The organism is Sphingomonas sp. FW306-05-A (genome assembly GCF_058782275.1).
In genome coordinates this window covers 1,370,466-1,601,151 of the sequence record NZ_JBYSXN010000001.1, presented here as the reverse complement: position 1 = coordinate 1,601,151, position 230,686 = coordinate 1,370,466, and the positions used below count along the sequence as shown (strand labels likewise).

Annotated in this window: 198 protein-coding genes, 5 tRNA genes and 3 pseudogenes (2 of these 206 only partly in view); 121 read left to right on the top strand and 85 right to left on the bottom strand. The window is 64.8% G+C overall.

Annotated elements, in window-relative coordinates; translation table 11 throughout:
• The 6 genes from AC3WJR_RS07255 to AC3WJR_RS07230 all read left to right on the top strand — a co-directional run.
• Positions 1-456 carry the 3' portion of a helix-turn-helix transcriptional regulator gene (locus AC3WJR_RS07255; RefSeq protein ID WP_492723469.1) on the top strand. 234 nt of this gene lie to the left of the window's left edge, so only the last 456 of its 690 coding nucleotides appear in the window; its start codon lies off the left edge, out of view; it ends in the stop codon at positions 454-456.
• Positions 457-540: 84 nt separating this feature from the next.
• Positions 541-912 carry a VOC family protein gene (locus tag AC3WJR_RS07250; RefSeq protein ID WP_492723467.1) on the top strand — a complete coding sequence of 124 codons (372 nt, stop codon included), beginning with the start codon at positions 541-543 and terminating at the stop codon, positions 910-912.
• Positions 913-1,317: 405 nt separating this feature from the next.
• The gene (locus AC3WJR_RS07245) at positions 1,318-1,758 is read left to right on the top strand and encodes a GNAT family N-acetyltransferase (RefSeq protein ID WP_492723466.1); all 441 of its coding nucleotides are present in this window, start codon (positions 1,318-1,320) and stop codon (positions 1,756-1,758) included.
• Positions 1,759-1,872: 114 nt separating this feature from the next.
• The gene (locus AC3WJR_RS07240) at positions 1,873-3,045 is read left to right on the top strand and encodes an RsmB/NOP family class I SAM-dependent RNA methyltransferase (RefSeq protein ID WP_492723464.1); all 1,173 of its coding nucleotides are present in this window, start codon (positions 1,873-1,875) and stop codon (positions 3,043-3,045) included.
• A 34-nt stretch (positions 3,046-3,079) separates the two neighbouring features.
• The gene (locus AC3WJR_RS07235; RefSeq protein ID WP_492724215.1) at positions 3,080-3,601 is read left to right on the top strand and encodes a tetratricopeptide repeat protein; all 522 of its coding nucleotides are present in this window, start codon (positions 3,080-3,082) and stop codon (positions 3,599-3,601) included.
• 77 nt (positions 3,602-3,678) lie between these two features.
• Positions 3,679-4,005 carry a hypothetical protein gene (locus AC3WJR_RS07230; RefSeq protein WP_492723463.1) on the top strand — a complete coding sequence of 109 codons (327 nt, stop codon included), beginning with the start codon at positions 3,679-3,681 and terminating at the stop codon, positions 4,003-4,005.
• Between the two features lie 6 nt (positions 4,006-4,011).
• Here AC3WJR_RS07230 and rsmA read toward each other — a convergent pair whose 3' ends face one another.
• The 4 genes from rsmA to AC3WJR_RS07210 all read right to left on the bottom strand — a co-directional run bounded on the left by rsmA (position 4,012) and on the right by AC3WJR_RS07210 (position 9,628).
• A complete protein-coding gene (gene rsmA / locus AC3WJR_RS07225; protein WP_492723462.1) occupies positions 4,012-4,854 on the bottom strand; it encodes a 16S rRNA (adenine(1518)-N(6)/adenine(1519)-N(6))-dimethyltransferase RsmA in 843 nt (280 codons plus the stop codon).
• Positions 4,851-5,936 (bottom strand): 4-hydroxythreonine-4-phosphate dehydrogenase PdxA, encoded by a 1,086-nt coding sequence (pdxA, locus tag AC3WJR_RS07220; protein WP_492723460.1) that lies wholly within the window; start codon positions 5,934-5,936, stop codon positions 4,851-4,853. The genes rsmA and pdxA overlap by 4 nt, the downstream gene beginning before the upstream one ends.
• Positions 5,863-7,284, bottom strand: coding sequence for a peptidylprolyl isomerase (locus tag AC3WJR_RS07215; RefSeq protein WP_354280796.1), 1,422 nt, complete (start codon positions 7,282-7,284; stop codon positions 5,863-5,865). The genes pdxA and AC3WJR_RS07215 overlap by 74 nt, the downstream gene beginning before the upstream one ends.
• Before the next feature lie 100 nt (positions 7,285-7,384).
• On the bottom strand, positions 7,385-9,628 hold the full coding sequence (locus AC3WJR_RS07210; protein ID WP_354280798.1) for an LPS-assembly protein LptD: 2,244 nt from the start codon (positions 9,626-9,628) through the stop codon (positions 7,385-7,387).
• Positions 9,629-9,795: 167 nt separating this feature from the next.
• On the opposite strand from AC3WJR_RS07210, the gene AC3WJR_RS07205 reads away from it, so the two are divergent.
• The 4 genes from AC3WJR_RS07205 to AC3WJR_RS07190 all read left to right on the top strand — a co-directional run bounded on the left by AC3WJR_RS07205 (position 9,796) and on the right by AC3WJR_RS07190 (position 12,862).
• Positions 9,796-11,268 carry a leucyl aminopeptidase gene (locus AC3WJR_RS07205; RefSeq protein ID WP_492723458.1) on the top strand — a complete coding sequence of 491 codons (1,473 nt, stop codon included), beginning with the start codon at positions 9,796-9,798 and terminating at the stop codon, positions 11,266-11,268.
• A gap of 118 nt (positions 11,269-11,386) precedes the next feature.
• Complete coding sequence (locus tag AC3WJR_RS07200; protein ID WP_492723456.1) at positions 11,387-11,830, top strand: DNA polymerase III subunit chi; 444 nt, start codon at positions 11,387-11,389, stop codon at positions 11,828-11,830.
• An 86-nt stretch (positions 11,831-11,916) separates the two neighbouring features.
• A complete protein-coding gene (ndk, locus tag AC3WJR_RS07195; RefSeq protein WP_031393391.1) occupies positions 11,917-12,339 on the top strand; it encodes a nucleoside-diphosphate kinase in 423 nt (140 codons plus the stop codon).
• Positions 12,332-12,862, top strand: a complete 531-nt coding sequence (locus tag AC3WJR_RS07190; protein WP_492723454.1) for a GNAT family N-acetyltransferase — start codon at positions 12,332-12,334, stop codon at positions 12,860-12,862. The genes ndk and AC3WJR_RS07190 overlap by 8 nt, the downstream gene beginning before the upstream one ends.
• 5 nt (positions 12,863-12,867) lie before the next feature.
• On the opposite strand, the gene AC3WJR_RS07185 is transcribed toward AC3WJR_RS07190, so the two are convergent.
• Entirely contained in the window at positions 12,868-13,647 is a 780-nt protein-coding gene (locus AC3WJR_RS07185) for an NAD kinase (protein WP_354280807.1), read from the bottom strand.
• Positions 13,644-14,654 (bottom strand): GTP 3',8-cyclase MoaA, encoded by a 1,011-nt coding sequence (moaA, locus tag AC3WJR_RS07180; RefSeq protein ID WP_492723452.1) that lies wholly within the window; start codon positions 14,652-14,654, stop codon positions 13,644-13,646. Before moaA ends, AC3WJR_RS07185 begins: the two co-directional genes overlap by 4 nt.
• A gap of 147 nt (positions 14,655-14,801) precedes the next feature.
• On the opposite strand from moaA, the gene AC3WJR_RS07175 reads away from it, so the two are divergent.
• Positions 14,802-16,763: a putative bifunctional diguanylate cyclase/phosphodiesterase gene (locus AC3WJR_RS07175; RefSeq protein WP_492723451.1), complete on the top strand. Its 1,962-nt coding sequence runs from the start codon at positions 14,802-14,804 to the stop codon at positions 16,761-16,763.
• 11 nt (positions 16,764-16,774) lie between these two features.
• On the opposite strand, the gene mfd is transcribed toward AC3WJR_RS07175, so the two are convergent.
• On the bottom strand, positions 16,775-20,227 hold the full coding sequence (gene mfd / locus AC3WJR_RS07170) for a transcription-repair coupling factor (RefSeq protein WP_492723450.1): 3,453 nt from the start codon (positions 20,225-20,227) through the stop codon (positions 16,775-16,777).
• 111 nt (positions 20,228-20,338) lie between these two features.
• A complete protein-coding gene (locus tag AC3WJR_RS07165) occupies positions 20,339-20,605 on the bottom strand; it encodes an FAD assembly factor SdhE (protein WP_492723449.1) in 267 nt (88 codons plus the stop codon).
• An 85-nt stretch (positions 20,606-20,690) separates the two neighbouring features.
• Between AC3WJR_RS07165 and recG the strand changes: the two genes are divergently transcribed.
• Positions 20,691-22,748 carry an ATP-dependent DNA helicase RecG gene (recG, locus tag AC3WJR_RS07160; RefSeq protein WP_492723448.1) on the top strand — a complete coding sequence of 686 codons (2,058 nt, stop codon included), beginning with the start codon at positions 20,691-20,693 and terminating at the stop codon, positions 22,746-22,748.
• Between the two features lie 29 nt (positions 22,749-22,777).
• Here recG and tyrS read toward each other — a convergent pair whose 3' ends face one another.
• The 4 genes from tyrS to serS form a co-directional block, all read right to left on the bottom strand.
• Entirely contained in the window at positions 22,778-24,004 is a 1,227-nt protein-coding gene (gene tyrS / locus AC3WJR_RS07155; protein WP_492723447.1) for a tyrosine--tRNA ligase, read from the bottom strand.
• A 53-nt stretch (positions 24,005-24,057) separates the two neighbouring features.
• The gene (locus AC3WJR_RS07150) at positions 24,058-24,861 is read right to left on the bottom strand and encodes a peptidoglycan DD-metalloendopeptidase family protein (protein WP_492723446.1); all 804 of its coding nucleotides are present in this window, start codon (positions 24,859-24,861) and stop codon (positions 24,058-24,060) included.
• 463 nt (positions 24,862-25,324) lie between these two features.
• Entirely contained in the window at positions 25,325-26,089 is a 765-nt protein-coding gene (gene surE / locus AC3WJR_RS07145) for a 5'/3'-nucleotidase SurE (protein ID WP_492723445.1), read from the bottom strand.
• Positions 26,089-27,369: a serine--tRNA ligase gene (serS, locus tag AC3WJR_RS07140; RefSeq protein ID WP_492723444.1), complete on the bottom strand. Its 1,281-nt coding sequence runs from the start codon at positions 27,367-27,369 to the stop codon at positions 26,089-26,091. Before serS ends, surE begins: the two co-directional genes overlap by 1 nt.
• 399 nt (positions 27,370-27,768) lie before the next feature.
• Here serS and dksA point away from each other — a divergent pair, with 399 nt between their 5' ends.
• Together dksA and AC3WJR_RS07130 are read left to right on the top strand one after the other, a co-directional pair.
• On the top strand, positions 27,769-28,230 hold the full coding sequence (gene dksA / locus AC3WJR_RS07135; RefSeq protein ID WP_354280826.1) for an RNA polymerase-binding protein DksA: 462 nt from the start codon (positions 27,769-27,771) through the stop codon (positions 28,228-28,230).
• A gap of 108 nt (positions 28,231-28,338) precedes the next feature.
• Entirely contained in the window at positions 28,339-28,722 is a 384-nt protein-coding gene (locus AC3WJR_RS07130; RefSeq protein WP_492723443.1) for a PilZ domain-containing protein, read from the top strand.
• Between the two features lie 43 nt (positions 28,723-28,765).
• Here AC3WJR_RS07130 and AC3WJR_RS07125 read toward each other — a convergent pair whose 3' ends face one another.
• Positions 28,766-28,924, bottom strand: a complete 159-nt coding sequence (locus AC3WJR_RS07125; protein ID WP_354280830.1) for a YdcH family protein — start codon at positions 28,922-28,924, stop codon at positions 28,766-28,768.
• 178 nt (positions 28,925-29,102) lie between these two features.
• On the opposite strand from AC3WJR_RS07125, the gene AC3WJR_RS07120 reads away from it, so the two are divergent.
• Together AC3WJR_RS07120 and AC3WJR_RS07115 are read left to right on the top strand one after the other, a co-directional pair.
• A complete protein-coding gene (locus AC3WJR_RS07120) occupies positions 29,103-29,300 on the top strand; it encodes a YdcH family protein (RefSeq protein ID WP_354280832.1) in 198 nt (65 codons plus the stop codon).
• Between the two features lie 100 nt (positions 29,301-29,400).
• The gene (locus AC3WJR_RS07115) at positions 29,401-29,865 is read left to right on the top strand and encodes a DUF1465 family protein (RefSeq protein ID WP_354280834.1); all 465 of its coding nucleotides are present in this window, start codon (positions 29,401-29,403) and stop codon (positions 29,863-29,865) included.
• Positions 29,866-29,875: 10 nt separating this feature from the next.
• On the opposite strand, the gene AC3WJR_RS07110 is transcribed toward AC3WJR_RS07115, so the two are convergent.
• Positions 29,876-30,835: an NAD(P)H-dependent flavin oxidoreductase gene (locus AC3WJR_RS07110; RefSeq protein WP_492723442.1), complete on the bottom strand. Its 960-nt coding sequence runs from the start codon at positions 30,833-30,835 to the stop codon at positions 29,876-29,878.
• Between the two features lie 112 nt (positions 30,836-30,947).
• On the opposite strand from AC3WJR_RS07110, the gene AC3WJR_RS07105 reads away from it, so the two are divergent.
• Complete coding sequence (locus tag AC3WJR_RS07105) at positions 30,948-33,533, top strand: M1 family metallopeptidase (protein ID WP_492724209.1); 2,586 nt, start codon at positions 30,948-30,950, stop codon at positions 33,531-33,533.
• A 189-nt stretch (positions 33,534-33,722) separates the two neighbouring features.
• On the opposite strand, the gene AC3WJR_RS07100 is transcribed toward AC3WJR_RS07105, so the two are convergent.
• Together AC3WJR_RS07100 and AC3WJR_RS07095 are read right to left on the bottom strand one after the other, a co-directional pair.
• A complete protein-coding gene (locus tag AC3WJR_RS07100; protein WP_492723441.1) occupies positions 33,723-35,525 on the bottom strand; it encodes an ABC transporter ATP-binding protein in 1,803 nt (600 codons plus the stop codon).
• A gap of 237 nt (positions 35,526-35,762) precedes the next feature.
• Positions 35,763-36,287, bottom strand: coding sequence for a gamma carbonic anhydrase family protein (locus tag AC3WJR_RS07095; protein ID WP_492723440.1), 525 nt, complete (start codon positions 36,285-36,287; stop codon positions 35,763-35,765).
• A gap of 83 nt (positions 36,288-36,370) precedes the next feature.
• Here AC3WJR_RS07095 and AC3WJR_RS07090 point away from each other — a divergent pair, with 83 nt between their 5' ends.
• The 4 genes from AC3WJR_RS07090 (at position 36,371) to AC3WJR_RS07075 (ending at position 39,474) form a co-directional block, all read left to right on the top strand.
• Positions 36,371-36,829 carry a YaiI/YqxD family protein gene (locus AC3WJR_RS07090; protein ID WP_492723439.1) on the top strand — a complete coding sequence of 153 codons (459 nt, stop codon included), beginning with the start codon at positions 36,371-36,373 and terminating at the stop codon, positions 36,827-36,829.
• Positions 36,830-36,898: 69 nt separating this feature from the next.
• Positions 36,899-37,819 (top strand): glycosyltransferase family 2 protein, encoded by a 921-nt coding sequence (locus tag AC3WJR_RS07085; protein ID WP_492723438.1) that lies wholly within the window; start codon positions 36,899-36,901, stop codon positions 37,817-37,819.
• A 55-nt stretch (positions 37,820-37,874) separates the two neighbouring features.
• A complete protein-coding gene (locus tag AC3WJR_RS07080; RefSeq protein ID WP_492723437.1) occupies positions 37,875-38,531 on the top strand; it encodes an RNA polymerase sigma factor in 657 nt (218 codons plus the stop codon).
• Positions 38,521-39,474 (top strand): FecR family protein, encoded by a 954-nt coding sequence (locus tag AC3WJR_RS07075; protein ID WP_492723436.1) that lies wholly within the window; start codon positions 38,521-38,523, stop codon positions 39,472-39,474. Before AC3WJR_RS07080 ends, AC3WJR_RS07075 begins: the two co-directional genes overlap by 11 nt.
• 33 nt (positions 39,475-39,507) lie before the next feature.
• Here the strand turns inward: AC3WJR_RS07075 and AC3WJR_RS07070 are convergent, their stop codons facing one another.
• The 3 genes from AC3WJR_RS07070 to AC3WJR_RS07060 all read right to left on the bottom strand — a co-directional run bounded on the left by AC3WJR_RS07070 (position 39,508) and on the right by AC3WJR_RS07060 (position 43,316).
• Positions 39,508-40,833 (bottom strand): cell wall hydrolase, encoded by a 1,326-nt coding sequence (locus AC3WJR_RS07070; RefSeq protein ID WP_492724205.1) that lies wholly within the window; start codon positions 40,831-40,833, stop codon positions 39,508-39,510.
• Between the two features lie 285 nt (positions 40,834-41,118).
• Positions 41,119-42,039, bottom strand: coding sequence for a cysteine synthase A (gene cysK, locus AC3WJR_RS07065; protein WP_492723435.1), 921 nt, complete (start codon positions 42,037-42,039; stop codon positions 41,119-41,121).
• On the bottom strand, positions 42,036-43,316 hold the full coding sequence (locus tag AC3WJR_RS07060; protein WP_492723434.1) for an MFS transporter: 1,281 nt from the start codon (positions 43,314-43,316) through the stop codon (positions 42,036-42,038). Before AC3WJR_RS07060 ends, cysK begins: the two co-directional genes overlap by 4 nt.
• A gap of 173 nt (positions 43,317-43,489) precedes the next feature.
• Here AC3WJR_RS07060 and pdhA point away from each other — a divergent pair, with 173 nt between their 5' ends.
• Together pdhA and AC3WJR_RS07050 are read left to right on the top strand one after the other, a co-directional pair.
• Positions 43,490-44,533 carry a pyruvate dehydrogenase (acetyl-transferring) E1 component subunit alpha gene (gene pdhA, locus AC3WJR_RS07055; RefSeq protein ID WP_354280854.1) on the top strand — a complete coding sequence of 348 codons (1,044 nt, stop codon included), beginning with the start codon at positions 43,490-43,492 and terminating at the stop codon, positions 44,531-44,533.
• The gene (locus tag AC3WJR_RS07050; RefSeq protein ID WP_354280856.1) at positions 44,533-45,954 is read left to right on the top strand and encodes a pyruvate dehydrogenase complex E1 component subunit beta; all 1,422 of its coding nucleotides are present in this window, start codon (positions 44,533-44,535) and stop codon (positions 45,952-45,954) included. Before pdhA ends, AC3WJR_RS07050 begins: the two co-directional genes overlap by 1 nt.
• An 80-nt stretch (positions 45,955-46,034) precedes the next feature.
• Here the strand turns inward: AC3WJR_RS07050 and AC3WJR_RS07045 are convergent, their stop codons facing one another.
• The 3 genes from AC3WJR_RS07045 to AC3WJR_RS07035 are packed head-to-tail and all read right to left on the bottom strand — an operon-like array spanning position 46,035 to position 49,398.
• The gene (locus AC3WJR_RS07045; protein WP_492723433.1) at positions 46,035-46,799 is read right to left on the bottom strand and encodes a TadE/TadG family type IV pilus assembly protein; all 765 of its coding nucleotides are present in this window, start codon (positions 46,797-46,799) and stop codon (positions 46,035-46,037) included.
• Positions 46,796-47,416 (bottom strand): TadE/TadG family type IV pilus assembly protein, encoded by a 621-nt coding sequence (locus tag AC3WJR_RS07040; protein ID WP_492723432.1) that lies wholly within the window; start codon positions 47,414-47,416, stop codon positions 46,796-46,798. Before AC3WJR_RS07040 ends, AC3WJR_RS07045 begins: the two co-directional genes overlap by 4 nt.
• On the bottom strand, positions 47,413-49,398 hold the full coding sequence (locus tag AC3WJR_RS07035) for a TadE/TadG family type IV pilus assembly protein (RefSeq protein WP_492723431.1): 1,986 nt from the start codon (positions 49,396-49,398) through the stop codon (positions 47,413-47,415). Before AC3WJR_RS07035 ends, AC3WJR_RS07040 begins: the two co-directional genes overlap by 4 nt.
• A 123-nt stretch (positions 49,399-49,521) precedes the next feature.
• On the opposite strand from AC3WJR_RS07035, the gene AC3WJR_RS07030 reads away from it, so the two are divergent.
• Positions 49,522-50,193: a squalene/phytoene synthase family protein gene (locus AC3WJR_RS07030; RefSeq protein WP_492723430.1), complete on the top strand. Its 672-nt coding sequence runs from the start codon at positions 49,522-49,524 to the stop codon at positions 50,191-50,193.
• A 57-nt stretch (positions 50,194-50,250) separates the two neighbouring features.
• Positions 50,251-50,724, top strand: coding sequence for an EF-hand domain-containing protein (locus AC3WJR_RS07025; RefSeq protein ID WP_492723429.1), 474 nt, complete (start codon positions 50,251-50,253; stop codon positions 50,722-50,724).
• 4 nt (positions 50,725-50,728) lie between these two features.
• Here AC3WJR_RS07025 and trmFO read toward each other — a convergent pair whose 3' ends face one another.
• Complete coding sequence (trmFO, locus tag AC3WJR_RS07020; RefSeq protein WP_492723428.1) at positions 50,729-52,060, bottom strand: methylenetetrahydrofolate--tRNA-(uracil(54)-C(5))-methyltransferase (FADH(2)-oxidizing) TrmFO; 1,332 nt, start codon at positions 52,058-52,060, stop codon at positions 50,729-50,731.
• Positions 52,061-52,192: 132 nt separating this feature from the next.
• On the opposite strand from trmFO, the gene AC3WJR_RS07015 reads away from it, so the two are divergent.
• Positions 52,193-52,627, top strand: coding sequence for a DUF488 domain-containing protein (locus AC3WJR_RS07015; RefSeq protein ID WP_492723427.1), 435 nt, complete (start codon positions 52,193-52,195; stop codon positions 52,625-52,627).
• An 18-nt stretch (positions 52,628-52,645) separates the two neighbouring features.
• Here the strand turns inward: AC3WJR_RS07015 and AC3WJR_RS07010 are convergent, their stop codons facing one another.
• The 4 genes from AC3WJR_RS07010 to yaaA form a co-directional block, all read right to left on the bottom strand.
• Positions 52,646-53,002: a DUF952 domain-containing protein gene (locus AC3WJR_RS07010; RefSeq protein WP_492723426.1), complete on the bottom strand. Its 357-nt coding sequence runs from the start codon at positions 53,000-53,002 to the stop codon at positions 52,646-52,648.
• Entirely contained in the window at positions 52,999-55,770 is a 2,772-nt protein-coding gene (gene gyrA, locus AC3WJR_RS07005) for a DNA gyrase subunit A (protein WP_492723425.1), read from the bottom strand. The genes AC3WJR_RS07010 and gyrA overlap by 4 nt, the downstream gene beginning before the upstream one ends.
• A gap of 89 nt (positions 55,771-55,859) precedes the next feature.
• Positions 55,860-56,555 (bottom strand): SDR family NAD(P)-dependent oxidoreductase, encoded by a 696-nt coding sequence (locus tag AC3WJR_RS07000; RefSeq protein ID WP_492723424.1) that lies wholly within the window; start codon positions 56,553-56,555, stop codon positions 55,860-55,862.
• A complete protein-coding gene (gene yaaA / locus AC3WJR_RS06995) occupies positions 56,552-57,304 on the bottom strand; it encodes a peroxide stress protein YaaA (protein ID WP_492723423.1) in 753 nt (250 codons plus the stop codon). Before yaaA ends, AC3WJR_RS07000 begins: the two co-directional genes overlap by 4 nt.
• A 197-nt stretch (positions 57,305-57,501) precedes the next feature.
• Between yaaA and AC3WJR_RS06990 the strand changes: the two genes are divergently transcribed.
• Positions 57,502-58,782: a tetratricopeptide repeat protein gene (locus AC3WJR_RS06990; RefSeq protein ID WP_492723422.1), complete on the top strand. Its 1,281-nt coding sequence runs from the start codon at positions 57,502-57,504 to the stop codon at positions 58,780-58,782.
• A 68-nt stretch (positions 58,783-58,850) separates the two neighbouring features.
• Here the strand turns inward: AC3WJR_RS06990 and AC3WJR_RS06985 are convergent, their stop codons facing one another.
• A complete protein-coding gene (locus AC3WJR_RS06985) occupies positions 58,851-59,318 on the bottom strand; it encodes an Lrp/AsnC family transcriptional regulator (RefSeq protein ID WP_354280880.1) in 468 nt (155 codons plus the stop codon).
• Positions 59,319-59,503: 185 nt separating this feature from the next.
• On the opposite strand from AC3WJR_RS06985, the gene AC3WJR_RS06980 reads away from it, so the two are divergent.
• The 3 genes from AC3WJR_RS06980 to AC3WJR_RS06970 all read left to right on the top strand — a co-directional run bounded on the left by AC3WJR_RS06980 (position 59,504) and on the right by AC3WJR_RS06970 (position 61,856).
• The gene (locus AC3WJR_RS06980; RefSeq protein ID WP_492723421.1) at positions 59,504-61,240 is read left to right on the top strand and encodes a sensor histidine kinase; all 1,737 of its coding nucleotides are present in this window, start codon (positions 59,504-59,506) and stop codon (positions 61,238-61,240) included.
• 349 nt (positions 61,241-61,589) lie between these two features.
• Positions 61,590-61,666, top strand: a tRNA-Ile gene (locus AC3WJR_RS06975).
• Positions 61,667-61,779: 113 nt separating this feature from the next.
• Positions 61,780-61,856, top strand: a tRNA-Pro gene (locus AC3WJR_RS06970).
• A 68-nt stretch (positions 61,857-61,924) separates the two neighbouring features.
• Here AC3WJR_RS06970 and AC3WJR_RS06965 read toward each other — a convergent pair.
• The 3 genes from AC3WJR_RS06965 to AC3WJR_RS06955 all read right to left on the bottom strand — a co-directional run bounded on the left by AC3WJR_RS06965 (position 61,925) and on the right by AC3WJR_RS06955 (position 65,694).
• On the bottom strand, positions 61,925-62,881 hold the full coding sequence (locus AC3WJR_RS06965; protein WP_492723420.1) for a hypothetical protein: 957 nt from the start codon (positions 62,879-62,881) through the stop codon (positions 61,925-61,927).
• A 308-nt stretch (positions 62,882-63,189) separates the two neighbouring features.
• Positions 63,190-63,711: a DUF1993 domain-containing protein gene (locus AC3WJR_RS06960; protein WP_492723419.1), complete on the bottom strand. Its 522-nt coding sequence runs from the start codon at positions 63,709-63,711 to the stop codon at positions 63,190-63,192.
• 261 nt (positions 63,712-63,972) lie between these two features.
• Positions 63,973-65,694, bottom strand: a complete 1,722-nt coding sequence (locus AC3WJR_RS06955) for an alpha/beta hydrolase family protein (RefSeq protein WP_492723418.1) — start codon at positions 65,692-65,694, stop codon at positions 63,973-63,975.
• Between the two features lie 476 nt (positions 65,695-66,170).
• Here AC3WJR_RS06955 and AC3WJR_RS06950 point away from each other — a divergent pair, with 476 nt between their 5' ends.
• The 3 genes from AC3WJR_RS06950 to AC3WJR_RS06940 all read left to right on the top strand — a co-directional run bounded on the left by AC3WJR_RS06950 (position 66,171) and on the right by AC3WJR_RS06940 (position 70,598).
• Positions 66,171-66,788 carry a TetR/AcrR family transcriptional regulator gene (locus tag AC3WJR_RS06950; RefSeq protein WP_492723417.1) on the top strand — a complete coding sequence of 206 codons (618 nt, stop codon included), beginning with the start codon at positions 66,171-66,173 and terminating at the stop codon, positions 66,786-66,788.
• Between the two features lie 93 nt (positions 66,789-66,881).
• Complete coding sequence (locus AC3WJR_RS06945) at positions 66,882-69,377, top strand: TonB-dependent receptor (protein WP_492723416.1); 2,496 nt, start codon at positions 66,882-66,884, stop codon at positions 69,375-69,377.
• Positions 69,378-69,446: 69 nt separating this feature from the next.
• Positions 69,447-70,598 carry a CehA/McbA family metallohydrolase gene (locus tag AC3WJR_RS06940; protein ID WP_492723415.1) on the top strand — a complete coding sequence of 384 codons (1,152 nt, stop codon included), beginning with the start codon at positions 69,447-69,449 and terminating at the stop codon, positions 70,596-70,598.
• Positions 70,599-70,691: 93 nt separating this feature from the next.
• Here the strand turns inward: AC3WJR_RS06940 and AC3WJR_RS06935 are convergent, their stop codons facing one another.
• The 6 genes from AC3WJR_RS06935 to ald form a co-directional block, all read right to left on the bottom strand.
• Positions 70,692-71,672 carry a phospholipase C/P1 nuclease family protein gene (locus AC3WJR_RS06935; protein ID WP_492723414.1) on the bottom strand — a complete coding sequence of 327 codons (981 nt, stop codon included), beginning with the start codon at positions 71,670-71,672 and terminating at the stop codon, positions 70,692-70,694.
• Between the two features lie 13 nt (positions 71,673-71,685).
• Positions 71,686-72,849, bottom strand: a complete 1,164-nt coding sequence (locus AC3WJR_RS06930; protein ID WP_492724203.1) for a YdcF family protein — start codon at positions 72,847-72,849, stop codon at positions 71,686-71,688.
• 20 nt (positions 72,850-72,869) lie between these two features.
• A complete protein-coding gene (locus AC3WJR_RS06925; RefSeq protein ID WP_492723413.1) occupies positions 72,870-75,392 on the bottom strand; it encodes a TonB-dependent receptor in 2,523 nt (840 codons plus the stop codon).
• Between the two features lie 129 nt (positions 75,393-75,521).
• Positions 75,522-78,032: a putative bifunctional diguanylate cyclase/phosphodiesterase gene (locus AC3WJR_RS06920; RefSeq protein WP_492723412.1), complete on the bottom strand. Its 2,511-nt coding sequence runs from the start codon at positions 78,030-78,032 to the stop codon at positions 75,522-75,524.
• 266 nt (positions 78,033-78,298) lie between these two features.
• Positions 78,299-79,615, bottom strand: coding sequence for a chymotrypsin family serine protease (locus AC3WJR_RS06915; protein WP_492723411.1), 1,317 nt, complete (start codon positions 79,613-79,615; stop codon positions 78,299-78,301).
• A gap of 41 nt (positions 79,616-79,656) precedes the next feature.
• Positions 79,657-80,763, bottom strand: a complete 1,107-nt coding sequence (gene ald / locus AC3WJR_RS06910) for an alanine dehydrogenase (protein ID WP_492723410.1) — start codon at positions 80,761-80,763, stop codon at positions 79,657-79,659.
• 131 nt (positions 80,764-80,894) lie between these two features.
• On the opposite strand from ald, the gene AC3WJR_RS06905 reads away from it, so the two are divergent.
• The 6 genes from AC3WJR_RS06905 to trxB all read left to right on the top strand — a co-directional run bounded on the left by AC3WJR_RS06905 (position 80,895) and on the right by trxB (position 85,585).
• A complete protein-coding gene (locus AC3WJR_RS06905) occupies positions 80,895-81,335 on the top strand; it encodes an Lrp/AsnC family transcriptional regulator (protein ID WP_492723409.1) in 441 nt (146 codons plus the stop codon).
• A gap of 137 nt (positions 81,336-81,472) precedes the next feature.
• Positions 81,473-83,404: a potassium transporter Kup gene (locus AC3WJR_RS06900; RefSeq protein WP_492723408.1), complete on the top strand. Its 1,932-nt coding sequence runs from the start codon at positions 81,473-81,475 to the stop codon at positions 83,402-83,404.
• 2 nt (positions 83,405-83,406) lie between these two features.
• Positions 83,407-83,922 (top strand): 2'-5' RNA ligase family protein, encoded by a 516-nt coding sequence (locus tag AC3WJR_RS06895; RefSeq protein ID WP_492723407.1) that lies wholly within the window; start codon positions 83,407-83,409, stop codon positions 83,920-83,922.
• Positions 83,923-83,981: 59 nt separating this feature from the next.
• A tRNA-Met gene (locus tag AC3WJR_RS06890) sits at positions 83,982-84,058 on the top strand.
• Positions 84,059-84,129: 71 nt separating this feature from the next.
• Positions 84,130-84,513 carry a VOC family protein gene (locus tag AC3WJR_RS06885; RefSeq protein ID WP_492723406.1) on the top strand — a complete coding sequence of 128 codons (384 nt, stop codon included), beginning with the start codon at positions 84,130-84,132 and terminating at the stop codon, positions 84,511-84,513.
• A 106-nt stretch (positions 84,514-84,619) separates the two neighbouring features.
• Entirely contained in the window at positions 84,620-85,585 is a 966-nt protein-coding gene (trxB, locus tag AC3WJR_RS06880; protein WP_492723405.1) for a thioredoxin-disulfide reductase, read from the top strand.
• Between the two features lie 68 nt (positions 85,586-85,653).
• Here the strand turns inward: trxB and AC3WJR_RS06875 are convergent, their stop codons facing one another.
• The gene (locus AC3WJR_RS06875) at positions 85,654-85,944 is read right to left on the bottom strand and encodes an acyl carrier protein (RefSeq protein WP_492723404.1); all 291 of its coding nucleotides are present in this window, start codon (positions 85,942-85,944) and stop codon (positions 85,654-85,656) included.
• Positions 85,945-86,042: 98 nt separating this feature from the next.
• Here AC3WJR_RS06875 and AC3WJR_RS06870 point away from each other — a divergent pair, with 98 nt between their 5' ends.
• From AC3WJR_RS06870 to AC3WJR_RS06855, 4 genes and pseudogenes are all read left to right on the top strand, one after another.
• Positions 86,043-87,545, top strand: coding sequence for an acyl-CoA ligase (AMP-forming), exosortase A system-associated (locus AC3WJR_RS06870; protein WP_492723403.1), 1,503 nt, complete (start codon positions 86,043-86,045; stop codon positions 87,543-87,545).
• Positions 87,542-88,771 carry a pyridoxal-dependent decarboxylase, exosortase A system-associated gene (locus AC3WJR_RS06865; protein WP_492723402.1) on the top strand — a complete coding sequence of 410 codons (1,230 nt, stop codon included), beginning with the start codon at positions 87,542-87,544 and terminating at the stop codon, positions 88,769-88,771. The genes AC3WJR_RS06870 and AC3WJR_RS06865 overlap by 4 nt, the downstream gene beginning before the upstream one ends.
• 122 nt (positions 88,772-88,893) lie before the next feature.
• Positions 88,894-89,948, top strand: a pseudogene (locus AC3WJR_RS06860) (ExeA family protein).
• A gap of 425 nt (positions 89,949-90,373) precedes the next feature.
• Positions 90,374-92,266, top strand: coding sequence for an XrtA/PEP-CTERM system amidotransferase (locus AC3WJR_RS06855; RefSeq protein ID WP_492723401.1), 1,893 nt, complete (start codon positions 90,374-90,376; stop codon positions 92,264-92,266).
• A 6-nt stretch (positions 92,267-92,272) separates the two neighbouring features.
• Here the strand turns inward: AC3WJR_RS06855 and AC3WJR_RS06850 are convergent, their stop codons facing one another.
• The 4 genes from AC3WJR_RS06850 to AC3WJR_RS06835 all read right to left on the bottom strand — a co-directional run bounded on the left by AC3WJR_RS06850 (position 92,273) and on the right by AC3WJR_RS06835 (position 96,186).
• The gene (locus tag AC3WJR_RS06850; protein WP_492723400.1) at positions 92,273-92,707 is read right to left on the bottom strand and encodes an MAPEG family protein; all 435 of its coding nucleotides are present in this window, start codon (positions 92,705-92,707) and stop codon (positions 92,273-92,275) included.
• Positions 92,708-92,778: 71 nt separating this feature from the next.
• A complete protein-coding gene (locus AC3WJR_RS06845) occupies positions 92,779-93,687 on the bottom strand; it encodes an alpha/beta hydrolase (protein ID WP_492723399.1) in 909 nt (302 codons plus the stop codon).
• 117 nt (positions 93,688-93,804) lie between these two features.
• Positions 93,805-94,854: a 1,9-bis(guanidino)-5-aza-nonane synthase gene (locus tag AC3WJR_RS06840; RefSeq protein ID WP_492723398.1), complete on the bottom strand. Its 1,050-nt coding sequence runs from the start codon at positions 94,852-94,854 to the stop codon at positions 93,805-93,807.
• Between the two features lie 111 nt (positions 94,855-94,965).
• Positions 94,966-96,186, bottom strand: a complete 1,221-nt coding sequence (locus AC3WJR_RS06835) for a type III PLP-dependent enzyme (protein WP_354280926.1) — start codon at positions 96,184-96,186, stop codon at positions 94,966-94,968.
• 193 nt (positions 96,187-96,379) lie between these two features.
• On the opposite strand from AC3WJR_RS06835, the gene AC3WJR_RS06830 reads away from it, so the two are divergent.
• Both AC3WJR_RS06830 and AC3WJR_RS06825 read left to right on the top strand, forming a co-directional pair.
• Complete coding sequence (locus AC3WJR_RS06830) at positions 96,380-97,294, top strand: threonine ammonia-lyase (RefSeq protein WP_492724200.1); 915 nt, start codon at positions 96,380-96,382, stop codon at positions 97,292-97,294.
• A complete protein-coding gene (locus AC3WJR_RS06825; RefSeq protein ID WP_492723396.1) occupies positions 97,291-97,458 on the top strand; it encodes a hypothetical protein in 168 nt (55 codons plus the stop codon). The genes AC3WJR_RS06830 and AC3WJR_RS06825 overlap by 4 nt, the downstream gene beginning before the upstream one ends.
• Positions 97,459-97,636: 178 nt before the next feature.
• Here AC3WJR_RS06825 and AC3WJR_RS06820 read toward each other — a convergent pair whose 3' ends face one another.
• Positions 97,637-98,944 carry a dicarboxylate/amino acid:cation symporter gene (locus AC3WJR_RS06820; RefSeq protein ID WP_492723394.1) on the bottom strand — a complete coding sequence of 436 codons (1,308 nt, stop codon included), beginning with the start codon at positions 98,942-98,944 and terminating at the stop codon, positions 97,637-97,639.
• Between the two features lie 102 nt (positions 98,945-99,046).
• Here AC3WJR_RS06820 and AC3WJR_RS06815 point away from each other — a divergent pair, with 102 nt between their 5' ends.
• The gene (locus AC3WJR_RS06815; protein ID WP_492723392.1) at positions 99,047-100,300 is read left to right on the top strand and encodes a M24 family metallopeptidase; all 1,254 of its coding nucleotides are present in this window, start codon (positions 99,047-99,049) and stop codon (positions 100,298-100,300) included.
• 64 nt (positions 100,301-100,364) lie between these two features.
• On the top strand, positions 100,365-103,019 hold the full coding sequence (gene alaS / locus AC3WJR_RS06810) for an alanine--tRNA ligase (RefSeq protein ID WP_492723390.1): 2,655 nt from the start codon (positions 100,365-100,367) through the stop codon (positions 103,017-103,019).
• Positions 103,020-103,702: 683 nt separating this feature from the next.
• Here the strand turns inward: alaS and AC3WJR_RS06805 are convergent.
• Positions 103,703-105,496, bottom strand: coding sequence for a cation:proton antiporter domain-containing protein (locus AC3WJR_RS06805; RefSeq protein ID WP_492723388.1), 1,794 nt, complete (start codon positions 105,494-105,496; stop codon positions 103,703-103,705).
• Between the two features lie 129 nt (positions 105,497-105,625).
• Positions 105,626-106,846, bottom strand: coding sequence for an NADP-dependent isocitrate dehydrogenase (locus AC3WJR_RS06800; RefSeq protein ID WP_492723386.1), 1,221 nt, complete (start codon positions 106,844-106,846; stop codon positions 105,626-105,628).
• A gap of 123 nt (positions 106,847-106,969) precedes the next feature.
• On the opposite strand from AC3WJR_RS06800, the gene AC3WJR_RS06795 reads away from it, so the two are divergent.
• The 15 genes from AC3WJR_RS06795 (at position 106,970) to AC3WJR_RS06725 (ending at position 122,052) form a co-directional block, all read left to right on the top strand.
• Positions 106,970-107,701 (top strand): phosphatidylserine decarboxylase, encoded by a 732-nt coding sequence (locus AC3WJR_RS06795; protein ID WP_492723384.1) that lies wholly within the window; start codon positions 106,970-106,972, stop codon positions 107,699-107,701.
• 19 nt (positions 107,702-107,720) lie between these two features.
• Positions 107,721-108,542, top strand: coding sequence for a CDP-diacylglycerol--serine O-phosphatidyltransferase (gene pssA / locus AC3WJR_RS06790; protein WP_492723382.1), 822 nt, complete (start codon positions 107,721-107,723; stop codon positions 108,540-108,542).
• Positions 108,543-108,956: 414 nt separating this feature from the next.
• Positions 108,957-109,805 carry a 30S ribosomal protein S2 gene (rpsB, locus tag AC3WJR_RS06785; protein ID WP_354280943.1) on the top strand — a complete coding sequence of 283 codons (849 nt, stop codon included), beginning with the start codon at positions 108,957-108,959 and terminating at the stop codon, positions 109,803-109,805.
• A gap of 85 nt (positions 109,806-109,890) precedes the next feature.
• Positions 109,891-110,826, top strand: a complete 936-nt coding sequence (gene tsf / locus AC3WJR_RS06780; protein ID WP_354280945.1) for a translation elongation factor Ts — start codon at positions 109,891-109,893, stop codon at positions 110,824-110,826.
• Positions 110,827-111,077: 251 nt separating this feature from the next.
• Complete coding sequence (gene pyrH, locus AC3WJR_RS06775) at positions 111,078-111,752, top strand: UMP kinase (protein WP_492724198.1); 675 nt, start codon at positions 111,078-111,080, stop codon at positions 111,750-111,752.
• A 2-nt stretch (positions 111,753-111,754) separates the two neighbouring features.
• Complete coding sequence (gene frr, locus AC3WJR_RS06770) at positions 111,755-112,312, top strand: ribosome recycling factor (RefSeq protein ID WP_010163691.1); 558 nt, start codon at positions 111,755-111,757, stop codon at positions 112,310-112,312.
• A gap of 83 nt (positions 112,313-112,395) precedes the next feature.
• Positions 112,396-113,064: a polyprenyl diphosphate synthase gene (gene uppS, locus AC3WJR_RS06765; protein WP_492724196.1), complete on the top strand. Its 669-nt coding sequence runs from the start codon at positions 112,396-112,398 to the stop codon at positions 113,062-113,064.
• A gap of 20 nt (positions 113,065-113,084) precedes the next feature.
• Positions 113,085-113,861 (top strand): phosphatidate cytidylyltransferase, encoded by a 777-nt coding sequence (locus AC3WJR_RS06760; protein ID WP_492723379.1) that lies wholly within the window; start codon positions 113,085-113,087, stop codon positions 113,859-113,861.
• Positions 113,858-115,039, top strand: coding sequence for a 1-deoxy-D-xylulose-5-phosphate reductoisomerase (locus AC3WJR_RS06755; protein ID WP_492723377.1), 1,182 nt, complete (start codon positions 113,858-113,860; stop codon positions 115,037-115,039). Before AC3WJR_RS06760 ends, AC3WJR_RS06755 begins: the two co-directional genes overlap by 4 nt.
• A complete protein-coding gene (locus tag AC3WJR_RS06750; protein ID WP_492723375.1) occupies positions 115,036-116,169 on the top strand; it encodes a M50 family metallopeptidase in 1,134 nt (377 codons plus the stop codon). Before AC3WJR_RS06755 ends, AC3WJR_RS06750 begins: the two co-directional genes overlap by 4 nt.
• Before the next feature lie 67 nt (positions 116,170-116,236).
• Complete coding sequence (bamA, locus tag AC3WJR_RS06745) at positions 116,237-119,014, top strand: outer membrane protein assembly factor BamA (RefSeq protein WP_492723373.1); 2,778 nt, start codon at positions 116,237-116,239, stop codon at positions 119,012-119,014.
• Complete coding sequence (locus AC3WJR_RS06740) at positions 119,014-119,742, top strand: OmpH/Skp family outer membrane protein (protein WP_354280958.1); 729 nt, start codon at positions 119,014-119,016, stop codon at positions 119,740-119,742. The genes bamA and AC3WJR_RS06740 overlap by 1 nt, the downstream gene beginning before the upstream one ends.
• A 7-nt stretch (positions 119,743-119,749) precedes the next feature.
• Positions 119,750-120,232 (top strand): 3-hydroxyacyl-ACP dehydratase FabZ, encoded by a 483-nt coding sequence (fabZ, locus tag AC3WJR_RS06735; RefSeq protein WP_492723370.1) that lies wholly within the window; start codon positions 119,750-119,752, stop codon positions 120,230-120,232.
• Positions 120,233-120,348: 116 nt separating this feature from the next.
• A complete protein-coding gene (gene rpmE / locus AC3WJR_RS06730; RefSeq protein ID WP_010163703.1) occupies positions 120,349-120,582 on the top strand; it encodes a 50S ribosomal protein L31 in 234 nt (77 codons plus the stop codon).
• Between the two features lie 291 nt (positions 120,583-120,873).
• Positions 120,874-122,052: an acyltransferase gene (locus AC3WJR_RS06725; protein WP_492723367.1), complete on the top strand. Its 1,179-nt coding sequence runs from the start codon at positions 120,874-120,876 to the stop codon at positions 122,050-122,052.
• Here the strand turns inward: AC3WJR_RS06725 and AC3WJR_RS06720 are convergent.
• Positions 122,020-122,109: transfer RNA gene (locus tag AC3WJR_RS06720), tRNA-Ser, on the bottom strand. The two genes, AC3WJR_RS06725 and AC3WJR_RS06720, sit on opposite strands and share 33 nt — an antisense overlap.
• Before the next feature lie 91 nt (positions 122,110-122,200).
• On the opposite strand from AC3WJR_RS06720, the gene AC3WJR_RS06715 reads away from it, so the two are divergent.
• The 8 genes from AC3WJR_RS06715 to AC3WJR_RS06680 all read left to right on the top strand — a co-directional run bounded on the left by AC3WJR_RS06715 (position 122,201) and on the right by AC3WJR_RS06680 (position 129,456).
• Positions 122,201-123,250, top strand: a complete 1,050-nt coding sequence (locus AC3WJR_RS06715; RefSeq protein ID WP_492723365.1) for a lytic murein transglycosylase — start codon at positions 122,201-122,203, stop codon at positions 123,248-123,250.
• Between the two features lie 142 nt (positions 123,251-123,392).
• On the top strand, positions 123,393-124,565 hold the full coding sequence (locus AC3WJR_RS06710; protein WP_354280963.1) for a D-alanyl-D-alanine carboxypeptidase family protein: 1,173 nt from the start codon (positions 123,393-123,395) through the stop codon (positions 124,563-124,565).
• 4 nt (positions 124,566-124,569) lie between these two features.
• Complete coding sequence (gene tmk / locus AC3WJR_RS06705) at positions 124,570-125,202, top strand: dTMP kinase (RefSeq protein WP_492723363.1); 633 nt, start codon at positions 124,570-124,572, stop codon at positions 125,200-125,202.
• Positions 125,199-126,176 (top strand): DNA polymerase III delta subunit-related protein, encoded by a 978-nt coding sequence (locus tag AC3WJR_RS06700; protein ID WP_492723361.1) that lies wholly within the window; start codon positions 125,199-125,201, stop codon positions 126,174-126,176. The genes tmk and AC3WJR_RS06700 overlap by 4 nt, the downstream gene beginning before the upstream one ends.
• A gap of 39 nt (positions 126,177-126,215) precedes the next feature.
• A complete protein-coding gene (gene metG / locus AC3WJR_RS06695; protein WP_492723359.1) occupies positions 126,216-127,754 on the top strand; it encodes a methionine--tRNA ligase in 1,539 nt (512 codons plus the stop codon).
• Positions 127,755-128,531 carry a TatD family hydrolase gene (locus AC3WJR_RS06690; protein ID WP_492723357.1) on the top strand — a complete coding sequence of 259 codons (777 nt, stop codon included), beginning with the start codon at positions 127,755-127,757 and terminating at the stop codon, positions 128,529-128,531.
• On the top strand, positions 128,528-129,292 hold the full coding sequence (locus AC3WJR_RS06685; RefSeq protein WP_492723355.1) for an MBL fold metallo-hydrolase: 765 nt from the start codon (positions 128,528-128,530) through the stop codon (positions 129,290-129,292). Before AC3WJR_RS06690 ends, AC3WJR_RS06685 begins: the two co-directional genes overlap by 4 nt.
• Positions 129,289-129,456 carry a hypothetical protein gene (locus AC3WJR_RS06680; protein ID WP_492723353.1) on the top strand — a complete coding sequence of 56 codons (168 nt, stop codon included), beginning with the start codon at positions 129,289-129,291 and terminating at the stop codon, positions 129,454-129,456. Before AC3WJR_RS06685 ends, AC3WJR_RS06680 begins: the two co-directional genes overlap by 4 nt.
• Before the next feature lie 150 nt (positions 129,457-129,606).
• On the opposite strand, the gene AC3WJR_RS06675 is transcribed toward AC3WJR_RS06680, so the two are convergent.
• Together AC3WJR_RS06675 and AC3WJR_RS06670 are read right to left on the bottom strand one after the other, a co-directional pair.
• Positions 129,607-131,715 (bottom strand): M3 family metallopeptidase, encoded by a 2,109-nt coding sequence (locus tag AC3WJR_RS06675; protein ID WP_492723350.1) that lies wholly within the window; start codon positions 131,713-131,715, stop codon positions 129,607-129,609.
• Positions 131,716-131,806: 91 nt separating this feature from the next.
• Positions 131,807-133,270, bottom strand: a complete 1,464-nt coding sequence (locus tag AC3WJR_RS06670) for a tetratricopeptide repeat-containing sulfotransferase family protein (RefSeq protein ID WP_492723347.1) — start codon at positions 133,268-133,270, stop codon at positions 131,807-131,809.
• Positions 133,271-133,476: 206 nt separating this feature from the next.
• Here AC3WJR_RS06670 and AC3WJR_RS06665 point away from each other — a divergent pair.
• Positions 133,477-134,517: pseudogene (locus tag AC3WJR_RS06665) on the top strand (NF038122 family metalloprotease); the annotation flags it as partial.
• Between the two features lie 75 nt (positions 134,518-134,592).
• Positions 134,593-134,697, top strand: a pseudogene (locus AC3WJR_RS06660) (PEPxxWA-CTERM sorting domain-containing protein); the annotation flags it as partial.
• 79 nt (positions 134,698-134,776) lie between these two features.
• On the opposite strand, the gene AC3WJR_RS06655 reads toward AC3WJR_RS06660, so the two are convergent.
• On the bottom strand, positions 134,777-135,589 hold the full coding sequence (locus AC3WJR_RS06655; protein WP_492723344.1) for a transglutaminase family protein: 813 nt from the start codon (positions 135,587-135,589) through the stop codon (positions 134,777-134,779).
• Positions 135,590-135,737: 148 nt separating this feature from the next.
• On the opposite strand from AC3WJR_RS06655, the gene AC3WJR_RS06650 reads away from it, so the two are divergent.
• Positions 135,738-137,903, top strand: a complete 2,166-nt coding sequence (locus tag AC3WJR_RS06650) for a TonB-dependent siderophore receptor (protein WP_492723342.1) — start codon at positions 135,738-135,740, stop codon at positions 137,901-137,903.
• Between the two features lie 50 nt (positions 137,904-137,953).
• Here AC3WJR_RS06650 and AC3WJR_RS06645 read toward each other — a convergent pair whose 3' ends face one another.
• The gene (locus tag AC3WJR_RS06645) at positions 137,954-141,505 is read right to left on the bottom strand and encodes a hydantoinase B/oxoprolinase family protein (protein WP_492723340.1); all 3,552 of its coding nucleotides are present in this window, start codon (positions 141,503-141,505) and stop codon (positions 137,954-137,956) included.
• Between the two features lie 121 nt (positions 141,506-141,626).
• Here AC3WJR_RS06645 and AC3WJR_RS06640 point away from each other — a divergent pair, with 121 nt between their 5' ends.
• The 4 genes from AC3WJR_RS06640 to mazG are packed head-to-tail and all read left to right on the top strand — an operon-like array spanning position 141,627 to position 144,984.
• Positions 141,627-142,286 (top strand): DUF969 domain-containing protein, encoded by a 660-nt coding sequence (locus tag AC3WJR_RS06640; RefSeq protein ID WP_354280987.1) that lies wholly within the window; start codon positions 141,627-141,629, stop codon positions 142,284-142,286.
• Complete coding sequence (locus AC3WJR_RS06635) at positions 142,283-143,191, top strand: 5-oxoproline transporter, DUF979 family subunit (protein WP_492723338.1); 909 nt, start codon at positions 142,283-142,285, stop codon at positions 143,189-143,191. Before AC3WJR_RS06640 ends, AC3WJR_RS06635 begins: the two co-directional genes overlap by 4 nt.
• Positions 143,188-144,183: a DUF2891 domain-containing protein gene (locus tag AC3WJR_RS06630; RefSeq protein ID WP_492723336.1), complete on the top strand. Its 996-nt coding sequence runs from the start codon at positions 143,188-143,190 to the stop codon at positions 144,181-144,183. Before AC3WJR_RS06635 ends, AC3WJR_RS06630 begins: the two co-directional genes overlap by 4 nt.
• 54 nt (positions 144,184-144,237) lie before the next feature.
• On the top strand, positions 144,238-144,984 hold the full coding sequence (mazG, locus tag AC3WJR_RS06625) for a nucleoside triphosphate pyrophosphohydrolase (RefSeq protein WP_492723334.1): 747 nt from the start codon (positions 144,238-144,240) through the stop codon (positions 144,982-144,984).
• 167 nt (positions 144,985-145,151) lie between these two features.
• Here the strand turns inward: mazG and hflX are convergent, their stop codons facing one another.
• From hflX to dusB, 7 genes are all read right to left on the bottom strand, one after another.
• Positions 145,152-146,444, bottom strand: coding sequence for a GTPase HflX (gene hflX / locus AC3WJR_RS06620; protein WP_492723332.1), 1,293 nt, complete (start codon positions 146,442-146,444; stop codon positions 145,152-145,154).
• Between the two features lie 9 nt (positions 146,445-146,453).
• On the bottom strand, positions 146,454-146,945 hold the full coding sequence (gene hfq, locus AC3WJR_RS06615) for an RNA chaperone Hfq (RefSeq protein ID WP_492723330.1): 492 nt from the start codon (positions 146,943-146,945) through the stop codon (positions 146,454-146,456).
• 102 nt (positions 146,946-147,047) lie between these two features.
• Positions 147,048-148,421, bottom strand: coding sequence for a nitrogen assimilation response regulator NtrX (gene ntrX, locus AC3WJR_RS06610; protein WP_492723328.1), 1,374 nt, complete (start codon positions 148,419-148,421; stop codon positions 147,048-147,050).
• 3 nt (positions 148,422-148,424) lie between these two features.
• Positions 148,425-150,662 carry a sensor histidine kinase NtrY-like gene (locus AC3WJR_RS06605; protein ID WP_492723326.1) on the bottom strand — a complete coding sequence of 746 codons (2,238 nt, stop codon included), beginning with the start codon at positions 150,660-150,662 and terminating at the stop codon, positions 148,425-148,427.
• Positions 150,663-150,758: 96 nt separating this feature from the next.
• Complete coding sequence (ntrC, locus tag AC3WJR_RS06600) at positions 150,759-152,171, bottom strand: nitrogen regulation protein NR(I) (RefSeq protein ID WP_492723324.1); 1,413 nt, start codon at positions 152,169-152,171, stop codon at positions 150,759-150,761.
• Between the two features lie 11 nt (positions 152,172-152,182).
• Positions 152,183-153,274, bottom strand: a complete 1,092-nt coding sequence (locus tag AC3WJR_RS06595; RefSeq protein WP_492724193.1) for a two-component system sensor histidine kinase NtrB — start codon at positions 153,272-153,274, stop codon at positions 152,183-152,185.
• Positions 153,250-154,254, bottom strand: coding sequence for a tRNA dihydrouridine synthase DusB (dusB, locus tag AC3WJR_RS06590; RefSeq protein WP_354281002.1), 1,005 nt, complete (start codon positions 154,252-154,254; stop codon positions 153,250-153,252). Before dusB ends, AC3WJR_RS06595 begins: the two co-directional genes overlap by 25 nt.
• A 114-nt stretch (positions 154,255-154,368) precedes the next feature.
• On the opposite strand from dusB, the gene AC3WJR_RS06585 reads away from it, so the two are divergent.
• Genes AC3WJR_RS06585 through AC3WJR_RS06575 form a run of 3 tightly spaced genes read left to right on the top strand, consistent with a single transcriptional unit; the run spans position 154,369 to position 156,598 of the window.
• Positions 154,369-155,535: a bifunctional 2-C-methyl-D-erythritol 4-phosphate cytidylyltransferase/2-C-methyl-D-erythritol 2,4-cyclodiphosphate synthase gene (locus AC3WJR_RS06585; RefSeq protein ID WP_492723322.1), complete on the top strand. Its 1,167-nt coding sequence runs from the start codon at positions 154,369-154,371 to the stop codon at positions 155,533-155,535.
• A complete protein-coding gene (locus tag AC3WJR_RS06580) occupies positions 155,532-156,065 on the top strand; it encodes a hypothetical protein (protein WP_354281006.1) in 534 nt (177 codons plus the stop codon). Before AC3WJR_RS06585 ends, AC3WJR_RS06580 begins: the two co-directional genes overlap by 4 nt.
• Positions 156,062-156,598 (top strand): CinA family protein, encoded by a 537-nt coding sequence (locus AC3WJR_RS06575; RefSeq protein ID WP_492723320.1) that lies wholly within the window; start codon positions 156,062-156,064, stop codon positions 156,596-156,598. Before AC3WJR_RS06580 ends, AC3WJR_RS06575 begins: the two co-directional genes overlap by 4 nt.
• Here the strand turns inward: AC3WJR_RS06575 and AC3WJR_RS06570 are convergent.
• Together AC3WJR_RS06570 and lipA are read right to left on the bottom strand one after the other, a co-directional pair.
• The gene (locus tag AC3WJR_RS06570) at positions 156,529-157,017 is read right to left on the bottom strand and encodes a type II toxin-antitoxin system RatA family toxin (RefSeq protein WP_492723318.1); all 489 of its coding nucleotides are present in this window, start codon (positions 157,015-157,017) and stop codon (positions 156,529-156,531) included. The genes AC3WJR_RS06575 and AC3WJR_RS06570 overlap by 70 nt on opposite strands.
• A 1-nt stretch (position 157,018) precedes the next feature.
• Positions 157,019-157,966, bottom strand: a complete 948-nt coding sequence (gene lipA, locus AC3WJR_RS06565; RefSeq protein WP_354281012.1) for a lipoyl synthase — start codon at positions 157,964-157,966, stop codon at positions 157,019-157,021.
• A gap of 65 nt (positions 157,967-158,031) precedes the next feature.
• On the opposite strand from lipA, the gene AC3WJR_RS06560 reads away from it, so the two are divergent.
• A complete protein-coding gene (locus AC3WJR_RS06560; RefSeq protein ID WP_492723311.1) occupies positions 158,032-158,661 on the top strand; it encodes a carbonic anhydrase in 630 nt (209 codons plus the stop codon).
• 91 nt (positions 158,662-158,752) lie between these two features.
• Complete coding sequence (locus AC3WJR_RS06555; RefSeq protein ID WP_492723309.1) at positions 158,753-159,205, top strand: hypothetical protein; 453 nt, start codon at positions 158,753-158,755, stop codon at positions 159,203-159,205.
• A gap of 216 nt (positions 159,206-159,421) precedes the next feature.
• Here AC3WJR_RS06555 and AC3WJR_RS06550 read toward each other — a convergent pair whose 3' ends face one another.
• Together AC3WJR_RS06550 and aspS are read right to left on the bottom strand one after the other, a co-directional pair.
• On the bottom strand, positions 159,422-160,195 hold the full coding sequence (locus AC3WJR_RS06550) for a polyphosphate kinase 2 family protein (protein ID WP_354281018.1): 774 nt from the start codon (positions 160,193-160,195) through the stop codon (positions 159,422-159,424).
• 74 nt (positions 160,196-160,269) lie between these two features.
• Positions 160,270-162,078: an aspartate--tRNA ligase gene (aspS, locus tag AC3WJR_RS06545; protein ID WP_492723307.1), complete on the bottom strand. Its 1,809-nt coding sequence runs from the start codon at positions 162,076-162,078 to the stop codon at positions 160,270-160,272.
• A 151-nt stretch (positions 162,079-162,229) separates the two neighbouring features.
• Between aspS and rnd the strand changes: the two genes are divergently transcribed.
• A complete protein-coding gene (gene rnd, locus AC3WJR_RS06540) occupies positions 162,230-163,405 on the top strand; it encodes a ribonuclease D (RefSeq protein ID WP_354281022.1) in 1,176 nt (391 codons plus the stop codon).
• Between the two features lie 7 nt (positions 163,406-163,412).
• Here rnd and AC3WJR_RS06535 read toward each other — a convergent pair whose 3' ends face one another.
• From AC3WJR_RS06535 to AC3WJR_RS06510, 6 genes are all read right to left on the bottom strand, one after another.
• Positions 163,413-164,927 carry a glycosyltransferase family 39 protein gene (locus tag AC3WJR_RS06535; RefSeq protein WP_492723305.1) on the bottom strand — a complete coding sequence of 505 codons (1,515 nt, stop codon included), beginning with the start codon at positions 164,925-164,927 and terminating at the stop codon, positions 163,413-163,415.
• A 71-nt stretch (positions 164,928-164,998) separates the two neighbouring features.
• On the bottom strand, positions 164,999-166,180 hold the full coding sequence (locus tag AC3WJR_RS06530; RefSeq protein WP_492724191.1) for a glycosyltransferase: 1,182 nt from the start codon (positions 166,178-166,180) through the stop codon (positions 164,999-165,001).
• Between the two features lie 108 nt (positions 166,181-166,288).
• Entirely contained in the window at positions 166,289-167,821 is a 1,533-nt protein-coding gene (locus tag AC3WJR_RS06525) for a Ppx/GppA phosphatase family protein (RefSeq protein ID WP_492723303.1), read from the bottom strand.
• 6 nt (positions 167,822-167,827) lie between these two features.
• Positions 167,828-170,005 (bottom strand): RNA degradosome polyphosphate kinase, encoded by a 2,178-nt coding sequence (locus AC3WJR_RS06520; protein WP_354281026.1) that lies wholly within the window; start codon positions 170,003-170,005, stop codon positions 167,828-167,830.
• Positions 170,002-170,625, bottom strand: a complete 624-nt coding sequence (locus AC3WJR_RS06515) for an HdaA/DnaA family protein (RefSeq protein ID WP_492724188.1) — start codon at positions 170,623-170,625, stop codon at positions 170,002-170,004. The genes AC3WJR_RS06520 and AC3WJR_RS06515 overlap by 4 nt, the downstream gene beginning before the upstream one ends.
• A 43-nt stretch (positions 170,626-170,668) precedes the next feature.
• Positions 170,669-171,934 carry a heavy-metal-associated domain-containing protein gene (locus tag AC3WJR_RS06510; protein WP_492723301.1) on the bottom strand — a complete coding sequence of 422 codons (1,266 nt, stop codon included), beginning with the start codon at positions 171,932-171,934 and terminating at the stop codon, positions 170,669-170,671.
• Between the two features lie 62 nt (positions 171,935-171,996).
• Here AC3WJR_RS06510 and purM point away from each other — a divergent pair, with 62 nt between their 5' ends.
• The 4 genes from purM (at position 171,997) to AC3WJR_RS06490 (ending at position 174,820) form a co-directional block, all read left to right on the top strand.
• Positions 171,997-173,106, top strand: coding sequence for a phosphoribosylformylglycinamidine cyclo-ligase (gene purM / locus AC3WJR_RS06505; RefSeq protein WP_492723299.1), 1,110 nt, complete (start codon positions 171,997-171,999; stop codon positions 173,104-173,106).
• Between the two features lie 144 nt (positions 173,107-173,250).
• A complete protein-coding gene (gene purN / locus AC3WJR_RS06500; protein WP_354281031.1) occupies positions 173,251-173,826 on the top strand; it encodes a phosphoribosylglycinamide formyltransferase in 576 nt (191 codons plus the stop codon).
• Positions 173,823-174,200, top strand: a complete 378-nt coding sequence (locus tag AC3WJR_RS06495; protein WP_492723297.1) for an MmcQ/YjbR family DNA-binding protein — start codon at positions 173,823-173,825, stop codon at positions 174,198-174,200. Before purN ends, AC3WJR_RS06495 begins: the two co-directional genes overlap by 4 nt.
• Positions 174,197-174,820, top strand: a complete 624-nt coding sequence (locus tag AC3WJR_RS06490) for a hypothetical protein (protein ID WP_492723295.1) — start codon at positions 174,197-174,199, stop codon at positions 174,818-174,820. The genes AC3WJR_RS06495 and AC3WJR_RS06490 overlap by 4 nt, the downstream gene beginning before the upstream one ends.
• Positions 174,821-174,892: 72 nt before the next feature.
• On the opposite strand, the gene AC3WJR_RS06485 is transcribed toward AC3WJR_RS06490, so the two are convergent.
• Together AC3WJR_RS06485 and dnaE are read right to left on the bottom strand one after the other, a co-directional pair.
• Positions 174,893-176,473: a long-chain fatty acid--CoA ligase gene (locus tag AC3WJR_RS06485; RefSeq protein WP_492723293.1), complete on the bottom strand. Its 1,581-nt coding sequence runs from the start codon at positions 176,471-176,473 to the stop codon at positions 174,893-174,895.
• Between the two features lie 32 nt (positions 176,474-176,505).
• Positions 176,506-180,195 (bottom strand): DNA polymerase III subunit alpha, encoded by a 3,690-nt coding sequence (gene dnaE, locus AC3WJR_RS06480; protein ID WP_492723291.1) that lies wholly within the window; start codon positions 180,193-180,195, stop codon positions 176,506-176,508.
• A 275-nt stretch (positions 180,196-180,470) separates the two neighbouring features.
• On the opposite strand from dnaE, the gene AC3WJR_RS06475 reads away from it, so the two are divergent.
• A complete protein-coding gene (locus AC3WJR_RS06475; RefSeq protein ID WP_492723289.1) occupies positions 180,471-181,400 on the top strand; it encodes a hypothetical protein in 930 nt (309 codons plus the stop codon).
• Positions 181,401-181,475: 75 nt separating this feature from the next.
• On the opposite strand, the gene AC3WJR_RS06470 is transcribed toward AC3WJR_RS06475, so the two are convergent.
• The 5 genes from AC3WJR_RS06470 to AC3WJR_RS06450 form a co-directional block, all read right to left on the bottom strand.
• On the bottom strand, positions 181,476-181,955 hold the full coding sequence (locus tag AC3WJR_RS06470) for a glutathione peroxidase (RefSeq protein ID WP_492723287.1): 480 nt from the start codon (positions 181,953-181,955) through the stop codon (positions 181,476-181,478).
• Positions 181,952-182,650 (bottom strand): GNAT family N-acetyltransferase, encoded by a 699-nt coding sequence (locus AC3WJR_RS06465; protein WP_492723285.1) that lies wholly within the window; start codon positions 182,648-182,650, stop codon positions 181,952-181,954. The genes AC3WJR_RS06470 and AC3WJR_RS06465 overlap by 4 nt, the downstream gene beginning before the upstream one ends.
• Positions 182,647-183,321, bottom strand: a complete 675-nt coding sequence (locus AC3WJR_RS06460; protein ID WP_492723283.1) for an ABC transporter ATP-binding protein — start codon at positions 183,319-183,321, stop codon at positions 182,647-182,649. Before AC3WJR_RS06460 ends, AC3WJR_RS06465 begins: the two co-directional genes overlap by 4 nt.
• Positions 183,314-184,564 carry a lipoprotein-releasing ABC transporter permease subunit gene (locus AC3WJR_RS06455; protein WP_492723281.1) on the bottom strand — a complete coding sequence of 417 codons (1,251 nt, stop codon included), beginning with the start codon at positions 184,562-184,564 and terminating at the stop codon, positions 183,314-183,316. The genes AC3WJR_RS06460 and AC3WJR_RS06455 overlap by 8 nt, the downstream gene beginning before the upstream one ends.
• A gap of 581 nt (positions 184,565-185,145) precedes the next feature.
• On the bottom strand, positions 185,146-187,605 hold the full coding sequence (locus tag AC3WJR_RS06450) for a TonB-dependent receptor (protein WP_492723279.1): 2,460 nt from the start codon (positions 187,603-187,605) through the stop codon (positions 185,146-185,148).
• A 260-nt stretch (positions 187,606-187,865) separates the two neighbouring features.
• On the opposite strand from AC3WJR_RS06450, the gene AC3WJR_RS06445 reads away from it, so the two are divergent.
• A complete protein-coding gene (locus AC3WJR_RS06445) occupies positions 187,866-188,336 on the top strand; it encodes an Hsp20 family protein (RefSeq protein WP_492723277.1) in 471 nt (156 codons plus the stop codon).
• 41 nt (positions 188,337-188,377) lie between these two features.
• On the opposite strand, the gene AC3WJR_RS06440 is transcribed toward AC3WJR_RS06445, so the two are convergent.
• From AC3WJR_RS06440 to secG, 3 genes are all read right to left on the bottom strand, one after another.
• Positions 188,378-191,161 carry a DUF3857 domain-containing protein gene (locus AC3WJR_RS06440; protein WP_492723275.1) on the bottom strand — a complete coding sequence of 928 codons (2,784 nt, stop codon included), beginning with the start codon at positions 191,159-191,161 and terminating at the stop codon, positions 188,378-188,380.
• Positions 191,162-191,294: 133 nt separating this feature from the next.
• The gene (gene pyrG / locus AC3WJR_RS06435; RefSeq protein ID WP_354281056.1) at positions 191,295-192,929 is read right to left on the bottom strand and encodes a CTP synthase; all 1,635 of its coding nucleotides are present in this window, start codon (positions 192,927-192,929) and stop codon (positions 191,295-191,297) included.
• A gap of 109 nt (positions 192,930-193,038) precedes the next feature.
• Positions 193,039-193,443 (bottom strand): preprotein translocase subunit SecG, encoded by a 405-nt coding sequence (gene secG / locus AC3WJR_RS06430; protein ID WP_492723273.1) that lies wholly within the window; start codon positions 193,441-193,443, stop codon positions 193,039-193,041.
• Positions 193,444-193,792: 349 nt separating this feature from the next.
• Here secG and AC3WJR_RS06425 point away from each other — a divergent pair, with 349 nt between their 5' ends.
• From AC3WJR_RS06425 to AC3WJR_RS06385, 9 genes are all read left to right on the top strand, one after another.
• A complete protein-coding gene (locus AC3WJR_RS06425; protein ID WP_354281059.1) occupies positions 193,793-194,116 on the top strand; it encodes a MarR family transcriptional regulator in 324 nt (107 codons plus the stop codon).
• Positions 194,049-194,429 (top strand): SH3 domain-containing protein, encoded by a 381-nt coding sequence (locus AC3WJR_RS06420; protein WP_492723271.1) that lies wholly within the window; start codon positions 194,049-194,051, stop codon positions 194,427-194,429. Before AC3WJR_RS06425 ends, AC3WJR_RS06420 begins: the two co-directional genes overlap by 68 nt.
• The gene (gene argC, locus AC3WJR_RS06415) at positions 194,426-195,355 is read left to right on the top strand and encodes an N-acetyl-gamma-glutamyl-phosphate reductase (RefSeq protein ID WP_492723269.1); all 930 of its coding nucleotides are present in this window, start codon (positions 194,426-194,428) and stop codon (positions 195,353-195,355) included. Before AC3WJR_RS06420 ends, argC begins: the two co-directional genes overlap by 4 nt.
• A gap of 94 nt (positions 195,356-195,449) precedes the next feature.
• The gene (gene zwf / locus AC3WJR_RS06410) at positions 195,450-196,916 is read left to right on the top strand and encodes a glucose-6-phosphate dehydrogenase (RefSeq protein WP_492723267.1); all 1,467 of its coding nucleotides are present in this window, start codon (positions 195,450-195,452) and stop codon (positions 196,914-196,916) included.
• Positions 196,917-197,013: 97 nt separating this feature from the next.
• Positions 197,014-197,730 (top strand): 6-phosphogluconolactonase, encoded by a 717-nt coding sequence (gene pgl / locus AC3WJR_RS06405; RefSeq protein WP_492723265.1) that lies wholly within the window; start codon positions 197,014-197,016, stop codon positions 197,728-197,730.
• 115 nt (positions 197,731-197,845) lie between these two features.
• Positions 197,846-199,663 (top strand): phosphogluconate dehydratase, encoded by a 1,818-nt coding sequence (gene edd, locus AC3WJR_RS06400; RefSeq protein ID WP_492723264.1) that lies wholly within the window; start codon positions 197,846-197,848, stop codon positions 199,661-199,663.
• Between the two features lie 105 nt (positions 199,664-199,768).
• Positions 199,769-200,737 (top strand): glucokinase, encoded by a 969-nt coding sequence (gene glk / locus AC3WJR_RS06395; protein WP_492723262.1) that lies wholly within the window; start codon positions 199,769-199,771, stop codon positions 200,735-200,737.
• A complete protein-coding gene (gene eda / locus AC3WJR_RS06390) occupies positions 200,734-201,348 on the top strand; it encodes a bifunctional 4-hydroxy-2-oxoglutarate aldolase/2-dehydro-3-deoxy-phosphogluconate aldolase (RefSeq protein ID WP_492723261.1) in 615 nt (204 codons plus the stop codon). The genes glk and eda overlap by 4 nt, the downstream gene beginning before the upstream one ends.
• A 181-nt stretch (positions 201,349-201,529) precedes the next feature.
• On the top strand, positions 201,530-201,763 hold the full coding sequence (locus AC3WJR_RS06385; protein ID WP_354281076.1) for a hypothetical protein: 234 nt from the start codon (positions 201,530-201,532) through the stop codon (positions 201,761-201,763).
• 96 nt (positions 201,764-201,859) lie between these two features.
• On the opposite strand, the gene mltG is transcribed toward AC3WJR_RS06385, so the two are convergent.
• The 5 genes from mltG to fabD all read right to left on the bottom strand — a co-directional run bounded on the left by mltG (position 201,860) and on the right by fabD (position 206,267).
• Positions 201,860-202,825: an endolytic transglycosylase MltG gene (gene mltG / locus AC3WJR_RS06380; RefSeq protein ID WP_492723259.1), complete on the bottom strand. Its 966-nt coding sequence runs from the start codon at positions 202,823-202,825 to the stop codon at positions 201,860-201,862.
• Positions 202,826-202,832: 7 nt separating this feature from the next.
• Positions 202,833-204,092, bottom strand: a complete 1,260-nt coding sequence (gene fabF, locus AC3WJR_RS06375; protein ID WP_354281079.1) for a beta-ketoacyl-ACP synthase II — start codon at positions 204,090-204,092, stop codon at positions 202,833-202,835.
• A gap of 123 nt (positions 204,093-204,215) precedes the next feature.
• The gene (locus AC3WJR_RS06370) at positions 204,216-204,452 is read right to left on the bottom strand and encodes an acyl carrier protein (RefSeq protein WP_354281080.1); all 237 of its coding nucleotides are present in this window, start codon (positions 204,450-204,452) and stop codon (positions 204,216-204,218) included.
• A 126-nt stretch (positions 204,453-204,578) separates the two neighbouring features.
• On the bottom strand, positions 204,579-205,319 hold the full coding sequence (gene fabG, locus AC3WJR_RS06365) for a 3-oxoacyl-[acyl-carrier-protein] reductase (RefSeq protein WP_492723257.1): 741 nt from the start codon (positions 205,317-205,319) through the stop codon (positions 204,579-204,581).
• Positions 205,320-205,331: 12 nt separating this feature from the next.
• The gene (gene fabD, locus AC3WJR_RS06360; RefSeq protein WP_492723255.1) at positions 205,332-206,267 is read right to left on the bottom strand and encodes an ACP S-malonyltransferase; all 936 of its coding nucleotides are present in this window, start codon (positions 206,265-206,267) and stop codon (positions 205,332-205,334) included.
• Between the two features lie 184 nt (positions 206,268-206,451).
• On the opposite strand from fabD, the gene AC3WJR_RS06355 reads away from it, so the two are divergent.
• Positions 206,452-206,829, top strand: a complete 378-nt coding sequence (locus AC3WJR_RS06355) for an RcnB family protein (protein WP_354281084.1) — start codon at positions 206,452-206,454, stop codon at positions 206,827-206,829.
• Positions 206,830-206,867: 38 nt separating this feature from the next.
• Here the strand turns inward: AC3WJR_RS06355 and AC3WJR_RS06350 are convergent, their stop codons facing one another.
• Positions 206,868-207,431 carry a helix-turn-helix transcriptional regulator gene (locus AC3WJR_RS06350; RefSeq protein WP_354281086.1) on the bottom strand — a complete coding sequence of 188 codons (564 nt, stop codon included), beginning with the start codon at positions 207,429-207,431 and terminating at the stop codon, positions 206,868-206,870.
• Between the two features lie 681 nt (positions 207,432-208,112).
• On the opposite strand from AC3WJR_RS06350, the gene rpsF reads away from it, so the two are divergent.
• The 3 genes from rpsF to rplI are packed head-to-tail and all read left to right on the top strand — an operon-like array spanning position 208,113 to position 209,394.
• The gene (gene rpsF / locus AC3WJR_RS06345; RefSeq protein WP_026046601.1) at positions 208,113-208,538 is read left to right on the top strand and encodes a 30S ribosomal protein S6; all 426 of its coding nucleotides are present in this window, start codon (positions 208,113-208,115) and stop codon (positions 208,536-208,538) included.
• Positions 208,539-208,551: 13 nt separating this feature from the next.
• A complete protein-coding gene (rpsR, locus tag AC3WJR_RS06340; RefSeq protein WP_010163758.1) occupies positions 208,552-208,776 on the top strand; it encodes a 30S ribosomal protein S18 in 225 nt (74 codons plus the stop codon).
• Between the two features lie 12 nt (positions 208,777-208,788).
• Complete coding sequence (gene rplI / locus AC3WJR_RS06335) at positions 208,789-209,394, top strand: 50S ribosomal protein L9 (RefSeq protein ID WP_354281088.1); 606 nt, start codon at positions 208,789-208,791, stop codon at positions 209,392-209,394.
• A 97-nt stretch (positions 209,395-209,491) separates the two neighbouring features.
• Here the strand turns inward: rplI and AC3WJR_RS06330 are convergent, their stop codons facing one another.
• Together AC3WJR_RS06330 and mutL are read right to left on the bottom strand one after the other, a co-directional pair.
• Positions 209,492-209,752, bottom strand: a complete 261-nt coding sequence (locus AC3WJR_RS06330; protein WP_492723252.1) for a hypothetical protein — start codon at positions 209,750-209,752, stop codon at positions 209,492-209,494.
• The gene (mutL, locus tag AC3WJR_RS06325) at positions 209,718-211,544 is read right to left on the bottom strand and encodes a DNA mismatch repair endonuclease MutL (RefSeq protein WP_492723250.1); all 1,827 of its coding nucleotides are present in this window, start codon (positions 211,542-211,544) and stop codon (positions 209,718-209,720) included. Before mutL ends, AC3WJR_RS06330 begins: the two co-directional genes overlap by 35 nt.
• Before the next feature lie 158 nt (positions 211,545-211,702).
• Between mutL and AC3WJR_RS06320 the strand changes: the two genes are divergently transcribed.
• The 19 genes from AC3WJR_RS06320 to AC3WJR_RS06230 all read left to right on the top strand — a co-directional run.
• Positions 211,703-212,749, top strand: a complete 1,047-nt coding sequence (locus tag AC3WJR_RS06320; protein ID WP_010163754.1) for a rod shape-determining protein — start codon at positions 211,703-211,705, stop codon at positions 212,747-212,749.
• Between the two features lie 139 nt (positions 212,750-212,888).
• The gene (locus AC3WJR_RS06315; protein ID WP_492723248.1) at positions 212,889-213,821 is read left to right on the top strand and encodes a rod shape-determining protein MreC; all 933 of its coding nucleotides are present in this window, start codon (positions 212,889-212,891) and stop codon (positions 213,819-213,821) included.
• Positions 213,818-214,327: a rod shape-determining protein MreD gene (mreD, locus tag AC3WJR_RS06310; protein ID WP_492723245.1), complete on the top strand. Its 510-nt coding sequence runs from the start codon at positions 213,818-213,820 to the stop codon at positions 214,325-214,327. Before AC3WJR_RS06315 ends, mreD begins: the two co-directional genes overlap by 4 nt.
• 29 nt (positions 214,328-214,356) lie before the next feature.
• Positions 214,357-216,423, top strand: coding sequence for a penicillin-binding protein 2 (gene mrdA / locus AC3WJR_RS06305; protein WP_492724186.1), 2,067 nt, complete (start codon positions 214,357-214,359; stop codon positions 216,421-216,423).
• Positions 216,420-217,535: a rod shape-determining protein RodA gene (gene rodA / locus AC3WJR_RS06300; protein ID WP_492723243.1), complete on the top strand. Its 1,116-nt coding sequence runs from the start codon at positions 216,420-216,422 to the stop codon at positions 217,533-217,535. Before mrdA ends, rodA begins: the two co-directional genes overlap by 4 nt.
• A 109-nt stretch (positions 217,536-217,644) precedes the next feature.
• A tRNA-Lys gene (locus tag AC3WJR_RS06295) sits at positions 217,645-217,720 on the top strand.
• Positions 217,721-217,746: 26 nt separating this feature from the next.
• Entirely contained in the window at positions 217,747-218,070 is a 324-nt protein-coding gene (locus AC3WJR_RS06290; protein WP_492723241.1) for a hypothetical protein, read from the top strand.
• A 409-nt stretch (positions 218,071-218,479) separates the two neighbouring features.
• The gene (locus tag AC3WJR_RS06285) at positions 218,480-218,971 is read left to right on the top strand and encodes a HupA family protein (RefSeq protein ID WP_492723239.1); all 492 of its coding nucleotides are present in this window, start codon (positions 218,480-218,482) and stop codon (positions 218,969-218,971) included.
• Positions 218,972-219,112: 141 nt separating this feature from the next.
• The gene (locus tag AC3WJR_RS06280) at positions 219,113-219,742 is read left to right on the top strand and encodes an SOS response-associated peptidase (protein WP_492724185.1); all 630 of its coding nucleotides are present in this window, start codon (positions 219,113-219,115) and stop codon (positions 219,740-219,742) included.
• 832 nt (positions 219,743-220,574) lie between these two features.
• On the top strand, positions 220,575-221,357 hold the full coding sequence (locus AC3WJR_RS06275; RefSeq protein ID WP_354281259.1) for a Crp/Fnr family transcriptional regulator: 783 nt from the start codon (positions 220,575-220,577) through the stop codon (positions 221,355-221,357).
• Between the two features lie 106 nt (positions 221,358-221,463).
• Positions 221,464-222,645: an inositol-3-phosphate synthase gene (locus AC3WJR_RS06270; RefSeq protein ID WP_354281261.1), complete on the top strand. Its 1,182-nt coding sequence runs from the start codon at positions 221,464-221,466 to the stop codon at positions 222,643-222,645.
• Positions 222,642-223,589 carry a hypothetical protein gene (locus AC3WJR_RS06265; protein ID WP_492723229.1) on the top strand — a complete coding sequence of 316 codons (948 nt, stop codon included), beginning with the start codon at positions 222,642-222,644 and terminating at the stop codon, positions 223,587-223,589. The genes AC3WJR_RS06270 and AC3WJR_RS06265 overlap by 4 nt, the downstream gene beginning before the upstream one ends.
• A complete protein-coding gene (locus tag AC3WJR_RS06260) occupies positions 223,589-224,725 on the top strand; it encodes a class I SAM-dependent methyltransferase (protein ID WP_492723227.1) in 1,137 nt (378 codons plus the stop codon). Before AC3WJR_RS06265 ends, AC3WJR_RS06260 begins: the two co-directional genes overlap by 1 nt.
• Entirely contained in the window at positions 224,725-225,720 is a 996-nt protein-coding gene (locus AC3WJR_RS06255) for a Gfo/Idh/MocA family protein (protein WP_492723225.1), read from the top strand. Before AC3WJR_RS06260 ends, AC3WJR_RS06255 begins: the two co-directional genes overlap by 1 nt.
• Entirely contained in the window at positions 225,711-226,526 is an 816-nt protein-coding gene (locus AC3WJR_RS06250) for an MBL fold metallo-hydrolase (RefSeq protein ID WP_492723222.1), read from the top strand. The genes AC3WJR_RS06255 and AC3WJR_RS06250 overlap by 10 nt, the downstream gene beginning before the upstream one ends.
• Positions 226,523-228,022 (top strand): YcaO-like family protein, encoded by a 1,500-nt coding sequence (locus tag AC3WJR_RS06245; protein WP_492723220.1) that lies wholly within the window; start codon positions 226,523-226,525, stop codon positions 228,020-228,022. Before AC3WJR_RS06250 ends, AC3WJR_RS06245 begins: the two co-directional genes overlap by 4 nt.
• Complete coding sequence (locus AC3WJR_RS06240) at positions 228,019-228,849, top strand: sugar phosphate isomerase/epimerase family protein (protein ID WP_492723218.1); 831 nt, start codon at positions 228,019-228,021, stop codon at positions 228,847-228,849. Before AC3WJR_RS06245 ends, AC3WJR_RS06240 begins: the two co-directional genes overlap by 4 nt.
• Positions 228,846-230,054: a glycosyltransferase family 4 protein gene (locus AC3WJR_RS06235; RefSeq protein ID WP_492723216.1), complete on the top strand. Its 1,209-nt coding sequence runs from the start codon at positions 228,846-228,848 to the stop codon at positions 230,052-230,054. The genes AC3WJR_RS06240 and AC3WJR_RS06235 overlap by 4 nt, the downstream gene beginning before the upstream one ends.
• Positions 230,051-230,686, top strand: partial view of a PIG-L deacetylase family protein gene (locus tag AC3WJR_RS06230; RefSeq protein WP_492723214.1) — the 5' portion only. 51 nt of this gene lie beyond the right edge of the window; the window shows 636 of its 687 coding nt (coding positions 1-636); it begins with the start codon at positions 230,051-230,053; its stop codon lies beyond the right edge, outside the window. The genes AC3WJR_RS06235 and AC3WJR_RS06230 overlap by 4 nt, the downstream gene beginning before the upstream one ends.

Sequence of the window (230,686 nt, the reverse complement as noted above, 5' to 3'; positions counted from 1 at the left end):
GCCTTGGTACTCGGGTCGCGGTGGGTCTCGGAACGCGCGGACGGGATGCTCGGCGTGGCCGCCCGCAACGTGCTGGCGAAGATCGGCGCAGTCCTCCCCGATGACCTCAAGGCGAACATCGACGCGTCGGGCCTGCTGATCGGTCCCGGAGAACCGATCGCCGCGCGCGACGGCGACCTGGTGGCGATCCGCCAAGCGATCCGGTCCGAACACAAGCTTCAGATCGGCTATGCCGACGAACGTGATAGGCCGACCGATCGCATGATCTGGCCGATCGCGCTCGCTTTCTATGATCGGGTGCGGGTGCTCGTCGCCTGGTGCGAGTTGCGCGGCGGCTACCGGCATTTCCGGATCGACCGCATTCGCACCATTCGATCTGACGCCGTGCGCTATCCGGGCCGTCGCGCGCGGCTCCTCAAGGCATGGCACGCGCTCCAGGGCGTTCCCGAACAGTGACTGCTGACAGAGACTGACAGCAGCGCGTCGTAGCTTTCCCGCACCGGTACCCATCCCGAGTGCCGCTACGCTGGGGGACTTTCCATGCCCGACTTCACATTCCTTTTGCTGTACGTCCGCGACCATGTCGCGAGTGCCGCTTTCTATCGCGACATGCTCGGTTTGCCGATCGTCGACCAAAAGGCGGACGTCGCGATCCTGCCGTTGCGGGAGGGCGTCATGCTCGGCCTGTGGTTGCAGGATACCGTCGAACCCGCGAGCACCGGGCAGGCCGGCGGAAGCGAGATCGCCTTTGCCGTCGCCGACGCTGCCGCGGTGGAGGCGACGCATGCCGATTGGTCCCGACGCGGCATCGCCATCCTCCAGGCCCCGACGCTCATGCGCTTTGGCATGACCTTCGTCGCGCTCGACCCTGACGGTCATCGCTTGCGGGTGTTCGCCCCCCCGGCTGCCTGACGCAACGCTCCGGGTGGCCGCCGTCTAGTCGGCCACCCAAGGGACGGGGGAGTGCAATCGCCAAGAAAAGCGTGACAGTCGGTATAGGTAGCGATTTCACCAAGTGCAGCCCATGGTCCGTGACCAGCGGCGATTGACTTGGGCAAAAGCACCGGAAGATACCCTGCTCCACCTCGCTTGCTGAGCATAGTCGAAAAACAGGCATGCGCGCTGGCCAAAGTCTTCCTACCGCACTCGAAAAGAACGTATCGAGGTGCGGGCGCTAGATAGATGCCGGATCCCGAAAGACCGTTGGTCGGAAGGCCGTCGCGGCGAGCAGAACAATAAGCTAAACCCCAAATAGGGCCGCTCGCCAGGTACGACACTCGTCTGTAGTAGCCCGCGCCCCGGAGATAAGAGAGCGCCGTGACTACAATCCGCCCAGCGATCCCTGACGATGCATTAGCCCTTACCGAACTGATGCACGCGTCGGCTGCGTATCGCGGCGTGTACGCGACCATTCTCCAGGGCTATGCAGTCACACTGTCGCAAATCGAGCAAGACGTTTTGTACGTAGCGGTGCAAGATCGCAAAATATGCGGCTTTTATAGCGTGATCCTCAGGCCAGAGCCTGAACTGGATTTGATGTTCGTAGCGGACAGCGTGCAGGGCAGAGGCCTAGGCGCAATGCTTTTTCGGCACATGATCCGCGAAGCGAAGCGCCGCGGCATCTCGGTCCTCAAAATCGTGTCACACCCGCCATCTATTGGCTTTTATCAGGCAATGGGAGCGATCGTCGTAGGTACGAAAGCCCCAACGACCAAAGCGACATGGAGTCGGCCTATTCTGGAACTCGCGATCTGGTGAACTCTTGTATTGGCAATCTCGGCGGGAGCCACTCACCCGGCGGAAAGTTTCCCGAAGCCGTCAAATTGATCTACGGGCGTCTGTTCACACCGAACCACCCCGGAAAGACTGCCAATGACCCCCGCCGCACGAACCCAGGCCGCGATCGAGCTGCTCGACGAGATTATCGTCGCCGCGCGCGATTCCGGCGCAGCGGCGGATACGCTGGTCGCGCGCTATTTCGCCAATCGCCGCTATGCCGGGAGCAAGGACCGCCGCGCGGTGCGCGAGCTGGTCTATGCCGCGATCCGCATGATCGGCGAACGCCCGCGCTCGGGCCGCGCCGCGATGCTCGCGCTCGCCGCCGAGGATCCGGACCTCGCCGCGACCTTCGACGGCGTAGGCCACGGCCCGGCCAAGATCGGCGACGGCGAGAGCAAGTCGTTTCCCGGCGTCGCGCCCAACTGGCTGCTCGAACGCCTCCGGGCTTCGGGGCTCGACGATGCCGAATTCCCCGCGCTGATTGATCGCGCTCCGCTCGACGTTCGCGTCAACCGCGCCAAGGCGGGCGATCTGGTCGTCGAAGGATCGGAGCCGATCGCAGGCTTGCCCGATGCGCTGCGGCTTACCGCCGGGACGGATGTCGACAAGATGGAAGGCGTGCCGGAAGGCGCGCTGGAAGTGCAGGACGCGGGGAGCCAGATGGTCACGCTCGCGGCAAAGGCAAAGGCTGGCCAGCGAATCGTCGACCTGTGCGCCGGCGCAGGCGGCAAGACGCTCGCGCTGGCGGCGGCGATGGGCGGGGAGGGGGTGATCCTAGCGACCGACACCGACCGTAACCGCCTGTCGCGGCTCGCGCCACGCGCTGAGCGCGCCGAGGCGGCGATCATCGAGACGCGGCTGCTCAATCCGGGACGCGAGGCCGAAATGCTCGAAGACTGGGGCGGCAGCGCGGATTGCGTGCTGATCGATGCGCCCTGTTCGGGCACCGGCACGTGGCGGCGCAACCCGGAGGCGCGCTGGCGGCTAAGTCCCGAGCGGCTCGACCGGCTGGTCGCCACGCAGCACCACGTCCTGTCGATCGGTGCGGATCTCGTCCGGCCGGGCGGGGCGCTGGTCTACATCGTCTGTTCGCTGCTTGACGAGGAAGGCGCGGCGCAGATGGACGGCTTCCTCGCCGATCATGCCGGCTGGCATGCCGAGCGGCTTTCGCTGCCCGCTGGCCGCGCGCATGGGGCGGGCGTGCGCCTGACGCCCGCGCACGACGCGACCGACGGGTTTTTTGTCGCGCGATTAACTCGCGGGTGATACCGCTGTGCGCGTGACGAAGCTGGAGTATCTCATGCGCTACACCCCCGTTGCGATCGCGGCTGCGATGACGCTGCTGACGATCGGAACCGCAGTTCAGGGCCAGCGCGCCGAGGATGCGATCGACGCGCGCTCGCTGGCGTTGCTGGCGAAGGGCCGGGCGTTGCAGGCTTCGGGTAATCTCGATGGTGCAACCGACATGCTGGAAAGCGCTGTTGCGGTCGATCCCCGCAACCGCGATGCGTTCACGGCGCTTGGGCAGGTCGCGCAATCCCGTGCGCTTCCGGGCAAGGCGATCCGGCTGTACCGTGAGGCCTTGTCGCTCGACCCCAACGATATCGCGGCCTTACGCGGGCAGGGCGAGGCGCTCGTCGCACGCGGCGCGGTGCAGCGCGCGCGAGAGAACCTCGCCAAGATCCGCACCGTCTGTGCCAAGCGCGCCTGTCCCGAAATCGCCGCGTTGACCGCGACGATCGCCAAGGGGCCGCCTATCGTGACGGCGGCCGCCGCAACGGTCGTGCCCCCGCCCGCAGGGACACCGACCGCAAAGGACTAAGGCGGTGGCATAGCCGCAACCGCGGCAGACAATGTACGAGTTCGCGTAAGGCGTCGATTGCACTCAACGGAGTGGTCATGCGCGCGGATACAGCAGCTCGATCCATCGTGTTCGTCTTGAAGATCGGCCCTTTGCTGCTGATCGAAGTCATGTATCTCGCATTGATTCTGACGGCCGACCTGATCGACGCCGAGCAATATCTCAGCGGCGCTCGTGCGGGTTTGGTCGATTGGCCGGCACTCGGCCAACCGGCAATGGTGCTGCGGGCCTGTGCGCTGATCGCATGTTCCAGCCTGTTCGCCGTGGCATTCATGCATGTCGGAGGCGACCGCCTGGCGAACGTCCGTCGGCCAGTTTTCGTGGTACCTGCAATGATACTGTGGGTTGTCCTGTTACTCGTCTGACCCAGACTATCCGAGCGCGCGGGCAACCGCGACGAACTCTGCGACACTGACCGTTTCCGCACGGCGTGTCGGATCGATGCCCACCGTCTCCAGCGCTTTGAGCGCGCCGGGCACCCCTTTCAGGCTCTGCCGCAACATCTTGCGCCGCTGCCCGAACGCCGCACCGGTCAGCCGTTCTAGCGTGGCGAAGTGGACATCCTGGGGCGCCGTCTCGGGTACGATATGCACCACCGCCGACATTACCTTGGGTGGCGGCGTGAAGGCGGAGCGGTGCACCGGCATCGCCAGCGTCGCCTTGCTCCGCCACTGCGCCAGTACCGCGAGCCGCCCATACGCATCGTCATCGGTCTTGGCGACGATCCGGTCGGCGACTTCGCGCTGAAACATGAGCGTCAGGCTTTGCCACCACGGCGCCCAGTCCGCCGACAGCCAGCGCACCAGCAGCGCCGTGCCGATGTTATAAGGGAGGTTGGAGGCGATGTGCGGCTTGCCCTCGAACAGCGGCACTGCGTCGATCTCAAGCGCGTCGCCTTCGATCACGCGCAACTGGCCCGGAAAGGCTTCGCTTAGCTCGGCGAGCGCCGGGATGCAGCGCCTGTCGCGCTCGATCGCTGTGACCCGCGCCCCTGCGGCGAGCAGCGCACGCGTCAGGCCACCCGGACCCGGTCCGATCTCCAGCACTTCCGCGTCGGTCAGGTCCCCCGGGATCCGCGCGATCCGCGCAAGCAGTTGTGCGTCGAGCAGGAAGTTCTGCCCAAGCGCCTTGCTCGCGGCGAGCCCGTGACGCGCGATGACGTCGCGCAGCGGGGGAAGGTCGGGGCGCACCGGGCGCGCGTCGCTAGTCGTCACGCGCCTATCGCGGCGCGCCGGTCGGCAGCGTCGCCCGCCAGGCGGATCGCCGCGATCATCGCGCCGGGTTCGGCGATGTTCTCGCCCGCAATGTTGAAGGCCGTTCCGTGATCGGGCGAGGTCCGCACGATCGGGAGGCCGAGCGTGATGTTGACGCCCTCGTCGAAATACAGCGTCTTGATCGGAATCAGCGCCTGATCGTGATAGCAGCACATCACCGCGTCATAGGTCAGCCGCGCGCGCGGGTGAAACAGCGTATCGGCGGCAAACGGCCCGGTCGCCGCGATCCCTTCGGCACACAGCTGGGCGACCGCAGGCGCGATGATCTCGATTTCCTCGCGCCCGATCGCGCCGCCTTCACCCGCATGCGGGTTGAGCCCCGCGAACGCGATCCGCGGTGCCGCGATCCCGAAATTGCGCGTCAGGCCACGTGCGGTCGCGCGCCCCTTGGCGACCAGCAGATCAATCGAAAGCAGCGCGCCGACATCCGCCAAGGCCACGTGCGTGGTGATCGGCACGACGCGCAGGTCTGGCCCGGCGAGCATCATCACCGCATTCTCGCCAGCAATGCCGCAGCGTTCGGCGACGAATTCGGTCTGTCCCGGATAATTGAAGCCGATGTGATAGAGTTGCGCCTTGGACACTGGTGCCGTCACCAGCGCACGCGCCGCGCCGGAGCGAACCAGGCCCGCCGCCAGTTCCAGCGCACGCAACGCGCACCGTGCCCCCGCCACGTCGGGACGCCCGGGAATGATCTCGCCGCCGTCCTCGACCGTTAGGACAGGCAGAGCATGATCGAAAACGCCGTTCGCAGCCGCCGGATGCAGGATCGTTTCGACCGGGCCGTCCCATACCGCCGCAATCGCGCGCGCGTCACCGGTGGCGAAGAACGCCGGAAGTCTGGCGTCCTTCCGCTTCATCCACGCCTTGGCGAGGATCTCGGGACCGATTCCGGCGGGATCACCCATCGAGACGACGAGCGGTGCCGAAGGCGTCGAGGCGAGGAGATCAACGATATTCGATGATCGCGTCGCGCCGCAGATCGCGCAGCAGCTGGTTTGCGCGCAGATTGGTGCGGGCATTTTCCATCTGGCCGCGAACCTGTTCCACGCCGGGGACGGTGCTGCCCGACGCTTCGTCGCGACCGCACAGGACGAGCGATCGGATACCGTCCTTGGCCGAGCCGAATGGCGGGGTGGACTCGCCGACGCTCAGCTTCGCCATGATGTCGCGGAGCGCCGGCGGAAGATCACGAATGCGAACCGAATCGTTGTCGACCACTTCGGCCCCCAGCGCCGATGCAACCTTGGCGACTTCACCGCACCCACGGATCGTCTTCGACAGCTTGGCGAATTCGGTCACCCGCGCATCGGCCTGCGCCTGCGAGATGCCATCGGGGAAACGGACGCTCAGCTGCTTCAACGTCAGACGCGAGTCGAGCGGATCGGCGACGCCGACCTTGCGCGTGTCGACCAGGTAGATGATCGAGAAACCGCCCGGTACCTCGATCGGTCCGGCAAGATGCTCGGGCTGCATGTTCCGGATCGCCTCGACCAGCGCGGGCGGAAGCTGCGCAAGCTGGTTCTCGTTGAGCCAGCCCAGATCGCCGCCGGTCGATCGCGTCGATGCTTCCGACATCGCGCCGGCGTAATAGCCGAAGCTGTCCTCGCCCTTTTCGCGCTTCTGGATCGACGCCATGATTTGCTGTTCCTGCGCGAACACTTCCTGCGACCGGTCACCGCCCGCCGACAAATAGATCTCGCGCACGTGATATTCGGTCGTGCCCTGCTGCTTCTTCAGCTTGTCGATGATCGCTTGGACTTCCTCGTCACCAACGCTGATGTCGACCTTGCGGCGCAAATAACGGTTCCACGACAGCTCGGCCTCGACCTGGCGCTTAAAAGACCGTTCGGACGAGCCGACGCTCCGCAGATACGTGCGCATGTCCGCAGTAGATTTGCCGAAATTGCTGCGGACGATCGAATCGTAGCTCTTGTTGACTTCTTCGAGCGAGATCTTGACGTCGGCCGTCTTCGCTTCCTGGATCTGGAGCGTCTCGTCGATCAGCTGACGGATCACAAGCAGGCGGTATTGCGCCATTTCCTGCTCGGACAGCTTCATGTCGCGCGCGGCAAGCAGGAAGGCGAGGCGCTGGTCGACGTCGGTCCCGGTGATCACCGTTCCGTTGACGATCGCGGTGGGCTTGCGGACGTTGGGATCGACCTTCCCGAAGATCTCCGGGTTGCTCGGCAGGTTGAGATTGCCGCCCCGGTCCACCGAGGAGGGCTGCGGGCCGCTGTCCTGCGGCGCGGCGTCGGGCGCAGTCTGCGCGATCGATCCCCCCGCCATGGCGAGAGACGCCGCGAGCATCGTGCCGAACCCGAAACGACGCATCGTCCGCGCCGTCTTGCGTGTAGTCGTCGTCACCAAATCCCAATCCCATCCCGCATGGCCGAACCCTGGCCATGCCCCTAGTGCAGCCTTGTGGCTGAACCGTGGCTTAGCGGCCACAGTCTTTCGCCTGTCAGCGTTAGCGCCCCAAATTCTTGAACGCCAGCGTCAACAGATAGCTGTTGCCGCTGCGCGCATCACCGGTGTTCCGGTAATCGCGCCGCCAGGTGACCCCGAGGCGAAGGCAATCGTCCTCATATTGGACGCCCAACCGATGACGAACCGGGTCGAACCCGTCCGCCAGCGACAGCGGATCCTCGCTGCGATTGGTCAGGTCGACCACGGTCGAGCCGAACGCTGACCAGAAGCGCTTGAACTGGATCCGGCCGCCAAGCCGGACCTCCTCGCGGTCGCGCAGATCCTCGATCGTCGGATCGATATTCCGGTTGAGCCGCAGATAGCCGACGAGAAAATACGTGCCGCGCGAGCCGACGGTCGCGTCAAACTCGTTGCGGCGTACCGCGAACCCATCCTTGTCGAGCCGATAGCGGTGGATCACCGAGACGAAGTCACGGAAGCGCAATTCGGTGCGTCCAACCACATCGGACAGGCGACGCGACAATCCGGTGCCGTCGGGAAACAACGTCGGGCGACTGTTGAGACGGTAGCTTTGGCCGACATTGGTGCTGAACGAGAGGCCAGGGAGATCGACCTGCCAGTCGGCCCCGTAGGTGAACCGGGTGGAATCCTCGAACCGATCGTAACCGGGGAAACGGTTGAGTGCGAAGAGGTTCGAGTCCTCGAGATCGACCGAGCGTGCGTCCTCGTTGGGGATCGCCATCGTCCCCGTCTGGGGGGACGTCACGATCTGGAAGCGCGGGATCAGGCGCTGTGTCCCGCTCAAAAAAGTGCCGATCAGCGGATATTTGATGTCGACTGCGAACGCGCCGATCAGGCGACCGTGGAAACCATCTACGCCGCGATAGCTCGCGACCGATGTCGAGAGCGCGTCGTTGGTGTTGTAGACATCGCCACGACCGAATGCGGTGAACGTGACTTCCTGACCCCACGGGGTGATCTTGCGTAGATCCCAGCGCGCGCTGGTGAAGGCGCGTTGCGTATCCTGGCCATCGGTTCGCGAAATGGCGAGGCTGTTCACCTGGAACTCGAACGTGCCGCCGAGGAAGCTGTTGGGGATGCGGCGTCGGTAATCGATCTCGGGAAGCGCAAAGGGTTGGCTGCCCTGCGGGTCCGCCGCACGCAGCGTCTGCACATACCATCCGGCAATCGAAAAATAGCTGTTCTCGTCGATCCGCTCGACATTGATCGTCGTGCGCAAGCGATCGTCGCGCGAAATGTCGTAGCGACGCAGGAACGTACGGTCGCTCGCGAGGCGAAGCGATCCGGAAACGCTCCAGTTGGGATCGAGCTGGAAACGCCCCGACCCATCGAGATACCCGCGGAACGAGTTGGGCGTGTTGGGTGGCGTCGGCAGCAGCAGGTTGTTGCTGCGCGGGCTTGCCGTGACATAGCCCGCAATCCGGTACGCGCCGAGAGTATTGAGTGCCTGATAGTCGGCTTGCAGCATCGGCAACACGCGGCTGAACACGCGCGGTGTCAGCGTCAGGCCGCGGTTGGGCGAAAGCGCGATGTGATAGGGTTGCGCGAATTCCAGCCCGTTGACGCGGCCATAGCGGAAGTCGGGGCTGAGCAGGCCGCTGTCGTTCCCCCCGCCGATCGGGTTGGAAAACGCCGGCAGCGGGATCGACGGCAGGCCGAACAGGTCGATCCGCGCGCCCTTGTAGTAGATTCGGCCACGTTCCGGGCGATAGATCACGCGGACCGCGGTGATCTTCCACGACGGTTCCTTCGGGCAATTCTCTGACGTCGTGACGGCGCAGGGCGTATACGCCGCATCCTCCAGCGTGACGGTCTCGTTGAGCGAGCGCGTGCCCTTGCGGGCTGCCAGTCGACCACCCTTCTCGAGAACGAGCAGCATGTTGTCGACCATGCCGTCTTTCAACGCATCGGTCAGTTCGATCGAATCGCCATAAGCGGTGTCGCCGCCTGGATTGACGATCGCGATGTTCCCCGTCGCAATGACCTTGCCGGTCTGGCGGTTCCAAACGACCTTGTCGGCACGCAGGCGATCACCCGCCCGGTACATGCGGACGTCGCCCGTTGCGGTGACGATCTCTTCGTTGATGTCATATTGCAACGTCGCGGCGTTGAACTGGACCTGGTCCTCATTCGCGGGGGCGGCGGCGGCTGCTGCGGGGGGCGGCGGCGGGACGGTGCGCGTCTGAAGATCCTGCGCGACCGCGGGAAGGGCGGTCAGCGCGAACGGCGCGGCACAACTGGCAAGGAAAACGGCACGCTTCACGTCGGTAGAACATCCAAATGCGATGAGGCCGGCGGCCGTTGGTCGATCATGCCCTATCGCATCGTCACGGACCGGCTGCAATCGCACAAAGCGCGCTTTGCCAGCGACTGCGCACTGGCCTAGAGACTGACGACTCATTGTGATTGATCGATCGAGGCTTGTTTTCCATGCATATCGAGTTTTCCAGCGCGGCTCCGGCATCCGATGCGACGCTTGCCTTCACCGTCGAAAAGGACGGAATGGCGCGGCTTACGAGCTCTCTGGTCGAGGCAAGCGCGCTCGATCTGCTCAAGTCCGCGGCCAAGGCAAGCCGGTTCGAAGGCGAAACCGGCGCGATCGTCGAGACCTTCGTCGATCAGGGCGGCACCGCGCGTCGATTGCTGCTGATCGGCACGGGCGCCGGCAGCGAGATGGACTATGAAAAGGCTGGCGGGGCGCTGACCGGGCGCTTGCTCTCGTCCGGCGTGACGCAAGTCAGCGTTGATTTCGACAGCGCGGGCGCGTCCGCCAAGGCAGTGGCGCGGTTTGCTGGCGCGGCGGCACAGCGGAGCTGGCGGCATGACATCTATCGCACCAAGCTGCCCGAGAAATCCAAGCCGACGCTGACCAGCATCGTGCTGCACAACACCCCTGAAGGTACCGATGCGGCCTGGGCACCGCAGAAGGCGCTGACCGAAGGACTCGAGCTGACCCGCACGCTCGTCGCCGAGCCACCAAACGTGATCTACCCGGAAAGCTTCGTTGCCAAGGTGCTGGCCGAAGTCGAGGGCCTCGGCCTCGAAGTGACTGTCCTCGGCGAAGAGGAAATGCACGCGCTCGGGATGGGCGCGTTGCTCGGTGTCAGCCAGGGTTCGGTCAAGAACGCGCAACTGCTCGCGCTCAAATGGAGCGGCAAGGGGGCGGGCGACCCCGATCTCGCGCTGGTCGGCAAGGGCGTGACCTTCGACACCGGCGGCATTTCTCTCAAGCCCGGTGCCGGCATGGAAGACATGAAGTGGGACATGGGCGGTGCGGGCGCGGTCGTCGGCGCGATGAAGGCGATCGCCGGGCGCAAAGCCAAGGCGAACGTCATTGGCGTGTGCGGCCTCGTCGAGAACATGCCCGACGGTAACGCGATTCGCCCGGGCGACGTGCTGACGTCGATGTCGGGGCAGACGATCGAAGTGCTCAACACCGATGCCGAAGGGCGTCTGGTGCTGTGCGATGCGCTGACCTGGGTCCAGCGGACACATCGCCCCAAGACGATCGTCGATCTGGCGACGCTGACCGGTGCGATGATTGTGAGCCTTGGGCACGAGCATGGCGGCTGCTTCGCGAACGACGATTCGCTTGCCGACCAGTTGCTCGCTGCAGGTAAGGCGTCGGGCGACCTGTTGTGGCGCTTCCCGATGGGCGATGCGTACAACAAGCTGATCGACTCGCCGATCGCCGACATGAAGAACGTCGGCCCGCGCGGCGCAGGGTCGATCACCGCGGCGCAGTTCCTGCTGCGCTACATCGAGACTGGCGTGAAGTGGGCGCATCTCGACATCGCGGGGATGGTCTGGTCGGACAAGGCCGGCCCGAATTACGAGAAGGGCGCGACCGGTTATGGCGTGCGCCTGCTCGACCGGTTCGTGGCGGATAACTTCGAAGGCTGATGTGCCAACCGCTTCTTTTCTCCTGCGAAAGCAGGAGTCCAGGAGTCTGACAAGCCGCAGGCGTTATGTAGCGTGACCCTGGGTTTCTGCCTTCGCAGGAACACGGCGAAGGAAAGCAATGCAGGTCGACTTCTACCACCTGACGCTCCAACCACTCGATCGCGTGCTTCCCAGGATCGTGGAGCGCGTGGTCGGGGGGGGCGGGCGGTTACTCGTTGTTGCCGAGACCAGCGACCAGCGCGTCGCGCTCGACCGATTGCTGTGGACCTATGCGTCGGAAAGCTTCCTCCCGCACGCACAGGTCGCGGGGGATGACAGCGATGCGCTGCAACCGATCTTGATCTCAGCCGAACCGAACGCCGCCAACGCCGCGCGCAACGTCGCGCTCGCCGATGGGGTGTGGCGCGAGGACGCGCTCGGCTTCGATCGGGCGTTCCATTTCTTCGACGACGAACGCATCGTCGAGGCCCGCGCCGCGTGGCGCGCGCTGGGCGACCGGGACGGCGTCGACCGGCGCTACTGGAAGCAGAATGACGAAGGGCGGTGGGAACAGGCTGCCTGACCTGCAGGGCGCGGCTTGCATCGCTCAAGCGCCCCGACTAGGGGTCGCGCACTTTCCACAGTTCACTATCAAGGAGCTTCACGGTCATGGCCGCGAACCGCACGTTTTCGATCATCAAGCCCGACGCAACGCGTCGCAACCTGACGGGCGCCGTCACCAAGATGCTCGAGGAAGCCGGCCTGCGCGTCGTCGCGTCCAAGCGCATCCAGATGACCCGCGAGCAGGCCGAGGGCTTCTATGCCGTTCATAAGGAACGCCCGTTCTTCGGTGAGCTGGTTTCGTTCATGATCTCGGGCCCGGTCGTCGTTCAGGTTCTCGAAGGCGAGAACGCGATGCAGCGTAACCGCGACATCATGGGCGCGACCAACCCCGCCAACGCTGAGCCGGGCACGATCCGCAAGGAACTCGCCGAGTCGATCGAAGCCAATTCGGTCCATGGTTCGGACAGCGACGAGAATGCCGAGATCGAGATCGCCTATTTCTTCAAGCCCGAAGAAATCGTTGGCTGATCCCAACTGGCGCGTGCGAGCGGCGGGGCCGGCGGATGCCGACGCCCTGTCGCTCGTCGCGTCGGCGACCTTTCTCGATACCTATGCCGGGTCGCTCGATGGGAGCGACATGGTCGCGCATTGCGCGGCCAACAACCGGCCTGAAAAGTTCGCCGCCTGGATCAACGATCCAAGTGACGCGGTGACGATCGGAGAGATCCTGCCCGGCTTCGCACCCGTCGGATATGCCGTACTGACCAGCGGCATCGACCTGCCGGTCACTCTCGAGCACGGCGACATCGAATTGCGTCGCATCTACACCCTCTCGCGAATGCGCGGTTCGGGACTCGGTCCTGCCCTGATGCGGCAAGTGATCGAAGATGCAGCACGCCTGTCGTGCCGCCGGATCCTCCTGGGGGTCTGGGGCGAGAATTACCGCGCCCATCGCTTCTACGAGCGGCACGGCTTCACTATCGTGGGAACACGGCAGTTCAAGGTAGGCAACGTCGTCCACGACGATTTGGTTTACGCTCGACCCGTCTGACGCAATCAGGCGGCGAACTGCTCCATCGTGATCCGGTCGTCGAGCGCGTGCTCCGGATCGAACAGAAGCGTCAGCTCGCGCGTCCGGTCGATCACGATTTCCACCAGCGCGACATCACGGATTTCCCGCTGATCAGCGACCGCGCTTACGGGGCGCTTGCCCGGTTCCAGCACGCGCAACCGGATCCGCGCCTTGTCCGGCAGGATCGCCCCGCGCCAGCGCCTAGGGCGGAACGGGCTGATCGGCGTAAGCGCAAGCATGTTCGACCCGAGCGGCAGGATTGGCCCCTGTGCCGACAGGTTATACGCGGTAGAACCGGCGGGGGTCGCTACGAGAATACCGTCACAGGCCAATTCCGGCAAAACGACCCGGTCGTTGACCGTCACCTCCAGCTTCGCGGTCTGCCGGGTCTCGCGCAGCAGCGAGACTTCGTTAATCGCCGGAAGCGCGTGGACTTCGCCACTGATCGTCGTCGCAGTCATCGACAGGGGAACGACCTTGAACGCCTTGGTGCGCTCCAGCCGCCCGTCCAGCCCGTGCGATCGCCATTCGTTCATGAGGAACCCGACCGTACCGAGGTTCATCCCGAACACCGGCACCACCGGTTTGCGCCGTTCGAGCATCGCGTGGAGCGTCTGCAACATGAACCCATCGCCGCCCAGTGCAACGATGAGTTCCGCGTCCTCCGGGGGGACCCAGTCGTGACTTTCGGTCAGCGCCTGGAATGCGGCCTGCGCAGACGGCGTCGGCGACGCAACGAGCGCCCGTCGCTGAGGGTCGCTCATCCGCCGGTGACGCTCATGTGCCGCGCGACTGCAGGCGCGGCCGCGTCGATGTCGAAATCGTGCCGTGCCGGCTTGGTCAACATTGCGCCATCGAGTGCTGCATCCAGTCCAGCGACGCCCTGTTCCCGCAACACGGCCTTCAGGTCCACCTTATCGTCATGGCCGAGGCACGTGTACAGTACGCCCTCGGTCGTCAGGCGAACACGGTTGCACGTATCGCAGAAATTGCCGGTGAGCGGTGAGATCAGGCCGAGCTTGGTCTTTGTCCCCTCGACGCGCCAATAACGGGCGGGCCCGCCGCTGCGATGCGAATCGCGTGCCAGCGAGAATTGCGTGGAAAGCCGGTCGAGGACCGCCGTCAGCGGAACGAACCGGTCGGCGCGGTCTTCATCAATCTGGCCAAGCGGCATGGTTTCGATCAGCGTCAGGTCCAGCCCCTCCGCAACGCACCACTCGAGCATAGGCGCGATATGGTCCTCGTTCAGACCCTTCAGCGCGACCATGTTGATCTTGACGGCAAGCCCCGCATCCCGGGCCGCGAGAATACCCGCCGTAACCCGCGCAACGTCGCCGTGGCGCGTGATATAGCGGAAGGTGTCGGCGTCCAGGCTGTCGAGGCTGACGTTGATCCGCCGCATTCCGGCAGCAACCATGGCAGCGCTATGCTCGACGAGCGCATTGCCGTTGGTCGTCATCGTCAACTCATCGAGACCATTGCCGACGTGTCGACCGAGCCGTCGGACGAGCTCTCCCACATCGCGCCGCACAAGCGGTTCGCCACCGCTGAGACGAATCTTGTTGATTCCCCGTTCGATGAAGCGCTCGGCGATGATCGCAATCTCTTCGAGGCTCAGCAGGGCACTGCGCGGCAGAAACGTCATTTTCTCGGACATGCAATAGCGGCACCGCAAGTCGCACCGGTCGGTGACGGAAATCCGCAGATAGCTTATCGTCCGTCCGTGGCTATCCTGCAGCGGACGGTTGGGGGAAGGGTAATTGATCTGCATTGTCCTTGAGCTAAGCGTTCGGATGGCGCGGAACAAGCCTGCCACACACCCTAGGCCATCGTGTTGTTATCTTCTAAACCCCGCACGGGCACATCTGCTCCCGCCGATCGAAGAAAGACGTCTCCCATCGCTCCGTCGTCCGCCCCGTTGTTCCTGCTTTCGTTCCGTCACCGCGACGAACTCGCCTCCATTGCCGCAGGGGCAGGGTGGCAGGTCGTCGCCGCGCGCCGTGCCGGTGGCGGGGAGCGGCGCTTCCTTTCGTGTGGCGCGGCGGTCGCCGTCGTCGACGCGCGCGGTGCCACTGCCGAGGGCATTGCCGCGACCGCGGCGCTGGGCGGCGCTGTCGAGGCGAACGGCGGCGCGCTGCTGACGCTTGTCTCGCGCGGGGAGAACGCCTCGATTACAGCGCTGTACGATGCAGGTGCGACCCATTTTCTGGCCAGTCCATTCAGTGATGCGGAATTCCTGCAGGCGTTGCGATTTGCGGCACGGCATGCGGAACGCATGGCGCGTGAATGGCATACCGGCGCGGTTTTCGAGCCGCTAGGGTGGCGGTACACGATCGCGGATCGCGCCCTCGTCCTGACCCCCGGACTCGCCGCCTTGCTCGCTTGTCCGGAACGGCCGACCGTCCGTGGCATCCTTGGGTTGCTGGACCGTGACGACCGGGTCGCTGCGATGGCGGCGTTCCGCCGTATGACGCAAGCGCGGTCCGCGACCGCTTTCGCGCATGATTTCGATGGCGTAGGCCGGATCGTCCAGCATTTGCAGTTTGATCCTGTCGCCGGCAAGATCGATGGCGTGGTGGAACCGCTCGGCAGTACGCCCGAGCCCGCCGCCGAGGTGCGGGAGGCACTGTCGGGCGCGCGTGATGCCGGCAGCGCGCGTCGCTGGATCACGCGGCATCTCGGCGAGGACGCCAGCGCGCCGCTGCACTTGTTGCTGATTGCGCTCAATCGGTTCGAGACGGTCAACACCGCTTACGGGCGCGTGGCGGGGGATGCGTTGCTGCGGTCCGCGCAGAACCGCGTCAACGATGCAGTCGTCGAGATGCTCGGGCGCGACGCGCTGGTCGCGCGGATGGGTGGTTCCACGTTCATGGTCGCAACCCAGGCTCCGCGGTTGCGGGTGGACCTGGCTGCGGAGCGAATCGCCGCCGCGCTCACCCGCCCGTTCGTCAGCGGCGATACGATCGCCGTGCTCGGCTGTCGGATCGGTCTTGCGGAAGCGGGACCGCAGGATGACGCCGCACGGCTCCTGCGCCGTGCCAGCGAGGCGCTGGCCGAAGCCCGCGAATCGGACAGCGCGACGCTGCGTGTCGCCGAGGCTTATGGTGGCGGGGCAACGATCGACCGGTTGGCGGTCGAACTGCATCACGCGATCGAACGCGGCGACATCGGTATCCTGTTCCAGCCGCAAGTTGCGGTTACGACCGGTCAGATCGTCGGGGTGGAGGCGCTCGCCCGATGGCAGCATGCAACGCTTGGTACGATCGGGGCGGAAATGCTGTTTGCCGCCGCGCAGCGCGCCGACCTCGAGATCGGATTATCGGATCATATCCAGCAACTGGCGCTTTCGCTGGCGGCGAACTGGCCCGAAACGCTCGGCGAATTGCGGCTCTCGCTCAACCTGACCGCCGCCGACATTGCCCGCCCGGGGTTCGCCGATGTTTTCCTGGACCGCGTCGACGCGAGCGGTTTCCCCCGAACCCGCCTGACCCTGGAAATCACCGAGAGCGGATTGATCGAGGACCTTGGCATCGCGGCTGCTTTGCTATCGCTGTTCCGTGGTGCCGGGTGCCGTACCGCGATCGACGATTTCGGAACGGGCTATTCGAGCCTTGCTTATCTGAAGGCGTTACCGCTCGATTACCTCAAGATCGACAAGAAACTCGCGCAGGACATCACCGGCTCGCCGCGCGACCGGATTGTCGTGCGCGGCGTCATCGACATGGCACGGTCGCTCGGGCTGACGGTCATCGCGGAAGGGGTCGAGACCCCCGAACAGCTGGAGGGGCTGGCGAAGGAAGGGTGCCAGATCTATCAGGGCTTCCTCTGTGCCGAGCCACTGACGGAGGAAGCGCTGGTCGCCTTGCTCGCCCGGTCCTAGCGGGAGCGGGATCAGCCCGCCGCGCGCGCCAATCCCTTCGACAATTGCAATGCCCCGTGCAGGCGGGCCTTCGGGTCGCCCCAGCTGCGATTCACGACCAGCTTCGAATCGGGGCGAAGTCGCGCCACGCCGTCGAGCTTCGCAACCCAGGCGAGCAATCCCGTGATATTGGGCGGCGAATCGTTGAAGAACGACACCAGCGCGCCCTTCGGCCCGACGTCGATCTTCGACACACACGCCTTCTTGGCGTTGAGCTTGATCTCGATGAGGCGGACGAGGTTCTCGGTCGGCCCCGGCAGCGCGCCGAAACGGTCGATCAATTCGGCAGCGAAGCCCTCCAGCGCATTCTGGTCCTCAACGTCGTTGAGGCGACGATACAGCCCCATCCGCAGGTCGAGATCCGGGACATAGGTCTCGGGGATGAGGATCGGCGCGTCGACCGTGATCTGTGGCGAGAAGTCCTTCGGGCGCAACCGCTGGCCACCAGCCTTGGCGTCCATGATCGCCTCTTCCAGCATCGACTGGTAGAGTTCGTAGCCAACCTCCTTGATATGGCCCGATTGTTCGTCGCCGAGCAGATTGCCTGCGCCGCGCTGGTCGAGATCATGGCTGGCGAGCTGGAACCCGCCGCCGAGGCTGTCGAGGTCGGACAGGATCTTGAGCCGCTTCTCGGCGGTCTCGGTCAGGATCCGGTCGGCGGGCGTCGTGAGATAGGCATAGGCGCGCGTCTTGGCGCGGCCGACGCGACCACGAAGCTGGTACAGTTGCGCGAGGCCGAAGCGGTCGGCGCGGTGGATGATCATCGTGTTCGCGCTCGGGATATCGAGCCCGCTTTCGACGATCGTGGTCGAAACGAGCACCTCGAACTTCTTGTCGTAGAAGGCGGACATGCGCTCCTCGACCTCGGTCGGCGACATCTGCCCATGTGCCACGACGAACCGCACCTCGGGTACGGATTCCCGAAGGAATTCTTCGATATCCGGAAGATCCTTGATCCGTGGTGTCACGAAGAAGCTCTGCCCGCCGCGATAATGTTCACGCAGCAGCGCCTCGCGCAGCACGATCGGGTCCCACGGCATGACGTAGGTTCGGACCGCGAGGCGATCGACCGGCGGGGTCTGGATCACCGACAGTTCGCGCAGGCCCGACATCGCCATCTGAAGCGTGCGCGGGATCGGCGTGGCGGTGAGTGTCAGAACGTGGACGTTGGCCTTGAGCGACTTGAGGCGTTCCTTGTGCGTCACCCCAAAACGCTGTTCTTCATCGACAATGACGAGGCCCAACCGCTTGAAATCAATCCCCTTCGCCAGGATTGCATGCGTTCCGACGACGACGTCGATCGTCCCGTCGGCAAGGCCTTCCTTGGTCGTCTTGGCTTCACCCGCGGGCACCAGCCGCGACAGCCGCCCGACGTTGAGCGGGAAGCCTTCGAGCCGTGCCTTGAAGTTGTTGAAGTGCTGACGCGCGAGCAGGGTCGTCGGGCAGACGACCGCGACCTGCAACCCCGCCATCGCGGCGGCAAAGGCAGCACGCAGCGCGACCTCGGTCTTGCCGAAGCCAACGTCGCCGACGACGAGTCGATCCATTGGCGTGCCCTTTTCGAGGTCGCCCATGACGTCCTCGATCGCGCGATCCTGGTCCTCGGTTTCCTCATACGGGAAGCGATCGACGAAGGCGGCGTAGCCACTGTCGCGCTCGATCGTATCCGCCGGTCGCAGCGCGCGCTCGGCGGCGGTCGCGATGAGTTCGCCCGCGATTTCACGGATGCGCTCCTTCATCCGGCTCTTGCGGCGCTGCCATGCCTCGCCACCGAGTTTGTCGAGGCTCGCGCCGTCGGCGTCGGAGCCATAGCGGGTCAGAACCTCGAGGTTCTCGACCGGCACGAACAATTTGTCGCCACCCGCGTAGGTCAAGGCGACGCAATCATGGGGCGCCTGGCCGACCGGGATCGAGGTCAGGCCTTCATAGCGGCCGATGCCGTGGTCGGCGTGCACGACCAGATCGCCCGGCGTCAGCATCGCCAGTTCGGCAAGGAACGCGTCGGCGGACTTCTTGCGCTTATTCCGGCGAACGAGCCGGTCGCCGAGCATGTCCTGCTCGGTCAGCAGCGCGACTTCCGGCCCCGAGAAGCCATGATCGAGCGGGAGGACCAGCAACGCGACCGACTTGGCGCCGACACCGAGCGCCTGCTGCCAGCTGTCGACCTTGACCGTATTGGTCAGTTCGTGATCGGCAAGCAGCCCGGCGAGGCGGTCGCGCGAGCCGGTCGAGTAGCTGGCGAGAATCGCTTTCTTGCCGCCTTTCCGTAGCTTGCCGAGATGCTCTACGACCGCTTCGTAGATATTGACGCCACTCGCACGCTCCGGGCCGAAGTCGCGCGGACCATCGACGCCAAAATCGAGCACTCTCGCGCTTTCGGGTTCGTGGAATGCCGTGATGCGGTGCGCCGGAGCAGCATCGAGCTGTTGCGCGAAATCCTTGGCGGTCAGGTACAAGGCGTCTGGCGGAAGTGGCCGGTAGCTGCCCGGGTCGCTCGACTGCGCCTTGACGCGGTTGCCGTGGTAATCGGTGATCGCCTCGAACCGCGCTTCGGCCGCTGCGACCGCGCCCGCATCGCGGACCATGACGGCGTCGTCGCCGAGATGGTCGAAAAGCGTCGCCATCTTTTCCTCGAACAGCGGGAGCCAATGCTCCATCCCCGCGAGACGCCGCCCGTCGCTGATCGCCTGATACAGCGGGTCACCGGTCGCGGTCGCGCCGAACCGCTCGCGATAGCGCGCGCGGAACCGCTTGATACTGTCCTCGTCGAGCAGGGTTTCGGAGGCGGGGAGCAGGACGAAGCCGTCGATCCGCCCGGTGGTGCGCTGGTCGGCGGGGTCGAAGGTACGGACACTTTCGATTTCATCGCCGAAGAAATCGAGCCGAAGCGCCTGCGTTTCGCCCGACGGATACAGGTCGACCAGACCGCCACGAACCGCGAATTCTCCGGCGTCCGCAACGGTTTCCACCCGGACATAACCATTGGCTTGCAACAGTGTGGCAAGCCGGTCGCGGCCGATCCGCTCCTTTGGCGCAAGCCGTGCGACGAGCTGTCGAATGCGGAACGGCGTGAGCGTCCGCTGCGCGACGGCATTGACCGTCGTGACCAGCAGTTGCGGACCCGCAGGCTTCTGCTGGAGCCGGTGGAGCGTCGCCATCCGCTCCGCCATGACACGCAACGTCGGCGAGGCGCGGTCATAGGGAAGACAATCCCATGCCGGGAACGTCAGCACCTCCAGTTCGGGCGCGAACGTCTGAGCGGTCGAAGCGATCGCGCGCATCGCGGCTTCGTCGGGCGCAACGAACACCGCGCGCGCCTTGGCGGCGCGCGAAAGGTCAGCGAGCAGCCACGGCTCGAACCCGGTCGGCACGCCCGCCAGCGTCAGCGGGGTCTTGGCGGTGAGGATGGTCTGAAGGTTGGGCATGGTCTGGTCTTGGTATCCGTCACCCCGAACTCGTTTCGGGGTCCACCGGGCAGCCGAGAATGCCGCCCGAGTGGAGGAGTGGACCCTGAAACGCGTTCAGGGTGACGAGTGTTATTTAGCGATCGGAACGTAATTGAGCTGCTTCAGCGCCTCGACGATCGACCCGGCATAGCGGTCCGGCGCGGGTTCCATACCGATCGCCCAGGCCATGATGTCGACGTCCTGCTCCTCGATCAGTTCCTCGAACAGCGCGATCTCGGCATCGTCCCAGCGCGCGTGCGCGGAATCGAAGAACCCGCCGATCAGCAGGTCGGCTTCCTTGGTGCCACGATGATGGCTGCGGAAATGCAGGCGCTTCAGGCGGATATCTCGGTCCATGCGGATCCCAACGACAATTGCCCGACACCCGCGCGCAGGTGCTGGCGGCGGGGATCGGGGAGGGGTAAGAGCGCTTCAGATAGACATGCGACCCGACATCCTCAATCCATTGTTCGCCGAAGTTACGGCATTGAAGGGCATCGGCCCCGCGCTGGCGAAGCCGCTCGACCGCCTGGGACTCGTGCGCGTGGTCGACGTGGCGTTCCATTTGCCCACCGGCTGGGTCGATCGTTTGCCGCGCGACGAGCTCGACATGGCCGATTCGGGGCGGATCATCGTCATCACGCTGACCGCGGTGTCCTACCGCTCGAGCAACGGGCGCGGGCCGACGCGCGTGCAGGCGACCGACGCAAAGGGCAATTACGTCAGCCTCATCTATTTCGGCGGGCATCCGGGCTGGGCGAAGAAGCTTGCGCCGCTGGGCGAGCCGCGGCGCGTGTCGGGGCGGCTGGAGCATTATGGGCAGGACTTGCAGATGGTCCACCCCGACTATGTCCTGCCGCTCGACGAAGCCGGGGACATGGCCGAACGCGAAGCGATCTATCCGCTGTCCGAGGGGATATCCTCGCGGCGGATGAGCCAGCTCGCGGCGCAATCGGTCGAGCGCGCGCCGGATTTGGCCGAGTGGATCGAGCCGGGGTTGCTCGCGAAGAACGAATGGCCCGCATGGCGTGAGGCCTTGGCGCGAATCCATGCCGACCCCGCCGATGCCAAGGCGCGGGAACGGCTCGCTTATGACGAACTGTTCGCAAACCAGCTCGCGCTGATGCTCGTCCGGCAATCGTCGCGCGCGCGCAAGGGGCGTGCGCTGACGGGGGACGGGCGGCTGCGCGATGCGCTGAAATTGCCGTATGAATTGACCGGCGCGCAGGCGCGCACGGTCCGCGAGATCGAGGGCGACCTCGCGCAACCGCAACCGATGTTGCGGCTGCTGCAAGGCGATGTCGGGTCGGGCAAGACGCTGGTCGCGGCGCTGGCGATGCTCGTCGCGGTCGAGGGCGGGGCGCAGGCGGCCTTGCTCGCGCCGACCGAGATCCTTGCGCGGCAGCATTATGAATCGCTGCGACGCTTGCTGGGTGGCCTTCCGATCGAGATCGCGGTGCTGACCGGGCGCGACAAGGGACGCGTACGCGAGGGCGTGCTGATGGGGCTGGCTGCGGGGCAGATCCATATCCTGATCGGCACCCATGCGATCTTCCAGGAAACCGTCGCTTACAAGGACTTGGGTCTGGTTGTTGTAGACGAGCAGCATCGCTTCGGCGTCGCGCAGCGGATGCTGCTGCAAGCCAAGGGACGCAGCCCGCACTTACTCGCGATGACCGCAACGCCGATCCCGCGGACGCTCACGCTCGCGAATTATGGCGAGATGGACGTCAGCCAGCTCGACGAGATGCCGCCGGGGCGGCAGCCGATCGAGACTCGCGTTATGTCCGAGGATCGCCTGCCCGACATCGTCGAGGCGCTCGGACGGCATCTGGCGGATGGCGGGCAGGCCTATTGGGTGTGCCCGCTGGTCGAGGAAAGCGAGAAGAGCGACATGGCCGCGGCGGAAGCGCGCGCCGAGATGCTGCGCGGGCGCTTCGGCGATGCGGTCGGGCTCGTTCATGGGCGGATGAAGCCGGCCGACAAGGACGCGACGATGCAGGCGTTTTCGGAAGCGCGCCACGGCGTGCTGGTTGCGACGACGGTGATCGAAGTGGGCGTCGACGTTCCCAATGCCACGCTGATCGTGATCGAGCATGCCGACCGCTTCGGCCTCGCGCAGTTGCACCAGTTGCGCGGACGAGTCGGGCGCGGCGGCGGCAAGTCGAATTGCCTGCTGATCCGCGGCGGAAGCCTCAGCGAGACGTCGCGCGCACGGCTGGCGCTGATGCGCGAGACGACCGATGGCTTCCGGATTGCCGAGGAAGATCTGCGGCTGCGCGGCGCGGGCGAATTGCTTGGGACGCGGCAATCGGGGGAGGCGGGGTTCCGGCTAGCGACGCCCGACATGCTCGCGACCTTGCTGCCGGTCGCGACCGACGACGCGCGGTTGCTGATCGATCGGGATGGGGGGCTGGACGGGACACGTGGGCAGGCGGCCCGCACCGCCTTGTACCTGTTCGAACGGGATGCCGGGGTGGCGCTGCTCCGGTCTGGGTAATACCCCGCCGCCGCTATCCCCGGGCGCGCCTAGGCGCGCACGAGGACACCGTGGTTCTTCTTGCCCGCGGAGACCCGCACCGGATCTGCCCCGACGGTGACGATCATCGCCTCGTCGCTGACCTTGTCCGCGCCGACCCTGGCACCGCCGCCCTTGATCAGGCGGCGCGCTTCCCCCTTCGACGCAGCGAAGCCGAGGCCGATGAGCGCATCAACGATCCCGATGTCGCCGGTCACCGCAAACGTCGGCAGCGAGCCGCCCGCGCTGCCTTCCTCGAAGGTCTTGCGCGCGGTTTCGGCGGCTTCCGCTGCCGCGTCCACGCCGCGACACATCGCCGTCGCGGCATCGGCGAGGATCTTCTTCGCCTCATTGATCTCGGCACCTTGCAGCGCTTCCAGCCGCGCGATCTCGTCCAGCGGCAGATCGGTGAACAGGCGGAGGAACCGGCCGACGTCGCGGTCGTCGGTGTTGCGCCAGAACTGCCAGTAATCGAAATGCGGCAGCTGGTCCTCGTGCAGCCACACCGCGCCCGCCATGGTCTTGCCCATCTTGGCGCCGTCGGCTGTCGTGATTAGCGGGGTGGTGACGCCGAACACCTCGGTGCCGTCCATCCGCCGCGCAAGCTCGATCCCGTTGACGATATTGCCCCATTGATCGGAACCGCCCATTTGCAGGCGACACTGCGCGCGGCGCGACAGTTCCAGGAAGTCATAGGCCTGGAGGATCATGTAGTTGAATTCGAGGAAGCTGAGCGACTGTTCGCGATCGAGCCGCAGCTTGACCGAATCGAAGCTGAGCATCCGGTTGATCGAGAAATGCTGGCCGACGTCGCGCAGGAACGGGATGTACTCGAGCGCGTCGAGCCACTCCGCATTGTCGAGCATCACCGCATCGGTCGGCCCGTCGCCGAAGGTGAGGAAGCGTTCGAAGATCCGCCTGATCGACGCGACGTTGGTGCCGAGCGTATCCTCGGTCAGCATCTTGCGCGCTTCGTCCTTGAAGCTCGGGTCGCCAATCTTGCCAGTCCCGCCGCCCATCAGCACGATGGGCTTGTGCCCGCTCTGCTGGAGGCGACGCAGCAGCATGATCTGAACGAGACTGCCGACATGCAGCGACGGCGCGGTCGGATCGAACCCGATGTATCCCGGAATGACCTGCTTGCTCGCCAACGCGTCGAGCGCGACGGCGTCCGTCAGCTGGTGGATATAGCCGCGCGTCGACAGCAGGCGGAGCAGATCGGAGGAAAAGTCGGTCATGCGGTTCGCTCTACAAAAGTCCGATCGTTGCGTCACCCTGCCAAGCGCAGGGATCAGATTGCGGGCAATTGCCGCTGCGGGTCGATCGGCGTGCGGCCCTTGCGCATTTCGAAATGAACTTCGGGGCGGGGCGCTCCACCCGAATCCCCCGACATTGCGATCGTCTGGCCACGGCGGACCGATTGCCCGCGCTGGACGAGCAACTTGCTGGCGTGGCCATAGACGGTCGCCCATCCGTCGCCATGCCGGATGATGATGACGTCGCCGAGTTGGGGAATGCCGCCGCCGGCGTAAGCAACGACTCCGTCTGCCGCCGCCAGTACGGGCGTTCCGCGCGGCACCGCGATCTTGACGCCGTTGTAGCGTTCCCCGCTCGCGCCCGGTCCGAACCGCGTGACGATCCGGCCGTGCACCGGCCAGTCGAACCCGCTGGTCAGCCGAGCGGGTGGGGCGAGTGCCTGGGTCGGTGCCAGGATGCGGGCAGACGAGGTTGAGGGCCGGGCGGGGCGTTGGTTCGCGGCAAGCGCGGGCTCGCTGCCGGTCACGAGATCGTCGATATCGAGCGTGAAGGCTGCGGCGCGTTCGGCGGCGGTACTGCGGGACGAGGTTCCCGGGATCAGCACGCGCATGCCGACGCGAAGCGTATAGGGCTCTCGCAGGTCGTTGGCGGCAATGATCCGCGACCAATCGACCCCATAGGCGCGTGAAATCGCGATGCCGGTCTGGCCAGCGGCGACCCGGTGATAGCGTCCGCCGGGAATGCTTAGCCGCTGCCCCGTTCGTACGATGAACGGCGCGGCAAGACCGTTGGCTCTTGCGATCGCTTCCGATCCGGCCCCGGTGCGATCGCCGATCACGCCAAGGGTATCGCCGGGGCGGACAACGTACGTCGACGGGTCGACCTGCTCCGCCGAAGGGGCGAAGGGGCGGGCTTGCCATGCTGCCAGCGCAGGGGTGCCGCTGCGATCGTCTGCACTTGGACGACCCTGCTGCTCGGATCGATACCCCCCTTGGGGTTCATACGGTCGCTGATCGTCGCGCGGCACGTACCGGCGCGGCTGGGGCTGTCGCGTGGTACGGGTTGATGGTCTACGCGCTGACGGGGGGTGACGAACGGATGCATGGCGATAGCTTTCGTCTTGCTGCTCGCGCGAAAAATCCTGTTCGACCGGCTGCTGCCGTTGTGTCTGGTGCGGCGAAGACGCTGAACGGGGATATCCGACTGCGGGTGGATCCTGCGGCGGGATGCAGCCCGGCAGTGCGAGGGCGATCATCGCAACGGGAAAGACCATCATGCCGAAGGGTCCTTGCCGCATCAGCTCAGCCGTACCGTTCCGCCAGCATGGCAAGCGACGGGCGGTGCGTCATGTCGAGATGGAGCGGGGTGACGGCCACGTACCCGTCGGCAATCGCTTCCAGATCGGTCGCGTGTGCGGGCGTTTGGACCGTCTGGCCAAGCGCGAACCAGTGATATTCGTGCCCGCGTGGATCGCGATTGGTGACGATCTGCAACCGACCGTAATCGCGTAGCCCCTGCTGAACGATCTTGATGCCCTTGACCGCGTCGGCCCCAAGCGGCGGGAAGTTGATGTTGACGAGGCTGCGGGGCTCGAGCGGTGCCTCCAGCAGCGGACGCAGCGCGCGCGCGCCCCATGCCGCCGCCGCCTCGAACGATACGGCATCCCCCGCACCGCCGCGGCTGTACCCCTGACTGAGGGCGATCGAGCGAACACCCGCAAGCGCACCTTCCATCGCAGCCGATACCGTTCCCGAATAGGTTACGTCCTCGCCCAGGTTGGCGCCGCGATTGACCCCGGAAAGGATCAGATCGGGCTTGTGATCCTGCATGATCCGCGCGAGCGCCATCATCACCGCATCGGTCGGGGTTCCCGCCACCGCAAACCGCTTGTCGCCATGTTTACGCACGCGGATCGGGCGGGTGAGCGTCAGCGAATGCCCCGCGCCCGACTGCTCGTCCGCTGGCGCCACGACCCAAATGTCATCCGACAAACGCGCGGCGATCTCCTCCAGAACCTTCAGTCCAGGGGCGTGATAGCCGTCGTCGTTGGTCAGCAGAATCCGCATCAGCGGGCCGGTTCCAGTAGTGTCATCCCGCCGAGATACGGCATGAGCAAGTCCGGCACGGCAACCGTGCCATTCTCCTGCTGGTAATTCTCCAGAACCGCCACCAGCGTCCGACCGACCGCTAGCCCCGAACCGTTGAGTGTATGGACGAAGCGCGTCCCTTTCTCTCCCTCGGGCCGGTAGCGCGCGTTCATACGGCGCGCCTGGAAATCGGTGCAGGTCGAACAGCTCGATATCTCGCGGTAGCGATCCTGGCCGGGCAGCCACACTTCGAGGTCATAGGTGCGTGCGCCCGTGAACCCCATGTCGCCGGTGCACAGTTTCATCCGGCGGAAAGGAAGATCGAGCGCGATCAGGATCGACTCGGCGCAGGCGGTCATGCGCTCGTGCTCGGCTTCGGAGGCATGCGGCGCGACGATCGAGACCATCTCGACCTTCTCGAACTGGTGCTGCCGGATGAAACCGCGCGTATCACGGCCAGCCGCGCCTGCTTCGGACCGGAAACAGGCGGTGAGCGCCGCAAAACGAAGCGGAAGTTCGGCTTCGCTGAGGATGCTGTTCGCGATGATATTGGTCAGGCTGACCTCCGCGGTCGGGATCAGCCAACGACCGTCGGTGGTGTGGAACAGGTCCTCTGCAAACTTCGGCAACTGTCCGGTGCCGAACAGCGCTTCGTCACGCACGAGCAAGGGCGGGACGACCTGTTCATACCCATGCCGATCCGACAGCGTATCCAGCATGAACTGCCCGAGCGCACGGTGCAGCTTCGCCGCAGCCCCGCGCACCAGCGTGAACCGCGCGCCGGACATCGCCGCACCGGTCTCGAAATCGAGCCCGAGGGGTGGCCCCAGAACGTCATGTTCGACGGGTGCGAACGGGAACGATGGGGGCGTTCCATGCTCAGCGACGATCACGTTATCGTTTTCGTCGGTACCCTCGGGCACGTCGGGCAGGGGTACGTTGGGCAGGATGGCAAGACGCTCTTGCAAGGCATCCCCAAGAGACTTTGCCTCCGCCTCGATCGCCGGGAGGCGTTGTTTCAACGCGGCGACTTCCTGCATCAACGCAGCCGACGTCGCCTCGTCCTTGGCGGCTTTCGCCGCGCCGATTGCCTTGGATGCCTCGTTGCGGCGCGCCAGCGCAACCTGCGCTTCGGTGGTCAGCGAGCGATGGCGTTCGTCCAGGGCGACCAGTTCGACGGCAATGGGGGCTACGCCGCGGCGAGCAAGGGCGGCGTCGAACGCGGCGGGATCGTCGCGGATCAGGCGGATATCGTGCATCGCGTGGCTATGACGCCACCCCTAAAGCGATGCAAGACGCCGTGCAGCGAAGGCGTGCGTGATACGTCTACGACAGTCCGCTGCATCAGAAGGCGGGGCGCTGGATATTGCGTTGTAACTGGTATTCCACGGTGTCGATACCATCGCCGTGTGGACTGTGACGGTTGTCCTGCAATGACACGGCGGTTCGCGCAATAATCACCGTGGAACGGGCGAGACGGTCTTATCACATACGATTTGCAGGCGAATTCGCAATCTTTCGCTAAGAAACCGTCAACGCTTTGCAACAGTGCTGCTTGTGGAGTGGCGGCGTCATGCTATAGGCGCGCTGACTAGGGAGTTGGCCCGGGGGGGTCCGGAGGTGCACAACGCACCTGGTGACCGAGCGGAGAGAGTGGGATGGCGACGGTCTTGAATCGATTGGACGAATCCGAACAGTTCGCAGTGCCGAAGAGCGCTGACGATGGTTACCGACCGAGCGCCGATGAGGCGTTCATGAATCCGCGACAGCAAGCTTATTTCCGGACAAAATTACAGGCCTGGAAGGATGCGATTCTACGCGAGGCGGCGGGAACGCTGTCACAGTTGCAGGTCGATACGTTGCGCGAGGCCGACCTGACCGATCGCGCGTCGAGCGAGACGGACTGGTCGATCGAGCTGCGCACGCGCGATCGTCAGCGTAAACTGATCTCGAAGATCGAAGCAGCGTTGCGGCGAATCGACGAGGGCGAATATGGCTATTGCGAAGTGACCGGCGAACCGATCTCGCTCGCTCGGCTGGAGGCGCGTCCGATCGCGACGATGACGGTCGAAGCGCAGGAGCGTCACGAACGACATGAGAAGGTATCGCGCGAGGAATAGGCGGAAAATGGCCCGATCCGGTGACGTTAATCCGATCTAAACCAATTATTGCGTAGATAGTTTTCGCGTAATCATTAGCTTCGAACGAGATCGGTACGACCTTCAGCGATGGACCAATATTCGCCAGATCATTCCTCTGTTCCTGCCGATGACGCGACCTCCAATCGGCAGGATCCGCGCGACAGTCTGTTCCTGATGGCAATATTGCGACTTGCGGGGTCCGCGGACGCCACACCGGTCCGCGTCCGCAATCTGTCAGCCGGGGGCATGATGGCCGACTATCCTGAGGGTGCCGATCGCGACGTAAAGGTTCAAGTCGAGATCCGCGGTATCGGCTGGGTGCCGGGGCAGGTCGCTTGGTCGACCTCGGGACGGATTGGCATCGCCTTCGATCGTCACATCGATCCGATGTTGGCGCGCAAGCCAGTGGGGCAGGGCGCACATACGCCTGTTTATGTGAAGCCGATCTTGCCACGAGGTAATCTGCGCTGACCGGCTGGAATAGTCCGGGCGCAATGCGCCCGGACCAAGCACGCTATTGAAGCTGTTCGATTTCCTGTTTGATCTGCAACTTCTGCTTTTTCAACGCGGCAATCGCGGTCGCATCGGGCAGGGGGCGCTGCGCTTCTGCGGCGATTTGTCGGTCGAGCACTGCATGTTTGGCTGCCAGGGCCGAATGATGTGCGGTCTGCATACTCTGCGTACCTCCTTCATGTGCTGCTTGGGGGACAGAGTAAACCACTCCCGATCGCAATTGTCTCCCCGCCATTTGGTGGTCGCGAGATACATTCACCGATTTGTGCGGTCAGCCGCATTTTATTCGGACCCCGCAGCGGCAATTTGCTAGGGTCGCCCGATCGAATGGGGACCCGATGGACGACAGCCTGATCGCAAAGCGCCTGGAAGTATTACGCGTCGAACATCGCGACCTTGATTCTGCGATCGCGGCGTTGCTGGACGGTTCTTCCACCGACCAGCTACAGCTTGCGCGGTTCAAGAAGCGCAAGCTGCGACTGCGCGACGAAATTGCGCTGCTCGAGGATCAACTCGTGCCGGATATCATCGCCTGAACGCTGGACTAGACCGTTTCGTTACGGGATTAATGCCGGTTCGTCGCATCAGTTCGGGGAAACCGTACCGCGCGCGCCGCATTTGTGCGACACGGACGACATGACCGTATCTTCGCACGACTCGCGGATGCACCGCCGCGTGATCGACACGCTGTATACCGACGCAATGATCCTGGCGGACGAGGCTCGAAGCTATTTCGACGCAGGCGGGCGTGACGATCGCGACGCGCTCGAGCCGATGGCCCGCGTGGCGTTCAGTTGCGAATCACTTAAGGTGACGACGCGCCTGATGCACGTGATCGCGTGGCTTCTGACTCAGCGCGCGGTCGATGCGGGGGAGATGGAATTGCGCGAGGCTCTGGATCCAGCCCGACAGCTGGGCGATGCGCCGCCAAGTGAGGGTGTTGCATTGAGCGCCTTGCCGCCGGCGGCACGACGCCTGATCGACGCAAGCTGCGACCTGCACAGGCGCGTCGCCCGCCTTGAAGCGGCCCAGGGTACGGCACCGGTCGGAATGTCCAGCCCGGTGCATTCGTTACAAGGGCGGTTGGCGCTCGCTTTCTGACGATCGCGCGTCAGACTTTCAGTCGTGCTCGCGCTGCAAGATACTGACGCTCGAACCGATCGACCATGGCAGCTACGGGCTCGACCCGATCGATCACGCCGATCCCTTGGCCGGATCCCCAGATGTCCTTCCAGGCCTTCGGCTTGGACCCGTTCCCGGTTCCAAAATCCATCGTCTTGAGGTCGCCTTCGGGAAGATTGTCCGGGTCCATCCCGGCGCGCTCGATCGAACCGCGCAGATAGTTGCCGTGGACCCCGGTGAACAGGTTGGAATAGATGATGTCCGACGCCTTGCCGTCGACGATCCCCTGTTTGTACGCCGTGTCGGCATTGGCTTCGGCACTCGCGATGAACGGCGATCCGATATAGCCGAAGTCCGCGCCCATCGCCTGCGCCGCCAGAACCGCGTCGCCGGTCGCGATCGACCCGGACAGCGCAAGCGGTCCATCAAACCACTGGCGGATCTCCTGAATAATAGCGAACGGCGACAGGCGCCCGGCGTGGCCGCCAGCCCCTGCGGCAACCGCAATGAGCCCGTCGGCCCCTTTCTCGATCGCCTTGTGCGCAAACCGGTCGTCGATCACGTCGTGCAGCGTGATCCCGCCCCAGCTATGAACCGCCGTATTCAGATCCTCGCGCGCGCCGAGCGACGTGATGACGATCGGGACCTGCCATTTGGCGCACGTGGCAAGATCCGCCTCGAGCCGTTCGTTCGAACGATGAACGATCTGGTTGACCGCAAACGGCGCTGCCGGGCGATCCGGGTGATCGCGGTTATGCGCGGCAAGTTCCTCGGTGATGCGATGGAGCCATTCGTCGAGCAACCCCTGCGGTCGCGCGTTCAGGGCGGGGAAGGATCCGACGATCCCCGCCTTGCACTGTGCGATGACCAGTTCTGGCCCCGAGATGATGAACAGCGGCGAGCCGATGATGGGAAGCCGCAGGCGATCGAACAGCGGAGGAATGCTCATATGCGTTTCATAGCGCAACCGAAACGCCTGTCCAGCAAGCCTATAGTTGCAGCGGAAACCGAAACGCGTAAGGACCGACATCATACTGCAATCCCGGAGCTTTCGCGTGAAGATGTCCCTTGCCGCTGCCTTGCTGTCTGCCGTCGCGACTCCGGCGTTCGCCGTCGGTCAATTGCCGCCGGGAGTGACTCCGCTGACCTATGACATCACCGTCCGCCCCGACGCCAAGGCGATGACCTTCTCGGGCGAAGAAACCGTCGCCATCGCGATCACCAAGCCCACGTCCACGATCGTTCTCAACGCCGCCGATCTCAAGATTTCGCGCGCGACGCTGGACGGCAAGGCAGTGTCGTTTCGTATCGACGAGGCCAAGCAGCAGTTGATCCTGTCGCCGGGGTCGGCGGTGAGCGCGGGCAAGCATGCGTTGACGTTTGCCTGGACGGGCACGATCAACACGTCCGCAGCCGGTCTGTTCGCGATCGACTATAGCAACACCGACGGCTCCCCCGCGCGGATGCTGGTGACGCAGTTCGAAGCCCCTGACGCCCGCCGCTTCGCGCCGCTATGGGACGAGCCCGCGTTCAAGGCGCGCTTCACGATCAGCACGGTCGCCCCCGCCGGCCAGACCGCCTTCTCCAACATGCCTGCAAGCAGCGTGACCAAGCAGGCCGACGGCACCAGCCTGTACCGCTTCGCCGAAACCCCCAAGATGTCGAGCTACCTGATGTTCCTCGGCATGGGGGATGTTGAGCGCAAGACCGTGATGGCGGGCAAGACCGAGATCGGCGTCATCACGCGCCGCGGCGTCGTCGACCAGGGCGACTATTCGCTTGCACAGGCGAAGCGACTGCTCACTTATTACAACGACTATTTCGGCCAGCCCTATCCGCTGCCCAAGCTCGACATGATCGCCGGGCCAGGCTCCAGTCAGTTCTTCGGTGCAATGGAGAATTGGGGCGCGATCTTCTACTTCGAGCCCGAATTGCTGTACGACGCCAAGCGCGCGACGCAGAGCGGCAAGCAGCGCATCTTCACCGTGGTTTCGCATGAAATGGCGCACCAGTGGTTCGGCGATCTGGTCACGATGAATTGGTGGGACGACCTGTGGCTCAACGAGGGGTTCGCTTCGTGGATGGAGAACAAGTCGAGCGTCGATCTTAACCCCGAATGGTATGCAGCCGCCACCGCCGTCGCGCAGGATCGCGAAGGCGCGCTGCAGGTCGATTCGACCAGCGGCACGCATCCGATCATCCGCCACGTCGAGACCGTCGACCAGATCGGCCAGGCGTTCGACGGGATCACCTACATGAAGGGGCAGGCCGTCATCGGGATGCTCGAGTCGACGTTGGGGGCGGAGACGTTCCGCGCCGGGATCCGCGGGTACATGGCCAAGTACAAGTACGGCAATACCGCGACCGACCAGCTTTGGCAGGAATTGTCCGCCGCCGCCAAGATGCCGGTAGCGCCGATCGCGCACGACTTTACGCTCCAGCCCGGCGTGCCGTTGGTGACGATGACGGATGCTCGCTGCGTCGGCGGAAACACGCAGGTCAGCCTGACGCAGGGACGGTTCGCCTACGACGATTCCGCCAAGCAGGCACAGACGTGGCGCGTGCCAATGACGCTCGGCGTGCTGGGGCAACCGGACGTGCGCGCGACCGTGCGCGGTGCGGCGGTGCAGCCGGTGACCGCCAAGGGCTGCGGAACGGTCGTCCTGAACCGCGAAAAGGCGAGCTACGCCCGCGTGCAGTATAGCGCTCCCGGCCACGCGGCGATCGTGCGCGATTTCGCAAAGCTCAAGCTGACCGACCAGCTCGGGACGCTGGGGGATGATTTCGCGCTGGCCAAGGGCGGCAATCAGCGGCTCGATCGGTACTTCGCCGATGTCGGCGCGATCGGTATCGAAGCGAACCCGCTGCTATGGCAGACGGTCGCAAGCCAGATGTCGGACCTGGACGGTCGGGTAGCGAAGGGGCCGGCGCGTGACGCGGTCGGTGCCAAAATCGTCCGGACGCTCCAACCCGTGATGACGCGAGTCGGCTTCACCGCCGGCAGCGACGAGGGCGCACTGACGGCGACGCTGCGCGAGACGCTGATCTCGGTATTGGGCGATCATGGCGATGTTTCGGTCATCGCGAAGTCGCGGGAATTGTTCGCGGCATTGCAGAAGAACCCTGACGCGATCCCCGCGCCGATCCGCGCGCCGATCCTCGGCGTGTTCGCGCACAATGCGACGTCGGCGGACTGGAATGCGCTCCTCGCGCTGACCGTTGCGGAAAAGAACCCCGTGACCAAGAACAGCTACGTCCGTTTGCTGGGCGCGGCGAAGGACGATGCGCTCGCAAGGCGCGCGCTGGCGCTGCTCGAAACCGACCGGTTCACCGCGCCCCAGAAGGCGAGCCTGTTGCGCGCGGTCGCGAATGAACATCCCGACATGGCGTTCGACTATGCGGTCGCCCACATCTCCCTGGTCAACACGCTGGTTGAGACGAGCACCCGCGCAGGGTTCGTGGCCGGGCTGGGGGCAGGGTCTGACGATCCGGCGATGCCCGCCAAGATCAACGCGTTCGCAACCGCCAACCTGCCGGCGGAAGCCCGCGGCGCGGCGACGCGGATCGTGTCGACGATGGCAGCGCGTCGTCAGGTCGATGCCCGCATCCGCGACGACGTCGCGGCATGGGGACGCTCGACCTCGTGATGGGTAACGCCCGGCCCCGATATCGCCGCCTTGGCGGTTCGGGGTCGGGGTGACACGATCATCAGCGTCTATCGGGACGACCTACTTGTAACCAAACCAACGCCCGACACGAACACCGCCGCAGGTCCAAGCGCGCCTTGAAGTCCACTCAGCAGACACCAGCGTTTGCTTCCCAGATTGGGCACCCCGTCAGGCGCGGTCTGCCATGTTGCTCCAGGCGGTCCGCATTGCACGGTGCAGCATACGCCCGCGTGCCATTGACACGTCGCGGAACCGCCCGCTGGCCGCGGCGAAATCGAGCCCCGGCGATGACTGGTCGAGCCCCTCCACTTGGAGCAGCCACAACTGGCGGAACGCCCCGTCCTTCTGCCGAAGAAGCTGTTGCGGCGGGCCATCCTCGATGATGCGCCCGCGTTCGACCACGATGACGCGGTCGAACCCGACGATGGTCGACAGCCGATGCGCGACAGCAATGACGGTGCGGTTGCGCACCAGCGCATCGAGCCCGTTCTGCACTTCCAGCTCGCTTTCCGAATCGAGCGCGCTCGTCGCCTCGTCGAGCAGCACGATGCGAGCGTTCTTGAGGAAAGCGCGCGCGATCCCGATACGCTGGCGTTGCCCGCCTGACAGATTGGAGCCGCGTTCACCGACCACGCTGTCGTACCCATGCGGCAATCGTCGGATGAAGTCGTCGCACCCGGCGGCTTCGGCGGCGGCGTGAACGTCCTCGTCGCTGGCGTCCGGTCGCGCGATCCTGATGTTGTCGATTACCGAGCGGTGGAACAGCAGCACTTCCTGCGGCACGACCGCGATCGCGTCGCGCAACGACTCCTGCGTTACTTGATCGATCCGCTGGCCGTCGATCGCGATGTGACCGATTTGCGGGTCGTGAAAGCGCTGGATCAATTGGAGCAGCGACGATTTGCCGCCGCCGGACGCACCGACGATCCCGACCTTCTGTCCGGCCGGAACGTTGAGCGTCAGGTCGTGGATGATCGGATCGCTGGCATCGTAGCCGAAGGTGACGTTGGCCATCTCGACATGACCCTCGCCGACGCGGAGACGCGGCGCATGGGGAACGTCGCTCAACGTCTGCGGTACGCCGATGATGTCGAGCGTCTCGCGTAGGTAGCTGAATTGCTGACTGGTATCGATTACCGCCATGGCGAGGTCGCGCGATCCGTGGAGAATGCGGAACGTCATCGTGCTGATGATGACGACGTCACCGGTCGAGATCGCGCCGGTCGACCAGCGTCCGATCGCCCAGATCAGCGTGCCGCCGACGAGCACGGCAAGCGCAAGATCATGCAGCCCGCGCATCTGTTCGACGAAGAACCACCCGCGGCGTTGGGCACTGGCCTCTTCGTCGAGAAAGCCTTCCAATCGCGTGAGTTCCCGGTCACGTGCTGCGAATGCCTTCACGACCCAGATGTTGCCGATCAGGTCGATCAGTTCGCCGCCAGCGGTGCCGGCGTGCTGCGCGAAGGCGGTATGGTGGACGTGACCACGCAGGCCGAGCAGGATGAGCGCCGCGGTGACGGCGAGGAAGACGGCGCCGAGGATCGCCGCCATCGCCGCGTCGATCGTGACGAAGATCAGCATCGCGCCTGCAAAGGTGATCAACGGCGGTGTTACTTCGCGGAGCAGGCGATGGACGATCGCCCCGAAAATGCCGGCAAGCCCCGAGATGCGATGCCCGAGCGAGCCCGCGCGCTGGTTCTGGAAGAACGGCATTTGGTGCCCGGTCAGATAGTTGACCATGTCGAGCCGGATCCCGACGCCGGAACTGACGGTCGCTTGCCCGAGCGTCAGTGCTGCGGCGCGTTGGAGCACGCTTTCGAGGATGACGAGACCGAGAAAACCGCCAAGTGCCGCATAAACAGTGCTTCTCGCGCGGATGCCGCCGGTCATGGCGTCGATCAGGAGCTTCATGGCATATTGCACGCCGATCGAGCTGATCGACGCGGCGGCAACCAAGAGCCCCAGCGTCACGAAGATACCCGGGCGGGCAGCGACGTAATGTGCGAGGAATCGCGTCGGACTATGCAGAAAAGGCAAGGAAACGGCTCTGTCCATGATTCGCATTTGCTGCATCGCAGCACCGTACGATGCAAGCTGAACTTGGCGAATCATTCGATTTGCGCGCCAGTTGGTGCGACAGACCGCTCGAAGCGAGCGCCGCGATTCAAGCACGATCTGTACCGCCGCGATCCCGATTCCAGTCAGGCGTCAGTCGATGCGCCGCAGTCCAGCAGCGTATTTCAGCGCGTTTGACACATAATGCTGCGCTGATACGAGCAACATCGCCTTGGCTGAAGCATCGAGCTCACGCACCGCGCGAGCCGGGCTGCCGACGACCAGGCTGCCGGGCGGGAACACCTTGCCCTCGGTGACGAGCGCACCGGCCCCGACCAGCGAATCCTCCCCGATCACCGCATGGTTGAGGATCGTCGCGCCCATGCCGATCAACACCCGGTCGCCGATGGTGCAGCCGTGCAGGATCGCGTGATGCCCGATCGTGCAGTCCTGACCGATCGTCAGCGGCGCGCCCGGATCGGAATGCCCCATCGCACCTTCCTGCACGTTGCTGCGCGCGCCGACGGTGATCCGGGTGTTGTCCGCACGGATCACGCTGCCGAACCAGACGCTCGCGTCCTCCCCGAGCACGACGTCGCCGATCAGTTCGGCGCTTGGTGCAACCCAGCTGCCGGTGCCGAGCGTGGGGGCTTTTCCGTCGATTTCGTACAGCGGCATGGGGCGTGCTCCTTCGTGACCGCACCCCGTGGCGCCGAACCGATATGGAATGTCCGCCGCGCTTTCGCTAGAGGGCACAAACCATGACGTCGCCGCTGCACATCTATGTCGATGCCGACGCCTGTCCGGTAAAGGACGAGATCTACAAGGTCGCCTTGCGCCGCTCGGTCGCGGTCACCGTCGTCAGCAACAGCCCGATCCGGATCCCGATCCATCCGCTGCTCGCGCGGATCGTGGTCGGTGCGGGGTTCGACGAGGCCGACGACTGGATCGCGGAGCGCGCTGACGCCGCGAGCGTGGTCGTCACCGGCGATATCCTGCTCGCCGATCGCTGCCTCAAGGCGGGCGCAAGCGTGCTGGCCCCCAATGGCAAGCCGTTCACCAGCGCATCGATCGGCAATGCGATCGCGGTCCGCGCGATCATGGCGGATCTGCGCGCGGGCGGCGATGCGATCGGCGGACCGGCGCCGTTTGCAAAGACCGACCGATCGCGCTTCCTGTCGGCGCTGGACGAAGTGCTGGGCCGGCTCGCGCGGCGCTGATCTGGCGCCACGGGGTGAAATTTTCGTCATGTTTCCAAGTGTGTCCGGTTATGCCGAGACGACGTCGTCATGGCAGCAAGGAGACTTGCCTTGCTCACCGCGACGCTTTGCTTTGACCGCCTGCATGCCGTTCCGATCGATCCTCCGCCCGCACAGCACGCCAGCCGCTGGACGGTCGTCGTCCCGTTCTTCAACGAATGCGCGCTCATCGGGAGCACACTCGCCAGCCTCGCCGCGCAGGACGTGCCGTTCCACCTGATCCTCGTCGACAATGGCTCGACCGATGGCGGCGGGGCGGTCGCGGCTGCGGCCTGCCGCCAGCGTGGCATGGCGTTCACGCTACTGGTCGAGCCGCGACCGGGGAAGATCAACGCGCTCGCCGCGGGGATCGCGCAGGTGCGGACCGGCTATGTCGCGACCTGTGATGCCGACACACTGTATCCCCCCGACTATCTGCGGCAGGCCGGACATCTGCTGGATGGTGGTGCCGTGGCGGCAGGCGCATGTTTCGTCCCGGCGGACGCGATCGCGCGAAACCATCGACGCGCGGCGCGGCGGATCGCATGCGCCGCGGCGGTGTTCCCGCGACAGTGCCACACCGGCGGTGCGGGGCAAGTGTTCCGCGCGGACGCGCTCCATCAGGTGGGCCAGTTCGACCCGCAGCGTTGGGGCTATGTGCTGGAAGACCATGAGATCATGCACCGCGTCGCACGCGTGGGGCGGATCGCCTATGCGGGGGCATTCCGCTGCGCTCCGTCGTCGCGCGATCGGGACCGGGCATCGATCCGCTGGACGCTGATCGAGCGGCTCGCCTACCATTTCGCTATGGGCAGCGGTCGGGACTGGTTCTTCTACACGTTTCTCGCGCGCCGGCTGGCCGCCCGCCAACTGACCAGTGACCGGATCCGCGAACGTCCGTTTCAGGGGCCCAGCGACGCTTCTTTACAGCCCCGCAGTACTGTAGCGACAAGCGAGCGCCTGGCCGCCTGATTCTCCCCCTTTGGCTGCATCGCGCCTTGCGAAGCGCCGAAATCGGGGCTTTAGCATGGCAGCGATGGAATGTGACTCATCTCCCTCCGGTAGCCAGGCCGGACTGAAGGCGGTGTTCCTCCAGGAACGATCGCTGCTGCTGCGCTTGCTGACGGCACGGCTTGGCACCGCCGACGACGCCGAAGACGCGCTGCAGGACATCTGGGTAAAGCTCGACACACACGAGGTGCAGGAACCCGTCGCGCAACCGACGGCCTATCTGTGCCGGATGGCGTCCAACCTCGCCGCCGACCGACGGTTGGCGACGGCGCGGTCGGGCGCACGGGACACCGCATGGCAGGACGCACAGCCGACCGCGGATGAACAGCCCGATGCGGAACGCGCGCTGCTCGGGCGTGAACGGTTGCGCCAGATCGAAGCCGAAGTCGCTACGATGCCCGAACGGATGCGGGTGGCCCTCCGTTTGTATCGAATCGAGGATCAACCGCAGAAGGAGATTGCGGAACGTCTGGGGATGACGGTGAGCGGCGTCGAGAAGCTGTTGCGCCGGGCCGTACGGCAGATTTGCGCCAGCCGCACCGATGAGCCGGTGGATGAAGACACCAACCTGAAGATGTCGGGCCCCAAAAACTCGGGCGCCAACGAGTCGCGTGAGGCGGAAACAGCCAAGCCGCATCGTCTTGAAGACGAAGGGAATCGCCATGAGCGCTGATGGCTCGAACAGGACGGATCAGGCGATCGAATGGCATTTGCGCCAGAACGACATGGACGAGGCCGCCTGGCGCAGCTTCGTCGACTGGCTCGAGGCGGATGCCGAGAACGCTGCGGCGTATGATGCCGTTGCGCTCGATCTGGAACATATGGCGGATCACCCGGAACTGTTCCCGGTCGATGCCGCCGAAGCCGTGCCGCCGGCCGAGCGCAGCCGGGCACGCTCGTGGCTACGCTGGGGGGTCGGGGCAGGGGCACTCGCGCTGGCGGCAAGCCTGTCGCTGGTCGTCCTGCCCTCGCTGCCGAACACGACGGCAGACCCTTATGTCGTGACGACCAAGCCCGGCGAGCAGCGGACGATCGCGCTGGCCGATGGAACGCGCGTCGACCTGAATGGCGCGACGCGGCTCGAACTCGACCGGTCCAACCCGCGAACCGCAACGCTCGCCGCGGGGGAGGCTACGTTTCACGTCCGCCACGATGCCGACAAGCCGTTCCTGCTCAGGTCGGGTATGTTGAGCGTCAAGGATATGGGAACCGTGTTCAATGCCGAACGCGAGGGCTACCGGCTCGACGTACAGGTTGCCGAAGGGGCCGTGTTGTTCCAGCCCCGCAAGGACAAACTGACGCTCCAGGCGGGCGCGGCGGTGACCGCGCGCGACGATACCGGGCATGTCGCGGTGTCGCGCGTCAATCCGTCCCATGTCGGTGGCTGGCGGACGGGCGCCGTCACGTTTGCAGGAGAGCCTTTCGCCCGGGTGGTCAGCGTCCTGCGGCGGCTTGATGGCGTGCACGTGGCGATCGAACCCGTTCTGGCGCAGCGCCCCGTTACCGGTACGATCCACCTGACGGGCGAGGCATCGAATGACGTACCCCGGCTTGCGGCGCGCGTCGGCGCGATCGCGCGGCGCAAGGGCGCGGAATGGGAAATCGCGCCTCGCTGATCCGTCTGCGTTCACGCAGAGCGGATCATCCGGTCAGGGTTTAGCCGCTTCGCCCGGTTTCATTACCGGTACGAGCAGCGTGCCACGTCCGGGTGCCGCAGCTTTGTCGGCTGCTGGTTCCTTTCGACGAATACCGGTCAGTCCATCGGACAGCAGCGGGACATGCGGCGGAAGCGCGGCCGCCGGGGCTAACTCTTCGTCGAGCTTGAGCGTCTCACTGACCAATTGCGCGGTGGACAGGAAGGTCTGGGCCTTCATACACTGGTTCGCGGCTGGGCGGCGAAACTCGCGGCAATTCCACAAAGCCTTGTCATATCCCCGCGACCGGTCGCGCAGATAGCTGAAGGACATCGCGGCGATCTGCGATGGTTGCAATGGCAGCGCGGTCGGCGTCTTGCTCGGGTCGGTCCAGCCCATAACTTTGCAATAGGCGCGATCCCCGCAAGCCCGCGCCGCGTACGCAGCGAAGCCGTCTGGGGACATGGTGTCCGCATCCAGCGTCACCAGGAAGCTCCCCGACGCGCCGCTGAGCGCGGACGGCAGCGGTGCCTCTGCCGCTGCCCGATCGAACAGCGGGTTTGCCGTCATCGGTAAGCCGGTCATGCTGTCGACCGCACCACGGTGCGCCTCCGAATAAGGCGCCAGTGCCGCGACGACGGGTTCGTCGCTGGAAACGTGGCGGTTGAATGCAGCCGCGGTGCCCCACCAGCCGGTCCAGCGGAAGAACAGGTGCGTGTCGACCGCGGCGATCTTGTCGAGGCTGGCCTGCCAGTAGGGGACGACCCAATTGGTGTGATAATGTGTCGCGTAGCCGACCTTGCCGAACACGTTTCCGCTGAGCGCAGCGGCGGCGATGCCGCGCGCGCGGTTCCATTGCGCCTCGCTCCAGCGATTGCGGGTCAGTGCGCCGTCGCAGGTAAAGGTGAACTGGCACCCGGTGCTGCGATCCGCGCCCTGGAACACCACGCCGCAGATCGTCTTGGGGAAGGCGGGGTGGCGGACGCGGTTGAGAACGACCTGCGCGACGGCGCGCTGACCGGTCGAGTCGTCGCCCGCTTCATACAGGACCGCGGCCGCCATGCAGTCGGTCGCGCGGGCGCGGGCGGAAGGATCGCCGATCAGGCGGAATGGCCGGGCGGCGGGGTTGGGACCGTCGACGAACGGAACGTCGGCATTGTAGGACCGCGCATCCTGCGGATCGAGGTTCTGGAACGCCACGGGTTCGACGGGCGGGAGTTCGGCCTGGGGGACGACGCGCTGCGGTAGCGTCCGGACGCGGTGGTGCGACACGGTGCGTGGCGCAGTGCGCACGAGCAGCACCGGGATCAGCACGGCCAACACGGCGATCACGATCAGGATCGCGCGCAGCGTGGTGCTTACTGGCGGGGAAGGACGCACGGGGGTCAGCGGATCGACGAGAGGCACGAGGAAGGGGGCACGAAAGGCTCCTGACCGGGAATGGTCGGCGCCCTTAGCGCATTTTTGTCGGGAAGCGAAATACCCCGCGCCTGCGGCGCGGACCCAAGAACTTAGCCCCTCCCCTTCAGGGGAGGGGTTGGGGTGGGGCAGTCCAGCAGAACTGACTCTCGGTGAGACACCCCCCACCCCCAACCCCTCCCCTGAAGGGGAGGGGCTTTCCGTGGATCAGCTTTCCGGCAGGAAGTCGGGAACCGACAGATACCGTTCGCCGGTATCATAGTTAAACCCGAGCACGCGGACGTCGTCCGGCAAGTCGGGCAGCTTCTGCAGGATCGCGGCCAGCGTCGCGCCCGAGCTGATCCCGACGAGCATCCCTTCCTCGGCGGCCGAGCGGCGCGCCATGTCCTTGGCGACAGCGGCATCGACCTTGATCGCGCCGTCGATCGCCTGGGTGTGCAGATTGGCGGGGACGAACCCTGCGCCGATACCCTGGATCGGATGCGGACCGGGCGTGCCGCCAGAGATGACCGGCGATGCTTCCGGCTCGACCGCATAGACCTTGAGGTTGGGCCATTCCTTCTTGAGCGCTTCGGCGACGCCGGTGATGTGGCCGCCGGTGCCCACACCGGTGATGATCACGTCGATCGGCGAATCGCGGAAGTCGTTGAGGATCTCGATCGCGGTCGTGTGAACGTGGACGTCAATGTTGGCGGCGTTCTCGAACTGTTGCGGCATCCAGGCGCCGGGGGTCTGCTCGACCAGTTCGAGCGCACGTTCGATCGCGCCCTTCATGCCCTTTTCGCGCGGGGTCAGGTCGAACGTTGCGCCGTAAGCGAGCATCAAGCGGCGGCGTTCAAGCGACATGCTTTCGGGCATGACGAGGACGAGCTTGTAGCCCTTGACCGCGGCGACCATCGCGAGGCCGACGCCGGTGTTGCCGCTGGTCGGCTCGATGATCGTCCCGCCGGGCTGGAGGTGCCCGTCGCGTTCCGCCGCCTCGATCATCGCGAGCGCGATGCGGTCCTTGATCGACCCGCCGGGGTTGGAGCGTTCCGACTTGATCCAGACTTCGGCGCCGGGGAAGAGCTTCTGGATACGGACGTGCGGCGTGTTGCCGATCGTATCCAGGATGGTGTTCGCCTTCATGATTGCGCAACTCCTGCTGGGGTCTTTGTTAGGGCTATGTCGGGCTGGTCGAAGGTCTTGGCAAGCCTGAGCTCGGGAAACAGGCGGACCCACAGGATCGTCACGACGATCGCACCGATGCCGCCGAACAGCACCGCGCCGACCGGGCCGAGCAACGCCGCCAGCAATCCGCTCTCCGCTTCACCGAGCTCGTTCGAGGCCGAGATCGTCAGCTGCGACACCGCGCTGACGCGACCGCGCATCGAGTCCGGGGTGTGCAGCTGGATCAGCGATTGGCGGACATAGACCGACACCATGTCGCCACAGCCCGCGATCGCGAGTGCTGCCGAACTGAGCCAGAGATTGCGCGACAGGCCGAACACGATGACCGCGGCACCGAACACCATAACCGCGATCAGCATCTTGACCCCGACGTTGGTCTTCATCGGGCGGACCGAGAAAAACAGAGCGGTGACGGTTGCGCCCGCGCCCATACTTGCCGCGAGCAGGCCGAGCCCTTGCGGGCCGACGTGGAGGATATCGCGCGCGAACACCGGGAGCAGCGCGGTTGACCCCGCGAGCAGCACCGCGAACAGGTCGAGCGTGATCGTCGCCAGCACGAGGCGGTTGTTGCGGACATAAGCGAACCCCTGCGCGATCCGCGCGAGCGGGCGCTGGTCGGGCTGGGCGGGGGGCTGCGGCACCGGGCCGATTAGGAACATCGTCGCCAGCGCCAGCGTCAGCAATCCGACCACGACTGCGTAGGCAACGTCGGGATGGACCGCGAACAGCAGCCCGCCGAGGCTCGGCCCCGCGATCGACCCGACCTGCCATGCGATCGAACTCACCGCGATCGCGGTCGGCAGGCTTTCCCGCGGAACGAGGTTGGGTGCGAGCGCGGAATAGGCTGGGCCGGAGAAGGCGCGGACGATGCCGAACACCACGGCGGCGGTGAACAGCGCGGTTAGCGTTAGCGCGTGCGTCGCGGTCAGCACGCCGAGCGTCGCCGCGGTCAGCAACATGATCGTCGTCGTCACGCGCACGATCCAGCGGCGATCGACCGAATCGGCGACGAGACCCACCACCGGCGTCAGCACGAACAGCGGAATGAACTGCGCCGCGCCGATCATGCCGAGCAGGAACGCCGCTTCGCGAATCCCCATGGTGGCGCGGGCGAGGCTGTAGACCTGCCAGCCGACGATCAGCGCCATCGCGGTGATCGCAACCGTCCCCGACAGACGCGATGCCCAATAGGCGCGGAAGTTGGGAATACGAAAGGGATGCGGTGCCTCTGCCATCGCCTCATCCCTTAGGCGCAGCCGCGCGCGCGCCGCAATCATCGTCTTGCTTGGCCCGTGGAAACTTCTGTTCGTCCCGGCGACGCCAGGGATTTGATGCGGGACATTGATATACGCGCAACAACGGGCCTATAGGCTCGCGACATTATCCCAGGATACGAGGTTGATCGTCCGTGGCCAAAGCCCCCGCCCTTCGTAAAGCTGAACCTCCGGTCCCGAACCGCGAGCGTCCCGATGAACCGACGCCTTACCAGGCTTCGAAGGACGAGCTGATCGAGTTCTACAAGCAGATGTTGCTGATCCGTCGTTTCGAGGAAAAGGCGGGCCAGTTGTACGGCCTCGGCCTGATCGGCGGCTTCTGCCATCTCTACATCGGCCAGGAAGCCGTCGCCGTCGGCCTGCAGTCCGCGCTGACCCCGGTCGACAGCGTCATCACCGGGTATCGCGACCACGGCCACATGCTGCTCTGCGGCATCCCGCCGCAGGACGTGATGGCCGAGCTTACGGGGCGTGCCGCCGGCATCTCCAAGGGCAAGGGCGGCTCGATGCACATGTTCTCCGTCGAACATAAGTTCTACGGCGGGCATGGTATCGTCGGCGCGCAGGTCTCGCTCGGCACCGGGCTCGGCTTCAGCCACAAGTACAAGGGCGACGGCGGCGTTTGCCTCGCCTACTTCGGCGACGGTGCTGCCAACCAGGGCCAGGTCTACGAGAGCTTCAACATGGCCGAGCTGTGGAAGCTCCCGGTCATCTACGTCATCGAAAACAACCAGTACGCGATGGGCACGAGCGTCAACCGCGCCTCGGCCGAGGACCAGCTCTATCGCCGTGGCGAGAGCTTCCGCATCCCGGGCATCCAGGTCGACGGCATGGACGTGCTGGCGTGCCGTGGCGCCGCCGAAGAGGCACTCGCCTGGGTTCGCGCGGGGAAGGGGCCGATCATCCTCGAGATGAAGACCTATCGCTATCGTGGCCACTCGATGTCCGACCCTGCGAAATATCGCAGCCGCGAGGAAGTCCAGGCGGTTCGCGACAAGTCCGATCCGATCGAGCACGTCAAGAAGCTGCTCGAGGAGCAGGGCGTCACCGAGGGCGATCTCAAGGGGGTCGAACAGGAGATCCGCAAGATCGTCAACGAAGCTGCCGATTTCGCTGAACAGACGCCCGAGCCCGATGCGGCCGAGCTCTATACCGACGTTCTGGTGGAAAAATACTGATGCCGATTGAGATCAAGATGCCCGCGCTTTCCCCCACGATGGAGGAAGGCACGCTCGCCAAGTGGCTGGTCAAGGAAGGCGACGTCGTCAAATCGGGCGACATCATGGCCGAAATCGAGACCGACAAGGCGACGATGGAATTCGAAGCGGTCGACGAAGGCACGATCGGCAAGATCCTCGTCGCCGAGGGGACCGACAACGTGAAGGTCGGCACCGTCATCGCGACGCTCGACGCCGAGGGCGAAGAGCCGTCGTCGGGCGAGCGTGCGGGCGATTCCGCTAACGCGCAGCCGAAGGAAGCGCAGCCCGCCGACAAGGCACCGCCCGCGCCCGAAAGCAACGTGCCGATGGCCGCCGAGAGCGGCACGCAGCAGCTTCACGCCGCGGCCGAGCAGAAGGCCAAGGTCAGCGACCCCGCGATCCCCGAGGGGACCGAGATGGTCAAGATCACGCTGCGCGAAGCCCTCCGCGACGCGATGGCCGAGGAAATGCGCGCCGACGAGCGCGTGTTCGTGATCGGTGAGGAAGTCGCGCAATATCAGGGCGCGTACAAGGTCACGCAGGGCTTGCTGGCTGAGTTCGGCGACAAGCGCGTGATCGATACGCCGATCACCGAATACGGCTTTGCCGGTGTCGGTGCTGGCGCGGCGATGGGCGGGCTTCGCCCGATCGTCGAGTTCATGACCTTCAACTTCGCGTTGCAGGCGATCGATCACATCATCAACTCGGCCGCCAAGACCAACTACATGTCGGGTGGCCAGATGCGCTGCCCGATCGTGTTCCGTGGTCCCAACGGCGCGGCGTCGCGCGTCGGCGCACAGCATTCGCACAACTTCGCGGCATGGTATGCGAGCGTCCCGGGCCTGATCGTCATCGCGCCTTATGACGCGGCGGATGCCAAGGGCCTGATGAAGGCGGCGATCCGCACCGAGGATCCGGTCGTGTTCCTCGAGAACGAGCTGCTCTATGGCCGCACGTTCGAAGTCCCCAAGCTCGACGATTACGTTCTGCCGATCGGCAAGGCGCGGATCATGCGCGAGGGCAAGGACGTGACGATCGTCAGCTATTCGATCGGCGTGGGCCTTTCGCTCGAAGCGGCCGAGAAGCTGGCAGAAGAGGGGATCGACGCCGAGGTGATCGATCTGCGCACGCTGCGTCCGCTCGATACCGAGACGGTGCTGGCGAGCCTCAAGAAGACCAATCGTCTGGTCATCGCCGAAGAGAATTGGGCGACCTGCTCGATCGCTTCGGAAATCCAGGCGGTCTGCATGGAGCAGGGCTTCGACGACCTCGATGCGCCGGTGCTGCGCGTCACCAACGAGGACGTGCCGATGCCGTATGCGGCGAACCTCGAGAAGCTGATGCTCGTCACCAGCGACAAGATCGTGGCAGCCGTGAAGAAGGTAACCTATCGGGGCTGAGGCTTCGACCGGATCGGTAAGCCATGACGGCGCGGGAAGGCAGCTTCCCGCGCCGTTGTGCGTTTGGCGGGGGCTGCCAGTTAGCTGGTGTACAGATCGCAGGTCGACCGCTTTGCGGTCGGCGAAGGGTTCGAGACCAGCGCGAACGTACGCCGGTCGCGGACGATGAACGACGCGACTGACCGAAGCTGCTGCGATCCGAGCAACCATGTCCCTGTCACCGGCACATATCTGTAGTTGATCTCCACAAACATCACGCCCGAGTTCTTGGGCGCGAGGACCTTCTGGTCCGGATCACCCATCCCGCCGGTAATGACGCTCCCCGGATGGCTCGCCGAATCGTCGGTTCCGTCGGTCCTGGTATTGATGCCGGCGGTCGGATCGTAGCTGGCGGCGGTATCTTCCGCAGTCGACGGCGTGCTCCCTTTGATCGTCGTGCGGCCGTAGCTCGAATCGTAACCGGCGCCCTTTTGCAACCCGATGCACCGCTGCCAGTGGATGCGCTGAACGCCCCCGGATTCCTCGAGGCTGGACAGGATGACCCGCCCGTTTGTGGTCAGCTTGATATCGGCGCCCTGCAGCCGCGTGGCCTGGAGCACATCATTGATATCGTATTCGCGCAACTGCTGCTGCGCGAGTTGGTTCGCCACGCCGACCCGCGATGCGTTGTCGGCAAGCGCGAGCGCGATCTGGCTGACCTTGAGGTTGGTCAAGGCGAGGTTCGAAACCTCGATCCCGTACAAACCCACTGCGAGCACGATCGGCAGCGACAGCGCGAATTCGAGCATGGCGACACCGCGGCGATCCGCCCCGAGACGCCGCAACCGGATCGATGGCGCGCTCATGTGCAGATCGTCTTTGGTGCGACGGCAGTCCCGCTCTGCGTCTGGTACGGCTGGTTCTTCAACAGCGTGCTGCCGATGATCGTCTGGGTCGTGGGCCACCCGAACAGCGATGCGACCGGGAAGATGCGCGCGTAGGTGATCTTCATCGTATAGACGGTCACGTCGCTCGCGCCGCCCTGGCCGCTGTTGCCGGGTCCTGCGCTGGCATCCCATTTCAAATTGCCGTTGATGTCGGAATAGCATTCGGTCGTCTGACGGATGCCGTCATTGTTATCGTCGTTGAACGGTTCGGGCCCCGCCTGTGCGAAGCTCGTGAAGTTCGTGCGGGTCGCGCACCAGGTCGCGGCGGCAGGCGTCGTGGCGCACGACGGTGTGATGGTGCCGACCAGCCCCCCCATGATGTTGATCACGCGTTGATCGATCGCGCCGGTCTGATCGGCAGCCCCCTGAATGGTGCTGTCGCGCGCCGCCTTCTGCACCGCGCCGTTGAGGATCGAACGGGCGTAGATCTGGTATGTGAGATCACACAGCCCCATCATCACCATGATCATGACGGGCGCGACGAAGGTGAACTCGACCAGCGTCGCGCCGCGCCGGTCCCCGATCAGGCTCTTCACTTCGATACCCGCAGCATCGCCACCTGCTTGGCGATCGTTTGGAAAGCAGCATCCAACGACTTGTTGTCACTGGCGTAATAGGCTTGCCCTTCAGACGCGCAGGCGGTCAGCTGCGGGGTCAGCGTCTGGCCGAACCCGATCACGAACACCTTGATGTTGCGCGCCTTTGCGGCAGTGCATTCGGCGAGGAAGCGCTGGTTGTGATAGTTTGTGTAGGTCGTCAGGTTGGCCGAATTCCCCGCCGCGACCTGTTTGCGATACGATTCGATCCCGTACATGCCGTAGAGGTCATCGTTGGGCGACATATCGCCGTCGGTCATGAAGACGATGTAGCGGTTGGGTGGGTTGCGGCCCGGCCAGGTCGACGTATCGTCCGCGAAGATCCCGTTGGGCGAGATCATGCGCGTGCCCCAGATCATGCCGGTGTCATGATAGGTACCGCCCTGCGGCACGAAGTCGGACGCGTTGACGTAATTGCTGACCTGGCTCCGCGTGAGCGTGTCGAGGCGCTGCACCGGCTTGCCGCACGATACGTAGCCGGACGCGATGTTGCCGTACATCGTCAGCGCGGTCCAGGTGCCGAGCGTCGTCGTACTGGCTGAGTCGCCATAGGGGTTAGCGCTGTTGGAACCGGTACCTGACCAGTTGTTGTTGATGTTCGAGTTGGACGCCGAGTCCAGCTGCGAAGCCGTGCCACGATAATAGACGACGTCGGGCCACATCGGACGCCACTTGGTCGCCGGGTCGCTGTTCGGAATAAGATCGGGATCGAGGTCGCCGGGAAGATTGTCCTGATCGAAGCTCGTCACGCCGGGCGTTGTGGTGCGTTCTTCGAGGCATCCCTGCCACTTGCTCGTCGCGCCGGTGAATTTGGTCGGATCGGGCACGGTCTGGCCCATCACGAAGTTACCGACGTCGAGCTTCGAATAGTCGTAGATCCAGCGCGGCTTCAACGGTTGGGTCGTCAGCGTGCACGTGCCGCCGTTGGCGGGCGAATAGGTGCGGGTATATTGCGTCGCCTGAGCGTTGGTGGTGTAACCCGTAGCGGGAACACGCCATGTCGTTACGAAGCAATCCGCCGCCTTGACGTTGGTGGCCGAACTGGCGGTTGCGTTCGCCTGGTTCATGTCTTCCTTCCAGCGGCGCGTGTCATAGCTCCAGTTGTTCACCAGATAGAGCGGAAACCCGGAGATATTGACGGTCGGGTCGGTCGGCGACACCGCCGCCACCGCGAAGCCTGCGTTGACCGTCGAGGTGTAGGTGACGAACCCGTAGCGGATATGCGTGGACGGATCGGCGCTGGCGGCGACCGTATCGTAGAAGTTGAGCACCGCGGTCCGCACGCCCGACAGTTTCGAGCCCGAGACTTCCTGCGCATAATAGCCGGTCGTACCGTCGGGGCGCGTGTAGGTCTTTACCGTCGGGCTGCACCCGGACGTCTGAGAGGCGAGGCAAGCCATCGACCCGGTCGTGTCGAGCACGAACATCACGTCGGTATCGGCAACGTCATAGCGCGCTTCGCACGTCACGTTGAGCGTGACCGAGCTGGTGCCGAGGATCTTGGAGACCGTCATCGGGACAGTCGCGGTTGCTTTCGCTTCGACCTGGTTGTCGGCGGTCTTGCTCGGCGTGAAACCGACCTTGGTCGTGCCGAGATACCCCGCCGTCGCTGGCGACGCGGTGTCCTTCTTGAAATTGTTGGCAAAGAACGCCTGCGCCTGCGCCACCGCGTCAGCATCGAGCGTCGTGTTGTTGCTGTCGGTCATTCCCTTGCGCCCAGCCAGCGCGCCTGCGTCGCAGGCTTGCTGCAACCGCGTCTTGACGACATAGAGACGGCTCATGTCGACGGCGGATCCTACCAGCCCGGTCAACGGGATCAAGAACATCGCCATCATGGCCAGCGTGTTGCCACGGACGTCGCGTGCCAATGTCGACAGCAGCCCGCGCGGGGGCGCTTTTTTCCTGGGTGCTTGCCCCGTCATGCTGCCTTCGTCCCTTGTTACGCATTCGCACGCTTCGGCCAGCGCTATGCCGCAGAAGGGAATAATCGCGCGTGATCGATCATGGTTAAGGCGCGCTAACCATCTGCATTCCGGGGGAACTCTGTGAACGGCGCGCAACATCCCGAACAGGCGCTCGCGCTGTCCTATGCACCTGTGAATTTGCGGGCCGGGGTGGAGGCATTGTTCACGCTCGACGAGACGCTCGGCCAGATCCTGCGGACCACGCGGGAACCGATGGTGGGGCAGATGCGGCTGACCTGGTGGCATGAAGCGCTCGCCGCGCTCGACACCGCGCCGCCGCCCGCGCAACCGGTGCTGCGCGCGCTGGCAGCGGAAGTGGTGGCGCGTGGTGTCAGCGGGGCGGATCTGGCCGGGATGATCGACGGCTGGGAGGTTCTGCTGGAACCCGATCCGCTCGATGCCGCGATGCTCGATCTCTATGCGGCACAGCGGGGCGGGAGGCTGTTCGTGCTGGCGGGCAGGATCCTGGGGGCAGGCCCGGGTGATCCGCTCGACCGCGCCGGGGCGGGGTGGGCGCTTGCCGATCTTGCCCGGCATTCGCGCGATGCCGGCGCGGCGGCGTTGCCGCGCGAACTGGCCGGGGCCGCCCTGCACGATGCGATGCGCGTCCGCTGGAGCGGCTCGGTCCGGTCGCTCGGTGCGATGACGTTGAGCGCCCGGATGGATCTTGCGGCACCCGCCGGTGCGGCAGTGCCGACCACCTCGCCGGCGCGGGTTGCGCGGCTCGCCTGGCATCGGCTTTCGGGGCGATAGGCTTTCCCGGCGCCTGCAAACCCGATAGCTTTGGGACGGGGATAGGGGGGATAGCAGATGTGGCGGTATATCGTGGGGTGCCTGGCGACGCTTGCGTTGGTCACGGCAGGGGTGTTGATGCTCAATCGCAATGCGCGCTCGGTTGCTGCGCTACCGCAGGCGGCGTTGCTGCAAGGCGTGGAGGGACCGGGACTGCCCGACGTGGCGCCTGCCGCGAGCGAACAGACCCGCGCGGCGAGGCGGTTCGATCGCTACGATCAGGACAGCAACGGATCGGTCGCGCGCGAGGAGTATCTGGCACCGCGGCGCAAGGCATTCGCCCGGCTCGACGCCAACCACGATGGCGCGCTGTCGTTCGACGAATGGGCGGTCAAGACGGAGGCGCGGTTCGCCGAAGCGGACAAGGACAAGTCGGGGACGATGACGCCGACCGAATTCGTGGCGACCGCACCCAAGCGCAAGCCGCCGCGTATTCGGCGGGACTGTCCCGCGCCCGAAGCCGCCGCCACCACGCCGGGCGACGACGGCTGAGCGGTCACGCCACCGCGAGCCAGTCGCCAAGCGCGGTGCGCGCACGGTCGGTGTACATCTTCTTGCGATCGGCTTTCTTGGTCCGGCCGGGGATCGGCGGGAACAGCCCGAAGTTGACGTTCATCGGCTGGTAGGTATCCGCAACGGCCGCACCGGTGATGTGATGCAGCAACGCGCCGAGCGCGGTCGTCACCGGCGGCGGCGTCATCGCGCGACCGCCCAGTTCGGCGACTGCAAACCGCCCCGCCATCAGCCCGACCGCAGCACTTTCGACATAGCCTTCGCAGCCGGTGATCTGTCCGGCGAAGCGGACGTTCGGGCGCGACTTCAGCCGCAGCGTCGGGTCGAGCAATTCGGGCGAGCGGATGAAGGTGTTGCGGTGCAGGCCCCCCAGCCGCGCGAACTCGGCATTCTCGAGCCCTGGGATCGTACGGAACAGGCGGACCTGTTCGGAATGCTTGAGCTTGGTCTGGAAGCCGACGATATTCCACAGCGTTCCACTGGCATTGTCCTGCCGCAACTGCACGACCGCATAGGGCCAGCGCCCGGTGCGCGGATCATCGAGGCCAACCGGCTTCATCGGCCCGTAGCGCAGCGTATCGACCCCGCGCGAGGCCGCGACTTCGATGGGCATGCAGCCTTCGAAATAGGGGGTGTTCTGCTCCCATTCCTTGAACTCGGTCTTCTCGCCCTCGATCAGCCCGGTGTGGAAGGCGATATACTGCTCCTGGTTAAGCGCGCAGTTGATGTAGTCCTTGCCTTCGCCCTTGTTCCAGCGCGACTGGAACCACGCGGTCTCCATGTCGATGCTGTCGAAATGGACGATCGGCGCGATCGCATCGAAGAACGCGAGCGAATCGGCACCCGTCGCGGATCCGATGCTCGACGCGAGCCCGGCCGCAGTCAGCGGGCCGGTCGCGACGATCACGGGCGTGTCCGGCAGCGTGTCGACGCGTTCCCGCACGACCGTGATGTTGGGATGTCCCCCCAGCGCAGCAGTGACGCCCGCCGAGAAACCGTCCCGATCGACCGCAAGCGCGGACCCGGCGGGGACCTTGTGGATGTCAGCTTCGCGCAGGATCAGCGATCCCAGCGTCCGCATCTCCTGGTGGATCAACCCGACCGCATTGCTGTCCGCATCGTCCGATCGAAAGCTGTTGGAGCAGACCAGCTCGGCCAGCCCGTCGGTCTGATGCGCGGGCGTCATTTCGCCGCCACGGTCCGCGGGCGCGCCGCGCATTTCCGAAAGCCGGACCTTGAAGCCCGCCTCGGCGAGCTGCCATGCGGCCTCAGACCCGGCGAGGCCGCCGCCGATGATGTGAATGTCCTGTGTCATGCCGGTCTCTTTGGCCATCACGGCACACCGGTCAACCATTCCTCCGCAGGTCGGGGTGCTTGCGACCGGGTAACCCACGATACCATATGGCTATTGGCGGCACGGTTCGTCGCTCGATCAGGAACGCCTTGCATGAAAATCTTCACGATCGGCTATGAGGCCGCGACGATGGACGGGTTCCTGTCCGCGCTCACCAGGGCGGGAGTCGTCCGCATCATCGACGTTCGCGCGCTACCCCTGTCGCGGCGGCCGGGGTTCTCCAAGACGTCGCTGGCGGCGTCGCTCGCTACCGTCGGGATCGACTATGTCCACCTGAAGGCGCTGGGCACGCCCAAGGCGGGGCGCGATGCCGCCAAGAAGGGTGACGTGGAAACGCTCGAGGCGGTCTACGCCGATCAGCTCGAGCTTCCCGAGGCGCAGGTGCAGGCGGCACGAATGCTCGAACTCGCGGCGGAACGGCCTAGCGCGTTGCTATGCTACGAACGCGACCCCCGGCATTGCCACCGTACGCTGCTGCTGGAGGCGGAGGCACAGGGGGCCGAGGTCGTCGACCTGTATGTCGATTAGGGCGAAGATTGGCGGCCATCAGCCCGCGACGGGCAGGGCCACCTTGCCATTCTCGTCACGCGTCAACGGACCGTAGGCAATCACCGTCTCGAGCAGTAACGGCCCGCCATACAGGTGCGGGAACATCTGCCCGCCGCGCGACTCTTCCCACTTCAGCCCCGATCCGAACGATCCGAGATCGACCGCTGCGAGATGCAGATCGCTTTGCCCGGCGAAATGCTTGTCGACGGTTTCGGTGAGTTGATCCGCCGTCGACAGATGGATGTAGCCATCGGCAAGGTCGACCGGCGCACCGGCGAAGGACCCTTCCGTCTCCAGCGTCGTCATCTGCTCGGCAGTGAGCACCTTGTAGGCAGTAAGGGGCAGGTCGCTCATTCACCATCCTCCGGACCAGCCGCGCTGTCGTCGCTCGTGTCCGCGCCGTCGTCCGGCGCAAGCTCGATCTTGGTCAGGTCGCGGACGTCCGCCTCGGCATCGCCTTCGGCTTCCTCGATCCGCGCCGCCGAGACGACATGCTCGTTCTTGCCGACATCGAACAGCCGCACGCCCGCCGAGTTCCGCCCGATCACGCGCATCGACCCGAGCGTGGTGCGGATCACCTTCGCCTGGTCGGTGACGAGCATCAGCTGGTGGCCCTTGGTTGCGGCGAAGCTCGCGACGACCGGACCGTTGCGCGGGATGTTGTCGATGTTGGTGATGCCCTGGCCACCACGACCGCTGCGGCGATAGTCATAGGCCGACGACAGCTTGCCGTAGCCATTGGCGCAGACCGTCAGGATGAACTGCTCGCGCTCCATCAGTTCCTGATAGCGGCCCGTGTCCATCGTCGGCTCACCGTCGCGCTCGCCCTTCCACGGCGCGAAACGGAGGTAATCCTCGCGTTCCTCGGGCGTAGCGCCGACGCGGTGGAGGATCGAAAGCGAGATGACCTTGTCGTCGCCCTTGAGCAACATGCCGCGCACGCCGGTCGAGTTGCGACTCTGGAACTCGCGGACTTCGTCGGCGGCGAAGCGGATCGCCTTGCCGGCGCGCGTCGCGAGCAGGACGTCGTCATGCTCGCTGAGCAAAGCAACGCCGATCAGCCGGTCCTCGGCATCGATGCCTTCGAACTTCATCGCGATCTTGCCTGCGGTGGGCACATTGGTGAACGCGTCCATCGAGTTGCGCCGCACGCTGCCGCCCGCGGTCGCGAACATCACGTGGAGCTTGGCCCATTCGGCCTCGTCCTCCGGCAGCGCCAGCACGGTCGAGATCGTCTCGCCATCGGCGAGCGGGAGCAGGTTGATCATCGGACGACCACGCGTGGCGGCGCCACCTTCGGGAAGCTTCCAGACCTTCATCCGGTAGACCTTGCCGAGCGTCGAGAAGAACAGGACCGGGGTGTGGGTGCTCGTCACGAATAGGTTCGTGATCGCGTCCTCGTCCTTGGTCGCCATGCCGGCGCGGCCCTTGCCGCCGCGCGCCTGTGCGCGGAACGTGTCGAGCGTGGTGCGCTTGATATAGCCCTGCATCGTCACGGTGACGACCATGTCCTCGCGCTCGATCAGATCCTCGTCGTCGATGCCATCGGCGGCAGCGGCGATTTCGGTCTTGCGCGGCGTCGCGAATTCGGCGCGGACCGCGACGAGTTCCTCGCGCATGACCGCGTACAGCTTCGCGCGGTTGCCGAGGATCTCGAGCAGTTCGGAGATCGAATCGGCGAGGCCCTGAAGCTCGTTGCCGATCTCGTCGCGGCCCAGCGCGGTGAGGCGGTGGAGGCGCAGATCGAGGATCGCGCGGACCTGCGCTTCGGACAGGCGATAGGTGTCGCCGGTGACTTCGGCTTCGACCGCCTCGACCAGCTTGATGTAGGGCGCGATCTCGGCGACCGGCCAATCACGGCTGAGCAACGCTTCGCGCGCGGCGGCGGGGCTGGACGATCCACGGATGATCTTGACGACTTCGTCGAGGTTGGTGACCGCGATGACGAGGCCGAGCAACAGATGCGCACGCTCGCGTGCCTTGGCCAGTTCGAACTTCGAGCGCCGCGTGATCACTTCCTCGCGGAAGGTGATGAACGACGTCAGGATGTCGCGCAGGTTGAGCAGCTCGGGCCGACCGCCGCGAATCGCGAGCATGTTGGCGGGGAAGCTCGATTGCGCGGGCGTGTGCCGCCACAACTGGTTGAGCACGACATCCGGGGTCGCATCGCGCTTCAGGTCGATGACGATGCGGACGCCTTCGCGGTTCGATTCGTCGCGAATGTCGCTGACGCCTTCGATCCGCTTTTCCTTGGCGGCGTCGGCGATCTTTTCGACCAGGCCGTTCTTGCCGGTCTGGAACGGGATTGCGGTCAGGACGATCGAGCGACGGTCGCCGCGGCCTTCCTCGATGACGTAGCGCGAGCGCACGATCACCGAGCCACGTCCGGTCTCATACGCCGAACGCGCGCCTGCGCGGCCGAGGATGATCGCGCCGGTCGGGAAATCGGGGCCGGGGACGATCTCAATCAGTTCGTCGGTGGTCACTTCATCGCGCGCGCCGGTCGCGGCGTCGATCAGCGCGAGCGTCGCATCGACGACTTCGCCGAGATTGTGCGGCGGGATGTTGGTCGCCATGCCAACCGCGATGCCGCCTGCGCCGTTGACGAGCAGGTTGGGGAAGCGCGCCGGGAGCACCGCAGGCTCGCGCTCGGAGCCGTCATAGTTGGGGACGAAGTCGACGGTGTCCTTGTCGATATCCTCGAGCAGCGAATTCGCGACCTTGGCGAGACGCGCCTCGGTATAGCGCATTGCCGCAGGCGGATCGGGATCCATCGAGCCGAAGTTGCCCTGACCGTCCATCAACGGCACGCGCATCGACCAGTCCTGCGTCATGCGCGCGAGGGCGTCGTAGATCGAGCTGTCGCCGTGCGGGTGATATTTACCCATCGCATCACCGACGATGCGTGCGCACTTGCGATACGGCCGGTTGTAGACGAACCCGCTTTCGGACGCGGACCAGAGAATGCGGCGGTGGACCGGCTTCAGGCCGTCCCGAACGTCGGGCAATGCGCGCGCGACGATCACGCTCATCGCATAGTCGAGGTAGCTCGACTTCATCTCGTCGACGATCGAGATCGGGGCAATATCGGAAGGGTCGGCGAGTAGCGTCTCGTCGGTCAATTTGCGGCGCCTTAGGCTGTGTTACGGGATTGCGACAACCCTAGCGGGTCGTGCGGGTGAATGCCACCCCCGAGCGGCATCCGAAACGATCAGAAGGGGACTTCTCCGCCCTCGTAATCGAACAGCTTGCCGCTGTCGGGAACCTTCAATCCTTCGATCGTATCGAGCAATTGCAACGCGGCACGCTCGGTATCGAACAAACGCCCCGGCTGGACATTGCCCTGAAACGGCTTGGACAGTGCCGTGTTGACGGTGCCGGGGTGCAGGCCGACGACGATCGCGCGGTCGTTGCGGCGCTTTTCCTCGATCGCAGCGGTCCGGATCAGTTGGTTGAGCGCAGCCTTGGCGGCGCGATACCCGTACCAGCCGCCCAGCTTGTTGTCGGAGATACTCCCCACGCGCGCCGAGAGTGCGGCGAACACACACCGTCCGGTCCTGGGCATGACCGGGAGGAAATGCTTGGCGACGATCGCCGGGCCGATCGCGTTGATCGCGAAGGCACGCGCGAGCCACGCGGGATCGAGCTCGCGCAGTGCCTTTTCGGGGCCGCGTTCGCCTTCGTGCAGCAGGCCGGTCGCGACGATGACCAGGGTGGGAGCAGGGCCCTTGGCGACATGGGCCGCGGCTGCGGCGATCGTGGCTTCCTTCTCCAGATCGAGATGGAGATCGCCCTCGCGCGACCGTGCGAAGCCGTAGACGTGGTCGAACACGCCTTCGTCGAGAATCGCCGTTTCCAGCGCCGCGCCGATCCCGCCGGATGCGCCGATGATGACAGCCGATGTCATGCGCGGGTGAACCTCCAGCGATCTGCGGTGCTTTCGTCCGCGTCGTAGCGATAGCCGTCGCTGTCGAACCCCTTCATAGCCTCGATATCGGTGATCCGGTGTTCGCACAGCCAGCGCGCGACCATGCCGCGCGCCTTCTTGGCGTGAAAACTGACGAAGCGGGGGCCATCGGGGCCGGGTTCGCGGAAATCGACATCGATCACGCGCACATCCTCCAGCTTGTCGGCGACGGCATGGAAATACTCCTGGCTGGCGAGGTTGAGGACGACGCCCGACCCTTCCTCGGCAACGGTATCGCGCACCGCAGTCGCGATCCGGTCGCCCCACCACTCATACAGCGACTTGCGCCGCGGCGCCCAGCGGGTGCCCATTTCGAGGCGATACGGGCGCATCGCGTCGAACGGGCGGAGCAAGCCGTAGAGCCCGGACAACAGGCGGACATGATCCTGCGCGAAGTCGAGCGCGGGGGCATCGAGGGTGGCAGCCTCGAGGCCGGTATAGACGTCACCTGCGAACGCGAACAGCGCGGGCCGCTCGGGCGAATCGGCGAAGGTGGCGAACCGGTCGGCGTTGAGTTTGGCAAGTTTCGGCGAAATGCTCATCAATTCGGACAAGCGTTTTTGCGACAGATGCGCGGCCGCCTTGGCGAGCGTTTGCGCCTCGCTTTCGAACTGTGGGCGGGTCGGTTCGATCGGCGGCAGCGCACTGTCGTAATCGAGCGTTTTGGCGGGGGAGAGCAGGGCAATCATCGTTAGCGGCGGTAGCCCCGCGTCCTTCGCGCGTCAAAGTGTTGCGCATCGTTTCCGAAGGGAACCTCAGCGAGTTCAAGCGTTGTTCAGCCCGGTGGCCGCAATCGGCGTCGCTTGACGGTGGTACCCGTGGCGCTAGAGCGGCTTGGCATTTCCCCCGCAAGGTTGCCCTTTCGAGGCATGAGGAGAGTTCGGCGATGAAGAAGGTTTCGAAGATTGCACTGGCCGGGGCGCTTGTCGTCTCGATCAACGGTGCTGCGCTGATTGCGCCTGCGTTTGCGAAGAAGAAGGAAGAAGCAGCGGCCGGGCCGACGATTTCCAAGGAAGTTCGCGATGGTTTCGTGACGGCGAAGGCCGCGCTGGAAGCAACGCCGAAGGATCTCCCGAAAGCTGAGGCGAGCATCGCCGCGATGGATGCGGCTGCCAAGTCGGATTACGAGAAGTACATCGCGAGCAGCCTGCGTCTCGCGCTCGTCAACGCACAGAGCACGGGCCAGACCGACGCCCAGCGTGCAGCCGCGCTTGCGCCAATGCTCGACGCGCTGATCGCCAACCCGGCGACGCCGAAGAACGAAGTCGCGATCCGCACCAACGAGCGGGCTGGCCTGTCCTTCACGCAGAAGAAGTATGCGGAAGCGGCTGCTGGCTATCAGAAGGCGAAGGACCTCGGATACACCGACGCCGATCTGCTGCTCAACATGGCGCGGTCGAAGGTCGAGGCGGGTGACGTCGACGGTGGCGTCGCAGCACTCGATCAGGCGGTCAAGGCCGAGGAAGCCGCCGGTCGCGTACCGCCGGAAGCCTGGTACAAATATGCGTTCACGCGTCTGTACAAGGCCGGCAAGGACGAAGCGGGCGATGCGTGGACCGCGGGCTGGCTGTCGCATTACGGCACCAAGCAGAACTGGCGCGCGGCGATCTACACGTTCGGCTTCCAGGGGCCGAACGCCGCCAAGTACAGCAAGAACCGCGTCGACCTGTTCCGCCTGATGTGGGCGACCAAGAGCCAGGCGGGCCTGACCGAATATCTGCAATATGCGGATTCGGCGCTCAAGGTCGGCTTGCCGAACGAGGCGAAGGTCGTGCTCGACGAAGGTACCGCGGCCAACGTCGTTCCGGCGACCAACGTGCTCGGCAAGGAACTCGCTGGTCTGGCGAAGACCGGGATCGCGGGCAGCACGCCGGCTGCAACCAAGGAAAAGAACGCCCAGGCTGCGGCCAAGGGTGATCTGGCAGGGCAAGCGGGCGACGCCTATTTCGGCTCGCGCAACTATACCAAGGCCGTCGAGATGTACCGTCTGGCCGAGAGCAAGGGCCCGACCGACGCGGATCGCAACAGCCTGCACCTCGGCATGGCGCTCGCGCTGTCGGGCGACAAGGAAGGTGCCAAGGCGGCACTCGCCAAGGTCGCGAGCGAGCCCAACAAGTCGATCGCACGGCTGTGGCAGACCTATGTCGCGGCACCGCCTGCGGCGTAACGCTTCAACGGCGAACAATAAAAAAGGGCGGTCCGTTCGGGCCGCCCTTTTTCGTGTCCGTTGCGGGTTCAGGAGCTACGGATCGGGATCCCCGGAAGCGACTTGGCGGTCCGGATCGTCAGCGAGGTCTTGACGCTCGCGACGTTCGGCGCAGGCGTCAGCTGGGTCATCAGGATCTCCTGGAAGCCCTTCAGATCACTCGCAACAATCTTCAAGATGAAGTCGATCTCACCGTTCAGCATGTGGCATTCGCGGACTTCCGGGATCGTCGCGACATGCTGTTCGAACGCCGCCAGATCCTGCTCGGCCTGACTGCGCAGGCTGACCATCGCGAACACGGTGATCGGATATCCGAGTGTTGCCGGGTCGATTTCGGCATGGTAGCCGCGGATCGCACCGGCCTCCTCCAGCGCGCGTACACGGCGCAAACACGGCGGCGCGGTCAGCCCTACGCGCTCGGCCAGATCGACGTTGGTCATCCGCCCGTCGTCCTGCAGCAATTCCAGGATGCGTCGGTCGATCGAATCAAAGGACATTACGTAAAGCTCCTTGGCAAAGCGCGTTTGCCATCGTGTCGTTGGCGGGCGATATAATATAATTACCGCGTAACGCAATTGTCCCACATTGCTCCGTCGTAAAATCTTCGGTTTCGAAAGCAGTTGCGTGCGCGTAGAACCGGTGCGACGCTCGACCGTAACGATACCCCCGAGGATTGCCGCCTTTGCGTTTCGACGACAGCCTTGAAACCGTCCTGTCCGGCGACATGACCTCCCCGATCGGTGCGCAACTCGCTTGGCGGCAGCTGGTCGATCTGATCGGGCGCGGGCGTGCGGCTGCCAATGACGACGTCATCGCGCGGTTGCGGATGATCCGCGGATCGGTGGCGCCGCCGGTGCGCACCGCGAGTGCACGCGCGATCGCCGACGCGGCACCACCCCTGGCGCTGGTGATGGTGTTCGCCGAAGACGAGATCGCGGTCGCTACTCCGGTCCTGCGGGGGGCGCAGCTCGCGCCGGCGGACTGGGCGGAGTTGCTGCCGCTTTTGTCCCCGACGGGGCGCTCGATCCTGCGGCATCGACGCGATCTTCCGGGGGAGGTGGTGGCCATGCTGGCAAGCTTCGGCAGCGTGGATTTCGTCCTCGCCCCTCCGGAAACGGTCGACCGTGCGGAGGAAGGCGCGGTGCCGGACGAACGCACGATGCGTTGCCCCGCCTCCGACGACGCGGGGACGGTGGCCGGTCCGATCTTTGGTGTTGCAGAGACGCCGGTCACGACGCCCGCCCAAGCTGGCGAAAATCCGCCGGGCGGATCGTCTGACATCGCCGAGATGCTCAAGCGGATCGCCGCCTATCAGCGTACGCGCGCCGCCACGCTTGCGGAACGCAGCGCGCGGCCCACTGCACCGGAGCAAAGTGTGCCAAGTGATCAATTCGATTTCGAAGCGGACGCCTCGGGCACGATCCGCTGGGTCGATGGGATAGCGCGTGCGGCGCTCGTCGGAATCTCGCTGGCGCAGGCATTCAGCGAGGAGGGGGTGTCCGGGGTCGATCGCGCAGTCGCGGAGGCATTTCGCGCCAGGGTGGATTTCCAGGATTTGCGCCTGTTTGTCGCCGGGAGGTCGGAGGCGGCAGGAACATGGCAGATCAGCGCCGGGCCGGTGTTCGACGGCGCGACCGGCAGCTTCAGCGGTTTTCGCGGAACGGCGAGCCGCGCCGATGCCGACGACCTTGCCGCACCGCCCGTGCCCAACGCGTCCGCGGTGGCCGATGCGTTGCGCCAACTCGTCCACGAACTGCGAACGCCGACCAACGCCATCGCCGGCTTTGCCGAGATGATCGAAACCGAGATGCTCGGTCCGGTCGCCGAGACCTACCGCGAACACGCGACCGACATTCGCCACCAGACGGCAGACTTGCTGGGCGCGATCGAGGACATGGACACGGCCGCGCGGGAGGAGACGGTTGCTGGCCAGCCGCTTGGCGAAGGCGTATCGGTTACCGACATGCTCGATCGGATCGCGACCGATCTTGCCCCGCTCGCAACGCTGCGCGGGGCCACCATCGCGCTGCACGGGCTCGACGAGACGCTGTGTATTGCAGGCGACGGCCGCGCGGTCGAGCGGTTGATCGGCAGGTTGCTGGCAACGCTGGTCGCCGCCGCCCGAGCACGTGAACAGATCGGCGTAGTCGTATCCGCAATCGGACCCGACCGGATCCGTCTGGTGTTCGACCGGCCTCGGGGGCTGGCGAGCCATTCCGATGAAGACCTGGCGACGACCTCCGCGGACGCACCGGACGATGCAGATAGTACACCGACGCTCGGCACCGGCTTTGCGCTGAGGCTGATCGCGAACCTTGCCTCCGAACTGGGTGGTGGGCTCGATATCGGGCGAGAAGCGCTGACCTTGCAGCTGCCGACCAGAACCGCGCGGACACGCGAGCAGGTTTCGCGCCGCTGATCGTGGCCCTGAGCGGCTTCTGCACAATTGCAGTCTGTCTTTGCTGATGGGTTCGCCCCCGCGAGTCGCATTGACGCCGAACACCATGCGCGGCGCGGACACGCTGAAGGCAATTGCGGTCGCATATATCGGCTGCATTCGCTTGCTCGGCTCGGCGTTCCCTCGCTGCCTTTAGGGCATGCCCGTACGCTCCACGGCAGCCATGTTGAGGGTTCGCCGCAAATCCAGTGTTGTGACAGCCTGTTGTTACGGATTTCGCACGACGCGGGGCCAGGGCGGCATCGCCGCGCGAGGTGATTCTGTCTGCAGGCTTGCCAGCGGCGGGCGGTGGACGCTAACGGAGAGGGGGGGGCCTGTAGCTCAACTGGTTAGAGCTGGCCGCTCATAACGGCTAGGTTGCGGGTTCAAGTCCTGCCGGGCCCACCATTCTTCGCTTGCCTTCCGCAACCGCGCACGGCAAAGCCGCGCGGAGCGGCGCTGATGCGCCGCAGTCCGGAGATCCGGGCAGGGCGGAACGATCCGCCTCGCCCAAATGGGATCGGGGAGTGGCGCAGTCCGGTAGCGCGCCTGCTTTGGGAGCAGGATGTCGCAGGTTCGAATCCTGTCTCCCCGACCATTCTTTTTACAGCTCAGGTATCGCAGATCTCCGCGCCTACCTTGCGAGATTGTGCCCAAGTCACAATCCTAGCTTCCGCCCGCAGGTTCTTCTGCACCTACAACGGCAGAACGGACCCGAAAGCCGAAGCCATTCTCGCTGGTCCAGACCATCGTCACCGGTGCTTGCGTGCTGCGGTTGCCAGTAAACCGGACGATCACCCCCTCTATTCTCACTCGGTCGGCCGTTTCGCCGATGATGTGTCGGGGAAAGACAGACGCGTTCTCCAGCCGGGCCGACCAAATTTTTGCGGCCGCCGCCGAACCCTCGGCGGTCGTACCAGCCCAATCGATTCGAGCTTGATCGAAGAACAGATGGCGGATTGCGTATTCTGTACGGTCGCCTCGAATTCCCGCGAACCAATCGCTTCCATACGCATTGCGCGCGAGCGCGGCGGCGGCCCGGTCGCCTTCAAGCAACGTGCACCCGGCAAGTCGGGCAATATCGTTGCGGTACTGTCGGCCATCGAGCAGCGCACAGGCCGGCAACGCCGCTACTGCCTCGCGGGCAAGGTTGAACGCGAGCGGCACTGCCAGCCCGGTATCGCACGTGGACTGGACAGCCTTGCGGATGGCAGCGGGATGGCCTGAGCGGGCAGGGTCGACCGCTTCGACGGACACCGACCAAGGATGGAGGCAGATTGACGGGCCGTCCGCACTGGGCACCGGCGCAAGCGTACGGTCAAAAAGCGCGGCTGCGGAGCGCACGCGTTCCCAAGTGTCTAGCGGCACGGCCGTCGCCAGCGTGCCGCTGGCGGCAGTCCGGACCTCTACACGAGGTTCCTCGCCGGGACGGCGCATGAAAGCAACCACGCCTGCCGGTTTGCCATAGCCGTTGATGAAAGACGCGCGGACAATTTTGCCGCTGCTACTGGCGACGCTCTGTACCGTAGGCAGAGGGTAAGGCCCCGGCTTCGGCCCTGCCGTATTTGCCTGAGGGGCGAGGGCAGACGCAATGGCGATAACGATAGTAGGCGTTTGCATCATCGGGGGTTCTCCGGGCTGTTGCTGCCTTCTGCCTTCTTCGGAAGGCCTGTCGTAAATGCGCTTTCCGATGGCACTGCCAAAGCCACGTACGCCGCCGTTCGTCAAAGATAAGCGCGCGTGGCCAACCCTGTCGCTATACCCGCGTAACCGAAAATCCGATGATCAAGGTTTGCCGTCACTGGCGATCGTTACCGTATAACTAGGTCCGTTCCGTGTACTGACCTCGTAAAGCAACAGCGGGGCCGATCAGGTCGCGACGCGAGCACGACTGACCACGCGCAACGGCGGCGTCCGGGTGTCTCCCCCGCTCAAACCTTCATGCGCGGCATACCGAGAAAATCGCGTTTGCCGAGTTTCATTCCTTGAGCGCGAAGGATCGCATAGGCCGTCGTCGCGTGAAAATAGAAGTTCGGCTGTGAGAACGACAACAGAAAGTTCGCGCCCGTGAACGGCATCCTCATCTCGCCAAACGCGAATTGCGTATCTGCGTCAGCCAGCGCGTCGATAGTATCGCGATCGAGCGCCGAGAGCTCTGCTGCGGTGCGCTGCAGGATATCGCGGAGACCCGCGAGATCGGTCGGCCAGGCGCTCATGTCGGGCGAGAAGCTTCCGGTACGCGCGCCCTGGATGCCGCCGATCGAGTGCACCGCACAGGATTTGATCTGGTAGCCGAGCGGCAGCATGTCGGGCGCGAGCCGAGCGTCGACGAGGTCGGCCTGCGTCATGTCGCGTTCCACGCAGAACGCCTCGGCCTTGCCGATGATGCCGTCGAGCGCACCGAGGATCTGAATGTTGGAGGGGATCACGGCGTCGTAAAGGGAGAAGGACATGTCACGCTCCGGCTGTTTGCACGAGCATGGCGGTTCCCGCGGCGATATGCCAGCGGCGCTTGGAATACCGTCGATGCATCGCCGGGCGGCGGCTGGGCCCGTACTTCCGACCGGACGACCTTTGCGCCGAGACGACGCGCGAACCCTTATGATGACCCGGTCGATCGAAACGATCTGTACGACGCGGGCTGCTGGGGAATTGGGGGGGCTGCGACGCGTTGAGCCTTACGAACGGGGTTTCGCCATGGCGCGAAAGGAACGTCAGCGAAGGGTGACGGCAGGCTTCGCGTGCGTGCCGATCCAGTCCGCCATGGTGTCGAGCGCCAGCGGGGCGATCGTCTCCTCGATGTCGTTATATTCCCCGACGGTCCCGGTCTTCGCCGTCTGGAACAGGTGGTTGAGGCCGGGCAGTTCGACGATGGTGACATCGGGATTGGCTTTGGTCGCCAGGCGGATCGCGGGAAGGTTCTGCTCGGGGAGCACTTGCCCGTCCCGCGCGCCGTTCAGGGCGAGGATCGGGCATGTCACGGCCGCCAGCGTCGGGCGGGGATCATAGTCGAGCAGGTCGCGCATCCATCCCGAGCTGAGCGCCGTCGCCATCATCTCGGCCTGTCCGTTCGCGCGGATCGTGGCGCTGCCCTCCGACGCGATGACCTTCATCGCGCGCGCTTTCGCTTCCGCCGCGTCCTTCGACCCGCGCATCGCCGCCATGACGTGATCGATCAGGCGTTGATCGCGACGGATCTGCGCGGGCGTCTGGCCCATCGCGGGCGATAGCCTGGCGCGCTGCGCGGCCAGCACTTGCGACAGGGGTACGCCGGGACCGGCCAGCAGGACGATGAACGCGATTCGCGGATCCCTGGCGGCAACCTTCGGAGCGACCACGCCGCCCTCGCTATGCCCGATCAGGCCGATCCGCTTTGGATCGATGTCGCTGCGGTCGCGCAGGAAGGTGACGTCGGCGGCGACATCGCGCGCGAAATCGTCGTCGGTCGCGGCGGCAAAGTCCCCGGTCGATAGTGCGACACCGCGGTCATCCATGCGCAGCACCGCGATCCCGTCGCGCGTCAGCCGGTCGGCGATCACCGCGAACGGCTTGTGCCCGAGGATCGTCTCGTCGCGGTCCTGCGCCCCCGACCCCGTGATCAGCACCACCGCCGGAAACGGGCCCTTGCCCGCGGGCAAAGTCAGCGTGCCCGCCAGGCGCACGCCGGGGGCGCTTTCCACCGTCACTGTTTCGGCGCGGTAGGGAAAGGGGGGCAGCGGCGTCTGCGGGCGTCTGGGCGCCGCTGCCTGCGTCGCGCGCCGGGTGAGGACCAGCGCACCCTTATAGTCGGGGCCGCTCCATGTGCCGTCGATCACCTGGCCGTCGGCGGCGAGTGTTCCGGTGAAGCTGCTGCCGTTGAGGCTGAATCGAACGGTCTGGCCGGTGCGCGCGAGTGTGGAGAGCGGCACGCCGTAGGCAAGCTGGTCGGGCGAATCGAGCGTGACGATCGTCCCGCGGGCATCGGTCGTGACGTGGAGGATCAGGCGGATGGTGGCACCCGCGGGCGTGATCGCGCCCGTCCAGTCGCCGTCGAGGCCGGTGATCACCCGCGTGTCCGGCTTGCCCGCGGTCAGGACGAGCGGAAGCGCCGCGCCCTGCCGCCATTCGCCGACCCAGGCCTTGCGCGCTTCGTCCCAACGCCCGGCATAGCTGCCGTGGATCGCCGCGACCGCGAAGCCGAGCGTGCCGCCGTCCACCGTCACGCTGTCGAGCGGGATCGGGGCAGGGGTCTGGTCGGGGCTCTGCATCACGCCGCTGTAGCCGCCACCGGGCGCGGCGGTGATCGTCACCCCGATCCGCAGCGTGACGCCGGGCGGAACGCTGAGCGTGCCGTGCCAATCCCCCGCCACCTGCTGCGCCCGCGCTGCGCCGGGTGCGATCACTGCGATCGCGAGCATTGCCGCGAGCAATGCGTGCCCACCGATGATCCGGGCCATCCCCTGTCTCCTCTTTTGCGTCCCGGTCGGACGAGACCGATCCCGGCCTGATTGGTAGCGAAGGGCAATCCCCAGGCGTCACCGCGTTTCGGACGATGCGAGATGGTACAACAGATACAGTCTTAATGCCTGAAGAGTGGTACTATTTCGAAGTACTGCAAGACTGGCGGGAAGGTAACGATAGGTTTATTTGCTCAAAACGGCACAAACGAAACTTAACCGGATCCGTTGGTCAGGCAAGTGGTCGGTCCGGTTACAGGCTGGACCCCGAGCGCGTCGGAGCTTGCTGCCCGTTGCTCTGCTCGCGTCGGTGGCGGACGACGACGGCGGCAACCCCGTGGCCACACCGTCGGCGGACGCGATCGGTGCAGGCGCGGTGCAGGCGATCCCTTCTCAGCCAGCCGTCTTTCCCCCAAGGACGCTCTCTCCCCGGCTGCGACGACCGGAGGATTCGGGCGGGGTATGGGGGGCGACGTTTGAGCAGTCATCGGAAGCCGGTTCAGGCGCGGGCGCAGCGGACCTATGACGCGTTGCTCGATGCGGCGGGGCATCTGCTCGGCGAAGTCGGGGTCGAACGCATTTCGAGCAACATGATCTGCGAGCGGGCGGGCACCACGCCGCCCGCTTTCTATCGCTATTTCGACGACAAATATGCGATCATCGCGGCGCTCGCCGAGCGGCTGATGAAGCGGCAGAACGTCGCGCTGGAGACCTGGGTTGCGCGCTACGCAGGCGCCGAACTCGACGTGCTGGCCGACAAGACGGTCGAATTGCTGCGGATGATGCATGCGATCACGAGCAGTGAACCCGGTGCCTTGTGGATCATGCGGTCGCTCCACGCGGTGCCGAGCCTGACGCACATCCGGTTGCAATCGCACAATTTCGTCGCGGACATGCTGACCGATCTCTACGCGCCGCATCTGCCCCACGTCGACCGCGCGCTGTTGCGGCGGCGGACCCGGCTTTCGGTAGAACTGGCCTATTCGCTCGACGAGATGCTGAAAGAAGAGGACGTCGACCCCGAAGCGGTGTTTGCGGATGCGGGGTTCGTGTTCAAGGCGATGTTCGATTATCCCGAATACCGGCGGCCCTGAAGCGTTCGTGACAATCGCAAGTCGCTGGTGTCATTAAAATGATACCTTAAACTACCATATGCCGCCCCGACTCGATAAAGGGTGGGGCTTGCAATGACGTATTCGGTAGTATCCCGCACGGCTCTGGCCGTTGCGATCGCTGGCGCTGCACTTTCGAGCGGCACCGCCGTCGCGCAGACCGATCCGACCGCGGTGTCCGACCCGACGCAGACGTCGACCAGCGGCGACGATATCGTCGTCACCGGGCGCGCGGGCGTGAAGGGGCAGCGCAAGGTCGATACGAGCTATGCGATCTCGACCATCTCGGATCAGGACCTGCGGGTCCGCGCGCCGATCGGTGTGGCCGAGGCGCTCAAGCAGGTGCCGGGCTTCTACACCACGCCGACGGGGGGCGAAGTCAGCAGCGGGGTGCGCGTCCGCGGCATCCCAAGTGACGGTTTCCAGACGGTGGCGCTGCTCGAGGACGGCATTCCGATCCAGGGCGATCCGGGGCTCGGCTGGCTCAACGGCGACCAGTCGCTGCGGATCGACCAGACGATCGAGCGGATCGAAGTCGTGCGCGGCGGGCCCTCGGCGATCTTCTATTCGAACGCGCCGGGTGCCGCGATCAACTTCATCACGCGGCGCGGCGGCGACCATCTCGAGGGCTTGGTCCGCTACGAAGCGTCGAGCTATAATTCGCACCGCGTCGACGGCTGGCTCGGCGGACCGATCGGCAAGAGCGGCTGGCGCTTCTTCACCGGCGGTTATTACCGGCTGTCGGATGGCCCGCACAATTCGGGCTTCACGCAGGACAAGGGCGGGCAGATCCGCCTCAACGTCTCGCGCGACTTCGATCGCGGGTCGGTGACGCTGGGCGTCAAGCGGATCGACGAGCGCGTCGGGTACTGGGGCGGCGGGATCTACACGACCGACCGCGCGGGCGACATCGTCAGCGTGCCCGGGCTCAACAACCGCAAGGAAAACATCGCGGGGCCGGACACGCGCTATTTCAATTTCCTGACGCCGGGCGGCGACGTGAAGTTCGACAATGCGCTCGGCAGCACGGTAAAGCTGACGCAGCTCAGCCTGCACGCGGACTATGCGCTTAGCGACACGTTCAAGGTGCAGGAAAATCTCCGGTATCGCGACAGTTTCACGCAGCGCAACAGCATCACGCCGTACTCGGTCGCCCCCGCCGGCAGCTTCCTGAGCGCCAATTACGGCAAGGCGGTCAACGCCGGGGCGCGCCAGAGCCTTGGCCTGTTCTACCGCGATTCCGGCGCGGCGTTCGACCTCAAGAACCAGAATGGCAACGGCCTCGCGCTGGTCGATCTCGCGCGCACGCATACCGTGCCGCTCGAGGAGGTGATCAATGACACGCGCGTCGTCGGTGCGGTCGATCTGCTGGGGCATCACAACCTCGCGCTCGGCTTCTATTTCGCGCATGAGAATGAGCAATATGGTGCGCTCAGCGCATCGGTGCTGACCGACGTCACCAACCATGCCGACGTGCTCGACGTCTATCTGCTCTCCAACACCGGTGCGAAGCTCGCGCCGCTCACCAATGGCGGGGTGGTCGGCTACGGTGCCGAATACGCCAATGGCAGCGGAAAATCCGACAATATCGCGGTCTATGCCAGCGACGAGTGGCAGATCACCCCACGCTTCCGGCTCGACGGCGGCGTGCGCTACGAGCAGATCCAGACATCGGGCCGGGTCGAGGGCAGCCGCAAGATCAACCTCGGCCAGAGCGCGACCCCGGCGGACGATTCGGTCGGCGTCGGCACCGGCGTGTTCACGCCCTTCTCGCGCAAATACGATGGGTTCGCTTATACCGCCGGGGCCAACTACCAGCTCCGTCCCTATGTAGGCGCGTTCGTCCGCTACACCAACACCTTCCGCCTGCCCGCGATCTCGAACTTCATCACCAACGCGGGCGCGACCCCGGTGGTGCAGAAGCTCAACATGCTCGAAGCGGGGCTGAAATATGCGCGCGGGCCGGTCGATTTCTACGCGACAGGGTTCCGCACGATCTACAACAGCTACCAGATCAGCGACTATCGAACGCTCGCGAACGGGTTGCTGTCGCCGTTCACGGTTTACGGCGACACCAACACCAAGGGGATCGAGCTCGAGGGGACGATCCGCCCGGTCAAGTGGTTCGATCTCCACGCGTCGTGGACGTACCAGGACTCGCGCTTTTCCGACTTCGTCTACACCAACAGCGCGGGCCAGCTGACCGACTATTCGCACCACCGGCTCAACGGCATCCCTGAGAACACCTTCCGCATCACCCCCGGCGTCACGCTGTTCGGCGACCGGCTGCGGGTGCAGGCGGACGTCAACTATAACGGCCAGCTCTATACCGACGTCGCCAACCAGATCAGCCTGCCGTCCTATGCCAGCGTCGATCTGCAGGCGCAGGTCAATGTGACGCCCAGGCTGCAGCTCCAGCTGATCGCGCAGAACCTCACCAACACGCTCGGTCTCGCCAACGGCAATCCGCGTGCTGGGACGATCGACAATAGCGAAGCGGGGCAGGCGGTGTTCATCGGCAGCTCGATGTATCAGCGCAACGTCCGCGCCGCGGTCACCTACCGCTTCTGAAACACCGGCACCGGCCCGCTTCGGCGGTCCGGTGCCGGCCCTGTGTTCCCCGGTCCGAAGGATACGCCTGTGCTCGCAACCCTCTTGTCCGCCGCCGCGCTAGCCGCCACGCCCCCCGCAGCGCCCGAACCGAAGATCCCGCCCGTCGCCAGTCTCGACGACGGCATCTGGCTCAAGGGCGATCTCCACCTCCACTCGCGCCACAGCAAGGATTCGAGCAACAATCCCGAAGCGAAGATCATCCGCTTCGCCGAGACGACCGGGTTCGACTACATCGCGATCACCGATCACGACAATCACGTCGCGGGCGACATTGCGCACAACACGTGGAGCGACCCCGAATTCAAATCCAAGTCGGTGATCCTGCTCTACGGTGCCGAATGGACAACCGATCGCGGCCACGGCAACGTCTTCTCCGCCAAACCCTATGACCATCAACGGCTGTACGACGTGCGCGATGCGCGCGATGCCAAGATCCTCGCGGTCAAGAAGGCGCTCGGGATTCATCTCTCCGCCAACCATCCGAGCGGCAAGGATCATTTCGGTTTCTCCTACGACATGGTCGATTCGATCGAAGTGTGGAATTCGGCGATCTGGAGCCGCAACGCCGCCGCGATCATGATCTGGGACGACATGCTCCGCTCGGGCCGCAAGCTGACCGGGCGCGGCGGCAGCGATTCGCACCACGGCGTCCCCGACACGCCCGCGCAGGCGGTGCCGAACAGCAACCAGGCGACCGCCAATTACGTCGGCACGCCGACCACCTGGGTGTTCGCCAAGACCCGTTCGGCGCAGGCGGTGGTCGACGCTCTGACCAACGGGCGCGTCTCGGTCAGCGCGAACCCGAACGATCCGCGGGTCGAGTTGCGCGCCGATCTCGATGGCGACGGCAAGCCCGACATGATGATGGGCGACAATGCGAAGGCGACGGGCAGGCCAGTGACGTTCGAGGTGAAGCTCACCGGCGGGGCGGCGAAGACCGCGGCGTACCGCGTCAAGGTCGTCCGGAACGGCGAGGACTTCGGCGCGTACACCACCGATCCGACGACCGGGACGGCGCATTTCACCGATACGCCGGCGCAGGGCGTGCGGAGCTATTACCGCGTCACGGTCGAGGGCGCGCAGACACCCTATCCGCAAATCCCGAATTCGATGGCGCTGAGCGGGACCATGATCGCGCTGTCCAACCCGGTGTTCTTCAACTTCGATCCGAACTTCTAGGGCCGGGTTGCGCAACTTCCGTTTGGCCAACACGCATCCATAAGCCGGAGACCCTCACGGGGTCTCCGGTACCGCGTCGCCGTATCGGCCCGTTCAGTCGGGAGCGGAGCCGGTTTCCGGATTGAACTTCGGATTGTTAAAATCGATTGGCGAGGGATCGACCTTCGCCGGCGGCTGCGCGCTTTCCTCCCAGGCGCGGCACAGCATGTCCCGCAGCATCGTGGCCCCCGCGCTAGTCTGGGCGTAGATCATCTCGCGGACGGCCGTGTCCGCCGGATTGGCGAAACCGTCCCGCTTCTCCAGCTTGTAAACCGTCTCCATCTTGTCCCCGGCGGCATCCAGGAAAGCGAGGACGCTGTTGAACATGTCGCCGTCGCGGTGCCCGGGTGCGCCGATGCGCGGGGCGAGATCCGCGACCGACAGCTTCATCCCATCGACAAAGGCGCTCTCGAACCGTCCGTGGATCGAACGGTCGGTGGTGTACCCCTTGGGGTTGGGGCCGCGCCAGCCGTCGCTGTTGACCGAATCGTGCAGCGGCTGTGCGCCGTCGCCGATATAGTGACCGAGCCGGATCGCATCGAACGCGCAATGCTGCTCGGGGACGGATGCGTCGCGGTGTTCTGCCTGTGCTTTTCGGACCTGGCGCATGCACACGACGATCCGGTCATAAGCCTCGATCGCGGCATAGGGCAGGGTGCCGGTCCAGCGGACATTGGTGCGCGCGGCGGTCGCGGGGTCGCTGTCCTTGATCGTCTCATAGTGTTTGTAGAGCGCGATCACGAACTCATAGCGCGATCGCGGGATCGGCTTGACGAAGGTCAACTGCTCGCGGAACCAGCCGTGGTTGGGATCTTCCTCGATCTTCGCGAAATTCTCCGCATTGCCGCGCCAACTGTCGGGCAGCGCGGCGGACTGGCCGATATAATCCTCGTACTTGCGCAGGAACGTCGGGCCGTCTGCGGGGATCGCCTCGATCGCGGCGCGGTCGATGACGGTATGGGCGGTGCCGCCCCAGGCGTGTGCCATCGAGGGGAGGGCGATCGCAGCGATCGCGGCATAACAGGCAAGGCGCATGATGGTCTCCGAGTCAGGGATCGAGCGGGTCGCGCGGATCGACGCGCGCGGATTGCAACGCGGGACGGAATTCGAGTGCGGTCGGGGACAGGCGGCGCCCGATCGTCCCCGGACGATACCCCAGTTCGGCACGGTTGCGCTCCTGGAATGCGAGGCTTTCGATCGTGGCACTCTGGACCGGGTTGCAGACGATCAGCGTATCCATCGCCAAGGGGGCGTGCATTGCCAGCAACAGCCGCGTGGCGTTGCGCAGGTTGGTCGTGGTGTGGCGGGCATATGGCTCGATCACGATCGCATCGGGCGGCAAGCCGTAGCGCTCGATCAGCGCACGGCGCATTTCCTTTGCTTCGGTGAAGCGCGTGGCGCGGGGATGGGCGCGTCCGCCGGTTACGATGATGAACGGAATATCGCCCTCGGCAAAACGGGTCGCAGCCAGGCGGAGGTGATATTTGCCGAACGGGCTGAGCGGCATGTCCGGTGTTTCCGGCCCGACCCCGGTGACGATCATCGCACTGTAGCGATAGCGTTTCCAGTCGAGGCCATGTGCGCGCTTCATCGGGGTGGCATTCAAGCCGCCTGTCATTGGCTCAAAGCCGATCGCATCGGTGCGGTCGCTGCCATCCAGCAGTGCCAGCGCGAAGTCCGCGCTTGGGTCGAGCGTTTGCGCCGAGCCTTCCCGCGGGGTCTGCGAGAGCCAGGTGGCCGCCGCCAGGCGGGCGCGAGTTTCCTCCGGCGCGATCGTTCCCGGCCCGTCGATCGCGGAATAGCGCGGGACCTGACCCAAGCCGTACGTGCGGACGATCACGTTGATGCCCTCGATCTCGCGTGCCGCTTGCGCCGCCGGACCGTCGTCCGCCGACGGGATCGTCGTCTGGGGAATTGCGACAGCCAGGCTGGCGGCTAGAACGGCGGCTTCGCTCTGCGTCCAGATCATTGCCTGCGCGATGCAGGTCACGTCCTGCGCACAGGTCGCTCGCCGAACCGAACGCATGCGAAGAATGTCTGCAACGTCTGGCCGTGCAGCAAGCGCCGTCATTGCCGCAGGGTTGTGCCCGAGCTTGTCCAGCAAAGGGAACAGGCGCTGCGATAGCCGGTTGGTCACCGCGTCACGGACTGCCCCAGCGGCGGCTACCCCCGGCGCAGCCGCCAGCGCGAGCGCGATGACCGTTATCACCACCCGCGCTGGCCGACCCGCCGTCACCAGGATTTGCCGATCACGAGGCGGAAGTTGCGACCGAAGATCGGCCGTCCGTAGATCGCCTCCGCATTGCCCTGGCCGCTCAGCGAATCGGTGCGGGTATTGCCCTCGGTCAGACCGTGCGCGTTGAAGAGATTGTCCCCGACCACTTGCACCTGCCACGATCCGTTGCGAAGCGTCACGCCCGCCCCGGTCGTGCCATAGGCTGGCAGCGCCGTGTTGTTGTACAGATCGACGTAGCGCTTACCCATATAGGTGAAGCGACCGTAGACCGAGATCTTCGTCCCGTTCGTGTCGAAATCGAAGCTCGGGCGGATGTTGCCATAAACCTTAGGCTGGCGGACGATCTGGTTGCCTTCTGCCTGCGTCGGATCGGCTCCCGTCGAGCTTTCGAAGTTCTTGTATTTCGGATCGCTGATCGTCAGCGCGCCGTTGAGCGAGAACCAGGGTTTGACCTGCCAGGCACCGTCGAATTCGATCCCCTTGACCTTCGCCTTGCCGATGAAGGGGACATTCACGTCGTTGCGGCCGGTGGTCGGGTCGAACGCCAGGAACGAGGCATTGAGCGGGTCGAAGTTGGTGTAGAAACCCGTGATATAAAGGTAGGAGCGCCCCGAGGCGAGCTTCAACCCCGCCTCATACTGGTCGGCGACGGTGGTCAGGATCGTCGGGTTGATGCTCATCACCGTCTGCACGTTGGGCGGCGTTTCCAGATGCGAGGCGCGGCCATAGACTCCGATGTGATTGCTGAAATCGTAGTTCGCCCCGACCGTCCAGTTGGTCGCCTTCGGGGAGAGTTTCTGGTTGAGGATCGCGCCGGTGAACGCTCGGGTGGTATCATCGGCCAGCGTCGTCGCGTCGCCGAGGTTTGCCTGCGCCGTCAGCGCAGCATAGCCGGTGTATTTATAGCGTTCGTGGCGGATGCCGGCGTCGATCCGCAGCCCCTTGACGATCTCCCACGTGTCGTTGGCGTAAAGCGCGAACATCTTCGCGTCGGAATCACCCTGGCTCAGCGTTGCGGCGTAATTCAGTACGCCATTATCGGTAACGCGACCGCGCACGGCGCCGGTGGCGGAATAGGCGACCAGATCCAGCGTACGCGGCTGGCCGCGGACCTCGATCAGGTAGTTCTGGTACAGCGTCTTGCTGTCCTCGCCATACAGGCTGCCGTAAAAGCCAACCTTCAGGTCATGGCTGCCAAAGCCGGTGTCGAAGCGCTTGGCGACCGACAGGTTGGTCTGTGCCGAGTAAAAGCTGGAGTGGATGTCGCGGTACTGGCCCTGCATGACGAGGCCCGACGCGGCATTGGGGTCATAGACGGTGTTCGTGCCCGCCAGTACGTACCCCAACCGCGACACCGCACCGAACGCGGCGGTGGTCCGCGCCAGATAGCTGTTCGCGAACGCATTGCCGTCCACCGGGTTGGTGGTCGAATAGAACGCTGCGAAGTCCAGCTTGCCCTTGGTGAACCCGCCCTTTGCGGAAACCAGCCAGCCGTCGAAATCCGCATCATACTGCGCGCCGACGTTGACCATCTGCATATGTCGCCCATCGGACAGGTCGCTGTTGCGATTCTGAATCACGCCCGCGCCGTCACGGTATTTCAGATTGACGTCGCGCAATGCGGGCGAGTTCATCGTGCCGTTGAAATAGTCGATGTAGGGGTCGAGCGAGACGCTCGGGTTGCGGGGGTCGGCGGTCGGGATTGGCAAATAGAAGGTATTGTGATCGTTGACGTAATTGACGTTCAACTTGATCGAACCATTGTCCAGCTCGTGCAAAATGTTGGCCCGGATCTGTCCGCCCTTGTCGTTCGGAAAGCCATTGTCGCGGTAGCCGTCGTGATAGCGCAGGAAGCCGCCGACCGCATAATAGGTCTTCTCCGAGATCGGCCCAGCCTGATATGCGTCGAGCCGGTAGAGGCCGGTATCGCCGAGCGTCAGCTGCGCCTTGCCGCGCGTCACGTCCTTGCCCGTCACGGTGATCGCGTTGACGATCGCGCCCGAATAGCTGGCATAGACGGGAGCCGGGCCGCCGCGCACGACCTCGACGTGGTCGGTCATCAGATCCTGTTTCAGGATCGCGTCACCACGGAAGAACACGCCGTCATTCTCGTGGAACAGCGGCAGGCCGTCTTGTTGGAAGCTGACAAAGCCGCCGTCGTTCGGCAGACCGCGGATACGGTAGATGTTCTGGACCTCGCCGCCGGTGATTTCGGTTTGAAACCCGGGGAGCTGACCGATCAGATCGGCGAAATTGACCGGGGCGATCTTCTCGACGTCGTCTCTCGAGATGGTGTTGATCGCGTAGGATACGTCGAAGCGGCGCTGCGCGCGCGTCGACCCGGTGACGATGATATCGGTCCCCTCCTGATCAGCCTTTTCGACGGCGGCCTTGTCGACTGGTGTCGTCGTCGCTGGGGTAGTGTCGGGCGTACCGACAGCCTGTGCGCCAGCCGGCGCGGAGAAAGCGGTGGACAGCGCTACAAGGGCGGTGCCCGTGGCGAACAGAGTTTTGAGCATGGACCCCCCAGGATGATTTGGGTCGCCGAACCGGCGACGTGGTCCCCATGGCTGCTCAATATGACAGTATTAATTATTTCAATTATATAAATTCGGATCGCTTACCTTCCGGGTCTGCGTCGCGGGGTATCACCGGTTTCCCGGCTGCGCGATTCGTCCCGCGGTGACAGTGCCGATGGCACGCCACGGAAGCGGCCGTCCGAAGCGATATCCCTGGACGTAGCGGCACCCGAGATCGAGCAGGATGCGCATCTGCGCTTCATTCTCGACCCCCTCGGCGACGACCGTCTTGCCCAGGCCGTGCGCCAACCCGATGATCGCACGGACGATCTCCTCGGCACTGTCGGACGCGTGTTCCAGGGCTGAAATGAACGAGCGGTCAATCTTGAGCGTATCGACACGCACCTGCCGCAGATGACTGAGCGAAGCGTAACCCGTGCCGAAATCGTCCAGCGCGATACGGACCCCGGCGTCGTGTAGCGCGTGCAGCGTACCGATCACGCCGTCCGCGGCGCGACCTAGCATGACACCCTCGGTCACCTCGATACACAGCGCGTGTGGCGGCACACCGAAATGCGCAAGCCGCGCGAGGACTCGCTTGGCGGCGACCGGGCCGGACAGCTGCGCCGACGTAAAATTGACGCACAGGCACGGAATTTCGCTGGCATTGTCGCGCAACAGACCGAGCGCGATGTCGAGGACGTGATCCTGGACGCGCGGGCCGATGCGTTCCTCGACCAGAATGTCCCCGAACTGGCTTGGGATCAGCAGACCGTGCTTCGGATGTTGCCAGCGCAGCAGTCCTTCGTAGGCAACGACGCGGTCTTCCTCGAGATCGACGATCGGTTGCAGGAACAGCTCGAATTCCCCGCGCTGCATCGCGGTTTCTGCATCGCTCGCGAAGGTCGTGCTGACCTCGAGCAACGTCCGCAACATCGCGTCGTACCGATGGTGCAGGCTGCGCCCAAGACGTTTTGCCTGATAAAGCGCGAGGTCGGCGTTACGGTACAGCAGGTCCGGCTCGTGTCCGTCGCGCGGGCAGCGGGCGGACCCGATACTCAGCGAAAGCGCCCTGCGGTCATCGACATGATGCCAGATTGCACCCTGGATCCGGGCCAGTTCCGTCTCGATCCGGGCGGACCGGTCCTCGGCATCGGCCGCGACGATGGCGAATTCGTCCCCGCCCAGACGCACCGCGGTGGCGTCGTTCGCCCCGGCCAGTTCGGCGAGGCGGTTCGCGATGTGACATAGCATCGCGTCGCCCGCCGCATGACCAAGCCGGTCGTTGACGTCCTTGAGATGATCGATGTCGATCAGGAAAAGGGTGAAGGGTGCCGCGCGTCCCGTCGTGATCCGCGTCTGGAGTGCCGTCTGAAACGCGGCGCGGTTGCCAAGCCCGGTGAGAGGGTCGGTCAAGGCCGCGTGACGCAGCTTCTCCGCTTCGATCAACCCCCATTCGCGGCTCCGCCGTTCATGGTCGAGTTCGTTGCGCAGCGTGCTGAAGCGATGCGACGTTGCGAGCGACAGGATGACGGCTTCGAACGCCAGAGCGGCGAACATTGCGACGTCGAGCATGTCGCCCTGCGGGAAGATTCCGAAATTGCGCAGGACGCGCAACGCGAAGATCGCGATGACCGGCCCCCACCCGATCACGTAGAACCAGACCACCCGGCTGCCGCGGCGGATCGCGTAGCCGATGCCGAAGAAGGCCATGATCGCACTCGCCATCACCGCCAGGTTGAGCAGGCGATCCATCAGGATCGGCGGAAACAGGACCTCGTTGGTCGCGGCCAGCAGCCCGGCGAGCAGACCGGTCAGCGCCAGTCCACGCCCGCTGCGCTGCAGCCAGGGAGGCAGCAATTGATCCTCGACCAGCGACAGGAAGAACATGCTTCCCGCAGCGACCAGCAATCCGACCAGGATGTAGTCGATCGATACGACGACGGGACCGACAAATCCCGGAATGAGCATCCCGGCAACGTTCGACCAGGCCAGACCATAAGACAGTGCGATCGTGATCCAGGCGAGGTACCAGCGTTGGAACGGGAAACGGCTCCCGCGATCGATCAGCACGTTATAGGTGAACGCAGACAATAGTGTGCCGGCGAACAGGCCCATCAGAATCAGCCATCGATCGCGCGACCTGGCCGCTTCTGCCTCGGTCGCGACCGCAACGGAACGGACGAGCGCGAGATCGTCGAGCTTGTCGAAGCCCAGGTACAGCGCACGAAGGTCCGCGCCATGGTCGGTGAACGGGAAATCCAGAACGCCGCCCGGTGCCCCGACGTCCTGAAGCTCGGCCGAAGTCCGGACAACGCGACGAACCGTCCCGTCACGCCGGACGATGACCACCATCATGCGCTTGAAGCGGGACTGATCGATTAAGAGATGCCATTCGGATCGGATATCGCCCAACCGGGCCGTATCGAGCCTTAGCCACGTCCAGCGCGTACCTGCGGGACGTGAGCCGCGTTGACAGGCATAGGGAAGGTTGGCGACCGAAGCGGTCTTCGGAATTGCGGCCGACTCGACATAGGCGACGCAAGCCGAATGCAACAGCGGGACCTCGGCGTTCGCCGATCCGGTCGCTACCGCAAGCAACCCGAACAGCGCCAGAATGCGAAGAACGGTAGTGATCACTTCGCCCCCCCGTGCGAACAATTCGAACCTGCGCTGCCACGTTGTTATGTGTGATTGATTAACGTGACTTCGGTGCCGCGCGGCGTGCGAAGGTAGCCCCTCTACCACTGCACACCGACGATGGTCGTGTCTGCGTCGGAAGACAAGCTTTGTTGATCAATGGGATACCTTGCCGATCACCAGCAGTTGAGCAGGCTGTCGGCAACGGTAGCGGACCTATGCACGCGGGGGCGCTTATGTCGGCATGCCGTGCACGACAACAATAGTTAGCGGTTTGGTCGTGCCAAACCCGGTGTTTGCGGCAGACGGAGGATGGCCCAGCCTTCCGGGAGATAATCGACGGCCATGTAGAAATAGAAGGCACAGCTCCCGTCACGGCGGTAACTGGCGCCTTTCACGATCCCGAGCGCCGTGGTTCCGGTGAATACCGGGGACCCACTGTCGCCACCCTTGCACGTCGGACCGGCAACCGCGACCCAGGTCGGCAGGCAGGCACCCCCACACAAGTCACCAGCAGGCGCGAAATCAGTGAGTTGGACGACGGCGCAGCTATACCCTGTGCGTTCGCCGCGATGACATACGAAATCCCCCGCGCGCGTGCTGGCGCGACTGCGGGTGCCGGTAACGCTGCGAACGCGGGTCTTGGCGGTATCGGCGAAGAAAGTCGGTTCCAGCCGTTCCGGCGAGGCATTGATCTGGACGTCGCGGTAACCCCAGCCCCATTGTGCCACGAACGGCAAGGCCACCAGCGTGCCCGTCCGGTCACGGTAGCTCAGTTCGTCGACGCAATGCGCCGCGGTCGTGATCGCGTCGCGCGTGCCGTCGGTCACGGCAAATCCCGACGTGCAAAGGTACCGCTTGCCGTCGCCCGGGTCGACGCCCTCGACCCGCGCACCGCCCTCGACCGCAAGATTGACGTCGACATGATCGACCGCGCGGACCTGGACCGGAACCCCGGCGATCGCCTCGATCCGTTGGCGGATCACGTCGATCCCGTCGCGCGCGTCGAGGCTTCCGATCGTGATGACCAGTTCGCCGGTGCGGGGATCCAGCCCCATTCCGGGGGGGCTGCGCAAGGCGGCGCGGATCGCGGCTTGCCGATTGGTCATCGCCCAGATCACCCGATCGCGAGTCACGCGTGCGCCGGTACGGAACTGGATTGGCACCGAGAAACTACCGACCACGACACGCTGGTCGGCAACCGGCTCGGTACCGGTAAGGTAGACCTGTATGCGATACGTCGGTCGGTGTTCGATCGCTATGCCGGCAAGCCTGTCGCGATAGGCATCGGCGATGGCATCGGTCGTGGTGACGCTGGCTTCCTGCGCGACGAGGCGACTGCGCGCTTCCGCGATCGGCACGGAAAACTGGTGCGCATATTCCTGCGCATCTTCGCTCAGCGCATCGGCGGCGGTCTCGTGCAACGGCGCTGGCTTGGTCAAAGCGACGGGAGGGGGCGTGGCAACCGGCGCAATCGGCAGGATCTGAACGATCGGCGCCGGCAACGGTGGGGGAATGACTTGCGCCGCTGCGGGTGACCCCAAGAGGCAGAGCAGGGCTCCGACGAGCTGAACGATACGCACGGATGCATCGTATCAGCTTCGCCGGAGCGGTGCGAGGTGTCTTAGTGAGTCCAGGCGTCGAACGGCAGGTCGAGCGCTTCTGCCACTGCTTCGTGCCGGATCTTGCCGCCCGATACGTTGAGGCCGTTGGCGAGATGCGGATCGGCTGCCATTGCCGCTTCCGCGCCAAGCCCTGCCAGCTTGAGCACGAACGGCAGCGTCGCGTTGTTGAGCGCGAACGCCGACGTACGCGCGACCGCGCCCGGCATGTTGGCCACGCAGTAATGGATCACGCCGTCGACCTCGAACACGGGGTCCTCATGCGTGGTCGCGTGGCTCGTCTCGAAGCAACCGCCCTGATCGATCGCGATATCGACGAGTACCGAGCCGCGCTTCATCGTCTTGAGCATGTCGCGGGTGACGAGCTTGGGGGCCGCCGCGCCGGGGACGAGCACCGCACCGATCACCAGATGCGCGTTCTTCACCGCCGCCGCGATCGCCGCCTTGCTGGCATAAGCGGTCTTGATCTGGCTGCCGAAGAACATGTCGAGTTCCGCCAGTCGCGCATTCGAAATGTCGTAGATCGTGACGTCGGCGCGCATGCCGACCGCCATTTGCGCCGCATTGACGCCGGAAACACCGCCGCCGAGGATCGCCACGCGCGCTGGTGCAACGCCCGGAACCCCGCCGAGCAATACGCCGCGACCGCCCTGTTCCTTCTCGAGATAATGCGCACCGACCTGGATCGACATCCGGCCGGCGACTTCGCTCATCGGCTTGAGCAAGGGGAGCGAGCGATCGTGCGCGGTCACCGTCTCATAAGCGATGCAGGTGGCACCCGACTTCATCAGGCCTTCAGCCTGCGGCTTGTCTGCTGCAAGGTGGAGATAGGTGAAGAGCAGGTGGCGGCTTTCCAGCAGCGCGATCTCGCTCGCCTGCGGCTCCTTGACCTTCACGATCATGTCGCTTTGCGCGAACACGCTGGCGGCATCCGGGAGGATCGTCGCGCCGGCCGCGACATAGTCCGCGTCCTCGAAGTCGATCCCGAGGCCGGCACCGGTCTGAACCGCGACGGTATGGCCGGCTGCAACCAGTTCGGCGACCGACGGGGGCGTCAGGCCGACGCGGTATTCGTGGTTCTTGATTTCCTTGGGAACGCCAACGCGCATGTCACTCTCCGTTTTGGTTTGGCGCAGAATACACCAGTCGGGGCGGAATGTGCTTGCAAAGTCGTCCGCCAACCTCTGCGCATTCAGGATGATATTGTGCGGTAAGGCGGATAGGCGCAAAGCGCTCGCAGATGGACAGTATCGACAGCAAGATCATCGCGCAGCTCGGCGCGGACTCGGGTATGACCAGCGAGGACCTCGGCGCGCGGGTCGGGCTTTCGCCATCGGCGGCGCACCGGCGCGTCAAGGCGCTCGAACAGCAAGGGATGATCCTGGGCTATCGAGCCCGCCTGTCGGCGGCGGCGCGCGGCAATCCCTCGACCATGTTCGTCTCGGTAACGCTGACCGACCAGCGGCAGGCGACGATGATGGCGTTCGAACAGGCGCTGGCGCGGACGGCGCAAGTCAGCGAGGCGCATCTGATGAGCGGGGAATCCGATTACCTGCTCAAGGTCCTGGTCCGCGAAGACGACAGCTACGAACGCATCCATCGCGAAGTGCTCTCGGTGCTTCCAGGCGTACACCGACTGATCACGCAATTCACCATCCGCACGCTTGCGACCGAGGCTTGACCCGGATGGCGCGCGCGCGTTTGGGACGCGTTGCCCGGGCTTTGGGCGCGTGCTATTGCGCTGCACCATCGAGGCCTTGGCATCATGCGGTCATTCCCGACCTATCTGTTTGAAATCGGCTTGAGATTCAGCACATTGTGAGCACCGTCAACGCATCCGCAACGGACCTGACGACCGTAGGCGACTCCGCCACGATCGAGCCGCAACACCGCAAGAACGGGCTTCTCCGGCTCGCGGTCGGTGCGGTCGGCGTGGTGTTCGGCGATATCGGGACCAGCCCGATCTACGCCTTCCGCGAAACCTTCGCCGGGCACCACCGGCTCGCGGTCGACGCGTTGCACATCATGGGCGTCGTCAGCCTGATCTTCTGGTCGATGATGATCGTCGTGACGTTCAAATATGTCGCGATCCTGATGCGCGCGGACAACAAGGGTGAGGGCGGTAGCCTGGCCCTGCTGGCGCTGGTCAACGGAAAGACGACGACGCGGCGCTGGTCGCGCGGGATCGTCCTGCTGGGGGTGTTCGCGACTGCTTTATTCTACGGTGACAGCATGATCACCCCGGCGGTGTCGGTGTTGTCGGCGGTCGAGGGGCTCAAGGTCGCGGCACCGGGGCTGTCGCAATTCGTTCTGCCGATCGCGATGGCGATCGTGATCGGGCTGTTCTCGATCCAGCGCAGCGGCACCGCGCGCGTCAGCCTGTTCTTCGGACCGGTGATGATGGTCTATTTCGCGGTGATCGCGGCGCTCGGGCTGTTGAGCATCATCGAGACGCCGCAGATCCTGTGGGCGCTGTCGCCGCATTATGCGTTCGAGTTCTTCGCATCGGACCCGCTCCCTGCGTTCCTCGCACTGGGGTCGGTCGTGCTCGCCGTGACGGGGGCCGAGGCGCTCTATTCGGACATGGGGCATTTCGGCCGCAATCCGATCCGCGTGTCGTGGCTGTGCGTCGTGCTGCCCGCGCTGATGCTCAATTACATGGGGCAGGGGGCGTTGCTGTCGCGCATCGGGATGCCCGCGCTCGAAAGCCCGTTCTATATGCTCGCGACCGACCATCTGCGCCTGCCGCTGGTACTGTTGTCGATCGCGGCGGCGGTGATCGCGTCGCAGGCGGTGATCTCGGGCGCGTTCTCGGTGACGCATCAGGCGATCCAGCTGGGGTTCATCCCGCGGCTTCGGATCGAGCACACCAGCGCCGCGACGGTCGGTCAAATCTATCTGCCGCTGATCAACTGGATTCTCGGCACGATGGTGCTGCTGCTGCTGATCTTCTTCCGCACCTCGTCCAATCTCACCTCGGCGTACGGGATCGCGGTGACGGGGGCGATGCTGATCGATACGTGCCTGCTGACGATCGTGCTGTTCCGCTTGTGGAACTGGTCGAAGTTCCTCGCCATTCCGCTGCTCGGGATCTTCTTCCTGGTCGACGGTGCCTATTTCACCGCCAACCTGACCAAGATTTCCTCGGGCGGGTGGTTCCCGCTGCTCGTCGGGTTCTTCATCTTCGTCGTGCTGACGACCTGGTCGAAGGGGCGGCAATTGATGATCGACCGGATGCGCGAATCGGCCATGCCGATCAAGGTGTTCATCCAGTCCGCAGCGACGTCGGCGACACGCGTGCCGGGGACTGCGGTGTTCATGACGTCGTCGCCGGAGGGCGTCCCCCACGCGCTGCTGCACAACCTCAAGCACAACAAGGTGCTCCATGAGCGAATCATCCTGCTGACGGTCAAGATCGCGGACGAGCCGTATATCCCGGAAGGGCAGCGTTGCTCGCTCGACGACCTCGGGTCGGGGTTCCACCGGATGATCCTGCGCTACGGCTTCGTCGAGGAGCCTGACGTGCCGCATGCGCTGGCGAATGTGCATCGCTGCGGGGCAGAGTTCCGGATGATCGACACCAGCTTCTTCCTGGCGCGGCAGACGTTGTTGCCGTCGTCGCGGCCGGGGATGATGATCTGGCGCGAGAAGCTGTTCGCCTGGATGCTGCGCAACGCCGAGAGCGCGATGGAATTCTTCCGCCTGCCGACCAACCGCGTGGTCGAACTTGGCAGCCAGCTAGAGATTTGACCTTGGACACTTCCACCCCCGCGCCGATCATCGTGACGGCGCTGTTCGGCCCCGCGGATACCGCGTTCTTCGACGATCTGCGCCGGACGCACTTTCCGCCCGAACGCAACCAGCTCGCGGCGCATCTGACGATGTTCCACCACCTCGCGCCGAGCCTGGAGCGCGAGCTGAAGCAGCGGCTGACCGCCGAGACGCGCGGTGTGCCCGCGCCCGAGGCCCGAATCGCCGGCGTTATGTCGCTCGGCCGCGGCGTTGCGTTCCGAATCGATTGCCCGGAACTCGAGGAGATTCGCGCTAACCTGGCGGATGCGTTCGAAACCGTGCTGACGCCGCAGGACCGCTCCGGTTGGCGTCCACACGTGACCGTGCAGAACAAGGTCGACCCTGCGGTCGCCAAGGCGCTCAAGGCGTCACTGGAGGCGGATTTCCGCCCGCGGAGCGCCCGGATCGTGGGTCTGGCAAGCTGGTGGTATCGTGGCGGACCGTGGGAACCGCTGTCGCGTCACATATTTGCGTGAAAAGGCGGTTGACCGCGCGCCGGTCCCGCACCTATAGCGCCGCTTCTTCGATACGGCTTGGCGGAGTAGCTCAGCTGGTTAGAGCACGGGAATCATAATCCTGGGGTCGGGGGTTCAAGTCCCTCCTCCGCTACCAAATCGGTAGCGTCGCCGTATCGAAGTGCTAATCCTGTCGGTCCCAACATACAGTTCCATGGAGCAGGATTCGTGTTCAGTCATATCATGGTCGGATCGAACGACATCGAGGCCTCGCGCACGTTTTACGATGCGACGCTCGCCGCGCTTGGCGGTAGTGCGGGCAAGCTCGATCCGTCGGGACGCCTTTTCTATATGAACAACGGCGGGCGGTTCATCGTGACCAAGCCGATCGATGGTGCGCCCGCGTGCCACGCCAACGGCGGAACGATCGGGTTCGCGGCCGAATCCCCCGAAGCGGCGGACGCCTGGCATGCCGCCGGGCTCGCAAGCGGTGGTACGGCCTGCGAAAACCCCCCTGGTGTCCGCGAAGGCTCGTTCGGCAATCTTTACCTCGCCTATCTCCGCGATCCGGCCGGCAACAAGCTCTGTGCCATGTACCGGATGCCCGCCTGAGCCTTGGTGCGCCGGGCAAGCTCTTGCTTGACGCGGCGCGCCCCCCATGTTGTCAGCCGGCCCGTCGCGACCCTAGACGCGGCGGGCCGACAGGACGAAAGCCATCATGACCACCTATACCACTCGCATGTTGATCCTCGGTTCGGGGCCCGCCGGGCTGTCCGCCGCCATTTATGGCGCGCGCGCCGGCATGAAGCCGATCCTCGTCCAGGGCATCCAGCCCGGCGGCCAGTTGATGACGACGACCGACGTCGAGAATTATCCGGGCTTCGCAGACGTCATCCAGGGCCCTTGGCTGATGGAGCAGATGCAGAAGCAGGCGGAACACGTCGGCACGCAGTTGATGTACGACACGGTCGTCGAGGTCGACCTGTCACGGCGCCCGTTCCGGCTGATCGGCGACGGCGGCGACGTCTATGAAGGCGACGTGCTCGTCATCGCGACGGGCGCGCAGGCCAAGTGGCTCGGCCTCGACAGCGAGGATGCGCTGAAGGGCAAGGGGGTCAGCGCCTGCGCGACGTGCGACGGGTTTTTCTATCGCGGCAAGAAGGTCGCGGTCATCGGCGGCGGCAATACAGCGGTCGAGGAGGCATTGTACCTCACCAACCATTCGCCCGACGTAACGCTGATCCATCGCCGTGACACGCTTCGCGCCGAGCGGATTCTTCAGGAGCGCCTGTTCGCGCATAAGGGCGTGACGGTGTTGTGGAACAAAGAAGTCGACAGTTTCGTCGATGGCGGCGGCACCGCCGGGCTCGTCGGGATCGACCTGATCGATACGGTGACGGGCGAGAAGTCACGTCTCGATACCGAGGGCGGCTTCGTCGCGATCGGGCATCATCCGGCGACGGAATTGTTTCGCGGACATCTCGACCTCGATGAGGACCACTATATCTCGACCGAGACGGGCTCTACGCGGACGAGTGTCCCCGGCGTGTTCGCGTGCGGCGACGTGATGGACAAGGTCTACCGCCAGGCCGTGACCGCAGCGGGCACCGGCTGCATGGCCGCGCTCGATGCCGAGCGGTTCCTTGCGGAGATGGAATTCGAGATGGCCGAGGCTGCGGAATAGCAGGCGTCGTCAAGCGCGGCGTTGCCGTCTGGCCGCCGCGCTGGACTTAGGTCTCGATCAGCCCGCCATCATCGTGGCGTGTGTGCTGCCGCGAAGCGAACAAGCGCGCCGAAGCTTTCAAGCATCTCCCCATCGACTTCGTCATCCTCGATCAGGATGCCGAGGCGTTCCTCGATCTCGGTCAGCAACCCGGCGACTGCCATCGAGTCGAGCTCCGGAAGTGCGCCGAACAACGGTGTCTCCTCGTGGAAGCTGGCGACCCTTTCCTCGCTCAGCCCGAGCACATCGCGAAGGCACGCGCGGATGGTGGTGTCGATCTCGGCGTAATTGTCAGGCAGCACTGAAAGCCCCGGTTTCATCTGATGATGGACGGGTGCGATAGAGAATGCACGGCGCGCTGCCAAGGGCGGCCACGCGCAACCCCTTCACACCCCGGCGAAGCGCGGTATCAGGAACCATGATCCCGCCCGATCCCACGCCCGTTCCGATCGATACCGTCCTGTCGCGCGGCGCGGCGTCCGACGTCGCGCTGATCGATCAGCACGGGTCGCTCGACTTTGCCGGTCTCGAACGGATGACCGGGGCGGTTGCCGGTTGGCTGGCGGGGTTGGGACTGGCACCCGGAGCGCGTGTTGCAAGCTGGCTGCCCAAGACACGGATGGCGTGCGTCCTGCCGCTTGCGGCGCCGCGGGCGGGACTGGTCCACGTGCCGATCAATCCGATGCTCAAGCGCGCGCAGGTGGCGCATATCGTCTCGGACAGTGGCGCGGAACTGCTGGTGACACAGCCGGCCCGCAAGGACACGCTGGAAGTCGGCGATATCCCAGAGGGATGCGCGATACATCTCGAAACGGATGTTCGGCTCGACGCCACCGTTCTTCCTCCCTCTGCCGCGAATACGGATGCCCTGGCGGCGATCCTGTACACGTCGGGATCGACCGGCCGCCCCAAGGGCGTGATGCTTAGCCATGCGAACCTCTGGCTTGGCGCGATCAGCGTGGCGGCGTATCTCGACCTGAAGCCGCAGGACCGGGTGCTCGGCGTATTGCCGCTCAGCTTCGATTACGGGCAAAACCAGCTGTTCTCAACCTGGGCAGCGGGTGCGCGTTATGCGCCGCTCGATTATCTTACTGCGCGCGATGTGGTGAAGGCGGTCGACCGGGTCGGTGCGACGACGCTCGCAGGCGTTCCGCCTTTATGGGTCCAACTGCTTGAGACAAATTGGCCAGATGCGACAGCAAGCAGTCTGAAACGATTGACGAATTCCGGCGGGGCATTGACCGCCCCGCTGATTGCCGGGCTTCGGGATCGGTTTCCGCAGGCTCGCATCTATCCGATGTACGGGCTGACCGAGGCGTTTCGCTCGACCTATCTCCCGCCCGAACTTGTTGCGGAACACCCGGACTCGATCGGCCGCGCTATTCCGTTCGCGGAAGTGCTGGTGGTGAGGCCGGACGGGTCACCCGCTGACATCGACGAACCCGGCGAACTCGTCCACGCCGGGCCGCTGGTGGCGCACGGATATTGGAACGAGCCCGAGCGTACGGCGCAACGCTTCCGCCCGGCACCGGAATGGGCGGCAAGTACGGGGATGGCGGTGTGGTCGGGTGATACCGTAACTGCCGATGCGGCCGGACTGCTGCGGTTTGTCGGCCGGGACGACGAGATGATCAAGAGCGCGGGAAACCGCATCAGCCCGACCGAGATCGAGGACGCCGTCGTTGCGGGCGGCGAAACCGTCGAAGCGGTCGCGATCGGCGTGCCCGATCCGCGCCTCGGCCAGGCGATCGTCGTCGTCGCTCGCGGTGACGGAGCCCGTGAGGACGACCTGCGTGCGCGATTACGGCGGGAACTGCCGACCTTCCAGCAACCGCAGCGCTATGTCTGGCGCGTCGAATTGCCACGGAACGCTAACGGCAAGCTCGATCGCGCCACCTTGAAAGCGGAGATGACTGCATGAAGCCGATGGGCTCCATTCCTGCGGACTTCGGTGCAGGGCCGTCACTGCGCATTGCAGGGGAAACGGCCGAAACGTGGGTGGCACGTGCCGATGACACGCCGGTGTTCGTGTATGACCTGAGCATCGTAGCCGCACGGATCGCCCGCTTCCGCGCCGCGATGCCGCCCGGTATCGATTTGCATTATGCGATCAAGGCGAACCCGTTCGCGCCGTTGCTGGCGGCGATGGCGCCACTGGTCGACGGGTTCGATATCGCCTCGATCGGCGAGTTGGCGATGGCATTGCCGCACAAGACGGCCCCCACGATCAGTTTCGCCGGCCCCGGCAAACGCGACGACGCGCTCGCAGCCGCAATCTCCGCCGGGATCACGATCAATATCGAATCGCCTGGCGAGTCCACCCGCGCGCTCGACATCGCCGAGCGTGCGGGGGTGACGCCGCGGCTCGCGATCCGGGTAAACCCCGACATCGAACTGCGGGGCTCCGGGATGCGGATGGGGGGCCGTGCCTCGCCGTTCGGGATCGATGCCGACGCTGCGGCAGCGGTTGCGAAGACGGTCGTTGCCGCCGGAGCGGACTGGCGCGGATGGCATATCTTCGCGGGATCGCAGGCGCTGGATGCGGGTGCGATCATCGAGACCCAGGCCGCCACGCTCGAACTGGCGGATCGCCTGAGCGATACCGTCGGCGTGCAGCCGCCGCTGGTCAATCTGGGGGGCGGGTTCGGCATTCCCTACTTTCCGGGGGAGCAGCCGGTCGATGTCGAGGCGATCGGCGCGGCACTTGGCGAACGGCTCAGCGAGCGCGACCGCAGCGGCACGCGCCATGCGATCGAACTGGGCCGTTGGCTGGTCGGTGAGGCGGGAGTGTATCTGACCCGGATCGTCGATCGCAAGCAGAGCCGCGGGGAAACGTTCCTTGTGGTGGACGGGGGCCTGCATCACCAGCTCGCCGCCACCGGCAATCTCGGAACGGTTGTCCGCCGGAATTATCCGGTGTCGATCGCTACGGGGGCGGGGGGCGACACCGAGACCGTCAGCGTCGTCGGGCCATTGTGCACCCCGCTGGATCGGCTCGCGGACAGGGTTTCGCTTCCAGTCGCGGAGGTAGGGGATCTGGTCGCGGTGTTCATGGCGGGAGCTTACGGGCTGACCGCCAGCCCGACCGCGTTTCTCGGCCATCCGCCCGCCCGCGAACTGCTCGTCGGTGCGGACACGGTGCGCTGACGCCTCCGCGTTCCGGCGATCACCAGAGGTACCGCACGCTGGACAGCTTTCTTCGTTCAACGCCGGATGCAGTATCCTTTCCGAAACGATCGGGCGCGTAGGGGGGCGGCGAGGACGATGACATGTACCACGATCATTATGGCCTGACCGGACGACCGTTTCAGTTGACCCCCGACCCGCAGTTCTGGTTCGAAACCGCGACGCAGCGCAAGGCGATGGCGTACCTCGGCTACGGTCTGTCGCAGGGGGAGGGCTTCATCGTCATCACCGGCGAGATCGGCGCGGGCAAGACAACGCTGGCGGGGCATCTGACCGCGACGATCGACCCGTCGCGTTTGCACGTCATCACGATCGTTTCCACCCAGATCGAGGCGGAAGACTGTTGCGGATGGTTGCCGCCGGGCTCGACGTCAACGATGCGGGGCTGACCAAGGCGCAACTGTTCACGCAGATCGAGCAAGGGTTGCGGGCGATCGTTCGTGGCGGACGGCGCACGCTGTTGATCGTGGACGAGGCGCAGGCTTTGCCGATCACGAGCCTGGAGGAACTGCGGATGCTCTCCAACCTCCAGATCGCTGCGCAACCCTTGTTGCAGATCTTCCTGCTCGGGCAGCCGGCGTTCCGGGAGCGGCTGTGCGGGTCGGATCGGCTCGAGCAATTGCGCCAGCGCGTAATTGCGGTGCATCATCTCGACCCGATGGGATCCGAGGAAGTCGAACCCTATGTCCGCCACCGGCTCGCAGTCGTCGGGGCGACGGATCGCCCGCGCTTCACCCACGATGCCTTTGCTGCGCTGTACGCGGCGTCGGAGGGCGTTCCGCGGCGGTTGAACCAGCTTACGGGCAGGGTGCTGCTGTTGGGCGCGCTGGAGCAGTTGGCGACGATCGATGCCGAGGCGGTCCGGTCGGTGTTTACCAATATTGCGGGTGATCTGCCGGGTTCCAGACTGGTTACGCCGCGCATCCGCCCGGTCCCGAAGGCGGGCAACGCCCCAGAAGCTGCCCAGCCTCTCGCCGAACCGGAGGGCGATCCGCCGTCCGACGCGATGGAGCGGCGCATTGCGGTCCTGGAGGCGCGGATTGCAGAACAGGATGTCGCGTTGCGCCGGGTACTGACCCTGCTGGTCGACTGGGCCGAAGCCGGAACCGGCCCGGCATTTTTTGCCACCAAGGGGTAATGCCCCCGCCGCCGTCGCCGCCGCCATCGTCGTCGTCGTCGTCGTCGTCGTCGTCGTCGTCGTCGTCGTCGTCGTCGTATTATCCCTGCGCAGATATCACGCTGTTCAAGCGGTATGCAGCTGCAACCGCCAATAAGCTCGACCGCGCGAACGCAGCGGGCACGGGGACAAAGCGATATGGGGAGGCGGCACGTGGCACACTGCACGAGCAGGCTAGCCGTATCGGGATCGGTGCTTTGCCACGCAGGACGGGCGGATCGTCTCTTCGGATGGTTGGACGCGGGCGGATCGAACGCGACATCGTGACATGGTACCGCGTTGGTGACACGGAGACGCATGCGGAAAGTAGTGACGGTGGAAACGCATAGGGCTCGGCGACCGGGGCAAACACAGCGCGCGGTCGCGGTTGCGGGCGTGACCCGCTGATGGGCGGCATTGCGGGGTTATATTATCCGTCAATGCCCAAGCCGGTCGACCCCGCCCGAGTCCGGGCGATGGTGGACGCGCAGGCGCATCGTGGGCCGGACGGTGACGGCGTGTGGACCGCGCCGGGTGTCGGGCTAGGCCATCGGCGGCTGTCGATCATCGACGTGGAAGGCTCACCGCAGCCGATGACCAGCGCCGACGGCGCGCTGACGATTACGTACGACGGTGAGATCTGTAATTTCGTCGCGTTGCGCGCCGAACTAGAGGCGCACGGTGCCGTTTTCCAGACCTCGGGCGATACCGAGGTGCTGCTGCAGGCGTGGGACGTATGGGGCCCGGCGATGCTGCCGCGGCTGAACGGGATGTTTGCCTTCGCGGTCCACGATGCGCGGCGGCAATGCCTGTTCCTCGCGCGCGACCGGCTCGGCGTAAAGCCGCTGCATTACACCACGCTCGCGGACGGTGCACTGGCGTTTTCGTCTGAACTCAAGGGGTTACTGGCGCATCCTTTGTTGCGACGCGAACCGGAGATCCGTGCGGTCGAGGATTACCTGGCGTACGGATACGTCCCCGACGATACATGTCTCGTCGCGGGCGTCTGCAAGCTGCCCGCGGGCCATGCGATGCTGGTCGAACGCGGGCGAACCGTGCCGTTGCCGCAACGCTGGTGGAACGTCGACTTTTCTATGCGTGCGACGGGCAGTGTGCGCGATCTTGCCGCGGAGTTGCAGGCCTTGCTGCGCGATGCGGTCACGTCGCGGATGGCCGCGGACGTTCCGCTTGGTGCGTTCCTGTCGGGGGGCGTCGACAGTTCGGCGGTGGTCGCGCTGATGTCGGAAGCGTCGCGCGGGGCCGTCCGGACATGCACGATCGGGTTCGAGGACGCCGGTCCCGACGCACGTCGTCCTGCTGCCGAAGTTTCGCAACGGTTCGCAACGGCGCATCGCGAACGCACGGTGACATCGGACAATTACGCGCTAATCGAAACACTTGTCGAAGCCTTTGACGAGCCGTTCGCCGATGCGTCCGCACTCGCGACCTACCGCCTTTGCGAGCTCGCGCGCGAGGACATGACGGTCGCATTGTCGGGCGATGGCGCGGATGCGGCTTTCGCGGGATACGGGCGCTACAAGGTCCAGGTGGCGGAAGAGCGCGTCCGCGGGTTGCTGCCGCCGGACCTGCGACGCAATGTGTTCGGGGCGCTGGGACGGCATTACCCCGAGCCCGACTGGACGCCGCGGCCGCTGCGCGCGAAGACGATGTTGCTGGCGCTCGCCGACGATGGAGCGGAGGCATATGCCCGCTCGGTCGGGGTCACGACACCTGCTCTACGCGCTGCGCTGTTCACCGCCGCTGCAAGGCGCGCGCTGTCGGGCCATCGGGCGGAGGATCGCTACGTCACGACGATGCGCGACGCCCCCGCGCGCGATGCGATGGACCGCGCGCAATATGCCGATCTGCAGCACTGGTTGCCCGGCAACGTCCTGACCAGGACGGACCGCACGAGCATGGCGGTCGGACTGGAAACGCGCGCACCGTTGCTCGATCACCGGCTGGTCGAGTTCGCCGCGAAGCTCCCGGCGGGGATGCGGCTGCGCGGAGGGCAGGGCAAGTGGCTGATGAAGAAGGCGCTCGAGCGCTATCTGCCCAAGGACGTGCTGTATCGGCCCGATACGGAGCTAGCGACCCCGACTAGCGCGTGGTTCCGCGGTCCACTTGCCGACGAGGCGGCGGCGCTGTCACGGTCCCGCGTTCTCGTCGGATCCGGGTGGTTCGATCCCGCGACGATCGCGCGGATCGCGGCGGATCACCGTAATGGCGTCGCCGAGCATGGGCGAACCTTGTGGCAGCTCGTCATGCTCGAACGCGCGATGGCGCGGCTGTTCGGGTAACCGCGATCAGTGGTAGGCGAACACCGCCATCGCCGCATGCAACGTCAGCGCCACCAGCGCCAGCGACGCGCCGAGGAACAGCGCGAACCGCACCGACACCTTGTTGACCGTCGCCTGCCACACGCTGTGCGCGATCCGGAGCAGCACATACGCCCATGCAATCCAGGCGTTGGCGCCATCCCCGGTGCCGGTCAGCGCGATCACCCCGCAAACCGCATAGAACAGCGTAGGTTGTTCCATCAGGTGATTGTGATTGTGCGCTTTCCATTGAACTTGCGGTGGAAGGCGTCCATCCGCATCGGCGGCCTTGGTGCCGACCAGCGTCGTGATATCGACCCCTGATGCCTTCATCGCGGGAAGCCGTGTGACCACCATCCACACCAGCATCACCAGCGTCCAGGGGATCAGCACCACTACGGGTTTCATAATTTCACTATGCATCGATCACGCCCCCCTCCGTTTGTGCAGTCATGCTGCCGGATCGGGCGTGGGGGATCAACTGATGTCGTGGGTCAGCGCCGCCCCATGACTTCGCCGATCCAGCGGTCATATTGGTCGGGCCAGAGCGACCCGCTTTCGGTGGTCGGCAACCGCGCGCCGAACCCGTGCCCACCACGCAGCAGAAAGTGCGCCTCGACCGGGATCCGCGCAGCGCGTGCGCCGGCGAACAGGTCCATGGCATTGGTAAAAGGCACCGTCGGGTCGTCCTGCGCATGGACGATGTACATGGGCGGCGTCTCGCGCGTGATGTTGCGGTCGCAGGCGTAGCGGCGCTCCATCGCGGGATCAGGGGTGGGACCGAGCAGGTTGGCGCGCGACCCGCCGTGGCTGCGACCCTGATCCATGTTCGACACCGCGTACATCAGCCCCCCGAAGTCGGGACGGGCAGATTGCGCGTCGGCGGCGTCGATCCGGCGATAGACCGGCGCTTCATATTGCGTGAGAAGCGACGCGGCGAGATGCCCGCCCGCCGAAAAGCCGAGCACGCCGATCCTGCGCGGATCGATCCCGTAGCGTTCGGCACCGTGGCGGATCAGGCGGATTGCGCGCTGTGCGTCCATCAGCGGCGTGTTGGCACGATCGACCCAGCCTTCGCCGGGCAGCCGATAATTGAGCACGAACCCGGTGATCCCGCGTGCCGCCAGGACGAGCGCGACGTCGAGCCCTTCCTTTCGGATCGAGGTGAAGCTGTAGCCCCCGCCGGGCATGATCAAAACCGCGCGCCCGTCGGGGCGACGTGGCCGGATCACGCCGACGTCGGGGCGGGTTACGCCGCGCAGCCACAGGTCGTGATATTCGCCTGTCCGCCCGGTGATTTCGGATCGGGGTAGTGGTTCGGGGTTTCGGACCCCGGGCGCTGCACCCGGCCAGAGCGGGAAATTCTCGCGCGGCGGCCAGCTCGGCGTTGCGGACAGCGACAATGCCCCGGGTTGGAAAGACCTCGGGCCCTGGGCAGCGGCCGCAGCGGGAGCTGCGGCCGCACCTATGGAAAGCGCCAGAACCTTGCGTCGGTTATGCATGTCGGGCGCTTGACCCGATCAACCGAAGCTTGCGCCCCAACGACGCTTGACGCGGTCCTTCCACAGACCACGATGATAGGCGTCCGATGCCAGCAGCGGCATGACGCTGCCCGCTTCGGCGAACACCATCTGCTCGATCGCGGTGTTCACCTTGCCCCACGATGCCGCTTCCTGCAGCGTCGAGGACGAGCACGCACCATCGCGCACGTCGGCGACCGTGATCTGGACCGCGTACTTGTGGACCTGAACGTCGTCATGCCCGAGGATCTCGGCGCAGACGACCGTGTCCTGGATGAAGTTCTTGGGCACGCCGCCGCCGATCATGAGCAGGCCGGTGACGCCCGCCTTGATCTTGATCTCGGTCAGCTCGCGGAAGTCGGCGATCGCATCGAGCACCATATAGGGCTTGCCCGCCTTCACCGAATCGACCTGATGCTTGACGAGGCCGAAGCCTGCCGAGCTGTCGACGAATGCCGGGCAGAAGATCGGCACGTCATGCTCATAGGCGAGCTTGACCAGGCTGTTGTCCTTCTTGCCGTGCTCGACGAGATACTTGCCCATTTCGCGGATGAACTCGCGGCTCGAATAAGGGCGCGGCTCGAGCGTCTCGGCGATCTCGAAGATCGTGTGGTCGACGTGCTGGAGCTGCTCCTCGTCGATGTACGTGTCGTAGATCCGGTCGATCAGCAGCGAGCGCAGCGTGTCGTCGTCCGGCACTTCGAGCGCCTGGTAATGCTTGTGGCCGAGGCCCTCGAAGAAATCCATGTCGACGATCGACGCGCCGGTCGCGACGATGCCGTCGATCATGTTGTTGCGCAGCAGCTCGGCATAGAGATCCATGCAGCCACCCGCCGAGGTCGAGCCCGCGATGACGAGGAAGATCGAGCAATCCTTGTCCGCCAGCATCTGGTTGTAGATGTCGGTCGCGCGGCCGAGGTCGCGGCTGGTGAAGCTCATCTTCTTCATCGCGTCGACAATCGGGCGCGCGTCGAACTTGGTGATGTCGATATGCTCGACAGTGGTCGAGAGCAGCTCGGCCTTGCGGTTGGTGTTGAGGACTTCGGTCATGGGATAATACCCTTTTCAACAGCCGCCGTCGTTGAGGGGACGCGGAAACCCGGGAAGAGGCGGCGCATCGCTGCACCGCCCCTCCGATTCGTGAGTGTTATGGAACGCCTGTTACAGCGTGACGACGTTGGACGCGACGTCCGGCATGGCTTCGTCGTACAGCGACACCATCGGCTCGTCGGAGACGATCACCGTCTCGTCCGAACCAAAGCCATTGAACGCGGTCCGCATCGCCGAGCCGTAGGCACCGAGCATCCCGATTTCGAGATAGTCGCCAGCCTGCACGTCCGCGGGCAGATAGAACGGCCCCGCCATATGGTCCATGTCGTCGCAGGTCGGCCCGTAGAAGCTGAACGCCATGTCCTTCGAACGGCTCTCCGGCTCGCGCAGAAGCTCGACCGGGAAACGCCAGCCGATGTGTGCTGCATCGAACAACGCGCCGTAAGCCCCGTCATTGATGTACAATTCGTCGCCGCGGCGCTTTTCGACGCGCACCACGATCGAGCTGTACTCGGCGCACAGCGCCCGACCGGGCTCGGCCCACAGTTCCGCCGAATAGCTGACCGGCAGCGATTCGAACGCACGGTGGATCGTCTCGAAGAAACGCTCGAGCGGGGGAGGCTCCATCCCCGGATAGGAGGACGGAAAACCGCCGCCGACATCGATCACGTCGACCGTGACCGCTGCGTCGACGATCGCCGCACGAACGCGCTCCAGCGCATTTGCATAGGCTTCCGGCGTCATCGCCTGACTACCGACGTGGAAGCAGATGCCGAGCGCATCCGCGGCCTGACGAGCCCGGAACAACAGTTCCTTGGTCTCGCCGGGAGCGGCACCGAACTTCGATGCAAGGCTCAGCTTCGAATGCTCCGAAGACACGCGCAACCGGACGCAAAGCGTCAGGTCGGTCGCCTGATCGGTCGCCGCCATGATCTTGTCCAGCTCCTCGATCGAATCGAGCGAGAAGGTGCGGACGCCATAATCGAAGTAAGCGCTACGGATCGCTTCGGGAGCCTTGACCGGGTGCATGAAGCACAGGGTCGCGCCCGGAATCGTCGTCGCGACGAGCCGGACTTCGGCGATCGAGGCCACGTCGTAATGCGTGATCCCGGCATCCCAAAGGATTTTGAGCAACTCAGGAGCCGGATTCGCCTTGACCGCATACATCGAGCGACCCGGGAACTTCTCGACGAAGAACCTGGCCGCACGCGCTGCCGCGTGAGGACGAACCAGCGTAACCGGCTGAACCGGCCGCTGCTGAGCGATGTCGATACCCGAAACCGAGTTCGAAGGGGTCTTCGCTAACCCCAGCGCGCGATGATGCTTGTGCAACTCAAGGGACCTCCAAGTGGCTTGCGCCGAACGGTGAAAAAAGCTGCCTTGCGGTTGGAAGTCCCATGGGGCAGCGGATGGGCGAGATACGGTCGCGCTTTTGCAAAGTAAAGCGGTTTTGGACCCCCGGAGACAGTCAGTGACAATTTTAAGACAGCCTACGCGGGCAGGGGTCCGCGATGCCGCAGCGAAGATTGCCGCGGTGGTGCCTATAACGCCCCTGTTTATCAAAGAGATCCAAGGGGTTGCCGTCGCCTTCAAGGCGGAATGCGTGCAGCCGATGGGCGCGTTCAAGCTGCGCGGAGCGTGGCACAGGCTCACCGCGATCGACCCTGCGCTCAGGGGAAAAGGCGTGGTTGCCTTCTCGTCGGGCAATCATGCGCAGGGTGTCGCATGGGCGGCCAGGCGGCTCGGCATGCCGGCGACGATCGTCATGCCGTCGGACGCGCCGAAATCGAAACGCGACGGAACGTTGGCGCTGGGGGCGGAAATCGTCAGCTATGACCGCGCGACCGAAAGCCGCGAGGAGATCGCCGCCCGGCTTGCCGAAGCGCGCGGCGCGGTGCTGGTGCCGAGCTTCGACGATCCCTGGGTGATCGAGGGGCAGGGCAGCGCCGGGGTCGAGGCCGCCGCGCAAATGACGGCACTCGGGCTTGGCGACGTAACGGAGGTGGTGGTGCCCTGCGGGGGCGGCGGTCTTGCCGCGGGGCTCGCGCTGGCGCTGCCGGGTGTGCGCATCACCGTCGTCGAGCCGGTCGGGTGGGACGATATGCGACGATCGCTGTCGGCTGGACGGATCGAATCGGTCGGGGCGTCGCCGCCGCCGACCGCGTGCGATTCGCTTCAGACGCAGCGTGTGTCGGCGTTGACCTTCGATGTCCTGATGCGGTGTCGGGCCACGGGAGTCGCGGTAAGTGAGGCGGAAACCCGCGCCGCACAACGCTGGGCGGCGGAGACGCTGCGGCTGGTGGTCGAGCCCGGTGGAGCCGTTGCGCTGGCCGCGATCCTGGCGGGGAAGGTCGCCCCGGTTCCGGGAATGCTGGTGCTGCTGTCGGGCGGCAACGTCGACCGCGCGGCTTATGCCGCCGTGCTGGCGGATGCGGCGTGAGCGGGATCGAATCGATAGCCCCCGCGATCGCGATGCTTGCGGCGTTTGCGTGCCTGATCGGGGGCGCGGCGATGATCTGGCGACGCAGCGACGTGCGCAAGGGAGTGTTGCTGCTGGTGATGGCGGCGGTGCTGGTGGGGAACGTCGCGATCTGGACGCTGTAGGGGCGGGGTAGGTGCGAACGCGAACCCGGTAAATGCTTCCCCGGCGAAGGCCGGGGCCCAGGAGGACAGGTCGCCGTGGCGAGCACAGTCGGCGATTACGTCGGCAGCGCTACTGGGCCCCGGCCTTCGCCGGGGAAGCAAGCGAGCGGGAAGCGAGGGAAGGGAAGCGTCCCCGGTGCTACCCCCGGCTCGGCGCATGGGGTGGTTCGATCTCCGGCGCTTCGGCAGCATCGAGCGGTCCCTCCCACTTTGCCACGACGGCCGTCGCGACCGCATTGCCGACCACGTTGGTGCCCGAGCGCCCCATGTCGAGGAACTGGTCGACCGGCAGGATCAGCAACAGCCCCGCTTCGGGAATGCCGAACTGCCCCATCACCGCCGCGATCACGACCAGCGAGGCGCGCGGCACGCCCGCGATGCCCTTGGACGTGATCATCAACACCAGCAGCATCACGATCTGCTGCCCGATCGACAGATCGACCCCGTACACCCGCGCGAGGAACAGCGTCGCGAAGGTCATGTACATCATCGACCCGTCGAGATTGAACGAGTAGCCCAGCGGCAGCACAAAGCTCGCGATCTTGCGCGGTACGCCGAAGCGCGCGAGCGCCTCGAGCGTGCGCGGGTAAGCGGCTTCGGACGATGCGGTCGAGAAAGCGAGCAGGATCGGCTCGCCGATATAGCGCGCCAGCGTCAGCGCGCGCGGCCCGATGATCGCGAACGCCGCGCCGAACAGCAGCATCCACAGTGCCGCCAGCCCGATATAGAAGCTCCCGACGAACAGCCCAAGCGTCCACAGGATGCCGAGCCCGTTGACCGCGATCGTCGCGGTGATCGCGGCGAACACCGCGAACGGCGCGACCCGCATCACGTAATCGGTGATCTGGAGCATCATCGCCGCGAGCGCCTCGGCGCCGCGGACGATCGGCGCGCCCTTCTCGCCGATCGCGGTGAGCGCGACGCCGGCGAAGATCGAGAAGATGACGATCTGGATGATCTCGTTGGTCGCCATCGCCTCGACCACCGACGACGGCACGATATGCGTCACGAAATTGGTGAGGTTGAACGATTTCTCGTCGAGCCCGACGGTCGCATCGGGCGGAGGCAGCTTGAGCCCGAACCCGCTGCCGGGCGAGACCAGGTCGATCACGAACTCGATCCCGTGGAACAGCACGAGGCCCAGCGTCAACGACACCAGCGATGCGGAGATGAACCACGCCATCGTCCGCCCGCCGATCCGCCCGAGCGCCTTGATGTCGCCCATGTGCGCGATGCCCACGACCAACGTCGAGAACACCAGCGGCGCGATGATCATCTTGATCAGGCGCAGGAAGATCGTGGTGATGATCGAGAAGTAGCTCGCGATCTCCTTTGCGCGCGCCGCGCCCTCGACGCTGCCGTCGACGAGGTGCTGGTTGATCGCCCAGCCGACGATCAGCCCCAGCACCAGGCCGATCAATATGTACAGTGTCAGCCGCTTCGCCACGCTTCTTCCCCGTTGGTTCGTACCCGCATCAAGGGGAGAATGCGCAATCGGTCAAGCAAGACGCGCGTTGCGGCGCGGCACGGGTGCTGCCAGACTGATGCCATGAACCTGTCCCGTCGCGCTTTCGCGTCCGCCGCCCTGGCGCTTCCCGCCCTGTCCGCCAGCGGTGCCCTGCGCGCCGCCGAACCCGATCTCGCGGGATTGCGCGACATCACCGGCGGGACCGCACCGATCGGCCCTGAAGAACGCCGCTCAGGGCTCATCCGTGCGCAGGCATTGATGCGGGCGAACGGGATCGGCGCGGTGCTGATCGAGTCGGGATCGAGCTTGACCTATTTCACCGGCATCCGCTGGGGCCGCAGCGAACGGCTGACCGCTGCAATCCTGCCGGTCGAGGGCGAGCCGTGCATCGTCACGCCGTTCTTCGAGGAGCCCTCGGTCCGCCAAACGCTCGGCATCCCCGCCGAGGTGCGGGTGTGGCAGGAAGACGAAAGCCCGCACGCGCTGATCGCAACCTTCCTCAAGGAGCGAAAGCTCGCCACTCGCCCGATCGGCATCGAGGAAACGGTCCGCTACTTCGCGGTGGACGGGCTGGCCCATGCCTTGCCGGGCGCGCGAATCGTCTCCGCCAATCCGGTCGTCCGCGCGGTACGGATGCGCAAGACCGCGCCCGAGATCGCGCTGATGCAGACCGCGACCGATGTGACGATCGCCGCCTATCGCTGGACCTGGCCGCGGGTCGAGAAGGGCATGAAACCCGCCGACATCGCCGCGCTGATGAATGCCGCGACCAAGCAACTGGGGGGCAGCCCCGAATTCTCGCTGGTGCTGATCGGCCCCGCCGCCGCCTTTCCGCATGGCAGCAAGGATCCGCAAGTCGTCGCCGACGGGCAGATCGTGCTGATGGACTGCGGCTGCACCGTACAGGGCTACCAGTCCGACGTTTCGCGCACCTTTGTCTATGGCGGCGCGGACAAGGACATGCGCAAGGTCTGGCAGGATGTCCGCGACGGGCAGGCGCTGGCCTTCAAGACCGCGCAACTCGGGGTCGCTGCCGGGGCGGTGGATGATGCGGTGCGGCGCTATTACGAGACGCTTGGCTATGGCCCGCGGTATCGCCTGCCCGGCCTGTCGCATCGTACCGGCCACGGGATCGGGCTCGACGGGCACGAGCCGGTCAATCTCGTCCACGGCGAAACCACGCAACTGGCGGAGGGCATGTGCTTCTCGGACGAACCCGGTCTGTATCTGCCCGGCAAGTTCGGTGTGCGGCTGGAGGATTGCTTCCACATGACCGCGAGCGGGCCGAAATGGTTCAGCGTCCCGCCAACCTCGCTGGATCAGCCCTTAGGGTAACGATCCGCATTCGGGACGCGCGGCATACTTGAGAACGCCGTGCGCCTCGCCTAAGCCACCGCGCATGACCCAGTCCCCGACGTCGACCAACGACATCCGCCGTAGCTTCCTCGACTATTTTGCGGCCAACGGGCACGCCAAGGTCGCGTCCGCGCCGCTCGTGCCGCAGAACGACCCAACGCTGATGTTCGTCAACGCCGGGATGGTGCCGTTCAAGAACGTCTTCACGGGCCTCGAATCGCGTGCGTACGTGACCGCCACGTCGTCGCAGAAGTGCGTGCGCGCTGGCGGCAAGCACAACGATCTCGACAATGTCGGCTATACCGCGCGGCATCACACCTTCTTCGAAATGCTCGGTAATTTCTCGTTCGGCGACTATTTCAAGGAACGCGCGATCACGCTCGCGTGGAACCTGCTGACGCGCGAATGGGGGATCGACCCCGACCGGCTGACCGTCACCGTCTATCATACCGATGACGAGGCGTTCGACCTGTGGCGCAAGATCGCCGGATTGCCCGAAGAGCGGATCATCCGCATCGCGACCAACGACAATTTCTGGTCGATGGGCGACACCGGGCCGTGCGGACCGTGCTCCGAGATCTTCTACGACCACGGCGACCACATCTTCGGTGGTCCGCCGGGTTCGCCCGACGAGGACGGCGACCGTTTCGTCGAGATCTGGAACCTCGTCTTCATGCAGTTCGAGCAGACCGCCGACGGCGCGCGCACCGCGCTGCCGCGTCCGTCGATCGACACCGGCATGGGGCTCGAGCGGATCGCCGCGGTGCTGCAGGGCGTCCACGACAATTACGACACCGACACGTTCAAGGCGCTGATCGCCGCATCGTCTGCGATGACGGGCACGCCCGCCACCGGCGACACGCAGGCGAGCCACCGTATCATCGCGGACCATCTGCGCTCGGCGGGCTTCCTCGTGGCGGATGGCGTCCTGCCGTCGAACGAAGGGCGCGGCTATGTGCTGCGCCGGATCATGCGGCGCGCGATGCGCCATGCGCATCTGCTCGGCGCAAAGGAGCCGTTGATGCACCGGCTCGTCCCCGCGCTGGTGGCGGAAATGGGCGCGGCTTATCCCGAACTGGTGCGCGCGCAGGCGGCGATCGAATCGACCCTGTTGCAGGAGGAAACCCAATTCCGCCGGACGCTGGTCAACGGCTTGCGCCTGCTCGACGAAGCGACCGCGGCGATGGAGCCGGGTGCGACGCTGCCGGGCGAAACCGCGTTCAAACTCTACGACACGTTCGGTTTTCCCTACGATCTGACCGAGGACGCGCTCCGCGCCCAGGGCTTCGGGATCGATCGTCCCGGGTTCGACGCCGCGATGGCCGAACAGAAGCGCGCGGCGCGCGCCGCTTGGAAGGGGTCGGGCCAGCGCGCCTCCGACGACGTGTGGTTCGACATCGCCGAGGCCAACGGCGGCACCGAGTTCATCGGCTATAGCGCGGTCGAGGGTGAGGGCGCTGTCGTCGCGATCGTCAAGGACGGCGCACAGGTCGAGCGCGCGGACGTGGGCGAGACCGTCGAGATCATCGTCAACCAGACGCCGTTCTACGCCGAGAGCGGCGGTCAGGTCGGCGACACCGGCACGCTCACCGCACCGGGCGTGCACGGCGTAGTCGAGGATACGCGCAAGTATCTCGGTCGCGTGTTCGCGCATGTCACGCGCGTCGGCGAGGGCGGCATCGCGGTCGGCGATGCGCTGCACCTGACCGTCGATGCGGCTCGCCGCGACCAGATCCGCGCCAATCACTCGGCAACGCATTTGCTGCACGAGGCGCTCCGCCAGCGGCTCGGCGCGCACGTCGCGCAGAAGGGCAGCCTCGTCGCGCCCGAGCGGCTCCGGTTCGATTTCTCGCAGCCGACTGCGATCGATCCCGCGCGGATCGCCGAGGTCGAGACCGACGTCAATGCGCAGATCCGCGGCAACGGGCTGGTCGATACGCGGCTGATGACTCCGGATGAAGCGATCGCCGAGGGCGCGATGGCGCTGTTCGGGGAGAAATACGGCGACGAGGTCCGCGTCGTGTCGATGGGCAGTGAGCGCGGCAAGACCTATTCGCTTGAGCTGTGCGGCGGAACGCATGTCCGCGCATTGGGGGATATCGGACTGTTCGCGGTGGTGGGCGAGGGCGCGGTATCCTCCGGCGTCCGCCGCGTCGAGGCGCTGACCGGTGAGGCAGCGCGCGACTATCTCACCGCACGCGACGCCAAGTTGCGCGAAGCGGCGGCAGCGCTGAAATCGTCGCCAGACGAGGTGCCTGCGCGCGTGGCGGCATTGGTCGAGGACCGGCGGCGACTGGAACGAGAACTGGCCGATGCCAAGAAGGCGCTTGCGCTCGGCGGTGGTGCTGGCGGCGCGGCGGCCGGGCCGGAAGAGGTCGGCGGCGTCGCGTTCCTCGGCCAGGTGGTCGAGGGGCTCGATCCCAAGGGCCTGCGCGGCACGGTCGACGAGATGAAGCAGCGGATCGGTTCGGGAATCGCGATGATCGTCGCGGTCAACGAAGGCCGCGCATCGGTCGCGGTCGGGCTGACGGCGGACTTGGTTGGATCGCATAGCGCGGTCGACCTGCTGCGCGTTGCGGTTGCGACGCTGGGCGGGCAGGGCGGCGGTGGGCGCCCCGACATGGCGCAGGGCGGCGGTCCGGATGGTGCCAAGGCGGCGGACGCGGTTGCGGCGGTCCGGGCTCATCTTGCGGGGTGAGGCGGGCCGGGTAGGTGTTGAAGGCTACCTTTTCCTTTCTACGCTTCCCCGGCGAAGGCCGGGGCCCAGTAGCGAAGGTCGAGGTAACGAAGCACCATCGCCAGCAATCTCCTGTTCCACGCCTGGGTCCCGGCCTTCGCCGGGGAAGCGCAGACGGTGGGAAACGCGGCGGCGGAAACAGATGCCCCCCCACGGGCGCGGCTCAAACCGCTGATGCGGTGCGGGCTGTGTTGGAGGGGTGAGGCCAGGCGGGTAGGCGTGAAAGGCTAGCGCCCCCACTTCTACGCTTCCCCGGCGAAGGCCGGGGCCCAGTAGCGAAGGCCGAGGTAACGAAGCACCATCGCCAGCAATCTCCTGTTCCACGCCTGGGCCCCGGCCTTCGCCGGGGAAGCGCAGACGGTGGGAAACGCGGCGGCGAAAAAGAATGCCCCCACGTGTGCGCGCCTCAAACCGCTGCTGCGGTGCGGGCTGCGTTAGAGGGGTGAGGCCAGGCGGGTAGGCGTGGAAGGCTAGCGCCCCCACCTCTACGCTTCCCCGGCGAAGGCCGGGGCCCAGTAGCGAAGGTCGAGGTAACGAAGCGCCATCGCCAGCAATCTCCTGTTCCGCTCCTGGGCCCCGGCCTTCGCCGGGCAAGCGTCAAAAGAAAGGAAGGCGGAAACGAACCGCGTGTTTGTCCGCCGCCCTCAAACCGCAGGCTTGCTATCCATTCCCCGCGGCGCCCGGACGCGCTTCAATCGCGGGGCGGTCGTCATTTCCGCCGCGGCCTTTATTTCCTGCCGCAGTTCATCGCGCTTCTCGTGGATCGACGCGATCACCGGCCCGACCGCGACCCCCAGATCGGTCAACACCGCTTCCGCCAGTTGCAGTGAACTCTCGAGCGTCTCGGGCACCGCATCCGTCGCACCTGCACGGTAGAGCTCAGCGGCATGTTGCGTGTCGCGGGCGCGCACGACGATCGCGAGGTCCGGAACCCAGTTGCGCGCACGCCGCGTCAACGCGACGCTCAGCACGGGGTCGTCCATCGTCAGGATCAGCGCCTTGGCGCGACCGAGATTGAGCCGGTCGACCAGTTCGGGGCGAATGACGTCGCCGAAGATCACCGGATAGCCCTCCGCATGCGCCGCGGTGACGACATCGATATCGGCCTCGACCGCGACATAGCGTTGCTCGTGGACCGTCAGCATGTCGCACACCATCCGTCCGACGCGACCGAAGCCGATTACCACGGTCCCGGGGCCTTCCTCGGGAATCTCGAGTTCGGCTTCGTTGCCGACGCTTTGTTCGATCCGTCGCGCCCAGCGGCGCCCGAGCATCGCCAGCAACGGCGTGATCGTCAGCCCGATCGCCGTGACGGTTTGCCAGAAATTCGCTGTCGGGGCCGCGATCAGCTGTGCCTGTGCCGCCGCACCGAGGACGATCAGCGTGGTCTCGGACGGGCTGCCCATCAGCACCCCGGCTTCGACCGAAACCCCGCCGCGGATGCCGCTGCCGCGCAACAGCAAATACGTTACCACCGCCTTGACCGCGACGACGGCAGCGATCGCCGCAAGATAGCCGAGCCAGTTGGCCGCGATCGCCGCAAGGTCGACGCTCATCCCGATCGTGATCAGGAACACGCCCAGCGCGAGCCCCTTGAACGGTGCGGTCATCACTTCGACTTCGCTGTGATAATCGGTTTCCGCGATCAGCAGCCCGGCAAGCAGCGCGCCCACGATCGGCGAGAGCCCCGCCGCAGTGGTGGCCAGGCTCGCCACGATGACGACCAGCAACGAGGCCGCGAGGAACAGCTCGGGACTCTTGGTCCGTGCGGCCTGCGCGAACAATTTCGGGAGGATTAGCCGCCCGCCGATGAACAACACCCCCACGGTCAGGAATGCGGCGACGCCGACCCGCGCAAGGCCAGTCCACCCGCTGTCCGCCGCCATCGGCCCGAGCGCTGCGAGCACGAAGATGATCGGGACCAGCGCCAGATCCTCGAACAGCAGCATCGCAAAGGCGGTCCGGCCAACCGGACTGGTCGTCCCCGCAATCGGCAAGACGAGGGCGGTGGACGAGAGCGACAAGGCGATGCCCAGCGCCATCGCCCCGGTCCACGGCAGCGCCGTCAGCAGATGCAGGCCAAGCCCCAGTATCGCGCCCGCGACGAGCAATTGTGCCGCGCCCGTCCCGAAAACGAGTTGCCGCATCGACCACAAGCGTTTGAGCGACAGTTCCAGCCCGATCGAGAACAGCAGCAGCACGATGCCGAATTCGGCAAAGGGCTCGATCGAATGCGGATCGGAGATGGTGATGTAGTAAAGCCAGGGAAACTGGCTGACCAATGCGCCAAGCCCGAAGGGACCCACAAGCAATCCGACCAGAATGAACCCGATGACGGGGCTGATCTTGGCGCGGGCAAATGCCGGGATCACGAGGCCGGCTGCCCCAAGAATTACGAGGGCGTCACTGAATCCGGCATTGGCAAGGGCTGAGGGCATGCGGGCATCTAAGCGACATTCGTCATGCTTGTCAGCTTATGTCGTGAAATAACTTCCCGACGGCAATCTCGGTCGTGAAATCCGCTGCGTCGCCCGGAACCATGTTCCGGGCGACGCACCATCATGCGATCAGGCCGAAGCGCCCATCGCCTGTTCGAGGTTGAGGCGAACCTGCTCGAAGAACTGCTCGGTCGTCATCCACGGCTGCTCCGGGCCGATCAGCAGCGCGAGATCCTTGGTCATGTGACCATCCTCGACCGTCTTGATGCAGACGCGCTCGAGCGTCTCGGCGAACTGCGTCACCTCAGGCGTACCGTCGAACTTGCCGCGATACTTGAGGCCGCCGGTCCAGGCGAAGATCGACGCGATCGGGTTGGTCGACGTCGCCTTGCCCTGCTCGTGCTGGCGGAAGTGACGCGTCACGGTGCCGTGCGCGGCTTCCGCCTCGACCGTCTTGCCGTCCGGCGTCAGCAGCACCGAGGTCATCAGGCCGAGCGAGCCGAAGCCCTGTGCAACCTGGTCCGACTGGACGTCGCCGTCATAGTTCTTGCACGCCCAGACGAATTCACCATGCCACTTGAGCGCCGATGCGACCATGTCGTCGATCAGGCGATGCTCGTAGACGATGCCCGCTTCCTTGAACTTGTCCTTGAATTCGCTCTCGAAAACCTCAGCGAAGAGGTCCTTGAAGCGGCCGTCATAGGCCTTCAGGATGGTGTTCTTGGTCGACAGGTACACCGGCCACTTGAGGTTGAGGCCATAGTGCATCGAGGCGCGCGCGAAGTCGCGGATCGAATCGTCGAGGTTGTACATAGCGAGCGCGACGCCCGACGTGGGGAACTGGAACACCTCGCGGTCGATCACTTCGCCGTCGTCGCCCTCGAACACCAGCTTGAGCTTGCCCGGGCCGGGAACGCGGAAGTCGGTCGCGCGATACTGGTCGCCGAACGCGTGACGGCCGACGACGATCGGGTGCGTCCAGCCCGGGATTAGGCGGGGGACGTTCTTGATCACGATCGGCTCGCGGAAGATCGTGCCACCGAGAATGTTACGGATCGTGCCGTTAGGCGACTTCCACATCTTCTTGAGGCCGAATTCCTCGACGCGCTGCTCGTCCGGGGTGATCGTCGCGCACTTCACGCCGACGCCGTACTTCTGGATCGCCTTGGCGCTGTCGACGGTGATCTTGTCGTCGGTGCCATCGCGGCTCATCATGCCGAGGTCGTAATATTCCAGATCGATATCGAGATACGGCAGGATCAGCCGCTCGCGAATCCACTGCCAGATGATCCGGGTCATCTCATCGCCGTCGATCTCGACAACGGGCGTCTTTACCTTGATCTTCGCCATCACGCACTTTCCTGTGGGGGTTTTGCGGGTAGCGTCTAGGAGCATGGGCCGGATCGATCAACCCGCGCAAGCCGACCGGCATTGACGATTGTGACAAACCAGCCGGTCGGTTAGGGTCGGCGCATGATACCACCAAGCCATTCGTCGCCGAGCCCCGAAACCGCCAAATGGCGCGTGCCGGACCTGCACCCCGAGGGGCGCAAATATGTCGTCATCGCCGCGGTCGTCGCGTTGATCGCGCTGATCTGGCTCGGCTGGTTCGTTGCCTGGCCGCTGATCGGCCTGACGTTGTGGGTGGCATTGTTCTTTCGCGATCCCGTGCGGGTCACGCCGTCGGGCGACGGCCTGATCATCTCGCCGGCGGACGGGCTGGTATCGATGATCCAGCGGATGCCGGTACCGCGCGAGCTCGCTGGCCCCAATGGGCTGGGCGAAGCACCTTTGGTGCGCGTGTCGGTGTTCATGTCGGTGTTCGACGTCCACATCAACCGCACCCCGATTGCGGGGACGGTCAAGCAGGTCGTCTACATCTCAGGCAAGTTCCTCAATGCCGAGCTCGACAAGGCAAGCGAGGACAATGAGCGGCAGCATCTGGTGGTCGAGGGGCGTGACGGGCGTCGGGTTGGTTTCACCCAGATCGCCGGTTTGCTCGCGCGCCGGATCGTGCCGTTCGTCAAGCCGGGCGACATGGTCGCCGCGGGTCAGCGGATCGGGCTGATCCGGTTCGGCAGCCGTCTGGACGTCTATCTGCCCGAGGATTGTGCCTGTCAGGTCGTACTGGGCCAGCGCAGCGTTGCCGGCGAGACGATCCTGGGACGCGTCGGGGCAAGCGCGGCAACCGGCATCGCGCAATGAGCGCGCTGGAAGGAACGGCATGAGCCGGCCGGTGCGTCGGCCATCGCCGCGTGGACTGCCATTGCGAACCGTAGCGCCCAACGCGGTCACTGCGCTTGCGCTGTGCTCGGGGCTGACCGGCATCCGCTTCGCGATTTCGGGCCAGTGGGAAACCGCGGTGCTGATGGTGATGATCGCGAGCGTGCTCGACGGGATCGACGGACGGATTGCGCGCATGGTCCGCGGCGAGAGCCGTTTCGGCGCCGAGCTTGATTCGCTTTCCGACGCGATCTCGTTCGGCGTGTCGCCAGCGCTGATCCTGTATCTGTGGTCGCTGAAGGATCTGCCGCGGCTTGGATGGCTGTGCGCGCTGATCTTCGCGGTGTTCTGCGCGCTTCGCCTGGCCCGCTTCAATGCGGCGATCGACGTGGTGGAACAGCCGCACAAATCCGCCGGCTTCCTGACCGGCGCACCGTCGCCGGTCGGCGCGGGGCTGGCGATGCTACCGCTCTATCTGTGGTTCTGGACCGGCCTGGACTTCTGGCGCTCGCCGCTGCTGGTCGCACCGTGGGTGGCTGCGATGGCGGTGCTGATGGTGTCCAGCGTCGCGACGTTCAGTTGGTCGTCGCTGCGGTTACGCACGCATATCCGGTTCGAGGCGATCGCCTTTGTGGTGCTGCTGGGTGCCGCGTTGATCTCGGCACCCTGGCATACGCTGACGTTCCTGTGCGTCGCCTATCTCGCGACGCTGCCGTTCAGCGTCGCGGCTTACGGACGGATCAAGCGGCAGCGCGGACTGCAAAGCGTGGTGCTGTCGGCGTCGGCAGCATCCGAGCCCGCGCCCGAGCACGAGGCTCACTGACGGTCAGAACCGGACGCCCTGCAACCGTCGGATCAACGCCATCACGCAACAACGCCACGATCCGCGGGAGCGCGGGGACAAGCGTCAACCAGAATACCGATGCGCTGGCGGCGAATGCGCTTGCGAAGACCAGAATGCCCGTCACCATCATCATCGCTCGTTCCTATGTCTCAGAGCAGGATCAGGAAGGCCAACCCGTAGCCGCGGGCATCGTTCCGTGTTCTTGCGGTGAACACGGTATGTTCCATCTTCGTTCCACACGCAACAGGTTTCTGGCTCTTGCCCTCCACGGCGGGATTGGGTAAGGGCGCGACCTCACACCGCATGGGAAGCACACATCACCGGTGTCGTGCAGGGGTTTCACCCCGAATCGATTACTCGCTTCCCAGAGGACCAACCGGAAAGGAATTATCTATGGCGGCACCTGTCGTTTCCATGCAGCAGCTGCTCGAGACGGGCGCACACTTCGGCCACCAGACGCATCGCTGGAACCCGAAGATGAAGCCTTACATTTTTGGCGACCGTAACGGCGTCCACATCCTCGATCTTTCGCAGACCGTTCCGCTGTTCGCGCGCGCGCTCGAGTTCGTCTCGGCTGCGACCGCCGGCGGTGGCAAGGTTCTGTTCGTCGGCACCAAGCGCCAGGCGCAGGAGCCCGTCGCGGACGCAGCACGTCGTTCGGGCCAGCACTTCGTCAACCATCGCTGGTTGGGCGGCATGCTCACCAACTGGAAGACCATTTCCAACTCGATCAAGCGCATGAAGACGCTCGAAGAGCAGCTGTCGGGCGACACGGTCGGCCTGACCAAGAAGGAAGTGCTTCAGCTGACGCGCGAGAAGGACAAGCTCGAGCTGTCGCTCGGCGGCATCCGCGACATGGGCGGCATCCCCGACGTGATGTTCGTGATCGACGCGAACAAGGAAGAGCTGGCGATCAAGGAAGCCAACACGCTGGGTATCCCGGTCGTTGCGATCCTCGATTCAAACGTCTCGCCGGACGGCATCGCTTTCCCGGTTCCCGCGAACGACGACGCAAGCCGGGCGATCCGCCTGTATTGCGAAGCGATCGCGATCGCCGCGACCCGCGGTGGCAACGAGCAGCTTGCTCGCCGCCAGGACATCGGTTCGATGGAAGCACCGCCCGCCGAGGAAGCGCTGATCGACACCACGCCGTCGGAGCCGGCTGGCGAGATCACGCCGGCCAGCGACGCTGCGCTGCAGGCCGAGATGGTCGCAGAGGCCGAGCGCCAGATCGACGCGTAAGCGTCGCAGAACTGACATAGGGACGGGGTAGGGCATCGCTCTGCCCCGTCCAAAACCGCATCTGACACACAAGAGGATAAGTGACATGGCCGACATTACTGCCGCTGCGGTGAAGGACCTGCGCGAGAAGAGCGGCGCGGGCATGATGGATTGCAAGAAGGCGCTGACCGAAGCTGCCGGCGACATGACCGCGGCGATGGATTGGCTGCGCGCCAAGGGCCTTGCTGCTGCCGCCAAGAAGTCCAGCCGCACCGCGGCCGAGGGCCTGATCGGCGTCGAAGTCGACGGCACCATCGGTGCAGCGGTCGAAGTCAATTCCGAGACCGATTTCGTTGCGAAGAACGAGCAGTTCCAGACCTTCGTCCGTGACGTGACCGCGGTTGCGCTTCGCCTCGGCGACGACATCGCCGTCATCAAGGCAGCATCGCTTGGCGAGAAGACCGTCGAGGAAACGCTCACCAACAACATCGCAACGATCGGCGAGAACCAGAACCTGCGTCGCGCCAAGCGCCTCGAAGTCACGCAGGGTGCGGTGATCCCGTACATCCACAACCAGGCAGCCCAGGGCCTCGGCAAGATCGGCGTGCTCGTTGCGCTCGAGAGCGATGCCGGCGCTGACGTGCTCGAGCCGCTCGGCAAGCAGATCGCGATGCACATCGCGGCCGCTTTCCCGCTGGCGCTCAACGAGGACGGCCTCGACCCCGAGATCGTCGCGCGCGAGCGTGCGATCGCGACCGAAAAGGCTGCCGAGAGCGGCAAGCCCGCCGACATCGTCGCCAAGATGGTCGATGGCGCGATCGCCAAGTACCGCAAGGAAAACGCGCTCGTCAGCCAGCTGCTGGTGATGGACGGCAAGACCAAGATCTCGGACGTCGTCGCCAATGCCGCCAAGGCAGCGGGCAAGTCGATCGAGCTCAAGGACTACGTCCGCTTCCAGTTGGGTGAAGGCATCGAGAAGGAAGCCACCGATTTCGCAGCAGAAGTCGCTGCGGCATCGGGCGTTCCCCAGCCTACCGCCTGAACGTCTGCGATCGTCGGTGCGCTTGGCAACAAGCGCACCGGCGATCCGCCCTGCCACGTCGCGACGACCTGCCGGATGCACGCGATGACTGTACGCCAATGCGCGCGTCATGGCGCTCCGGCATGGTTTCCACGCTTCCAATCGCTGCGCTGCCCCGATAAGGTCCGCGCCGCCTGCCCATTGCCGTTCGGATTGCCGTGCCAAACCCTAACTTCAAACGTATCCTGCTGAAATTGTCGGGCGAGGTCCTGATGGGCCCCGGCGGTTTGTCGATCGATCCCTCCGTCACCGCGCGTGTCGCGGGTGAAATCGCCGATGCCCGCTCTAAAGGGTTCGAGGTCTGCGTCGTCGTCGGGGGTGGCAACATTTTCCGTGGATTGGCCGCCGCTGCCAAGGGCTTCGAGCGCGCGACCGCCGATTACATGGGCATGCTCGCGACCGTGATGAACGCGCTCGCGGTACAGAATGCACTCGAGCAGATCGGCGTCGACACCCGCGTCCAGTCCGCGATCCCGATGGCGAGCGTCTGCGAGCCGTTCATCCGCCGCCGCGCCGAGCGTCATCTGGAGAAGGGCCGCGTCGTGATCTTCGCGGCTGGTGTCGGCAGCCCCTATTTCACCACCGACAGCGGCGCGGCGCTCCGCGCCGCTGAGATGAAGTGCGATGCGCTGTTCAAGGGCACTTCGGTCGACGGCGTCTATGACGCCGACCCGAAGCTCGTACCCACGGCCAAGCGTTACGACACGATCGGCTATGGCACCGTGCTCGCGAAGGACCTCAAGGTCATGGACGCGAGCGCGATCGCCTTGTGCCGTGACAACAATATCCCGATCGTCGTCTTCAACATCCGCGAGCCCGGCAATCTTGCCGCGGTGCTGCGGGGCGAAGGCGTTTCCACGGTCGTCCAGGCAGAGACAGGAGCATAATCATGGCCGCATATGACAAGGCCGATCTCGAGCGCCGCATGGCCGGCAGCATCGAATCGTTGAAGGGCGACCTCAGTGGCCTGCGCACGGGCCGTGCGTCGACCTCGCTGCTCGATCCGGTGACCGTGGAAGTATACGGCGCACAGATGCCGCTCAACCAGGTCGCGACCGTCTCGGTGCCCGAGCCGCGGATGATCTCGGTTCAGGTGTGGGACAAGATGAACGTTGGTCCGTGCGACAAGGCGATCCGCTCGGCCGGTCTGGGGCTCAACCCGATCGTCGACGGCACCACGCTGCGTCTCCCGATTCCGGATCTGACCGAAGAACGTCGTAAGGAACTGGCTAAACTCGCCGGCAAATATGCTGAAGACGCGCGCATTGCTGCGCGAAACGTGCGCCGGGATGGCATGGACAGTCTTAAAACCGACGAGAAAAAGGGCGTCTACAGCGAGGACGAGCGCAAGAAGCTCGAGACCGAAGTGCAAAAGTTGACCGACAAGACGATCGGCGAAATCGATGCCGCCGCGACCGCCAAGGAAAAGGAAATCCTGGGGAAGTGAGGCCGTTCGCCGCCCCGGCTGCCGATCGGGCGACGGCACCGGATCCAAGCGGTGTCGTCCTGCCGCGTCATGTCGCCATCATCATGGATGGCAACGGGCGCTGGGCGAAAAAGCGCCTGCTTCCGCGCGTTGCCGGGCATCGCCAGGGCGTCGAAGCCGTTCGGCGCGTTGCCCGCGCGGCGCGCACGCTCGGCATCGAAGTGCTGACGCTCTACGCCTTCTCCAGCGAGAACTGGCGTCGTCCGGAAGAGGAAGTCAGCGATCTGATGGGGTTGCTACGGCTGTTCATCCGCAGCGACCTCGACGAACTCATCCGCGACAACGTGCGGCTCCGCGTGATCGGAGACTATCGGCGTTTCAGTCCGGATCTGGTCCGGCTGATCGACGACGCCGTCGCGCGCACCGCGGTCAATACCGGCCCGATCCTCGTCATTGCCCTAAACTACGGTGCACAGGCGGAAATCGCTTCGGTCGCACGCCGTCTGGCGGAACAGGCACGGGACGGCATGCTCGATCCTGCGTCGATCAATGAAGCGATGTTCGAACACGAACTCGAAACGCGCGATCTGCCGCCGCTCGATCTGCTGATCCGCACGTCGGGCGAAGTTCGCCTGTCCAACTTCCTGCTGTGGCAGGCCGCTTATGCCGAGCTGCTGTTCGTCGACACGCTATGGCCCGAATTCGATGCGGATACGTTTGCGGATGCCATTGCCACGTTCGGGCAACGGCAGCGGCGGTTCGGGGGCCTGTGAAGCCGAGCCTGTCGCAAAGAATGTCGTCCAACCTCGCACTGCGCAGCGTCGTCGGCCTGGCGATGGTTGCCGTGGCGTTGGTGAGCGTGGCGCTCGGCGATCTTGCCTTCTGGTTGCTATGCGTCGTCCTCGGGCTGTTCATGATGGCCGAATGGGCCGATCTCCACGCAACGCCACCGCAAACCAAACGGCTTGCGCAATATGCGGTATCGGTACCGCTGGCGATCATGGCGCCGCACCTTGGGGCGGGCCCCGGGTTCTTTGCGCTGGGTCTGATCGCGGCTGCCGGTTTCTTCATCGTCATCGTCACGCGACGGAAGGGGCTCGCGCTGGGTGCGGTTTACGTGTGCCTGCCGATCCTCGCCTTGCTGGCGATCCGTGGGCAGGGGGATGGAATCCTGCTTACGATCTGGACGCTGGCGATGGTGTGGGCGTGCGACATCGGCGCTTATTTTGCCGGTCGCACGATCGGCGGGCCCAAACTTGCCCCCACGATCAGTCCCAACAAGACATGGGCCGGGCTCGGCGGTGGTGTGCTGGCAGCCAGCGCGTTCGCAGCATTCCTCCATATGCAATATGGATTGCCGCTTCGGCTCGCCGTCGCGACGCCATTGCTCGCGGCACTGGCGCAGGGCGGCGATCTGTACGAGAGTTGGCTCAAGCGGCGTGCGGGGGTCAAGGACAGCGGTACGCTGTTGCCTGGCCATGGCGGCGTGCTCGACCGTCTCGACGGTCTTGTCCCGGTCGCGCCGGTCGCAGCCTTTCTTATTGTGTTACCGAAAGTATATTGGTGGTGAAGACGATCACAATTCTGGGCGCTACGGGGTCTATCGGGACCTCGACGCTCGACCTGGTGGAACGCGAGCCCGAGCGGTTCGAGGTTCTGGCACTGACCGCGAATTGCGACGTCACACGGCTTGCCGCTGCTGCGATCCGGACGCGCGCAAAGCTGGCGGTCGTCGCGGACGAAGCGTGCCTGCCGGATCTTCGACAGGCGCTGGCCGGAACCGACACGGTGTGTGCCGGGGGACGCGCGGCGGTGATCGAGGCGGCAACACTTGGCGCGGACATCACGATGGGCGCGATCGTCGGCTGCATCGGGCTGGAACCGGTGATGGCCGCGATCGCTGGCGGAAAGACCGTGATCCTCGCCAACAAGGAGCCACTGGTATCGGCGGGCGACGTGGTCCTCGCGGCAGCGGCAAAGCACGGCGCAACGCTGCTGCCGGCGGATTCCGAGCACAACGCGATTTTCCAATGCTTCGATGCGGCCCGACCTGAACGCGTGCGCCGGATCATCCTTACATGCAGCGGTGGTCCGTTCCGCAACTGGTCGACCACGCAGATGCGCAGCGTGACCCCCGAACAGGCGGTCGCACATCCGAACTGGTCGATGGGGGCGAAAATCTCCGTCGATTCGGCAACCTTGTTCAACAAGGGACTCGAACTGATTGAGGCGGCGCGACTTTTCCCGGTCCCGCACGATGCGATCGAGATCGTGATCCACCCGCAGTCCGTGATCCATTCGCTCGTCGACTATGTCGATGGATCGGTATTGGCGCAAATGGGGCCGCCCGACATGCGGACACCGATCGCGCACTGTCTGGCGTGGCCCGACCGGATGGCCACCCCGATGGCGCCGCTCGACCTCGTGGCGATCGGTCGGCTCGATTTCGAGGCGCCCGACCCCGAGCGTTTTCCCGCGATACGGTTGACGCGCGAGGCGCTTAATCTTGGCGGCGCGCGTCCTGCAATCCTGAATGCCGCGAACGAGATTGCCGTCGCTGCATTTCTCGCGCGCGAGATCGGCTTCCTCGAAATTGCCGCAATCGTGGACGATACATTGTCCGTCTATCATCCGGCCGCACCGGGAACGTTGGGCGACGTTCTCGCGGTCGATGCCGAAGCGCGCAGCATAGCGCGACGGCAGGTGGGGTTACGCAACGGGGCGTTGATGAAGGATAGCGTCGTTTGAGCCAATCGCCCGGATTTTTGCTCACCATTCTTGCGTTCGCGCTGGTGATCGGTCCGCTCGTCTTCCTGCACGAGATGGGGCATTATCTTGCCGGACGGATGTTCGGTGTGAAGATCGACGCATTCTCGATCGGGTTCGGCAACGAATTGTTCGGCTGGACCGACCGTCGCGGGACACGGTGGAAGTTCAGCGCTCTACCGTTGGGCGGCTACGTCAAGTTCGCCGGCGACATGAATGCCGCGAGCGTGCCCGATCCGGCATGGCTCGAACTTCCCGCGGAGGAACGAGCCAGAACGTTGCAGGCGCGCCCCGTGTGGCAGCGCGCGATCGTCGTCGCGGCGGGCCCCGTCACCAACTTCGTCATCGCGATCCTGATCCTGGCTGGGTTCGCGATGAGCTATGGCGTCGATCGAACGCCGTCGATCGTCGGGCTCGTCACGCCCGGCAGCGCGGCCGCGAAGGCGGGACTGCAGCCGGGTGACCGGATCACCGCACTCAACGGCCGCGGTATCGAGACGTTCAAGGACGTTTTCCAATATACCGTATTGCGTCCGGGCGAACCCGTGCGGATCGACTATCGCCGCGACGGCGTCGCGCAAAGCCGCCAGACCGTGCTGGGCGTCGCGACGGAGCGAGACCGGTTCGGCAACGAATTCAAGAAGGGCCTACTCGGCATCGGTCCCTCGACGCCTGTCGCCGCGAAGGTTGGCGTGCTGGAAGCACCGCTTGTCGGTATCGCAATGACGGGCACGATCCTGCGGACGACCGTGGAGGGGCTTGGCCAGATCCTCTCCGGGCGACGTTCCGTCGACGAACTGGGTGGACCGCTGCGCATCGCCAAGACATCCGGCGAGCAATTGTCGCTTGGGTGGCCGGTGTTGATCTTCTTCATTGCGGGCGTGTCGATTAATCTGGGATTCATCAACTTGTTGCCAATCCCCATGCTGGATGGCGGGCATCTCCTGTTCTACGCGGTAGAGGCTGTCCAGCGGAAGCCCGTCGCACCGAGCGTCCAGGAATGGGCGTTCCGGGGGGGATTGGCGGCGGTTCTGGCGTTGATGGTTATGGTGACCTTCAACGATCTCGGCGCATTCGGCCTGTGGAAGACCCTCGCTGGGTTGATCGGGTGACGCAGGTGGGGCAGGGCGGGCCAGCGTTTTTGGCCACGCGGGTATTTTCTCCGATTTGGGGTGGGATGTGACAGCGATCAAGGTTTCAACATTCGGGGCACGGGCCACCGCCGTGCTGCTGGCAAGCACGATGTTCTCGTGCATGCCCGCCGATGCCCAGACCGCGCCCACGGCCGCTAAAGCGCGTCCGCGTACGGCTGCGCCACGTGTTCCCGTGCCTGCGCAGGCAACGCCTGCAGCAGCACCGGTCGCCGCACCCGTGGCGAGCCGGTCGATCAAGTCGATCCGGGTGGAGGGGTCACAGCGCCTCGAACCTGAAACGGTCTTGTCCTATACAAAGTTGCGTACCGGGCAGGCTTTTACCAACGAATCGCTCGATCAGGCGATCAAGGACCTCTACGCGAGCGACCTGTTCGCGGACGTCTCCATCGCCGGGGCCGAAAGTGGCGACATCGTGTTGCGGATTCGTGAGAATCCGGTGATCAACCGTGTCATTTTCGAGGGCAATAAGCGGCTCAAGGAAGACAAGATCCGCAAGGAGGTGAAACTCGCCCCGCGCCAGATCTTCACGCGCACCGCGATCCGCCAGGACGTTGCGCGGATCATTGAGTTGTATCGTCGCCAGGGGCGTTTCGCCGCGGTGGTCGAGCCGAAGATGGTCAACCTCGACCAGAACCGCGTCGACGTCATCTTCGAAGTCACCGAGGGTCCGAAATCGAAGGTCCGCCAGATCAACATCCTCGGCAACGAGGAATTTTCCGACAGCAAGCTGCGCGAGCAGATGGCGACCAAGCAGGCCCGCCTGACGACGCTGCTCAGCTCGAATACGAGCTATGATCAGGATCGCCTCGCGTACGACCAGCAGAAGCTGCGCCAGTTCTACCTGACCGAGGGCTATGCCGACTTCAAGGTGACCTCCGCGGTCGCCGAGCTGACGCCGGACAAGAAGGACTTCATCATCACCTACGTGGTGGAGGAGGGGAAGCGCTACAAGTTCGGCGACGTGACCGTCGACAGCGACATCCGTGACTTCGACAACAAGAAGCTCGCTGCCAGCCTCGGGATCAACAAGGGCGACTGGTATGACGCAAAGAAGGTCGAGACCGCCGTCGACTCGCTGAGCGAAGCCGCAGGCGCGTTTGGCTATGCGTTCACCGAGGTGAACCCCGACTTCCAGCGTGACAAAGACACGCTGACGATGGGGATCAACTTCCACATCGCAGAAGCGAAGCGGTCGTACGTCGAGCGGATCGACATCAACGGCAACACGCAGACGCAGGACAAGATTATCCGCCGCGAGATCCGTCTTGCGGAAGGGGACGCGTTCAGCAGCTTCCAGGTCAAGCGTTCGCAGGATCGCATCAACTCGCTCGGATTCTTCCAGGACAAGTTCGAGATCAAGCAGACGCAGGGGTCGTCGCCTGACCGTGTTGTGCTGACCGCGAACGTCGAGGAAAAATCGACCGGCGAACTGTCGCTGTCAGCCGGTTTCTCGAGCCTCGAGCGCTTCATCATCCAGGCATCGATCCGCCAGCGCAATTTCCGCGGCAAGGGCCAGGAATTGCGCGCCAGCGTCAACTACTCGACCTATTCCAAGTCGATCGAGCTGGGCTTTACCGAGCCATACCTGTTCAACAAGAACATCGCGATTGGTGGTGACATCTTCCGTCGCGATTACAACGCGTTCAACTTCACGACCGGGAACCAGCGAAACACCACCTACACCCAGGTATCGACCGGCTTCCAGCTGCGCGCGGGCATTCCGCTGACCGAATATTGGCAGCTCGCCGGACGCTATGGCCTGTCCTACGATCAGGTCGGGCTCGACGAGTCGACCTATTTCACCAACGGCCAGTGCGACTTCCTCAAGGCAGGCCGTTATCTGTGCGACTCGATCGGCAATCGCTGGACGTCGTCGGTCGGCTATTCGCTGCTGTTCGACAGCCTCAACAGCCGACTCCGGCCGACCGCCGGGCAACGCTTCATCTTCAGCCAGGATTTCGCCGGGCTCGGGGGTGATGTGAAGTACATCCGCACCAAGGTTGAGGCGGCAAAGTTCGTCAACGTCGGGAGTGGCTTCATTGCGTCGCTGAACGTCGAGGGCGGCTACATCAAGTCGCTTGAGAAGAGCCGCGGCGAAGGGGTCGACAAGGTCCGCATCAACGATCGATTCTACCTCGGTGAACCGGATTTCCGCGGGTTCGACATTCGTGGCGTAGGCCCGCGCGTTCAGCGCGTTCCCTACACTACGGACGCGGCGGGCAACCAGACGCTGGTCACCGATCGTAACCAGTTCGTCGACGATGCTCTCGGTGGTCGGGCCTATTACTTGGGCAAGCTCGAGCTAGAGATCCCGTTGGGTGCAGGCGCGCGGGAGCTTGGCCTGCGGCCTTCGATCTATGTTCAGGCGGGTGCGCTGTTCGGGATCACGCGGCCGTTGCCGTCGGCGACGTTCCAGACGACGACCGATCCGGTCACCGGACGCACCACGGTGCTTCCGTTGTCGCAACCTGTGAATGCCTCGAACGGACAGCCCTATTTCACCGTACCCACGACCGACGGGACTAACCCTTCCGCTTTGACGACGTGTGCCGTCGGCTACGCGGCTGCGGTTGGTGGGCCATGCGTCGGATCTTCCGTGAATACCCCGACGACGCAGTCGATCTCTGCGCCGTTCGAGGAGCGTTTCCTCGGCGATTCGCCTCGCCCACGTGTCTCGGTGGGTGCCGGCGTGAACTGGAACTCGCCGTTCGGACCGCTGCGTATCGATCTCGCTTACGCCCTGCTCAAGAGCAAGGGTGACGACAACAAGCTCGTAACTTTCAACGTAGGGACACAGTTCTGATGAAGACCACCTATCAAGTTCTGCTCGGCTGCGTCGGCCTTGCCATTGCCGGCTCGGCACAGGCTCAGGTCGGCGGTATCGCGATCGCTGACCCGGAAACCGTCATCCTGACCGCAAAGGCGCTCGATGCGGCCAACACGTCGATCGCAACGACGTACAAGGCGCAGCTCGACCAGGCGACCGCGCGTGCGCAGGCGTTGCAGGCCCAGCTCAACACGCTGTACGCACCGCTCGATCTGAACAAGGACAAGCAGTTGTCCGACGACGAGATCCAGAAGGCGCAGGCTGCAAAGAGCCCGGCGCTCGCACAGATCGAGACCGCACAGCGTACCGGTCAGGCCGACGTCGCACGGCTGCGTGGCCCGGCAACGCTCGCACAGGCTTATGCGATCGAACAGATCTCGCAGAAGTATGCAGCAGCAATGCAGGCGGTCGTGACCGCGAAGAAGCTCAGCCTGCTGCTGTCGGCTGGTACCGTTCAGTTCAGCACGCCCGCCGTCGACGTGACCGACGACATCAAGGCTGAGCTTGATCGCGCGAACCCCACCGTCGCATTCACCCCGCCAGCCGGCTGGCAGCCAAGCCAGCAGACCCAGCAGCTGCTCCAGCAATATCAGCAGCTCGCGTACATCTCCGCGATGCAGCGTCAGCGCGCGGCAGGTACGCCCGGTGCCGCAGCGGCTCCGGCAGCACCGGCTGCGGGCACTAAGGCACCGCAGGGTCGCTGAGGGTCTGATGGCTGACGGTGCAGAAGAAGGCCGTGGCGCGATGGGCCCGCTCGATATCGGGCGGGTCATGGCGGCATTGCCGCATCGCTACCCGATGTTGCTGGTCGACCGGGTCGAGGATCTGATCCCCGACCGGTCGATCACCGCGATCAAGGCAGTGACGATCAACGAGCAGTTCTTCCAGGGGCATTTCCCCGGACGTCCGATCATGCCGGGCGTACTGATCGTTGAGGCGATGGCACAGGCGGCGGGAATCCTCGCCGTCGAGTCCCTCGGCCTCGCGGGTTCGGGCAAACTCGTGTATTTCATGGCGATCGACGGGGCGAAGTTTCGCAAGCCGGTGGAACCCGGCGTGCTGCTCAAGCTCGAGGTCGCGTTTGTCCAGAAGCGGTCGAGCGTCTGCAAGTTTTCCGGACGCGCAACGATCGACGGACAATTGGCGGCGGAGGCCAACTTTACCGCCATGATCGCGGATCCGCCCAAGGCATAACCGGCGCGGCACGGCAGGCTTGGCGGTACGCTTCGGTTGCACATCGTGCACGGCTCTGATAAGGGCCGCGCCTTCGCTGCTGGTCGGAAACCAGCGGCTTTTCGGAGAATTACGTCGTGAAGAAGAACATCCATCCCGATTATCACACCATCACGGTGCAGATGACCGACGGCACGCAGTTCCAGACCCGCACCACCTGGGGCAAGGAAGGCGATTTGATGACGCTCGACATCGATCCGCTGGCACATCCCGCGTGGACCGGTGGCCGTGGTACGATGCTTGACGCGGGCGGCCAGGTCGCGCGCTTCAACAAGCGTTTCGGCGCGATGTCTTCGATCGGCAAGAAGTAAGACAAGCGTGCGGCGGTGATCGCACCGGCGCTGCATGTTCGTACTCAAGGATCCTCTCCGCGCCGTCGCGGGGAGGGTTTTTGTATGCGGCGACGTCGAGGGACGCCGAGCACCACAATCTGGACCGCCCGCCCGTCGGACGGAAGAGGTTGAGAAACCTCTGACAAGCGTTCTGTTTTGGAACGATCTTGTTCAATCTTCAGGTAAATCTCGACAGCCATTGTGGTAGACGGGCTTACGGCGCTGTCGTCCGCGGAGCCGAGGCCCGGCGGTTCGGCCTGCCGTCCAAGCATGATCCACTGGCGAGGCCGAGCCAACACTGCGTGCCGTATAGTGACGGTGAGGGACGAGTTGACGGCCATTGCGACACAGCATTCGACCCCAGGGTCGACCCCGGAACCTGTGCCGCAAACGCGCGACGGGGGCATCGACGCGTTCCGCTTCCTGATGGCGATGGGCGTGATCGTGGGGCATGTCCTGTCGCTGCTGCCGAACCCGGTCGGCCAGCCATGGGGTATGCCGGCTTGGGCGGTCCCGATCGACGCCATCTTGCGATCCGCAGTGCCGTTTTTCTTTATCGTGAGCGGCTATTTCTTTCGGTACGATCGTGGGTTTTCCCGGACGGTCCGCTATGTCGGCCTGCGGATCCTGCCGATCTATGGCCTCTGGATGCTCGTGTATTTCGCGTTGGGCTTCCTGCGCCCCAATCCGGTGCCGTTCCGCCTTCTGATGCTGGCCGAAGGGGGGTACGGGTACCATTTGTGGTTCCTGCCGGCGCTGGCATTCGGGCTCGTCACGGTTTCGGCATCCGTGACAATCGGGGGGCGGCGGTTGGCGGCAGCGGTGGTTGTGCTGCTGGCGCTGCTCGGGCCGATCCTGTTCGACTATCACGCGCTCGTCGGGATCCCGGAATACTCCCACCATCTGTCCGATCTGAAGCGGCAGCTGGCCGCCCCAGCATTCGTGTTTATCGGATACGCCTTGCGCGGAACACAGCCCGCTCGGTTGGACGCAAGCATCGCGCTGTGCGTGGTCTCGCTGGCTACGCTGCTGTGCGAGCGGTATTTCCTCGCATTCGTTGCGGTAAACCCTGCGGTGTGGAACGCGGAAAGCATCGTATCGACCTTCCTGTTGGGCACGTCCGTGTTCATGCTGGCCCGGTCGCTGAACGGCTGTCCAGTGGTCGCACGTCTGCAATCCTGGGGTTTTCTCACCTTGCCGGTGTACCTGTGCCATCTGGCATACGTCTGGCTGTTCCAGCGCATCACGCCGGCCGTGCCGGCGCGGACCTTGGTGATCTTCGTGCTCGTGGCGATATGCTCGGTTGCGACGGCGGTGATTCTGGTGCGAATCCCGTTCATTCGCACCGTCGCCGCGGCTCCCGGCGGTCGCCGCGATACCAGGCTGACCCAGGGCGGTCATTTGCTCGTACAGCGCTGGCGGAAGAGGTGGGATTCGAACCCACGGTGAGCTTGCACCCACGGCGGTTTTCAAGACCGCTGCCTTAAACCACTCGGCCACTCTTCCGTTCACCCCCGCTTAGCCAGCGTCTGACGAATTGTGCAAGAGGCAGATCGTTTCGGGGCTTCATGCCGCAAGCGCGCTGTGCCAAGGTCGCATGATGCGGGGTAACAGTAAAATTTGGCGGCGGATTGCCAGCAGCGTTGCGGCAATCGGCGTGTGCGCGGGCATCGGCGGATCGGCGGTCGCGCAGGATGATGCGGGTTTCCAGACCTATCTGGGAACGCTTCGTGGGCAAGCGGAAGCGAAGGGCGTCAGTCGTGCGACGCTTGATGCGGTGCTGCCGACGCTGACGCTCAACCAGCGCGTGATCGAGCTTGACCGGCAACAGCCCGGGGGAACCTCGATCGCGGCGATCCCCAACTTCGCGCCGTACAAGGCGCAGCATCTCAGCAGCGCGCTGATCAGCCGTGGGCAATCCACCTACGTCAGCGAGCGCAGCCGGTTGCAGCGGATCGAGCAGCAAACGGGTGTGCCCGAATCGATCATGGTCGCGATCTGGGGGCACGAAACCAGTTATGGCCGCGTGATGGGGGGCTTCGACCTCCCGCGCGCGCTTGCCACGCTGGCTTACGAAGGGCGCCGGCGCGACCTGTTCGCGGACGAATTTATCGCGACCTTGCAGATGATGGATCGCGGCGTGCCACGCGCGCAGTTGGTGGGAAGCTGGGCTGGAGCGACGGGTGGTCCGCAGTTCCTGCCGTCGGTCTATCTGCGACTGGCGCGCGATGGCGACGGCGATGGGCGTGCTGACATCTGGACGAGCAGCGCCGATACGCTTGCGTCAATCGGCAACTACTTCTCCAACGCCGGCTGGCGGCCGGGACAGCCCTGGGGGTTTGCGGTGTCGGTGCCCGGCAGTTTCGATCGCGGTCAAATCGTCAACCGGCTAGTCTCGCCACGCTGCCCCCGCGTTTTCCAGCGGCATAGCGGGTGGAAGACGATGGCGGAATGGCGCGCGCTCGGCATTGTCCCGCAAGCGCGCGGCTGGCCTGCGGATACCGTGCTTGCCACGCTGATCGAGCCGGATGGCCCGGGGCAGACCGCCTATCTCCTGACGGGAAATTACCGGGTCATTCTCGACTATAATTGCTCCAATTTCTACGCGCTGTCGGTCGGCTTGCTGGCAGATGCGGTCGAGCGATAATGCATGCCGTGCGGACAGCCGGATCGGGCTGATCGCACGGTTAGACAGCACCTCGTCGGGGCAGGGCTGTACCACGTTCGGCTAGGCCCCTATGGCGATTCCAGAATCCTTCGTATCAACCAGAAGATCGAGACCCAGCATCATGTCATCCCGCCGGAATTGGATTGCAGCAACCGCCATCGTCGCCATTGCGGCAACGACGCCCGCGATCGCGAAGCCGGATTTCCAGACGCCTGCGCCGGTCGCCTATCTGCAGGATCTGTCCTCGGGCGCGATCCTTTACTCCAAGGACGCGGATCGCCGGATGCCGCCGGCATCGCTGGCGAAGATGATGACCGTGTACGTCGCCTTCAACATGATCAAGTCGGGGGAGCTGAAGCTCAACCAGACGTTCCATGTACAGCCCGAGACATGGCGCAAATGGCATAGCCAGGGCTCGACGATGTTCCTGTCCGCGAACGAGGACGTGAGCGTCGAAAACCTGCTGAAGGGGATCGTCACGCTGTCCGGCAACGATGCGTGCGTGGTGTTGGCGGAGGGGATCTCGGGGACCGAGGAAACCTTCACCGAACGGATGAACCGGGAAGCGGCAAAGCTTGGGCTGACCAACAGCCACTTCGGAACGTCGAACGGCTGGCCCGATGGCGGCGTAACCTATGTCACCGCGCGTGACCTCGCGAAACTTGCCTCGGCAACGATCCTGGATCATCCGACGCTGTATAAGCGGTTCTATTCGCTACCGAACTTCACCTGGGGCAAGACCCTTGGCGCTGCCGCACCGATTGCGCAGGCCAACCGCGATCCGTTGCTCGGACGGGTGCAGGGGGCCGATGGGCTCAAGACCGGGCACACCGAAGAAGCAGGCTATGGCTTCACCGGGTCCGCCGAGCAGAACGGGCGCCGTCTGGTCATGGTTATGGCGGGTCTTGGCAGCTCGGGCCAGCGTGCGGATGAGTCGGTCAAGTTCATGAACTGGGGCTTTCGTGCATGGCAGGCCAAGCCGATCGCCGCGAAGGGCAAGCAGATCGAGACTGCCGAAGTCCAGCTCGGCAGCGCGCGGACCGTCGGTCTGATCGCACCGACCAATCTGACCGCGACGCTCCCCGCCGGCGTAGCCGCGGACATGACGTTGAAGGTCGTCTATGACGGCCCGATCAAGGCACCGATCAAGGCAGGCCAGCACATCGCCGATCTGGTCATCTCGACGCCGGACATGCCGCAGCAGCGCCTGCCGCTGGTAGCCGCGAGCGACGTTGCCGAGGCAGGCTTCTTCGGACGCGCCTGGGCGGGGCTCATGAGCTTCTTCGGCGGGTGATCGCGTGCCGGTGACCGGACGGTTCCTGTCGCTCGAGGGCGGGGAGGGGGCAGGCAAGTCGACCCAGGCGCGCCTGCTTGCCGCCGCCCTCGCCGATCGGGGGATCGATGCGCTCGTCACCCGCGAACCGGGCGGAAGCGAAGGCGCCGAGGCGATCCGGACGTTGCTGATGGAAGGCGCGGTAACGCGGTGGAGCGCGCATAGCGAAGCGCTGCTGTTTGCAGCAGCGCGGGCCGATCATGTCGAGAAGACGATCCGTCCGGCAATCGGTGCAGGGCGTTGGGTGATCTGCGATCGGTATATAGACAGCAGTCGCGCGTATCAGGGGCTGGCCGGCGGGATCGACGATGCGGCGATCCTGGCGCTCCACTTATTCGGTTCGCGCGGCTTGCTGCCCGACCGCACCTTCGTGCTGGAACTGACCCCGGAAGAAGGGCGTGCGCGCGCCTCCGTCCGTGACGGGGCAGCGGCGGACCGGTTTGCCGCGCGTGGGGAAGCCTTTCACAGCGACGTTGCAGCGGCGTTCCGACGCTTCGCCGCGAACGAACCGGATCGCTTCCGCGTGATCGATGCCTCTGCTGACATCCATACGGTATCCGGGGCGATCCTTCACCAGTTGGGGGATCTGCTTCCGTGACCATGCCGATCGGCAATGATGCGGCGCATAGTGCCTTCGCCGCTGCGATGCGCAGTGGAGCACTACACCACGCCTGGCTCTTTGCGGGGCCTGAAGGGATCGGCAAGGCCAGCTTCGCGCGTGCTGCGGCGGTGCGTCTGCTGGCGGAGGGTGCGGGTGCCGATCTGCCGCCGGGGTTTGACGTACCCGAAAATGATCGAACCAGAACGCTGATCGCGGCCGGATCGCATCCCGATTACCGCGAACTGACCCGACAACCCAAGGAAGGCGACAAGACCGGCCTCGATCTAGCGCGCAGTATCCCGATTGCGCAGGTCCGCGCGCTGGGACCGATGTTCGCGACGCGCCCGTCGATGTCGGATCGCCGCGTCGTCATCATCGATGCGGTGGACGACCTCGAACGACCGGGCGCCTCCAACGCCCTGCTCAAGAACCTCGAAGAACCGCCGCAGGGTACCATTTTCCTGCTGGTAAGCCATGCCCCCGGGCGCCTGCTGCCGACGATCCGCTCGCGGTGCCGGACCTTGCGGTTCGATCCGCTCAACGACGATGCGATCGCCACCGTATTGCGCGCGGCATTGCCCAAGGCGGACGATGCCGAGATCGCTGCGCTGATCCGGGTCGCGCAAGGATCCCCCGGGCGCGCGATGGGCTTTGCCGGGCTGGATCTGGCGCAACTCGACCAGGCACTGACCGCGATCGCTCGGGATGGCGATCCCAGCAACGCCCGCCGTGGAAAACTTGCCAAGGCACTGGCGCTTAAGGCGGCACAATCCCGTTACGAGGCGTTTCTCGACCGCGCGCCCGCGTTCATCGCGGCAGAGGCACCCGCGCGGCAGGGTGAACGCTTGCGCACCGCGCTGGAAAGCTACGACGCGGCCCGTGCGTTGTCCGCAACCGCGCGTGCGCTGACGCTCGATGCGCAAGCGACCGTTTACGAAATGGCGGGGATCGTCGCGCGGCTCGCCGCCTGAGGTCTTCATTTCGCGATCGCCTTGCTCTAGGAGGCGGCGATGGCCGACCCCTTTTATATCACCACCGCAATCAGCTACCCCAATGGCCGTCCGCATATCGGGCACGCTTATGAGGCGATCGCAGCCGACGCGATCGCGCGCTACCAGCGTCAGTTGGGCCGCGAGGTACGGTTCCAGACCGGCACCGACGAGCATGGCCTCAAGATGGTTCAGGAGGCGCGCAAGCGGGACCTGACGCCGCGCGCACTTGCTGACGAAATGAGCGGCTATTTCAAGCAGATGGCCGACGCGCTCGATATTTCCTACGATCGTTTCATCCGCACCAGCGACGACGACCACTATCGCGCCAGCCAGACGATCTGGAAGGCGATGGAGGATGCGGGCGACCTTTACCTCGATCGCTACGAGGGCTGGTATTCGGTTCGAGACGAAGCCTTTTACGACGAGAAAGAACTCGTCGACGGGGAGGGCGGTGCCAAGCTTTCGCCGCAGGGGACGCCGGTGGAGTGGACTGCCGAGGAAACGTGGTTCTTCCGGCTGTCGAAATACCAGCAACCCTTGCTCGACTTCTTTGCCGCCAACCCTGATTTTATCAGGCCCGAGGCGCGCCGGAACGAGATCCTGCGGTTCGTCGAGGGTGGTCTGTCCGACCTCTCCGTGTCGCGAACGAGTTTCGACTGGGGCGTACCGGTTCCGGGGAGCCCGGGGCACGTCATGTACGTATGGGTCGATGCACTCACCAATTATTTGACAGGCGTCGGCTATCCCGACGACGTCGAATTGTACGAGACGTTCTGGCCAGCGAACGTGCACATCATCGGCAAGGATATCGTGCGTTTTCATGCCGTTTACTGGCCGGCTTTCCTGATGAGCGCGAACCTTCCGCTGCCGCGCGGTGTGTTCGGCCATGGCTTTTTGCTCAACCGCGGCGAGAAAATGTCCAAGTCGCTCGGCAACGTCACCGATCCTATGGCGCTGGTGGAGCATTTCGGGGTCGATGCGCTGCGTTACTTCCTCTTGCGTGAAGTGAGTTTCGGACAGGACGGCAGCTATTCCGAAGAAGCGATCGTCACGCGGTGCAACGCCGATCTCGCCAACAACCTGGGCAATCTCGCGCAGCGCTGCCTGTCGATCATCGCCAAGGCCTGTGGCGGGGTCGTGCCGGACGTAGGCACGCCGACCGATGCGGAAGCCGCGTTGGCAAAGAGCGTTGAGGCAGCCGAACATGGTCTGCATGAGGCGATGAAGGATCTCGCGCTTCATAACGCGCTGGAGGCTGTGTGGTCGGCCGCGCGCGATGCGAACCAGTATTTTGCGGATCAGGCCCCGTGGAGCGTGCGCAAGACCGATCCTGCACGCGCGGACACGATCCTGTATCATGCCGCGGATGCGATCCGACGGATCGCGATCCTCGCGCGCTGGGCGATCCCGGGCGGGGCGGACAAGCTGCTCGACCTGCTGGCACAACCCGGTGACGCACGCTGTTTCGAGGCGCTGGGGCATCCTTTGGCACCGGGGAAGGTTCTTCCCGCACCGAGCGGCGTATTCCCACGGCTCGAAGCTCCAACGGAGGCGTAAATGTTCGCCGACAGCCATTGCCATCTGAACTACAAGGGCTTGGCCGAACAACAGGCTGATGTGCTTGCCCGGGCGCGGGCGCGGGGTGTCGAGGTCATGCTCAACATCGCGACGCGCGAAAGCGAATGGGACGACGTTCTGGCAACCGCCGAGCGGGAGCCGGACGTCTGGGCGACCGTCGGCATCCATCCGCACGAGGCGGATCAGCATCCCGATGTCGGCACAGCGCGGCTGATCGAACGCGCGCAACACCCGCGTGTGGTGGGGATCGGCGAGAGCGGGCTGGACTATTTCTACGATCACAGCGACCGCGATCGCCAGCAAGCGAGTTTCCGCGCGCATCTCGCGGCGTGCCGGACGACCCAGTTGCCGATCGTCGTGCACACGCGGGATGCCGAGGAAGATACCGCGCGGATCCTCCGGGAGGAGATGGAGCAGGGGGCCTATCCGGGGGTCATCCACTGTTTCACCGCGAGCGGCGCGTTCGCCGATATTGCGCTCGAGCTCGGGTTTTACATTTCTATCTCTGGAATCGTGACGTTCAAGAACGCCAAAGACCTGCAGGAAACCGCGGCACGGCTTCCGCTTGATCGACTCCTGATCGAAACCGACGCGCCGTTTCTTGCGCCGGTGCCGCACCGGGGCAAGACCGGCGAACCGGCGTTCGTGGCGGATACCGCATCATTCCTCGCGCAGTTGCGCGGCGAGACCGTCGAAACGCTGGCGGGGGCGACGCGCGATAACTTTCACGCATTGTTCGCCAAGACGCGCGCATGAAGATCAGGATCTTGGGGTCTGGTACGTCCTCGGGCGTTCCACGGATCGGAAACGACTGGGGGGCATGCGACCCCGACGAACCGCGCAATCGACGCACCCGCGCCTCGGTGATCGTCGAGACAGCGACCACACGCATTCTGGTCGATACCGGGCCGGACATGCGCGAACAGTTGCTTGCCGCTGATGTGGCCACGGTCGATGCCGTCATCTGGACCCACGACCATGCCGATCACACGCATGGCATCGACGATCTTCGCCAGGTTTATCACGCCCTCGGACACCGCGTACGCGGCATTGCGCGGCCCGCATTGCTGACCAAACTGACCGAAAAGTTCGGCTATGTGTTCAGTGGTTTACATGGATATCCTACCGTCGCGTCGATCGAGCCGCTAATGGACGAGATGCGCATCGGGGATATCACCGTCCGGGTTGCAGACCAGCCGCATGGCGGAACGCAATCCGCAGGATTGCGGTTCGAAGCAGACGGCGGTGTCATCGGATATGCGACGGATGTGAGCGGCATGACCGACGCGATGGTCGATCTGTACACCGGACTGGATATTTGGGTGGTCGATGCGCTGCGGCACCGTCCACATCCGTCGCACTTCGATTTGCCGACCGTGCTTGGTTGGATCGAACGGTTGAAACCCAAACACGTCGCGCTGACGCATATGGATCAGTCGATGGACTACGCTACGCTGGTGCAGGAGCTCCCGGATGGCGTGGAGCCGGGCTTCGACGGACTGGAGTTGGTCGCGTGAACGCCTTCGTGACGGCCTTGTTGTTGATCCTTCCCATCAGTGCGCTCGCGGCTCGGCGATTGCCGTTGAGCTCAGTAGTGAAGATGGCGCTGATGTGGGTCGCGATCTTTGCAGTGCTCATTGCGGTGGTGATGCTCTGGCAACAGGGCGTCGGACACACCTGAAGCACTACGAGGCACCCCTTAATTTAACATAATGTGTATTATCGGACCAAGTGAAATGACTGCGGTGGGCTAAGCGTTTGCTTCAAATACGCCTCTAACTTCGCCTTAATGGAGCGACGCGATCTCACGTCGCTCCATGGCAGACCATCTTTACGGTTTCGCGCCATCCAACCCATGCTTACGCAGCAACGGCGCGACCTGCGGGTCATGCCCCGTCATGTTGCGGAACATCACGTTGTAATCCTGCGTATGACCACGCGACAGGATCAGGTCGCGGAAACGCTGGCCATTTGCGCGCGTCATCCCGCCATGCTGCTGGAACCAGTCGTAGACGTTCTGCTGGATCATGTCGGTCCACAGATAGGCGTAATAGCCTGCGGCATAGCCGGACCCCCAGATATGGTTGAAATAGCTCGTCCGATACCGTGGCGGCACGTAGCGAACGTTGAGACCGGTCTCGCCCAGCGCCTTGGCTTCGAACGCGTTGACGTCCTTTGGTACTGCGGTCGACGGGACCGAATGCCATGCCATATCGAGTTGCGCGGCGGTCAGCGTCTCGCCGAAGCTATAGCCCTGATTGAACGTTTCGGAGCGCTTGATCTTGTCGACCAACGCCTGCGGCATCGCGGCACCCGTCTGATAATGGTGTGCATAATGCGCAAGAACCCGCGGTTCCAGCGCCCAATGCTCGTTGAACTGCGACGGAAACTCGACGAAATCGCGCGCGACCGCCGTTCCTGACAACGTCGGATAGGTCTGGTTCGCGAATAATCCATGCAGCCCGTGCCCAAACTCATGGAACATCGTCCGCACTTCGCTGAAGGTCACCAGCCCGGGTTGCCCCGCCGCAGGCTTGGTGAAATTGGCGGTGTTTGAAATGACCGGCTTGGTGCCGAAAATCTTCGCTTGCCGCACGAAGCTGTTCATCCACGCCCCGCCCGATTTGTTGTCGCGCTTCCAGTAATCGAAGTAGGTCAGCCCGAGCGGCTTGCCGTCCGCCTCGAACACCTCATACACGCGAATATCGGGATGATAGGTCGGGATGTCGGTACGACGCTTGAACGTCAGCCCGTAAAGCTGGTTGGCGGCGTAGAAAATCCCGTTCTCGAGCACGTTCCAGATCTCGAGATACGGTTTGGTCTCGTTGAGATCCAAGTCATACTTGGCCTTGCGGACCTTCTCGGCATAGCGCGCCCAGTCCCACGGTTCGAGCTTGAAGCCCCCCTGCTCCGCGTCGATCGCCTTTTGCAGTTCGGCTGCCTCGCGCGCCTGTGCGGCTGCGGTCGGTGCGTCGAGCGCGTTGAGGAAATCGCGGGCGACGGTGGCGGTCTTCGCCATCTGTTCGGCGAGCGAATAGTCCGCCCAGGTCTTGTACCCCAGCAGATTGGCCTTGCGGGTGCGCAGGTCGATCAGTTGCAGGATTGATGCGCGCGTATCGTTCGCATCCCCCTGCTCTGCCCGAGTCCAGCTCTTGTCGAACAACGCCTTGCGCGTCGACCGGTCCGATAGCGCCTCGATCGCGGGCTGCGCGGTCGTGTTCTGGAGTGGGAGCAGATACTTGCCGGGCATCTTGCGCTCGGTCGCATCGCGTGCCGCAGACTGGATATCGCCCGGCGACATGCCCGCCAGCGCGGCCGGATCGTCCACCACCAGCGCGCCCGCCTTTGTCGCCGCGAGAAGCTTCTGGCGGAAAGCGATGCCTAGGCTCGAGATTTGCTTGTTGAGCGCGCGTAGCGCCGTCTGGTCTGCGGGCGACAACTGGGCACCGGCTCGGACGAAGGTCTTGTAATAGTCGTCGAGCAGGAACGCCTGCTCGGCGTCCAGCTTGAGCGACGCCTTGCGGTCGAACAGCATCTTCACCCGCGCGAACAGCTTGGGGTCGAGATAGATCGCGTCGTTATACCCCGCGAGTTTGGGAGCCATCGCGGATTGCACGGCCTGGATCGTCGGATTGGTGTTGGCTTGCGCCACCTGGCCGAATGCGGCCTGCGCACGCGCAAGCATCTGCCCCTGGCGTTCCATCGCGACGATCGTGTTGTCGAAGGTCGGTGCGGCAGGATTGTCTGCGATCTTGCGCACTTCGGCGAGGCTCTCCGTAATGCCCTGCTCGATCGCCGGTTGGTAATCGGCATCTTTGATCTGGTCGAACGGCGGTGCCTGATACGGCAGCGCGCTACGCGTGGCGAACGGGTTGGCGGCGTGCGCAGGCCCGGTCAAAATCGAAGCGGCGGCAGTGGCGAGTAGTACATTACGGAGCATGGACGGTCCTTCCCGGCGAGCGCCGTTGCTAGCGTCACCGACTGTGACTTGTCGACCCGGTGACATGTTTTCAATGATGTGAAGGACGGCACTACGGTGCTGCGTAAGCATCAAGGAACGGTTGGAGCCAGGGGCGATACGGCTCTGCAACGCCCAGACCGTCCCGGTTGATCGGGCGGCGGACCTGTAGTGCGCTTGCCGTGGCGACGCGACGCGGGTTGAGATGTGGCGCGTAAGCAGCGGCCTCCTCTTCCAGTCCGCAATGCGCGAGCAGCCGTGTGGTCCATAGCGCAGGGTCCTCGACCAGTTCCTCATACGGCACGACAAGCAGCCGGTCCCCGAGCGTCTGTTTCCAGAACGCCATCAGCGCGTCTTCCAGCTGAAAATGGAAAGCGATATCAGCAAGATCGAAGCTCCAGCCGACACCATGTATGAAGAATGTCCGGAAGCACGACCATGCGTTGTCGAGGGGCGCGCGCCGCATCCAGATCAGCGGTGCGTCGGGCAGTGCGGTTGCGATCACGCCCATGAAACGACTTGCATCGATCGTCTTGTCGATGATGCGCCCCTCTGCCCCAAAACGCTCCCGAAGGAGGTGGAGGTAGAGTTCGCCCAGCGCATCCACGGTCCCGCCGCGGGCCATATGCTGATCGATCGCGGATCCGGATACGCCCCCTGCCGCAACGGCAACGTGCTGGATCAGGTTGAGTTCGCCCCCATCCTGCACGGCACTATGGCTGGCGAGAATTTGCTCGACCAGCGTCGTGCCTGATCTCGGCAGACCGGTCACGAAGATCGGGCGGCTGGTATCGATCGTCTGGTCGGCCCGAACGCGATCGAAGAACGCGCGATCATACCCCTGCATTGCCGCGGCGGCGTTGGCCTGATCAGCCTTGCGACCGTATGGCGTCTCTGCCTTGAGCAGCGCCGCACCACGCGCAAAGGCGGCGAATGCCTCGCCTGGCTCCCCGCGGTCGGCATGAAGCTTGCCAAGGGCATAGCAATAGCGCGCCAGATCGCCCGGCGCATGCCGTTCCGCCGCGGCAGCCTCCGCAAGCAACTGTTCCCCGACCGGGTCGTCCGCAAGGTTGACCGCGGCCGCCAGCGTCAGCCAGGCAGGGCCCCACCCGGGGCGATGCGCGAGCGCTTCCTGAAGATGACGGCGCGCATCGTCCACGCGCCCCAGCGTCATCGCGGTGTTGCCCAGCACATAGGCGTGCCCCGCCGCATCGGGCACCGTCTTGGGCAACCCTGAAAGCAGAACATGCGCTTCCTCGATCCGTTGGGCCTGGGTCAGCAGCACGACCTTCGAATAGATCGCGACGGGATCGTTACCACTGGACGCGATGAACGCATCGACCGCGCGCAGCGCCAGCGAGAGATCGCCACTGGCTTGCATCAACTGCGAGATCGCGCGCCATTGCCGCCCAAGCGGCGCGCGCTGATCAAGCATAACGGTAACAAGGCGGCGGGTTTCGGCCCGGTCGCGTGCGGCCAGGGCGGCCTTCAATTGCGCCAGCAGGAGCGGCAGCGCGCTGGTGTTGGTCACGGCCATCGGACTGGTGCGAACCCCTTGTGAGGGCGTTCGCCCGGTATGCCCCTCCCCATATGCCGCGAGCGTGTCCCGCGTACAACAGCAAGCTCAATTAACGCTTTGACCGGGTTGACAATATTGCTGCCCCGCAACATTCCTTTAATTAACGGGACGTTAACCAGTTGTTTGAGTCGATGAACGGCGTCACCGGGTAACGAGGGGAGCTTATGCGTATCAAGAGTTTCATGTGCTGTGGTGCCGCCGCGATCGCGATGATGGCGGCGCCCGTGATGGCCACGACGATCAACCTGATCGATCTTGGTGGCGTAAAGGGTTCGCAGGCAGAGCGCGGGTTCAACATCGCGGCATCTTATTGGGGATCGATGTTCACCAATAACGCCGTCATCAACCTCGGCGTATCCTTCGCGCCGCTCGCAACCGGCATCATTGGGTCGACCGGCAGCACGCGCGTCGATTATTCGACCGCGAACTGGGAAAAGCAGCTCAACCTGACCAAGAGCGGTTCGTTCATCGATCAGAACATCGTCCTCCCCACGCTGAACGCGGATGGCGGTGCGAGCTTCATTACCAACGGGACGACCACGACCCCTGCGAGCGGCACCAGCCCCGCGGTGACCAATGACGACACCAGCAAGCTGGCGTACAATCCAGGGGCCACGGCAAGCAGCCAGAACCTGTATCTCAACTCCGCGGTCGTCAAAGCAATCGGCGGCAATACGGGTATCTCGCCAACGACGCGCGATGGCAACGTGACGTTCAGCAGCAACTTCAACTTTGATTTCGACCCGACCGACGGGATCAGTGACAACACGTTCGATTTCATCGGTGTTGCCATCCACGAAATCGGCCATGCCCTAGGGTTCGTCTCAGGTGTTGATTTCCTCGACGTCTATGGCGTCGGCAAGGGGCCGGCCGCCGGGGCGCTGGGGTACAGCCTCAACGACACGTCGATCTACAGCGCACTCGACATGTTCCGCTACAGCAAGGATCCGACCAATCTCGTCCTCGGCAAGGACACGGTGCTCGACCTTTCCGTTGGTGGTCAGAAGTATTTTTCGATCGATGGCGGCAAGACTGCCTTGTTCGACAATACCTTCTCCACCGGTCGCTACAATGGCGATGGTCAGCAGGCGTCGCACTGGAAGGATACGCCGGGTTGCGCCATCGGCAACGGGATCATGGATCCGACCTTCTGCTATGAGCAGACCGGCTATGTCACCGGCCTCGATCTCGCCGCGTATGACGCGATGGGCTGGAACCTCAGCACCGATGCGCTGACCTACAAGACCACGTCGACTGCGCAGATCTACAGCCAATTCGCCGCCTCGGTTCCCGAGCCGACGACCTGGGGCATGATGCTGCTTGGCTTCGCCTTCGTCGGTGCGACGATGCGCCGCCGGTCCACGAAGGTCAGCTACGCCGCCTGAGCGGATCACCTGCCACAAACACATGGCCGCCGATCAATCGATCGGCGGCCATTCTTATGCAACACGCCTCCGTCCCAGGTCATGAGGCAGGCAAAGATCCCATCACCTCCGTGATCCGTGCGCGCAGATCGGGTTCGCGCGTAATCTCCAACATCGCACTCAAACTCTTGCGTGCGCCCGGTATATCGCCGTCGACCAATTGCAGACGCGCCTGTTCCCACCACGCGTGCGGGTACCCGGGCGCGATGATCGTCATCCGTTCGAACAACGTCAGTGCGCGCCGCCCGTCCCCGGCACGCTCAGCGCGCGTCGCTTGATTGAGCAACAGGCGGACCAGCACCGCGCGGTTGGGCATCGCGGCGACATGGCGCACGGGCGTCCCCTGCCCCCCCTCACCCGCCGGCAACCCCGTCTTCAACAGCGCGAGAAGTTGCTCCTGGCTCACGCGTTCCCCGCCACGGAACGGATCGATCATCACCGGTACCGTCTCGTCACCGATCAGGACGAGGACATGTCCGGGCACATCGAGCGCATTGGCGATCCACCCCATCCGCCGTGCCGCTGCGACATACAGGATCGACAGGCTGACCGGCAAGCCCCGCCGACGATCGACCACGCGCACCACGTCGGCGTTGGCAGGATCATCATAGGTTTCGCGGTCGCCAATGAAGTCGAATGCACCGCCGATGACCTGCGCGAGCAGTTCGGCCTGTTCCTCGGCGTCGGGGTCGGCGGCGGAGGCGGTGGCCGAGGCTTCGTCGAGGGCTTCGGCAATCGCCTCGAACAGATCGAGATAGGGTTCGCCGTCCATGCCGGGGTGGTCGAGCAGCGCGAGCACCAGCGCGGCTTCGTCCAGAATGATCTCGTCGTCATCGACGAGACCCAGGTGCATCAGGTCATCTTCATCCATGCCCTTCACATGGGTGCAGGATCCTGATCTGCAACGCATTCCCCATGGAAAGATCCAGCAAGACACTAATGCGATTGATAATCGTTCGCATCTGAGCCATAGGCTGCCGCATAGTCGCTAAGGACCCATGATGAACCGTACGCTCGTTTCCGCCCTGATGTTGAGTTCGATCGCCTACGCAATGCCAGCGTTCGCCGAGACCGAGGAAGAGCAGGAAGCGCAATCGATCGTCGTGACCGGGGCACGCCCCCGCAGCGAAGCTTCGGCGGGAACCAAGGGATCGACTCCGCTCGCAGAAACGCCCCAGTCGATCAGCGTGATCAGTGCGTCGGATATCGCGGATCTGGGCTTGGCCAACCTCAACCAGGCGTTGCGCTTCGTGGCAGGGGTCACGACCGAACAGCGCGGCTCAAGCGCAGAAGTCTATGACCAGTTCAAGCTACGGGGTTTCGATGCGCCGCAATTCCTCGACGGTCTGAAATTGATCGGCGGCGCGAGCTACCTCACCCCGCAGGTCGACGTCTCGCGGATCGACCGGATCGAAGTGATCAAGGGGCCGGCGTCGGTGCTTTACGGTCAGTCGGGCCCGGGCGGGCTCGTCGCACTGTCGAGCAAGCTGCCGCTCGACCAGGCGTTCTACGGTGCCGCCTCGGCGACGTACGGCACATACGATCTGTACCGTGTCGATGGCGATGTCGGCGGCAAGATCGGCGATTCGGTGCTGTGGCGGGTCAATGGCAGCGTCAACGGCGCGCATACGCAGCAGACCTTCAGCGCGCGCGAGCGCCAGACAGTCTCGGGCGCGCTGACCTTCAATCTCGATCATGCCACCAAGCTGACGCTGCTCGGTGCCTATTCGAACGACCCACAGAACGGCAGCTACGGCGTCTTCCCGGCGTCGGGCACCTTCCTCCCGAACCCCAATGGCAAGCTGTCGACCTCGACCGATTTCGGCGAGCCCGGCAATTACTTCAAGCGTGAGCAGGTCGCGGCGACCTATATCCTGACGCACGCCATCAACCCTGACTGGAACATCCGCGCCTCGGGCCGCTACCAGCACGGCACCTCGCGGCTCGGCATCGTCTACGCATCGGGATCGCTGGTCGATGCCGCCGCCAACCCCAATGCGACGCTTTACAACCGTGCCTCTTACGCGACACGCGAGCGCAGCGATTCATGGGTCTTCGACAATCAGGTCCACGGCCGCTTCGCCACCGGGGCAGTGAAGCACGACGTGCTGTTCGGGGCGGATTACCAGACCGGCAATGCGCGCTCGATCAACGCCTTCGGCTCGGCGACCCCACTCAACGGCTATGCCCCCGTTTATGGCACGATGGTCGTGCCGCAGAGCCCCGCGCAGGTACCAGACTATTTCAGCCTCAACGACAACAAGCCGCGCTCGAACCAGGCGGGCGTCTATGCGCAGGACCAGCTCTCAATCGGCGCGTTGCGCGTGCTGCTCAGCGGGCGGCAGGACTGGGCCTCGGTGCGCACCGCCCCCGGCGCCGCATCGCAGGATTCGCAGAAGTTCACCTATCGCGCCGGCGCGCTCTACACGCTGCCGTTCGGCCTTGCGCCCTATGTCAGCTATTCGACCTCGTTCGAGCCCAACGGCACGCTGACGCAACCCGGCGGCGTGATCACCGTTGCCAAGCCGTCTGAGGGCAAGCAGCTCGAGGCGGGCGCGAAATATACCGTGCCCGGCACGCAGATCCTCGTCACTGGCGCCTGGTTCCAGATCGACCAGACCAACCTGATCACCACCAACCCGCTGACCAACGTCTCGACGCAAAGCGGCCGCGTCCGCTCGAGCGGGGTCGAAGTCGAGGCGAGCGCACCGCTGCCCTACGGCTTCAACGCCAAGCTCGCCTATAGTCGCCAGAAGCTGCGCACCACCGCCGACGCAAACCCGGCCAATATCGGCGCGGGGATCCTCGGCGTCGGTCGTGGCGGCGTGTCGGCCAACCTCGAATGGGCACCGCGCGACGGCAAGTGGCAGGGCTTTGCGATCGGCGGCGCGGTGCGCCGTGTCGACAGCATCTATGCCGGCACGCTGTTCGACTCGTCGTTCACGCCGGTTGCGACGCGCCAGAGCACGCCCGGGTTCACGCTGGTCGATGCGCTGGTGCGGTTCGACCTCGGCACGATCTCACCCCGCTTCAGGGGTGTCTCGCTCGGGGTGAATGCGGCGAACATCCTGGACAAGAAGTACGTGACGACCTGCTATCTCGATTACGCCTGGTGCTGGTACGGCAACCGCCGCACGGTTCAGGGCACGATCGCGTATCGCTTCTGATGTGGCGGGCCGGGACTATCGTGGTCCCGGCCATGCCCAACCGAACCGGTCTAGCCGTCGGTTCGACCGTAGCCGCCACCGCCCGGTGTCTCGATGACGAAGACATCGCCCGCGGCAAGCTGCGCAGTGGCGGCTGAGGGTAGCTGCTCCACGCTGCCGTCGTTCCGCTCGATGCTGTTGCGCCCTGGCGTGCCGTCTCCGCCCCCGGCCAAACCGAACGGCGCGACGACGCGGCGATTGGACAGAATCGTCGCGGTCATCGGTGCGCGGAAGCGAAGCCGCCGGATCGTCCCATCCCCGCCGCAGAACGCCCCTTCCCCGCCCGATCCCGCCCGGATCGCAAACCGTTCGACCAGCACCGGAAAGCGGTGTTCGAGCACTTCGGGATCGGTCATTCGGCTGTTGGTCATGTGCGTCTGCACGCCACTCGTCCCGGCAAAGTCCTTCCCCGCCCCCGAACCGCCCGCGATCGTCTCATAATATTGGCGGCTGCCGTCGCCGAAGGTGAAGTTGTTCATCGTCCCCTGCGCGCCCGCCATCGCGCCAAAGGCGCCGAACAGAGCGTCGGTCACGACCTGGCTCGTCTCGACATTCCCCGCGACCACCGCGGCGGGCCACGCCGGGTTGAGCATCGATCCTTCGGGCAAGACGATCTCGAACGGCGCGAGGCATCCGTCGTTGAGCGGGATCGGTTCATCCACCAGAACGCGAACGACATACAACAACGCAGCGCGTGCGATCGACGCTGGCGCGTTGAAATTGTCGTCACGCTGCGGGCTCGTGCCCGTGAAATCGACGACCGCATTTCGCGCGTCCTTGTCGATCGTCACCGTAACCGCAACTTCCGCGCCATTGTCCATCGCGTAGCGGAAACTGCCGCCCTCGATCCCGGCCAGCAGACGGCGGACCATCTCCTCGGCATTGGCCTGGACGTGGCCCATATAGGCCAGCACCACATCGAGCCCGTGGTCCGCCACCGCCGCCGCCAACGCATCGGCACCGCGCGCGCAGGCCGCGATCTGTGCGCGAATATCGCCGATGTTCTGGTCCGCATTGCGAACCGGCCAATCTCCCGACGCGAGCAACGTGCGCAGTGCGGCTTCGCGCAAGGTGCCGCCGTCGACCAGCAGGAAGTCGTTGATCAGCACGCCCTCCTGCTCGATCCGGCGGCTGTCGGCAGGCATCGATCCCGGCGTCGTCCCCCCGATGTCCGCCTGATGCCCGCGCGCGGCAACGAAGAACGCCGGTGTATCGCTATCCGTGAACACCGGCATGATGACGGTCACGTCGGGCAGATGCGTACCGCCGTGATACGGATCGTTGAGCGCATAGACGTCGCCCGGGCGCATCGTCCCTGCGCGGTTGGCAATGATCGTGCGGATGCTCTCGCCCATCGATCCCAGATGCACCGGAATATGCGGCGCATTGGCGATCAGATTGCCCGTCGCATCGAACAGCGCACAACTGAAGTCGAGCCGTTCCTTGATGTTCACCGACCAGGCGGTCTGCTGCAATGCGACCCCCATCTGCTCGGCGATGCTCATGAACAGATTGGCAAAGAGCTCGAGCCGGACCGGATCGACTGCGGTCCCCGCGGCGACTTGCCGTTCGCGCGGCGCGACGCGGTCGAGCATAAGGTTCGCCTGCGCGTCGATCGTTGCGCGCCAGCCGGGGGCGACGAAGCTCGTGCCCGACGCGTCCACGATGATTGCGGGACCCTCGACCGACCAGCCGATCGGCAGCATCGCCCGGTCGAACAGCCTTGCCGCGACGGTCTCGCCATCGACATGCAGCAGGATGTCCTCGCCTACCGACACGCCGTGTCCCGCCTCGAACCGCACCGCCGCCGCACTCGAAGGCGCGATCGCCTCAACCTCGGCGGCATCGATGATAAGCGGCGTGGCCGGATCAACGAACCCGAACCGCGTGGCATGAGCGCGACCGAACCGTTCGCGCAGTGTAGCGAAAGGCGCCGCATCCAGCGTCAGCGTGGTGTCCGCACCGGCATAGCGGATGCGCAACCGCCGCTCGACCCGATCGACCGCAACGCCCTGTTCGCTCAGCGCGCGACGGGCGTCATCGTCCAGCCGGTCGAGGATCGGAACGACTTCGCTTTCTCGGTCGACCGGCACCGCGACGGTGGCCTCGCGCACGACGCGGTGCGCCGCCATCCCCATGCCGAACGCGGACAATACGCCTGCGAGCGGATGGATCATCACCCGGTCGATCCCGAGGATATCCGCGATCGCGCAGGCATGTTGCCCCCCCGCCCCGCCAAAGCTCGCCAGCGCATAGCGCGCCAGGTCGTGCCCGCGCGCGACCGAGATCGTGCGGATCGCGCTCGCCATCGCGTCATTGGCAATCGCGATGAACCCGGCCGCGAGCGCCTCTGGAGTGGACCCGACTTCCGCCGCCAGTTCGGCAAACAACGCCTTCACGCGGTCGAGGTCGATCGGCTGATCGCCTTCGGGCCCGAACAGCGCCGGAAAATGCGAAGGCTGCAGTCGCCCAAGCAACAGGTTGCAATCGGTGATCGTCAGCGGCCCGCCGCGACGATAACAGGCCGGCCCGGGATCGGCTCCGGCGGACTCGGGGCCGACGCGCAGCCGCATTCCGTCGAACCGGCAGATCGATCCGCCGCCCGCCGCGACCGTCTCGATCTGCAGCATCGGTGCACGCACGAGCAGCCCGCCGACGATCGCCTCACCGGTCCGCTCCAATGCGCCAGCATGGTGCGAAACATCCGTCGACGTGCCGCCCATGTCGAACCCGATCACGCGGTCGATCCCGGCGAGCCGCGCGGTTTCCGCCATCCCGACGATCCCGCCAGCAGGCCCCGACAGGATCGCATCCTTGCCGCGAAACACGCTCGCATCGGCAAGCCCGCCATTCGATTGCATGAACAAAAGTTCGGTATCGCCCAGCGCCGCCGACACGCGCTGGACATAGCGATCGAGCACGGGTGACAGATACGCATCGACCACGCTCGTCTCGCCGCGCCCGACCAGCTTGATCAGCGGGGTGACGTCATGGCTGATCGATACGTGCGGGAAACCGACCTGCCGCGCGATCTCGGCGAGCCGATCCTCATGGTCGGGATAGGCATAGCCATGCATCAGCACGATCGCGACCGACCGAAGGCCCGCATCGAACGCGCCGGTCAGCGCATCGCGTGCCTGTTGTTCGTCGAGCGGGCATTCTACCGCGCCGTCGGCGGTGACGCGCTCGTTGATCTCGATGACCGCAGTATAGGCCTGTTCCGGAAGCACGATCCGCTTGGCGAAGATGTCGGGCCGCGCCTGATACCCGATCCGCAACGCATCCCCAAAGCCCCGCGTGATCGCGAGCAGCGTGGGCTCGCCGGTACGTTCCAGCAGCGCGTTGGTGGCGACCGTCGTGCCCATCCGCACGGATACCACATCGGCCAGCGTCGCGCCTTCCGCAGCGACCATCCGCCGGATCCCCTCGACCACCGCATCGGCATAACGCGGATCATGCGACAGCAGCTTTGCCGTGCGCACCGCCCCGTCCGGCAAGCGCGCCACCACGTCGGTAAAGGTGCCGCCGCGATCGATCCAGAAGTGCCAGCCGGTCTGTGTCATGCGCGTTCCTTGGCGAACATTCGCCCGTATTGCAAAGCGTCCGCCCCGCTTCCCCTGCGGCCGAAACGACCCTAGGTTCATCGCCATGCACACGAACACAGGCGGCGGGGCGTCGAACTAGATGCTGGTACTCGCCGGGATAGCCGTCATCGCGCTGGGGTTCCTGCTGCGGTTCAATCCGTTGCTGGTGGTGGCTGCGTCTGCCATGGTAACCGGGCTGGCGGCGGGGCTCGACCCGCTCAAGATCCTCGCGGTGTTCGGCAAGGCGTTCAACGAAAACCGCTTCGTCAGCGTGGTCTATATCGTCCTGCCGGTGATCGGGCTGCTCGAACGCCACGGCCTGCAACGCCGCGCGGCGGCGCTGGTCCAGCGGATGCGCGGTGCGACGCCGGGACGCCTGCTGATCGGCTATCTGCTGTTCCGCCAGGTCACCGCCGCGCTCGGGCTCAACTCGATCGCCGGGCAACCGCAGACCGTCCGCCCGCTCGTGGCACCGATGGTCGAGGCCGCCGCCGAGGTCGAAGCGCCGGGCGCGCATGACCCGGAGAAGCTCCGCGCCCTGTCCGCCGCGACCGACAATATCGGGCTGTTCTTCGGGGAGGACATCTTCATCGCGATCGGGTCGATCCTGCTGATGAAAGGCGTGCTGCAAGGCTATGGCATCATGGTCGAGCCGTTCCAACTTTCGGTCTGGGCGATCCCTACCGCGATCGCCGCGCTGGTCGTTCACGGCACCCGCCTGATGCTGCTGGATGCCCGCGTGAAGCGGCGCCGCGCATGATCGGGCTCGGCTTCGTCTATGCGGTGGCAGGTGCGATGTTCCTTGCCTTCGCGGTTCTGGGTGCGCGCGACGGGCGCTGGTTCAATGCCGCCTTTCATCTGCTGCTCGCGGTCAGCCTGCTGCTGGGCGACCGGCTCGGCGACATCGGCAACGGCCTGTTGGTGATCGCGCTGATCGCGGTGGCGGCGAGCGGCCGGATGCGGTCGCGGCGTACCGACGATATCGTCGAGCCCCGTCCACGCGGCTCCTGGCTGTTCGCACCCGCGCTGATCATCCCCGCCACCGCATTGGCCGGGACGTTGGCGTTCAAGTTTGTCCCCACGATCGTCGATCCCAAACAGGGCACGCTCGTCGCGCTGACGCTCGGCGTCCTGCTGGCGCTGCTTGCCTGCTACGCATGGCTCCGTCCCGCCCCGACTGCGCCGTTCCGCGAGGGACTGCGGCTGATGGACGATATCGGCTGGGCGGCGGTGCTGCCGCAGATGCTGGCGAGTCTCGGCGCGGTGTTCGCGGTGTCCGGCGTCGGCGACGTCGTCGGCTCCCTTGCCGGACAGGCGATCCCGCACGGCAGCGTGATCGGCGCGGTGATCGCCTACGGCCTTGGCATGGCGCTGTTCACGATGGTGATGGGCAACGCCTTCGCGGCCTTCCCGGTGATGGCGGCGGCGATCGGGCTGCCGTTGCTGGTCAGGGTTTACGGCGCGGACCCGGCCCCCGTCGCCGCGATCGGAATGCTCGCAGGGTTCTGTGGCACGTTGATGACGCCGATGGCGGCGAACTTCAATCTCGTCCCCGCGGCCCTCCTCGACCTCAAGGACCGCAGCGGCGTGATCAAGGCACAGATCCCCACCGCGTTGCCACTGCTCCTGTTCAACATCCTGCTCCTCTGGCTGGTGATCCGATGACAATCCTCGATACCGACCTCGCCAACCGTTTCGCGCGACTGACGTTGAGCCACCTCGGCCAGGAATATCCGCACAAGCTCGATCATGTGCTGGACGGCCCGGCCGACGCCGCGACGCCGTCCGCGCTCCACCCGATCTTCCACGGCAGCTTCGACTGGCACAGTTGCGTTCACGGCTGGTGGCAGGTGCTGCGGCTCGCGCGCACCTTTCCGGACATGGCCGCCGCGAGCGAGGTACGGGCACGCGCCGACGCAATGCTCACCCCCGCGAATGTCGCGGTCGAATGCGCCTATCTCGATCGACCGAGCAGCGGCGGTTTCGAACGCCCGTACGGATGGGCATGGACGCTGGCGCTGCATGACGAGGCCGTCCGGCACGACGCGCCTTGGGGTGCCGCCCTCGAACCGCTCGCGCGGGCCTTTGCCGCGCGGTTCACGGCCTTCCTGCCAAAGCTGACCTACCCGATCCGCACCGGCACGCATTTCAACACGGCGTTCGCGCTGACGCTCGCACGGGACTGGGCGACGACCCACGACCCTGCGCTTGCCGAGGTGATCGCCGACCGGGCACGCGACTGGTTCGGCGAAGACAGGGGATGCCAGGCCTGGGAACCCGGCGGGGACGAATTCCTATCATCCGCGCTGATGGAAGCCGCTTTGATGAGCCGGGTTCTGTCGTCGGCAGACTTCACGGCGTGGTTCGGCACGTTCCTCCCCGATGTCGCCAGTCGCTCGCCCGCGACACTATTCACGCCCGCGCATGTCTCCGACCGAAGCGACGGCAAGATCGCGCATCTCGACGGGCTCAATCTCAGTCGGGCGTGGTGCTGGAAGATCATCGCGACGGCGCTGGGGCCGGAACATCCGGTCGACGCGATCGCTCGGGAAACTGCGGCCGCGCACATAACCGCAAGCTTGCCGCATATTGCGGACGACTACATGGGGACGCACTGGCTCGCGACCTTCGCCTTGCTTGCGCTCGACGGAGATTGAACGCGGGTCGCGCGTGGCGATACGACCGCCCGTGACGAAAGAAGGAATGATGCGATGATCGAACGGCTGGTGGAGATCATGGCACGGTTGCGCGATCCGGAAACCGGTTGCGAATGGGACGTCGCGCAGGATTTTGCGTCCATCGCGCCGTACACGATCGAGGAAGCCTATGAGGTCGCGGACGCCATCGCGCGCCAGGACATGGCCGATCTGAAGGACGAACTGGGCGACCTGCTGCTACAGGTGGTCTTCCATGCGCGCATTGCCGAGGAAGCGGGACATTTCGCGCTGCCCGACGTCGTTGCCGCGATCAGCGACAAGATGGAGCGCCGCCATCCGCATGTCTTCGGTGACCAGACCGAGGGTGGCCATCACCTCTGGGAGCAGATCAAGGCCGCCGAGCGCGCGGACAAGGGCGCTGGTGGTGCGCTCGACGGGGTCGCCGTTGGGCTCCCGGCATTATTGCGTGCGGGCAAGCTTCAGAAGCGCGCCGCGCGGACCGGCTTCGACTGGCCAGATGCGGGCGGAGCGCGCGCGAAGGTCTTCGAGGAAATTGCCGAGGTCGAGGAGGCAACCTCCGACGATCACCGGGAGGAGGAGATCGGCGACCTGCTGTTCTCCGTCGTCAATTGGGCCCGCAAGCTGGGGGTCGAACCGGAGGCTGCCCTGCGCCGGGCGAACGGGAAATTCGAGAGCCGATTCAAGGCGATGGAAGCAGAAGCTGGCGACGGGTTCGAGGAGCTCGATCTGGAAGAAATGGAACGGCTTTGGCAAAATGCGAAGACGGCCTCACAGAGTTAGCCCACCCCTCACAAGCGATTCCCCTGCCAAAGCGCTTCCCCGGCGAAGGCCGAAGCCCAGTAGCGAAGGTCGAGGTAACATAGCGCAGCGCCTTCCACTCCCGCCTGCGCTACTGGGCCCCGGCTTTCGCCGGGGAAGCAATTTCTTGTCGGGAAGCGCCCGCAAGATCACTCCCCGCGCTGGCAGAACCGCTCGTAATCGCGCTCGGACATCCGCACCTCGTACACCGCGGTGTCGCCGTCGATCTCCTGACTCGAAACCTCGCCGTGCGCGTGCAGCCATGCCGCCGCCGCGCCATCCGCCGCATCGAGCGTGATGACATAGCGCCGATGCGTAACCGTCAGCAACGCAGCAACCGTATCGAGCAAGCCCGCAACCCCGTCCCCGGTAAGCGCAGACAAAGCCACGACATCCTCGCGCCGCTCGGCTTCGCCCAACATTTCGGTCCGCTCGTCTTCGTCGAGCAAGTCGAGCTTGTTCCACGCCTCGATCCGCGGGACCGACGCATCGACCCCGATGTCGCGCAGCACCGCTTCGACATCGTCCTTCTGCGCGATGCTGTCGGGATGCGCGATGTCGCGGACGTGGATCAGCAGATCCGCCGATACCACTTCCTCGAGCGTCGCCTTGAACGCCGCGACGAGTTGCGTCGGCAGTTCGGAGACGAACCCGACCGTGTCGGACAGGATCGCCTTGTCGATCCCGGGCAGCGCGATCTGGCGCAGCGTCGGGTCGAGCGTCGCGAACAGCAGATCCTCCGCCATCACGTCCGCACCCGTCATCCGGTTGAACAGCGTCGACTTGCCCGCGTTGGTATAACCGACCAGCGCGATCACCGGCCAAGGCGCGCGCTGGCGACGGTCGCGGTGCAGCCCGCGCGTTCGCGAGACCTGCTCCAGTTCCTTCTTCAACCGCGCCATCCGGTCGCGGATCAAGCGGCGATCCGCTTCGATCTGGGTTTCGCCCGGGCCGCCGAGGAAGCCAAAGCCGCCACGCTGGCGTTCCAAGTGGGTCCAGCTCCGCACGAGCCGCCCGGCCTGATAATCAAGATGCGCGAGTTCGACTTGCAATCGCCCCTCGGCGGTCGCGGCGCGCTCGCCGAAAATCTCGAGGATCAGCCCGGTGCGGTCGATCACCTTGGCTGACAGCGCCTTTTCGAGGTTGCGCTGCTGTACCGGCGTCAGGCTCGCGTCGAACACGACGAGTTCGGCCTCCGCCATCCGCACGGTTGCGGCGAGCGACTCGAGCTGCCCCTTGCCGATCAGCGTCGAGGGTTGCAGCGCGCGGACCTTGACCGCGACCCGGTCGACCACTTCGACGTGGATCGCCATCGCCAGCCCGGCGGTCTCCGCCAGCCGCGCGTCCGCATCGCGCGAGGATGCCCCCGTATCGGGGTATACGACAACGGCCTTGGCACCCCGCGCGACGTCGTCCCGGTCGCGTTCAAATCCTGTGGTCAAAAACGGTCCTCAATCTTCGTCGGAACCCGCTGTTTCATCAGCGAGGTTCAAGGGATGCGCCGGCTGGATCGTCGACACCGCATGCTTGTAGACAAGCTGCGCCATGCCATCGCGCTGAAGCATCATGCAGAACAGGTCGAACGCCGCGATCTGCCCCTGGAGCATCACGCCGTTGACCAGGAACATGGTCACATTGTCCTCGGACTTGCGCACCGCGTTGAGGAAGATCTCCTGCAACAACGGCTGCTTGCGCTGTGCCTCGCCGATTGCGTTGACGATCGCGTCGACGTCGATCGTGTTCGCGGGCATGATCGTCGAGATCGCATGCTTGTAGATCAGCTGCGACTGACCATCGCGGCGCAGCAGCACCGAAAAATTGTCGAACCACGTCACGATGCCTTGCAGCTTGACGCCCTTGACGAGGAACATCGTGATCGGCGTCTTGGTGCGGCGAAGTGCGTTGAGAAAGAGGTCTTGCAGCGAAGTCTGTTTGTCGGCCATCGGTCGATCCTTTGTTATTGGCGGGTTTTCCCGCGGCGCGCCGGTGCCCGGCGTCGGATAATCACGTCTCGCTAATTTAGGGACGCGGTCGGCGTTCGTCCACTAGTCCTCGCGAACTTCCGTGATGCCGAGCAGCTTGAGCTTGCGATGGAGCGCCGACCGCTCCATGCCGATGAAGTTCGCAGTGCGCGAAATATTGCCCGAAAAGCGCCGGATCTGGACCCGCAGATATTCACGCTCGAAGCTCTCGCGCGCTTCGCGCAAGGGGGCGCCCATGATCGCGGTCGCCCCGCTCCCCATTTCCCCGGGGTCGCCCAGGATATCGGGCGGCAGCATGTCGACGTCGATCCGCGCCAACCGGTCACCCGGTGCCATGATGATCGTCCGCTCGACGATGTTGCGCAACTGGCGGACGTTGCCGGGCCACTCGTAGGATTGCAGCGCGACCATCGCGTCGGGCGCGACCTGCGGCGTCGGCACGCGGCGTTCGGACGCATAATGCGCCATGAAATGGTCGATCAGCACGGGAATGTCCTCGCGCCGTTCGGAAAGGCCGGGGATTGCGACGGGGACGACGTTGAGCCGGTAATAAAGGTCCTCGCGGAAACGACCCTGTTCGATCTCATGCGTCAGGTCGCGCGCGGTGGCGGAGACGACGCGGACGTCGACCTTCACCACCCGCTGGCCGCCGACGCGGTTGAACGCCTGCTCGGTCAGAACGCGCAGGATCCGCCCTTGCGTCGCCATCGGCATGTCCGCGATCTCGTCGAGGAACAGCGTCCCGCCATGCGCCTGTTCGAGCAGCCCCGAGCGGACCAGTTGCCCACCCTCCTCGACGCCGAACAGTTCCTCCTCGACTCGCTCGGGCGTCATCCGCGCGGCGCTCACCACGACGAACGGCGCGGTCGACCGCTGGCTCCAGCCGTGGAGCAGCCGCGCAGCGACTTCCTTGCCGACGCCCGCTCCGCCCATGATCAGCACCCGGCTCCCGGTCGACGCGACACGCTTCAAGGTCGCGCGCACGCCGTTGATCGCGGTCGAACTCCCGGTCAGGTCGTTGTCGCGCCCGACGCTCGCGCGCAGGCTCGCGACCTCCGCACGGAGGCGCTCGGTCTCGGTCGCGCGCGCGACCATCAACAGCAGGCGTTCCGCCTCAAACGGTTTCTCGATGAAGTCGGCCGCCCCGCGCCGGATCGCGGCGACGGCGGTATCGAGATTCCCGTGCCCCGAGATCATCAGCACCGGGATGGAAGGATCACGCCGCTTGATTTCGTCGAGCAGTTCGAGCCCGTCGAGCCGCGAACCGTGCAACCAAACGTCGAGCAGCACCAGCGAAGGCCGCCGCACCGAGATCGCCTCGAGCGCGGAATCGCTGTCCCCGGCGACGCGCGCATCATAGCCTTCGTCCTCGAGGACCCCGGCGACCAGGTCACGAATGTCGCGTTCGTCATCGACGACTAGAATATCGAGAGGCATGGTTCAGGTCCGGTTCTGTGCGAGGACTGGCGCGGCAGGCGCGCTGTTGGACATAGCGGCGGGGTCTTCACCGCCATCGAGCTTGGCAAGCTGTTCGGTGTCGAAGCATAGCACGACGATCGTCCCGCCGCCGGGTCGGTCGGCGAAGCTGATCGTACCGCAATGTTCCTCGACGATCTTCTTGACGATCGCGAGCCCCAGCCCGGTGCCACGCGCGCGCGTCGTGACATAGGGCTCGACGATCCGGTCACGCGCCGCTGGCAAACCGACGCCGGTATCCGCCACGGTCAGCATGATCTTGCCGTCGCCGGGCTCGATCGCCATCACGATGCTCGCTTCATGCGCGCCGGGATTGGCCTCGACCGCCTCGACCGCATTCTTGACGATGTTGGTCAGCGCCTGACTGATCTGGCGGCGATCGCATATCAGGGTCGGCGTGAGTTCGGGCGCGTCCAGGGTGAACGCGATGCCGGGATGCGCGACCTCATGAAGGAACAGCGTCTGCCGCGCGAGCTCGACCAGCGATTCCTCGCGGAAGACAGGTTTCGGCATGCGCGCAAACGACGAAAACTCGTCTACCATGCGGCGCAAATCGCCTACTTGCCGCACGATTGTGTCTGTCAACCGCGCGAAAGTGGTGTCTTCCGGGTCGATTTGTTTCCCGTACCGCCGCTGCAGCCGCTCCGCCGCAAGCTGGATCGGGGTCAACGGATTCTTGATCTCATGCGCAATCCGACGCGCGACGTCGGACCAGGCGGCGCGGCGCTGGTCGAGCAACTGCCCGGTGATATCGTCGAAGGTCAGGATCGGCCCTTCGGCGGCGCGCGTGATCTTGACCGCAAGCGTGCGCGTCTCGTTGCCCTGCCCAAGTTCGACGATCGCATCGCGCTCGTCGCGTTCGATCAGCGCGGCGAGTTCGGGCGACACCCGGCTCAGCGGTTTTCCGACCGGCGTGTCATCGGCACTGTCGAGCAACGACATCGCGGATCGGTTGATCAGGCGGACAACACCGTCGGGAGAGATCGAGATCACCCCAGCCGTCACGCCCGACATCACCGCCTCGATCAACGCGCGACGGCTCTCGAGCGCACCGGTCTGCGCCTGCAGCCGTTCGGTCATCTGATTGAACGCCGTGCCAAGCGTACCGAGTTCGTCCTGCACCTTGGTTTCGGGAACGCGTGCAGTCAGGTCACCCGTAGCGACCTTGTGCGCCGCCGCGACCAGTTCGCCGACGGGTCGGACCAGCCTGTCTGCGACCTCCAGTGCGATCCACACCGCAATGGCGATGATGAATAAGGACATCGCGAGCAAGGCCGCGTTGAATTTCAGCTGCAACGATCGGGATTTGGCAATCAGGTCGCGGTAGCTCGACAGCACGGCGATGCTGCGTTTGGATTGCACCTCCATAACGTGAAGGTCGGAGATCGCCACCGTCAGCAGGAAGACGTTGGTCGTCCCCGGCACCAGCGTGACCGTTTCGATCCGGTCGCCCTTGACGGTCGTGACGCTCGGCGCGCCCGCGCGAAGCCGGTTAAGTTCGGCCTGCGAGACTTCCTTGCGGAAATCGAGGTTGTCCGGGTTCACCTGAACGATTTCGCGCGACTCACCCTTGGGCTCGGCAATGAACAGGAATCCGTCGGACAGGCCCCGCAGGTAGATCTGGTTGAAGAAATATTTGGGAAATTCAGGCGAGCGCAACTTGATCTGCAGATCGTCGGAAATGTCCGCCGCGGCGATCACCGCCTGGTCCTGCCAGCGTCGCAGCATCTGGTCATAGGACGTCCGCGCCACCCCGGTCGCATTCTCGATCATGCTGCGGGCTTGATCCGAATACCAGAATTGCACGCCATATTGGAACAGCAGCGATGCGAACACGACGACGAACAGCGTCGGCACTGCTGCGATCACCGAGAACAAGGCGACGAGCTGTCCATGCAATCGCGCACGCCCGCCGATCGGCAAGCGCGCCGCCCGGCGCGCTGCGCTCCGCCGACCCAGCAGCACGAGCAACGCACCCGCGGGGAGCAGGTTGGCGACCAGCAGCAGCGCGATGAGCGGCGGGCTCAGCAATGCGTGAGACGAGGCACCGTCAGTGATGACGAAATAGGTCGCGATCGCGATCGCAATCGCTGCGCTCAGAACAAGGAATTCAATCGCCGGGACGAGGCGTAGCGGCGAGCGTCCGACAGGCTCGGGCTGGTCGTCTCCTGAACGTATCAAAGGGGGCGTACTGCCTTCCATCGTGACATTGCTACAACGCTATTGTGGCGGAGAGAACACACAATCTTCCTCAATCCATCCGATTGTCCGCCCCGCCCCCCGCAGGTTGCTCAGCGATCAAGGCTCGATTCCGAGCACATCCAAACGCTTGCGCAGCGTGTTTCGGTTGATGCCCAACGCCTTGGCAGCGCGCAACTGGTTGTTGCCATGCCGCATCAGCAACGCTTCGATCAACGGGCGTTCGACCTCGGCGATGATTCGGTCGTACAACGTCCCATCGTCGAGCGCATTGGGCTCCTCCGTTGCCATACGCGCGATGCGGGCATGAATAGCCGCTTCGATCCCTGTATCACCTACCGTGCGTTGCGGGACTACGTCGCCGAGCATCCCACGAACCTCGGCCCCGTCGATCCGCTCGTCGCGCGCCAGGACCGACATGCGCCGCATCATGTTTTCCAGCTCGCGAACGTTGCCCGGCCAGTCGTAGGCCTCCAGTACGGCCACAGCATCCGTGGCTAACTGCTTGCGCGGCAATCCATCTTCAACGGCACGATCGAGAAAGTGACGCGCCAGCAGAGCGATGTCCTGACGTCGGGCGCGCAACGCCGGCAGCGTAACCGGCACGACGTTGAGCCGGTAGAACAGGTCTTCGCGGAACTGGCCGGTCCCGACCAGTTGCGCCAGATCGCGGTTGGTCGCGGCGACGATCCGCACGTCCGCGCGGATCGTCCGGGCGCCACCGACCGTGGTGAATTCTCCCGACTGCAACACCCGAAGCAACCGCGTCTGTGCCTCCATCGGCATGTCGCCGATTTCGTCGAGGAACAGCGTTCCCCCCGCGGCCTGCTCGAACCGCCCGGCCGAGCGTGCCTGCGCGCCGGTGAAGGCACCGCGCTCATGCCCGAACAATTCCGCCTCGATCAGTTCGCGCGGGATCGCCGCCATGTTGAGCGCCAGGAACGGCGAACGGCGGCGGGGCCCCAGATCATGAATGGCGCGCGCGACCAGTTCCTTACCGGTCCCCGACTCGCCCGAAACCAGCACGGTCAAATCGTTCGACACCACCCGTGCGATGATCCGGTACACGTCCTGCATCGCCGGCGACCGCCCGATCAGCGGAAGCGTCTTGTCCTCCGCCTCGGTCGGTTCAAGCATACCGCCCGAGCCGCGCGCCAACGCGCTCTGCACGCTTTGTGACAGCGCATCGAGATCGAACGGCTTGGGCAGATAATCGAACGCCCCCACCTCGTTCGACCGGACCGCGGTGGTCAGCGTGTTCTGCGCCGACAAGACGATTGCGGGAAGCCCCGGATGCGCCGCCACGATCCGTTCGACCAGATCCAGACCATTGCCGTCTGGCAGCACCACGTCCGTAACGAGAACATCCGGCGGGCTTGCCGCAAGTTGCATTTCGGCTTCCGCGATCGTGGCCACGGCGACGACGCGGTGGCCGTCCCGCTTGAGCGCCTGCCCGACGACTGTCCGGATCGCCGCATCATCATCGACGACGAGGATCTTGCCGGTCCGCATTCCCGCCTGCGTCATTGCGGTGCGCGCGGGAGCATGATGCGAAATACGGTCATCGGTGGCGTTCCTTCACGCGCATATTGGACAATCCCGCCCATGTCCCGCACCAGCTTGTCGACCAGTGCTAGCCCCAACCCCTGCCCCTCGGGTTTGCCCGAGATGAACGGGTCGAACAGATGGTCCGCGATGTCCGGCGGCGCTCCCGGCCCGTTGTCGATCACACAGATCTCGATGGGCAAAGGTTGGCGCGGGCGACCGGCGGCAGGCGCGATCGCCATGCCGTGGCGATAGGCGGTGGCGAGCGTAATCCTTGCATCTTCCTGCCCTTGCATCGCCTCGCTCGCATTCTTGAGCAAGTTGAGCACGACCTGAAGCAGCGAATCGCGGTCGAGCAATGCGGGGGGCAACGAGGGATCGAACCGCTCCTCGATCTTCACATTCTGTGCGAACCCCGCCAGCGCGACGCGGCGTGCATGGTCGAGCAGCGGATAGACGTTCTCGGGCACCAGATTTCGCGGGCGCGTGTCGGTAAAGTCCTGCATCCGGTCGATCAGCGCCGCGACGCGGTCGACTTCGGTGGTGATCAGCGTGGTCAGTTCGCCCGCACCTTTGCCCTTGGACAGCAGTTGGGCGGCGCCGCGAATGCCGGACAGCGGGTTCTTGATCTCATGCGCCAGCATCGCTGCCGCTCCGATCGCGGCGCGCGCGGCAGCGGCACGGTCCGCGCTATGCCCGAGCCGGCGCGATGCGGCGGCATGATGCAGCGTGATCGTCCGCCAGCCGGGGTGATCGACAACCAGCGTCTCGACATAATCGACCCGGACGCTGCCGCCGCGAACCAGCGCGATCTCGGCATCGAACGCCGACAGTCCATGATTGTCGCGCGGATTCAACGCTCCGGGGTCCTGCATCACGGCCGCGAGCGGCTGCCCCAGCATCGCGCGCTCGGACAGGTTGAGCATCGTCTCGCACTCGGCGTTGGCATGGACGATCCGCGACTCGGGATCGACCACCAGCACCGCCACCGGCAATGCCGCAAACAGGTCGGCGAAGTCCGGCCCCGATCCCGCCCCCGGTTCGGTCACGCGGCTGCGCGAGTGCGCCAGGGGGCATAGAATTCGGCGAGCATCGCCTGCACTACCTTGGGGTCGGGGATCTGGTTGACCTTGTTGCGGAATTCCGCCGATCCATGCAGCCCGCGCGTGTACCAGCCGATGTGCTTGCGCGCCATATTGACCCCGGTCTCGCTACCGTAATGCGTCAGCATCGCGTCGTAATGCTCTGCGATAACGGTATATTGCTCATCGATCGAAGGATCGTCGCGGCGCCGTCCGTGCGCGAACCACTCGACCACCTGACCGAGCAGCCACGGGCGGCCATACGCCCCCCGCCCGATCATCACCCCGTCCGCCCCCGACTGTTCGAGCGCCGCCTCGGCATCCTCGATCGAGCAAATGTCGCCGTTTGCAATCACCGGGATCGACACCGCATCCTTGACCGAACGGATGAAGCCCCAGTCGGCGTTGCCCTTGTACATCTGGTTGCGCGTGCGCCCGTGGACCGTGACCATCTTGCACCCCAGGTCCTGCGCGATCTTGGCGAGTTCGGGCGCGTTGAGGCTGGAATGGTCCCAGCCCATCCGCATCTTGAGCGTGACGGGTACGGTCACCGCATCGACCACGCCCTTGATGATCGCCGCGGCATTATCCAGGTCGCGCATCAGCGCCGACCCCGCGTCGCCGTTCGTCACCTTGCGCACCGGGCAGCCCATGTTGATGTCGACGATCGCCGCGCCGCGATCCTCGCTGAGCTTGGCCGCCTCGCCCATCTCATAGGGCGTGCAGCCGACGAGCTGCATCGACACGGGGTCCTCGATCGGATGCCATGCCGCTTTCTGGATCGACTGGCGCGTCTCGCGGATCGCGGCCTGGCTCGCCACCATCTCGGTGACGTTCAGTCCCGACCCGTAGCGCCGCACCAGCGTACGGAACGGCATGTCGGTCACGCCGGTCATCGGCGCGAGGATGACCGGGGACGCGATCGTCACGGGGCCGATCTGCAAGGGGGGAAGCGAACGCGGGGTCACGGGAGCCTAATCTGTTGGGGAGCGGCGGGTGCCTGAAAAACAGGCAGTCCATAGCTGGAACGCGCCCCCGCGGCAAGGCTGGCGGGACGGCGCGGCATCGGCTAATCGCCCGGCATGTCATCGAACAAGACCGCCGCCATCATCGTCGCCGCCGGGACCGGCGCGCGCTCGGGGAGCGCCGTACCCAAGCAATATGCCCCGCTCGGCGGACGCGCGGTGCTCGCGCACAGCTACGAGGCGCTCCGCCGCCATCCCGCGATCGGACGAGTCGTCGTGGTGATCGGCGCAGGCCAGGAAGCCGCGCTGAAGGACGCGATCGGCGATGTCGAACATGTGACCGGCGGAGCGACCCGACGCCGGTCGGTTCTGGCGGGGCTCGAGGCGCTCAGCGGAGACGTCGAGCACGTCCTGATCCACGACGCCGCCCGCCCCTTCCTCAGCGCCGCGGTCATAGACTCGCTGCTCACCGCGCTCGACACCCGCGACGGTGCCGTGCCGGCGCTACCGCTTGCGGACACGCTCGCGCGCGACACGGCGCTCAGCGGGACGCTGCTCGGCGGGACGGTGTCGCGCGACGGGTTGCACCGTATCCAGACCCCGCAAGCCTTTCGCTACCCCGTCGTGCTCGCCGCGCACCGCAGCTGGCGCGGCGACGAGCCCACCGACGATGCCCAGATGGTCCGCGCCGCCGGCGGGGCCGTGGCGCTGGTCCCAGGAGATCCCATGCTCGAGAAGATTACCCACCCCGCCGATTTCGCCGCCGCCGATGCGCGGCTCGAAGCGACGCTGCGCACCCGCATGGCGACCGGCTTCGACGTCCACCGGCTCGAAGTCGGCGAGGAATTGTGGCTCGGCGGGATGCTGATCCCGCACGACAAGGGGTTGTCTGGCCACAGCGACGCGGACGTCGCGCTCCACGCGATCACCGACGCACTGCTCGGCACGATTGCAGCGGGCGACATCGGTACGCACTTCCCGCCGAGCGACCCGCAATGGCGCGGGGCCGATTCGGCGCAGTTCCTGCAACATGCCGCCAGCCTGATCACCGATCGCGGCGGCATCATCGATTTCATCGACCTCACGCTGATCTGCGAGGAACCCAAGGTCGGCCCGCACCGCGTAGCGATGCGCGACCGGATCGCCGACCTGTTGCGGCTCAAGCCCGGACAGGTCAGTATCAAAGCGACCACCACCGAACGCCTTGGCTTCACCGGACGCGGCGAGGGGATCGCCGCACAGGCTGCGGCAACGGTACGGGTTCCGGAGGAACTGTCGGCATGATGAAACGCGCGATCGCGGCGACCTGGCTGGCGCTCACTGCCACGGCCAGCATGGCGGCACAGCCACAGACCGGCGCATGCCTGACGTCGTCCGAGGTATCCGATCTGGCGCAGGTCATCCTGCCCGAGGCGATCGGTGCCGCAGGCGTCGCCTGTGCGTCGGTCCTTCCGCCAAGCGCCACGATCCGCCAGACCGGCAGCACGATGCTGTCCCGCTACCGCAGCGAGGCCGACCGTGCCTGGCCGCAGGCGAAGCGAATCATCGGCAAGGTCGGTGGCGTGGACGACGTGGCGATGCTCGATTCCGAACTTGTCCGCCCGATCCTCACGACGATGCTCGTCGCGCAGGTGACCAAGACGATCAACGTCCGCGACTGCGGCTCGATCGAGCGGATCGTCACGTCGCTCGCGCCGCTGCCGCCGCGCAACACCGCAGACGTCGTGGCGCAGATGCTGTTGCTGACGATTCAGGCCAAGACGCGCCGGGGCGAGAAAATCGACCTGCCCGTCTGCTTCGAGACCGCAAAATGACGATGGACACCATCCTTCCCCCCGAACTGGTCGACGCTGCACGTAAGGTGGTCGAGGCGAACCTTGCCGCTGGTCGTCGCGTCGCGCTGGCGGAGAGCTGCACCGGCGGGCTCGTTGCTGCGGCACTGACCGAAATTCCCGGATCGTCCGAGATGTTCGAATGCGGGTTCGTGACCTATTCGAACGACGCCAAGAACGGGATGCTGCGGGTCAGCAGCGACGTGATCGAGACTTTCGGGGCGGTGTCGGTTGCGACTGCGTGGAGCATGGCGCAGGGCGCGCTGGATCGCAGCGGCGCCGACGTCGCTGTCGCGATCACGGGCGTCGCCGGGCCCGGTGGCGGATCGGAAAAGAAGCCCGTCGGCACCGTCGTCTTCGCGCGGGCCGAACGGGGTGCGGATCCGGGCCATGTCGTCGCCGATCGGAAGGATTTTGGCGATCTGGGACGTGGCGGAGTCCGGCTTCAGGCCGCGCTTTGCGCGCTCGAACTGCTGTTGCCGCCGACCGCGGCCGACGGTGATGCCGAACCGTAAAGAACCTTGGCGCGATCCTCGAACGCGCCGATCATCTTGCGCAGCGCGGTGCCGAACACCTGCCCCGCAAGCATTTCGAATACCCGGTTCTTGAACGCGAAGTCGACCGTGAAGTCGACCGCGCACCCGCTCGGTTCGGGGCGAAACACCCAGTCGTTGCGCAGATACTTGAGCGGCCCGTCGAGATAATCGACGTGGATGTGCCCGGGGCGCTCCATCTCGACCTTCGAGGTAAAGGTCTCGCGCAATCCCTTGAACCCGACGATCATGTCCGCGACCAGTTGCGTCTCGCTGCGCGAACGCACGCGGATCTGCGATACCCACGGCAGGAATTCGGCATAGCGCCCGACATCGGCGACCATGTCGAACATCTGCTCGGGCGTGTACGGCAAATGCCGCGTTTCGGAATGGCGCGGCATATCAGGCGCGCGCCAGCTTCAGCTCCCGCGCAGCGCGCAGTCGGGCAAAGTCGTCACCCGCATGATAGCTCGACCGAGTCAGCGGCGAGCTCGCGACCAGCAGGAACCCCTTCGCGCGTGCAATTGCGGCGAACGCATCGAACGTCTGCGGCTTGACGAAGTCCATCACCTTGGTGTGGCGCGGGGTCGGCTGGAGATACTGTCCCATCGTCAGGAAATCGATGTCGGCCGAGCGCATATCATCCATCACCTGATGCACTTCCAGCCGTTCCTCGCCCAGACCGAGCATCACGCCCGACTTGGTGAAGATCGACGGATCGTGCCGCTTGACGCTCTCGAGCAACCGCAGCGATGCATAGTAACGGGCACCCGGACGGATCGTAGGATACAACCGCGGCACCGTCTCGAGGTTGTGGTTGTACACGTCGGGCCGCGCCGCAACGATTGACTCGACCGCGGCTTGCGTCTTGTTGCGGAAATCGGGGGTCAGGATCTCGATCGTCGTGTTTGGCGTCGTGCGGCGGAGCGCCTCGATCACCTTGACGAACTGCGAAGCGCCACCGTCCGGTAGATCGTCGCGATCGACCGACGTGATGACGATATGCTCCAGCCCCAGTTCGGCCGCCGCGTCCGCGGTGTGCTGCGGTTCGAGCGCATCTACCGCGCGCGGCATCCCCGTCTTGACGTTGCAGAAGGCGCACGCCCGCGTGCACGTGTCGCCGAGGATCATCACCGTCGCGTGCTTCTTGGTCCAGCACTCACCGATGTTGGGGCACGCCGCTTCCTCGCACACGGTGGCAAGGTTGAGGCGACGCATCAGCGCCTTGGTCTCGGCAAAGGCAGTGCCGCCCGGAGCCTTGACGCGGATCCAGTCGGGTTTGCGTTCACGCGGAGGCCGCGCGGGTGAATCGATGCCGGGCTGCGCTGCGAGCGGGGTGATCTCGTTCATAATGGCCAGATAGCGATTGCGGTGCCAGCTTGCCACCCCCTGCATGTTTCAGATAAATATGCCGGATGGCTAACTTCTCAGAACTCGTCGACGGGTATCACCGCTTCCGTGAAACCGACTGGGCGGAACAGCGCGATCGCTGGTCCCAACTGTCCAAGGGGCAAAGCCCCAGGGTGATGGTGATCGCCTGCTCTGACAGCCGGGTCGATCCCGCCCAGGTCTTCGACACATCGCCCGGCGAAATCTTCGTCGTGCGTAACGTCGCCAACCTCGTCCCCCCTTTTGAAACCGACGGATCGCGCCACGGCGTGTCTGCAGCGCTCGAATTCGCAGTGACCCAGCTCAAGGTGTCCGAGATCGTCGTGATGGGCCACCAATCGTGCGGCGGCGTGCACGCGTCGCTGACCGACGCGTTCAGCGGCAAGGAGCCCGGTGAAGGCGGGTTCATCGCGCATTGGGTCGACATTCTCAGCGAGGCACGCGACCGAATCACTGCGGAACACGGCACCGGCCCGGACGCCATCCACGCGATGGAGCTGGAGACCGTCCGGGTCAGCATCGCCAACCTGCGGACATTCCCGTTCGTCCAGGAGGCGGAAGCCGCAGGGACGCTTAATCTGCGCGGTGCGTATTTCGCGATCGCCGATGGCGTACTGCACGTAATGGATGATGACGGAGCGTTCGACGCCGCCTGAAACTGTGCCCGAAACTGGCGGGCGTGGGGGTAGCGTTTTGCGCGACCCCCACCCCGTTGCTTGTGGGGTGTTCCGGTCGTAGCCTCAGGCTATGAGACCGAACACCCTGCGCGCCTTGCGGCGCTACCATAATTATCTCGGGCTGTTCTTCGCGCCGATGATCCTGCTGTTCGCGATCAGCGGCGCATTGCAGACCTTCCGGTTGCAGGAGGCCAAAGGCTATGGCGGCCCGCCGCCGAATTGGATCGTCTGGCTGGCGAGTGTCCACAAGGACCAGGGGCCGCCGCGCGAAGCGCGTGCGGAGCGGCCGAAGGCGGTTAGGCCCTCGGTTGTCGGCGAGAAGCCTCAAGCGCGGCCGGCTCGCGACGCGAAGCGCCCCTCGCCGCTGCCGTTGAAAATCTTCGTCGTGCTGCTTTCTATCGCCTTGGCGGTATCGACCGTGCTCGGCGTGATGATCGCCTTGTCGATCAAGGGATCGCGGCGTGTATCGCTGGCTCTATTGGCGCTGGGGACGGTGGTGCCGATCGTGTTGTTGTGGATCTGAGAGGGCGACCGGCAGGCCCGCAGTAAGGCGATTCACCGCGCTTCCCCTTCTTATGCCTATGCACTTCCCCGGCGAAGGCCGGGGCCCAGGTGAGGAGCAGAAGTTGTTTTGGCGGTGCGCGTAGTTGCCTTCGTCCTCGCTACTGGGCCCCGGCCTTCGCCGGGGAAGCGCAGAGTTTGGAAACTGACTGACGCCGCCGTCCGCTCCAAACCGCCGCTAAATCCCCAAAGCCGTGCGCGCGACCTTCTCGATCTCCGGATCCAGTTCAGGCGGTGTCATGTCGACATTCGCTTCCAGCGCCTCGGCAATGGCGGTGAGCGCCGCAATCCGCCCGGCCTTCTTGTTGTTGCCGTCTATGATCGTCCACGGCGCTGCCTTGGTATCGGTGCGCTTGAACATGTCGTGCATCGCATCGAGATACGCGTCGCGCTTATCCCGGTTACGATAATCGTCGATCCCGGTTTTCCAGCGTTTCCACGGCGACTCCAGCCGGTCTTGCAGCCGCTCGTCCTGTTCGGCCTGGGTCACATGGACGAACAGCTTGACGATCGTGGTCCCCGAATCGACCTGCTGCCGCTCGAACGCGTTGATCTCGTCGAACCCGCGTTTCCATTCATGCTTGCTGGCATACCCCTCGACGCGCTCGACCAGCACGCGCCCGTACCAGCTGCGATCGAACACCGCGATGTCGCCGCACGCGGGCAGCTTCTTCCAGAAGCGCCACAGGAAATGATGGTCGAGCTCGTCCTGCGTCGGCGCCTTGATCGGCCAGACCTCGAAATTGCGCGGATCCCATTCGGCACAGAGCCGCTTGATGATCCCGCCCTTGCCCGCGGCGTCCCAGCCCTCGAACAGCACGATCGCGCGCTTCTTGTGGACGATATGCGCGACCTGGACATGCGCGAGTCGCTCCTGCAGCGCGTCCAGATCGTCGCCGTAGTCGCCGTGATATTTCTTCCCGGCTTCATAGTCCGCAAGGTGCAGCGTCATCGGGTCTCGGCCTCCTTCATGGGGCGGCGGGGGTGCCACGATCATAATACTCGCCGCACCCCGGTTCGATCCCCTCAGCCCGCGGCTTCGGCTGCCTTCGCGCCGTCGCCGACGACCTTTAGGTTGAGTTCCTTGAGCTGCTTGGGCGTCGCGAAGTTGGGCGCGCCCATCATCAGATCCTCGGCCTTCTGCGTCATCGGGAAGGTGATGACCTCGCGGATGTTGGGCTCGTCCGCGAGCAGCATCACGATCCGGTCGACGCCCGGTGCGGAGCCGCCGTGCGGCGGGGCGCCGCACTTGAACGCGTTGATCATGCCCGCGAAGTTCGTGTCAACGTCTTCCTGCGTGTAGCCGGCGATCTCGAACGCCTTGTACATGATCTCGGGCTTGTGGTTTCGGATCGCGCCCGACGACAGCTCGATCCCGTTGCAGACGATGTCATACTGGAAAGCGAGGATATCGAGCGGGTCCATCGTCTCCAATGCCTCCATCTCGCCCTGCGGCATCGAGAAGGGGTTGTGGCTGAAGTCGACCTTCTTGGCGTCCTCGTCATATTCGAACATCGGGAAATCGACGATCCAGCAGAATTCGAACTTCTTGTCGTCGATCAGCCCGAGCTGGTCGGCAACCCGCGTGCGCGCGAGGCCTGCGAGCTTTGCCGCGGACGCTTCCTTGCCCGCCGAGAAGAAGATGCCGTCGTTCGGGCCCAAGCCGAGCGCCTCGGCGATCGCCTTCATCCCGTCCTGGCCATGATTGTTGGCGATCGGCCCGCCGAACACGCCGTCCTTCTGCGTCGCATAGCCGAGGCCGGGGAAGCCCTCGCTCTGTGCCCAGCTGTTCATCTCGTCGAAGAACTTGCGGCTCTTCTCATGCGTGTTGGGTGCCGCCAGCGCGCGGACGACGTCGCCACCCTCGACCATCGAAGCAAAACGCCCGAAGCCCGAGCCGCGGAAATGCTCGGACACGTCGGTGATGACGATCGGGTTGCGCAAATCGGGCTTGTCGTTGCCGTATTTGAGCATCGATTCGCGATACGGAATGCGCTTGAACGGCAGTGGCGAGACGGTGCGCCCCTTGCCCTGCCAGTCAGCGAACTGCTCGAACACGCCGTGCAGCACCGGCTCGATCGCCGCGAACACGTCGTCCTGCGTGACGAAGCTCATCTCGAAATCGAGCTGGTAGAACTCACCCGGCGACCGGTCGGCGCGCGCATCCTCGTCACGGAAGCACGGCGCGATCTGGAAATAGCGGTCGAACCCGGCCACCATCAGTAGCTGCTTGAACATCTGCGGCGCCTGCGGCAGCGCGTAGAACTTGCCCGGATGCACCCGGCTCGGCACCAGATAATCGCGCGCGCCCTCAGGGCTCGAGGCGGTCAGGATCGGCGTCTGGAATTCGGTGAACCCCTGGTCGATCATTCGCTTGCGCAGCGATGCGATGACGTTCGAGCGCAGCAGGATGTTCGCGTGCAACCGTTCGCGCCGCAGGTCGAGGAAGCGGTAGCGCAGGCGGATATCCTCGGGATATTCGTTCTCGCCGAACACCGGCATCGGCAGTTCGTGCGCCGACGACTGCACCGTCACTTCGCGCGCGCGCAGCTCGATCTCGCCCGAGGGCAGACCGGCGTTCACCGTCTCGGCCGAGCGCGCGACGACGTCGCCGACGACGGTCACGACCGACTCGGGCCGTGCCTTGTCGAGCATGGCATGCGTCGGGCTGTCGCTGTCGGTGACGATCTGCGTGATCCCGTAATGGTCGCGCAGATCGACGAACAGCAGATTGCCGTGGTCGCGCTTGCGGTGAACCCAGCCCGACAGCTTGACCGAGGTGCCGACGTCGGCGGCGCGCAGCTGGGCGCAGGTGTGCGTGCGATAAGCGTGCATCGTTCTTCTTCTCATGTGCGCCACCCCGGCAAAGGCCGGGGCCGCTGCGGACCGGGCGCAACGCCCGCTCCACAAGGGTGAAATGGATGGCTTGCGCTTCCCTCCCCCACCCACCTTTGTCAAGGCGCACCACCGTCGCTATGGGGGGGTGATGCATATCCATCCGCTCATCACCGACACCGCCACGCTCGCCAATCTCTGCACCCGACTCGCCGAAGCCGACTTCGTCTGCATCGATACCGAATTCATGCGCGAGAATACCTTCTGGCCCGAGCTGTGCCTGATCCAGATCGCCGACACCAACGAAGCCGCCGCGATCGACCCGATGGCACCGGGGCTCGACCTCGCCCCGCTGCTCCAGTTGATGGTCAACAACGATGACGTGCTGAAGGTCTTCCACGCAGGCGGGCAGGACCTCGAGATCATCTACAATCTCACCGGCAAGACCCCCTATCCGCTGTTCGACACGCAGGTCGCGGCGATGGCGCTCGGCCAGGGCGAGCAGATCGGCTATTCCAATCTCGTCGATGCATGGCTTGGCCTGACGATCGACAAGGGTGCGCGCTTTACCGACTGGAGCCGCCGCCCGCTCGACGCGCGCCAGATCGAATATGCGATCGGCGACGTCACGCATCTCGCGGAAATCTTCCCCAGGATGCTCGACCGCCTCCGCAAGACCGGACGCGGTGCGTGGCTCGATCAGGAGATGGAGCGGATCGGCGACCCCAAGAATTACGCCAACGACCCCGAGGAAGCGTGGAAGCGCATCCGCATCCCAAGCCGCAAGCCCGATGTCCTGGGTCGCCTCAAGGCGCTCGCGCGGTGGCGCGAGATCGAGGCACGCGCGAAGGATCTGCCGCGCGGCCGGATCGTCAAGGACGAGACGATCGCCGACCTCGCAGGCCACGCGCCGCGCAAGCAGGCCGATCTCGCCAAGGTCCGCGGCCTTTCCGCGACCTGGGCACAGAATGACATCGGCGCGCGCCTGATGACCGCGATCGAACATGCCGAACCGATGTCGGCGGACGAGATGCCCGTGCGCGATGATCGCAAGCCCGGTCTCGGCAAGGATGGCGCACTGGTCGCCGATCTCCTCAAGCTGCTGCTCAAGATCCGCTCGAAGGAAATCGACGTCGCCGCCCGCCTGCTCGCGCGGACAGACGATCTCGATGCACTGGCGGCAGGCCAGCGCGAAGGATTGTCGATCCTCCAGGGCTGGCGCTTCGACCAGTTCGGCCGAGATGCGCTCGATTTGGTCGAGGGACGGCTCGCCTTTGCGGTCGTCGGCGGCAAGCTCAAGATGACGCGTACCGAAGACGTCACCTGAACCGCGCTTACCGGGGCAATGGCCTCGGACATGCGGGATAAAGAACCTTGTCGCGGACGCACGCGATCCGTTCGAGGTTGGCCACCAGCGGGGGACCGAACGGCCCAAGGAAGAAGTCCGCACTGTCCTCGACGTCGTTCAACAGCCCGACCGCGCGCAGATCGCGCAACGGTTGTTCGTCGTACCGTTGGATGAGGTAGAGGTTGGCCGTCGGAGCGAGCGCGAGGCGGCCATCCCCTACTGCCGGAATCTTCGGGGCATAGCCCTTGGCCCAGGCATTGTTGGTCTGCCCGGACAACGCCAGGATCGGCACACGGCAGTGGTTACGCCGGTCGGCAAACCTGCAGGCCTCATCCGCGATCACCGCGCCACCTTCGCCGCTGACGACGATCACGCCCCGGGGATCGTTCAACACCTGCGCGATCGCACTCTCCCAATCCTCGATCGTGAAGTCCGCGCGCGCGGCGGCAAGGTTGGCGACGCCCAGCGCGGTCAGGACGCTCGCCAAAATCAGGAACGCGCGTGACCCACGAAGCGTGCTGATCCCTGCGCACGCCAGCGTGACCGGAAAAATGGCAATCCATACCAAAGTCCGTTCGACCAGCACCGGCTGCTTCAGACTGAATACGAAGAACAGCCCCAATGCCCCGATCCAGCAGACCGTCGCCAGTTGCGTGGCCTTCTGCCGGAACGTGCTCACGATCCCGAAAAGCGCCGCGGCGAGCAACAATGCAGCGCTGACCGCTTGAATGCCCCAGGGGTCCCGCGCCAGCAGGGTGCTGGCCCAATACAGCTTCAGTGATCCCCGGATCCCCGCGTAATGCAGCCAGGACAGGTTCGGATTAGGAACCTGCATCTGCTGGTACACGATGTAGAGCGCCCAGAACGCCCCGGCGACGATCGCCAGGTCCGCCATCGCCAGCCGCAGCCAGTCACGCCCGACAAACGGAACGAACCGCCGGTCGACGATCATCACCGCGAGCGTTGCGATCGGCACCCACAGGAACCCCGTGCCGTGCAGATAGATCGCGGCGATCGCACCGCCGACATATCCGATCCACGACGTGATCCGCTCACGCTCGCCCCGATCAACTGCGGTCACGATCCGCATCAGGCTGAAGAGCGAGATCGTCAGCGCGAGCGCAAGAAAACTGTATCCCCGGACTTGGTGGGCGTAAGCAATCTGTTGCGCCGAGACCGCAAGCAGCACCGCCCCTACCCCGGCGGCGCGTTCGCCGTAATGCCGGGCCATCCCGAAATAGGCGACTGCGATCGTCAACAGGCTCGCCACGATCGTCGGGACGCGCAGGATCACCCGGTCCATCGGACCGACCAGGTCCATCCATCCCCGCAAGATCGAATAGAATAGCGGCGGATTGGTCTCGCGCACCATCCAGTCGCTCCACAGTCGCGCGTACGGCTGGTGCGCAAAAAACAACGACGCATATTCGTCGAACCACAGCGGATAATCGGCGAGCGCAAACCGCAGGACCGCGGCGAACACCATGATTCCCGTGAACACCGCAAATCCGTGACGCGAGCCGAGCCCCTGAGAAGGCAATGGGGATCGGCCTGACCCCGCCGAAGCGGGGATCAACGCCGCTTCCGCCACGTAAAGATCGACGACATCGAGTAATTCCAGACGGTCGTAACCGCGATCCCGGCGAGCGCGGACAAGATGAGGTAATTGTGCCGCTGGTACAGCCACCGCGCAATGCCGACGTTGGCGAACAGCCCGACCCCGCAGACGATGTTGAACGTCAGCCAACCCCACCACAAGCGAGGCCCCTTCAGGCGCTGATCGCTATAGGTCAGGATATTGTTGAGGAAGAAGTTGCTCGACGTCGCCACCAGCGTGGCGACGCCCTGCGCAATCGCGAACCAGCGCGTTTCATGCGCGGTGCCCAACGTCGCCAGCAGCGTTTGCAGGACGATCGTCAACACCGCGAAGTGGACGACGACCCCCGATCCCCCGACCAGCGCGAAGCTGACGAACCGGATCGGGATGACATGCCCGAACGCCTTGTCGAGCAAGAGCTGCAGATATTCCCACAGCACCAGCCCATCGAGCTTGCTTTCGCCGTGCTGGCGCGTGCGGAAGGTGAAGGGCACTTCGGCAACGCGCATCGGCGTCGGCGACGATGCCGCAATGTCGAGCAGGATCTTGAAGCCGACCGAGGACAGGCCGGGCAAGGAGCCCATGAACGCCTCACGCGTCAGCATGAAGAACCCGCTCATCGGATCGCCGATCGCGGTCTTGGTCAGCTTGTTTGCCAGCGTCGTTGCGAACTGGCTCATCGCGATGCGGCGCTTGTTCCAGTCCCCCATGCCGCCGCCCTCGACGTAGCGGCTGCCGACGACGAGATCGACGTCGCCACGGCGAATGCGCGCCAGCATGTCGAGCAGGATCGTCTCGTCATGCTGCATGTCGCCGTCCATCACCGCGACATAGGGCGCGGACGTCGCCAGGATGCCCTCGACGCAAGCGGATGCGAGGCCACGCCGATCGAACCGATGGACGACGCGGACGCGCGGATCCTGCAACGCCAGTGCCCTTGCGCGGTCCGCGGTGCCGTCGGGTGAATTGTCGTCGACGAAGACGACTTCCCAGCGCGTATCGCCCAAGGCGTTGCGGAGGGCTTCGACCAGCAACGGCACGTTGCGGGATTCGTTGAACGTCGGAACGACGATCGCAAGTTCTGCGGGCAATCGTGCTGCCAGACCGGCGTCTTCGACGCTATTGCGCACCGATTGACCGAGCGGATTGTCAGACATTTGCATCTTGGATTTCCCCCGGGCGGACATTACTCGTCAACCGGGGCTCGTCGTTAACCAACTCTCTACTGCAAAACAATGCAGGTAATCGAGACCCTTGTCCCGATATTAGTCACCTTGCGGCTTACCCACGGTGCCCTTGCGCCCCAGTGCGTTAGCCAATGCCGTATGCCGGCGTTCCACTGTTTCGCTATACAGCGGACGATCTTCGTCGGCGAGAAACAGCGTCAGAAGGCTACCATCGTCCTGCAACCGGGTCCGTTGCAGCGGACCCGCAAGCCCCCCGCTCATCCGTTGCCCCAGCCGCATCGCCAGTCCCCACAGCACAGCGCGCTTCAGGTCCGCAACGGGCGCGAGCATTGCAAGCGGTGCGGGCGTATCGAGTCCGCCACCGAGGCTCGTGAACAACGCCTGCGCCATCAACGCCCGCCCGCGCGCATCGACCGCGACCCAATTGCCGTGCAACGCGATCTCGACCCCACGCTCCGCCCGGAACTCGGGGTTCGCGCGCCAGCCGACGTCGGCGAGCAGGCATGCCGCCAGCCGAAGCCGCACCATGTCCGGTGCATCGCGCTGAAACAACGGTGCGATCCAGCTATCGAGCAGATCGCCATGTTCCGGGAAGCGTCCATGGCGCTGGCCTTCGTCGCGTGCGGCAACGATCAGGGGGTCCTGCCCCCGCACCGCAGGATCCAGCGCACCGAACAGCAAGCCCTCCCGCAGCCCGAAGGCGGATACCACGGTGGTCTCGGTACCCAGGTGTTTGAGCAGGACCGCCAGCAACGCGCCCGCATCCCCCAGCGTCGCCGCCCGGCTCGACGACAGGCCGGGCACGGCGCGGAGCCACGCCTTGTTCACGTGGCTGATCGTGCGGCCGAGCCGGTCGATCGCGGTTCGGGTCATCGCATATTGGTGGATGACCGGCAGCGGGTAGCTGTTGATATGCATGTCGAGCCGCGCCAGCGCGCGCCACGACCCGCCGACCAGGTACAGCGGCAGGCCGGTCCCCTTGCCCAGCCAGCCGGAACTCCGCAGTGCCTGTTCGACGACGCGTTGCAACGCGCCGGGGCCCTTGTTGCGGATCGCGGCGATCCGCAACACGCCGAGCGGAAACGACACGCGATCGCGGACTTCACCGCCGGAAACGCGGATCAGTTCCAGGCTGCCCCCGCCCAGATCGCCGACGATCCCGTCGGCATCCGGGATTGCGGACAACACGCCATATCCAGCGCCCGACGCCTCCTGTTCGCCCGAGAGCAACTCGACTTCGAGGCCAAGGCCTCTTGCCGTTGCAAGCAGTTCCGTTCCATTGCTCGCATCACGTACCGCCGCGGTGGCGACCGTGCGTAACCGCGTGACTTCCATCTCGCGCGCGACCGCTGCGAACCGTGCCAGCGCCACCGACCCCGTTGCGAGCGCCTCGCGCGCGATCGCGCCCGTCTCGGCAAGTCCGCGACCGAGCCCGGCCATCACCTTCTCGTTGAACAACGTCGCGGGCAGCCGCTCCGGGCCCTGATAGACCACCAAGCGGATCGAGTTCGACCCGATGTCGATGATCGCCATTCGGTCCGCGCCGTTCGCCGGGGGCGGCGGGACCGGGGGACCAACGGGCTTGGGCTTGCGAAAGAGGGTCGTGGCCACGTCCTGTTACCGCCTGCGCCGCAGGGACAATTTGGGCACCGACCCGCTCGACGCGAGCGCCGCACCGCGCCCGGACAGCGATGGGTTGGTCATGAAATAGCGGTGGAGGTTGAACGGGCGTTCCCCGGGCACAACGCGGACATAGCTACCATCAGACTGTAATTCCCAGCTTTGTTCGTCGTCGATCAGGTTGGCGACCATCACCTGCCCAAGGATCTGGTCGTGCACCGTACGGTTTTCGATCGGCAGCATATATTCGATCCGGCGGTCGAAATTACGCTGCATCCAGTCGGCCGACGTGATGAACAGGCACGCATCGGGATTGGGCAGGTCCTGCCCGTTGCCGAACGCCCAGATTCGGCTGTGCTCGAGGAAGCGCCCGACCACCGACTTGACGCGAATGTTGTCAGAAAGCCCCGGCACACCGGGACGCAAACAGCAGATTCCGCGTATAATCAGGTCAATCTGGACGCCAGCATTGCTCGCTTCGTACAGTTTCTCGATGGTTTCGGGGTCAACCACCGAGTTCATCTTGGCCCAGATCGCTGCCGGCTTGCCCGCGCGGGCATTGGCGATCTCGGCGTCGATCAGCCCCATCAACCTTGGTCGCATGTCGCGCGGGGACAGGCTGATCAGCGCCATATTCTCCGGTTCGACATAGCCGGTGACGTAATTGAACATCTGGGCGGCATCGCGACCCATCTTAGGATCGGCCGTGAAGAAGCTGAGATCAGTATATATTTTCGCGGTGATCGGATGGTAGTTGCCGGTGCCGAAATGGCAGTATGTGCGATATTGACCATTTTCGCGCCGGACCACCATCGACACCTTGGCGTGCGTCTTCCAGTCGATGAAGCCGTACACGACCTGCACCCCGGCGCGCTCCAGCGCGGACGCCCACAGCAGGTTCTGCTCCTCGTCGAAGCGTGCCTTCAGTTCGACCACCGCCGTAACCGACTTCCCCGCCTCCGCCGCGGCAATCAGCGCGTTGATAACGGCGGACTGTTTGCCCGCGCGGTAGAGCGTCTGCTTGATCGCCACGACATCCGGGTCCGCCGCGGCCTGCTTCAGGAACGCCAGAACAACGTCGAACGTCTCATACGGGTGATGAACGACGATATCCTTGGCGCTGATCGCCGCAAAGCAATCGCCGCCATATTCCCGGATGCGTTCGGGGAAGCGCGGTGAAAACGGCGGAAACTTCAGGTCGGGGCGGTCCTCGTCGACGATAGCCTCCAGGTCGCCAACGCCAAGAAACGCGCCGCTTTCGGTCACGAAGCAATCCGGCCCGCCGAGTTCGTCGCGTAACACCGCACCAAGCCGCTCGGGCATCCCGCTTTCGAGCTCGAGCCGGATCACACGCCCGCGCCGCCGCCGCTTGATGGCATTGGCGAAGTAGCGGACCAGATCCTCCGCCTCTTCCTCGATTTCAATGTCGCTATCGCGCAGCACGCGGAATTCCGCCGCGCCAAGCACGCGATACCCAGGAAAGATCAGCGGCGCAAAGCGCTTGACCAGCGACTCAACCGCGACATAGCGCGCCGAACTGCCCGGCAACCGCAGGAAACGCGGCATCGGGGCGGGCAACAGGACCAGCTCCCGGATCGGCTGATCGTCCGCGATGCGGACCAGATCGAACATTACCGCCAGCCCCTTGTTGAGGATGAACGGGAACGGATGCGCCGGGTCCAGCGCCTGCGGCGTCAGGATCGGGAAGATCTGCTCGCGAAACTGCGTTTCCAGCCAAGCCAGTTCCTCGGCGGTCAGCGCTTCGTCAATCGTCCGCGAACTCAGCACGCCAATCCCCGTCTCGGCGAGCAACCGTCGCAGTTCGCGCCAGACAGTGCGTTGGCTCTCGATCAGCGCGTCGGCTTCCGCGACGATCGCGGTGAGCTGCTGCCCGGAGGTAAGCCCGTCGCTCGACCGCCGGCCGACGTCCTGCATTTGCTGGCCCTTCAGCCCGGCGACGCGGACCATGAAGAACTCGTCGAGGTTCGACCCCGAAATCGACAGGAACCGCAACCGCTCGAGCAGGGGATGCGCTTCGTTGGTCGCTTCCTCCAGCACGCGCCGGTTGAACGCGAGCCAAGAGAGTTCGCGATTGAAATAGCGATCGCTGCCGTCGGTCCCGGCAAAGGGATCGTCGTCGCGATCAAGGCTCGCGATATGGGCGGGTCTCGTCATGGATGCTCTGCCGGGTCTGGAACGTGGCTGACGATCAGCCCCGCTTCTTGCAATGTTGCCCGTGCGAACGGGATCGACAAGCGCTTGCGCCGCTCTAGCACGACCTGATCAAGCAGGTCGACCGCACGGAGCAATGCAACATGCGTGCGTTCCACCCGCGCGACCAGCCACTGGATGAGGTCCGGCCGCGCGTCCAGCCCGCGTCGCAGAAACTGGCGTTCGAACAACGCCGCCATCAGTTGTTCGTCCGGGTCGCCGATCCGCAACGTCGGGCTTGCGATCAGCCGCGAACGCAAGTCGGGGAGTTTGATCTCCCATTCAGGCGGCGGCGAATCCGCGACCACCACGACCGGTCGACGTTCTTCCTGCGCACGGTTCCATGCGTGGAAGATCGCTGTTTCGTTCTGGCGCTCGGCATCGTCGATCAAACCGCCACCCGTCTTGGCAGCGAAGATGCGCGCAATCAGACTGCGCCCAGACTTGCGCGGGCCGGTCACGACCACCGCCATGACGGGCCATGTGCTCCAATGTTCAAGCTGCTGGACAGCCCGTGCATTCGAGGGGCCTATCAGGAATTCGTCATCACGCGGATCGGCCGGCCAATCGAGCGGCAGCGCCATCTGCGCGGACAGGGTCATGAGTGCAGGGTCCGACATCGCCGCATCAGCCGGCGGGATTATCGGCGGGAGCGGCTGGCGCACCGGGCGTTGCGGTCGCGTTGCGGCGAATGCGGAGCGTCGTGCCGCTACCTACGACGGTCCAGCCACGCGCTTCCAGCGCGGCGTGCAACACCGCAGGGTCTGCATCGAATTGCACCCGCAGGACCGAAACGCCGCCAAGCGCGAGGCTCGTGGTGATCGCGGAGCGCACCCCGGGAACTCCTTGCAGCGCGGATTCGGTCGCGGTCACAGACGCAGCGCTCGGCGTATCGACCTGCACCGTTACGACAGATCCGGCCGTCGCACCCACAGCGCCAGTAGCGCCGTCGAGTCCCGGCAAGGCCAGGTCGGTCGGCGTTGCGAGTGGAGTCGGGGTTGCAACGGGCGCAACATAGGACAGGCCTGAATCTCCCATCAACGCGCCGTTGCGGAGCGCAGACTGATACGCATCGTCGATACGCTTCACCCCGGCATCGAGCAGCACCGGCAACGCATCGCCATTGTCGACGCGGAGCGTGAACTGCGCGATCAGGTGATTGTCCGGTCCATGGCGTGCCTGGAATGTTCCAACGATCGGCCCGCCGGGCCATTCCCGCCGCAGCGAGACGGTCGGGATCAGCACGTCGGTCGCGCCATATTGGTCGAGCACCACGCGCCACCATCCGCGCCCGCGCCGCTCGGTCTGACCGAGGTTGAGGAGCAACGGGTCGGTACCGGTACCTGTTGGCCGGATATAGTCGATCAGACTGTTGCCGGTGCGATAGCGCAGCCACGCCTCCTGCCACGCGGTTTTCTGCTCGAAGCCCACCGCCGCGCCACCGCTGATCTCGATCGGGATCGTCAGCATCGGCTGCGACCGGGTTGCCTCCGCTGCGACCCCCAGGATCGATCCCGCCCGCGCACGACTGAATAACACCCCCAGCTTCGCGACATAGCGGTTCGGCCCGATCTGTTCGTTCTCGACGACGATCCCGGAAACCATGCTGTCGAGTGTCCCGTCGGACAGCAACGCCCCACCACCGCCGAGACGGCGCGACAGGATTTGCCATCCCTTGCGCTGTGCCAGGCGCCAACCAGCATACCGTGCCTGATCGGCGGACTTGCCCGTCACGTCGACCACGACTCCGCTCACCTCGTAGCTGCCCGACCCGTCCGCCGACGCTACACCTTGGCTCGGATTGTCGACCTGCGCGATCACCAGACCACCGGTCGCCGCCATGCCCAGCACGACTGCAAGACCCAAGGGCCGGAAAAAGCGGTGGTTCGACATGTTGGCGCCCTTTTGGCGAAGGAGGCGTGGAAATCCAAGCGCGATATGGCTAGGCGGACACGATGAGCGAAAACGAACAGGACAACGCGTCCTACACTTATGCCCAGGCGGGCGTCTCGATTGCAGCTGGCAATGCGCTGGTTCGTGCCATTGGCCCGATGGCCAAGGCCACCCGGCGTGCCGGTGCCGATGCAGACCTTGGTGGGTTCGGCGGGTTCTTTGATTTGAAGGCCGCTGGCTTCGTTGATCCGCTGCTGGTCGCTGCGAACGATGGCGTCGGTACCAAGCTCAAGCTTGCGATCGACCAGAACGCGCATGACGGCGTCGGTATCGACCTCGTCGCAATGTGCGCCAACGACCTGATCGTGCAGGGCGCCGAGCCGCTGTTCTTCCTCGATTACTATGCGACCGCCAAGATCGATCCCGCCGTGGCCGAACGCGTCATTGCGTCGATCGCTGAGGGTTGCCTGCAAGCCGGGTGCGCGCTGATCGGTGGCGAAACCGCCGAGATGCCGGGAATGTATGCGCCCGGCGACTACGACCTTGCGGGCTTCTGCGTCGGCGCAGTCGAACGCGATCGGGTCCTCACGGGACGGGATATCGCGGCAGGCGACGTGATGCTCGGGCTCGCTTCTTCGGGGGTCCATTCGAACGGCTTCTCGCTGGTCCGTCGCCTCGCAGCGGACAAGGGCTGGAAGCTCGACCGTCCCGCACTGTTCGACAATGAAGTGCGCCTGATCGATGCATTGATGGCGCCGACCCGCATTTACGTGAAGTCGCTCCTTCCGCTGCTGGCCGAACGGAAGATCAAGGGACTCGCGCACATCACCGGCGGCGGGCTGCTGGAGAACATCCCGCGCGTCCTGCCGGAAGGCGTTCACGCGCGTGTCGATGCAGACGGGTGGGAGCAGCCGCGGCTGATGGCGTTCCTCCAGGCGCAGGGCAACATCGAGCCCGAGGAAATGGCGCGGACGTTCAACTGCGGAGTCGGAATGGCGGTCATCGTGGCGGCAGCGGACGTTTCTGCCGTGACGGCGGCGCTCGAAGCGGCCGGCGAGACGGTATTGTCGATCGGCACGCTCGAAGCCGGGCCACGCGGTTGCACCGTGTCGGGCTCGACCGAGACGTGGGGCGGCAAGGCCGACTGGACCGCTACGCACAATCATGGGTGAGCGAACACCCTCCTGCCTCCCATTTGGCTACTTCCCCGGCGAAGGCCGGGGCCCAGTAGCGAAAAGCATTTTGGCGGCCGCAACGCTTGGCTACTACGGTCCGCGTATTTGGGCCCCGGCCTGCGCAGGGTATGAGTGGCCTGAATGACAGCGCCAAAACGAAAGGTCGCGATCCTGCTTTCGGGTCGCGGTTCCAACATGATCGCGCTCGTCGAAGCTGCCCGCGAACCCGCGTGCCCGTACGAGGTCGTGCTCGTTGCCTCCGACAAGCCCGAAGCACCGGGCATTGCTTGGGCAGCGGCCCAGGGGATCGCGACCTGGACCCTGTCCCCCAAGGGCATCGGCAAACCCGCCTATGAAGCCGCACTCGATGCGGCCCTTCGCCACGCGCAGGCCGAGACGATCGCGCTCGCAGGCTATATGCGGCTCGTATCCGATACCTTCGTCGCTGCATGGCGCGGACGAATCATCAACATTCACCCCTCGCTGCTCCCCAAGTACAAGGGTCTTGATACGCACGCTCGCGCGATCGCGGCTGGGGACGCCGTCGCCGGCTGCTCGGTCCATGTCGTCACCGAGGAACTCGACGGCGGCGAAGTGCTTGGTCAGGCCGAAGTCGCGGTCCTGCCGGGCGATACGCCCGACACGTTGGCGGCGCGCGTTCTGGCGGTTGAGCATCGCCTTTATGCCCGCACTCTGGCAGAGTTTGTCGCACGATGAGTCCTGATCCCGCGCCCCTGCTCGACCGCGTCCGCGCGCTCTGCCTCGCCCTCCCCGCAACACTTGAACGCGAATCGCATGGTTCGCCTAGCTTTTTGATAGAGGGCGGCAAGTTCTTCGCCTACTTCTGGCATAACCATCATGACGACGGCGAAACCGTCGTCATCGTCAAGACAACCGGCGCGGACGAACAGGCGCAACTGATCGAGCTCGACCCCGCCTGCTATTACAAGCCGCCCTATCTCGGCGCGTCGGGCTGGATCGCCTTGCGTTTGGACGCGCCTGCGATCGATTGGGACCGTGTCGGCGACCGAATCGCGATCAGTTGGGAACTCGCCGCGCCGCGCCATGCGCTCGAGGCGGGCGGCAGATGAGCATACCACCCAAACCGGACGCCCCCGCAACCCGCGCCGAGAAAGCCGAAGTCGCCGCCATTCGTCGGCGTTGGGTGTCACTGGCCGAAGTCGTCAGTGTCGCCGGCGTGGCGATTGCGGCGCTGGGTCTATGGCTGACCTGGTCTGATCGCCGCAGCGAACAAACCGAAAAGCAGGCGCAGTCGATCACGCAGAACCGCGTAGCCGCGCGCTACGCGATCAAGGCAAGCGCCGTCCGCAATGGCGACCTCGTTCTCGACAAGGACGAGCGGCATCCGCTCGGCGATCTGACCGTGACCTTCCCTGCCGCGCTCGGGGTCGGGGAACAGATTTCACCGACACAGACGATCAGCCGCAGTTGGTACGAACGCGCATTGCTCAAGGCGACGGACGGCGGGGCGGACAGCGAGACTGGCAAACTCCCGGTCTTACTGACCGTACAATATTGGAATGACGATAAACTGCACACCACCAGCGGCCTGTACGACATCGTGTGGCAGACCAAGGGACGCCCGTTGCTGGGTCGCGAATTGAAGATCGAAGCGCTGCGCCTGCGAGGCCCGTCGGCAACGAAGGCGGCGCTCGAAAAGGCGTGGTCCGTCGAGCAGCCGGTACGTTAGGGCGGATCGAGGTCAGCGCGAAATTTCTTCCCCTTCCGCGCTAACGCCGGCAACCTCTGGAACCTTTAGAAACTACGCCGCAAGCACGTGATCGCGATACTCCGCCCGAAGCGCGGTCTTGAGCAACTTGCCAGTAGCCGTGTGCGGCAGCGACTCGACGAACAGGATTTCGTCGGGAAGCCACCACTTCGCGACATGCTCCGCCAGATGCGCCGCGATCTGTTCCGCGGTCACGCTGCTGGACGCCTTGCGCACCACGAGCAGCAAGGGCCGCTCATCCCATTTCGGATGGTACACGCCGATCGCCGCGGCTTCGGCGACGCCCGGACACCCGATCGCTGCATTCTCCAGTTCGACCGATGAAATCCATTCGCCGCCCGACTTGATCACGTCCTTTGCACGATCCGTGATCTGCATCGTGCCATCGATGTGCAACACCGCGACATCGCCGGTATCGAACCACTGGTCGGCATCGACCGCGTCCGCATTCGCCTTGAAATAGCGCTTCACCACCCAAGGTCCGCGCACCTGCAAGCGCCCCGAACTGACGCCGTCACGCGGCAGCACAACATCCGCGTCATCAACCACCCGCAGCTCGATGCCGAACGGAGTCTGCCCCTGCTTGCATGCATGATCGAGTTGCGCGTCGCGGGTCATCGTGTCCCAGTGCGGCGGGTAGCAGCCCGCGGTGCCGATCGGCGACGTTTCGGTCATGCCCCACAAATGCTTGACCGTCGCGCCCATCCCCATGATGCGGTCGATCATCGCGCGCGGTGCCGCCGATCCGCCGATCGTCACCTGCCGGAGATGCTGCGGCGCTTCGCCAGTCGCGTCGATATGCTGGAACAGCGCAAGCCAGACGGTAGGCACGCCCGCGGAATGCGTGACCCGCTCCTCGTTCATCAACCTACACAGCACTGCAGGATCGTTGACCGCCGAGTAGACGATCTTCGCCCCCGCCAGCGCGGTCGCAAACGGCAGGCCCCAAGAGGCGGCGTGAAACATCGGCACCACCGGCAGCACGACCGAGGTCGACGACAGGTCGAACACCCATGGTGCGACTTCGGCCATTGCGTGGATCACGGTCGACCGATGCTCGTACAGCACGCCCTTCGGGTTTCCGGTCGTTCCGCTGGTATAGCACAGCATGCAGGGGTCGCGTTCGGGCCCCTCGACCCATTGGTATGCGCCGTCCTCGTCTGCTAAAAGGGTGTCGAATGCGCCGTCATCCAGGCACACATAGTGTTCGATCGAGGCCCATTGCGCCCTCAAACGGTCGACAATCGGCTGGAATTGCCGGTCGTAGAACAGCACGCGGTCTTCGGCATGGTTGGCGATGAAGACGAGTTGCTCGTCGAACAACCGGGGGTTGATCGTGTGCACCACGCCACCCATGCCGATCACGCCGTACCACGCGACCAGATGGTGCGCATGGTTCATCGCCAGCGTCGCAACCCGATCCCCTGGCTTTATCGCAAGCCTTTCAAGCGCTTGCGCCAGTTTACGCGCATCGCGTGCGATACTTGACCAGTCAGTCCGGGTCTCGCTGCCGTCCGCCCAATAGGACACGATCTCGCGTGCGCCATGTTCGCGCGCGGCGTGATCGAGCAGCCGCGGCACGCGCAATTCGAAATCCTGCATTCCGCCAAGCATCGTCTCTCCCCATGCGTACGATGGGGCGACCGTCACCCCACCAGAGCCAGCCGCGCTTCGGCGGTCTTGAGCTCTACGTTGCCGACATCCTGCAAGGCTTCGATCCGCTCGGCAAGCTCGCCGTCGAGCAAAAAGTCGCGACCGAGCAGGACGCGCGCGTGCCCGCCATCCGCGACCGGCACCGTCGCCCAGATTTCGCCGCGCGCACCGCGCACGTGCTGGAGCAGGTCGGCAAGCGCCGTCATGCCGGCGGGGCTCGCCACGCTCAGCTCGAGCGCGAAGCGCGCGCTGTTGGCGAGTTGCTCGAACGGCTGGATCCGCTTGATCGAGACGCGTGGCGTTTCCTCGCCCGGACGGCGGTCAAGTTCGACCGTCAGCAGGCCGCAGCCGTTGTTGCGTGCGGCCTCCTCGAGATCGGCGGCGACGGCGTCGTCGAAGCACGTCGCGATGAACTGGCCCGAGGGATCTGAACAGGTTGCCATCAGGTAGCGCTTGCCGCGCGCCGAGGTGCGCCAGCGTGCGTCCTCGACTAAAGCGGCCATCGTTGCACCTGCGCGCGTCCCGTCGTCGGGGATAGATAGCTCGCCGAGGGCGGCGAAGCTGCGGGCGCCGTGCATCTTGGCGAGGTGGCCGTGGCGGTCGACCGGGTGGGCGGAGAGGTAAAAGCCGAACGCGTCCTTTTCCTGGTCCATCCGCTGCGCGACCGACCAGTGCGCCGAGCGGGGGAGCTTGATCGGGGGTTCGGCGGCGTCGGCGGTGCCGAACAGGCCGCCCTGCCCGCTGACCTTCTGGTCGTGGATCCGCGCGGCCGTCGCTAAAATCGTTTCGGCACAAGCATGTAGCCCCGCACGGTTCTCGTCCAGGCCATCGAACGCGCCCGCCGAGGCGAGCGTCTCGACCTGGCGCTTGTTCATCAGGCGCGGGTCGACGCGGCGCGCCAGATCGTCGATCGAGGTGAACTTGCCGTTCGCCTCGCGCTCGGCGACGAGCTTCTCCATCGCACCCTCGCCGACCGATTTGAGCGCGGCCAAAGCATAGCGGACGCCGAGGCCGTCGCCGGTATCCTCGACCGTGAACTCGGCCTCGCTGCGGTTGATGTCGGGGGGGAGCAAAGCCACGTTCAGACGCCGCATATCATCGACGAAGATGCTCAGTTTGTCCGTGAGCGTCATGTCGAAACACATTGATGCGGCATAGAATTCGTGCGGATGATGCGCCTTCAGCCAGGCCGTCTGGTACGACAGCAACGCATAGGCCGCGGCGTGCGACTTGTTGAAGCCGTACCCTGCGAACTTGTCGATCAAGTCGAACAGTTCGTTGGCTTTTGCCTTCTCGATCCCGTTGATCGTCTTGCAGCCCTCGACGAACCCGGCGCGCTGCGCGTCCATCTCGGCCTTGACCTTCTTGCCCATCGCGCGGCGCAGCAGATCCGCCTGCCCCAGCGAATAGCCCGCGAGGATCTGCGCGGCCTGCATAACCTGTTCCTGGTACACGAAAATCCCGTAGGTTTCCGACAGGATCCCCTCGAGCAGCGCATGCGGATAGACGATCGGCTCCAACCCGTTCTTGCGCTTGCCGAACATCGGGATGTTGTCCATCGGGCCCGGGCGATACAGCGAGACAAGCGCGATGATGTCGCCGAAATTTGACGGCCGAACGGCAGACAAAGTGCGCCGCATTCCCTCCGATTCTAGCTGGAATACGCCAACTGTGTCACCCTTTTGCAGCAGTTTATAGACGCCTTCGTCGTCCCATTCGAGCGCATCGAGATCGAGCACGACCCCGCGCTCCGCCAGCAGGTCGATCGCCTTCTTCAAAACCGAAAGCGTCTTCAGCCCGAGGAAGTCGAACTTCACCAGCCCCGCGCCCTCGACATATTTCATGTCGAACTGCGTGACCGGCATGTCCGAGCGCGGATCGCGGTACAAAGGCACCAGCTCGGCGAGCGGACGATCGCCGATCACCACACCCGCGGCGTGAGTCGAGCTGTGGCGCGGGAGCCCTTCGAGCTTCATCGCGAGATCGAGCAGATGGCGGACGTTGCCGTCCTGCTTATACTCGCTGTGGAGCTCGGACACGCCGTCGATCGCGCGGCGGAGCGTCCACGGGTCGGCGGGGAGATTGGGGACGAGCTTCGCCAGCCGGTCGATCTGGCCATAGCCCATCTGGAGCACGCGCCCGGTGTCCTTCAACACCGCGCGTGCCTTCAGCTTCCCGAAGGTGATGATCTGCGCGACCTGATCGCGGCCGTACTTCTGCTGGACGTAACGGATTACCTCGCCGCGGCGGGTTTCGCAGAAATCGATGTCGAAATCGGGCATCGACACGCGTTCCGGGTTAAGGAAGCGTTCGAACAGCAACCCCAGTTTCATCGGATCGAGATCGGTGATCGTCAGCGCCCAGGCGACGACCGAGCCTGCACCCGAACCACGGCCTGGGCCGACGGGGATGTCGTGGTCCTTCGCCCATTTGATGAAGTCCGCAACGATCAGGAAATAGCCGGGGAACCCCATCTGGATGATGACGTCGAGCTCGAATTCGAGGCGCTCGCGATAGGGGGTGCGCCAGTCGGTTGGGGTGGGAGCTGGAGCTACCTCCCCTTCCGCTACACCCTCTTCTGCACTTCCCCGGCGGAGGCCGGGGCCCAGTTGTGGCGGCGATGTAGTCGAAGCGCCGTCCTCACCGTTCTTCTGCTCCTCACCTGGGCCCCGGCCTTCGCCGGGGAAGGAAACAGGGGTGGAAGGGACGGCGGGAACACGCGCGGCACTAGCCGACAACAACCCCAACGCCGCAATCCGGTCCAGCCGCCGCTCCAGCCCCGCGCGCGCATCCACCCGCAGCTTCTCCGCTTCCGCCTCGCGGTCGCCCGCCAGGCTCGGCAGGATCGGCTTGCGCTTGGGCGCCGCCACGCCGCAACGCTGCGCGACGATCATCGTGTTGGCGATCGCCTCGGGGAGATCGGCGAACAGCGCCTTCATCTCCTTGGCGGGCTTCATCCACGCATCGGGCGAACTGCGCGGGCGGTCGTCGCTCGCGACATAGGTCGAGTTGGCGATGCACAGCATCGCATCATGCGCCTCGCTGAAATCCTCTTCCGCAAAACAGCACGGGTTGGTCGCGACCAGCGGCAGGTTCCGGTCATAGGCGAGGTCGATCAGCGCGCCCTCGGCCTTGCCCTCGATCTCGCACGAGCGGCGGGTGAGCTCGATATACAGCCGGTCGGGGAACAGCGCCTGCAACCGATCGGCATAAGCCAGCGCGCGGTCCGGCTGGTCCTCCGCGAACAGCCGCGCGAGCCCGCCCTCGCGCCCAGCGGTGAGCGCGATCAGCCCGTCCGAACACGCCGCCAGCGCGTCGAAATCGACATGCGCGGCGAGTTCGAGCGGACGATCGAGATGCGCGCGCGAGACGAGCTTGCACAGATTGTCATAGCCCGTCTTGTCCTGCGCATAGAGCGCGATCCAGTCGATCACCGGGGTCGCGGTCTCGGGCATGTCGGGGCGGCAGAGCCCGAGCATCGTCCCGATCACCGGCTGGACCCCCGCGGCCATCGCCGCGTCGGAGAAGGCCATCGCGGCATAGAGCCCGTTGCGATCGGTCAGCGCGGCGGCGGGAAAACCGAGCTGCTGCGCGTGCTTGGCGATCGCCTTCGGCTCGATCGCGCCGTCGAGCATGGTGTAGGACGAGAAGATACGGAGGGGCACGAAGCCAGCATGAGACATGGGGGGCTTATGCGCCGTGGGGGCGATTCTGGGAACCGGGCACGGGGGGAAATTTAGTAGGCGGCGAAGGCCTGATAGGCTTGTGTTTGGCGCTTCGGTTGAGCGGATTGAAGTGACAGATTAATCGGAACTTGCTCCGCTAACAGCTCCGTTAATTTCCGTCACACCAGTTTCTAACGGATCGGCCAATTATGCAAAGTCGTCCTGCATGCTAGCCACGCCAACATTGCTTCAGCAATCGATGCGTCCTACCCAAGTTCGAAGGTAGAAGTTTTGTGACCATTGCGTTGAACGCAGTTACTTGTTTTGTGATGGGGGCCAGCACGTTGACGATCGATCGATGGATAGCAGCGATATCAAGCGTCGGAACACTTGTAGCGGCATTCCTAGCATATTTCAGCATCCGTGAAGTACGTTTGCAGAGGGTTCAACAATTTCAGCCGCGCCTTACGCCTATATCCGCTTATTTTGATACAATCACAGAACAAAAAATTGCCTGGAAATTACCAGAAAATCCAAACGGCAGTTATTTGGAATACTCGAAACAGAGCGCTGACTATTCTTTGCCACTGATTAACGTCGGAAACGGGGTTGCTGCCGACATCGAGATAACATGGACGGTTGATTTAGAAAACTGGATGCAAAGTATTAATACATTAAGTGCGCATAGTGGTGCTGGTATCGGCATACAAAAAGAGGGGAGTTTGTTGTCCATCCTGGTAGATGGAGATTCCAAATCAACAATGAACCTTGATATAACGATGAAGCAGAATATTGAATATGTTCTACCTGTCGTGGCAAGCAAACTGGACAATAGAATTACTGTACCACTGCCTATTCAAGCTCTCATCCAAACCTATTACGAATGTTATTTTAAAAAGACTAGCGACGACAGGGTTTATACGAAGCCTACCGTTGGCCTAAATATGAGTCTTGATATCAAATATAAGGATACAGTGGGACGAACTTATAGCAGACGAACGATTGTCGACGCCACCGTCGTTTCAATGATTAAATCTCAAGACCAAGAAACCGGCGTTATCAATTATGAATTCAAACCAGTGCGCAATGAGCCTCCTGAAGGAGACTCTATTTTGACCAAAGCCTTGATGGCAGCTTTTAAGGAAATAATGTCAAGTAACATACCATATTATAAGCATATAAATAATATTTCTATGGCGATGTCTACCAGAAGTCGAGCTTAACTGTATTTAAACTTACAAGAATAAAAGGCGTACCACTGATGTGCGGTTTGCCTAACAGGACTTCGTGTCGAGCCTTTACAGTAATCTAGCAATATCCGCGTCGATCGCCTCAGGCTTGGTCGTCGGCGCATAGCGCTTCACCACCTGCCCCTTGCGATCCACCAGGAACTTGGTGAAGTTCCATTTGATCCCCCCGGCGCCGAGGAACCCCGGTGCCTGCTTCTTGAGCGCGGTGAACAGCGGGTCGGCGTCCGCGCCGTTGACGTCGACCTTGGCGAACATCGGGAAGGTGACGTCATAGGTCAGCGAGCAGAAATTGCGGATCTCCTCGGCGTCGCCGGGTTCCTGCGCGCCGAACTGATTGCACGGGAAGCCGAGCACCGCGAAGCCTTGGTCGGCGAAGCGGCGCTGCAACGCCTCCAGCCCGGCATATTGCGGGGTGAAGCCGCATTTGGACGCGGTGTTGACGATCAGCAGCACCTTGCCGGCATAGGCCGACAGATCGACCGGCTGGCCGTCCGCGCCCGTCACGATGTGGTCGGTGATCGCGTTCATGCCGTCTTCCCTTCGTTGCGCGCGAGCAGGAAGCGCAGGTTGCGCTCGACCCCCGCCCATTCGCTCGCGATGATCGAATAGACCACGAGATCGCGGATCCGGCCATCCATCAGTTGATGATTGCGCAGCACGCCGTCACGCTTCGCGCCGAGCCGCCCGATCGCCTTTTGCGAGGCCTTGTTGAACCAGTCGGTGCGGATCTGGACCGCGTTGCAGTCCATCACCTCGAACGCGTGTTTGAACAGGAGCAGCTTCGCCTCGGTATTGACCCCGCTGCGCTGGACCGACTTGGCGTAGAAGGTGCCGCCGATCTCGAGCCGGCGGTGCGCGGCGTTCATCCGCATGTAGCGGGTGAGGCCGACGATGCGGGGGGCTTGCCCACCCTCCGTTCGGGCTGAGCTTAGTCGAAGTCCTTGCGCTGTGCCTGGCCCTTCGACTTCGCTCAGGGCGAACGGCGGGGGTGTGGGCTCGGGCACGCACACCGTGAACGGCATCGCACGACCATAGTCGCGTTCCCTGAACAGCGCCGCCATGAACGCGTCCGGGTCGGTCAGCGTCGAGACGTTGGTGAAGAACAGTTCGCTGATCTTCCCGTCCGCCGCCGCCGCGACGATGCCGCCCTGGTCCTCGGGCACCGTCGGGCGCAGGATGACATGCTGGCCGACCAGCGTCGGCGGGTCGGTCCAGGCTGTCATGCAAGCCGTCCTTCGTGGAGCCGGACGACGCGGTCCATCTTGGCCGCGATCCGTTCGTTGTGGGTGGCGACCAGCGCCGCCGAGCCTTCGCCGCGCACCAGCCGGAGGAACTCCGCCAGCACGATGTCCGCGGTACCCTCGTCGAGGTTGCCGGTCGGTTCGTCCGCGAGCACCAGCGCAGGCCGGTTGGCGAGCGCGCGCGCTACCGCGACGCGCTGCTGCTCGCCGCCCGAAAGCTGGTTGGGGCGATGCGTCAGGCGATGCCCGAGCCCGAGCGCGGTGAGCAGCGCGGCGGCGCGCGCGTCCGCCTCGTCGCGCGGGCGGTCCTGGATCATCTGGGGGAGGACGACATTCTCGGTCGCGTTGAAATCGGGGAGGAGATGGTGGAACTGATAGACGAAGCCCAATTGGTCGCGCCGCACCCGCGTCCGCCCGTCGGCGTTGAGGCGTGCGGCTTCCTCGCCCGCGATCCGGATCGATCCGCCGAACCCGCCCTCGAGCAGCCCGACCGCCTGGAGCATCGTCGACTTGCCCGAGCCCGAGGGGCCGAGCAAAGCGACGATCTCGCCCGCGCCGACGGTGAGGTCGACGCTGCGGAGCACTTCGATCGTCTCGCCGCCTTGCGCGAAGCTGCGCGACAGGCCGGTGACGACCAATACCGGTTCATTCATAGCGCAGGACCTGGACTGGATCGGTGCTCGCCGCCTTGAGCGCGGGGTAGAGCGTGGCGAGGAAGCTGAACACGAGCGCCATGAGCGCGATGGCGGTGACCTCGACCGGATCGGTCTTGGACGGAAGTTCGCTCAGGAACCGGACCGAGGGGTCCCACAGATTCTGCCCGGTCGCCCATTGCACCGCATTGACGACATCCTGCCGGAACCACAGGAAGATGAAGCCGAGGATCAGCCCCGCGATGACGCCCAATCCGCCGATCGTCGTGCCGACGACCATGAAGATGCGGATCATCGCCCCCCTGCTCGCCCCCATCGTCCTGAGGATCGCGATGTCGCGCGTCTTGGCGCGGACCAGCATGATCAGCGACGAGAGGATGTTGAACACCGCGACGAGGATGATGATCGACAGCACGGTGAACATCGCAACCCGCTCGACGCCAAGCGCCTCGAACAGCTGCGCGTTCATCTGACGCCAGTCCTGCACGACGCCGCTGCGGCCGATCTTGTCGACCAGCGGCGCGAGGATCGGGCCGACGTTGTCTGGGTTGTTGGTCTGCAGCTCGACGATGTTGACCGAATCGCCGAACATCAGGAGCGTCTGCGCGTCCTCGATCGGCATGATGACATAGGCCTTGTCGAAGTCGTACACGCCGATCGTGAACACCGCGCCGACGGTGTAGTTGACGATCCGCGGTACGGTGCCGAACGGGGTCGACTGGCCTTGCGGGCTGATCAGCGAGATCTGGCTGCCGACCACCGCGCCGAGCGAATCCGCGAGCCCCGATCCAATCGCGATCGTGCCGCTCCCGGGTTTCAGACTGTTGAGCGACCCCATCACGACCTTGCTGCCGATCGTCTTGTTCGTGCGAATGTCCGCCCCGCGCATGCCGCGGAGCAATATGCCTTCGACCCGGCCGTTATAGGTGGTCATCAACGGCTGCTCGATCAGTGGGGTCGCGCTGATGACGCCCGGGGTCGTCTCCGCGAGCCCGACGACGCGGCGCCAGTCGGGCATCTGGCCGCCATAGCCCTGCACGACCGCATGGCCATTGAGGCCGACGATCTTGTCGAACAGCTCGGCGCGGAAGCCGTTCATCACGCTCATCACGATCACCAGCGCAGCGACGCCGAGCATCACCGCGACCAGGCTGATGCCCGCAACGAGGAAGATGAACGCCTCGCCCTTGCCCGGGAGCAAATAGCGCCGGGCGATCATGCGTTCGTATCGGGAAAGGATCATAGTGTTCGGTCTGCCCGCCCCCGGGGGTGCTGAAGCGGTTGCTCTAGGCGGCACGTGCGGGACTGGCAACTGTTGCTACGTGTTGCGCAATCGCCACAGCGTCGCCGCAATCGGTTCGTCGCGGCCACATTCCCGGTGACAAGCCCCCGTAACAAACCTAACGCTTTTGTCACTGACACACAGGCAACGGCCGTGGTTCGGGGATGCTTTCAGCGCCGCCTCAAAGGGCTGGCTGCGAAGGCGAATTGGGGGCTGACGAGCGATCGTCACGCAGGCGCCCGGGTCGGCAACGGCCCGGGCGTTTGCTTTTGGGGGAAGGCGCGCGCGCCGGTCTGCGCAGCAGATCCCCCAGAACGGACGGCGGGCGCACAGCGACCCGTCCGACGGCGGCTTTGCCGACCGGCGTTTCTTCCTACTTCTTCGGTTTAGCGCTCTCGCGGGGGGGCTCTGCTGTACTTCCCCACCCCAACCCCTCCCCTGAAGGGGAGGGGCTAAGAAGAAGCGTTCCCCTAGAAAGCCCCTCCCCTTCAGGGGAGGGGTTGGGGTGGGCTGAGCCTCGCAGAGACCCCCGCCCCCGAACTTCAGAACGACTTGCTGAGCGTCACCCCATAAGTCCGCGGATCGCCCGGTTGCCCGACGACCAGTCCGGTGCTCCCCGATTGTGTTGCCAGCACTTCGTAATAATTCTGGTCGAACGCGTTGCGGACCCAGCCGAACACGTTGAAATCGTCGCGCGCCTTGAACCCCAGACGGAAGTTGCTCAGCGCATAGCCGTTGATGTCGGTATACGCCGAGCGCGACGGGTTGGACGAGAACTTCGAGCGATAGCTGCCGTCATAGCCGACATAGACCTGCCCCGCGACGCGGCCGATCTGCACCGGAACGTCATATTCCGCGCCGTACGAGAAAGCCCATTTCGACACGCCCGGAAGCCATTGCCCCGAGACGTTGCAGCTCGCCGGGCTCAGACCGGATACGCCGGGGGCAGCCGGGGTCTGCCCCGCCGCCACGGTCGTCCCGCCCGACAGCTCGGGCGGGCACGGCGCATCGACGAACCGGACGTAGCGCGCATCGGTGAACGCGCCATTGGCATAGACGTTGAGCCGCGACGTCGGGCGGAACGCCGAGTCCACCTCGATCCCGCGCGTCCGCACCTTGCCCGCATTCGCCAGATACCCGCGCAGCACGCCGAGCTGGCCGTTGGTGACGGTCGCCTGATAATCCTCAATCTCGGTCCAGAAGCCCGCGATGTTGACGGTCGCGCGACGATCGAGGAACTGCGTCTTCAGCCCCAGTTCGAAGTGGTTGACCTTCTCGGGCTTGACCGTCGCCGCCGACAGGATCGGGTTGTTCGCACCATCCAGCGGCAGGCCCGACAGATTGATCCCGCCCGATTTATAGCTGCGCGCATAGGTAGCATAGGCGTGGATGTCGCGGGTCACCGTATAAGCGGCGGTGATGTCCCCCGACACGTTCCACTTGTCGAACCGCGGCGTATAGGTCTGTGGTGCCAGCACGCCGCGCTGGTCGGCGTTGAGCGTCGTGCTGCCCGTTCCCGTCGTGACGACAGAGACATACGACCCGTTCTTCTTGTCGTAATTCACCCGCAGCCCCGGCGCGATCGAAAAGGCATCGCTCACGTGCCATGTCGCCTTGCCGAACGCCGCGACGCTGGTGTTGGTGAAGCCGATCGTGTTGCGCGCGGTCAGACCGTTCAGGATCGCAGGGTTGCACGCGTTCGTCGTCGGCGTCGCGCACCCGCTGGCCCCGGGTCGCACACTGGCACCGGGATTGAGCAGGAACCGGCTCGCGGCCGACCCCTGGATCTGAAGCCCTTGGGTATCAATCGTCTGGTAGAAGTAGAATGCCCCGAGCACATAGTCGATCTTGCGATTGCCGTTCGAGGCAATCCGCAGTTCCTGGCTATATTGTTCCTGTTGCGACGGATTGTTCGACGCACCGGTGACGGGCAGACCGATGAAGTCGCGATCGTTCGACGGATCCCAGTCCCAGAACCGCCAGGCCGAGACCGAGGTCAGCGTCGCCGCGCCAAGATCGAGGTTGGCAACCAGCGATGCCCCGCCAAGCGACTGTTTGGCACGGAGCGGTGTATCCACGTCGGTCACGCGATCGAACGCATTGGTCGATGGCACCGCATAGCCCTGCGCTGCCGCCAGCGCCGCATATTGCCGGTTGAGCGGCCGCTGCGTCGCGCCGGTGCGGACATAATATTGGACGCAGCACTGCGGGTTCTGGCGTGCGTAATCGCCGTACAGCGTCAGATCGAGCGTATCGGTCGGCTTCCACAGCAATTGGCCACGGAAGCCGGTGTTGTCCTGGCTGTTCAAATATTTATCGCTGCGCACATTGTAGATCGTACCCCGCCGCGACGTGATCGAGGTCGACAGCCGGATCGCCAGCTTGTCGTCGATCAGCGGACCGGACACCGACGCCTTGCCCTGAAAGAAGTCGTAATTGCCCCCCGACACCTCGACGCGCGCTTCGGGCGAGAAACTCGGCTTGCGCGTGGTGATGTTGATCGCACCAGCCGTGGTGTTCTTGCCGTACAGCGTCCCCTGCGGTCCGCGCAGCACCTCGATCCGCTCGGTGTCGGTGAAGTCGAACGTCGCCGAGGCGATCCGGCTGTAATAGACTTGATCGACGTAGATGCCGACGCCCTGTTCGATCCCGTCGTTGGTCAGCCCAAACGGTGCGCCGAGCCCGCGGATGTTCGCCGCCGAATTGCGCGGGTTGGTCGAATAGAATTGCAAGCTGGGCTGTAGCTGCGTCAGTCGATTGACGTTGTACGTGCCCGTGTCAGCCAGCGCGGTGCCACCAATGACCGACATGGCGATCGGAACCGATTGGATCGTCTCGGACCGCCGCCGCGCGGTCACGACGATATCCCCGCCGCCTTGCTGTGCCGTGCCGAGACGCCCTTCGGACTGGTCCGTCGCCGCGGGTGCGACCGGTTCGCTCGGGGGAAGCTGGGCGGCAGTCGCCGCTTGCACAAGCAGGACGAGCGGAAGGTGCGCAAACATAATGATCCCCTTTTCGGGTTTTCCCGAGTCGGGGCATAATGCCTATCATTCGAGGGGACTTTCACGCCGTATTGTTCTTTGGACGGCGAAAGGCTGGCTTTAGCCGGTTTGAAAATCGCTCGACGACCCTCTTGAACCGGTTTTGCGCAAACCCAAATCTACGGCGTGCGGTGCCGTAATGGGCCGCACCGGGCCAGGTCGCACAGCAGTGGACCGGGCTTGCATACCAACGATGTACCTCGCTTTTGAAGGAGACCATCATGCGTCAGTTCGATCTAACCCCATACCGCCGCTCGACCGTCGGCTTCGACCGTCTGTTCGACATGCTCGAGGCCAATTCGCGGCAATCGAGCGCGGATAATTACCCGCCGTTCAACCTCGAGCGGCTTGATACCGACCGGTACCGGATCACGATCGCCGTCGCCGGCTTTGGGCGCGATGACATCGAGATCACCGCGCAGCAGAACCTGTTGCAGGTTCGCGGGCGCAAGGACGACAAGGACAGCGCATCCGCGTCGTTCCTCCATCTCGGCATCGCCAACCGCAGCTTTGAACGTCGCTTCGAACTCGCCGATTTCGTGCGGGTCGAGGATGCGCGGCTGAACGACGGCCTGCTCGTGATCGACCTGATCCGCGAAGTCCCCGAGGCGATGAAGCCCAAGACGATCGCAATCAAGACCGGCGCGCCGCTGGTCGCGGTCGAGCAAGCGGACGACGCCCAGGCGGCCTAATCCGTGTCGGCACCCGGGCGACCGCCCGGGTGCCGTTGCGATCACTTCGCTACGATGCCGTAGCGCGCATAGTGACGGTCAATCCCGGGCTCGGTCTTCCGGGCGATCTTCAGTTCCGTTGCCGCTTCCCCGGTCCGGTCGAGCCGTTGCAGCACGATTCCGCGCATGAAACGGCTCGCGGACTGGTTGGGGGCCGCGGCCATAACGGCATCAAGGTCCGCCAGCGCCTCGTCATACCGCCCGAGCCGGAACCAGACCATCGCTCGGCTGTCCAGCGCCGCAGTCGTGTCCGTGCTGAGTTCGATCGACGCCGTGCAATCCTTGAGCGCGGTCTCGATCATCAGGTTCCGCGTGCCCTTGGTCCAGCACCGGGCATTCATCAGGTCCGGGGAGCCAGGCTTTTCCGCGATCAGCGCGTCGAATTGTTTGATCGCTTCGGCGGGATCGCCATATTCACCGATCAAACTCGCCTTTGCGGTCCGGAATGTCGACCGCAAATTGCCCCCCAGCGCGATGCGCTGATCCATCAGCGCGATCCCGCTCGCCAGATCGCCCTGCTCCGCCTTGTACGAAGCAATCGCCGAAATCGCCTGTTCGGACGACGGATCCAGCGCACGCGCGGCTTCGGCATCACTCAGCGCGGCGGGGATGTCGCCGATCCCGTACCGGATGGCGGAGCGTTTGAGATACAGATCGACCGAGGGCGCGATTGCGATCGCTTTCGTCAGGTCGGCCACCGCCCCCGTGCGATTGGCGACTCCGGCACGGAACGAGGCGCGACTGGTGTAGCCGGCAACCTCCTCCGGATCATCCGCGATCGCCTTGGCGAAGATCGTGTCGATCGCTGCGATCTGCGACGATCCCGCAGGATCTTTGCCGTCGAGGTCCCACCGTCGTGCGGTCGCCGCAGGCGCGACGAGCCGCGGCGCGCTGGATTTGGCGGTCGTCACGGCGTCGCGTTCTTGCGGAAGGCGGGGAACGGGGATCTCGGCCCCCGTGCTGTCGATCCGCTCGTCCATCGTCAGGACGGCACCGTCCAGCTTCATCGTGCGCGTCACGCCATATCCGCCGACTTCCCCCTTCATCTCGGGGTCGCCCTCCAGCGTGAAGCCGCGTCCCTGGTCGGGCAGATGCAGGCGCAACCGGAACCGCATGCCGTACGGATCGGGGGTCATCACCGGGATCGTCCCCCAGCTCACCTTGCTGCGATCTGGATCGAAACTGATGCTGTCGAGCGCGCGTGCCAGACTGCGCTTGAGCCGTCGGTCCTCGGTGGTCCACGGCGTCGTGACGACGCCCCGCGCACGGAGCGTGACGTCGCCGAACACCGGATCCGGCGTGATCGACGTGTCGACGAACTGACCCTCGCCGAGAAACCCGTTGAAATACTGCGCAACCGCTTCGCGTTGCTGTTTTGCGTCCAACTGGCTTTTCGCCAGCGTCATGGCCGTGGCCGCCGGACCGTGCACTACCGCCACGACCGTGACGACGCTGGGGAGATCGACGCTCGCGGATTCATCGACGTCGATGCTGAGATCGGTAACGGGCCGGGCGTTGGCGTGGGTCTCGATCGGCATCAGTGCCGCGCCCGCCGCCCGCACCGGCAAGACGTAGCGAAGCGCCGGCGTGTCGTGGATGTCGGCAAGTCGCGCCCCACTGCCGGTGCCGTCCAGCCACAGCGCCTGCCCGTCGATGGTCGCGCGGACCAGGACGTGGTTGAACGCGATCGCGCTGGGCAACCGTTCCGGCAACAGGTCGCCCAGGCCGACGTTGGCGAGGACCGGTTCCGCCTCGATCTTCATGGCGTGCAACAAGGTGAGAAGCAGCAAGGTCTTCGCCTTGCAATCGCCGTAGCGAACCGCCCAGGTCCGAGCCGGCGCTTGCGGCACGTAATTGCCGCCGTCCATCCCGACCGCGAGATATCGGATTTTCTGCTGGACCAGCTCGAGCGCGAGCGCAGCGCGGCCGATGCTGGTTTGGTCCGCCCGCATGATCCGCGCGACCTCGACCGCAATCGGGTCGGTCGGATCACTTGGAGCTGTCGTTGCGTATAACGGGGCCATGACCTGCGAGACGTCCGCCCAGTCCTTGAAGGTGGCGAGTTCGAACAGCGGCGGATGGCGGTAGCGGACCGGCGCATCACCGGGCATGTCGGGCTGTTTCAACAACGGCAGCGGAAGCGTCACTTCGCTATAGGCTCCATTTCGGACCGGTGCCGGTACGGTCCCGGTGGCCAGCAGCTTCCACTTCGGCGGCGTCGCCGTTGGCCACGAAAACCGTACCTGCCCGAATGCAAGCCGCATCGGCGCAGCCAGGACCGGCATCAACGTCTGTACGCGTCCGCCAAGCGCCGCATCTGTCGCGGTCGTGGATCCGCGCAGCCGCAGCACATCGCCGACCTGCAGCCCCTCGACCGCGATCGTCGCACTGAGAATGCCGGTCAGTTCGCGCTGTTCGAGCCCCTGCTCGCGGCGCAACACCGTGAACTTCTGCCCCTTGGCGAGGAGATCGATCCGCGCGCCATCCCGCTGGATCGAGAGTTCGTGGACGATGAGATCCCCCTTGTCGGGCATCCACGGCAAGGTGATCGACGTCGCCTGCGCGAGCATCTCGGGTGTCGTGATCCGGGTCGCACTGTCGAAATAAGCCCACAACCGTCCGTTCTCGGCCCGCTGCTGCAGGTCGAGAATGAGCGTCGGCGGCGTGTTTGGGCCAAGCTTGCCGGGATCGGGCAGCGGCGCCACGGCCACCCAGGCGGGCGACGGCTGATACAGCGGCACATCATTGGCCCGGACAAGCGCCGGCGACGCCAAAGCTACGGCCACACCACTGGCCCAAAATACTGAACGCAAACGCCCCCCCTCTTATTATCCCCGGACGAGACCTATTGGGGCTCGGCCGAAGACGCCAGAGGGTCCGCCACCTTTTATTTCATATTGGTGCCCGACAGCGGGCGGATCAAACCAAACGCGACTGACGTACCGCCGCCGCGATGAAGCTCGCAAACAGCGGGTGCGGATCGAACGGCTTGCTCTTGAGCTCGGGGTGGAACTGCACGCCGACGAACCACGGGTGATCCGGCCGCTCGACGATCTCAGGCAGCATCCCGTCCGGGGACATGCCGCTGAACACCAGCCCGCCCTGCTCGAGCCGCTCGCGATAGGCGGTGTTGACCTCGTAGCGATGGCGGTGGCGTTCCGAAATATCGCTGCCGCCATAGATCGTCGATACGACCGAATTGCCGTCCAGCTTCGCGGGATAAGCCCCGAGCCGCATCGTCCCACCGAGATCACCGCCAGCTTCACGCTTCTCGAGACCGCCTGCGTTCATCCATTCGGTGATCATGCCGACGACCGGCTCGTCGGTCGGGCCGAACTCGGTCGAACTGGCGTCAGCGATCCCTGCGAGATCGCGCGCGCCTTCGACGCAGGCCATCTGCATGCCGAAGCAGATGCCGAAATAGGGGATATCGCGTTCCCGAGCGAAGCGGACGCTGGCGATCTTGCCCTCCGCGCCACGCTCGCCGAATGCGCCGGGGACGAGGATCGCGTGCATTGGTTCGAGCCGTGCAGCAATGTCGGCGTCATTCGCCTCGAACAATTCGGCGTCGATCCACTCGACGTTGACCTTGACCTTGTTCGCGATGCCGCCGTGGACGAGCGCTTCGTTGAGCGACTTGTACGCATCCTGCAGGCCGACGTATTTGCCGACCACGCCGATCGTGACTTCGCCCTCAGGGTTGGTCAGCCGGTCCATGATATTGGTCCAGCGCGACAGGTCGGGCGCGCTGCCGGGCATGATGCCGAACGCGTTCAGGACCGCGTCGTCGAGCCCCTCGTTGTGATACTGGACCGGGACCGCGTAGATGCTCTTCGCATCGAGCGCGGGGATGACCGCGGACTTGGGAACGTTGCAGAACAAGGCGATCTTGGCGCGGTCGCTCTCGGGGAGCGGTTGCTCGCAGCGACACACCAGCACGTCGGGCTGCACACCAAGGGCGGCAAGCTCGCGGACCGAATGCTGGGTCGGCTTGGTCTTCAACTCACCCGCAGCGGCGATATAGGGTACGAGCGTCACGTGGATGCTGACCGAGTTGCCGCGACCGAGATCGTTGCGCAACTGGCGGATCGCCTCGATGAACGGCAGCGATTCGATGTCGCCGACCGTGCCGCCAATCTCGCAGAGTACGAAATCGAGATCGTCCGTCTCGGCCTGCGCGAACTCCTTGATCGCGTCGGTGACGTGCGGAATGACCTGCACCGTCGCGCCGAGATAATCGCCACGGCGTTCGCGGGCGATGATTTGCTGATAGATCCGGCCCGACGTGATGTTGTCGCTCTGCCGCGACGGGACACCGGTAAAGCGCTCGTAATGGCCGAGATCGAGATCGGTCTCCGCGCCATCATCGGTCACATAGACTTCGCCATGCTGATAGGGCGACATCGTCCCCGGATCGACGTTGAGATAAGGATCGAACTTGCGGATCCGCACGCGATAGCCACGGGCCTGGAGCAACGCCGCGAGGCTCGCTGCCATGAGACCCTTGCCGAGCGAGGAGACCACGCCGCCGGTGATGAAAATGAACCGCGCCATGGGAGCAAAGGCCTAGCGTCATCCAGGGTGGCGCGACAAGCGCGCGACTCCGGGAAAGTTAAAAGGAGATGCGAAGTCGGCCCGTATAAACGTCGGGCCGGCTTGCGGCTTATGGTGCGGTCGGTGCCGCACCGTTGGCGGGAGCCGCCGTGTTACCGGTCGGCTCGATCGCGCTGCGCGCGCCGCTTGCGAACGGATTGTTGGGGTCGGTCTGAACCGGCGGCGCGATCGGTGCCGGGGCCGTTGCTGCGCCGGTTGCGAGCGTCGGATCGACCTTGGCGACGCGGTTCTGTGCAGCCAGCACCGCGAGCAGGATGCTGAGCGCGATGAACACCGCCCCCAGCGTCGACGTCGCGCGCGTCAGAAAGTCCGCAGCGCCGCGTGCCGACATCAGCCCCGACGGCGATCCGCCCATGCCCAGACCGCCACCTTCGGACTTCTGCACCAGAATGACCGACACCAGCGCCGCAGCGACGCAGAAATGGACGACGAGGAGAAACTGGAACAGAAACATGTTGCGGGCTGATCCTTGACCACCAGGTGGCGGGTGTATTGGGCGAGTGTGTTGGACGACTGCGTTGGGGGGCACATAGGCGAGGACGCCGATCCGATCAACCACGGCGGACGGGATGCCGGTGACACCCGCATTCTGGCGAAAGCGCCGCACGCCGATCGCCATAAGGGTGCGTTCGTTAATCATGATCCCGTCGGCGTCAGATCGGCGACATTTCGCCATCGAACTGAAACCTAGCGCTTGGCAAGGCGTTTGGATGATCTGGAATGTCCCCGATTGGCGGGGGTTGCCGAGTAATTTGCGGGTGTTGGCCGTGGCAGTTCAAAGCGATAACTCTCTTGGTGAGTGGATGCAGGCGCTCGTCGATTATGTACGGTCGGGCGAACCCGATTTGACCAATCGGCAAATGGCCCTGTTGCTCGTGGTTTACCTGAAACCGGGACCGCATACAGTCCGTGGTTTGGCCGGGATGCTCAATGTCTCCAAGCCCGTGGTGACACGCGCCTTGAACAGACTTGGCACCCTGGGCTATCTGCGCCGTCAACGCGACGATAACGACAAGCGTAATATCTTCGTCGCACGTACCTCCGAAGGGGCAGGGTTTCTTGAAGATTTCGGCCAGTTCATCGGCGGCGGCACACCGCAACCCGTCGCCCGCCGCGCTACCGCGTAAGAGTTTTGCCCTGCTTGGCCAGTCGGTTGCGCTGGATCCGCTGCGCTTTGCCGTGCGGCGCGATCTTGCCGACATCCGTCTGGCCGACCGTGTGTTCGCGCCGCATTATGCCGCGGCCGTCTCGCGCGTACTGATCACGCAGACGGACTTGAGGCAGGCGCCTGAAGCCGATTCGGCCGTCGTGGCGGAACTGCCACGCGGCACGGTCTTCGAAGTTTTCGAGTTCGTCGCCGGTCGGGCGTGGGGCCGTGCCCCTGCGCTCGATCGCGTTGGCTATCTCGACACACGCGCGCTATCGTGGCCGACGACATGAGCGTCAGCGTTTTCATCGATGGGGCCGCGGGAACGACGGGCCTCGAAATCCGCGAGCGCCTCGCCGGACGGGACGATGTCGTGCTGGTGACGCTGGATGCAGCGGTTCGCAAGGACCCTGAAGCACGACGCGCAGCACTCAACGACAGCGATTTCGTCATTCTGTGTTTGCCGGACGACGCGGCGCGCGAAGCCGTCGCGTTGATCGCCAACGACCGGACGCGCGTGATCGATGCGTCGACTGCGCATCGTACCGCGGACGGCTGGAGCTACGGCTTTCCCGAACTCGAACGCAGCCAGACCGCGCTGATCGCCGAATCGAAGCGCGTTACCAATCCCGGATGCTATCCGACCGGCTTCCTGGCGCTGGTCCGCCCGCTGGTCCGCGCCGGACTGGTTCCGGTCGACTGGCCCATCTCGGTCAATGCCGTCTCGGGTTACTCGGGTGGCGGCAAGGCAATGATCGCCGAATATGAGGGGCCCAACCCGCCCCCGGCGGCGCGTGCCTACGCGCTCGGGCTGGCGCACAAGCATGTGCCCGAGATGCAGAAGCACGCGCGCCTCGAACATCCGCCAATCTTCATGCCGTCCGTGGCGAATACCTATCGCGGGATGATCGTCGAAGTCCCGTTGCCGCTCGCCATGTTCAAGCGTCGTCCATCGCTTCAGGCCTGCGAAGCAGCGCTGCGTGAGGCCTATGGCACAGACAGCCTGATCCGGGTTGCCGACGGCGATGCGTCGGTCGTGCAGATCGAGGATGACGCCGGCACCGATCGGCTGACGCTTCGGGTATGCGGCAATGCGGAGGCCGGGCAGGTCCGGCTGATCGCAACGCTCGACAATCTCGGCAAGGGTGCTGCGGGTGCCGCGGTGCAGAATCTGAACGTCATGGCCGGGTTCGATCCGCTCGCCGGATTGATCCGCTGATACGATCCGAACCCGAATTGTTTTCCGGTTTCATCTTGGCGGGACGGACTTCGCGGCTTAGGTGACCCCCTTCCCCCCAGGAGGTTCAAGTCGCATGGCACCCCGCAAGCCCGTCGGTAAACTCCTTTTGTTCGGCGCCACCGGCGACCTTGCACAACGCATGCTGCTGCCGTCGCTATACGGCCTCCATGCCGATGGCCTGTTGCCCGACGGCCTGACGATCACCGGTACGGCACGTGCCGACAACGATGACGACAGCTACCGCGCGTTCACCAAGGCCGCGCTGGACAAGTTCGTCCCCAAGGACCGGATCGACGACAAGGCGGTATCGAGTTTTCTCGACCGGCTTGGCTATCAGTCGCTCGATGCGACCGATCTCGACCATTACAAGCAGCTGGCCGAAAAGGTCGGCGACGTGTCGGGCGGCCTGGCAATCTTCCTGTCGACCGCGCCGTCGTTGTTCGAGGCAGTGATCCGCGGGCTCGACTCGGCTGGCCTCGCTGGCGATACCGTCCGCATCGGGCTGGAAAAGCCGCTCGGCTACGATCTGGCATCCAGCCGCGAGATCAACGACACCGTCGCGACCGCTTTCTCCGAGGAACGCACGTTCCGGATCGACCATTATCTCGGCAAGGAAACCGTCCAGAACATCCTTGCGCTGCGGTTCGGCAATTCGTTCTTCGAACCGGTGTGGAATGCACGCGGGATCGACAACGTCCAGATCACCATCTCCGAGACGGTCGGGCTCGAAGAACGCGCCGCTTATTATGACGGCGCGGGCGCGTTGCGTGACATGGTCGCCAACCACATGCTCCAGCTGCTCGCGCTCGTCGCGATGGAACCCCCTGCCCGCTTCGACGGCAACGCCATCCGTGACGAAAAGGCGAAGGTGTTCCGCTCGCTCCGCACGATCAAGCCCGAAGACGCCCCGCGGGACACGGTGACGGGGCAATATGCCGCGGGCGCAAGCGGCGGCGAGATCGTCAAAGGCTATGTCGACGAACTCGAGAAGCCGTCCACGACCGAGACCTATGTCGCCATCAAGGCGCATGTCGACAATTGGCGCTGGCAGGGCGTGCCCTTCTATTTGCGCACCGGCAAGCGGATGCCGACCCGGCGCAGCGAGATCGCGATCCAGTTCAAGCCGGTCCCGCATTCGATGTTCTCGAACCGTGGTGGTTTGCTACAACCCAACGTACTGATCATCCGCCTGCAGCCCGAGGAATATGTCCAGCTACTCGTGATGGCAAAGGAGCCGGGCCTTGACCGCGACGGTATCCGATTGCGCGAAGTTCCGCTGAACTTGAGCCTCGACGCCGAGTTCGCGGGCTCGCGTCGGCGCATCGCCTATGAACGCCTGCTGCTTGACCTCATCGAAGGTGACCAGACGCTGTTCGTCCGCCGCGACGAGGTAGAGGCCCAATGGACCTGGATCGATGCGATCCGCGAGGGCTGGGTCGCCAACGACATGAAGCCCAAGAGCTACCCCTCGGGTAGCTGGGGCCCGAGCGCCGCGGTCGCGCTGACCGAGCGCGGCGGCGTGACGTGGCAGGACGATTGAACTAGATTTCGTATTCCCGCGACCGTGGGGATCCGGGGGCACGTCAACGCTGCCCCCGCAATTTGGGCCCTGGATTTGCAGGAACACCCAACGGAGAATGATGATGAGCGAAGAAATCGAATGGTGGGATTATGAGGATGCCGACGAGATGGCGGATGCCGTCGCGGGCGACATCGGTTTCATCATCGATGCCGCAATCGACGCACGCGGCGCCGCAGTCATCGCGCTGTCGGGGGGCAAGACGCCGATCCCGATCTACGAACGGCTCGCCAAGGCCAAGATCGACTGGAAGCGCGTGACGATCGTGCCGACCGACGAGCGGATCGTGCCACTGGGCGACGCGCTGTCGAACGTGACGATGATCGCCAAGACTTTCCTGCCCAAGGGTGCGCGGGTGATGCCGATCGTTCCCAATGCAACCGCCGATTACAAGGCCGCGGGTCGCTCGGCCGATGCGCTGATGCAGGATCTGCACTGGCCGCTCGACCTGTGCCTGCTCGGCGTTGGCGCGGACGGGCACACCGCCTCGATCTTCCCCGGCCCCGACTTCGACGAGGCGCTGTCCGGCCCGAACGAGCGCCGCGCGGTCGGCGTGATGCCTGATCCATTACCCTCGGAAGCCCCCGTTGCGCGCGTCACGCTCAGCCGGGCCGCGATCGTCTCAGCGCGCGCGCTGATCATCGCGGTGACGGGCGACGCCAAGAAGACGGTGATCGAAAAGGCGATCAAGCAGGGGCCGTCGTCGGCCTATCCGATCGGTCGCGTGCTGGCGGACGCCGAGCTTCCCGTCGACATTCACTGGGCGGCTGCATGATGCGCCGTTCCGTTCGCGCCGAGATGGTCGACACGTTTCTGCCAGGGACGCAGCGCGCTTCCCGGACAGACGGTGCTGGGAATGGCTCGGCTCGAACGGAAGAAGGATCGATCGCATGACATTGCATCCCGAAATCGCCGCGGTCACCGATCGCGTCATCAGCCGGTCCAAGGCAACGCGAGAAGCCTATCTCGGGTTGATTGGCCGTGCGCGCGATACGCATATCGAGCGTCCGGCAATGGGCTGTGCGAATGCGGCGCACGCCTATGCCGGCACCGAGGAGGATCGTCCCGCACTAACCGGCGGGAAGGCGATGAACATCGGGATCGTGACGTCGTATAACGACATGCTGTCCGCGCATGCGCCTTACTATCGCTATCCGGAACAGATGAAGGTCTGGGCACGTGAAGCCGGTGCGACCGCGCAGGTCGCGGGCGGCGTGCCCGCGATGTGCGATGGCGTCACGCAGGGGTATCCCGGCATGGAGCTGTCGCTGTTCAGCCGCGACACGATCGCGCTGTCGACGGCGATCGCGCTGAGCCACGGCATGTTCGAAGGTGCCGCCCTGCTCGGCATTTGCGACAAGATCGTTCCGGGTCTGCTGATGGGCGCGCTGCGCTTCGGGCATCTGCCGATGGTGCTGATCCCGGCGGGTCCGATGCCGTCGGGACTTCCCAACAAAGAGAAGGCCGCGGTCCGCGAAGCCTTTGCCGAGGGCAAGGTAGGGCGCGACGCGCTGCTCGAGGCGGAGATCGGCGCGTATCACTCGAAGGGCACCTGCACCTTCTACGGCACCGCCAATTCGAACCAGATGATGATGGAGGTGATGGGCCTCCACATGCCCGGCGCGGCGTTCGTTAATCCAGGCACCAAGCTTCGCCAGGAACTGACGCGTGGGGCCGTTCACCGGCTTGCCGCCAACGGATGGCATGGCGACAATTACCGTCCGCTCGGGCTTTGCGTCGACGAGAAGGCGATCGTCAACGCGGCGATCGGACTGCTCGCGACGGGTGGGTCGACCAACCATCTGCTCCATCTTCCCGCGATCGCTGCGTGCGCGGGCATCGTGCTCGACTGGGAGGATTTCGATCGCCTGTCCAAGGCCGTTCCGCTGATCACGCGCGTGTATCCCAACGGGTCGGCGGACGTGAACGGGTTCGAGGCTGCGGGCGGGATGCCATTCGTGATCCGCGAATTGATTGCCGCGGGGATGCTTCACGGCGATCTGATGACCGTCGCGGGGGACAGTCTCGAAGCCTATGGCCGCAAGCCGGTTATCGAGGCCGATCATCTGAGTTGGGTCGATCCAGGTTCCAGCGGTGACGAAACGATCCTGCGGACGCCTGCAGCCCCGTTCGCGCCCGAGGGCGGTTTCCGCATCCTGACCGGCAATCTCGGTCGTGCCTGCATCAAGGTGTCCGCGGTCGAGCGCGATCGTTGGACGATCGAGGCGCCTGCACGCGTGTTCCATGACCAGGCTTCGGTTCAGGCTGCGTTCCAGGCGGGCGAACTCGACCGCGACGTCGTTGTCGTAGTGCGGTTCCAGGGGCCGCGTGCCAACGGCATGCCCGAACTGCACAAGCTGACCCCGCCGCTCGGGGTGTTGCAGAACCGCGGGTTCCGCGTCGCGCTTGTCACCGACGGGCGCATGTCGGGTGCAAGTGGCAAGGTGCCGTGCGCGATCCATTGTTCGCCCGAAGCACTGGGGGATGGTCCGCTGTCCCGCGTCCGTGACGGCGACGTGATCCGGCTGGACGCTGAAACGGGTGAGTTGTTCGCTCGGGTCGATCCGGCAGAGTGGGCGGCGCGCGCGCCCGTTACGATGCCCAACGAGATCGACGGCATGGGCCGTGAGCTGTTCGGCCTGTTCCGCTCGAATGCCAACGAAGCCGAACGTGGTGCGTCGCCTTTGTTGACCGGCATGGGCTGGTAGGACGTGTAACCGAGCGCTCGCGTGGCGCGGGCGTGATTTTCAAGCGAACTCGCGGCGTCGTCCTCCTGTCGGGGAGCCCGGCGTCGATGAAGAGAGAGGAATGGAATGCAGGTCGTTGCAGTAGATATCGGCGGCACGCACGCCCGCTTCGCGCTGGCGGAGGTTGCGGAAGGCCGTGTGGTTTCGCTGGGTGAGCCAACGACGCTCAAGACCGCCGAATATGGTGGGTTCCAGACCGCATGGGAGGCGTTCGGCGCTAAGCTTGGCCAGCCGCTCCCACGTGCTGCAGCGATTGCGGTCGCGTCCCCGATCAGCGGCGACGTGATCAAACTCACCAACAACCCGTGGGTGATCCGCCCGCCGCTGATCAAGGAACGGCTCAAGGTCGACGAGTTCGTTCTGATCAACGATTTCGGCGCGGTCGGTCAGGCGGTGGCTCAAGTCGATCACAACGACTTCCTCCACCTGTGCGGGCCGGACGTACCGTTTTCGCAAACGGGCGTCCTGACGGTCTGCGGCCCCGGCACCGGCCTGGGTGTCGCGCAAGTCCTGCGGACGCACGATCGCTACCATGTCATCGAAACCGAAGGCGGCCACATCGACTTCGCGCCGCTCGATGCGTTGGAAGACGCGATGGTGAAGCGCCTGCGCAAGGCGTATACCCGCGTTTCAGCCGAGCGGATCGTTTCGGGGCCCGGCATCGTCGCGATCTACGAGACACTGGCGGATATCGAGCATCGCTCGATCACGCGGCTCGACGACAAGGCGATCTGGACGGCGGCATTGCAGGGCGAGGACAGTCTTGCCGTCACCGCGGTCGATCGCTTCTGCATGAGCCTGGGTTCGGTCGCGAGCGACCTTGCGCTGGCGCATGGGGCGAACGGCGTCGTCATCGCAGGCGGGTTGGGGCTTCGGTTGAAGGAGCATTTCACCCGGTCCGGCTTTGCCGAGCGCTTCGCCGCGAAGGGCCGGTTCCAGAACCGCATGTCTGCGATCCCCGTCAAACTCATCACCCATCCGCAACCGGGCCTGTTCGGCGCGGCGGCTGCCTATGCGCAGGAGCACACACAATGACCGCAACGATCGTCGATATCATGCAGACCAGCGCGGTCATTCCCGTGCTCGTCATCGAAGACGCCGCGACCGCGCGGCCGCTGGCGGAGGCGCTTGTTGCGGGCGGCTTGCGCATCCTCGAAGTCACGATGCGGACGCCCGCCGCACTGGATGCGATCCGCGAAATGAAGAAGGTCCCCGGTGCGATCGTGGGCGCCGGTACGGTTGTCAACCCCGATCAGTTTTCGCAGGTGATGGAGGCTGGTGCCGAATTCGTCGTATCGCCCGGCCTGACCGAGCGTCTTGCGCGCCCGATCATCGATAGCGGCGTACCGTTCCTGCCGGGGATTGCCAATGCGGCGGATATAATGACCGGGCTGGACCTGGGCCTGACGCACTTTAAGTTCTTCCCCGCCGAAGCAAATGGCGGGCTCAAGGCGCTGAAGGCGTTGGCCGCGCCCTTCTATCAGTGCAGCTTCTGCCCGACCGGCGGCATCACCGAACAGAGCGCACCCGAATGGCTCGCGTTCAAGCCGGTATTGTGTGTCGGCGGCAGCTGGGTGACGCCGAAGGGCGCGTCGATGGCCGAGGTCGAGGCGCTGGCGCGCGCAGCAAACGGTTTGCGGGGGTGATTATACCGCGTCGCCTCGTGTTTCCGGGGTGACGCGGTCGGATTGGGGTGGTTCCGTAACGACAAAGACGTTCGTCTTCGCCCAACATGTGCTGCGTCGCAGCAATAAAAACTAACGTGCTGGTTAAACTAGGGCTTTTTTTGCGACTTATCTTGGAGGCTACCACCCCAGGAGATTGCCCATGTCCGGACCGAACGACAAAGACCGCCCAGGCCCGCACGACACACTGCGCGGATCATTGTTGTTTCTGGTTTTCGGGATCAGCATGCTGGCGTTTCTGATCGCTATCGACCGGCCAGAGTGGTTCGTCCTCAAGCCGGCGACCGGCACGGCCGTAGCCATGTCCGCCGCCCCGAAGCTGACCCCGGGTGAAACCAATTCCCACCGCAAGGACTATTTCAGCATCAACAAATAAGGCGGGACTGATCTGGTGGGGGTTGAGCCGGTGCGTACGGCTCCCCCCACATCCGCTGCGCTGGCAATGCCGCGGCTAACGCTATAGCCCTGCCGGTCAGATCCCGTGCTGGAGCCGGTAGGCCCGCCATTTCACGACATTGGCATTATGCTGTTCCAGCGTGTCGGCGAACACATGGCCCCCCGAACCATCTGCCACGAAATACAACGCTTTGGATTGCGCCGGATCGAGCACCGCATCGATGCTGGCCCGCCCCGGATTGCAGATGGGCCCCGCGGGAAGACCGGTCATCGCATAGGTGTTATACGCGTTCACCGCCCGCACCTCGGACAACAGGATCTTGCGACCTAGCGGCTTTCCCTTGGTGATTGGATAGATGATCGTCGGGTCCGCCTGCAGCATCATCCCCTGCCGAAGCCGATTGGCATAAACCGCCGCGACGATCCGGCGCTCGGCGGGTTTGCCGGTTTCCTTCTCGACGATCGATGCAAGGATCAGCGCCTCGCGGGGCGTCTTGACAACCAGATTGGGCTTCCGCTTGGCCCATGCTTGCGCGAGGTACTGCGTCATCGGCGCTTGCATCCGCTCGACCATCTGCGCGCGCGACTCACCGCGCTGATACGCATAACTGTCAGGCAGGATGCTGCCCTCGGACGGCGATTCGATCGTCCCGGTCAGTTCCGCTGTACGGTCCAACACCTGCTTGACCATGACGGACGGATAGCCCTCCGGCACCACGACGAACCGCTGGACCGTCTTGGTCCCTTGCAAAACCTTCAGGATGTCGGCCTGGCTTAGCCGTGGTGGGATGCGGTACTCGCCCGCCTTGACCGGCGCGCTCGACCCGAAGACGCGGGCAAGGACTCTGAACCGATCCGCCGATGCGATCGCACCGGCTTTTTCGAGCTGGAGCGATACCGCCGCCAGGCTCGATCCCGGTGCGATTTGCACCGAGATCGATCGGTTGAGCGGGCCACGCCCGCCCCACATCTGCGCAACGCTATAGATTGCCAGCGCCGCGACCAGCAACGCGCCTAAGCCGAGGCAGCCAAGCCGACGCATTGTCTGGTCAGACCGCCGTCATGATCAACGAGGCATTCGTCCCACCGAAGCCGAACGAGTTGTTGAGCACCGCCTTGACCGAACGCTGCTTGGCAACGTGCGGGACGAGGTCGACGCCTTCGCAGCTCTCGCTCGGGTTATCGAGGTTGAGCGTCGGCGGCACGATCTGGTCGCGCAGTGCAAGAATGCAGAAGATGCTCTCCACCGCACCGGCACCGCCGAGCAGATGCCCGATCGCCGACTTGGTCGAGCTCATCGACAGCGTGTCGATGTTGCTGCCGAACAGACGGCGGACCGCCCCCAGTTCGAGCTCGTCACCGAGCGGCGTCGATGTGCCATGCGCGTTGATATAGTCGATGTCGGACAGTTGCAGCCCGGACCGCTTCATCGCCATTTCCATGGACCGGAAAGCACCCGAACCTTCCGGGTGCGGCGCGGTGACGTGATAGGCGTCGCCGGACATGCCGTAGCCGATCACCTCGGCATAGATTTTCGCGCCGCGTGCCTTGGCGTGCTCATATTCCTCGAGGCAGACGACGCCTGCGCCCTCGCCCATGACGAAGCCGTCACGCGCGACGTCATACGGACGGCTCGCTTTCTCCGGCTGGTCGTTGAACGCGGTCGAGAGCGCGCGCGCCTGCGCGAAGCCGGCGATTCCGAGCGGGCAGATCGCACCTTCGGCACCGCCCGCGAGCATCACGTCGGCGTCGTCGAGCGCGATCATCCGCGCAGCATCGCCGATCGAATGCGCACCGGTCGAGCAAGCCGTGACGACGGCATGATTGGGGCCCATCAGTCCGTATTTGATCTGAACCTGGCCGGTGATGAGGTTGATCAGGCGACCATGGACGAAGTGCGGCGAGACGCGGCTAGGCCCCTTGTTCTCGCAAACCAGTGATTCGCTGGCGATCCCCGGCAAACCACCGATCCCGGCACCGATCGAGCAGCCGGCGCGATAGCGTTCGGCCTCACTCATGTTGGTCAGGCCGGCGTCTTCGAGCGCCTGCCCTGCGGCATCGATGCCATAAATAATGAAGGGGTCGACCTGCCGCTGGACCTTGTGATCGACACGCAGATTGGGGTCGAACCCATAGGCATGATCGGCGGGCTTCACCTCGCATGCGATGCGGCACTTCTGGTTCGACGCATCGAAGCGCGTGATCGGCCCAGCGCCGGATTTCGAGGCGAGCAAGTTCGCCCAAACCGTTTCGACCTCGGCGCCAAGTGGCGTCACGAGCCCCAAACCGGTTACGACAACACGGCGCATGGCCATCTCCCGTTGAATTTCTGGTCTTCCAAATGGAAAACGGCCCCCCGCCCCCGGTCATTTGCCCTGGGACGGGGAGCCGCTTCTGTCGTCAGCGTTGCTGCCGCGCCGATGGCGTGGCGCTCAGCCCTTGTTCTCGTCGATGAAAGTGATCGCGTCCTTGACGGTCGTGATCTTCTCGGCGGCATCGTCCGGAATTTCGACTTCGAATTCTTCTTCGAAAGCCATCACCAGCTCGACGATGTCGAGGCTGTCCGCGCCCAGATCATCGATGAAGCTCGCATCTTCGGTCACCTTGTCGGCTTCAACGCCGAGATGCTCGACGACGATCTTCTTAACGCGGTCTGCGGTCTCGCTCATATTCCGTCCCTCTGTAGCTGGGGGTTCTTGATTCCTGAACGCACCTAGAACGGGGTCGGGCCCCTTGCAAGGGGAACCGGCACCCGCCCGGGTACGGTAACGCCGCGAACCGTGCGGCGTCTGCGCTTAGATCATGGCCATGCCACCGTTGACGTGCAGTGTCTGCCCCGTGACATAGCCCGCTTCGCGACTGGAGAGATAGACGACTGCTGCGCCGATATCCATGCCCTCGCCCATTTTTCCCATCGGAATCCGCGCATTCAAGGCGTCTTTCTGGGCATCGGGCAGACCATCCGTCATCGGCGAGGCGATGAAGCCCGGTGCAACGCAGTTCACGGTGATGCCGCGGCTGGCAAGTTCCTGTGCCAGTGCCTTGGACATGGCGGTCAGCGCGCCCTTGGACGCTGCATAATTGGCCTGGCCCGGGTTGCCCGTCGTGCCCACGACCGAGGTGATCGAGACGATCCGGCCGAACCGCGCCTTCATCATCGGTCGCGCGGCGGCGCGTGCCAGCCTGAACGCTGCCTCGAGGTTGACGCGGATAACCGCATCCCATTCCTCGTCCTTCATCCGCATCACAAGATTGTCGCGCGTGATACCGCCATTGTTGACCAGAATGTCGAGCTTGCCGCCCAGCGCCTCGACTGCCTGGGGCACGAGCGCATCGACGGCCGCACCGTCCGAAAGATTACACGGCAAAGCGACATGATCGCCGTTCAGGCTGTCGCGGAAGGCTTCCAGCTTGGCGACGTTGGATCCCGACACCGCCAGTCGCGCGCCCTGTGCCGCAAGGGACTTTGCAATGGCGGAACCGATCCCGCCCGATGCGCCCGTGACGAGCGCGGTCATTCCCGTAAGATCGAACATCATCTTTCTCCGTCAGAGCGCTTTTGCGAGCGCTTCGATATCGTCCATCGTCACGACGCTGGTCGTTTCGACCTGCGGCGCAATGCGCTTGATCATGGGGGTCAGCACCTTGCCGCCGAATTCGATGAACTGCTCGACCCCGGTGTCCGCCATCGCCAGCACCGATTCCCGCCAACGGACCATCCCGGTCACCTGCTCAACCAACAGCCGCCGAATCGTGTCGGCATCGGCGACCGGCGCGGCGGTTACGTTGGCAAAGACCGGTACGAGCGGGGCCTCGATCCGCGCATCGGCAAGGGCGCGTTCCATCGCGTCCGCCGCGGGTTGCATCAGCGGGCAATGGAACGGCGCGGAGACCGGCAACAGGACAGCGCGCTTGGCCCCCATCTCCTTCGCCAGCGCGACCGCACGCTCGATCGCGCCGCGGTGCCCCGAGATGACCACCTGCGAGGGATCGTTGTCGTTCGCGACGGTGCAGACTTCGCCCTCCGCCGCGGCATCGGCGATCGCTCGCGCCTTATCGACATCCGCGCCGAGCAAAGCAGCCATTGCCCCCATGCCGACAGGGACCGCCGCCTGCATCGCCTGCCCCCGCAACTTGAGCAGGCGCGCCGTGGTGGCGAGGTCGACTGCACCGGCCGCACACAAGGCGCTATATTCGCCGAGCGAATGGCCGGCGACATAATCCGCCTTGTCGGCCAACCGGATGCCACCGTCGGCTTCCAGCACGCGCAAGGTCGCGATCGCATTCGCCATGATCGCGGGCTGCGCGTTCTCGGTCAGTTGCAACTGATCCTCGGGACCGTCGGTCATCAGACGGAAGAGGTGCTGCCCCAGCGCATCGTCGACCTCCTGGAACACCGCACGCGCCACGGCGCTGGCCTCGGCAAGCGCGCGCCCCATGCCAACGACCTGACTGCCCTGCCCCGGAAATACAAACGCTCGCATCGCACCACTCCTTTGTCCGGGCGGTTAGGCTTTCGACCGAACCCGCGTCAACCTGAACGGATACGACATCGCCGCGACATCTTGCGACCATTTGTGACGAAGATCGGGACGGATACGCGACAATGACCCTCCAGATAGAGGGCGACGCCGGGAGCAAGGCGCCGTTGAGTTACAGGAGTTTGTCATGAGAAAGATGATCATCGCGATCCTCGCCACTGCCGCGGCGGCTAGCCCGATTGCGGCGACCAGCGCGGAAGCGCAGCAGCAGCGCCAGACCACCACGGTCGTCCGCGAACGCCCGAACGGGACGGTGGTGACCAAGCGCACGACGGTCAACCGCCGCAACGTCGCGCAGCCCAATCGCCGCTGGGCAAAAGGGCAGCGGTTCGATCGTCGCTACGCGTCGAACTACCGGGAGATCAACGACTGGCGGACGTACCGTTCGCGGCGCCTCTATGCCCCACCGCGTGGCTATCGCTGGGTTCGTTCAGGCAATGACGCGGTGTTGATCGCGCTCAGCGGCGGGATCGTCGGCGCGGTCCTGTCGGGCGCGTTCAACTAATCCCTGCATTTTGGCCGAAAAAGCCGCGGGTAAGCCGATCAATGGCTTACCCGCGCATTTGGCCGGCGGATCAGGGTACGGTCCGCCTGGCTGGGGGGAACAAAGGCATGGGTAGCGGTTTCGGTCGCCCACGGGTCATGCAGTGCCGCTGTGGCGAGCAAGGTTGCGACCAGTTCAACCTGACGGCTCGTCCCCGTCTTGGCAAAGATCGCTGACAACTGCTTGCGAACGGTTGCCACCACCGATCCGCGCAGCTTGGCGTGGGTCGTCAACGACCGACCGATCACAAGGCTCTGCGCCAGCGACGTCTCGCTCGCCGTCAGAAGATACACGCGCGATGGCACGAGGATCTCGGATTCGGCCCATGCGAGCAGGTCGCGGACGACCATTCGTGTTCGGGTCGATGCGCGAAACGTGCCGATCGCGGTATCGCGCGCGACGAGAATGGCATGACGCGCGCCGGTCGTGTCCATCACCGACACCAGCAAGACATCACCCCCGCGTTCGCCGAGCGCCGCGTTCATCTTCTCGCTGAGATCGGTCGAAGCCCACGAAACCGGGTGTTGCAATGCGCCGCGGAGGATATTCCCCCGGTCGAGCATATGCTGGCCCACCGCATTACAGCCCAACAATACGCCGTCGGCGTCTAGGTCAAACGTTGCCAGGTATCGGTCGGATACCGGGGCATGGATATTACAGGCTTGGTAAAGCTGTAAGTGATCCGATCGAATTGCGACTCTTGCCGTCATTGACCTGAAGTCCTTTCCCCACCCACGAATGAAAACACCGGTTCATTCGACCGTATGTGTTGTGGATCGGCTACTCGTACGCCCCCACCCAGCGCGTTGTTGCGCTCCATCCTGTCCCGAACGAAGTTTGTACTCCAAAAACAGCCAACGACAAATCCCAGAGAGAAAAGTGTGGTGCCGATGAACAGCTGGATTAGTAGGATCATTAAAGGAACCCTCCTGCCTTCATCTCTTACATTCCCCTCGATTAAACAAAAATACGGCAGATCGTGTATAGGTTGTACTAAGGATGGAGTAGTAACGCCCGATACCATGCGCACCACGCTGTAATCGTTTCAGATTACGCCGCAGGGTTTGTTACACCCAGCACGGCACCCCCAAACATGTTGCTTGTGCTCAGGCGGCAGATCGGGCAAAGGGCTCGCCCGTGCTGCGGCCAGAGATGGTCGTCGTATGTGATTCCCGAGACGACAGCCGGAGGGGCGTCCGCATGGTGCGGCGTCAGCGATCGGCCAAAAGAGAGAGACGAGACACATGGCTCTATACGAGCACGTGTTCCTTGCGCGCCAGGATCTGGCACAAGCGCAGGTGGACGCCCTGGCGGAAACCGCCACCAAGATCGTGAACGATAACGAAGGCCGGGTCGTCAAGACCGAGAGCTGGGGTCTGCGTAGCCTGGCGTACAAGATCGCCAAGAACCGTAAGGCGCATTACGTGATGCTCGAAATCGACGCCCCTGCCGGTGTCGTCGCCGAGCTCGAGCGCCAGACGCAGATCAACGAAGACATCATCCGCTACATGACCGTCAAGGTCGACGCGCTCGAAGAGGGCCCGACCGTGATGATGCGCAAGTCCGAGCGCGACCGTGAGCGTCGTGGCGACCGCGAAGGCGGCCGTGAAGGCCGTGGCGATCGTCCTGACCGTGGCGACCGCCCGCGTCGTGACTTCGATAGCGAATAAGGACGTATAGACCATGGCACGCCCATTTTTCCGCCGCCGCAAGAGCTGCCCGTTCTCCGCAAAAGACGCTCCCCGGATCGATTACAAAGACGTCCGGTTGCTCCAGGGCTTCGTGTCCGAGCGTGGCAAGATCGTCCCGTCGCGCATCACTTCGGTGAGCGCTAAGAAGCAGCGCGAACTCGCCCAGGCGATCAAGCGTTCGCGTCATCTGGGCCTTCTGCCCTACATCGTTAAGTAAGGAGCGGCTGAGATGGATGTCATCCTGCTGGAACGCGTCGACAAGCTCGGCAACATCGGCGACGTCGTCAAGGTGAAGGACGGGTTCGCCCGCAACTTCCTCCTGCCGAACAAGAAGGCGCTTCGCTCCAACGAAGCCAACCGCAAGGTCTTCGAGAAGAACCGCGAGAACATCGTTGCCGAGAACGCAGCGCGTCGTTCGGAAGCGGAAGTCGAAGCCAAGGACATCGACGGCACGACCGTGACGTTGATCCGTCAGGCATCGAACACCGGCCAGCTGTACGGCTCGGTTGCGGTTCGCGATCTGATCGAGATCCTCGAGGCCGAAGGCCACAAGGTGTCGAAGTCGGCGATCGTGCTCAACAAGCCGATCAAGGCCATTGGCCTCTATGAGGTCAAGGTTTCGCTGCACCCGGAAGTGTCGGTGACGATCAAGGTCAACATTGCACGCTCGCCCGAAGAGGCGAAGATGCAGGCCGAGGGCGTCAACGTCATGGAAGCCATGTTCGAAAAGGACGAGGCTGGCTTCGTTGAGGATTACGATCCCAACGCAGAGCCCGGCGCGACCGCCGAGGTTTCGTCGAACCAGGACGACGCTGAGGCACCTGCCGCGGCTTAAGTCACTCGGTTACGATACGAAAAGGGCCGTCCGGAGTGATCCGGGCGGCCCTTTTTCGTTTGTCTGCCGGGTGTCGCTCGGCCGACTTGGGTCAGGCTTAGCCGGTGACCGCGCACGCCCCGACAAGCGCTGCGAGCGGGATGAGGGCGAAGACGACGGGAAGAACTTTGGTCATGGGGAGATCCGATACGGCGATGGGGGCTGTTGTCGTGTAAATGCACCGCTCGGCATTTGTGTCCGCCAGATGAACGAAACGCCGGGTTTCACCTTCCCCCGCACGGTTCGTCTCGACCACGCGCGAAACGAACAGTAGCGAGCCGCGGCTATTTCCGGCCGAATAGCCGTTCGATGTCGCCATGCGCCAGCTTCACCCATGTTGGGCGCCCGTGGTTGCACTGCCCCGAATGCGGGGTGACTTCCATTTCGCGGAGCAGCGCGTTCATCTCGGCGACCGACAGGATCCGCCCTGCCCGCACCGAACCGTGACACGCCATCGTCGCGGCGACGTAATCGAGTCGTTCCCGCAACGACAAGGCCTCGTCGAACGCGGCGAGCTCGTCGGCGAGATCGGTCACCAGTCCGGTGACGTCGCTCTGCCCGAGCATCGCAGGCACACCGCGGACGAGCATTGCGCGCGGGCCGAAACGGTCGAGGTCGAGGCCGAAGTCGCTGAGCTCGGCAGCGCGTGCCTCGAGCCGGTCACAGGCGGTTTCCTCCAGCTCGATGACTTCGGGGAGCAGTAGCGCCTGACTGGCGACTCCGCCGGACGCCATCGCCTTGCGCATCCGTTCGAGCACGAGGCGTTCATGCGCGGCGTGCTGGTCCACGAGGATCAGCCCGTCCTGCGCCTCGGCGACGATGTAGGTCTTGGCGACCTGACCGCGGGCTACGCCCAAGGGGAAGTCGACCGTTTCCGGGGGTGGGGCGTAGGCGGGTTCGGCGCGGGCTAGTGGGGGTGGGGTGAAGAAGGCGCGGCGGTCGTTGAGGGAGTAGGAGCGTTGATCCAAGGATAGCCCCTCCCCTTCAGGGGAGGGGTGGGGGGTGGGGGGTGTCTCACCGAGCCGGAGTTCTGCTGGACTTCCCCACCCCAACCCCTCCCCTGAAGGGGAGGGGCTAGATTCTCGAGTCCATGCCGCTAGCGCACTCTCGGTTGGGCGCTGGCTGCGATGCCCCGCCTCGTCCAGGGCCCGGCGTAACCCGCTGACAATCAGCCCGCGCACCAGCGCGGGGTCGCGAAACCGCACTTCGGTCTTCGCCGGATGCACGTTGACGTCGACCGCATCGGGCGGAACGTCGAGGAACAGCGCCACCACCGCATGCCGGTCGCGCGGCATCATCTCGGCATAGGCACCGCGGATCGCGCCGATCAGCAGACGATCCTTTACCGGACGCCCGTTGACGAACAGATATTGGTGATCCGCGATTCCGCGATTGAAGGTCGGCAGCCCGGCAATCCCGCCAAGCCCGATCCCCTCACGGACGAAATCGATCCCCACGCCATTCTCGACCAGCCCGCGATCGGTCAGCCCCGCGACGCGGTCGGGCAAGGTCTCGTCCGCGCTGACGGACAGCGACCGCCGTCCGTCGTGCTCGACCGAGAAGCCGACGTCAGGCCGCGCCATCGCGAGACGCCGCACCACGTCCATGCACGCCGCGAACTCAGCGCGCGGCGAGCGCAGGAACTTGCGCCGCGCCGGCACGCGGGCGAACAGTGCCTCGACCCGCACCCGAGTCCCCGGCGGGATCGCGGCGGGGCCTTCCGACTCCAGCACGCCATTGTCGATCACGCGCGACCAACCTTCCACACCGGGCATGCGGCTCTCGAGCGTCATCCGCGCAACGCTCGCAATCGACGGCAACGCCTCGCCGCGAAAACCGAGCGTGCTGACCGCTTCGATCGCCTCGTCCGGAAGCTTCGACGTCGCATGGCGTTCGAGCGCGAGCGCCATGTCGGCGGGGTTCATCCCACAGCCGTCATCGGTCACTTCGACCAGGTCGGTCCCGCCCCCCGCCAGCCGCACCGCGATCCGCGTCGCGCCCGCGTCGATCGCATTCTCGACCAGCTCCTTCAACGCGCTGGCTGGCCGTTCCACCACTTCACCGGCAGCGATACGATTGACGAGATGTTCGGGGAGGCGGCGTATTGACATGCCTTAAGCTCTAGCCCAAGCGACGGCATCCCGCGAGCTGTATCCGTGACTTAACCAGGGCGTGAGCGTCGCTCTGAAAGCCATGGGTTTAAGCACTTCGCGGGGGCGAAATGCGACCTGCCGGAAGCCACCGCACCCGGCGTGAAACGGAACGATCCATGGGCTTTTTCTCGAATCTTTTTCGCTTTTCCTCGCACGACATGGCGATCGATTTGGGGACCGCCAATACGGTCGTCTATCTGCGTGGGCGCGGCATCGTGCTCAACGAGCCCTCGGTCGTCGCGGTCGAGACGCTGAACGGCGTCAAGCGCGTCAAGGCCGTCGGTGACGACGCCAAGCTGATGATGGGCAAGACCCCGGACAGCATTCAGGCGATCCGCCCGCTTCGCGACGGCGTCATCGCCGATATCGACGTGGCCGAACAGATGATCGCCCACTTTATCCGCAAGGTTCACGGCGGGCAGCGACGCTTCATGCGCTGGCCGCAGATCGTCATTTGCGTTCCCTCGGGTTCGACCTCGGTCGAGCGCCGCGCGATCCGCGATGCCGCGTCGAACGCTGGCGCGTCGCAGGTCTGGCTTATCGAGGAGCCGATGGCCGCCGCGATCGGGGCGGACATGCCCGTGACCGAGCCGATCGGCTCGATGGTCGTCGACATCGGCGGCGGCACGACCGAAGTCGCGGTGCTGTCGCTGCGCGGTCTCGCCTACACCACGTCGGTGCGCGTCGGCGGCGACAAGATGGACGAGGCGATCGTCTCCTACGTCCGTCGCAACCACAACCTGCTGATTGGCGATGCGACCGCGGAGCGGATCAAGCAGGAAGTCGGCGTCGCCAAACCGCCGCTCGACGGGATCGGCCTGACGATCCACGTCAAGGGCCGAGATCTCGTGAATGGCGTGCCCAAGGAAATCCAGATCAACCAGGGCCAGATCGCCGAGGCGCTCAGCGAACCGGTCGGCCAGATCGTCGAGGGTGTCCGCATCGCGCTCGAGAATACCGCGCCCGAGCTGGCAGCGGATATCGTTGATCAGGGCATCGTCCTCACCGGCGGCGGCGCGCTGCTCAAGGGCATCGACGAGGTTCTGCGCGACGAGACCGGGCTGCCCGTCACAATCGCGGACGACCCCCTCACCTGCGTCGCGCTCGGCACCGGGCGTGCGCTCGAGGATCCGATCTACCGTGGTGTGTTGCACAGCGCATGAGGCGTACGGCGGCTGTGGTCGCTGTTTGAGACATATGGTTCGTTTGCGAGGACGGGTTCGCGAAACCCTACGCAGCGCAGACGGCCATCGCTACAGATCGTAGCATCAGGCGGCCCTTGGGCCTTTGGATGGGGGTAACATGGCGCCGCCTCGCAATCGGCGCCCGGGTTTTTCGCGGCGGGCGCAATATGGTTTGTTTCTCGGCTATGTAATTGCCGCCGCCGGTTCGCTGGTCGCTGCGGTGCTGTTGGCGCTGTCGGCGATCGATCCGCCGGCATTCGCGGTCCTGCGCGCGAGCGTCGCGGAAGTGACGACGCCCATATCGTCGGGCCTATCGAGCGTCGGCCAGTGGTTCGGCGCAATTCCCGGAAGCGTCGGCAGTTACTTCGGAGTGAAGGCCGAGAACGAGCGCCTGCACAAGCAACTGCGCGACCAGCACGCGCTGTTCATGCGCGCGCGTTCGCTCGGCTATGAGAATCGCCGCCTGACCGCGCTGCTGCGGCTGCGCGAGCGCATCGCCGAGCCCGTCGTCACTGCGCGCCTAGTGAGTTCGTCGGCCACAAGCACGCGTCGCTTCGCAGTGCTCAATGCCGGATCCTGGCAGGGAGTCGCATCGAGCCAGCCGGTCGTCGGGCCGGATGGATTGGTGGGTCGCGTCCTGGAGACGGGGCCCAACAGCGCACGCGTGTTGTTGCTGACCGATCCGGAAAGCGTCGTGCCGGTCCGCCGGACCCGCGACGGCATGCCCGCGCTTGCGGCCGGGCGCGGCGACGGGCTGGTCGACATCCGCTCGGTCGCAACCGCAACCGCGCCGTTCGGACCGGGCGACGTCTTCGTGACTTCGGGTATCGGCGGGATCTATCCCCCCGACGTTCCGGTCGCGCACGTCATCCGCCGTGGCCGCGAAGCCGGTCTTGCGCGAACCTATGCGCAGCCCGACACGCTCGACTATGCGATGGTCGAGCGCGCCTTCATGCCCGCCCCACCCCCGCTGACGGTCCCCAAGCCCGCGCCCAAGCCGACCCCCAAGCCAAAGCCCACACCGACTGCTGCGAAGCCAGCCACACGATGAGCCAGATCCGCGGCCCCTTCGACGAGCCACCAGATACGAGCTTCTCGCGCTTCGTGCCCGCGCTGTCGGTCGTGATCGCCTCCACCTTCGCGGTGTGGCCCGTGATCGCAAGCTTCCCGGTGTTTCCCCCGCTCGGGCTGCTGATGCTGCTCGGCTGGCGGCTGTCGCGCCCGCTGAGCCTGCCGGTATGGGCGGCGTTACCGCTCGGGCTGTATGACGATCTGCTGAGTGGACAACCGCTGGGCAATGCGATGCTGTTCTGGACCTTGTGCTTCTTCATGATCGACCTGATCGACCAACGCGTCGTGTTTCGCGATTTCTGGCAGGACTGGCTGATCGCGGGTGGGTCGATTTGCTTCTGCCTGATCCTCGGTCGGCTCGTCGCTTCGCCGCTTGCCGCGCACGTCGACACGCTTTTGATGCTGCAGATTGCGGTAACCACCTTGTTGTTTCCCCTCGCGACGCGCATCTGCACGATGCTCACGCGCGAGGAGGAAACGGTGTGAACGGGCCGACCTTCGGCAATTCGAACAAGATGATGACCGAAGCCGCGCAAAGTTTCAGCTTTTCGCGGCGTGCGGTGCTGCTCGGCTTCGGCCAGGGTGCGGTGGGTCTGGCGCTGGCGGGACGCATGGCGTGGCTGTCGGTGGCCGAGAACGAGCATTACACCACCCTGTCGGAGAGCAACCGCGTCAACATGACGCTGGTGCCGCCGCGGCGGGGCTGGATCGTCGATCGCCACGGTGCGCCGATCGCCAACAACCGTACCGATTTCCGGGTCGACATCATCCCGGACCGGCTCGAGGACAAGGACCGTGTGCTCGCGTTGCTGCGTGATATCCTGCGGTTGCCGCCCGAGGAGATGGAACGGCTCAATGCGGACCTCGCCCATGCGGCGGGCTTCCAGCCCGTGCAGGTAGCCGAGAACCTCGACTGGGAGCGGTTCGCCGCGGTCAGCGTGCGGCTGCCCGAGCTCCCGGGCGTCGCCCCGACGCGGGGCTTTTCGCGCAGCTATCCGGCTGCGGCGGCGGTCGCGCATCTGACGGGCTATGTCGGTGCGGCTTCGGCCGATCAGTACAAGCAGACGCACGATCAATTGATGGTCACACCGGGATTCAAGCTCGGCAAGGATGGCCTTGAAAAAACGCTGGAAAAGACCTTGCGCGGCGTCGCGGGACAAAAGCGCGTCGAGGTAACCGCGCGCGGCAAGCTGGTCGCCGAGCTTGCTACCCGGCCTGACCAGCCCGGCCAGAACACGCGCCTTACGATCGACGCTGGGTTGCAGGAATATGCCGCACGGCGCCTGGGGACCAATTCGGGATCGGTCGTCGTGATCGATTGCCTGACCGGCGAGATGCTCGCGATGGTCTCGATGCCGGCCTATGATCCCAATGCCTTCTCCGACGGGATCAGCCATCTCGAATGGAAGATGCTGTCGGATAACGACCATGTTCCGTTGATGAACAAGGTTCTGCAGGGGCTGTATCCGCCGGGATCGACGGTCAAGCCGATGAACGCGCTGGCGTTGCTCGAGGCGGGCGTGGATCCGCGTCAGCGGATCAACTGCACCGGCGCGATGCGGCTCGGGACCGGGGTGTTCCATTGCCACAAGAAGCGTGGGCACGGTCCGCTCGACATGAAGAATGCGGTGATGCAGAGCTGCGACATCTATTTCTACGAGATGGTCCGCCGGCTCGGCTACGACCGGATCGCGCCGATCGCGCGGACGGTCGGGCTGGGACAGAAATTCGACCTGCCGTTCGGTTCGCAACGCTATGGCACGATGCCGGATCCTGCGTGGAAGTTACGGAAATACAAGGCGGACTGGACCGTTGCGGATTCGCTCAACGCGTCGATCGGCCAGGGCTATGTGCTGTCCAATCCGCTGCAACTGGCGGTGATGGCGGCTCGGCTGGCGTCTGGCAAACACCTCGAACCCAGCATTCTGGCCAGCCGGATCCATCATAACGCGGCACCCCTGCCCTATGACGCCGCGCATCTCGCGCTGGTCCGCGACGCGATGTACGGCGTCGTCAACCAAGGCGGCACCGGCGGCGCGGCGCGCATGCTGATCCCGGGCGTGTCGATCGCGGCGAAGACCGGCACCGCGCAGGTCCGCCGCATCTCGATGGCAGAGCGTGGATCCGGCGTGCTCAAGAACGCGTCGCTGCCGTTCAAGCTACGCGATCACGCGTTGTTCGTGTGCTTCGCGCCAGCCGACAATCCGCGGTACGCCGCCAGCGTCGTGCTGGAGCATGGCGGCCATACCGTACGCAATCTCGATTCACCGTTGATCGGCCGCGACATCATGACGTGGCTGTTCGACCGCGACCGCGCGATCGCATCGCTGGCGGAGGCCGAGCCGACCTGGGGCGGCGACATTCGTACGCGCATGGCTGCCGAGAGCGCGGCTTACCGCGCAGCCAATGCGCCCAAGCCCGCGGCGGTCCAGACCGAGCTCGGTGCCCCCGCGCCGACAGACGCCCCTGCCGTCCGTGCCGCGGCGGCGGCCGACGCAGCGGCGGCAGAGGCGCTCGCCAACTCCGCGGCGGCGGGCAATACGGTTGCGGAGTCGGGCAGCACGGAGCACGACCTGGAATGAGCAGCCGCAGCATCGTCCCCGCCCCGCTGATCCAGCTCCCGTGGAAGATCATTCTGCTGGTGCTGGCGATCGGGTGTTTCGACCTCCTGATCCTCTATTCTGCCGCGGGCGGCAGCATCAAGCCGTGGGCGATGTCGCAGGGGATCCGTTTCTTCATGCTGCTGGGCGGCGCACTCGCGCTGGCGCGCGTCCCGGAACGCTGGTGGCAGACCGGCGCGCTGCCGGCCTATGTCTTGCTGTGCATCATGCTGGTGCTGGTCGAACTGGTCGGGGCGGTGCGCGGCGGCGGCCAGCGCTGGCTCGACGTCGGGTTCATGCGCCTGCAACCATCCGAGCTGATGAAGCCGTGCATCGTGCTGGCCTGCGCCAAATTCTACGACATGCTGCCGCCCAATGAAACCAGGCGGTTCAGCGCGATCTGGCCCGCGGCGATCCTGATCCTGCTGCCCGCGGCGCTGGTGATGAAACAGCCCGACCTCGGTACCGCACTGATGATCACGATCGGCGGGATCACGGTGATGTTCCTCGCCGGCGTCCCGCTGCGCTTGTTTATCGGGGGAGCGCTCGCACTCGGCGCGGCGGTGCCGATCGCATTCAACTTCGTACTGCACGAATATCAGCGCAACCGCATCCTCGTCTTCCTCGATCCCGAAAGCGATCCGCTCGGAATCGGCTATCACATCAGCCAGTCCAAGATTGCGATCGGATCGGGCGGGATCTTCGGCAAGGGGTTCCTCAACGGCACTCAGAGCCATCTGGACTATCTTCCCGAGGGCCACACTGACTTCGCACTGGCGACGATGATGGAGGAATGGGGGCTGGTCGGCGGAGTGCTGTTGATCGTCGCGTTCGTGCTGATCGTGCAATGGGGCGTGTCGACCGCGCTGCAGGCGCAATCGCGCTTCGCCAAGCTGACCGCCGCGGGACTGGCTGCGACGATCTTCTATTATGTCGCGATCAACATGGCGATGGTGATGGGCATGGCGCCGGTGGTCGGCGTGCCGCTGCCGCTGATCAGCAACGGCGGGTCGAGCCAGATGACCTTCATGCTGTGCCTGGGGATCCTGATGTCGATCGACCGATCAAACCGCAGAAAAGAGACGCGCTGGTAGTTTTTTTGCGGTGCGGTGTAAAAAAGGGTTTGCAACCTCCGCCCACACTGCTAACCGACCGCCTCCCGGCAACGACAGCGCTTCGGCACTGCCCCTACCAAGCGGGAATGGACGCATAGCTCAGTTGGTAGAGCAGCTGACTCTTAATCAGCGGGTCCTTGGTTCGAGCCCAAGTGCGTCCACCACTCCTTATATTGAAATCGTTAGGTTTTTGGTCGAAGCGCGCGAGCGCTCCGGCACGCTTTCCGACACACTCATTTCGTTCTGGCTTCGTCAAGAAACCCGATCGCGGCGTTATAGCTGCGTCGTCCGCCAGCGATCCGACGCGCCTATTCGGCGTTCGCCTTCGATTGACAGCGAGCGTCTTGTGACCGCAGACCGGGCGCACTTCGCCTTCGCCCACGTCGCCAATGCCGCCATGCCGGAAGCCGGTGACCGGCATATCTTTGGGCAGGCCGACGACGTCGAAGATGGCGCTATGGACGTTTGGCAGGAGAGCGCTAGTACCCCCAAAAGGGCCGAGGACTTTCCTTAGATTACCAGGGGTAGCTATGCGTTGTTTCTACGTCACCGTTGTCGCGTTGGCCCTGACTTCGTGTGGGTCGGATAACGGCAGCGCCGCCGATGGAACTGGTACAGCACCGATCACGCCGGTCGCAACACCAACACCGCCCCCAGCACCAGCGCCGACCCCAACGCCGACCCCGACCCCGATATCTTACCGGACTTCGTTCGACTTCCAGGGCGATCGCGTTTTCGACGGGCTCATTACTGCGAGTACGACTCAGACAGTCCCTGCTCACCTCGCGTATGGCGGCCTGGACTCTGGGACGATTACCTACATCGCCGCCAATCAAGCCTTATCTGCGTTTGGAACGACGATCGTACCGGGTCAGATGGGGGCAACGCTGGCGAGGACCGATGCAAATCTGATTTACACTTATATGACCGCCACATCCGGCGCGACCCTTGGTATCTATCGAGCATCGTCAGATGCTATGTACGTTAGCTACCTACGACAGGACGAGCTCGTGAAGCCCGTCCAGATTACGCGCTATGCCTTGGTTGGAGCGCCGACGCTGGCAGCGGAGTTGCCTCTAACGGCTACATCGACCTACCGTGTTACTGTCGCGCAGATAGGCACATCGCCCACAGGCCAGACCCTAGTCGTCGACGGTATGAACCGACGCGTGACAGGATCGGTCTCTGTTGCCCTGACCGGCAAACCGATTGACGTGAGTGTAACTTTCCAAGGCACGTTAGACGCATCGACGGGTCGGCTAGACGGTGTCGCGCGTACATCAGATGGGGCGTACATCGGCGTCTTCCACGGCAGACTCTACGGTCCTTCGGCGGTTGAAGTCGGACTGATTTTCAATCTGATCGACGCCGACGGGAATGATCTGCCCGGCGTACTCGTGGGCCGCAGCAGCTGAGTTCGAATTCGACGTTTGGTTTAACGACACGAAAATGCCGCCAGCAACACAGCTGCCGCGATGGGTTCGATCGGCGTCGATCGATCCATACTCAGGCCGGGTCGTATCGACACCGTGATGCAACTGTTGCAGGCTGCGATGATGTGTAACCGTGCACGCAACAGCTACGAGCCCGAGGCGCTCCATACGCACTTCGGGACAATCTTCGCCGTCGATCGCCCGATGGACAATCGCTTCAATCCAACCGAACTCATGCCCCGTAGCCGGGCTTACGTGATCCGCGAGACGGATCGCGGTCGACACCTGGATGTGATGCGTTGGGACGTTCTTGGCGGTGGTGCGGCGTGGCCGATGACAAACGTGCGCAACCTTGGCCTAGCGCAGTGGCGCGCCCTCGCCGCTAAGCCGGAAAACCGCTGTTTGGTGCCGCTGAGCGAGTTCTGCGAATGGACACCGGAGGCGCACGATCTTGGTGACGGCAAGAAGCCGCTAAAGGGGGAAATGTGGTTCCAGGTAACCGATCAGCCGCTGTTCGCCGTCGCCGGCTTCTGGCAGCCAACCGCCAAGGGCAATGGCTTCACCATGGTGACGTGTAACCCAAACGACCTCGTTGCGCCGATCCATCCGAAAGCGATGATCACCGTCCTGAACCCAGAGGACCACGATCGTTGGTTGCGCGGCAGCTACGACGACGTTGTGGCCCTGCAACAACCCTACGCAGCCGAACGTATGAAGGTTCGCGGGCCGGTATTCCCAACGCGCCATGCCTGAATGTGGCCGTGTGGCGTTGCCCAGGATGGCAAAACCTTGGGTGACCTCCTAGATGTCGTGTTGAAGGGGACCGTGCGATGGCGTTTAAAACGAACCGAGAGAATGCGGAGATCGCCCAGGCGGCCGCAACGTCAGCAACGCTGGAGAACGTTCGGATTCGGGAACAGCGGTCAGCCGACGCTTATGCCGCGTTAGCGACACGAGATGAGCGTATTGCAGCGAAGGCCGCAGCACTGCAGCCCGCGGATCGGAACAATGGTGAGGTCACTAGCGAATGAATTTGGGCGGTGAAATGTCGTTTGCCACTCGACAGTGTGGCGACGCGCATCGCTCTTCATCAGGCCAGAATGCTTCACCGTCTCTTTCAACTCAAACTGTTCGGTAGGGTCTGACTCGCGCTAGCCACCCAGGTTTTCGGTGGTTCACACCGCAGAGCCTAGTGATCCCAGCATCGTCCTCGATGTCGGTTCGTCTATCCCCGGCCCTCGAACTGCGCGATCCACGCTACCAGAGCGCCGGCCATGAGCGGGAATACGACGGCAGCAGCGACGATCAACTGGTGCATTGCGACCCTCCCGAATATCCAACCACACAGTCGCACGCCCGGCTTACCGAAAGGTGAACCATCCTCGCATCGGCTACGCGCCGTGCACGCTTGGTCGACCGCGAACGGATGCTTGCGAACAGGCACGATGCGACGTCTGACCGTGTGCATACGTCATTCCCACCAAACCCGCCCTACCCCGACCCCCACAGTACCGCAGGTTGCGCGCTTTCAACCGGCGAGCAACTGGGATACGCGGGGCGTTCAACAGCTTGTCGATGGCACCTTATGCTTGAAAGTCCTCTCGAAGCCCGCCTGTCGCGGCATCTCACGCTGACCTTCTCCGAACGCGATGCGTTGCGCTGGCTCGAGCGGCGCGAGCGGTCGTTCCGCGCAGGCGATGTCGTGGTCCATGAGGGCGAGGAGAGTGACAGCCTGTATATCGTCGCGAGCGGTTGGCTGCACGGCTCGGTCAAGCTCAAGGACGGCGGGCGGCAGATCCTGCGCTTCTATTTCGTCGGCGACATTACCGCGACCTTCTCGATCGCCTGGGGATATAGCGCCGCCACGCTGCGTGCAGTCAGCGACACGACGCTCTATGAAATGCCCAAGGCCGCGTTCGGGCGGCTGTTTCGTGATCATCCCCGGCTGGGCGCGCTGCTGTTCGCAGTCGCGGCGTCGGAGCAAGTTGCGATGGCGGACCGGCTGACGTCGGTCGGGCGGACCGACGGGTTCACGCGGATCGCCACGCTGCTGCTCGACATCCGGTCGCGATTGCGTGTGGTCGATGGGCTTGCCGGATCGACCTTCGAGCTTCCGCTGACCCAGCAGGATCTTGGCGACGCGGTCGGGCTGACCAAGACGCATGTCAGTCGCTCGCTCAAGGCGCTGGAGGAAACCGGGCTGGTCGAGCGCAACGCGCGCGTGATCCGCATCAACGATGTCGATAGGCTCGCCGAACTCGTCGATTTCCACGATCGCCATGGCGAGGTCGCGACCGATTGGTTGCCCCCGGTCGGCGCACGGGGTGACATGGATCACTCCGAAACGCGCGTGCGGGAACATATGTGACTGCCAACGGGCTTTTTCGCGCCGCGCGCTCGATTCTACGAAGTCCATCCCTGCCATCTGGTTAACGATCCCCTGGCCCGTAGCGGGCGGATGTAGGGATTGAGACATGGCAGAACGGCTTGGCGTGGCGATTGTAGGTGTGGGTGGCGCCGTCGCCACCACCGCGATCGCGGGTATCGAGATGATCAAGGCAGGGTCGAACAGCCTCAACGGGCTTCCCCTCGCCGACCGCGACGTGGCCGGCATGGTCGCATACCGCGATCTGGAATTCGGCGGATGGGATCTGACCGAGGAGTCGCTCGGCGCGTGCGCGCTGCGGCACGGCGTGATCGGCGACAAGGAACTTGCCGACGGTGCCGCCGCACTCAACACGATGCGCCCGTGGAAGGCGGCGGGCAGCACCGGATATTGCGCCAATATCGACGGCAGCAACAAGCTCGAGAGCGGCCACCGCGCTGCCATCCAGCAGATCCAGTCCGATCTGCGGCGCTTCTGTGCGGAAAAGGGGCTCGATCGGGTCGTCGTCGTCAACCTCGCGTCGACCGAGCGTGTCCCGCACGCCGACGATGCCGCGCTGCAATCGCGCGAAGCGTTCGAGCGCGGGCTCGATGAGGATGACGCCGCGATCAGTCCGGCGATGCTCTACGCTTATGCTGCGATCGACTCGGGCACGCCCTACGCCAATTTCACGCCTTCGGTCGCCGCCGACATCGCGCCGCTCGCGGAGTTCGCTGAGGAGCGCAACGTTCCCGTTGCGGGCAAGGACGGCAAGACCGGCCAGACCTTCATGAAGACGGTGATCGCGCCTGCGCTGCGCGATCGCGCGCTCCATGTCGACGGCTGGTTCTCGACCAACATCCTCGGCAACTCGGACGGGCTGGCGCTCGACGATCCCAAGTCGCTGGCGTCGAAGCTTGGCACCAAGGGCAGCGTGCTCAACGACATCCTCGGCTATCCGGTCGAGGATCACATCATCATGATCCATTATTATCGCCCGCGCGGCGACGACAAGGAAGCGTGGGACAACATCGATCTGACCGGCTTCATGGGCCAGAAGATGCAGCTCAAGCTCAATTTCCTGTGCAAGGACTCGATCCTCGCCGCGCCACTCGCGATCGAGATCGCGCGTTGCCTCGACCTTGCGCAACAGCGTGGCGAAGGCGGCGTGCAGGACCAGATGGGGCTGTTCTTCAAGCTGCCGCAGACAAGCGGCGGTCGCAAGCCGGTCCATGCCGTCCCAGAGCAGCAGGCGATCCTCGATCACTGGCTCGACGGCAAGACCGCGTGAGCCCAGCCCCCTTGTCCACCCCGGCGGAGGCCCTCGTGCCCTCCGTCGGGTTGACCCCCGCCGCACTGCCGTTCCTGCGCGAATTGGGCGACCTGAAGCGTATCCATTCGGCAGAGGCCCCGGGGTCGATCGCGGAACGGCTGTTCGCGCTTGGATGGGGGGCGTTGCTGCGAGGCGACCAACCCGCTGTCGTGATGGAACAGATCGTTGGCGCCGCGCTGGTATCGGCGCGTCTCGGCGATCTTGATCTGGCGAGGCTGACCCGGCTCGGGCTCGGCCCGGATGCGGTGCCGGTGCTGCAACGCGCATTCGATGAAGTGACCGGCGATCTCGATCCAGCACTCGCACAGCGACTGCGTACGGCACTTGTGCACGGGCGTCCCGCGCCGGGTGCTGTGCCCAGTTTCGTCGGTAAGCTCGCGCGCCAGCCGCGTGCGGGCGTGACCTCTCCCGGGCAACCGCGCATCCTGCTCCAGCCCGCCGAGAACCACGCCGAACATTGCCTGATGGTCGCGGTCTACGGTGTGCTCGCCAGCGCATGGCACGGCGCTGATCCGGTTGCGGTGTTCCTTGCGGGCATGGCGCACCACTTCCACAATGCCGACATGCCCGACAGCGGCTATTCGGGCGAGATGCTGCTCGGCGACCGGCTCGATACGGCGATCGAGACCGCGCGCGCTGCCTGCCTGGACGAACTCGCGGCGGCAAACCCCGTGTTGGCTACGACCATCGCCGACGCGCTTGCTCCGATCGCGGGCGACACCACCCCCGAAGCGCGCGCCTTCCACGTTGCCGACGTGCTCGACCGAGTCCTCGAAATCGAACAGCATCTGCGTGCCGCGGCGGTAACGATGGACGTCGTGCTCGGTGCTTACGGCCTGGTCCATGACGGCCCGGTCAAGGCATTCCACGACCGCATCCTCGCTGACGCCGGTCTGGCCTGATGCCGGCTAAGGTCTTTCCCGACATGCCGTTGCGCTCGCCGCGCACCGGGCTGCCGCTTGCCTATGATACGCCACATTCGCTCGCCGCGGCGTGCGAACGCTGGCCGGTGGTCGACGGCATCCCCTATCTCAGGGTCGACAGCGAAGGTCTTGCCGCGGTTGCGCTCGATCATCTCGATGCGGGGTGCCCGGACGACGCGCTCGTCGCGCTGCTGACCGATCAGGATTCGTGGTGGACCGGGCCGGCAACCGACCTCGCGGAGCTCAAGCAACTGGCGCGCGAGCGCGACACGCTGTCGCTGCGCGCGGCGATGGGGTTGCTGCGGCTTGGCCCGGTGGCGGATTACTTTGCCTATCGTTGGAGCGATCCCACGTATCTCGCGGGACTGGCGCTGCTCGAGACGCACGACGCTACCCCCGCCAGCGCCTTCGAACTTGCCTGCGGGATTGGCCATTACCTGCGGGAACTGACGCGCCGCGGGACCGAATGCCTCGGTGCAGACGTGGTGTTCGCCAAATGCTGGCTCGCCAAACACTGGGTCGCGCCCGATGCGAACTACGTCGTGTTCGACGCCGCCGCGCCGTGGCCGATTGCCGACGCGCGGTTCGACCTGGTGATGTGCCACGACGCCTTCTACTTCCTCCCCGACCAGGCGGAGGTCGCCGCCCGGCTGCGCGCCGCCCGCACCGCAGGAGGCACGCTCGCAATCAGTCATCTGCACAATGCGGGGCACGCCGGAGGCGCAATGGGGCCGGCACTGTCCGCCTCGGGCTGGGCTGCGCTTTTTCCCGACGCACAGGTTTATGATGAACGCGCGTTGCTCGTCGCGTTGCTCGGGGGCACGGTCGCCGCCCCGAGTGGCTGGGCACCGGAACCCGCTGTTGAAGCGTGGTCGCTTGTCGAAGGTGCGGGACCGCCGCGTCCGGTCGCACGTGGGCTGGCGATGCCGCCGGCCGGGGCCGTGCTGCAGCGCAATCCGCTGCTCGGCGACGATGGATCCGTCCGCTGGCCGTCGACGCGCTATCAGGACGAATATGCTGCGGGCTGCTTCTGGGCACGCCCTGCCGACGCCTTGCCCTTCAAGGCGGACGACATCCGCCTGCGGCGCCTTGTCGATCTGCCGGAGCGATGGTGATGCGGTGGGGAATTGTAGGCTTCGGCTGGGTAGCACGCGATTACATGGCACCCGGTATCGTCGCGGCGGGCGGGACGGTGACGGCGGTGGCCGACCCCTCCCCGGAATCGCGCGCGCGGGCGGAACGACTGGGGATCGCCGCGTTCGAGACGACCGAGGCGATGCTGGCGTCGGGACTGTGCGACCTCGTCTATATCGCGACTCCCAACGATGCGCATCTCGCGCCCGTCCGCGCGTGTGCGGCGGCGGGGATTCCGATGCTGTGCGAGAAGCCGATCGCCGCGTCGCTCGAGCAGGGCGAGGCGATGGCGGCCGCGGTCGCGGACGGCCCGCTGTACGGCACTGCGTTCGACCAGCGGCATCACCCCGCGCATCGCCGGATCGCGGAGGCGGTCGCGGATGATGCGATCGGTCGCCCGGTCGCGATCCGTATCCTCTACGCCTGCTGGGTCGACCCTGACTGGACCCCCGACGGCGGCGCGCACGACAATTGGCGCGCCGATCCGGTCCGTGCAGGCGGCGGCGCGGTGATCGATCTTGCGCTCCACGGGCTCGACCTCGCCGAGCGCTTGCTGGGGGAACCGCTGGTCGACCTGTCGATCGCGCTGCAACGCCGGATTCACGCCTATGCGGTCGACGACGGCGGGATGCTGAGCGCCCGCTCCGCCTCGGGTGTGCTGTTCCAGAGCCACGTTGCCTATAACTGCGCGGAGAACCTGCCGCGCCGTCGGCTCGAGGTGCTGGGCGAGCGCGGATTGCTGATCGCGACCGACACCATGGGCCAGACCGCTGGCGGCATGCTGGTCCAACAATGCGGCAGCACCGGCGCGCAGACCCCGCTCGCCTTCGACACCGCGACCTCGCCCTTCGCCGCGCAGGCCGCTGCGTTCATGGCGGCGGCACGCGGCGGGCCGCATGATTTTTCGATGCCCCGCGATCTGGCGCTGATGCGCCTGTTCGACCGGGCCTATCAGGAAGCACGATCATGCCTCTGAGCTGGTTCGCCTGCGCCAATTGCGGGTTCTGGCAGCGCCATTTCGCGCCGCCAGATTGCCCGGTCTGCACCGATGTCCGCAACGATCTGCCCGAGGACGGCTGGCGGTTCCTCCCCGAGTCCGACGTCGCCGCAACGCACGACGGAGCCGCGCGCGAAGTCGCGCCCGGCCTGTGGGCGTTCACCACCACCCCCGCGCTGGGGCTCGCCGGTACCGGCTGGCTGATCGTGCGCGACGGCGGCAACATCGCGTTCGAAGCAGCACCCTATTATTCGGACGCGATGCTCGACCAGATCGAAGCGCTCGGCGGGATCGCGTTTCTCGCGGCAAGCCATGCGCACGGCTATGGCGCGCTATTCCAGCTTCAGCGCCGGTTCGACCCCGCGGTGGTCGCGATCCAGCGCGACGATCTGCAGCTGACCAAGGCGTTCCGCGTCACCATGCCGTTCGACGACACGCTCGAACTCGCACCGGGCTACACGCTGCATCATGTCGGCGGACATTATGAGGGGCAGGCCGCGCTCCACGATGCGCCGGGACGCCGGCTGTTCTGCGGCGACATGTTCAAGATCGACCAGGACCCCGCCGGCCGCTCGCACGCGATTTCAAGCCACAAGGCGTTCCACAAGGATATTCCGCTGACTCACGCCGAACTCCGCCGCTATCGCGACGCCATCGCCCCGCTCGAGTTCGACGCGGTTCTGACCCCGTTCGAATATGCCCCCGAGGTCAATCGCGCGGTGACGCTTGCCGCGCTCGACGATGGGCTCGCGCGGGCACCCGGCGTGCGGAAGCTCGCGCTGTGAGGACCGGACTCCCCGCCGATCTCGGCCCCGCCGCGCACGCGTATCTCGATGCGTTCCCCAAGGGCGATGTCGTCGCCTTCCCGATCCACCCGCTCGACCGGCTCGGCCTTCCCGTCTGGGTCGTCGCGCTGTTCCCGGAAGATCCCGCGCTTGGCGGGATCATGCCGTACGGCGTCGGCTATGGCGCGACCGACGAAGCCGCGGTGCTCGGCGGGCTTGGCGAGATCGCCGAGATGGTGTGGCCGACGCTGACGCTCGGCGCGCGCCGCAAGACGCGCGGGAGCTATGCCGATCTGGTCCGCAGCCTCGGCGCGCGCGCTGTTGCCGATCCGCTGACCTTGTGCCTGCCCGCGGGGTCGCCGGTCGATCACGCGACGGTGCTCGAATGGGTGGAAGCCAGGCGCTGGGCGGATGGCTCCAGCGTGCTCGTGCCGATCGACCTCGCGGCTTATTCCTCGAAGGAGCTGACCGCCGGTTACCAGCCGTTCACGACGATCATCTCGAACGGGATGGGCGCCGGCCCCGACCTCGACTGGGCGATCGGGCACGGGCTGTGCGAGATCCTCCAGCGCGACGGCAACGGGCTACTGTTCCGCGCGCTCGACCGCGGGGTGATGCTCGATCTCGACACCAGCCTCGCGCCCTCGACCACCGCGATCCTCGAGCGGTTCGAGGCGGCGGGGATCCGCGCGATGCCCAAGTTCGCGACCGACCAGTTCGGGATGCCCAACCTCTATTGCGTCGGGGTCGACGAACGCATGCCCCCCGCCGCGCCGATCATGGTGACCGCGTGCGGCGAGGCGTGCCATTCGGACCGCACCGCCGCGCTCGACAAATGCCTGACCGAATTTGCCGCAAGCCGCGCACGCAAAGCCTTCGCGCACGGCCCCGCCGATCTCGTCGCGCAGGTCGCGCCCGCGGGCTACGTCGCGCGGTTCATGGCGCAGGCCGGGGGTGCCGCCAAATCGAGCGACAGCCGCGCGTTCGAGGCGATGCGTGACTGGACCGGGCGCGATGCCGCGACTCTGCGAGGGTGGCTCGCGGACTCGGTGCTGTCAGAACGTGGATCGCACCGCTTCGACGCCTTGCCCACGCTCCCCGCACCCGATGGCCATGCGCGTGCCGCTGCCGCCCGCGCCGCGGTCGAGGCGGCGGGGTTCGATGTGCTCTATGTCGACATGTCGCCCGCCGACCGCGCGATCTCGGTGGTCAAGGTCATCGTCCCCGGGATGGAGGTCGAGACGATGAGCTATTACCGGATTGGCGCGCGCAACACCGAGAAGCTGCTCGCGCTCGATTCCCCGCTGATCCGGTTCGGCGCGGAGGAGAGCGAGACGCTGCGCCGCATCCGGCTGACTCCCACGGATGCCGAACGCCTTGGCCATCCGCTGTTCGATACCGCCGCCGCCGATGCGCTCGTCGGGCCGCTCTACCCGCTCTACCGCGAGCCCGAGGCGCATCACGTCGCCTTCGTCGGCGACCGGGGGGTCGCATGAGCCTGCGCTATGCCTACAACACCAACGGCGCGGCGAACCACCGGCTCGACGATGCGCTGCGGCTGATCGCGGATGCGGGCTATGCCGGGGTCGCGCTGACGCTCGATCATCATCACCTCGATCCGTTCGCGCCGCGCTGGGAACAGGAAGCGGACCGCGTCGCCGCGTTGCTTCGCACATTGTCGCTCGGCAGCGTGATCGAGACCGGCGCGCGCTATCTGCTGGATCCGCGCCAGAAGCATGAACCGACGCTGGTCACCCCCGATGCCGACGGGCGGGCGCGGCGTGTCGCGTTCCTGTGCCGCGCGCTCGACGTGGCGGCACGGCTCGGCAGCGAGACCGTGTCGTTCTGGGCGGGCGTTCCAAAGACGGGCGTCGATCCCGCCGAGGCGCGGTCGTGGCTCGATGCGGGGCTGGAGCAGGTGCTCGACCATGCCGAGCGGGTCGGCGTCGACGCAAGCTTCGAACCCGAGCCGGGTATGCTGATCGAGACCGTCGGCGACTACGACACGCTGGTCGCACGCCATCCGCGGCTCAGGCTTGCGCTCGATACGGGGCATTGCCTCGTCACGCAGGATATCGACCCCGCGGAGGCGATCCGGCGCTATGCCGCGCGGATCGGCACCGTTGCGGTCGAGGACATGCGCCGCGGTGACCATACGCACCTGCCCTTCGGTGAGGGCGACATGGACATGCCCGCGGTCCTCGCTGCACTGGAAGCGATCGGATTCACGCGGCTGGTCTGCGTCGAACTGTCGCGTGAAAGCCCGCGCGCGCATGCCGCCATTCCGGAATCGATCGCCTATCTGCGGAGCATCGCGGCATGAGAATCTGCTTCGTCTCGCGCCGGTTCTTTCCGGCGATCTCGGGCATGTCGATCTATGCGATCAACCTGCTGCGCCAACTGGTCGCGGCGGGCGACGACGTGACGATGGTGAGCCAATATTACGGCGATCCGGCGCGCGCCTCGGTCTATGGCGGCGGCCCGCCGCCCGCGGTGCCGGGGGTGCGCGTGATCGGGATGGAAGCGCTCGGCGAGCAGGCCGGGGGCGACTTCGAACGCGACGTCGACGCGCTGATCGAAGCGATCTCCGCCGAGCACGCGCGCGCGCCGTTCGATGTGCTCCATGCGCAATATGGCTATCCGACCGGCTGGGCGACGCTGCTCGCGGCAGAGCGGCTGGGTGTCCCGTGCGTCGTCTCGATCCAGGGTGGCGACGGGCATTGGGTCGGCTCGTGCTGCGACACCCACCGCATCGCGATGGAGCGCGTGCTCGATCATGCGGGCGCGTTGCTGATCGGCGGCAACAGTTTTGCGGGAGAAGTCCATGACCGGCTTGGAACCCCGCTCGACCGCTTCACGATCGTTCCCGGCGCGGTCGATACCGACCGCTTCACTCCCGGCGAGCCCGATCCCATGGGTCCCGTGCGGCTGTTTTATCATGGCCGGGTCGACCGGCGCAAAGGCGTGCTCGACATGCTGCATGCGCTGCCGGATGTCGCAGGCGACTGGCGCTGCACGGTGTCGGGGATCGGCCCGGATTACGAACCTGCACGCGCGCTCTCCGCAAAGCTTGGGCTCGGCGACCGTGTGACCTTCACCGGCTATGCCGAATATGACGCCGTTCCCGTGCTGTACCGCGCGCATGACGTGTTCGTGTCGCCGACCTATGCCGAGGGGTTTTCGAACACCATCCTGGAGGCGATGGCATGCGGGCACGCGGTGCTGTCGTGTCGCTCGGTCGGGGTGGTGGATTGCATCCGCGATGGCGAGAACGGGCTGCTGGTCGAAGCAGGCGATATCCCCGCGCAGACCGCCGCGCTGTCGCGGCTCGTCACCGATGCCACGCTGCGCCGGCGACTGTCGCACGCGGCGCTGGAAGAATGTCGCCGGGTCTATAGCTGGGACGCGGTGGGCAAGCAGATCCGGCAGATCTACCAGGATCTGCGCGGCACCCGGCCGGCGCAGGGGATCGATCCGCACATCGCGATCGCCCCGTGCCACTTCCGTGCCGAACCGCACCTGCTGTGACGCACATTGTCGCGATCTCGCCGCATCTCGACGATGCCGCCTTTTCGGTCGGGGGTTTGCTCGCGTCGCGTGCGCGCGCGGGGGACCGGGTGACGATCGTCACCTGTTTCACCGGCAACGTCGCCGAGCCGACCGGCTTCGCGCTTGCCTGCCAGCTCGACAAGGGGCTCGGACCGGAGGTCGATTACATGGCGCTGCGCCGTGCCGAGGATCATGCCGCGTGCGCGGTGATCGGTGCAACCGCGGTCCATCTGCCACTGCTCGAGGCACCCCATCGCGGCTATGCGAGCGCACCAGAACTGTTCGCCGCGCGGCGGGACGATGACGCCATGCTCGCGCCGTTGAGCGCGGCGCTTGCCGAGCAGATCGCCCTGCTATCCCCCGACCTTCTGCTCGGGCCGCTCGCGATCGGCAATCATGTAGACCATTGGCTGGTCCGCGACGCACTCGAAACGTGCGGTGCGCCGATATTGTTGTGGGAGGATTGGCCGTACCTGACCCGTGCCGCGGATCGCAGGACCGACCGGCCGGCCCTCGTCCATCCGCTCGATGACGCCGACCGGGCCGCGCGGATAGCGATGTGCGCGGCCTATACTTCACAGCTCGGTTTCCAGTTCGGATCGCTCGAAGCG

Bases quoted from the DNA above. Each gene is read 5' to 3' on its own strand.
- surE (WP_492723445.1), bottom strand. From the start codon at position 26,089: ATGCGGATTCTGCTGACCAACGACGACGGCTATCACGCCCCTGGACTG.
- fabG (WP_492723257.1), bottom strand. From the start codon at position 205,319: ATGTTCGATCTTACGGGAATGACCGCGCTCGTCACGGGCGCATCGGGC.
- zwf (WP_492723267.1), top strand. From the start codon at position 195,450: ATGGCACCCCGCAAGCCCGTCGGTAAACTCCTTTTGTTCGGCGCCACC.
- AC3WJR_RS06690 (WP_492723357.1), top strand. From the start codon at position 127,755: ATGTTCGCCGACAGCCATTGCCATCTGAACTACAAGGGCTTGGCCGAA.
- AC3WJR_RS07165 (WP_492723449.1), bottom strand. From the start codon at position 20,605: ATGGACCGAGATATCCGCCTGAAGCGCCTGCATTTCCGCAGCCATCAT.
- mrdA (WP_492724186.1), top strand. From the start codon at position 214,357: ATGATGACCGAAGCCGCGCAAAGTTTCAGCTTTTCGCGGCGTGCGGTG.
- AC3WJR_RS07035 (WP_492723431.1), bottom strand. From the start codon at position 49,398: ATGACGGGGCAAGCACCCAGGAAAAAAGCGCCCCCGCGCGGGCTGCTG.
- pyrG (WP_354281056.1), bottom strand. From the start codon at position 192,929: ATGGCGCGGTTCATTTTCATCACCGGCGGCGTGGTCTCCTCGCTCGGC.
- AC3WJR_RS07205 (WP_492723458.1), top strand. From the start codon at position 9,796: ATGCATATCGAGTTTTCCAGCGCGGCTCCGGCATCCGATGCGACGCTT.
- AC3WJR_RS06235 (WP_492723216.1), top strand. From the start codon at position 228,846: ATGAGAATCTGCTTCGTCTCGCGCCGGTTCTTTCCGGCGATCTCGGGC.
- AC3WJR_RS07090 (WP_492723439.1), top strand. From the start codon at position 36,371: ATGACGTCGCCGCTGCACATCTATGTCGATGCCGACGCCTGTCCGGTA.
- AC3WJR_RS06495 (WP_492723297.1), top strand. From the start codon at position 173,823: ATGAGTCCTGATCCCGCGCCCCTGCTCGACCGCGTCCGCGCGCTCTGC.
- AC3WJR_RS06260 (WP_492723227.1), top strand. From the start codon at position 223,589: ATGCCGGCTAAGGTCTTTCCCGACATGCCGTTGCGCTCGCCGCGCACC.
- secG (WP_492723273.1), bottom strand. From the start codon at position 193,443: ATGTTTCTGTTCCAGTTTCTCCTCGTCGTCCATTTCTGCGTCGCTGCG.
- AC3WJR_RS06740 (WP_354280958.1), top strand. From the start codon at position 119,014: ATGAAGACCACCTATCAAGTTCTGCTCGGCTGCGTCGGCCTTGCCATT.
- AC3WJR_RS06450 (WP_492723279.1), bottom strand. From the start codon at position 187,605: ATGTTTGCGCACCTTCCGCTCGTCCTGCTTGTGCAAGCGGCGACTGCC.
- AC3WJR_RS06320 (WP_010163754.1), top strand. From the start codon at position 211,703: ATGGGCTTTTTCTCGAATCTTTTTCGCTTTTCCTCGCACGACATGGCG.
- AC3WJR_RS07115 (WP_354280834.1), top strand. From the start codon at position 29,401: ATGACCGTATCTTCGCACGACTCGCGGATGCACCGCCGCGTGATCGAC.
- AC3WJR_RS06650 (WP_492723342.1), top strand. From the start codon at position 135,738: ATGAACCGTACGCTCGTTTCCGCCCTGATGTTGAGTTCGATCGCCTAC.
- fabD (WP_492723255.1), bottom strand. From the start codon at position 206,267: ATGCGAGCGTTTGTATTTCCGGGGCAGGGCAGTCAGGTCGTTGGCATG.
- AC3WJR_RS06350 (WP_354281086.1), bottom strand. From the start codon at position 207,431: ATGCTCGACCGGGGGAATATCCTCCGCGGCGCATTGCAACACCCGGTT.
- AC3WJR_RS06670 (WP_492723347.1), bottom strand. From the start codon at position 133,270: ATGGCCGTGACCAACACCAGCGCGCTGCCGCTCCTGCTGGCGCAATTG.
- pssA (WP_492723382.1), top strand. From the start codon at position 107,721: ATGAGCCGGCCGGTGCGTCGGCCATCGCCGCGTGGACTGCCATTGCGA.
- aspS (WP_492723307.1), bottom strand. From the start codon at position 162,078: ATGCACGCTTATCGCACGCACACCTGCGCCCAGCTGCGCGCCGCCGAC.
- AC3WJR_RS06575 (WP_492723320.1), top strand. From the start codon at position 156,062: ATGACGATGGACACCATCCTTCCCCCCGAACTGGTCGACGCTGCACGT.
- AC3WJR_RS06425 (WP_354281059.1), top strand. From the start codon at position 193,793: ATGCAGGCGCTCGTCGATTATGTACGGTCGGGCGAACCCGATTTGACC.
- rnd (WP_354281022.1), top strand. From the start codon at position 162,230: ATGCATATCCATCCGCTCATCACCGACACCGCCACGCTCGCCAATCTC.
- AC3WJR_RS06385 (WP_354281076.1), top strand. From the start codon at position 201,530: ATGTCCGGACCGAACGACAAAGACCGCCCAGGCCCGCACGACACACTG.
- eda (WP_492723261.1), top strand. From the start codon at position 200,734: ATGACCGCAACGATCGTCGATATCATGCAGACCAGCGCGGTCATTCCC.
- AC3WJR_RS06645 (WP_492723340.1), bottom strand. From the start codon at position 141,505: ATGACACAGACCGGCTGGCACTTCTGGATCGATCGCGGCGGCACCTTT.
- AC3WJR_RS06795 (WP_492723384.1), top strand. From the start codon at position 106,970: ATGATACCACCAAGCCATTCGTCGCCGAGCCCCGAAACCGCCAAATGG.
- AC3WJR_RS07085 (WP_492723438.1), top strand. From the start codon at position 36,899: ATGGCAGCAAGGAGACTTGCCTTGCTCACCGCGACGCTTTGCTTTGAC.
- AC3WJR_RS07200 (WP_492723456.1), top strand. From the start codon at position 11,387: ATGCAGGTCGACTTCTACCACCTGACGCTCCAACCACTCGATCGCGTG.
- AC3WJR_RS06490 (WP_492723295.1), top strand. From the start codon at position 174,197: ATGAGCATACCACCCAAACCGGACGCCCCCGCAACCCGCGCCGAGAAA.
- mreD (WP_492723245.1), top strand. From the start codon at position 213,818: ATGAGCCAGATCCGCGGCCCCTTCGACGAGCCACCAGATACGAGCTTC.
- AC3WJR_RS06250 (WP_492723222.1), top strand. From the start codon at position 225,711: ATGCCTCTGAGCTGGTTCGCCTGCGCCAATTGCGGGTTCTGGCAGCGC.
- AC3WJR_RS06865 (WP_492723402.1), top strand. From the start codon at position 87,542: ATGAAGCCGATGGGCTCCATTCCTGCGGACTTCGGTGCAGGGCCGTCA.
- AC3WJR_RS06985 (WP_354280880.1), bottom strand. From the start codon at position 59,318: ATGTCCTTTGATTCGATCGACCGACGCATCCTGGAATTGCTGCAGGAC.
- AC3WJR_RS06315 (WP_492723248.1), top strand. From the start codon at position 212,889: ATGGCGCCGCCTCGCAATCGGCGCCCGGGTTTTTCGCGGCGGGCGCAA.
- AC3WJR_RS06275 (WP_354281259.1), top strand. From the start codon at position 220,575: ATGCTTGAAAGTCCTCTCGAAGCCCGCCTGTCGCGGCATCTCACGCTG.
- rpsR (WP_010163758.1), top strand. From the start codon at position 208,552: ATGGCACGCCCATTTTTCCGCCGCCGCAAGAGCTGCCCGTTCTCCGCA.
- rodA (WP_492723243.1), top strand. From the start codon at position 216,420: ATGAGCAGCCGCAGCATCGTCCCCGCCCCGCTGATCCAGCTCCCGTGG.
- AC3WJR_RS07230 (WP_492723463.1), top strand. From the start codon at position 3,679: ATGCGCGCGGATACAGCAGCTCGATCCATCGTGTTCGTCTTGAAGATC.
- fabF (WP_354281079.1), bottom strand. From the start codon at position 204,092: ATGCGCCGTGTTGTCGTAACCGGTTTGGGGCTCGTGACGCCACTTGGC.
- AC3WJR_RS06445 (WP_492723277.1), top strand. From the start codon at position 187,866: ATGCGTCAGTTCGATCTAACCCCATACCGCCGCTCGACCGTCGGCTTC.
- AC3WJR_RS06990 (WP_492723422.1), top strand. From the start codon at position 57,502: ATGAAGAAGGTTTCGAAGATTGCACTGGCCGGGGCGCTTGTCGTCTCG.
- AC3WJR_RS07045 (WP_492723433.1), bottom strand. From the start codon at position 46,799: ATGAGCGCGCCATCGATCCGGTTGCGGCGTCTCGGGGCGGATCGCCGC.
- uppS (WP_492724196.1), top strand. From the start codon at position 112,396: ATGGATGGCAACGGGCGCTGGGCGAAAAAGCGCCTGCTTCCGCGCGTT.
- rplI (WP_354281088.1), top strand. From the start codon at position 208,789: ATGGATGTCATCCTGCTGGAACGCGTCGACAAGCTCGGCAACATCGGC.
- AC3WJR_RS06870 (WP_492723403.1), top strand. From the start codon at position 86,043: ATGATCCCGCCCGATCCCACGCCCGTTCCGATCGATACCGTCCTGTCG.
- trmFO (WP_492723428.1), bottom strand. From the start codon at position 52,060: ATGACACAGGACATTCACATCATCGGCGGCGGCCTCGCCGGGTCTGAG.
- AC3WJR_RS06515 (WP_492724188.1), bottom strand. From the start codon at position 170,625: ATGGCGCTGCCGCTCGATTGGCCGGCCGATCCGCGTGATGACGAATTC.
- moaA (WP_492723452.1), bottom strand. From the start codon at position 14,654: ATGCAGATCAATTACCCTTCCCCCAACCGTCCGCTGCAGGATAGCCAC.
- dksA (WP_354280826.1), top strand. From the start codon at position 27,769: ATGGCGACGGTCTTGAATCGATTGGACGAATCCGAACAGTTCGCAGTG.
- AC3WJR_RS06530 (WP_492724191.1), bottom strand. From the start codon at position 166,180: ATGTCTGACAATCCGCTCGGTCAATCGGTGCGCAATAGCGTCGAAGAC.
- recG (WP_492723448.1), top strand. From the start codon at position 20,691: ATGCGACCCGACATCCTCAATCCATTGTTCGCCGAAGTTACGGCATTG.
- fabZ (WP_492723370.1), top strand. From the start codon at position 119,750: ATGGCTGACGGTGCAGAAGAAGGCCGTGGCGCGATGGGCCCGCTCGAT.
- rpsB (WP_354280943.1), top strand. From the start codon at position 108,957: ATGGCGGCACCTGTCGTTTCCATGCAGCAGCTGCTCGAGACGGGCGCA.
- AC3WJR_RS06570 (WP_492723318.1), bottom strand. From the start codon at position 157,017: ATGCCGCGCCATTCCGAAACGCGGCATTTGCCGTACACGCCCGAGCAG.
- AC3WJR_RS07125 (WP_354280830.1), bottom strand. From the start codon at position 28,924: ATGCAGACCGCACATCATTCGGCCCTGGCAGCCAAACATGCAGTGCTC.
- AC3WJR_RS06550 (WP_354281018.1), bottom strand. From the start codon at position 160,195: ATGACGCTGCACCTTGCGGACTATGAAGCCGGGAAGAAATATCACGGC.
- pgl (WP_492723265.1), top strand. From the start codon at position 197,014: ATGATGATGAGCGAAGAAATCGAATGGTGGGATTATGAGGATGCCGAC.
- AC3WJR_RS07240 (WP_492723464.1), top strand. From the start codon at position 1,873: ATGACCCCCGCCGCACGAACCCAGGCCGCGATCGAGCTGCTCGACGAG.
- AC3WJR_RS06510 (WP_492723301.1), bottom strand. From the start codon at position 171,934: ATGTCGAACCACCGCTTTTTCCGGCCCTTGGGTCTTGCAGTCGTGCTG.
- AC3WJR_RS07050 (WP_354280856.1), top strand. From the start codon at position 44,533: ATGCCGATTGAGATCAAGATGCCCGCGCTTTCCCCCACGATGGAGGAA.
- AC3WJR_RS06460 (WP_492723283.1), bottom strand. From the start codon at position 183,321: ATGAATGAACCGGTATTGGTCGTCACCGGCCTGTCGCGCAGCTTCGCG.
- mutL (WP_492723250.1), bottom strand. From the start codon at position 211,544: ATGTCAATACGCCGCCTCCCCGAACATCTCGTCAATCGTATCGCTGCC.
- AC3WJR_RS07120 (WP_354280832.1), top strand. From the start codon at position 29,103: ATGGACGACAGCCTGATCGCAAAGCGCCTGGAAGTATTACGCGTCGAA.
- AC3WJR_RS06635 (WP_492723338.1), top strand. From the start codon at position 142,283: ATGATCGGGCTCGGCTTCGTCTATGCGGTGGCAGGTGCGATGTTCCTT.
- AC3WJR_RS07095 (WP_492723440.1), bottom strand. From the start codon at position 36,287: ATGCCGCTGTACGAAATCGACGGAAAAGCCCCCACGCTCGGCACCGGC.
- AC3WJR_RS06805 (WP_492723388.1), bottom strand. From the start codon at position 105,496: ATGCCCTCAGCCCTTGCCAATGCCGGATTCAGTGACGCCCTCGTAATT.
- AC3WJR_RS06240 (WP_492723218.1), top strand. From the start codon at position 228,019: ATGAGCCTGCGCTATGCCTACAACACCAACGGCGCGGCGAACCACCGG.
- AC3WJR_RS06685 (WP_492723355.1), top strand. From the start codon at position 128,528: ATGAAGATCAGGATCTTGGGGTCTGGTACGTCCTCGGGCGTTCCACGG.
- AC3WJR_RS06840 (WP_492723398.1), bottom strand. From the start codon at position 94,854: ATGACCGAAGTCCTCAACACCAACCGCAAGGCCGAGCTGCTCTCGACC.
- AC3WJR_RS06725 (WP_492723367.1), top strand. From the start codon at position 120,874: ATGATCCACTGGCGAGGCCGAGCCAACACTGCGTGCCGTATAGTGACG.
- mltG (WP_492723259.1), bottom strand. From the start codon at position 202,825: ATGCGTCGGCTTGGCTGCCTCGGCTTAGGCGCGTTGCTGGTCGCGGCG.
- AC3WJR_RS06655 (WP_492723344.1), bottom strand. From the start codon at position 135,589: ATGCACCTGGGTCTCGTCGATGACGACGAGATCATTCTGGACGAAGCC.
- AC3WJR_RS07025 (WP_492723429.1), top strand. From the start codon at position 50,251: ATGTGGCGGTATATCGTGGGGTGCCTGGCGACGCTTGCGTTGGTCACG.
- glk (WP_492723262.1), top strand. From the start codon at position 199,769: ATGCAGGTCGTTGCAGTAGATATCGGCGGCACGCACGCCCGCTTCGCG.
- purN (WP_354281031.1), top strand. From the start codon at position 173,251: ATGACAGCGCCAAAACGAAAGGTCGCGATCCTGCTTTCGGGTCGCGGT.
- tsf (WP_354280945.1), top strand. From the start codon at position 109,891: ATGGCCGACATTACTGCCGCTGCGGTGAAGGACCTGCGCGAGAAGAGC.
- AC3WJR_RS06815 (WP_492723392.1), top strand. From the start codon at position 99,047: ATGAACCTGTCCCGTCGCGCTTTCGCGTCCGCCGCCCTGGCGCTTCCC.
- AC3WJR_RS07105 (WP_492724209.1), top strand. From the start codon at position 30,948: ATGTCCCTTGCCGCTGCCTTGCTGTCTGCCGTCGCGACTCCGGCGTTC.
- lipA (WP_354281012.1), bottom strand. From the start codon at position 157,966: ATGAACGAGATCACCCCGCTCGCAGCGCAGCCCGGCATCGATTCACCC.
- purM (WP_492723299.1), top strand. From the start codon at position 171,997: ATGAGCGAAAACGAACAGGACAACGCGTCCTACACTTATGCCCAGGCG.
- AC3WJR_RS06955 (WP_492723418.1), bottom strand. From the start codon at position 65,694: ATGGCCCGGATCATCGGTGGGCACGCATTGCTCGCGGCAATGCTCGCG.
- AC3WJR_RS06875 (WP_492723404.1), bottom strand. From the start codon at position 85,944: ATGAAACCGGGGCTTTCAGTGCTGCCTGACAATTACGCCGAGATCGAC.
- serS (WP_492723444.1), bottom strand. From the start codon at position 27,369: ATGCACGATATCCGCCTGATCCGCGACGATCCCGCCGCGTTCGACGCC.
- AC3WJR_RS06330 (WP_492723252.1), bottom strand. From the start codon at position 209,752: ATGGCGACATCGAACGGCTATTCGGCCGGAAATAGCCGCGGCTCGCTA.
- AC3WJR_RS07250 (WP_492723467.1), top strand. From the start codon at position 541: ATGCCCGACTTCACATTCCTTTTGCTGTACGTCCGCGACCATGTCGCG.
- metG (WP_492723359.1), top strand. From the start codon at position 126,216: ATGGCCGACCCCTTTTATATCACCACCGCAATCAGCTACCCCAATGGC.
- AC3WJR_RS06455 (WP_492723281.1), bottom strand. From the start codon at position 184,564: ATGATCCTTTCCCGATACGAACGCATGATCGCCCGGCGCTATTTGCTC.
- AC3WJR_RS06585 (WP_492723322.1), top strand. From the start codon at position 154,369: ATGTCATCGAACAAGACCGCCGCCATCATCGTCGCCGCCGGGACCGGC.
- AC3WJR_RS06800 (WP_492723386.1), bottom strand. From the start codon at position 106,846: ATGGCGAAGATCAAGGTAAAGACGCCCGTTGTCGAGATCGACGGCGAT.
- AC3WJR_RS06355 (WP_354281084.1), top strand. From the start codon at position 206,452: ATGAGAAAGATGATCATCGCGATCCTCGCCACTGCCGCGGCGGCTAGC.
- edd (WP_492723264.1), top strand. From the start codon at position 197,846: ATGACATTGCATCCCGAAATCGCCGCGGTCACCGATCGCGTCATCAGC.
- AC3WJR_RS06905 (WP_492723409.1), top strand. From the start codon at position 80,895: ATGGACAGTATCGACAGCAAGATCATCGCGCAGCTCGGCGCGGACTCG.
- AC3WJR_RS07075 (WP_492723436.1), top strand. From the start codon at position 38,521: ATGAGCGCTGATGGCTCGAACAGGACGGATCAGGCGATCGAATGGCAT.
- AC3WJR_RS07000 (WP_492723424.1), bottom strand. From the start codon at position 56,555: ATGACATCGGCTGTCATCATCGGCGCATCCGGCGGGATCGGCGCGGCG.
- tyrS (WP_492723447.1), bottom strand. From the start codon at position 24,004: ATGACCGACTTTTCCTCCGATCTGCTCCGCCTGCTGTCGACGCGCGGC.
- mazG (WP_492723334.1), top strand. From the start codon at position 144,238: ATGATCGAACGGCTGGTGGAGATCATGGCACGGTTGCGCGATCCGGAA.
- yaaA (WP_492723423.1), bottom strand. From the start codon at position 57,304: ATGATTGCCCTGCTCTCCCCCGCCAAAACGCTCGATTACGACAGTGCG.
- AC3WJR_RS06255 (WP_492723225.1), top strand. From the start codon at position 224,725: ATGCGGTGGGGAATTGTAGGCTTCGGCTGGGTAGCACGCGATTACATG.
- AC3WJR_RS06580 (WP_354281006.1), top strand. From the start codon at position 155,532: ATGATGAAACGCGCGATCGCGGCGACCTGGCTGGCGCTCACTGCCACG.
- AC3WJR_RS06465 (WP_492723285.1), bottom strand. From the start codon at position 182,650: ATGACAGCCTGGACCGACCCGCCGACGCTGGTCGGCCAGCATGTCATC.
- hfq (WP_492723330.1), bottom strand. From the start codon at position 146,945: ATGGCCGACAAACAGACTTCGCTGCAAGACCTCTTTCTCAACGCACTT.
- AC3WJR_RS06630 (WP_492723336.1), top strand. From the start codon at position 143,188: ATGACAATCCTCGATACCGACCTCGCCAACCGTTTCGCGCGACTGACG.
- AC3WJR_RS06945 (WP_492723416.1), top strand. From the start codon at position 66,882: ATGACGTATTCGGTAGTATCCCGCACGGCTCTGGCCGTTGCGATCGCT.
- AC3WJR_RS07015 (WP_492723427.1), top strand. From the start codon at position 52,193: ATGAAAATCTTCACGATCGGCTATGAGGCCGCGACGATGGACGGGTTC.
- AC3WJR_RS06710 (WP_354280963.1), top strand. From the start codon at position 123,393: ATGTCATCCCGCCGGAATTGGATTGCAGCAACCGCCATCGTCGCCATT.
- pdxA (WP_492723460.1), bottom strand. From the start codon at position 5,936: ATGCCCGCACCAATCTGCGCGCAAACCAGCTGCTGCGCGATCTGCGGC.
- AC3WJR_RS06470 (WP_492723287.1), bottom strand. From the start codon at position 181,955: ATGAACGCGATCACCGACCACATCGTGACGGGCGCGGACGGCCAGCCG.
- AC3WJR_RS06520 (WP_354281026.1), bottom strand. From the start codon at position 170,005: ATGACGAGACCCGCCCATATCGCGAGCCTTGATCGCGACGACGATCCC.
- AC3WJR_RS06855 (WP_492723401.1), top strand. From the start codon at position 90,374: ATGGGCGGCATTGCGGGGTTATATTATCCGTCAATGCCCAAGCCGGTC.
- AC3WJR_RS07130 (WP_492723443.1), top strand. From the start codon at position 28,339: ATGGACCAATATTCGCCAGATCATTCCTCTGTTCCTGCCGATGACGCG.
- alaS (WP_492723390.1), top strand. From the start codon at position 100,365: ATGACCCAGTCCCCGACGTCGACCAACGACATCCGCCGTAGCTTCCTC.
- mfd (WP_492723450.1), bottom strand. From the start codon at position 20,227: ATGCCCAACCTTCAGACCATCCTCACCGCCAAGACCCCGCTGACGCTG.
- AC3WJR_RS06605 (WP_492723326.1), bottom strand. From the start codon at position 150,662: ATGGAAGGCAGTACGCCCCCTTTGATACGTTCAGGAGACGACCAGCCC.
- AC3WJR_RS07080 (WP_492723437.1), top strand. From the start codon at position 37,875: ATGGCAGCGATGGAATGTGACTCATCTCCCTCCGGTAGCCAGGCCGGA.
- AC3WJR_RS06850 (WP_492723400.1), bottom strand. From the start codon at position 92,707: ATGCATAGTGAAATTATGAAACCCGTAGTGGTGCTGATCCCCTGGACG.
- AC3WJR_RS07010 (WP_492723426.1), bottom strand. From the start codon at position 53,002: ATGAGCGACCTGCCCCTTACTGCCTACAAGGTGCTCACTGCCGAGCAG.
- AC3WJR_RS07060 (WP_492723434.1), bottom strand. From the start codon at position 43,316: ATGGCAGAGGCACCGCATCCCTTTCGTATTCCCAACTTCCGCGCCTAT.
- AC3WJR_RS06640 (WP_354280987.1), top strand. From the start codon at position 141,627: ATGCTGGTACTCGCCGGGATAGCCGTCATCGCGCTGGGGTTCCTGCTG.
- AC3WJR_RS06760 (WP_492723379.1), top strand. From the start codon at position 113,085: ATGTCGTCCAACCTCGCACTGCGCAGCGTCGTCGGCCTGGCGATGGTT.
- AC3WJR_RS06485 (WP_492723293.1), bottom strand. From the start codon at position 176,473: ATGCTTGGCGGAATGCAGGATTTCGAATTGCGCGTGCCGCGGCTGCTC.
- ald (WP_492723410.1), bottom strand. From the start codon at position 80,763: ATGCGCGTTGGCGTTCCCAAGGAAATCAAGAACCACGAATACCGCGTC.
- AC3WJR_RS07235 (WP_492724215.1), top strand. From the start codon at position 3,080: ATGCGCTACACCCCCGTTGCGATCGCGGCTGCGATGACGCTGCTGACG.
- AC3WJR_RS06270 (WP_354281261.1), top strand. From the start codon at position 221,464: ATGGCAGAACGGCTTGGCGTGGCGATTGTAGGTGTGGGTGGCGCCGTC.
- rpsF (WP_026046601.1), top strand. From the start codon at position 208,113: ATGGCTCTATACGAGCACGTGTTCCTTGCGCGCCAGGATCTGGCACAA.
- argC (WP_492723269.1), top strand. From the start codon at position 194,426: ATGAGCGTCAGCGTTTTCATCGATGGGGCCGCGGGAACGACGGGCCTC.
- AC3WJR_RS06715 (WP_492723365.1), top strand. From the start codon at position 122,201: ATGATGCGGGGTAACAGTAAAATTTGGCGGCGGATTGCCAGCAGCGTT.
- AC3WJR_RS07110 (WP_492723442.1), bottom strand. From the start codon at position 30,835: ATGAGCATTCCTCCGCTGTTCGATCGCCTGCGGCTTCCCATCATCGGC.
- trxB (WP_492723405.1), top strand. From the start codon at position 84,620: ATGACCACCTATACCACTCGCATGTTGATCCTCGGTTCGGGGCCCGCC.
- AC3WJR_RS06675 (WP_492723350.1), bottom strand. From the start codon at position 131,715: ATGCTCCGTAATGTACTACTCGCCACTGCCGCCGCTTCGATTTTGACC.
- pyrH (WP_492724198.1), top strand. From the start codon at position 111,078: ATGGGCCCCGGCGGTTTGTCGATCGATCCCTCCGTCACCGCGCGTGTC.
- AC3WJR_RS06285 (WP_492723239.1), top strand. From the start codon at position 218,480: ATGACCGCCACATCCGGCGCGACCCTTGGTATCTATCGAGCATCGTCA.
- AC3WJR_RS07185 (WP_354280807.1), bottom strand. From the start codon at position 13,647: ATGAGCGACCCTCAGCGACGGGCGCTCGTTGCGTCGCCGACGCCGTCT.
- AC3WJR_RS06560 (WP_492723311.1), top strand. From the start codon at position 158,032: ATGGCTAACTTCTCAGAACTCGTCGACGGGTATCACCGCTTCCGTGAA.
- ndk (WP_031393391.1), top strand. From the start codon at position 11,917: ATGGCCGCGAACCGCACGTTTTCGATCATCAAGCCCGACGCAACGCGT.
- AC3WJR_RS06960 (WP_492723419.1), bottom strand. From the start codon at position 63,711: ATGTCCTTCTCCCTTTACGACGCCGTGATCCCCTCCAACATTCAGATC.
- AC3WJR_RS06555 (WP_492723309.1), top strand. From the start codon at position 158,753: ATGAGACCGAACACCCTGCGCGCCTTGCGGCGCTACCATAATTATCTC.
- AC3WJR_RS06925 (WP_492723413.1), bottom strand. From the start codon at position 75,392: ATGCTCAAAACTCTGTTCGCCACGGGCACCGCCCTTGTAGCGCTGTCC.
- ntrX (WP_492723328.1), bottom strand. From the start codon at position 148,421: ATGCCTCTCGATATTCTAGTCGTCGATGACGAACGCGACATTCGTGAC.
- cysK (WP_492723435.1), bottom strand. From the start codon at position 42,039: ATGAAGGCGAACACCATCCTGGATACGATCGGCAACACGCCGCACGTC.
- frr (WP_010163691.1), top strand. From the start codon at position 111,755: ATGGCCGCATATGACAAGGCCGATCTCGAGCGCCGCATGGCCGGCAGC.
- AC3WJR_RS06370 (WP_354281080.1), bottom strand. From the start codon at position 204,452: ATGAGCGAGACCGCAGACCGCGTTAAGAAGATCGTCGTCGAGCATCTC.
- AC3WJR_RS06965 (WP_492723420.1), bottom strand. From the start codon at position 62,881: ATGATGCAAACGCCTACTATCGTTATCGCCATTGCGTCTGCCCTCGCC.
- dnaE (WP_492723291.1), bottom strand. From the start codon at position 180,195: ATGTCTCATGCTGGCTTCGTGCCCCTCCGTATCTTCTCGTCCTACACC.
- ntrC (WP_492723324.1), bottom strand. From the start codon at position 152,171: ATGCGGACCGGCAAGATCCTCGTCGTCGATGATGATGCGGCGATCCGG.
- AC3WJR_RS06935 (WP_492723414.1), bottom strand. From the start codon at position 71,672: ATGCGCCTTGCCTGTTATGCCGCGATCGCTGCGATCGCCCTCCCCTCG.
- AC3WJR_RS06280 (WP_492724185.1), top strand. From the start codon at position 219,113: ATGTGTAACCGTGCACGCAACAGCTACGAGCCCGAGGCGCTCCATACG.